The 230,686-nt window shown below is 49.8% G+C and carries 190 protein-coding genes, 3 tRNA genes, 1 other RNA gene, 1 pseudogene and 3 riboswitches (2 of these 198 cut by a window edge); of the genes and pseudogenes, 26 read left to right on the forward strand and 169 right to left on the reverse strand.

Features of this window, described 5'->3' with window-relative positions:
* From pyrE to ACQY69_RS02505, 8 genes are all read right to left on the reverse strand, one after another.
* Window positions 1–369: the 5' portion of an orotate phosphoribosyltransferase gene (gene pyrE, locus ACQY69_RS02470; RefSeq protein ID WP_428258341.1), read on the reverse strand. It extends 264 nt beyond the left edge of the window; the window shows 369 of its 633 coding nt (coding positions 1–369); the start codon lies at window positions 367–369; its stop codon lies beyond the left edge, outside the window.
* 47 nt (window positions 370–416) lie between these two features.
* Window positions 417–1,127, reverse strand: a complete 711-nt coding sequence (gene pyrF, locus ACQY69_RS02475) for an orotidine-5'-phosphate decarboxylase (RefSeq protein ID WP_428258342.1) — start codon at window positions 1,125–1,127, stop codon at window positions 417–419.
* Window positions 1,127–2,038, reverse strand: coding sequence for a dihydroorotate dehydrogenase (locus tag ACQY69_RS02480; protein ID WP_428258344.1), 912 nt, complete (start codon window positions 2,036–2,038; stop codon window positions 1,127–1,129). The genes pyrF and ACQY69_RS02480 overlap by 1 nt, the downstream gene beginning before the upstream one ends.
* A complete protein-coding gene (locus ACQY69_RS02485; RefSeq protein WP_428258346.1) occupies window positions 2,032–2,796 on the reverse strand; it encodes a dihydroorotate dehydrogenase electron transfer subunit in 765 nt (254 codons plus the stop codon). Before ACQY69_RS02485 ends, ACQY69_RS02480 begins: the two co-directional genes overlap by 7 nt.
* Window positions 2,797–2,821: 25 nt before the next feature.
* Window positions 2,822–4,024 carry a dihydroorotase gene (locus ACQY69_RS02490; protein WP_428258348.1) on the reverse strand — a complete coding sequence of 401 codons (1,203 nt, stop codon included), beginning with the start codon at window positions 4,022–4,024 and terminating at the stop codon, window positions 2,822–2,824.
* 94 nt (window positions 4,025–4,118) lie between these two features.
* Window positions 4,119–4,823 carry an amino acid ABC transporter ATP-binding protein gene (locus ACQY69_RS02495; protein WP_428258350.1) on the reverse strand — a complete coding sequence of 235 codons (705 nt, stop codon included), beginning with the start codon at window positions 4,821–4,823 and terminating at the stop codon, window positions 4,119–4,121.
* Window positions 4,817–5,476 (reverse strand): amino acid ABC transporter permease, encoded by a 660-nt coding sequence (locus ACQY69_RS02500; RefSeq protein WP_428258351.1) that lies wholly within the window; start codon window positions 5,474–5,476, stop codon window positions 4,817–4,819. The genes ACQY69_RS02495 and ACQY69_RS02500 overlap by 7 nt, the downstream gene beginning before the upstream one ends.
* 121 nt (window positions 5,477–5,597) lie before the next feature.
* Window positions 5,598–6,407: an amino acid ABC transporter substrate-binding protein gene (locus ACQY69_RS02505; protein ID WP_428258353.1), complete on the reverse strand. Its 810-nt coding sequence runs from the start codon at window positions 6,405–6,407 to the stop codon at window positions 5,598–5,600.
* A gap of 344 nt (window positions 6,408–6,751) precedes the next feature.
* Between ACQY69_RS02505 and ACQY69_RS02510 the strand changes: the two genes are divergently transcribed.
* From ACQY69_RS02510 to ACQY69_RS02525, 4 genes are all read left to right on the forward strand, one after another.
* A complete protein-coding gene (locus tag ACQY69_RS02510; protein ID WP_428260999.1) occupies window positions 6,752–7,453 on the forward strand; it encodes an ATP-binding cassette domain-containing protein in 702 nt (233 codons plus the stop codon).
* A gap of 3 nt (window positions 7,454–7,456) precedes the next feature.
* Entirely contained in the window at window positions 7,457–9,037 is a 1,581-nt protein-coding gene (locus ACQY69_RS02515; RefSeq protein WP_428258355.1) for a hypothetical protein, read from the forward strand.
* 151 nt (window positions 9,038–9,188) lie between these two features.
* A complete protein-coding gene (locus tag ACQY69_RS02520) occupies window positions 9,189–9,740 on the forward strand; it encodes a flavodoxin domain-containing protein (protein ID WP_428258357.1) in 552 nt (183 codons plus the stop codon).
* Window positions 9,737–10,591 carry a hypothetical protein gene (locus ACQY69_RS02525; RefSeq protein WP_428258359.1) on the forward strand — a complete coding sequence of 285 codons (855 nt, stop codon included), beginning with the start codon at window positions 9,737–9,739 and terminating at the stop codon, window positions 10,589–10,591. The genes ACQY69_RS02520 and ACQY69_RS02525 overlap by 4 nt, the downstream gene beginning before the upstream one ends.
* Before the next feature lie 48 nt (window positions 10,592–10,639).
* Here ACQY69_RS02525 and ACQY69_RS02530 read toward each other — a convergent pair.
* The 3 genes from ACQY69_RS02530 to ACQY69_RS02540 all read right to left on the reverse strand — a co-directional run bounded on the left by ACQY69_RS02530 (window position 10,640) and on the right by ACQY69_RS02540 (window position 12,488).
* Window positions 10,640–10,713 (reverse strand) — tRNA-Gly (locus tag ACQY69_RS02530).
* A 78-nt stretch (window positions 10,714–10,791) separates the two neighbouring features.
* Window positions 10,792–11,577, reverse strand: coding sequence for an ABC transporter permease subunit (locus ACQY69_RS02535; RefSeq protein WP_428258361.1), 786 nt, complete (start codon window positions 11,575–11,577; stop codon window positions 10,792–10,794).
* Window positions 11,574–12,488, reverse strand: coding sequence for an ABC transporter ATP-binding protein (locus tag ACQY69_RS02540; protein ID WP_428258362.1), 915 nt, complete (start codon window positions 12,486–12,488; stop codon window positions 11,574–11,576). The genes ACQY69_RS02535 and ACQY69_RS02540 overlap by 4 nt, the downstream gene beginning before the upstream one ends.
* A 166-nt stretch (window positions 12,489–12,654) precedes the next feature.
* Between ACQY69_RS02540 and ACQY69_RS02545 the strand changes: the two genes are divergently transcribed.
* Complete coding sequence (locus tag ACQY69_RS02545; protein WP_428258363.1) at window positions 12,655–13,629, forward strand: aldo/keto reductase; 975 nt, start codon at window positions 12,655–12,657, stop codon at window positions 13,627–13,629.
* Between the two features lie 21 nt (window positions 13,630–13,650).
* Here the strand turns inward: ACQY69_RS02545 and ACQY69_RS02550 are convergent, their stop codons facing one another.
* From ACQY69_RS02550 to ACQY69_RS02635, 18 genes are all read right to left on the reverse strand, one after another.
* On the reverse strand, window positions 13,651–14,331 hold the full coding sequence (locus ACQY69_RS02550) for a 4'-phosphopantetheinyl transferase family protein (RefSeq protein WP_428258365.1): 681 nt from the start codon (window positions 14,329–14,331) through the stop codon (window positions 13,651–13,653).
* A gap of 17 nt (window positions 14,332–14,348) precedes the next feature.
* The gene (locus ACQY69_RS02555; protein ID WP_428258367.1) at window positions 14,349–18,050 is read right to left on the reverse strand and encodes a condensation domain-containing protein; all 3,702 of its coding nucleotides are present in this window, start codon (window positions 18,048–18,050) and stop codon (window positions 14,349–14,351) included.
* 16 nt (window positions 18,051–18,066) lie between these two features.
* On the reverse strand, window positions 18,067–20,418 hold the full coding sequence (locus ACQY69_RS02560; RefSeq protein ID WP_428258368.1) for a condensation domain-containing protein: 2,352 nt from the start codon (window positions 20,416–20,418) through the stop codon (window positions 18,067–18,069).
* Complete coding sequence (locus ACQY69_RS02565) at window positions 20,394–23,993, reverse strand: SDR family NAD(P)-dependent oxidoreductase (protein WP_428258370.1); 3,600 nt, start codon at window positions 23,991–23,993, stop codon at window positions 20,394–20,396. The genes ACQY69_RS02560 and ACQY69_RS02565 overlap by 25 nt, the downstream gene beginning before the upstream one ends.
* A 9-nt stretch (window positions 23,994–24,002) precedes the next feature.
* A complete protein-coding gene (locus ACQY69_RS02570) occupies window positions 24,003–26,999 on the reverse strand; it encodes a beta-ketoacyl synthase N-terminal-like domain-containing protein (protein WP_428258372.1) in 2,997 nt (998 codons plus the stop codon).
* On the reverse strand, window positions 26,989–27,285 hold the full coding sequence (locus tag ACQY69_RS02575; protein ID WP_428258374.1) for a phosphopantetheine-binding protein: 297 nt from the start codon (window positions 27,283–27,285) through the stop codon (window positions 26,989–26,991). The genes ACQY69_RS02570 and ACQY69_RS02575 overlap by 11 nt, the downstream gene beginning before the upstream one ends.
* 18 nt (window positions 27,286–27,303) lie before the next feature.
* Window positions 27,304–33,312 (reverse strand): thioester reductase domain-containing protein, encoded by a 6,009-nt coding sequence (locus ACQY69_RS02580; protein WP_428258375.1) that lies wholly within the window; start codon window positions 33,310–33,312, stop codon window positions 27,304–27,306.
* 15 nt (window positions 33,313–33,327) lie between these two features.
* Window positions 33,328–40,266, reverse strand: coding sequence for an amino acid adenylation domain-containing protein (locus ACQY69_RS02585; protein WP_428258377.1), 6,939 nt, complete (start codon window positions 40,264–40,266; stop codon window positions 33,328–33,330).
* 18 nt (window positions 40,267–40,284) lie between these two features.
* Entirely contained in the window at window positions 40,285–41,046 is a 762-nt protein-coding gene (locus tag ACQY69_RS02590; protein WP_428258379.1) for a thioesterase II family protein, read from the reverse strand.
* Between the two features lie 4 nt (window positions 41,047–41,050).
* On the reverse strand, window positions 41,051–42,298 hold the full coding sequence (gene ccrA / locus ACQY69_RS02595) for a crotonyl-CoA carboxylase/reductase (RefSeq protein ID WP_428258380.1): 1,248 nt from the start codon (window positions 42,296–42,298) through the stop codon (window positions 41,051–41,053).
* A 20-nt stretch (window positions 42,299–42,318) separates the two neighbouring features.
* Window positions 42,319–44,541, reverse strand: coding sequence for an ABC transporter permease (locus ACQY69_RS02600; RefSeq protein WP_428258382.1), 2,223 nt, complete (start codon window positions 44,539–44,541; stop codon window positions 42,319–42,321).
* Window positions 44,541–45,239, reverse strand: coding sequence for an ABC transporter ATP-binding protein (locus tag ACQY69_RS02605; RefSeq protein ID WP_428258384.1), 699 nt, complete (start codon window positions 45,237–45,239; stop codon window positions 44,541–44,543). Before ACQY69_RS02605 ends, ACQY69_RS02600 begins: the two co-directional genes overlap by 1 nt.
* 266 nt (window positions 45,240–45,505) lie before the next feature.
* Window positions 45,506–45,877 (reverse strand): RidA family protein, encoded by a 372-nt coding sequence (locus ACQY69_RS02610; protein WP_428261001.1) that lies wholly within the window; start codon window positions 45,875–45,877, stop codon window positions 45,506–45,508.
* Window positions 45,878–45,882: 5 nt separating this feature from the next.
* Window positions 45,883–46,989 (reverse strand): tRNA 2-thiouridine(34) synthase MnmA, encoded by a 1,107-nt coding sequence (gene mnmA, locus ACQY69_RS02615; RefSeq protein ID WP_428258386.1) that lies wholly within the window; start codon window positions 46,987–46,989, stop codon window positions 45,883–45,885.
* Complete coding sequence (gene nifU, locus ACQY69_RS02620) at window positions 46,946–47,392, reverse strand: Fe-S cluster assembly scaffold protein NifU (RefSeq protein WP_428261002.1); 447 nt, start codon at window positions 47,390–47,392, stop codon at window positions 46,946–46,948. The genes mnmA and nifU overlap by 44 nt, the downstream gene beginning before the upstream one ends.
* An 11-nt stretch (window positions 47,393–47,403) precedes the next feature.
* Entirely contained in the window at window positions 47,404–48,573 is a 1,170-nt protein-coding gene (gene nifS / locus ACQY69_RS02625; protein ID WP_428258388.1) for a cysteine desulfurase NifS, read from the reverse strand.
* A 203-nt stretch (window positions 48,574–48,776) separates the two neighbouring features.
* Complete coding sequence (locus tag ACQY69_RS02630; RefSeq protein ID WP_428258389.1) at window positions 48,777–49,229, reverse strand: hypothetical protein; 453 nt, start codon at window positions 49,227–49,229, stop codon at window positions 48,777–48,779.
* Window positions 49,230–49,352: 123 nt separating this feature from the next.
* On the reverse strand, window positions 49,353–49,577 hold the full coding sequence (locus ACQY69_RS02635; RefSeq protein WP_428258390.1) for a DUF896 domain-containing protein: 225 nt from the start codon (window positions 49,575–49,577) through the stop codon (window positions 49,353–49,355).
* A gap of 142 nt (window positions 49,578–49,719) precedes the next feature.
* Between ACQY69_RS02635 and ACQY69_RS02640 the strand changes: the two genes are divergently transcribed.
* Window positions 49,720–50,982, forward strand: a complete 1,263-nt coding sequence (locus ACQY69_RS02640) for a beta-ketoacyl-[acyl-carrier-protein] synthase family protein (protein ID WP_428258392.1) — start codon at window positions 49,720–49,722, stop codon at window positions 50,980–50,982.
* 494 nt (window positions 50,983–51,476) lie between these two features.
* Here the strand turns inward: ACQY69_RS02640 and ACQY69_RS02645 are convergent, their stop codons facing one another.
* The 13 genes from ACQY69_RS02645 to ACQY69_RS02705 all read right to left on the reverse strand — a co-directional run bounded on the left by ACQY69_RS02645 (window position 51,477) and on the right by ACQY69_RS02705 (window position 63,648).
* A complete protein-coding gene (locus ACQY69_RS02645; protein WP_428258394.1) occupies window positions 51,477–53,135 on the reverse strand; it encodes an ATP-binding protein in 1,659 nt (552 codons plus the stop codon).
* Entirely contained in the window at window positions 53,128–53,805 is a 678-nt protein-coding gene (locus tag ACQY69_RS02650; protein ID WP_428258395.1) for a response regulator transcription factor, read from the reverse strand. Before ACQY69_RS02650 ends, ACQY69_RS02645 begins: the two co-directional genes overlap by 8 nt.
* On the reverse strand, window positions 53,802–54,473 hold the full coding sequence (gene phoU / locus ACQY69_RS02655; protein WP_428258397.1) for a phosphate signaling complex protein PhoU: 672 nt from the start codon (window positions 54,471–54,473) through the stop codon (window positions 53,802–53,804). Before phoU ends, ACQY69_RS02650 begins: the two co-directional genes overlap by 4 nt.
* Window positions 54,473–55,222, reverse strand: coding sequence for a phosphate ABC transporter ATP-binding protein PstB (gene pstB, locus ACQY69_RS02660; RefSeq protein WP_428258398.1), 750 nt, complete (start codon window positions 55,220–55,222; stop codon window positions 54,473–54,475). Before pstB ends, phoU begins: the two co-directional genes overlap by 1 nt.
* A gap of 4 nt (window positions 55,223–55,226) precedes the next feature.
* Window positions 55,227–56,093, reverse strand: a complete 867-nt coding sequence (gene pstA / locus ACQY69_RS02665) for a phosphate ABC transporter permease PstA (RefSeq protein WP_428258400.1) — start codon at window positions 56,091–56,093, stop codon at window positions 55,227–55,229.
* A complete protein-coding gene (gene pstC / locus ACQY69_RS02670; RefSeq protein WP_428258402.1) occupies window positions 56,093–56,941 on the reverse strand; it encodes a phosphate ABC transporter permease subunit PstC in 849 nt (282 codons plus the stop codon). Before pstC ends, pstA begins: the two co-directional genes overlap by 1 nt.
* A 61-nt stretch (window positions 56,942–57,002) precedes the next feature.
* Window positions 57,003–57,875 carry a substrate-binding domain-containing protein gene (locus ACQY69_RS02675; RefSeq protein ID WP_428258404.1) on the reverse strand — a complete coding sequence of 291 codons (873 nt, stop codon included), beginning with the start codon at window positions 57,873–57,875 and terminating at the stop codon, window positions 57,003–57,005.
* A gap of 193 nt (window positions 57,876–58,068) precedes the next feature.
* Complete coding sequence (locus tag ACQY69_RS02680) at window positions 58,069–58,623, reverse strand: hypothetical protein (RefSeq protein ID WP_428258405.1); 555 nt, start codon at window positions 58,621–58,623, stop codon at window positions 58,069–58,071.
* 417 nt (window positions 58,624–59,040) lie between these two features.
* Window positions 59,041–60,627: an IS66 family transposase gene (tnpC, locus tag ACQY69_RS02685; protein ID WP_428258407.1), complete on the reverse strand. Its 1,587-nt coding sequence runs from the start codon at window positions 60,625–60,627 to the stop codon at window positions 59,041–59,043.
* A gap of 77 nt (window positions 60,628–60,704) precedes the next feature.
* The gene (tnpB, locus tag ACQY69_RS02690; protein ID WP_428257568.1) at window positions 60,705–61,214 is read right to left on the reverse strand and encodes an IS66 family insertion sequence element accessory protein TnpB; all 510 of its coding nucleotides are present in this window, start codon (window positions 61,212–61,214) and stop codon (window positions 60,705–60,707) included.
* 124 nt (window positions 61,215–61,338) lie between these two features.
* Window positions 61,339–62,220 carry an alpha/beta hydrolase gene (locus ACQY69_RS02695; protein ID WP_428258409.1) on the reverse strand — a complete coding sequence of 294 codons (882 nt, stop codon included), beginning with the start codon at window positions 62,218–62,220 and terminating at the stop codon, window positions 61,339–61,341.
* A gap of 131 nt (window positions 62,221–62,351) precedes the next feature.
* Entirely contained in the window at window positions 62,352–63,092 is a 741-nt protein-coding gene (gene nadE, locus ACQY69_RS02700; RefSeq protein ID WP_428258411.1) for an NAD(+) synthase, read from the reverse strand.
* A gap of 31 nt (window positions 63,093–63,123) precedes the next feature.
* Window positions 63,124–63,648: a cysteine hydrolase family protein gene (locus ACQY69_RS02705; protein WP_428258412.1), complete on the reverse strand. Its 525-nt coding sequence runs from the start codon at window positions 63,646–63,648 to the stop codon at window positions 63,124–63,126.
* Between the two features lie 124 nt (window positions 63,649–63,772).
* Here ACQY69_RS02705 and ACQY69_RS02710 point away from each other — a divergent pair, with 124 nt between their 5' ends.
* Complete coding sequence (locus ACQY69_RS02710) at window positions 63,773–64,375, forward strand: GNAT family N-acetyltransferase (RefSeq protein WP_428258413.1); 603 nt, start codon at window positions 63,773–63,775, stop codon at window positions 64,373–64,375.
* 2 nt (window positions 64,376–64,377) lie between these two features.
* Here ACQY69_RS02710 and ACQY69_RS02715 read toward each other — a convergent pair whose 3' ends face one another.
* Genes ACQY69_RS02715 through murI form a run of 3 tightly spaced genes read right to left on the reverse strand, consistent with a single transcriptional unit; the run spans window position 64,378 to window position 66,796 of the window.
* On the reverse strand, window positions 64,378–65,343 hold the full coding sequence (locus ACQY69_RS02715) for an MBL fold metallo-hydrolase (protein WP_428258414.1): 966 nt from the start codon (window positions 65,341–65,343) through the stop codon (window positions 64,378–64,380).
* A gap of 18 nt (window positions 65,344–65,361) precedes the next feature.
* The gene (locus ACQY69_RS02720) at window positions 65,362–65,967 is read right to left on the reverse strand and encodes a hypothetical protein (RefSeq protein WP_428258415.1); all 606 of its coding nucleotides are present in this window, start codon (window positions 65,965–65,967) and stop codon (window positions 65,362–65,364) included.
* Window positions 65,957–66,796: a glutamate racemase gene (gene murI, locus ACQY69_RS02725; RefSeq protein WP_428258417.1), complete on the reverse strand. Its 840-nt coding sequence runs from the start codon at window positions 66,794–66,796 to the stop codon at window positions 65,957–65,959. The genes ACQY69_RS02720 and murI overlap by 11 nt, the downstream gene beginning before the upstream one ends.
* Before the next feature lie 441 nt (window positions 66,797–67,237).
* Here murI and pepF point away from each other — a divergent pair, with 441 nt between their 5' ends.
* From pepF to ACQY69_RS02740, 3 genes are all read left to right on the forward strand, one after another.
* Complete coding sequence (gene pepF / locus ACQY69_RS02730; protein ID WP_428258419.1) at window positions 67,238–69,040, forward strand: oligoendopeptidase F; 1,803 nt, start codon at window positions 67,238–67,240, stop codon at window positions 69,038–69,040.
* Window positions 69,041–69,109: 69 nt separating this feature from the next.
* Window positions 69,110–69,916 carry an NAD(+)/NADH kinase gene (locus ACQY69_RS02735; protein WP_428258421.1) on the forward strand — a complete coding sequence of 269 codons (807 nt, stop codon included), beginning with the start codon at window positions 69,110–69,112 and terminating at the stop codon, window positions 69,914–69,916.
* Between the two features lie 20 nt (window positions 69,917–69,936).
* Window positions 69,937–70,842, forward strand: a complete 906-nt coding sequence (locus tag ACQY69_RS02740; RefSeq protein WP_428258422.1) for an RluA family pseudouridine synthase — start codon at window positions 69,937–69,939, stop codon at window positions 70,840–70,842.
* A gap of 76 nt (window positions 70,843–70,918) precedes the next feature.
* Here ACQY69_RS02740 and ltrA (ACQY69_RS02745) read toward each other — a convergent pair whose 3' ends face one another.
* The 4 genes from ltrA (ACQY69_RS02745) to ACQY69_RS02760 form a co-directional block, all read right to left on the reverse strand.
* Window positions 70,919–72,313: a group II intron reverse transcriptase/maturase gene (ltrA, locus tag ACQY69_RS02745; RefSeq protein WP_428257586.1), complete on the reverse strand. Its 1,395-nt coding sequence runs from the start codon at window positions 72,311–72,313 to the stop codon at window positions 70,919–70,921.
* Window positions 72,314–72,803: 490 nt separating this feature from the next.
* Window positions 72,804–73,196: an RrF2 family transcriptional regulator gene (locus ACQY69_RS02750; protein ID WP_428258423.1), complete on the reverse strand. Its 393-nt coding sequence runs from the start codon at window positions 73,194–73,196 to the stop codon at window positions 72,804–72,806.
* Between the two features lie 169 nt (window positions 73,197–73,365).
* Window positions 73,366–73,533, reverse strand: a complete 168-nt coding sequence (locus tag ACQY69_RS02755) for a hypothetical protein (RefSeq protein ID WP_428258424.1) — start codon at window positions 73,531–73,533, stop codon at window positions 73,366–73,368.
* Window positions 73,534–73,584: 51 nt separating this feature from the next.
* The gene (locus tag ACQY69_RS02760; protein WP_428258426.1) at window positions 73,585–75,048 is read right to left on the reverse strand and encodes a polysaccharide deacetylase family protein; all 1,464 of its coding nucleotides are present in this window, start codon (window positions 75,046–75,048) and stop codon (window positions 73,585–73,587) included.
* 187 nt (window positions 75,049–75,235) lie between these two features.
* Here ACQY69_RS02760 and mscL point away from each other — a divergent pair, with 187 nt between their 5' ends.
* Window positions 75,236–75,643, forward strand: coding sequence for a large conductance mechanosensitive channel protein MscL (gene mscL / locus ACQY69_RS02765; RefSeq protein WP_428258428.1), 408 nt, complete (start codon window positions 75,236–75,238; stop codon window positions 75,641–75,643).
* A 28-nt stretch (window positions 75,644–75,671) separates the two neighbouring features.
* Here mscL and ACQY69_RS02770 read toward each other — a convergent pair whose 3' ends face one another.
* The 12 genes from ACQY69_RS02770 to ACQY69_RS02825 form a co-directional block, all read right to left on the reverse strand.
* Window positions 75,672–76,505, reverse strand: coding sequence for a DUF368 domain-containing protein (locus ACQY69_RS02770; protein ID WP_428258430.1), 834 nt, complete (start codon window positions 76,503–76,505; stop codon window positions 75,672–75,674).
* Between the two features lie 317 nt (window positions 76,506–76,822).
* A tRNA-Leu gene (locus tag ACQY69_RS02775) sits at window positions 76,823–76,909 on the reverse strand.
* A gap of 83 nt (window positions 76,910–76,992) precedes the next feature.
* Window positions 76,993–77,344: RNase P RNA component class A (gene rnpB, locus ACQY69_RS02780), an RNA gene on the reverse strand.
* A gap of 80 nt (window positions 77,345–77,424) precedes the next feature.
* On the reverse strand, window positions 77,425–78,267 hold the full coding sequence (locus ACQY69_RS02785; protein WP_428258431.1) for a Nif3-like dinuclear metal center hexameric protein: 843 nt from the start codon (window positions 78,265–78,267) through the stop codon (window positions 77,425–77,427).
* Between the two features lie 3 nt (window positions 78,268–78,270).
* Window positions 78,271–79,026 (reverse strand): tRNA (adenine(22)-N(1))-methyltransferase, encoded by a 756-nt coding sequence (locus ACQY69_RS02790; protein ID WP_428258433.1) that lies wholly within the window; start codon window positions 79,024–79,026, stop codon window positions 78,271–78,273.
* An 11-nt stretch (window positions 79,027–79,037) separates the two neighbouring features.
* Window positions 79,038–80,183: an RNA polymerase sigma factor RpoD gene (gene rpoD, locus ACQY69_RS02795; protein WP_428261004.1), complete on the reverse strand. Its 1,146-nt coding sequence runs from the start codon at window positions 80,181–80,183 to the stop codon at window positions 79,038–79,040.
* Window positions 80,184–80,304: 121 nt separating this feature from the next.
* A complete protein-coding gene (dnaG, locus tag ACQY69_RS02800) occupies window positions 80,305–82,056 on the reverse strand; it encodes a DNA primase (RefSeq protein ID WP_428258435.1) in 1,752 nt (583 codons plus the stop codon).
* Between the two features lie 112 nt (window positions 82,057–82,168).
* The gene (locus ACQY69_RS02805) at window positions 82,169–83,167 is read right to left on the reverse strand and encodes a deoxyguanosinetriphosphate triphosphohydrolase (protein WP_428258437.1); all 999 of its coding nucleotides are present in this window, start codon (window positions 83,165–83,167) and stop codon (window positions 82,169–82,171) included.
* A 40-nt stretch (window positions 83,168–83,207) separates the two neighbouring features.
* Window positions 83,208–83,402 (reverse strand): catalase-related domain-containing protein, encoded by a 195-nt coding sequence (locus tag ACQY69_RS02810; protein WP_428258439.1) that lies wholly within the window; start codon window positions 83,400–83,402, stop codon window positions 83,208–83,210.
* Window positions 83,399–84,457, reverse strand: a complete 1,059-nt coding sequence (locus tag ACQY69_RS02815) for a catalase (protein ID WP_428258441.1) — start codon at window positions 84,455–84,457, stop codon at window positions 83,399–83,401. The genes ACQY69_RS02810 and ACQY69_RS02815 overlap by 4 nt, the downstream gene beginning before the upstream one ends.
* A gap of 15 nt (window positions 84,458–84,472) precedes the next feature.
* Window positions 84,473–84,892: a dUTP diphosphatase gene (gene dut / locus ACQY69_RS02820; protein ID WP_428258442.1), complete on the reverse strand. Its 420-nt coding sequence runs from the start codon at window positions 84,890–84,892 to the stop codon at window positions 84,473–84,475.
* Between the two features lie 5 nt (window positions 84,893–84,897).
* Window positions 84,898–86,148, reverse strand: a complete 1,251-nt coding sequence (locus ACQY69_RS02825; RefSeq protein ID WP_428258443.1) for a M16 family metallopeptidase — start codon at window positions 86,146–86,148, stop codon at window positions 84,898–84,900.
* 123 nt (window positions 86,149–86,271) lie between these two features.
* On the opposite strand from ACQY69_RS02825, the gene ACQY69_RS02830 reads away from it, so the two are divergent.
* Window positions 86,272–87,291, forward strand: coding sequence for a hypothetical protein (locus tag ACQY69_RS02830; RefSeq protein WP_428258444.1), 1,020 nt, complete (start codon window positions 86,272–86,274; stop codon window positions 87,289–87,291).
* Window positions 87,292–87,415: 124 nt separating this feature from the next.
* Here ACQY69_RS02830 and ACQY69_RS02835 read toward each other — a convergent pair whose 3' ends face one another.
* Window positions 87,416–88,411 carry a 2-hydroxyacid dehydrogenase gene (locus ACQY69_RS02835; RefSeq protein ID WP_428258445.1) on the reverse strand — a complete coding sequence of 332 codons (996 nt, stop codon included), beginning with the start codon at window positions 88,409–88,411 and terminating at the stop codon, window positions 87,416–87,418.
* Between the two features lie 154 nt (window positions 88,412–88,565).
* Here ACQY69_RS02835 and brnQ point away from each other — a divergent pair, with 154 nt between their 5' ends.
* Window positions 88,566–89,840, forward strand: coding sequence for a branched-chain amino acid transport system II carrier protein (gene brnQ, locus ACQY69_RS02840; RefSeq protein WP_428258447.1), 1,275 nt, complete (start codon window positions 88,566–88,568; stop codon window positions 89,838–89,840).
* A 23-nt stretch (window positions 89,841–89,863) separates the two neighbouring features.
* On the opposite strand, the gene spo0A is transcribed toward brnQ, so the two are convergent.
* The 7 genes from spo0A to ACQY69_RS02875 form a co-directional block, all read right to left on the reverse strand.
* Window positions 89,864–90,664 (reverse strand): sporulation transcription factor Spo0A, encoded by an 801-nt coding sequence (gene spo0A, locus ACQY69_RS02845; RefSeq protein ID WP_428258449.1) that lies wholly within the window; start codon window positions 90,662–90,664, stop codon window positions 89,864–89,866.
* A gap of 107 nt (window positions 90,665–90,771) precedes the next feature.
* Window positions 90,772–91,839 carry a SpoIVB peptidase gene (gene spoIVB, locus ACQY69_RS02850; RefSeq protein WP_428258451.1) on the reverse strand — a complete coding sequence of 356 codons (1,068 nt, stop codon included), beginning with the start codon at window positions 91,837–91,839 and terminating at the stop codon, window positions 90,772–90,774.
* Window positions 91,840–91,850: 11 nt separating this feature from the next.
* A complete protein-coding gene (locus tag ACQY69_RS02855) occupies window positions 91,851–92,285 on the reverse strand; it encodes a hypothetical protein (protein ID WP_428258453.1) in 435 nt (144 codons plus the stop codon).
* 161 nt (window positions 92,286–92,446) lie between these two features.
* Window positions 92,447–93,829, reverse strand: a complete 1,383-nt coding sequence (locus ACQY69_RS02860) for a sigma-54-dependent transcriptional regulator (protein ID WP_428258455.1) — start codon at window positions 93,827–93,829, stop codon at window positions 92,447–92,449.
* Window positions 93,792–95,786, reverse strand: a complete 1,995-nt coding sequence (locus ACQY69_RS02865; RefSeq protein WP_428258456.1) for a sensor histidine kinase — start codon at window positions 95,784–95,786, stop codon at window positions 93,792–93,794. Before ACQY69_RS02865 ends, ACQY69_RS02860 begins: the two co-directional genes overlap by 38 nt.
* Complete coding sequence (locus tag ACQY69_RS02870) at window positions 95,783–97,210, reverse strand: APC family permease (protein ID WP_428258457.1); 1,428 nt, start codon at window positions 97,208–97,210, stop codon at window positions 95,783–95,785. The genes ACQY69_RS02865 and ACQY69_RS02870 overlap by 4 nt, the downstream gene beginning before the upstream one ends.
* A 755-nt stretch (window positions 97,211–97,965) precedes the next feature.
* Window positions 97,966–99,108 (reverse strand): hypothetical protein, encoded by a 1,143-nt coding sequence (locus tag ACQY69_RS02875; protein WP_428258459.1) that lies wholly within the window; start codon window positions 99,106–99,108, stop codon window positions 97,966–97,968.
* 141 nt (window positions 99,109–99,249) lie between these two features.
* Between ACQY69_RS02875 and ACQY69_RS02880 the strand changes: the two genes are divergently transcribed.
* Window positions 99,250–100,131: a hypothetical protein gene (locus tag ACQY69_RS02880; protein ID WP_428258461.1), complete on the forward strand. Its 882-nt coding sequence runs from the start codon at window positions 99,250–99,252 to the stop codon at window positions 100,129–100,131.
* Between the two features lie 93 nt (window positions 100,132–100,224).
* On the opposite strand, the gene ACQY69_RS02885 is transcribed toward ACQY69_RS02880, so the two are convergent.
* A complete protein-coding gene (locus ACQY69_RS02885; protein ID WP_428258462.1) occupies window positions 100,225–101,361 on the reverse strand; it encodes a DUF975 family protein in 1,137 nt (378 codons plus the stop codon).
* 179 nt (window positions 101,362–101,540) lie between these two features.
* Here ACQY69_RS02885 and ACQY69_RS02890 point away from each other — a divergent pair, with 179 nt between their 5' ends.
* Window positions 101,541–102,245 carry a hypothetical protein gene (locus tag ACQY69_RS02890; RefSeq protein WP_428258463.1) on the forward strand — a complete coding sequence of 235 codons (705 nt, stop codon included), beginning with the start codon at window positions 101,541–101,543 and terminating at the stop codon, window positions 102,243–102,245.
* 65 nt (window positions 102,246–102,310) lie between these two features.
* Here ACQY69_RS02890 and ACQY69_RS02895 read toward each other — a convergent pair whose 3' ends face one another.
* The 5 genes from ACQY69_RS02895 to ACQY69_RS02915 all read right to left on the reverse strand — a co-directional run bounded on the left by ACQY69_RS02895 (window position 102,311) and on the right by ACQY69_RS02915 (window position 107,081).
* Window positions 102,311–103,435, reverse strand: coding sequence for a 4-hydroxybutyrate dehydrogenase (locus ACQY69_RS02895; protein ID WP_428258464.1), 1,125 nt, complete (start codon window positions 103,433–103,435; stop codon window positions 102,311–102,313).
* Between the two features lie 69 nt (window positions 103,436–103,504).
* Complete coding sequence (locus tag ACQY69_RS02900) at window positions 103,505–104,821, reverse strand: acetyl-CoA hydrolase/transferase family protein (RefSeq protein WP_428258465.1); 1,317 nt, start codon at window positions 104,819–104,821, stop codon at window positions 103,505–103,507.
* Between the two features lie 2 nt (window positions 104,822–104,823).
* A complete protein-coding gene (locus ACQY69_RS02905; RefSeq protein ID WP_428258466.1) occupies window positions 104,824–105,108 on the reverse strand; it encodes a hypothetical protein in 285 nt (94 codons plus the stop codon).
* 127 nt (window positions 105,109–105,235) lie between these two features.
* Window positions 105,236–106,708, reverse strand: coding sequence for a 4-hydroxyphenylacetate 3-hydroxylase family protein (locus ACQY69_RS02910; protein WP_428258468.1), 1,473 nt, complete (start codon window positions 106,706–106,708; stop codon window positions 105,236–105,238).
* 91 nt (window positions 106,709–106,799) lie between these two features.
* Complete coding sequence (locus ACQY69_RS02915) at window positions 106,800–107,081, reverse strand: NifU family protein (RefSeq protein ID WP_428258469.1); 282 nt, start codon at window positions 107,079–107,081, stop codon at window positions 106,800–106,802.
* Between the two features lie 131 nt (window positions 107,082–107,212).
* Here ACQY69_RS02915 and ACQY69_RS02920 point away from each other — a divergent pair, with 131 nt between their 5' ends.
* Window positions 107,213–107,848, forward strand: a complete 636-nt coding sequence (locus ACQY69_RS02920) for a thiamine diphosphokinase (protein ID WP_428258471.1) — start codon at window positions 107,213–107,215, stop codon at window positions 107,846–107,848.
* Window positions 107,849–107,892: 44 nt separating this feature from the next.
* Here the strand turns inward: ACQY69_RS02920 and glpK are convergent, their stop codons facing one another.
* The 6 genes from glpK to gpr are packed head-to-tail and all read right to left on the reverse strand — an operon-like array spanning window position 107,893 to window position 114,394.
* Window positions 107,893–109,392: a glycerol kinase GlpK gene (gene glpK / locus ACQY69_RS02925; RefSeq protein ID WP_428261006.1), complete on the reverse strand. Its 1,500-nt coding sequence runs from the start codon at window positions 109,390–109,392 to the stop codon at window positions 107,893–107,895.
* Complete coding sequence (hemW, locus tag ACQY69_RS02930) at window positions 109,392–110,543, reverse strand: radical SAM family heme chaperone HemW (RefSeq protein ID WP_428258472.1); 1,152 nt, start codon at window positions 110,541–110,543, stop codon at window positions 109,392–109,394. Before hemW ends, glpK begins: the two co-directional genes overlap by 1 nt.
* Window positions 110,527–112,338, reverse strand: a complete 1,812-nt coding sequence (gene lepA / locus ACQY69_RS02935) for a translation elongation factor 4 (RefSeq protein WP_428258474.1) — start codon at window positions 112,336–112,338, stop codon at window positions 110,527–110,529. The genes hemW and lepA overlap by 17 nt, the downstream gene beginning before the upstream one ends.
* Window positions 112,339–112,373: 35 nt before the next feature.
* Window positions 112,374–112,526, reverse strand: a complete 153-nt coding sequence (locus ACQY69_RS02940; protein WP_428258475.1) for a hypothetical protein — start codon at window positions 112,524–112,526, stop codon at window positions 112,374–112,376.
* A gap of 13 nt (window positions 112,527–112,539) precedes the next feature.
* A complete protein-coding gene (spoIIP, locus tag ACQY69_RS02945; protein ID WP_428258477.1) occupies window positions 112,540–113,442 on the reverse strand; it encodes a stage II sporulation protein P in 903 nt (300 codons plus the stop codon).
* 22 nt (window positions 113,443–113,464) lie between these two features.
* Window positions 113,465–114,394 carry a GPR endopeptidase gene (gene gpr / locus ACQY69_RS02950; RefSeq protein ID WP_428258479.1) on the reverse strand — a complete coding sequence of 310 codons (930 nt, stop codon included), beginning with the start codon at window positions 114,392–114,394 and terminating at the stop codon, window positions 113,465–113,467.
* 116 nt (window positions 114,395–114,510) lie between these two features.
* On the opposite strand from gpr, the gene rpsT reads away from it, so the two are divergent.
* From rpsT to ACQY69_RS02970, 4 genes are all read left to right on the forward strand, one after another.
* Window positions 114,511–114,777: a 30S ribosomal protein S20 gene (gene rpsT, locus ACQY69_RS02955; protein WP_428258480.1), complete on the forward strand. Its 267-nt coding sequence runs from the start codon at window positions 114,511–114,513 to the stop codon at window positions 114,775–114,777.
* 469 nt (window positions 114,778–115,246) lie between these two features.
* A complete protein-coding gene (locus ACQY69_RS02960; RefSeq protein ID WP_428258482.1) occupies window positions 115,247–116,248 on the forward strand; it encodes a S66 peptidase family protein in 1,002 nt (333 codons plus the stop codon).
* A gap of 51 nt (window positions 116,249–116,299) precedes the next feature.
* Window positions 116,300–117,007 carry a purine-nucleoside phosphorylase gene (gene deoD, locus ACQY69_RS02965; protein ID WP_428258483.1) on the forward strand — a complete coding sequence of 236 codons (708 nt, stop codon included), beginning with the start codon at window positions 116,300–116,302 and terminating at the stop codon, window positions 117,005–117,007.
* A 16-nt stretch (window positions 117,008–117,023) separates the two neighbouring features.
* Window positions 117,024–117,389, forward strand: a complete 366-nt coding sequence (locus ACQY69_RS02970; protein ID WP_428258484.1) for a metal-dependent transcriptional regulator — start codon at window positions 117,024–117,026, stop codon at window positions 117,387–117,389.
* Window positions 117,390–117,459: 70 nt separating this feature from the next.
* On the opposite strand, the gene ACQY69_RS02975 is transcribed toward ACQY69_RS02970, so the two are convergent.
* The 11 genes and pseudogenes from ACQY69_RS02975 to ACQY69_RS03025 all read right to left on the reverse strand — a co-directional run bounded on the left by ACQY69_RS02975 (window position 117,460) and on the right by ACQY69_RS03025 (window position 134,843).
* Window positions 117,460–118,101 (reverse strand): helix-hairpin-helix domain-containing protein, encoded by a 642-nt coding sequence (locus ACQY69_RS02975; protein ID WP_428258486.1) that lies wholly within the window; start codon window positions 118,099–118,101, stop codon window positions 117,460–117,462.
* Between the two features lie 103 nt (window positions 118,102–118,204).
* The gene (locus ACQY69_RS02980) at window positions 118,205–118,882 is read right to left on the reverse strand and encodes a TIGR03936 family radical SAM-associated protein (RefSeq protein ID WP_428258488.1); all 678 of its coding nucleotides are present in this window, start codon (window positions 118,880–118,882) and stop codon (window positions 118,205–118,207) included.
* The gene (locus ACQY69_RS02985; protein WP_428258489.1) at window positions 118,875–120,728 is read right to left on the reverse strand and encodes a TIGR03960 family B12-binding radical SAM protein; all 1,854 of its coding nucleotides are present in this window, start codon (window positions 120,726–120,728) and stop codon (window positions 118,875–118,877) included. Before ACQY69_RS02985 ends, ACQY69_RS02980 begins: the two co-directional genes overlap by 8 nt.
* Before the next feature lie 21 nt (window positions 120,729–120,749).
* Window positions 120,750–121,283 (reverse strand): HD domain-containing protein, encoded by a 534-nt coding sequence (locus ACQY69_RS02990; protein WP_428258491.1) that lies wholly within the window; start codon window positions 121,281–121,283, stop codon window positions 120,750–120,752.
* Between the two features lie 35 nt (window positions 121,284–121,318).
* Complete coding sequence (locus ACQY69_RS02995) at window positions 121,319–121,825, reverse strand: peptidoglycan DD-metalloendopeptidase family protein (RefSeq protein ID WP_428258492.1); 507 nt, start codon at window positions 121,823–121,825, stop codon at window positions 121,319–121,321.
* Window positions 121,826–121,956: 131 nt separating this feature from the next.
* Window positions 121,957–123,255 carry a GTPase ObgE gene (gene obgE / locus ACQY69_RS03000; RefSeq protein ID WP_428258494.1) on the reverse strand — a complete coding sequence of 433 codons (1,299 nt, stop codon included), beginning with the start codon at window positions 123,253–123,255 and terminating at the stop codon, window positions 121,957–121,959.
* A 72-nt stretch (window positions 123,256–123,327) separates the two neighbouring features.
* On the reverse strand, window positions 123,328–123,588 hold the full coding sequence (gene rpmA, locus ACQY69_RS03005) for a 50S ribosomal protein L27 (protein WP_177269058.1): 261 nt from the start codon (window positions 123,586–123,588) through the stop codon (window positions 123,328–123,330).
* Between the two features lie 348 nt (window positions 123,589–123,936).
* A pseudogene (rplU, locus tag ACQY69_RS03010) lies at window positions 123,937–124,239 on the reverse strand (50S ribosomal protein L21); the annotation flags it as partial.
* A 172-nt stretch (window positions 124,240–124,411) separates the two neighbouring features.
* Window positions 124,412–133,123 (reverse strand): Cna B-type domain-containing protein, encoded by an 8,712-nt coding sequence (locus tag ACQY69_RS03015; RefSeq protein WP_428258496.1) that lies wholly within the window; start codon window positions 133,121–133,123, stop codon window positions 124,412–124,414.
* 44 nt (window positions 133,124–133,167) lie between these two features.
* Window positions 133,168–133,620 (reverse strand): HTH domain-containing protein, encoded by a 453-nt coding sequence (locus ACQY69_RS03020; protein ID WP_428258497.1) that lies wholly within the window; start codon window positions 133,618–133,620, stop codon window positions 133,168–133,170.
* Between the two features lie 386 nt (window positions 133,621–134,006).
* Window positions 134,007–134,843, reverse strand: coding sequence for a tyrosine-type recombinase/integrase (locus ACQY69_RS03025; RefSeq protein ID WP_428258499.1), 837 nt, complete (start codon window positions 134,841–134,843; stop codon window positions 134,007–134,009).
* 154 nt (window positions 134,844–134,997) lie between these two features.
* On the opposite strand from ACQY69_RS03025, the gene ACQY69_RS03030 reads away from it, so the two are divergent.
* Window positions 134,998–135,555, forward strand: coding sequence for an HdeD family acid-resistance protein (locus ACQY69_RS03030; protein WP_428258501.1), 558 nt, complete (start codon window positions 134,998–135,000; stop codon window positions 135,553–135,555).
* A 66-nt stretch (window positions 135,556–135,621) separates the two neighbouring features.
* On the opposite strand, the gene ACQY69_RS03035 is transcribed toward ACQY69_RS03030, so the two are convergent.
* From ACQY69_RS03035 to ACQY69_RS03150, 24 genes are all read right to left on the reverse strand, one after another.
* Entirely contained in the window at window positions 135,622–136,344 is a 723-nt protein-coding gene (locus ACQY69_RS03035; protein ID WP_428258502.1) for a Crp/Fnr family transcriptional regulator, read from the reverse strand.
* Window positions 136,341–136,547, reverse strand: a complete 207-nt coding sequence (locus ACQY69_RS03040; protein WP_428258504.1) for a hypothetical protein — start codon at window positions 136,545–136,547, stop codon at window positions 136,341–136,343. Before ACQY69_RS03040 ends, ACQY69_RS03035 begins: the two co-directional genes overlap by 4 nt.
* 35 nt (window positions 136,548–136,582) lie before the next feature.
* Entirely contained in the window at window positions 136,583–140,965 is a 4,383-nt protein-coding gene (locus ACQY69_RS03045; RefSeq protein WP_428258506.1) for a RecQ family ATP-dependent DNA helicase, read from the reverse strand.
* A gap of 553 nt (window positions 140,966–141,518) precedes the next feature.
* Window positions 141,519–142,910, reverse strand: a complete 1,392-nt coding sequence (locus tag ACQY69_RS03050; protein ID WP_428258508.1) for an amino acid permease — start codon at window positions 142,908–142,910, stop codon at window positions 141,519–141,521.
* Window positions 142,911–143,019: 109 nt separating this feature from the next.
* The gene (locus tag ACQY69_RS03055; RefSeq protein ID WP_428258509.1) at window positions 143,020–144,303 is read right to left on the reverse strand and encodes a leucine-rich repeat domain-containing protein; all 1,284 of its coding nucleotides are present in this window, start codon (window positions 144,301–144,303) and stop codon (window positions 143,020–143,022) included.
* A 138-nt stretch (window positions 144,304–144,441) separates the two neighbouring features.
* Window positions 144,442–144,609, reverse strand: coding sequence for a cyclophilin-like fold protein (locus ACQY69_RS03060; protein ID WP_428261008.1), 168 nt, complete (start codon window positions 144,607–144,609; stop codon window positions 144,442–144,444).
* Window positions 144,610–144,707: 98 nt separating this feature from the next.
* Entirely contained in the window at window positions 144,708–146,120 is a 1,413-nt protein-coding gene (locus ACQY69_RS03065) for a Na+/H+ antiporter NhaC family protein (RefSeq protein ID WP_428258510.1), read from the reverse strand.
* 90 nt (window positions 146,121–146,210) lie between these two features.
* The gene (locus ACQY69_RS03070; protein ID WP_428258511.1) at window positions 146,211–147,149 is read right to left on the reverse strand and encodes a glycyl-radical enzyme activating protein; all 939 of its coding nucleotides are present in this window, start codon (window positions 147,147–147,149) and stop codon (window positions 146,211–146,213) included.
* 8 nt (window positions 147,150–147,157) lie between these two features.
* Window positions 147,158–149,536, reverse strand: coding sequence for a glycyl radical protein (locus ACQY69_RS03075; RefSeq protein WP_428258513.1), 2,379 nt, complete (start codon window positions 149,534–149,536; stop codon window positions 147,158–147,160).
* A gap of 173 nt (window positions 149,537–149,709) precedes the next feature.
* A riboswitch (Lysine riboswitch) is annotated at window positions 149,710–149,879 on the reverse strand.
* 169 nt (window positions 149,880–150,048) lie between these two features.
* A complete protein-coding gene (locus ACQY69_RS03080) occupies window positions 150,049–151,227 on the reverse strand; it encodes a CaiB/BaiF CoA transferase family protein (protein ID WP_428258515.1) in 1,179 nt (392 codons plus the stop codon).
* A gap of 48 nt (window positions 151,228–151,275) precedes the next feature.
* Complete coding sequence (locus ACQY69_RS03085; RefSeq protein ID WP_428258516.1) at window positions 151,276–153,081, reverse strand: sigma-54-dependent Fis family transcriptional regulator; 1,806 nt, start codon at window positions 153,079–153,081, stop codon at window positions 151,276–151,278.
* 18 nt (window positions 153,082–153,099) lie between these two features.
* Window positions 153,100–153,897 carry an SDR family oxidoreductase gene (locus tag ACQY69_RS03090; protein WP_428258518.1) on the reverse strand — a complete coding sequence of 266 codons (798 nt, stop codon included), beginning with the start codon at window positions 153,895–153,897 and terminating at the stop codon, window positions 153,100–153,102.
* A 24-nt stretch (window positions 153,898–153,921) separates the two neighbouring features.
* Window positions 153,922–155,043 (reverse strand): ATP-NAD kinase family protein, encoded by a 1,122-nt coding sequence (locus tag ACQY69_RS03095; protein ID WP_428258520.1) that lies wholly within the window; start codon window positions 155,041–155,043, stop codon window positions 153,922–153,924.
* 81 nt (window positions 155,044–155,124) lie between these two features.
* Window positions 155,125–156,690, reverse strand: coding sequence for an aminomethyl-transferring glycine dehydrogenase subunit GcvPB (gene gcvPB / locus ACQY69_RS03100; RefSeq protein WP_428258522.1), 1,566 nt, complete (start codon window positions 156,688–156,690; stop codon window positions 155,125–155,127).
* Between the two features lie 13 nt (window positions 156,691–156,703).
* Window positions 156,704–158,101, reverse strand: a complete 1,398-nt coding sequence (gene gcvPA, locus ACQY69_RS03105; protein WP_428258524.1) for an aminomethyl-transferring glycine dehydrogenase subunit GcvPA — start codon at window positions 158,099–158,101, stop codon at window positions 156,704–156,706.
* Between the two features lie 285 nt (window positions 158,102–158,386).
* Entirely contained in the window at window positions 158,387–159,760 is a 1,374-nt protein-coding gene (gene lpdA / locus ACQY69_RS03110; protein WP_428258526.1) for a dihydrolipoyl dehydrogenase, read from the reverse strand.
* Entirely contained in the window at window positions 159,744–160,784 is a 1,041-nt protein-coding gene (locus ACQY69_RS03115) for a lipoate--protein ligase (protein ID WP_428258527.1), read from the reverse strand. The genes lpdA and ACQY69_RS03115 overlap by 17 nt, the downstream gene beginning before the upstream one ends.
* Window positions 160,785–162,233 (reverse strand): aminomethyl-transferring glycine dehydrogenase subunit GcvPB, encoded by a 1,449-nt coding sequence (gcvPB, locus tag ACQY69_RS03120; RefSeq protein ID WP_428258528.1) that lies wholly within the window; start codon window positions 162,231–162,233, stop codon window positions 160,785–160,787.
* A gap of 6 nt (window positions 162,234–162,239) precedes the next feature.
* Entirely contained in the window at window positions 162,240–163,595 is a 1,356-nt protein-coding gene (gcvPA, locus tag ACQY69_RS03125; RefSeq protein WP_428258529.1) for an aminomethyl-transferring glycine dehydrogenase subunit GcvPA, read from the reverse strand.
* 45 nt (window positions 163,596–163,640) lie between these two features.
* Window positions 163,641–164,024: a glycine cleavage system protein GcvH gene (gene gcvH / locus ACQY69_RS03130; RefSeq protein WP_428258531.1), complete on the reverse strand. Its 384-nt coding sequence runs from the start codon at window positions 164,022–164,024 to the stop codon at window positions 163,641–163,643.
* A gap of 20 nt (window positions 164,025–164,044) precedes the next feature.
* The gene (gene sdaAA / locus ACQY69_RS03135; RefSeq protein ID WP_428258532.1) at window positions 164,045–164,926 is read right to left on the reverse strand and encodes an L-serine ammonia-lyase, iron-sulfur-dependent, subunit alpha; all 882 of its coding nucleotides are present in this window, start codon (window positions 164,924–164,926) and stop codon (window positions 164,045–164,047) included.
* 16 nt (window positions 164,927–164,942) lie between these two features.
* The gene (sdaAB, locus tag ACQY69_RS03140; protein ID WP_428258534.1) at window positions 164,943–165,599 is read right to left on the reverse strand and encodes an L-serine ammonia-lyase, iron-sulfur-dependent subunit beta; all 657 of its coding nucleotides are present in this window, start codon (window positions 165,597–165,599) and stop codon (window positions 164,943–164,945) included.
* A gap of 1 nt (window position 165,600) precedes the next feature.
* Window positions 165,601–168,264, reverse strand: coding sequence for a glycine cleavage system aminomethyltransferase GcvT (gene gcvT, locus ACQY69_RS03145; RefSeq protein ID WP_428258535.1), 2,664 nt, complete (start codon window positions 168,262–168,264; stop codon window positions 165,601–165,603).
* A 133-nt stretch (window positions 168,265–168,397) separates the two neighbouring features.
* Window positions 168,398–168,465, reverse strand: a riboswitch (glycine riboswitch).
* Window positions 168,466–168,468: 3 nt separating this feature from the next.
* Window positions 168,469–168,570: riboswitch (glycine riboswitch) on the reverse strand.
* Between the two features lie 30 nt (window positions 168,571–168,600).
* Window positions 168,601–169,377, reverse strand: coding sequence for an SDR family NAD(P)-dependent oxidoreductase (locus ACQY69_RS03150; RefSeq protein ID WP_428258537.1), 777 nt, complete (start codon window positions 169,375–169,377; stop codon window positions 168,601–168,603).
* A gap of 430 nt (window positions 169,378–169,807) precedes the next feature.
* Between ACQY69_RS03150 and ACQY69_RS03155 the strand changes: the two genes are divergently transcribed.
* A complete protein-coding gene (locus ACQY69_RS03155; RefSeq protein WP_428258538.1) occupies window positions 169,808–171,241 on the forward strand; it encodes an MFS transporter in 1,434 nt (477 codons plus the stop codon).
* 89 nt (window positions 171,242–171,330) lie between these two features.
* On the opposite strand, the gene ltrA (ACQY69_RS03160) is transcribed toward ACQY69_RS03155, so the two are convergent.
* The 10 genes from ltrA (ACQY69_RS03160) to ACQY69_RS03205 form a co-directional block, all read right to left on the reverse strand.
* The gene (gene ltrA, locus ACQY69_RS03160; protein WP_428258540.1) at window positions 171,331–172,614 is read right to left on the reverse strand and encodes a group II intron reverse transcriptase/maturase; all 1,284 of its coding nucleotides are present in this window, start codon (window positions 172,612–172,614) and stop codon (window positions 171,331–171,333) included.
* A gap of 663 nt (window positions 172,615–173,277) precedes the next feature.
* On the reverse strand, window positions 173,278–174,039 hold the full coding sequence (yaaA, locus tag ACQY69_RS03165) for a peroxide stress protein YaaA (RefSeq protein ID WP_428258542.1): 762 nt from the start codon (window positions 174,037–174,039) through the stop codon (window positions 173,278–173,280).
* Entirely contained in the window at window positions 174,040–174,492 is a 453-nt protein-coding gene (locus ACQY69_RS03170; RefSeq protein WP_428258543.1) for a peroxiredoxin, read from the reverse strand.
* 264 nt (window positions 174,493–174,756) lie between these two features.
* Window positions 174,757–175,248, reverse strand: coding sequence for an RNA 2',3'-cyclic phosphodiesterase (gene thpR / locus ACQY69_RS03175; RefSeq protein ID WP_428258545.1), 492 nt, complete (start codon window positions 175,246–175,248; stop codon window positions 174,757–174,759).
* 112 nt (window positions 175,249–175,360) lie between these two features.
* Window positions 175,361–175,570, reverse strand: a complete 210-nt coding sequence (locus ACQY69_RS03180; protein ID WP_428258546.1) for a hypothetical protein — start codon at window positions 175,568–175,570, stop codon at window positions 175,361–175,363.
* 146 nt (window positions 175,571–175,716) lie between these two features.
* On the reverse strand, window positions 175,717–177,453 hold the full coding sequence (locus ACQY69_RS03185; RefSeq protein ID WP_428258547.1) for a DNA/RNA helicase domain-containing protein: 1,737 nt from the start codon (window positions 177,451–177,453) through the stop codon (window positions 175,717–175,719).
* 14 nt (window positions 177,454–177,467) lie between these two features.
* The gene (locus tag ACQY69_RS03190; RefSeq protein WP_428258549.1) at window positions 177,468–177,782 is read right to left on the reverse strand and encodes a nucleotide pyrophosphohydrolase; all 315 of its coding nucleotides are present in this window, start codon (window positions 177,780–177,782) and stop codon (window positions 177,468–177,470) included.
* A 102-nt stretch (window positions 177,783–177,884) separates the two neighbouring features.
* Complete coding sequence (locus ACQY69_RS03195; protein WP_428258551.1) at window positions 177,885–178,034, reverse strand: hypothetical protein; 150 nt, start codon at window positions 178,032–178,034, stop codon at window positions 177,885–177,887.
* A gap of 501 nt (window positions 178,035–178,535) precedes the next feature.
* Window positions 178,536–180,128, reverse strand: a complete 1,593-nt coding sequence (locus tag ACQY69_RS03200; RefSeq protein ID WP_428258553.1) for a hypothetical protein — start codon at window positions 180,126–180,128, stop codon at window positions 178,536–178,538.
* Between the two features lie 1,190 nt (window positions 180,129–181,318).
* Window positions 181,319–181,690, reverse strand: a complete 372-nt coding sequence (locus ACQY69_RS03205; protein ID WP_303794834.1) for a hypothetical protein — start codon at window positions 181,688–181,690, stop codon at window positions 181,319–181,321.
* 384 nt (window positions 181,691–182,074) lie between these two features.
* Between ACQY69_RS03205 and ACQY69_RS03210 the strand changes: the two genes are divergently transcribed.
* Both ACQY69_RS03210 and ACQY69_RS03215 read left to right on the forward strand, forming a co-directional pair.
* A complete protein-coding gene (locus tag ACQY69_RS03210) occupies window positions 182,075–184,486 on the forward strand; it encodes an MBG domain-containing protein (RefSeq protein WP_428258555.1) in 2,412 nt (803 codons plus the stop codon).
* A gap of 496 nt (window positions 184,487–184,982) precedes the next feature.
* Complete coding sequence (locus ACQY69_RS03215; RefSeq protein ID WP_428258557.1) at window positions 184,983–185,399, forward strand: tyrosine-type recombinase/integrase; 417 nt, start codon at window positions 184,983–184,985, stop codon at window positions 185,397–185,399.
* A gap of 157 nt (window positions 185,400–185,556) precedes the next feature.
* On the opposite strand, the gene ACQY69_RS03220 is transcribed toward ACQY69_RS03215, so the two are convergent.
* Together ACQY69_RS03220 and ACQY69_RS03225 are read right to left on the reverse strand one after the other, a co-directional pair.
* Window positions 185,557–185,646: transfer RNA gene (locus tag ACQY69_RS03220), tRNA-Ser, on the reverse strand.
* Between the two features lie 434 nt (window positions 185,647–186,080).
* The gene (locus ACQY69_RS03225) at window positions 186,081–187,046 is read right to left on the reverse strand and encodes a diacylglycerol/lipid kinase family protein (protein WP_428258559.1); all 966 of its coding nucleotides are present in this window, start codon (window positions 187,044–187,046) and stop codon (window positions 186,081–186,083) included.
* 95 nt (window positions 187,047–187,141) lie between these two features.
* Here ACQY69_RS03225 and ACQY69_RS03230 point away from each other — a divergent pair, with 95 nt between their 5' ends.
* Entirely contained in the window at window positions 187,142–188,254 is a 1,113-nt protein-coding gene (locus ACQY69_RS03230; protein WP_428261009.1) for an aminopeptidase, read from the forward strand.
* 126 nt (window positions 188,255–188,380) lie between these two features.
* On the opposite strand, the gene ACQY69_RS03235 is transcribed toward ACQY69_RS03230, so the two are convergent.
* From ACQY69_RS03235 to ACQY69_RS03295, 13 genes are all read right to left on the reverse strand, one after another.
* Window positions 188,381–189,262 (reverse strand): hypothetical protein, encoded by an 882-nt coding sequence (locus tag ACQY69_RS03235; RefSeq protein WP_428258560.1) that lies wholly within the window; start codon window positions 189,260–189,262, stop codon window positions 188,381–188,383.
* A 92-nt stretch (window positions 189,263–189,354) separates the two neighbouring features.
* The gene (locus tag ACQY69_RS03240) at window positions 189,355–191,631 is read right to left on the reverse strand and encodes an SH3 domain-containing protein (protein ID WP_428258562.1); all 2,277 of its coding nucleotides are present in this window, start codon (window positions 191,629–191,631) and stop codon (window positions 189,355–189,357) included.
* 269 nt (window positions 191,632–191,900) lie between these two features.
* A complete protein-coding gene (locus ACQY69_RS03245; RefSeq protein ID WP_428258563.1) occupies window positions 191,901–192,140 on the reverse strand; it encodes a putative Se/S carrier-like protein in 240 nt (79 codons plus the stop codon).
* 18 nt (window positions 192,141–192,158) lie between these two features.
* Entirely contained in the window at window positions 192,159–193,451 is a 1,293-nt protein-coding gene (locus tag ACQY69_RS03250; protein WP_428258565.1) for a D-alanyl-D-alanine carboxypeptidase family protein, read from the reverse strand.
* Between the two features lie 161 nt (window positions 193,452–193,612).
* The gene (locus ACQY69_RS03255) at window positions 193,613–195,037 is read right to left on the reverse strand and encodes a CotH kinase family protein (RefSeq protein ID WP_428258567.1); all 1,425 of its coding nucleotides are present in this window, start codon (window positions 195,035–195,037) and stop codon (window positions 193,613–193,615) included.
* Window positions 195,038–195,042: 5 nt separating this feature from the next.
* Window positions 195,043–195,714 carry a DUF4956 domain-containing protein gene (locus ACQY69_RS03260; protein WP_428258569.1) on the reverse strand — a complete coding sequence of 224 codons (672 nt, stop codon included), beginning with the start codon at window positions 195,712–195,714 and terminating at the stop codon, window positions 195,043–195,045.
* Between the two features lie 18 nt (window positions 195,715–195,732).
* A complete protein-coding gene (locus ACQY69_RS03265; protein ID WP_428258570.1) occupies window positions 195,733–196,524 on the reverse strand; it encodes a polyphosphate polymerase domain-containing protein in 792 nt (263 codons plus the stop codon).
* Entirely contained in the window at window positions 196,514–197,284 is a 771-nt protein-coding gene (locus ACQY69_RS03270; protein ID WP_428258571.1) for an anti-sigma-I factor RsgI family protein, read from the reverse strand. Before ACQY69_RS03270 ends, ACQY69_RS03265 begins: the two co-directional genes overlap by 11 nt.
* Before the next feature lie 135 nt (window positions 197,285–197,419).
* Entirely contained in the window at window positions 197,420–198,304 is an 885-nt protein-coding gene (locus ACQY69_RS03275) for an anti-sigma factor domain-containing protein (RefSeq protein WP_428258573.1), read from the reverse strand.
* Entirely contained in the window at window positions 198,301–199,038 is a 738-nt protein-coding gene (locus ACQY69_RS03280) for a sigma factor (protein ID WP_428258575.1), read from the reverse strand. The genes ACQY69_RS03275 and ACQY69_RS03280 overlap by 4 nt, the downstream gene beginning before the upstream one ends.
* A 332-nt stretch (window positions 199,039–199,370) precedes the next feature.
* The gene (locus ACQY69_RS03285) at window positions 199,371–200,519 is read right to left on the reverse strand and encodes a glycerate kinase family protein (RefSeq protein ID WP_428258577.1); all 1,149 of its coding nucleotides are present in this window, start codon (window positions 200,517–200,519) and stop codon (window positions 199,371–199,373) included.
* Between the two features lie 10 nt (window positions 200,520–200,529).
* Window positions 200,530–201,921 (reverse strand): C69 family dipeptidase, encoded by a 1,392-nt coding sequence (locus ACQY69_RS03290; protein WP_428258578.1) that lies wholly within the window; start codon window positions 201,919–201,921, stop codon window positions 200,530–200,532.
* A gap of 31 nt (window positions 201,922–201,952) precedes the next feature.
* On the reverse strand, window positions 201,953–203,548 hold the full coding sequence (locus ACQY69_RS03295; RefSeq protein ID WP_428258580.1) for an APC family permease: 1,596 nt from the start codon (window positions 203,546–203,548) through the stop codon (window positions 201,953–201,955).
* Window positions 203,549–203,764: 216 nt separating this feature from the next.
* Between ACQY69_RS03295 and ACQY69_RS03300 the strand changes: the two genes are divergently transcribed.
* Window positions 203,765–204,850 (forward strand): CdaR family transcriptional regulator, encoded by a 1,086-nt coding sequence (locus ACQY69_RS03300; RefSeq protein ID WP_428258582.1) that lies wholly within the window; start codon window positions 203,765–203,767, stop codon window positions 204,848–204,850.
* Between the two features lie 81 nt (window positions 204,851–204,931).
* On the opposite strand, the gene ACQY69_RS03305 is transcribed toward ACQY69_RS03300, so the two are convergent.
* The 28 genes from ACQY69_RS03305 to ACQY69_RS03440 all read right to left on the reverse strand — a co-directional run.
* The gene (locus tag ACQY69_RS03305) at window positions 204,932–205,576 is read right to left on the reverse strand and encodes a TetR/AcrR family transcriptional regulator (protein WP_428258584.1); all 645 of its coding nucleotides are present in this window, start codon (window positions 205,574–205,576) and stop codon (window positions 204,932–204,934) included.
* A gap of 97 nt (window positions 205,577–205,673) precedes the next feature.
* Entirely contained in the window at window positions 205,674–206,747 is a 1,074-nt protein-coding gene (locus ACQY69_RS03310) for a BMP family ABC transporter substrate-binding protein (protein WP_428258586.1), read from the reverse strand.
* A 12-nt stretch (window positions 206,748–206,759) separates the two neighbouring features.
* Window positions 206,760–208,064 carry a pyrimidine-nucleoside phosphorylase gene (locus tag ACQY69_RS03315; RefSeq protein WP_428258587.1) on the reverse strand — a complete coding sequence of 435 codons (1,305 nt, stop codon included), beginning with the start codon at window positions 208,062–208,064 and terminating at the stop codon, window positions 206,760–206,762.
* A gap of 17 nt (window positions 208,065–208,081) precedes the next feature.
* Window positions 208,082–208,831, reverse strand: a complete 750-nt coding sequence (locus ACQY69_RS03320) for a metallophosphoesterase (protein ID WP_428258589.1) — start codon at window positions 208,829–208,831, stop codon at window positions 208,082–208,084.
* Window positions 208,828–210,099, reverse strand: a complete 1,272-nt coding sequence (locus tag ACQY69_RS03325) for a DNA recombination protein RmuC (RefSeq protein ID WP_428258590.1) — start codon at window positions 210,097–210,099, stop codon at window positions 208,828–208,830. Before ACQY69_RS03325 ends, ACQY69_RS03320 begins: the two co-directional genes overlap by 4 nt.
* The gene (locus ACQY69_RS03330; RefSeq protein WP_428258592.1) at window positions 210,092–210,808 is read right to left on the reverse strand and encodes a tRNA threonylcarbamoyladenosine dehydratase; all 717 of its coding nucleotides are present in this window, start codon (window positions 210,806–210,808) and stop codon (window positions 210,092–210,094) included. Before ACQY69_RS03330 ends, ACQY69_RS03325 begins: the two co-directional genes overlap by 8 nt.
* Window positions 210,809–210,829: 21 nt before the next feature.
* Window positions 210,830–211,318, reverse strand: coding sequence for a regulatory protein RecX (locus ACQY69_RS03335; protein WP_428258594.1), 489 nt, complete (start codon window positions 211,316–211,318; stop codon window positions 210,830–210,832).
* The gene (locus tag ACQY69_RS03340) at window positions 211,284–212,183 is read right to left on the reverse strand and encodes an MBL fold metallo-hydrolase (protein WP_428258596.1); all 900 of its coding nucleotides are present in this window, start codon (window positions 212,181–212,183) and stop codon (window positions 211,284–211,286) included. The genes ACQY69_RS03335 and ACQY69_RS03340 overlap by 35 nt, the downstream gene beginning before the upstream one ends.
* Window positions 212,180–213,100 carry a DMT family transporter gene (locus ACQY69_RS03345; protein WP_428258598.1) on the reverse strand — a complete coding sequence of 307 codons (921 nt, stop codon included), beginning with the start codon at window positions 213,098–213,100 and terminating at the stop codon, window positions 212,180–212,182. Before ACQY69_RS03345 ends, ACQY69_RS03340 begins: the two co-directional genes overlap by 4 nt.
* Window positions 213,061–213,621, reverse strand: coding sequence for a 4'-phosphopantetheinyl transferase family protein (locus ACQY69_RS03350; RefSeq protein ID WP_428258600.1), 561 nt, complete (start codon window positions 213,619–213,621; stop codon window positions 213,061–213,063). Before ACQY69_RS03350 ends, ACQY69_RS03345 begins: the two co-directional genes overlap by 40 nt.
* A gap of 88 nt (window positions 213,622–213,709) precedes the next feature.
* Entirely contained in the window at window positions 213,710–214,042 is a 333-nt protein-coding gene (locus tag ACQY69_RS03355; RefSeq protein WP_428258602.1) for a YerC/YecD family TrpR-related protein, read from the reverse strand.
* A gap of 413 nt (window positions 214,043–214,455) precedes the next feature.
* Window positions 214,456–215,622: a S41 family peptidase gene (locus ACQY69_RS03360; RefSeq protein WP_428258604.1), complete on the reverse strand. Its 1,167-nt coding sequence runs from the start codon at window positions 215,620–215,622 to the stop codon at window positions 214,456–214,458.
* Window positions 215,622–217,247, reverse strand: coding sequence for a single-stranded-DNA-specific exonuclease RecJ (gene recJ / locus ACQY69_RS03365; protein ID WP_428258606.1), 1,626 nt, complete (start codon window positions 217,245–217,247; stop codon window positions 215,622–215,624). The genes ACQY69_RS03360 and recJ overlap by 1 nt, the downstream gene beginning before the upstream one ends.
* Window positions 217,248–217,282: 35 nt before the next feature.
* Window positions 217,283–218,467 (reverse strand): murein hydrolase activator EnvC family protein, encoded by a 1,185-nt coding sequence (locus ACQY69_RS03370; RefSeq protein ID WP_428258608.1) that lies wholly within the window; start codon window positions 218,465–218,467, stop codon window positions 217,283–217,285.
* A gap of 74 nt (window positions 218,468–218,541) precedes the next feature.
* The gene (locus ACQY69_RS03375; protein ID WP_428258609.1) at window positions 218,542–219,585 is read right to left on the reverse strand and encodes a murein hydrolase activator EnvC family protein; all 1,044 of its coding nucleotides are present in this window, start codon (window positions 219,583–219,585) and stop codon (window positions 218,542–218,544) included.
* A gap of 29 nt (window positions 219,586–219,614) precedes the next feature.
* Complete coding sequence (ftsX, locus tag ACQY69_RS03380) at window positions 219,615–220,511, reverse strand: permease-like cell division protein FtsX (protein ID WP_428258611.1); 897 nt, start codon at window positions 220,509–220,511, stop codon at window positions 219,615–219,617.
* A complete protein-coding gene (gene ftsE / locus ACQY69_RS03385; protein ID WP_428258613.1) occupies window positions 220,502–221,275 on the reverse strand; it encodes a cell division ATP-binding protein FtsE in 774 nt (257 codons plus the stop codon). The genes ftsX and ftsE overlap by 10 nt, the downstream gene beginning before the upstream one ends.
* 144 nt (window positions 221,276–221,419) lie before the next feature.
* Complete coding sequence (locus ACQY69_RS03390) at window positions 221,420–221,899, reverse strand: protease complex subunit PrcB family protein (RefSeq protein ID WP_428258614.1); 480 nt, start codon at window positions 221,897–221,899, stop codon at window positions 221,420–221,422.
* Window positions 221,900–221,975: 76 nt separating this feature from the next.
* Window positions 221,976–222,905, reverse strand: a complete 930-nt coding sequence (locus tag ACQY69_RS03395; RefSeq protein WP_428258616.1) for a transketolase family protein — start codon at window positions 222,903–222,905, stop codon at window positions 221,976–221,978.
* Complete coding sequence (locus ACQY69_RS03400) at window positions 222,905–223,723, reverse strand: transketolase (RefSeq protein WP_428258617.1); 819 nt, start codon at window positions 223,721–223,723, stop codon at window positions 222,905–222,907. The genes ACQY69_RS03395 and ACQY69_RS03400 overlap by 1 nt, the downstream gene beginning before the upstream one ends.
* Before the next feature lie 94 nt (window positions 223,724–223,817).
* Complete coding sequence (locus tag ACQY69_RS03405; protein WP_428258619.1) at window positions 223,818–224,198, reverse strand: VOC family protein; 381 nt, start codon at window positions 224,196–224,198, stop codon at window positions 223,818–223,820.
* Window positions 224,199–224,261: 63 nt separating this feature from the next.
* Window positions 224,262–224,621 carry a type II toxin-antitoxin system PemK/MazF family toxin gene (locus tag ACQY69_RS03410; RefSeq protein WP_428258621.1) on the reverse strand — a complete coding sequence of 120 codons (360 nt, stop codon included), beginning with the start codon at window positions 224,619–224,621 and terminating at the stop codon, window positions 224,262–224,264.
* Between the two features lie 101 nt (window positions 224,622–224,722).
* Window positions 224,723–225,604 (reverse strand): NAD(P)H-hydrate dehydratase, encoded by an 882-nt coding sequence (locus ACQY69_RS03415; RefSeq protein ID WP_428258622.1) that lies wholly within the window; start codon window positions 225,602–225,604, stop codon window positions 224,723–224,725.
* A 474-nt stretch (window positions 225,605–226,078) separates the two neighbouring features.
* Window positions 226,079–227,665 (reverse strand): IS66 family transposase, encoded by a 1,587-nt coding sequence (tnpC, locus tag ACQY69_RS03420; protein WP_428258623.1) that lies wholly within the window; start codon window positions 227,663–227,665, stop codon window positions 226,079–226,081.
* Between the two features lie 77 nt (window positions 227,666–227,742).
* Entirely contained in the window at window positions 227,743–228,252 is a 510-nt protein-coding gene (gene tnpB, locus ACQY69_RS03425; RefSeq protein ID WP_428258625.1) for an IS66 family insertion sequence element accessory protein TnpB, read from the reverse strand.
* A 526-nt stretch (window positions 228,253–228,778) separates the two neighbouring features.
* A complete protein-coding gene (locus ACQY69_RS03430; protein ID WP_428258627.1) occupies window positions 228,779–229,138 on the reverse strand; it encodes a hypothetical protein in 360 nt (119 codons plus the stop codon).
* 4 nt (window positions 229,139–229,142) lie between these two features.
* Window positions 229,143–230,321, reverse strand: coding sequence for an RHS repeat-associated core domain-containing protein (locus ACQY69_RS03435; RefSeq protein ID WP_428258629.1), 1,179 nt, complete (start codon window positions 230,319–230,321; stop codon window positions 229,143–229,145).
* Window positions 230,322–230,639: 318 nt separating this feature from the next.
* On the reverse strand, window positions 230,640–230,686 hold the 3' portion of the coding sequence (locus ACQY69_RS03440; protein WP_428258631.1) for a hypothetical protein. 262 nt of this gene lie beyond the right edge of the window; 47 of the gene's 309 nt are visible here — the last part of the coding sequence; its start codon lies off the right edge, out of view; the stop codon is at window positions 230,640–230,642.

Below are 230,686 nucleotides of genomic sequence, written 5' to 3' on the forward strand. Positions count from 1 at the left end.
GATAAGATCCTCTATCACGACCACCTTCTGCCCTTTCTCCAGGCGTCCTTCTATCCTGTTCTCACGGCCATGATCCTTGGCTCCTGAACGGACGTATCCCATAGGGATCCCCATGATATGAGCGGCGATGGCTGCGTGGGCAATTCCCGCAGTGCTGGTTCCCATCAGTACTTCCGCATCGGGGTAATGCTCTTTTACCGTGTCAGCGATAGCCTGTTCCACCTTATTTCTGATATCAGGCGCGGTCAGTATCAGTCTGTTGTCACAATATATAGGACTCTTTATACCACTGGCCCATGTAAAAGGCTTTTTCGGGCTAAGAAAAACGGCTTCTATCTCCAGCAATCCTTTTGCTATTTCCTTTCTCATATGCTACCTTCCTCTCTGAATACTCATCATATCAGTCTATCGCGCCTTCAGCCGACAAATTCCCTGACACAACGCTCGTAAGCTGCTTGCGGATCTTCTGCTCCTGTTATGCTTCTTCCCACAACTATATAATCGGAGCCCAGCTCCTTTGCCCTGGCAGGCGTCGTCACTCTGGCCTGATCGCCCTTATCGTCATCAGCGAACCTAACACCCGGTGTCACTGTCAGGAACCCGGATCCGCAGGTCTCGTGGACCGCCTTCGATTCCAGCGGAGAACATACGACTCCGTCCAGGCCTGCCTCCTTCGCATTGAACGCATAGTGAGCTACCACTTTCTCCATATCCTCATCTATCAACAGATCACGTCTCATCCGCTCTTCGGTGGTAGACGTCAACTGGGTGACAGCTATCAACAGTGGTCTCTCTCCACCCTTTTCGGCGCTGCCTTCCGCCAGTCCTTCCAGCGCGGCCTTCATCATATCCACGGTCCCTCCGGCATGAACGTTGCACATGTCCACACCAAGACCAGCCAGCACCTTCATAGCCTTCTTGACCGTATTAGGGATATCATGGAGCTTCAAATCCAGAAACACCTTATGGCCTCTCAGCTTGAGCATTTTGACGATGGCGGGACCTTCCGCATAATAGAGCTCCATACCTATCTTCACATATGGCCTCTTGTCCCCCATCTTTTCCAGGAACTCCAGCGTCTCCTCGCTGCTGCTGAAATCGCATGCTATGATAACATCCTTGCTCATCAGTGCGCACCTCCTATTATATCTGAAAGACTTCCTATACCATACTTTTCCATCGTTACCGGCAGCTGTTCCACGATCTCCTTACAAATGTACGGATCCACCAGGTTCATCGCTCCGATCTGGACAGCTGTGGCTCCAGCCAGCATCATCTCTATCACATCCTCAGCTGTGGATATGCCGCCGATGCCGATGACAGGAACCTTCACGGCCTCGTAGACCTGATACACCATTCTCAGAGCCACCGGAAATACGGCCGGCCCCGAAAATCCGCCCATTTTGTTGGCGACTACAGGCTTTCTCTTCTTCAGATCTATCCTCATGCCCAGCATGGTATTTATCATGGAGATCCCGTCAGCGCCAGCTTTTTCACAGGCTTTCGCTATGGCGACGATATCGGTCACATTGGGAGAAAGCTTTACTATCACCGGTTTGCTGACATGCTCCTTCACCGCTGCGACTACCTGAGCGGCGGCATCGGCATCTGTCCCGAAGGCTATCCCTCCGCCATGGACATTGGGACATGATACGTTTATCTCCAGCCAGCCGACCTGATCACATTTGTCCAGTCGCCGGCTCACCTCCACGTACTCCTCCACTGAAAAGCCCCCTATGTTTGCCATAACTTTTTTATGTAAACATTTTGCCAGCTTCGGCAATTCTTCATCGATGACCCGCTCGACTCCCGGGTTCTGCAAGCCAATAGAATTTATCATCCCTTCCCGGCATTCGGCTATTCTCGGCGTCGGGTTGCCGAATCTCGGTTCCAGCGTCGTCCCTTTAAAGGAGAATGTCCCCAGCATATTTATATCGAATAGCTCCGCGAACTCGTACCCATATCCAAAGGTGCCGCTGGCGGCCATCACCGGGTTATCGAGAGTCATCCCGCAGAGATCCACTTTTGTACTTACCATATTATCTCACCTCTCTCCAGTACCGGTCCTTCCTTGCAGATACGCTTGCTGCCGTACTTTGTCTCGCAGGAGCATCCCATACATGCTCCGAAGCCACATCCCATTCTCTCTTCAAAACTGAACTGTCCGCCCACCTCTCCGGAAACGGTTTCATCTATAGCCCGCAGCATCCCTTCCGGTCCACAAGCGCAGATGTATCCGCAATCGACGTCAGCCAGGGCGTCCGTCACAAATCCCTTTCGGCCCACACTGCCATCTGCTGTGGTCACCATCACGTCGGCCCCCAGTTCTTTGAATTCATCTATATAAAAGCATTCGTTTTCACTGTTGAATCCCAGTATCACCATCGGCCTTTCTCCCCGGGCCAGCAGCTCCCGGCACAACCCGTACATAGGAGGCACACCGGCGCCTCCTCCTACGAGGACAGGTCTCTTGCAGGCCGCTGCCGTCGCAGTTTCCACGGCATCCACGTCGAAACCGTTGCCAAGCGGCGTCAGTATATCCAGTCTTTCTCCCTGCTGCATCTGACTCATGGCTTCTGTTCCCGCCCCCACCGTCTTATATATGATGGTCAGCCCCGTTTCCGTCCATTCGCAGACCGATATGGGCCGTCTTAAAAAGAAACCGTCAAGCCTGATGTTTATAAACTGTCCAGGTCTGGTGACGCCATGGCTGTTGTCCGGACAGGTCAGCTTCATTTCGTAAGTCCTGTCAGCCAGCCGGTCATTTTCCTTTATCTCAAAATAAGCTCTCTTCATATCGTTCTCCATATATCTTCATGTATCAGTATCTCCATACCACCTTGCCGTCTACTGCGGTCAGGAGGCACCTTCCCGTTACCGTCCAGCCTTCGAAAGGACAGCTCCTGCCCATAGACTGGAATCCTTCGGGATCTATCCGGTATCTGCTGTCCAGATCCCATATGGCAAATGTCGGCGCTGCGGACGAAAGCTCGCTGGCGATGGACGTGCCGGGGAGCCCGAATCTTTTTCGCGGTCCATCACACATCAGCTGGATGAGCCTGTCAGCCGTGATGATACCCGTCTCCACCAGCTTCGTGTACATCACAGGAAAGGCTGTCTCCATCCCCACGATGCCAAAGGCACTGTCCGCAAAGCCTCTGCTCTTTTCATCCCTGCTGTGGGGAGCATGGTCCGTCGCTATCATATCTATAGTCCCGTCGGCGATGGCTTCCAGAAGGACTTCCCTGTCTTCAGGCCCCTTTATCGGCGGATTCATCTTGAACCTGCCGTCGTCCTCCACCTGGTCATTGGAAATGGTCAGATAATGAGGTGCCGTTTCGCAGGTTATATCCAGACCTTCCTCCTTGGCCTTTCGGACCAGCTCTATGGACTCCCTGGTGGAAACATGGCACACATGATAGCTGCATCCTGTCTCACGGATCAGCCGGATATCCCGCTCAAGCTGCTTCCATTCACTCTCGGAGCTTTCCTTTGGAAAGTTCTCGTCTTCACAGTGAGCCACGATAAGCTTTCCCAGGGCTTTCGCCCTCTTCATGGCCTCTCTCATCATCTCCTCTGACGCCACGCCCCGGCCGTCGTCGGTAAAGGCTATCACATGATCGGCCAGCCTTTCCATATCGGAAAGCTCCTGACCCCTCTCTCCCATTGTGATGGCTCCATAAGGGTAGACCCTGACACAGGCATCCCGCTCTATGGCCGCCAGCTGGATCTCGAGGTTTTCCACAGTATCAGGGCATGGATCCAGGTTCGGCATGGAAAATATGTCGGTGAACCCTCCCGCGGCGGCTGACAAGGTCCCGGTCTTCATGGTCTCCTTATATAAAAAACCCGGCTCTCTCAAATGTACATGTACATCTGTAAGACCGGGTAAAATATAACAGTTTGAAAAATGAGAAATATCAATACCGAAGGAGCCCAGGCGCTCTCTGCCGGCGATATCAACGTCTTCTGTCTTGATGAACTTCTCAGGGTATTCTCTCATAGCACTCTCCAAAATCCACATCCGAAATAGCATCCTATTGTTTATATCATACCACAAAACTCGTGTCAATAGTGAATTTTTGAAAGCCTGCTGTCCGAAAATCGCCACAGGCTGACTATGCCCGAAGCATGGATCCCAAGAATGAAATGAGACGCTCGTTTTTCGGTTCATCGAATATCTGATGAGGCGTCCCCTCCTCGACGATGACTCCGCCGTCCATGAATATGACCCTGTCGGCTACCTCCTTGGCAAATCCCATCTCATGAGTCACCACTATCATGGTGGTGTGCTCCTTGGCCAACAGCTTCATGACATTGAGGACTTCGCCTGTTATCTCCGGATCAAGCGCCGATGTAGGTTCGTCAAACAACATCAGATCCGGTTTCATAGCCAGTGCTCTTGCAATGGCTATGCGCTGCTTCTGCCCTCCCGACAGATGAGCCGGATACACGTCGGCTTTGTCTTCAAGGCCCACCATCTTCAGAAGTTTCCGAGCTTCCTGATAGGCGTCTTCCTTCTTTTCCTTTTTCACTTTGATAGGCGCATAGGTGATATTCTCGATGCACGTCATGTGAGGAAAAAGGTTAAAATGCTGGAACACCATCCCTGTTTCCCCATGGAGATCTATTTCACCTGACGTAATGGTGTTGAGTCCGTTGATACACCGGAGCAACGTGCTCTTGCCGGAACCTGAAGGCCCGATGATTGCCACCGTCTCACCTTTCGATATGGAAAAATCCACACCGTTCACAGCTTTGAGCCCCGAAAAATCCTTGACGATATCTTTCATTTCCAGTACTACTTGTCCGCTCATCACCATTCCCCCTTAGCATCATATCTGGAAAAATGTCTTTCCAGTCTTCCGGCTATAACGGTCAGCACGAAGGTCATGATAAGATATATGATGGCAGCGAAGAAAAACGGAGTCATGTCCGTCATCCTGTTGACCGCGCTGTTGGTGGCTTTCATCAGCTCTATCACAGGCAGGGATGAAGCCAGCGCTGTATCCTTAACCAACGTGATAGCCTCATTGACCACCGGCGGCAATATGGCCTTCATGGTCTGAGGCAGGATGATGTCTCCCATGGTCTGACGCCTGGACAGGCCCAGAGCATGAGCTGCCTCATATTGTCCTCTGTCGATGCTGTTGATCCCGCCTCTGTATATCTCCGCGAAATAGGCCGCATAATTGAGGACATATGTGAATACTACCGTGATAAAGGCGTTCATCTGTATATCCAGCACCAGCGGGAAAAAGAAATAAAAGAAGAACAGCTGCAACAGCAGCGGCGTTCCTCTGAATATCCACACATATACCTTGCATAAAAAGCTGAGAGGCTTTATCCGGCTGTTGCTGCCCAGCGCGATGGGAAGTCCCAACGGCAGGGATATGACCAGCGTCAGCACGAAAAGCTCCACAGTGACGACCGCTCCCTCCAACATGAAGGGCAAAAACTCCATTAACTTATCCATATCGATATCCTTACTGCGAATCTGTTTTCAACAGGCTTGTTTCATAGCCTTACCCGAAAATTCCGGCCGGATCTCTCCGGCCGGTCATACTTTGATCATTAAACGTTCTGCTTGTCCCGTCCTATTCATCCAGAGGCTCGAACACTACGATATTTCTTCCGAACCAGTCCTCGCTTATCTGAGCGGCTGTACCATCGTCGATGAGAGCCTGGATAGCGTCATTGACACTGTCTCTCAGATCAGTGTTGTCCTTGGCGAATCCGATAACGTAATAGTCATCTCCCAGTGAATATGTGCATTCCTTCATCTCTCCTCCCAGGTTGTTGTTAGTATATTCTCCCAGCACCTGGTCCACAGCGATGACATCCACTCTGCCGGCCCTCAGATCCATGATGGCAGTGTCATATGTATCATACTCGCTGATATTGTCTTTAAAGGAATCATATGCCTCGTTGGCTTCCAGCATCTGGAGCGCCGAGGAATCCACCTGAGTACCTATGGCGAGGTCAGCCAGCTGTGAAGCGTCTGTCACATCCAGATCAGAATCGGCCAGCGTCATCAACACGATCTTGTTGTTGAGGTACTTGTTGGAAAGCGCCATGTTTTCCTGTCTCTCAGGCGTTATGGACATTCCGTTCCATACGCAGTCTATAGTTCCTGCTTCCAGCTCAGTCTCCTTAGCGTTCCAATCGATCGGCTTGAATTCAACAGTCATTCCCAGCTCTTCTCCTACAGCGTTGGCCAGATCGATATCAAAACCTACCAGATTCCCTTCTTCATCTCTGAAGCCCATAGGCGCAAAAGTATCATCCAGGCCTACGACCAGCGTATCACTTTCAGCCGAGTCATCCGAACCGCCGCAGCCAGTCAGTGCAAACACACCGAAAGCCATGACCATGATCATCATAAGAGATAAAAATTTCTTCTTCATTAGTAACCCTCCATATCTTCTCTCTACGTACGTTTCCGGCTCTCTGCTTATGCGCTTCGTTATCGCTTTATTGCATTAAAACCGGACGCTTCTTTCACTTTATACTATTATGGCTTCATTGTCAATCCTTTTGAGGTATAAACACTCTGATGCAAAACACCTGTCCTTTATACGTCCAAAACAGTCCTGGATATCCTGAAGGCTATCCATTTATCAGGTTCGCGATAATCACCTGTCGACACCACTCATTAATACCCCCCCTATTGCAAATACAGCCTTTTGATGGTATACTCCGAATGCGATATATAACCGCCGAATAAATAAAGAAAGGTCAATATCCAATGATGAAATTAACGATACAAGGCCTGAAAAAGGCCTTCGATAAAAAAGAAGTCCTCAGGGGCATAGATTTCCAGTTCCGGCAGGGAAAGATATACGGACTGCTGGGGAGGAACGGAGCCGGGAAGACTACCTTTTTCAACTGCATAAACGAAGATATCCCCGTAGATGAGGGCCAGTTCCTCATCGAGACCGCGGACGGAGAAAAGAGAAAGCCTGAAGCGGAGGACATCGGTTATGTACTTTCCACGCCCAACGTCCCCGAATTCCTTACAGGAAGGGAGTTTCTCAAGTTTTTCATTGAAATAAACCAGGACAGGATAAAAGATCCGCGCACTATAGACGAATATTTCGACTTCATGAAGATAGAAGAGGAAGACCGGGATAAATTGATGAAGGACTACTCCCACGGTATGAAAAACAAGATGCAGATGTTAGTCAACATCATCGCCGGTCCCGCTATCCTGCTGCTGGACGAGCCGTTGACTTCTTTCGATGTAGTCGTGGCCGAGGAGATGAAACAGATGCTGAGGACCATAAAGGAGGATCACATCATCATTTTCTCCACCCATATCATGGAACTGGCACTTGATCTGTGTGACGATATCGTCATACTCAACAGAGGCATCCTGGAAAGGATAGATAAGAGCGATCTGGACAGCAGTCATTTCAAGGACAAGATAATCGAAGCGCTGAAGGAGGAATAGATCATGCTGGATACATTCATCACGTCTTTCAGGCTAAAGAACACCTACAGGACAAATACCATCATCTACTCCATCAGATGCCTGCCGATCATCGGTAAACTGCTGCCTGCCTCTCTCTACGGCAGCGGCGGACTCAAGACCTTCGCCAATGTGATCAGTGTCTTGTGGGAAATAGCCGGCACCTTTATCGGCAAGATACTTTACATGCTGCTGATGATAATGCTGATGCTGGCCGTCTATGATACAGAACCATCCGATACATACCTGCACATTTTCACAGCGCTGACCGTCGCCGGAGGCCTGACCAACACATATATGTTCAATCCGACAAAGGATAAATATTACGCCATTGTGATAATGGGCATGGACGCCAGGAAGTTCGCCATATCAAACTACTGCTATTCCATGATAAAGGTGGTGGTGGGCTTCCTGCCTCTCACCATCATGCTGGGATGGTTCCTCGGCGTGCCTCTGTGGACATCCGTACTGATGCCCTTTTTCGTAGTAGCTGTAAAGATGGCTTTCATCGCCTACGACATATGGAAATTCAGGGCTAAAGGCATCGCCACCAGTGAAAACATGCTGGGAAAGGCCTCATGGATCGGTCTCGGGGTGCTGCTCATCATCGCCTACGGACCTCCGTTCCTTGGTCTTTCCATGAATCTGACCGTGTTCACTGCGGCCATGGCCGTCTCCTTTGCCCTCGGCATCGCCGGTCTGATTTCCATTTCCAGATTCAGCGACTACAGGAGGCTCTACAGACTGCTGCTGACCACTGACAACGTGTTCGCTTTAAAAAAGGCCACCGGTACGGAGGCCCTGAAGGAAAGCTTCGCAAAGAAGATAGAATACGACGGATCCTTTACCAGCAGCAAACAGGGTTTTGCTTATTTCCATCAACTGTTCGTGAAAAGGCACGGCAAATTGCTGACCAAGTCGGTAAAAAAGCAGGCCTACGTCATCACAGGAGCTGCTGTCCTGGCCATCGCCGTATCTATCGCCAGGCCGGAATTCAACCCGATCCTCAACCGGATAACCCTCACATACCTTCCTTACTTTGTATTCATCATGTATCTGCTGAACAGGGGCACCACCATTACTCAGGCTATGTTCATGAATTGCGATCACAGCATGTTGACTTACAGGTTCTACCGGACCCCTAAAGTGATACTGGGTATGTTCAGAGAGAGGCTCAAAACACTGATCCTTCTCAACCTGCTGCCGTCATCATTGCTGGGGCTGGGGCTGGCCGCGCTGCTTTACACTACAGGAGGCACCGACAACCCCCTCAACTACGCCGTGCTCTTCGTGTCGGTCAACGCCATCAGCGTGTTCTTCTCGGTCCATTATCTGGTGATGTATTACCTGCTGCAGCCATATACCCAGGAGACCAAGGTAAAGAACAGCACATATATAGTGGTGCAGTACCTGACCTACGGCATCTGTTTCGCAATGATGTACGTCCATTTGCCTACCCTCTCCTTCGGCATCGCCACTATTATATTCAGTGTCGCCTACTGCGCCGTGTCGTTGATGCTGATATACAGACTGGCGCCTAAGACCTTCAGGATAAGGATGGGATGACAGAGGTTATAAGGTCAACCCATAAGCTCATATTTTACACGGATTTAACCGAAAGCGGATAGCCGCTTCCTGCTGCCTGCCATATAATTAATAATACCGTTATTTTTTAACAAAGGAGAAGCCAGCCTGTGAAGGCAGCAGGAGAGTGATCATGGAACACATTATCGTTTACGGCAGCCAGTATGGAAGTACACGTCGGTATGGGGAAAAGCTGTCCGAAGAAACCGGGATCCCCGCAGTCGGCTACAGAGACGCGCCGGATCTTTCCGGCATGAAGACCATTGTCTATCTGGGCGGTCTGTATGCCGGCGGCGTTCTGGGCCTGACGAAAACCCTGCGAAACCTTTCCCTCCGGGGCGGACAAAAGCTGATCCTCGTTACCGTAGGGCTGGCTGACCCTGACGAGCCGGAAAACCGGCACAATATCCGCACTTCTCTGCAAAGGCAGCTTCCGGCAGAGCTGCTCGACCGGGCGAAGATTTTTCATCTTCGCGGCGGGATCAATTATCAAAAGCTCTCTTTCGGCCACCGGACAGTGATGAAGCTGTTATACCAGTCCCTGCGAAGGACGCCGTTTGAAAAGCAAACGGCGGAGAACCGGGCGCTCATAGAAACCTACGGCAAGCAGGTGGATTTCACAGATTTCAGCGCGTTGGAGCCGATCCTTAAGGAAATACGGGAAAAACAGAGGGAAACAATATGAACGGAGCTGTTAAAAATATCTTGAAAATCTTTCTGGTCGGGCTTGCCACCACCATCGTCCGCATTATAGGTCAGCTTTCCATCCCGGCCGGCGAGCAGACGGTCCTGGGACCCAGCGTTTTCGCGCAAAACGGCACCATGCCGCTGGCCTTCACTGTCTATGGGATCTTCGCCTACTCCCTGATCGCCTCGCTGTTCCTGCTCATCCGCAGCGATTTGGGCGGGAATCGGATCTTGCAGGGGCTGAAATACGGCCTTTCCTGCTGCGTAGTATGGATCGTTTATCTCCTGGAGCCTCTGCCGCATGTAGCGGGCATTGATCGGATCACTTACCCGGTAGCCGACAGCCTGGCGCTGATCGTCATGGGGCTGCTGCTGGGATGGCTGTTTGGGAACCCTGCACGACAGGCAGATAAAGCAAAGCCGCCTTTTCCCATCCTTCCGGTGCTGGCTGTCACGGGAAGCTTCTTTGCCGGGCGGATGATACAATATCTCGTCTTTGGCATTTACTCTTCCTTTGATGAGAAGCTGCTGGAAACGGTACTGTGGTGCCTGCTGACAGGCGTCGCCATCTCCTGTGTGATGGCATGGCTGGCTCGTTATATCCGCAGCGGAAACCGGATCTTGCAGGCGTTCATCCTTGGCAGCCTGCTGTTTGGAGTGGATCTGCTCCTCTTCAACTTCTTTATGCCGCTGGTTTTTGACGCCGACATCCCCGATTTGATCCTCCGTACCTTCATCGATATCCTGGCAGTGACGGTCGGATGTCTGGCATTTTCAGATTTTAAAACTGCCGACGCTCGTTCCGGCCGGCAGAATGTATGTGGCGCAGAATCAAAAAACTCCCGATAACCCGGGAGTTTTCTTCGCGCCACTTTGTCTCCAAATCGACGTCATTTCTGGAGCGGATGATGGGAATCGAACCCACAACTTCAGCTTGGGAAGCTGAGGTTTTGCCACTAAACTACATCCGCCTGTCTGAAATCTGTATATAAGTATACCATTTCGCCGACGGTTTGTAAACGTTTTTCGCCGGGAAATTAAGCAGCCCCTCACAGCGGCAGGTCCTTTCGCTGAAACCACACTATCCCCAGAGCGTACAGACAGACGGCAATCGCGGCCATGGCTGCAAACTGCCCTTCGTAACCGCTGCCGTCGATTATCTTCTGAGTATCGAACAGCGTGTTCAGGGTCACGTATTTCAGAAAATCCAGGCTGTCCGACAGCTTGATGAACAGGCTGATGACGAAGAAGTACAGCGGTATCCCGGCTCCGAATATCAGCGAGTTTTTGGAGCTGTTGAATATGCAGGAAGAACAGAAGCAGATGCTGCTGATGGCCAGATGATAGAGAAACACCCCCAGATTCATCGTCAGAAAAACATCGCGGTCCAGCGCACCGGGCTGGAAGGCTTCAGCCGCCGCCAGTCCCGCCAGCGATGATATTCCCCACATCACCACCAGGGAAAGGACGAAATACACGGCGTCGGAGACGGTAAGCTGCCACCTGGCCACAGGCGTCGAGAGAAACCCGGCCATATTTCCCTTGTCCACCTTTTCCGCCACCATCCTGTTGCCTACAAGTATGGAATACACCATGGGAAACAGTATGGCCATCAGCGCGTAGAAGGAGTTGGCCATGAAGCCGATGAGTGTTCCGTTTCCCGTCAGTATGTTGGAGGCGATGGTCCCTTCCGTGGCGTACTGCAGCTCCGTAACGGTCTCAGGGGTGAACACGTTTATCATCACCGCCAGAAAGACGCACAGCACCAGCGTGAAGACCGCCAGAAACTTGACGTTTGATTTCACCGTCTGAAGGAAATAAGGTATGTTTATCATTTCTCGCTGCCTCCCCTCTCATCTCCTCCGTAGAACTTCATGAAGTATTCTTCCAGAGTATGCTTCTTCTCTTCCAGCGAACCGACTCTGCATCCCGCAAGCACGGCTATCAGTCCGTTTATCTCATCGTCGCCGACGGATACCAGCAGCCGCAGAGGCGTCTCGCCCTCTTCTTCCTCCGCGCCGGGGAAAGCCTTTCTCAGCCTTTCCGCGCTTTCCACGTCCATAAGCTGTATCCTGTAGGTCTTGAGGCGGGAGCGGCGAAGCTGGTCTACCGTCACCTGCCTGATGAGCCTTCCGTTCTTTATCATTCCTATCCTGTCGCAGGTCTTCTCCACCTCGTCGAAGATGTGAGATGACAGCAGTATGGTCTTTCCCCGCGCCTTCTCCTGCTCCACCAGCTCTATGAAGCGGTTCTGCATGAGAGGGTCGAGACCGCTGCTGGGTTCATCCAGCAGCAGGATGTCCGGGTCGTCCATGAAAGCCGCGACGATGGCCGTCTTCTGCTTCATGCCCTTTGACATTCGTTTCAGGCTGGCGTCCGGGTCCAACTCCAGCATTTCCAGCAGCTCCCTGGCCCGGGAAAAGTCCTTCATCTTCCTCATCCTGCCTATCAGCCTGAGATAGGCCTTCCCGGTCATGTCCTCGGGGAATGCTATCTCGCCGGGAAGATATCCCACCTTCTTCTGGATGACTCGCCGTTCTTTCCAGCAGTCGCGGCCCTCCACCAGTACCTGCCCCGACTGAGGCCTCATAAAACCCATCAGATGACGTATTGTGGTGGATTTCCCTGCCCCGTTGGGCCCCAGATACCCGTATACTTCTCCCGGCTCGACTTTCAGGGTAACGTCGAAGACGCCCCTGCCCGAGCCGTAATCCTTGGTCAGGTTCCTGATATCGATGGCATTCATGATGTCTCCTCCTTATGTAACGAGTATATTCCCTGCCGCGCCGTCTTTCAACCAACAATCAGGTGAAAAGTGTCTATTTTTATGATATGATTATCACATGCAAAAGAGATATTCGATGAAAAAACGCGATACGGAAACTGAAGGAACGATTGAGGAGGAACGACACATGAAAAAGAACAGACTTGGAAATACGGACATATACGTCACGCCCGTCGCCTTCGGCGTGCTGACGATAGGCAACACTCAGCTCGACCTTTCTGTCAGTAAAGGCGCGGAGCTGATAAGATACGCCATTTCAAAGGGCATAAACTTCTTCGACACAGCCCAGTACTACCAGACCTACAAATATCTCCGGCAAGCTCTCAAAACTGTGGACATGTCGGCCAACGCCCCCGACAGGCCCGTCATCTGTACCAAGAGCCTCGATTTCACCTACAGCGCGATGGAGTACGCCATCAGGGAAGCCCTCTACGAGATGAGACTGGAGGTCATCGATATCTTCCTCCTTCACGAAGTCCGTCAGGACCCCGACTGGGAAATGCGCATCGGCGCCTGGCAGTGCCTGCAGGACTATAAGGAGAAAGGCGTCATAAAGGCCATCGGCGTCTCCACCCACCACGTGGATGTGGTGGAAAAGATGGCCGGCGTTCCCGAATGCGACGTGGTGTTCCCGCTGATAAACTTCGCCGGGCTGGGCATAAGGAAAGGCGACGGTCCCGGAACGGCCGGTGAGATGAAGACCGCCATCGAAAAATGCGCCGCTGCCGGCAAGGGCATCTTCGCCATGAAGGCCTTCGGAGGCGGAAATCTTACGGGGAGCTACATGAAAGCCCTCGATTACGTCAACTCCATCGACGGCGTGGATTCCATCATGGTAGGCATAGGAAAGAAAGAAGAAGTCGATAACCTGGTGGCCTTCGCCGAAGGAACGCTGCCCGCCGATTTTCAGCCGGATGTCAGCCACAAGAAGATACGCATCGACCAGGGCGACTGCGAAGGCTGCGGAGCCTGTATCGACAGGTGTCCCAACAAGGCCATCTCCCGCAACAAAAAAGGCCTGGCACAGGTTGACCACGACGTATGCCTCACCTGCGGCTACTGCGCGCCGGTCTGTCCCGTGCGGGCCATAATAATGTACTGATTTTCCAGCCATCGCCCCCGTTTACTTTATGCTTTCCGCGATCCTGAGACCGAGTTCTGTGAACCCGGTCTCATTCATGTATTCGATATCGATCTTTTCATATCTTTCTGCCAGACATACTGAGAATATATATCCTCCATACTCCCATGTATGCAGCTTTTCTGCGCGATCGTCGTCAAGCAGATTTACACCCGTCATCGTTTCCGACAGACCTTCTCCTGTATATTTGCCGTATGCCTCTTTTCTCGTCCATACTTCAAAAAAGCGGCGGCAGCGCTGCTGACCACTCTCCGAAGCGTCGACGTATGCGATTTCGTCTTTATGGAAAGCCAGCTCCATAACATCAAAAGGCGGGGTATCGTTTTTTTCCACATCCGCCCCTACCATCCCTTCGGAGGATGATGCGCATATCACGCATTTTCTCGTATGCGACCAATTGAAGTGCAGTCCGTAATCGTGCGAAAAATGCGGTTTTCCGTATTTCCCCGGACATATATCGACCGGCAGCTCCGCATCGCCGCGCAGTTGCCTCAGCTGCACGGCGCAGAGAAGCTCCGCGTACAGCGAAAGCTTTCTGTCTATGTCGTATCTATAGCGCTTGATCTTTTCTCTGCGCTTTTCCGAGACGCATCTCATCAGAAGCCTGTCGCGCTCTGTAAAAATATCGTTTTCAGCAAAAACGCAGCAAATATTTACCGTCATCATATCCCCCGGTGTCATCAGTAAAACCTGAACGAATCTGCGCTGTCAGCGCTGTCATCCGCAGGTTCTGTCCGCTGCAGACTTCCTGCTGTCTCTTCCGGGCTATGGACGATCTGAGAGAGTATGTTCACATACTGTTCAGTGAAATCATCTATCGTACTCTCAAAGAACAGATCGGTGTTGTATTCCGCCATGATTTCCAGTTCATTTTCCTTCTCCACTAAATTATACGTCATTTCAAAATGTGAAGTCGACGGAAGCAGCGACTCCACCTGTGCGAAGCCTATGTCTTCAAGCGTCTTTCCCTGCCTTCCGTAATTCTGCATCACGAACGAATACTGGAACAGGGGCGAAAAGCCGGGAAGCCGTTCAAACTGCGTCCTGCTCACGACTTCTTCAAACGGAAGCTGCGTGTTCTGATATACATCTGCGATCCTTTCTGCATTCGCCTCTATGAAAGCCTCAAGGGTCTGCTGTCTGTCGATCCGGCTGCGTATGACCACCGTATTCGAGAAGAACCCTATCAGGCCCTGTGCTTCTGCCTGCGTACGATTTGCTACGGGAACGCCTACACCTATGTCAGTCTGCCCTGTATAGAGGCACAGGTTCAGTGCATATGCCGATTCAAGCACCATGAACAGCGAAACAGCATGCTTTCTGCTCCATCGCCTCAGCTCCTCCACGAGATTTTCCGGCACGCTGTAATGCTTGATGCTGCCGCTGAAGGTCTGAGCCGAAGGCCTTTTCTTATCCGTCGGGAATTTCAGAATGCCTGAAAAGCCGTCCAGTTCATCGTTCCAAAACCGCATCTGCTTCGCTGCTTCCTCCCCTTCAAGGAATCCGTTTTCCCATGCAGAGTAATCCGCATACTGTATCTCCGGTATTTCCGGTCTGAGCTCCTTTTCCTGCATATACCCCTCGTAGTATTCGATGAATTCCTTCATGAATATGCCTACGGACCAGCCATCTGCCGCAATGTGGTGTACATTTACGAACCAGAACGCCGAATCTCCCGCATTTATCAGGCGATGCCTTACAGGCGGCTCTTCGTCCAGACGGAACGAGTACCTGCAGTCCTTCGCGAATTCCCTCATCAGCTCGCTCTCTCCTGCGTCCGGCCTGTCTTCATGCAGAAACGGAATCCTGTGATCCTCCCGTACCTTCTGATAATACTCACCATCCTCTTTTTTATAGACAGTGCGCAGTATTTCATGATTCGCCGCTATACGTTCTACCGATGCCCTGAAGGCTTCCGGATCGACCGGGCCCTCTATGCGGAATAAATTGGGCATATTATACACGGAACCGTCCGGAATGCTCTCCAGGAGAAACAGCATTCTCCGCTGATTGTACGACACCGGCATCCATTCACGCCTTGCCGCCGGATGAATTCTGTATACGTCAGCGATATCCTCCATATGCGCCTTGCCTTCGGAGCTGTTCAGAATACCGCAGATATGTTCTTCAAGCAGTTCTACAGTGCAGCAGTCAAATATCACGTCGAAATCCAGCTCTATCCCGAATCTCTTCTCAATGCTGCTGAGGATATTCATCCCCATGAGTGAATTGGCCCCGAGATCGAACACATCTTCATCATCTCTCAGCGAATCGATATCCAGCTCTCTCATCCAGAGCTTTCTCAGAAACTCCTTAACGCTCAGTTCCTCATCCTCCGCCGCTTCCTCTCCTGTCTCCGCTCCGTTTACGGACTTCATCTTCCCCGGCCACACTTTGGTCTTGCTGAAAGGATATGTAGGCAGATGACAGCGCCTGTGCTCCCCGGATCCATAATATCTGCTCCAGTCTATATCCGCCCCGCATTCATAGATAAAGGGCAGTATGCGGTCAACAGCGCGTTCCGGATCACCCGCAGCAGCAGGAACGAAGATCTTGTTCCTGCTGTCAACATGCGGGAGCAGCACTTCCTCTCCGCCCGTCTCTATATAGATGATATCTTCCTGCTCCTGGATTTTGGCGACGTAGCTTTTGAAGCCTTCACAGTCGAAGCTGTCGTCTCTGCTTTTCATGGATTCGATAGCTTCTCCGAAAGTCACACCAGCCGTAATGCATGCCATCGCCGCGTTGCCTTTTCCCGCTCCGATAACCTTCCATAAGGATACTCCTTTTTCCTGCAGGCACCTGGCGAAGTCCACTGCAAACTCAAGCTCCGCCTCATCGGATATCTTCGAGCACAACAGCACTGCTCTGCGCGCCGCCGCCTTTTGAACCTTTCCCACATCGGACAGCTTGCGTATCAGTTCATCGCGGTCGGACGCGTTGAAGGCCCGCCTGTAATCATAATCATCCCTTCCGCGGTTCAGTGTGTAGGAAACAGATCCGAGCGACGCTTCCCATGAGGCAGCAGACTCCGCGATCCTGCTGCAGTATCTGAGGAGTCCATCTTCCGTCTTTGCACTTACTGTAAACAGGTATGTTTCCGGCATCCTGTCTTCGTCAGCATCGCGCTCATACTCTTCCATAATCAGATGCACATTGGTACCGCTGATTCCGAACGCGCTTACCGCTCCCAGCTTCTTTCTCCCCCGCGGCCACGAATCCTCTTCCACGGCCGGGTATACCATGGAATGTTCAAAATCGATGAAAGGATTTGGCGACTGAAAATCCCTCAGCGGGTATCGTCTGTCGTTTTTCATCGATACGATCAGCTTTATCAGGCTGGCAATTCCGGCAGCAGCGCCCATATGTGCATAATTCGTCTTCAGGCTCCCCACGGGACAGATGCTCACCGCATCCGTATACTCCCTGCATGCATCCGTGATCGCTGATATTTCTATAGGGTCTCCCAGCTTCGTCCCCGTGCCGTGGGCCTCGTAATAGCCTATTTCCTCCGGATTTATGCCGCCTTTCTTCCACGTTCTGAGCAGCAGCTCCTTCTGCGCATCGCCGCTCGGCGCCGCCACGCTGTTTGACCTGCCTCCGTCCTGATTTGCCGCCGCCGATTTTATCACCGCCAGTATGGGATCATTATCCTTTTCCGCGTCCGCAAGCCTCTTTAAAAATACTATTCCTCCGCCTTCTCCGCCGTTGATGCCGTCTGCTCTCTGATCGAAAGCCCTGCAGTGCCCGTCCGGAGACGACAGTCCGTCATCTTCTCCCGTATCTTCGTATAGCTGAAGATCCAGAGTGACTCCGCCTGCGAGAGCCATATCGCATTCACCTGCGTTGAGCTGCATACATCCGTGATATACGGCATATAAGGAAGATGAGCATGCCGTTTCAAACACTGCAGCATCGGCTCTCAGATCCAGAAGATAGGAAATCCTTCCGGCCATAGTGTCCTTGAGATTCCCCATTACGGAAAGCCCGCTGTTATCATCGAGCCAGTCGGCATATCTGCTGCTGTGGGCTCCCAGATATACTCCCGTACGGCTTCCCCTGATTTCCGAAAGGCTGTACCCGCTGTCTTCCACGGCGCCGCATGCCAGTTCCGCCGCTATCCTGTTCTGAGGGTCCATAAGGACTGCTTCGTGCTTTGAAATGTTGAAAAACTCGTGATCGAAATATTCTATTCCATCGAGATATGCCCTGCTCTTCACAGCCAGCTCATCCGGAATCCCAAACAGCGCCCTGCGTTCTTCGCTCATGGGACGCACGGCGTCGACTCTGCCGGAGAGGATTCGGTCAAGATCGTATGCGTCTTCCGCCATGGGAAAGCGACCGCTCATTCCAATAACTGCAATCGGTTCAAAATTATGCATAATCTCATATCCTTTCCTAAAAACTTACGCCTTCTGTTTCCCCTGAAGAAGCATCGCCGGCCTCCTCCTTAAAATACGCGGCCTGCTCCTGGATCGTATTGCATGAAAACAGCGCAGCTATATTTATATCTCTGTCAAACTCGCTGTTCAGCCTCTGAAACAGCTTGACAGCCAGCATCGAGTTTCCTCCCGCTTCGAAGAATTTATCGTATATCGAGAAATCATCCGACCCCAGGATATCGCTCCATATACTGTAGATCTTATCCTCGTCAGCGCTTCTCCTGCGCGCGGTATAAAACCGTATGCCCTCCCCGTGCGAACCTCCCGGCCTGAAGCCTATGGGAACGTTTTCGTTTCTTACGGCATGCCTTATATCCTCTATCGCATCGTCAGGCAGCGGCATATCCGATCCGGTGCAGAACACTACCCCGAACCTTCCGTCATGTGCCTCCGCTATCTCGACAGCTGTGACGCCTTCTTCCTTTAAAATATGTTCTCTGATTTCCGCCGCCTTTAAGATATTTTCCCTTGCGCCTTCCCGTTCCCATCGATCCCTCGTCATCACCGCCAGCGGTTTTACAGGCAGCGTTCCGATATCTGCCTCCGTCCCGCTGCTGAGGATCACGTAGCCGCCCTTTGAAAGCCCTTCCGCTTTTACGAACACGCAGCGCGCATCGGGAACGTCGAGGGCTTCACGTACAGTCTCATTGAGCTCGCTGAGCGAAACCCTATGCCCGTCTATATCCACTGCATCCGACTTATCTTCATTTATCCTGAGCTGACCATCTTCCGTTATGCATCCGTACTGACCTGTATCTTCGAGACCGTTCTCTCCCATCATCACGATGCTGCCTTCAAACCCGTCCGGAAGCCGTCGTCCGGCCTCATCTGTGACTGCGATCTCCCCGGGCTTCATATCAGCCTGCTTCGTCGTCAGCTTTAAGTCCCTTACCTTTATATCCGGGGCTTCAAGAACCTGTCTGAGCATGAGCGTATATACATTCATCAGGGTTTTCATCCTCGCTTCATCATACAGAGCTTCGTTGTATAAAAACTCCAGTTCTATTCTGTCCGGACTGTCATATACGGTAAAGCAGAAATCATATCTGAAGTCCTCATTTTCCCTTTCCTCAATCGTTTCGACGGTGTACTCGGTGCCTCCTATGCTGATCGCTTCTCCCGAAGACACGCCGAGAAGGCTCCTGCTCTGAACTGCGAAGGAGATCTGGAACAGTGGATTGACTCCGTCCCTCCTCTTTATTTCCGCAGCTTCATACAGATCGCTCAGGGTTATATTCTGATGCTCTATTCCTGCAAAGAGCGTGTCCTGCGTCTTTTTCAGGTGCTGTTCGTACGTGTCGTCGGGGTCTATGTCGACCGGCAGCGCCACGGTGGTGGCAAAATCACCGATCGTCTCCATGTATTTCGGGTCTTCCCGTCCTGCCAGCGGCGTCCCTGTAATGAATGACGTGCTGCCTGTATATCTCCATATCAGCAGGCTGTATACCGACAGCAGCAGCGCGTGGACCGCGGTGCCCTTTTCCCTTGCCGCATCGTGAACTCTGCTGCTCAGGTCATCATCCACCATCGCTTTGAAAGGCCTCGCCGTCTGCGATAGCTTTCCTTTCCGCGGAAACACCGTCGGCGCCTCCAGGACATCCTCTCTGCCTCTTAAAATTCCTTTCCAGAATTCATAGTTTTCCCCATATCTCTCTCCTGCCTCTTCTGAACCGTTTGCCAGTACAAAGCTGCTGTATGGCTCATAACGCTTCACCTTCTGTTCCCGTCTGTCGAGATACGTAAAAAACTGTTTCAGAAAGACGCCTGCCGACCATCCGTCGCATATGATATGGTGGATCGATACGAGAAGCAGCGCTTCATCTGCATTTTTCCGGATCAGCATAAAGCGCGCAGGCAGCTCTCTCCTCAGATCAAAGGGCCTTCGTATGAACTCGTCTTTCTTTATCCTCACATCTTCTTCCGTCCCGGCCTGCGACTCATCCAGATATTCGAATGAGATCTGCCCTTCTCTGTCTGTATACTGATATACGTTCCCGTCGAGTTCAGCGAATCTGTAACGAAACACATCGTGATCCTCCACGGTCTTCATGACGGCATCCCTGCAGGCCTGGCAGTCTACGCTGTTCTTCATATTGATCCGGAACATTATATTGTAGTACGGGTTCTCCCCTTCCTTTTCAAGACAGTATGACCACCACACTCCCTGCTGCTGCTTTGACAGCGGGTATATTCCATACTCCGCTCCGCTGGCGTTTATCCTCTCTATTGCGATCTTTTTCTTTTCCTCTGTAAGCGATCGGTACTTTTCGATTATATCCATTGCTATCTGTCCCCCGGGTTTCTGCATTTTCGCCTGTTGCTCCTGTCCCTTGCGGACTCCATGTGTTCTTTCCTGCCAAAGCCTCGTCTTGCCTGCCCTGAATACATGTCCTCTGCGTCCTTTCCGGATTTATCCTCCGCAATATGCGCGGCCAGCTCCGAAATGCTCGTATACGTCATGAGATCCACAGGCTTTACCGACACATCCAGCTCGTCTGTCATTCTGCTGGCGATTCCGTATATGCTCAGGGAATTTCCTCCCAGATCAAATATGCTGTCGGACCTGCCGATGTCTTTCACTCCCAGAACCTCTTCCCATATGCACCTTATTCTGTTCTCAAGTTCTTCATCCTTTTCATCCTGCGCCGCAAAAGGGATCCTGTTGACGCTGCATGATATCCTGCCGTTCCAACGGGAAAGCTCGTCCGACATGATTTTCTCCACAGCAGCTCTGTCTTCTTCGGAAGCTACCTGGACCAGGTAATGGATCGCGTATTCATCCAGACATATGCGTCTCATCGGCTCCGCGTTGCGGTCGATACCTATCAGGGGATTTCCCGCCCCCGTCTCTACGGCAAATGCGATGTATTCTACTCCTTCCTCTCTCTCAAGCTCGAGAAAGCCTCTGTTTCGGGAAGACGCCTCGCTCGCCTGCGCATCGCTGTTCATTCCGGTCTGTTTCCACATGCTCATGCCGACGGTGTTGATATTGTCTCCGGACGAAGCCAGAAAGCGCCCATACTGCTCCTGCCAGGCGTTCGCTGCTGCATATGCACCTATGGAAGTCCCTCCAAACTGGGAAGTTATCGAGTAGAAGATCCACAGATCGGCCTTCCGGCTTTCGCTCACCTTTGCCAGGTTGTAAGTCCCTTTGAGCCTTATCTCTGACAACAGCTCATATGCACTCAGCTTTTCATTCACGATGGTATGTCTCACAATATCGGAAAAATATCCGGCGCTCTCTTCATCGGCGCTGAGTTTTCCTGCAAAGTCGAAAATGCAGGCTATATTCCCGCTCCACCTTTTCTCAGCCTGTGCCGCAGCCTTCATAAGTGCGCCAAAATCGCGGACGTCTGCAGTACAGTACATGATATCGTCCGATATCTCCTGAAGTCTGTGCAGCGCATCCGCATGCGCCTCTGCCGGCGAAGAACCTGTTATCAGCAGCCTTGCCTGCTTTTCCTCGAGAAGATATTCCGATACGAGGCTTCCTATTCCTCCAAGACCGCCAGCGATCATGACTATATCGCCGGCCTCGATCCTGCGCATCCTTCTGTCGGTATCAGCAACGGGCATCGTCCTTATCCGCGGCAGATATCTCACGCCCTTTCTGTAGACGGTCACCACCTCAAAATCCTCTGCATACTGCTCTGCAGAGATGAGCTTTTCATCCGCCTGATCAAAATCGATCATCCGCACCTTCACGTCCTGATGCTCGAGATTGAACGAACTCAACGCGCCCCACATGCATCCCCAGTTGACGTTGAAACTCGTCTCCATGCCGGCAGATATGCTGTTTTCCGTGATGAATATCACTTCATCGGCTCCGCTGCCTTCCGCCGCCGCAAGCTCTGAACGGAGTATGGTGCATATTTGACGGATATCCGTCTTTCCTGCATCATGCTGGCGGTATCTCAGGAATTTTCTGTTTACAAGGACATTTTTTCCCCTGTCACCACTGGTCAATTGGCAGGGCACCCATAGCTGTTCCGTAAAATACCTGCTTTTCTTCTCGCCCAGCCTTTCTATCAGGGTGTCATACTCGCCGTCTTTAAACTTTTCGCGGTAATAATTTCTCTGCTTTTTGCCTATATTGGTCCTCCTGCTCTCATCCGCGGAAATGGGAATGACGTATTTAGGGTCTATTCTGCAGCTCCTGCGGATCTTCCCTCTCACTCTGCTGCATAGCTGACGCAGCCTGTGTACATCCGACGTTTCCAGCAGGCTCTCATCCTGAGGGCAGAAGAACACCAGTATTGTTTCCGCGCCGTCTTCATTGCGGACGGATGCGGCTACCGTATACGAGCTTTTCACGCCTTCCAGCTCATCCACCGCGGCTTCGAAGTCCTGAACATAGTAATTGAGTCCATTTACGATGATCACATCCTTCTGCCGCCCTGTGAGCACCAGCTGCCCGTTTTCGATATATCCCAGATCTCCTGTGATGAGCCATCCGTCCTCCGTAAAGGACTCTTCATTGGCCTTCTCATTGTGATAATACCCCTTCGTAACGGTCTCGCCTCTGAGCTCTACGCTGCCTGTTTCACATTCCCCGCAAAGCGCCCCGTCACTGCCGCGCACTCTTATCTCGATTCCCGCCATAGGATATCCCACAGGGATGAACTCGTCCGAATCCGAGCTGCTTTCGAGGGAAAAATCCTCATAATACGTTATGCAGGATGACGTTTCCGTCATGCCGAAAGCAGGGATGACCGCGCCGTTTCTGAGACCATAGGGCTCAAAGGTTTTGAGAAAACCGCGCAGTGTCCTGCTTACATTGGCCTCTCCTCCGGAAAACGCAAGGCGCAGCGAAGACAGATCCCAATCGTCTTTTTCCGTTTCCTCCGCAGCTTTCGCCTGCTCCTGCACAAGGGAATAGGCAAAATTAGGAGCCCACGTCACAGTGGCCTTATGATGGCTCAGAAGTTCTATCCACCTCAGGGGCGACTTGAGCACGTACCCGGACTGGGCCTGCACCTGCGGGATATCGAGGTACAGGTCACGTATGTGCGACCATATCAGCCCTGCAGCATGTGTAAATGTCATCCAGTTGCAGTCGACATCCCTGTCCGTAAGGCCGAACCTCTGTATTTCCCCCAGCGTCCTTGCAAAGATATTGCGCTGCGTCAGCTCGACGGCCTTCGGCACGCCCGTGCTTCCGGAAGTGAAGAAAAAAACGCTCGTCTCATCCATGCTCCACGAATACAGCTCGCTGCCGTCAAGGGGCCTGTCGCAGCCGGAGCAGTCCACATCCACAGTATCGAAAGCGACACCCCCGTAATACCTGCCCGTTTTCTCCAGCCCTGACGCGATCTGCCCCGTTGTCAGGATCACCGGTCTGTCAAGGAGCTGCCATATATGATACAGCTTGTCGGACGCCATGCTTTTGCCGTCGAACTGATCCGGTATCTCCAGCAGAGCCGGGACAGCGCCTGCAAACATACACGCCCAAAAGGTCTGGAGAAACATTTTCTTATAGGGTATCAGCATGATGACCTTTGACCCCGGACTTATTCCCGACGCCCTGAGAAGCCCTGCGGTGCTCCTCGAATCGTCGAAAAGCTGTCCGTATGTTTCTTCCTCTGCGGAGTCCATTTCGTAATAATACAGTTTATTCCTGCTTTTTCTCCTGCTGCGAAACAGCTCAACAAGGTTTCTTTCCCTTAGGGTATTCCAATCCAGCTTTCCTCCTGAAACAAAAGCTTTCGCATCTCCTAAGATCCCCGTCTCTTTGCTCTCCTTACGCCGACGGCCCGCTGCAGCCTGCCCGAATCCGCCGTCAGCGATATCCTCGTACAACACTTTTATCTCGTTCTCAATGCCCGCTTTTTCCAGAACATCGCGGATCTCCGAAACGTTATCCTTTGTCAATATGCCGCTCATTAAACTCTCCTATAAATCTTCAAACAGATCATCTATCGATTTGCGTTCTTCCACAGGAGTCTGCGTCTCACCTTTTTCGTGAGATCTGCTGATATCGGAAACATTTTTTCCCGATACCTTTGCCGAAAGGATATCCGATATCTCCTGTATCGTCGTCACGCTGTACATCTCGTTTAAGGATATCTTTTCGCCTGTGATCATCTCTATCCTGGAAGATATGAGCAGCGTCGAAAGAGAGTCAAATCCCAGCTCGTACAGGTCTTCATATATGCTTATGTGCGGTATTGCGAGAACTTCCTGAAAAATCATCCCGACGGTCTTGTCCATATCGTTGCGCCAGTCGTTTTGAGCGGCCTTTTCCGCTTCCGCCGTCTGCGCTGCCCCGATGTCATCCTGCAGTTCAAAGGAATCGCCTCTGTGGTTTATCTTCCTGTATCTCCAGAAGGACTTTCTCTGGAACGCATATGTGGGAAGCGAAACTCTGTACGGCTGCGATTCATAAAGCTCATCCCAGATGATGCTCCTTCCCGTTTCCCACACATTTCCGACCGCAGTGAGGAACGATGTGACATCGCCGCCTTTTTTTACTTCTGCAAGTGAAGAAAATGCGTACTGCCTGCGGTTTCTGTCCAGGCTTTTTCTTATCAGCATGCTCATCTGGTTCGATGCTCCGATCTCGACAAAGCATATGTCGTCTTCCTTTGCCAGCTGCTCCACGGAATCGTAGAACAGCACCGGGCCGCTCATCTGATCGAGCCAGTATTCACAGCTTTCCATCGCGCCGTCTTCTGCCGGCGCCGCCAGATATGTGGAGAACAGTGGTGTTTCGGCAGCCGAAAACCTGACATCCTCCAGCGCCCGCCTGAAATCTTCTCTGATCGTGTTGACGGTGTCGCAGTGACCTGCCCTGTTCACCCCCAGCTGAGAATATGCGATCCCCTTCTCCTCGAGTATTGCCGCCATCTTTTCCATATCTTCGCTGCTTCCGGAAAGCGTTACCCTTCTGCTTCCGTTTACAGCTCCTACAGATACCCCTTCCACGAGGAGCTTCTCAATATCCTCCCTTCCTGCCGCCACATTGAACATGCGGCCCCCAGGCAGCTTCTGAAACAGCTCTGCCCTTCTCACGATCAGGCCTATCGCATCTTCTGCGCTGAAAACCCCGGCCACGCAGGCTCCTATGTATTCTCCCAGGCTGTGTCCCATGATCAGATCCGGCCCCACTCCGAAGGATTTCCACAGGCCGGCCAGCGCGTATCCCAGTATGAACGTGAGGACCATTCCCTTCCGGGGATTCTCTTTAAGACTGCTTTCATCGCCGCCGTAATTCAGAAAATCATCTCTGAGACTTTCGCCGAGGGCCTTTTCCGCAATATCAAAGCACTCGTCCGCAGCATCGCGAAATGCGGCAAATTTTTCATAGCAGCCCCTTCCCATGGAAAGCCCCTGGCTTCCCGCTCCTGAAAAGACGAACACGATTTTACCGCCCGCGGAGGATCTTCTGCCGTTCCTGTGTCTGCGCAGCGCTTCTGCAAGGCCTTCCGCCGTTCCGGCCACGAAGCTCCTCCTGTACTGATGCTCTCCCCGCCCCACCTGGAGCGTATATGCCATATCTTCCGGATTCACGGCGTTCTTTTCCACATGCTTCAGCAGATTCTCACAGTTATCGGAAAGCGCCTTCTGGGTCTTTCCACTTACGACGAACACATAATCTCCGGAAGCGGAAGTCGTGGACGCTTCCTTTTCAGGCGCCCGGCTCATGATCGCAATGGCGTTTGCACCACCCAGCCCGAAGGCGCTCACTCCCGCTGTCGCACGTTTGTTCTTTCCCGGCCACGGCATCACGCAATCGGCCACTTTCAGCGGAACGTCATCGCCCTCCAGCTCGTCATTGGGCTTATCGAAGTAAATCGACGGCACCAGGCTGCCATGGTGCATCATCAGCGCCACCTTTATCACGTTGGCGATGCCCGAAGCCACATTGGTATGCCCTATGTTGGGTTTAACCGAACCTATATACACTTTGTCCTGAGATGTCCTGTCTCTCAATGCGCTTTTCAGCGCCCTGAGTTCCACCGAATCTCCCAGGACCGTGGCCGTGCCGTGAGACTCAAAATAATCTATATCATCGGCCGTCACCTCTGCCAGATCCATCGCATCCAGGATCGCCTCCTCCTGTCCCTGCACGCTTGGTGCCGGAAGCCCGGCCTTGCGGTTGCCGTCGTTATTCACATTGGTACTCTTGATGACCGCATATATGTGGTCGTGATCTTTAATGGCATCCTCCGCCCGCTTGAGGATTATGACCCCCTGCCCTCCACCCGGGACGAATCCGTCGGCGCTTTCATCGAAGGTCCTGGTGTACCCGCTTCTCGACGCGGTGGCATCCAGGCACCAGTACCCCTCCTGTTCAGGCTCGATGCTCACGCCGCCAGTCACTGCCATATCGCACTCAAAGTTAATCAGTCCCTGATACGCATAATGCACCGCCGCCAGCGAAGATGCGCAGGCGTATTTGAACAGCACTGCCGGCCCCTGAAGGTTCAGCTTGTACGCTATCTGCGTATTGAAGGTGCCGTCCGCATATATCTTCGAGAGCTGATAATTCGTATACCAGCTCCCCTGCTCCTGGTGAATGCAGTTCCACACGTAGAGATGCTCGTCACAGCTGGTGTAAAGCCCTATCCTCCCCTGATACCGCAGGCTGTCATAGCCTGCGTCCTCCAGCGCTTCATATATGCCTTCCATGAGAAACCGCTGCTGCGGATCCGTAATCAGAGCTTCCCGCTGATTCATCCTGAAAAAATCCGCATCGAATCTGTCTATGTCGTCGACTTTTCCGTATGCCGCGACGTAATTCTGATCGTTTTTATCCGGCTCTCTCGTGATGCAGTCGGCTCCTCTTTTAAGATTTTCCCAGAAGGCATGTATGTCAGGCGATTTCGGGTACCTGGCAGACATGCCGACTATTGCCACATCGTAATTACAGTTCGTATTATCTGTCATTTCTGCGTCTCCTTCTCCTCACCGCGTTCCTGCCCGAATCGTCGCTTCCCGCAGCGCCGTCTGCTTCCGGCGGCCTGTCAAGCTGTTCGGCGATCTTGTTTATACTCGGATACATCATCAGCTCGATGGGCTTTATCTGTATCCTGAACCGTTCCTTTGCCTGCTGGCATATCCTGTAGATCATCAGGGAGTTGCCGCCCAGATCGAATATATTTTCGTTTTCGTCCACATGCTCTCTCCCGAGGTTTTCGGAAAAGAGGATCTGCATGGCCTCCTTCGTGTTCATATGTATCACCTCGCTCCTCTAGTCAAAAAATCCTGTCCTCTCCAAATAACCATAAGTCCGTGTGAAATTGTCCAGGTCCATGGTCTGCCTCGTCAGTCCCAGGGCCTTCATCGTATCTGCCGTATGGGAATCATCCACTTCCGGCTCCTCCCACTCTATCCTGTCGGTGAATACGGAAAGCGCAGACAGTATGGCCGTATCCTGCGTGTTCTCCGCGTACTTTCTGAGAGCTTCTATCCACAGCTCATAGCTGGTGCACTCCATATCCTCGTCTATCGTCCTGAGCCATCCTACTACCGCGTCGATGCTTATATCGTCAAATCCCAGCGTATATGCATCTTCACCCGTCCTGTACGGTTTCATCGAAAGCCCCACGATGGCATCCGCCATTATGTCGACGGGGATGAGATTGAACCTCATATCGACCAGAGGGACTTTTCTCAGCCTCAGACATATCTTTATCAGGATCCAGAAGAAGTCCCTTATCTGGCAGTGCCCGCCGCCAGTGTCTCCCGTAGCTGTTCCTATCCTGTACCTTACGCACTCCAGCCCTTCTTCGGCCGCCTGCCCGCACATCGCATCCGCCGCCCATTTAGTCTCGTTGTACGCATTCCCCAGGGGCTGCTCCAGCGTGAGCCGGCTCCGTTCGTCAAGAGGGCGTTCCTGTTTTTCCGGCGCATAATATACCACGTAAGACGATATGTGATGAACGGACTTCCTCCTTTCGGTGGCTGCAAACCTGAGGATGCGCCTCGTTCCGTCCACATTCGTCTCCGCTACATTCCTGTAGGGCGAAACAAAATTCACATCTGCCGCGGAATGATATACCGTGCTGACTTTCGCAGCCAGCTCCCTGTATTCTTCCGCCTTCAGACCGAACTGATCCTTCGTAATGTCTCCGCAGATGAATTCAAACCTGCTGCTTCTGCTGAATTCTCCGAGGCCGTATGTCGACAGAGTCTGTGCCACCCTGGCCGCGGCCTTCTCCCTGTCTTCCGCACGCACCATCAGAACGATATTCCTGTCCGTGTGCTTCAGGAGCGAAACGCTGATAAAGGCTCCGAGAAAGCCTGTGACGCCTGTCAGCATTATGCTCCCTTCGTCGTCATATTCCGCGGTTTTTCTCAGCATGCTCTCGACAGGGACTCTCAGCACAGCATCTTCTTCGATGACGTTTTTATCGGTCGTAAAGGCGAGCTGCCCCTTCTCCTGTCTGCCGGAGGCTATCTTTTCCGCCAGCGCTCTCAGAGTGCTGTTTTCCAGAAGATCCTGAAACGATATGTTTACGTCGAAATGCTTCATGATCCTTATGCTCAGCTTCGATATCAGTATGGAGTTGCCGCCCAGGTCAAAGAAGTCGTCGCCCGGAGCTACAGACGACACCTTCAGCACGTCCTTCCATATCTCCGAAAGCTGCTTCATTTCATCCGACATGACTTCGTTGTTGCCGGCCCCTTCTATGCTCAGAGCATCCCTGTACAGAGTCTTGAAGTCCGTATATCCCTCCGTTCCTCCTGTGACCGGTATGGACTTCACCTTTCTGTACTGTATCTTCACATCATGGTCTGCCCTCGCCGCTATGCGCTCTTTGCTTTCCTGCGACAATGCTTCAGTATAGAAAATGTCGAGGACCTTTTCATATTCGCCTACGATCCTGCTCTGATAGTTTCTGCTGTGTATATCCACCCCTATCCATACATCAGGCAGATCATAGTGCCTCAGGGTTTCCAGATATCCTATGTAATCCTGCGTCTCCGCACTTTCGAATCCGCTCCTCGCAGATGCCTTTATCACCGCATCAGGTATCCTCGCGCTTATGCCTGTTTCCTTCCAGTTGCTCCAGTTAAAGCATCTCACATTCCTGCCGGCGCTGTTCCGGAATCTGCAGTACGCTTCCGCAAAGCTGTTCCCCATGGAATAGGATGCCAGCGACGCCCCTCCGAAATATCCGTTCACGGATCCGAACACATACGTCTGCGACCCTTCCCTCTCATCCGCTATCCTGCATATGTTCTCGGTTCCTGCGGCCTTCCCCGCCATGACCTGGAGAATGCTGTGATCCGACTCATTTAAGATCCTGTGTTCTTCAAAATTCGACCAGTGATCCGTGTCGTCCTCTGAAGCGGATATCTGACCTGCCAGATGGAAGAACAGCGTTGCCTTTCTGCCGAGCTCATCTTCCCCCTGGGTTACGGCGCGTTTCAATTCCTCATAATCGGAAACGTCCGACTCCACATACAGGATCCTTCCGGAAAACTCCTTCATCTCCTCCATCCAGAGCTTCTTTTCGTCATCCAGCGCAGACCGGCCTGTCAGGATCAGGTCCATATCGTAATTCCTGACGAGATGCTGAGCCAGGTTTCGCCCGATGCCGCCCATTCCTCCGGTGATCATGCAGAGCCTGCCGTTCCAGTCATCATCTTCTGTTTTATCTGCCGCGGGTTCCGCTGTTCTGAAATAAGCTGCGTACCGCAGACCTCTGCGATATGCCGTCTCCTCTTCCGTATCCCGACAGCATATTTCATCCATCAGCAGCTTCGTATCTATCTCATCAAAATCCACCGTCCTGCATCTCTTCTCGGGGAACTCTATGTTAAAGCTCTTTATCAGTCCGCGCAGCACGCCGCATTTCTTATCCCATGCGATATCTCCTTCCAGCATGTGCATATGCTTCGCAGGCACGATGATCCTCCGCACCTTCTGCTGCTTTGCCCACATTCTGGCATGAGCCGCAGCCTTCACCGCAAAATCTTCCACGGAAACAGAGTCGCCATCCGCCTCCAGCGCCAGAAAGTCCACCAGAACTTCAGTTTCCGCCGTCGGCGTATCCGCTCCATCGAATTCGATACGAAGCTCCTGCGGTATCATGTCTAAAATTTCCTCGGGAACGCTGCTTTCGGATTCCGTGATCGCGCTGCACGGCGTATTTTCTTCGATGATGCCTTTCACCGGCTGCGGATACCACGTCTCGACAAGTACGCTCTGAGATGTCCTCTTGCCCATGCCGAGCTGCTGTATCATATCGTCGTATTCGCCTCTGTAGAAGGCCTGTCTGTATTTGTTCCGCTGCTTCTTGCCCAGCTCCGTCCTTATGGACCTGCCTGACGGTACGGGAATGACATACGTAGGGAAAATATTGCACTTTTCCCTTACGGCTCTCTTGATCGCACCTGTCAACGAATGGAGCGCCCCGTTGTCCTCCATGATATCCTCATCCTGAGGAGTAAAGAGTATGAGGATCTCTTCCTCTGACTTTGAATTCTGAACGGATGTCGCTACCGTGTACGACGCGTGGACCTCCGGCAGCTCATCAACTACGCTTTCGATATCCTGGACATAGTAATTGAGCCCGTTGATGATGATGATATCCTTCTCTCTCCCCGTAAGCGTCACCACATCGCCTTCTATATAGCCCAAATCCCCGGTAATAAAGTAGCCGTCCGGTGTAAAGCTCTCCGCGTTTACCTCCGGATTCTCATAGTATCCGGGCATTACCGTATCGCCTCTTTCCTGAATATGGCCTGTCTGCCCCTTCCTGCATACGTTTCCCTCGTCGTCGACGATACGGAACGCGTGGCCTTCCACAGGTGTTCCTATCGGCACGAATTCATCGTTATCGCTGGTGGTATCGTATGCGAATCCGTCGTAATATATATTGACCGATGCCGTTTCCGTCATGCCAAAGCACGGCTTGACCGCATCCTGCGGCAGCCCGTAAGGCCTCAGCTTTTTCAGAAAGCCGCGAAGCGTCTTGCTGACATTCGCTTCGGCAGTCGCAAACACGTATTTCAGTTCTGACAGATCCCAATCGTAATGAACGTCGTCATCCGCTTCTTCGTTTATCATGGAAAAGGCGAAGTTTGGCGCCCAGGTTACATTGGCTCTGTAACGGCTCAGAAGCTCTATCCACTCCAGAGGCTCGCCGAGTATATATTCAGGCTTGACCTGTACCTGGAAGCAGTCCAGATATATATCTCTCACATTTGTCCACACCAGTCCCGCCGCGTGGGTAAGGGTCATCCAGTTGACGTCTACAAGGGTCTTATCAAAACCGTAGAGCGCGATTTCACCCAGCGTTCTGGCGAATATGTTTTTCTGCGTAAGCATTACGCCCTTTGGCAGTCCTGTGCTTCCGGATGTGAACAGCAGCAGTGTAGTCTCCTCCCATCCCCAGTCGTACATATCGCTTTCTGCAATAGGCTCTCCTCCCTCGAGATCCTCAAAACAGATGACCGCGCCGTAAAGCTTCTCTATGGCAGGTCTGAGTCCTTCCGATGTCAGTATGAACGGATTCTCGAGCAGCCTGCATATATTCTGCAGCTTATCGGTATTCAGGTTCGTCGTGCCGTAATCGTCGAGGACCGCCAGCGGTGCAGGTACGATCCCGGCCAGCATGCAGCCCCAGAAAGCTTCTATATACGCCTTGTTATCCGTCAGCTGCAGCACCAGCTTGCTGCCCGGAACAAGTCCCATGCTCCGCAGGCTGCCGGCGATCAGCCTCGCCCTGTCATAGAGCTGGGAATACGTCTGTTCTCTTTCGCCGCTGTCATCTACATATATGAGCTTCTGACTGCTGTTCTTTCTCAGCTTTAAAAGCTCGGTGAGAGATGCAGCACAGAGGTCCTCGTAGCTGAGCGTTCCCCTGTCTACAACAGCATCCTCAGATGACTGCTCCACGCCGGTTTCCGGCGCGAGACAACGTTCGAATTCCGCCATGCCCTGATCTCTGTTCTCGAATGCCACGTTGACAGCGCAGTGCAGCTCGTCTGTCTCGCCTGAAATATCCCTTATATCGAAGTCTGCTTTTACCGCCATGGCCGAGAGCCTTCTGATGTCTGCCGCACCGCTGCGCTCTCTTGGAATATATGGCACCTTGTAGAAGTCCAGCGGAAACAATTGTGCAGGCAGCCGTTCTTTCAGCCCGGCTTCCAGAAGCTTCGGAGGCGTTATATCCTTTTCCGAATAATATACGCTCTTTCCTTCGACTGCAAAGTCGGCAACGGTGTCCATATCCAAAAGGCTGTCTTCTATTTCGCACCTGCGCACGTATACGCCGTTGCAGTACACTCCCGGTGTCCTTCTGCCAAGCACATATATCCTGCCGTCCTCCTGCAGGATGCCTCTGTATATGCCGGTCCCGCTTCCTTCCGCCGATCCACAGGCGACGATTCCCGGAATCCTGCTGCCCTGTCTGCCTCCATCTTCGTTTTCTATGCAAAGCTTTTCTCCGTCTGTCGGGCGGATTTCATGCGCCTTTACGGCCTCTCCCGTAACCAGTATCTCTCTGCATGCGCTCAGCCACAATTTATCGGGAAAACCGAAATAGTTATACCATTGCACATTGGCGGCGACGAGAAAATCTCTGACCTCTTCCAGCATCACCTCTTCTTCTCCGAAGGTAACTGCGCTGCACTGCTGCAGCCAGCCTTTTTCCACAAGCTCACAGATGTATCTTTCCGGCATGAACCACGCGTCAGCATCCTCTATCTGCCGTATCTCATTTATTATCACGATTTCATCGTAATTGAGGCATGCATGTATCCACATCATCCCCGCCAGATCTGTCTCGCTGCCGATTACAACGACGGCCTTTTTTCCATGCAGCTTCAGCGTTTCGCGGTTAAAGTCCATCCAGCCTTCGATTCTGCTGCCGTGGATTTTCACCGCACGCCCTTCCATATCGACGAAAAAATCGCCTGCTCTGAAATCCGCCGCTCCTCCCTGATCTTCACAGGCTCCCGCTGTCCTTTCCTCAGCGATGATCATATCCGGCTCAAAGAGAGCCGCTTCTCTTTCCCTGAGCAGCTTTCCCGCCGTGCTGTCGACGGGGCAGAGGACGGCGCCCGACTGAAAAACTGCAAAGGCTGCCGCTATCCATGACACCGGATCCGGAACCGATATTCCTATCTTCCTGCACGACTGCTGAGGATGCTCGCTGTAAAAATCCTCGATGGTCCTCTTATAACTATCCGTCATTTTTTTCAGTTCAAATGCCGTTACCGTTTCACCGTTGTATATAATCTTCAAATCTACGCCTCCCCTTTACAAATCGTAATCATTCCATGGCTTATCCGGCGCCTCGACCGCAGCGCTCAATATGTCCTGAATCAGCCCGGCAAACTCCTCTATCTCATCCTCGGCAAAGAGTCTTTTCTTATAGTAAAACTGGAACTGAAACTCATCGTTCACAGATTGAATGAACAGATCCAGATCCGCTGCCGAAAGCTGCCGCGTATACTCAAAATCGCCGAATATCCCGCGCCTGCTGTCGTCCTCCAGATCTATATAGTCGATGAGAAGTTTATAGGGCAAATCGCGGTACTCATAACTCAGGCATGCTCTTTCCGCCACTTTCTCGAAAGGCAGCGACTGATGAGCATATGCCCCGTCCATAGTCTCTTTGACTCTCCGCGCCAGCGAGGAAAAGCTGTCGTCAGGCCTCACCGTTGTCCTCAGCAGCAGCACATTGGCGAAATTTCCCACGGTACTCCTTATTTCGCTGCGGACACGTCCCGAAGATGCCGAGCCCAGACATATGTCATCCGCGCCGCAGAGCCACGCCAGAAACATGTAATATATCGTGGTAAGACCCGCGAATACCGTCATTTCCATATTGCTGCACAATTCCTTAAGCCTGCTCAGCTCGTCTGCGTCAAGCGGCAGATCGCAGACGCCGCCTTCAAAGTGATCCCATGTGCTCAGCTCCGTCTCCGAGAGCTCTATGCGCGTCAGTTCCCCGGCAAGCTTTTCCTTCCAGTAATCTATATCCCCGTCAAAAAGGCCATCCCGGTACGCGTCTGTCTGCCACGAGGCGAAGTCCTGAAACGAGACGTCTTCTGCATATTCCCGGTTTCGCCCTTCTTCCAGATCGAAGTATATCTCCTTTATCTTCCTGAGGATGAGGTTTACCGAATAGGCATCGACGAGGATATGATGTATACCCATCGTGAATACGTATATCCCTTCTTCCGCCCTGCCAAGCCGGAAGTTAAACAGCGGAGCTTTTTCCAGGACATACCTGCGGCGCATCTCCTCGTCTTCAAAACTGCGCCTTACATCTTCCGCAGATTCTCCGCTCCTGTCTTCGCACGTCAGATCTATCGTCAGTTCATCCACCGTTCGCTGATACGGCCTGTAGTCGTCTTCGTATATTTCGGCTCTCAGCCCCCGGCAGCAGTCCACGGTTTTATTTATCGCTTCTGCGAAGTTTTCAACATCCAGCGATGCCCCGATCTCCATGCTGCCGACCAGGTTGTATCTCTGACCGCAGTCCTGATCCTCTACGCTCCTGTTCACAAACCATATTCCCTCCTGGGCCAGTCCGAGAGGTATGCCGCCGGTATCCTGGCATTTGCGGATCGTCAGCTTATCCATATCTTCCTCTGATATCGTCTGTATATATGAGGCCAGCCCCCGTACCGACGGATTGTTGAATATGTCCGTAAGGGTGAGCGCCGTATTGAATTCGCTGTTTACCTCGTACAGGAGCTTTATGGCTTTAAGAGAATCCCCTCCCAGAGAGAAGAAATTGCTCTCCGGCATCGTCCGCTGTGTTCCGATGACCCTGTTATACAATGCGATCAGCTTCCGCTCCCCGTCGGTGACGTATTCGTCATCACGAGTGACTTCAGCCGCAGCATTGCTTATCCTTATCTGCGCGAGAGCCTTTCTGTCCACCTTGCCGTTTCTGCTGAGGGGAACGCTCTCTATGAAGGTGATGTACTTTGGCAGCATGTAGTCGGGAAGCTTCTTCTCCAGTTCCTTTCTGACATCCTCCTCCCTGATATCCGAGATGCATCTGCAGTACAGGGATATTGCATTTTCCTCCCGCAGCAGCACCGCGGCGGCAAAGGCGATGTCTTTGTTCTCATATACGACCTGCTCTATCTCTTCGAGTTCTATTCTCTTTCCGTTTATCTTTATCTGGAGATCATCCCTTCCGATGATATCTATTTCTCCCGATTCCAGATATCTGCCCACATCTCCCGTGCAGTACATGCGGTTGCCCGTATACGGGTTCGTTATATACTTTGCCGCCGTCTGTTCCTCATCATTGAGATACCCTCTGGTCACGCCGACGCCTTCCACATACATGATCCCTTCCGTATACACAGGGCATATTTCGAGGATCTCGTTCAGAATATAGTATTTCGTATTGGCCATAGGGAGGCCGTAAGGTATCCTGTTTCTCTCCAGGTCCTCTCTCGTAACTTCATGGTGAATGTTCCAGAGGGTCGTTTCCGTGGGGCCTCCTACGTTTACAACCTTCATGTCGGGATTGTGCTTCCACAGCGACGCCGGAACAGTCTTCCGCATGACGTCCCCTCCCATTATGGCGAGGCGTACGGTCTGCAGGCCCGAGATGTTTTCGAGGCTCATTATCTCCAGCATCATTTCCATCAGAGCCGGAGCGCTGTTCCAGATCGATACGCCGTGACGGTTTATCAGCTCTATCCAGTGCTTCGGATTCTTGACATCCCTTTTATCAGGCAGCACTATGCACCCTCCCGCTATGAGCATCCCGAACAGATCGTACATGGACATATCGTGACTGAGATTCGTCACTGTCAGCACCTTATCGTCCTCCGTCACGTCATAGTATCTGTTCGTGTAAAGCAGGGCGTTTATGAGGCCTCGCTGCTGTATCATCACTCCTTTAGGCCTTCCTGTGGAGCCGGAAGTGTATATGATGCAGAAAAGGTCGTCCATGGTCCTGCTTTCAACGTGCAGTTCGCACCCGCCATCCGGCGGCGTCGCTTCATCAGCATTGTAACTGCGGACATTCTCCGAAATGTTCTTCATCAGATGCTTCGTGTCACTGTCGAATACCGCCGCCTTGCTTCCCGCCTCCTCGATGCAATATCTGATCCTCTCTTCGTTCAGATGCACGTCCAGCGGCAGATAGACCGCTCCCGTCATGACGGCTGCTACCGTCGCAGCCAGTTGATCGAAGCTTTTTTCTATCGCGATGGCGACGACATCGCCGGGCTTAACCCCTGCCCTTTTCATCTCAGCCGCATGCCCCCTTACGAGGTCGTAGAACATGTCGTATGTCAACGCATCATTGCCCTGGACCGCAGCGATACGGCTCCCGAATTTTCGCCTTCCCTCCGCCAGCAGTTGGCCCAGTGTCATGTTTCCCAAATCCATCCTCACGTTATTGATGCGTTCCGCGGCCTCTCTGGCTTCCGGTACATCGAGCCCCGCCGCCTCGTGCCACGCTTCCTCCCTTTCGCCAAGCTGCTTCAGCCGCGATACGAAGGCCCTGACCATATTCTCCGCCACCCCGTCTTCAAACAGGTTATCGACGCAGTCCCAGCTGAACTCTATCCGGTCATTGCAGTACTGCGCGACGGCATCTATCCATACCTGACTCGTATGGGTCATGACAAAGGTCTTTTTGAAGTGCTTCTGCTCCACCGCCGGAATGTCAAGCAGACTTGTAAATACCACGGGGATCGAATAATCCCCTACGCTGCCCTTCATCTGTGAGATCTTTCTCTGCACGTCTATCCCCGTATAGCTGTCGTGTTCCATGAGCAGCGCCAGCTCTCTCCGGTTTCTCTCAGCTTTTTCTATGAAGCTGCTCCTGCTGTGCTCCATAGCGAACAGGAAAAAGGAGGCGCACTCTCCCACCGTATTGTCCGCCATTCCTCCGGCTGCCATCCTGTTAAAGGTCGGCACGTTGATGCAGAAATCCTTTTTTTTGCTCCAGGCTCCGACCACCTCTCCGAATGCAGTCAGAAGGCCTGTAAAGGACGTGAACCCGAATTTCCTGCACGCGGCTTCAAACCTGTTCCACTCATCCTTCGACAGGGTCCCCGTATGCTTGCACACTTCTATGGTCTCTGCGCCTTTTCCCGTCTGCTTCATCGGAAGCGCAGGCGCCTCCGGAAGCTCCGGGATTTTTTTCAGCCAGAAAGCCTCGCTTTTCCTGTATTCAGCCGTATGCCTTCTGCTCTCCATAAATTCCACGTAGTTTCTGAACAGAAGCGGAGTATCCGGCATGTCACGCGCAATGTCTTCGTAAAAATACTCCATGTCGCGCATGAGCAATTCCAGGCTCCATCCGTCGATAATGAGACCATCGGAGTAAAAGTGTATCAGAGCTCTTTCGCCTCCCAGAAGCGAGACCCTTACAGTCACGAGGGATTCCCTGAAACAGTCCCTCGCCATGCCGCTCATCTCTCTGCGGATTTCCTCGACTCTGCGCTGCTGCTCTTCCTGCGGCAGGGAAGACAGATCTTCCTCATCGATCCTGACATCGTAATGTTCCATGACGAACTGCCTTCCGTCTTCGAGAAATCTCGCATGGAGCATATCGTGACGCTCCATCAGCTTTTTTACGGCGCAGAGAAATCTCGAAGAGTCGTAGTCTTCGCATGTGAATTCGATATAGCTGTGGGTCGGCACCTGCCCCAGGTGCATTTCCCCTCTCCTTCCGACGAAATAGGCCTGCTGCATCTGACTGAGGTTGAAAGGCTCGTATCTCTCTTTGAGATCGAGGGCGGGAACACGTCGCTCGTCGCCTTCCGGCGTTTCGTCATTGTGCGCTCTCTCTGCGATTTTCATGCACATGGCCCTTACCGATGGCTCCGCCGTCATCTCGGAAAAAGCGATCGCAGGCTCTCCGCTCCTGTTCCACTCCGAAATCAGCCTCATGGCCTGAATCGAATTGCCGCCTGCCTGGAAGAAATCGTCCGTAACGCCGAATTTGTCAGTCCCAAGTACATCTCTCCACAGCCTCCACATTTTCTCTTCCCGCTCGTTTTCCGGTTTGAGCAGCTCGGAAGCGCGGATGCCGGGAACCGGGAGCTTTCTGTAGTCTATCTTGCCGTTGAGGGTGAGAGGTATTTCCTGCAGATGTACGAAATATTTCGGTATCATATACGGAGGCAGCGTTCTTTTCAGTTCATCTCTCAGCCATGCTTCAGACAGCTCCGGATTCCCGGTATAGTAGGCGCACAGAGCCTTCTGTCCGTCGTTTCCGGAGATCGCGCTGACCACCGTGCTTTCAACGCCCCCGATTGCGGACATCACCGCTTCGACTTCTTCCGTCTCGATACGAAAAGCGGAAATCTTCACCTGATTGTCGATCCTTCCCGCAAAGTCGAGGTTTCCGTCGGGAAGCCATCTTGCGATATCCCCGGAACGATAGACTCTTTTCTCCTCCAGAAGGTCGCTGGAAAAGAATACGCTGTCTGTAAGCTCTCTGTTATTGATATATCCCTCGGCAAGCCTGCCGCCGCCGATCCACAGTTCCCCCGGGACGCCTTCCGCCTGCCTCCTTCCGTACTGATCTACGATGTATACCGCCGTATTGCCAAAAGGTCTTCCGATCGGTATGCTCTTATACCCCCTGTCCACTTCGAATATAGTGGTGGACACCGTATTCTCCGTCGGCCCGTAATTGTTGAGGAGCCTGTACGGGCTTGTTTTCCTGAAGGCTTTAAGCTTATCTCCTCCTGTGATCATCACCTTCAGAAACTCATTGTCATATCCCTGCATCTGCTCGCATACCTGGGTAGGCAAGGTCACATGCGTGATGCGCTTTTCACGCATGAAATCGCTGAGGCCGTCCAGATCGGTTCTCAGCTCTCCGGGCATATTGACTACCGCAGCTCCCCTCATCCAGAAAGGGAATACTTCCAGTACCGACGGATCGAATCCCACTTTGACGTAACGCAGACTTCTGCTTGTTTCATCTATATCGTATATATCGCTGCTGCTGCAGAGTTCCATCAGAGCCCCGTGGGACACCGCCACGCCTTTGGGCTTTCCCGTCGTCCCCGATGTGTATATCGCATACGCTGTATCTTCAGGGCCTACGACTGCACCGACCGGCTGTTTCGAAAGCTCCTCCGTCCTGTATCCGCTGCTGTCCATGCATATGATTTCCCTGAGATTTGCGCATGCCTGTTGAAGCTTCAAGAGCTCTGCCATGTTTTTCTCAAGGCAAAAGACCACCGAAACATCCGCATCCTCTATGATCTGTCTCGTTCTCTCTGCCGGAAGCTCTTCATCTATCGGAATGTACGCACAACCTGCCTTCTGGATCCCCACGATCGCCACGGCCTGATCTATGCAGTTATCCATATACACTCCGACATATCCGTCTCTCACCCCCAGATGGCTGTACAGCTTCTGCGCGACCTGATTAGTCCTTTCGTCAAATTCACGATATGTGAGCCTGACATCTCCTTCCTCGACGGCCGTATTGGAAGCGTAAGCAACTGCGTGCTCTCTCATGACATCTATTACCGTCCCGCTGATACAGCCATGCGGCTCGCCATGCTCCATCCCTTTTATCCTTTGGATCTCGCTGTCTGACAGCACCTCCACTTCGGACAGCCTCGCACTGCCGTCACAGGCCATGAATTTTCTTATCTGCGAAGCGATGCTGTCGATCGTGCCTTCGTCATACAGTTCTTCTGCAAAACCGCATCTGACGCTCCCCTTCTCGCTGCATAAGTAAAACACCACATCGGCATCATACGTATCCTGCGCTTCCGGATAGAGCCCATCCTCCCGTATTATTGTCTTCAGCCCCGGGACGTATTCGTTTCCCTTCATTTCAAAATGCTCGAGAGCTTCGCTGAAAGTTTCGCTGTGGTTCAGCGCTTCTTCCCTCCTGGCTGCGATCTGTCGCTTCAATTCCGCAACCTGCATATCCGCCGACAGATTTGCCACATATCCTGTAAGCGCCGCTCCCTTTTGATTTTCTTTTCCTGCCGACAGACCGATCATGACATCGTTCTTCATCAGGTTTTTAGACATCACAAAGCTGACGGCCGCGGCGAAGCTGACAGCAAAGGGCCACTTCCCATCTGAAGCGAAATCGCCTCCGCCCGTACCGAGGTCGATATACGTCTGTGTTCTTTCCCTCAACGGCGTCACCCTCGGCCTGTCCGTATAAAATCCATCCGATTCATACGTTTCGCCCAACACCGTATTCCAGTATTCCAAATCTTCTCTTCTCATTATTCCATTTACCTTGTCTCATCTGAGATGCGTTTCTATTCTCCGCTTTAAATCTCTGCAGAGCTCTTCTTTCCTGTCTTTGATAAAAAAATGCCCGCCTGCGAATTCCATCATGCTGAATTCCGAAAGGGTGTATTTTTCCCAGCTTCTCGCCTGGGTACTGCCTGCCATCCTGTCTTCGGTCCCGTAATACACGTGGACGGGAGCCTCGATACGCCGGCTTCTGTTTATACTGTAGCTTTCAATCAGCTTAAAATCCTGTCTCAGGATCCTGATATACAGGTCCAGATATTCCGGATAATCCCAGAGCTCCTTTTCCAGACCGCCATACCTGTTTACTTCTTCTATAAATTCATCCTCGGGGAGGCTGCTGATTCCCGCCTCCGATATATCTTCATCAAGGCTTGTGGCCGATACGAACACCTTCTCCGCCTGCAGTCCCATTCTGTCTTCTATCGTCTGTTCAAACTTGTATGCCAGCATACCGCCCATGCTGTGTCCGAACAGAAAGAAGGGTATGTCTCTCAACAGCGGTTCCAGGCCTTTGAAAAGGCTTTCCGTAAGAACCTCCGCATCGGTAACAAAGTCTTCGTTTATACGGTTTTCCCTTCCCGGCAGCTGTACCGGAACCACCTCTATGCTGTCTCCCATCAGGCTTTTCCAGGCTGCATACTGACTGGCGCCTCCACCTGCGAAAGGAAAACATATCAGCCGGCACTGCGGGCAGCGTTTCGGGGTCCTGAACTGAACCCATCCGTCGAATTCACTTTTTGCCGCCATGAGTCTACGCCTCTTTCCCCGCGGCTCCGATCAGCGCCACTGCGTTTCCACTGGTGGTATTGTTCTCATACATGGACTGCTGGCATTTTGATATTTCGTCGAAGGTGACTATTTCGCCTACTGAGACAGGCAGCCCCTTTTCCACCAGAAGCCTGAGATACTCCTTTCCCTCCTCCAGCACTGCCGCGTGGGAACCCTGAAGACGTTTGAGGTTGAGCCACAGATATCTCAGATCCAGCGTCCCTAAGAATCCCGTTGTCGCTCCGCAGATGACCACCATGCCCTTCTCGGCGCACAGAAACATCGATGTGGGCAGAGTGTCCCTCCCCGGATGCTCGAGAATTATGTCCGGATTTCTCTCCTCTCCGACCACTTCCCATATTCTTTTCCTCATCTTCAGGACATTGCGTATCCATCTGTTGTAGGCCTTTTTATCACCGTAGAGGTCCTCTGTCAGCATACCCCAGTGATCATAGTCGCTTCTGTTTATGAACCCCTTAGCTCCCAGCTCCATGCACTGTCTTCCTCTGTCATCGGAGGATACTACCGCCACAGGGATGCCGCCCATTGCCTTTACGATGGGAATGGCGCTGCTGCCGAGTCCGCCCGCTCCGCCCCATATCAGCACGACATCGCCTTCTTTGATCCTGTTGCCCTCCCAGTGCGTAAGCATGCTGTATATCGTTCCGCCTGTCGCCGTGCATCCTGCAGCCTGTACCCATGTCAGCTCTTCAGGCTTGATAAGGCACTGCACGTCTTTAACTTTCGAGAACTGAGCGAAAGCGCCGAAGTTGCCTTCGTATCCCCAGATTCTGAATGTGGGGCTCACTCTCGGGTCTCTGGTCTTCCTGTATACCGGGCATGTTTTATCATACTGGATGCCCGTGCATATTACCTCATCTCCCACGTTAAAATCCGTCACATTCTTCCCCGTTTTATATACGATCCCGCTCGATTCGCTTCCGCATATGAGGAATCCCCGTTTTTTCTCGTACCGCTGATGCGCATATATTACGTTTCGCGGCGTTCCCAGCGCCGCCCAGACTCCGTTGTAATTTATCCCGCAGGCCATATTGCACACCAGCATCTCGTCATCGCCTATTTCCGGCACATCTACTATCTCTTTTCTGAAAGCATGCTCCGGCTCGCCAAGCCTGTCTTCCCGCAGAGTCCATGCGTACATTTTTTTCGGGATCACCCCGAGAGGCGGTACCTGTCCCACTTCATACAATTCTTTCGCTTTTTCTCTCATTTTAACTATCCTTCTGTCCCCTATTCCGTTCTTTCCTTTAACTCCGAAACCATATTCACACGCGTCACCTTGCCTTTAAGCACGGACAGCGAAGCGAAATATGCGAAACACAGCAGTACCAGACAGATCAGCAGGCTCATCGGTGCGATATGCGCTTCAATGTACATGGAAAAGCTCTCGACCGTGTCCGCAAGAGCTGCCGTGCAGATTGCAAGCCCGAAAGGTATGCTCAGCAAAAATCCTATCGGAACAAGTATATGGTTCATGTTCAGCAGCATGCCGTTGATCTCCTTCTTTCTGAACCCCAGTATCTTGAGCATGGTGATCGTGTAGCGGTTTTCCTCTATGATCATATTTACCGTAAGATATGTCACCGTGAAGCCAATGGCGATACCGAGGATGATAAGTATATACATTACCATCATGACCGGCCCCAGGTAGTTTTCCAGCGATGTCCGCATGGAATCCTTGGAACGCTCCGAGAGGATCTCGCTTTCCGGATAATCCAGTTCCCTGTCGGACATGACAGCGGTGTAGAACCCGGCGTCAAGACCCAGGATCTCAGCCGCATTGTCAAGGCTCGTATACAGCGCCACCTGCGTATTGTCGTCGATAATATCGCTTACAGTAACTGTCGTCTTCTCCATAGTTGCCGGATTGAAAAATGTGAATTTATCTCCCGCCTCTACTCCGTAGGTAGTTGCCGCCGCCATCGTCATATAATAACCGCCGTATTCCGCATCGTTTCCGGATACGGTGTTCAGGTTCACGAATTTCGAATCCTCCTCTATCCCGCTTAATCCGAATGAGACGTCGCTGCCTTCCACCTCAAAGGTTCCCGAAACGAAAGGCTCGCCATCCTCTATCTCTTCGCTCCTTGGCGATGTGAAGTAATACTGGTACTGATACGAACCTGCGTTTTCAAGCCCCTTCTCTATGATATATTCGCAGGAATCCTTCATGACGAAGCCTGCGATCAACGATGTTCCCGCAATCATAAGCCCCAGGCACGCTATTATCGTTCTTCCGGGGTTGAGCAGCAGTCCGCGGATCTTAAACTTCGTTCGTGCCCGGATGTTTGAATGAGACAGCGCTTTCTTCATCTTGCTCAGATTCAGCCCCACATTTCCCCGCAGCAGCTCCTTGCTTGGATTTCTGAGCATTTTCATGACGACGAAATACGCTGTCAGCACGTATAAGACCGTAGGGATCAGAAGTCCTGCCAGCATGCTGGCCGTGTTGTATGCCATTTCATACGGTACCGGTTCGAAATCGGTGAAAGTCATATATGTATATCCCCTGGCAAAAGGGATGCCGGCTGCTATTCCCAAAAGGCTTCCTGCAATACCTGGGACCGCGGCAAACTTCATATAGTGCGCTGCGATCTCCCTCTTCCTGTATCCGAGAGCCATGAGAACGCCGATCTGCTTCTGCTCACGTTTAAGCGTCCTCCCCAGGGTCAGTGTGATGATCAGCATAATGAGAACGAACAGCACTGCGGAAATCATAACCCCCATGCTGCTGTAATTCTCACCCTGCACCTCGGTGTATTTTATCCTGGTGTTCGCATAGTCCGCAGTATAGCTGGTCATGTCGTATTCATCGTGCAGGCATTTTCTCACTTCCTGAACGTTGTCTTCGCCATATCGTATGGAATAATACAATCCCGGGTTATCGAATTTGTCGAATGCCTCTTTGCTCACGATGGCCAGACCGAAGCCCTTGTTGTTGACATATGTCTCCTGCCCGTTTTCAAGCATATAGACGTAATCGCCGCGGATGCAGTATCCCGTGATCCTGTACTCATCGCCTTCGATCTCTATGCTGTCGCCTATGTCGTATCCGTTTTCCTTCGCAAAGTTTTCAGTCAGCAGTATCTCATCTGCTCCATCCGCGTCCTGCCCTTCAGTAACGACATATCTGTTGACCTTCTCCGTTTTCTGAAATACGCGGACAGTCTTGTCATTTTCGCCGCTCTCTATATATTTCTGTTCTTCAATGGTGACATTATATTTATCTTCCACGTCTCTGATGTCATCGCTGTTCATGGGCACAGCCGTATAATACTTGCCCTGCTCCACCTTCGTGCCCTTGAGGAATTCGTCCATGGTGTTGTTCAGAGTATCTCCCGTGGAAATGGATGCGATCAGAAAGGAAACCGTGAAAACGGTCAGCAGTATGCTGGATATATAGAATGATCTGTTATGTCCGATGTTTCGAATTATGCGTTTGTTTATCTTCATTAGAATTCCAGCTCCTCAACACTTTTCTTATCATTATTGGCGGTGTTTGATATGACTTTTCCGTCTTTTATGCGCGTAATACGGTCGGCCATGTGCTGGATCTCCTCGTTATGTGTTACGATAATAACAGTGGTGCCGAACTGCTCGTTTACCCTGGCGATGTATTTAAGAACCTCCTTGGATGATCTCGTATCAAGGGCTCCCGTAAGCTCATCGCAGAGCAGCAGTTGGGGATTTTTGATCAGCGCCCGGGCAATCGCCACCCTCTGCTGCTGTCCTCCCGAAAGCTCCCTTGGGAAACGGCTCACATACTGTCCCATCTCCAGCGCTGCAAGGACGTCTTCGACAGACAGCGGATTTTCGGAAATATCTGCCACTACCTCGATGTTCTCCCTGACTGTCAGATCAGGTATCAGATTGTACGACTGGAAGACAAAGCCTATATCCGATCTTCTGTATTCCGTCAACTGCTTCTGGTCCGCATTTTCAAGAGCTTTGCCGTCGACGCGCAGCGTCCCCGAATCCATGGTGTCGAGGCCTCCTATGATATCCAGAAGGGTGCTTTTTCCCGATCCCGACGGGCCCAGTACCACGCATATCCCGCCTTTTTCCAACTGAAAGTCGGCCCCGTCGAGGGCGTATACCAGCGCGTCGCCTTTACCGTATTTTTTTACCGCATTCTTGATTTCTATAAACATATTCCACCTGCATGATACATCATGCCCTCCGTTAACTTCGTGCACGCCGGAAGGTTCCCGGCGCTTCACAGCTTTCTCAAAATAGTTAGTTGTTACAAATTAGATTAGTGTACACTAACTCAACGGCGACATTATACTTCTTTCCCATATTGCGGTCAATACTCATCCGCTGTTCATGATAAATAATGTCAACAGGGCTGCCTGAAAGTATCAGACAGCCCTGCTCGCATTTTCTCCGGTTATTCCTGCCGCATCCGCATTTTCCGTCAGCGGATCGCGATGACTTCTATCTCACAAAGCGCACCCTTAGGCAGCTCCTTCACCGCCACGCATGACCTGGCCGGCTTCCCGGTGAAATATCCGGCGTACACCTCATTGAAATCGGCGAAATCCCCCATGTCCGCCAGGAAGCACATGGTCTTTACCACCCTGTCGGCGCCGATGCCGGCCTCTTCCAGCACCGCCAGCACATTTCTGATGGCTCTGTCGGCCTGCGCCTTTATGTCGCCGCCTACCAGCTGGCCGCTGGCCGGATCCAGCGGTATCTGACCCGATGTGTAGATCATACCGCCAGCTTCTACAGCCTGCGAATACGGCCCTACCGCCGCAGGCGCTTTTTCCGTGTGAATCTTTTTCATCTCGCTCATCTTGAATCCTCCTTCTTACCGCGTGACGCGATGAATCCTCCCCCGACGACCAGGTCATCTTTATAGAATACGATGGACTGGCCCGGCGTCGCCGCCCTCTGAGGCTCATCGAAGCAGGCCTTTATCCTGTCGTCTCCCACCCGTTCCAGCCGCACGGGAGCCGGCTTCGACGCATATCGTATCTTAGCCGTGAGGCCCTCGTCCTCCAGCCATGATTCGTTCGTCAGCACATTTTCCTCCGAGAATATCTCCCGCCGGAACAGGTCTTCGTTGCTTCCCAGCACCACCCGGTTGGTATCGCTGTCGATGGCCGTAACGAAGGCCGGTTTTCCCAGCGCTATCCCCAGCCCCTTCCGCTGTCCGATGGTAAAATCCAGTATACCGCCGTGCTGGCCCAGCACATTGCCGTCCCTGTCGACGAAATCCCCGCCGGGCGGCCTCAGCCCCCTTCTCCTGAGAAACTCCTTGTAGTCGTCTCCTTCAGGAATGAAGCATATCTCCTGGCTGTCCCTTGCTTCGGAGTTTTCCAGTGCTCTGGCCCGGGCCATCTCCCGCACCTGCTCCTTGTCCTCCACGTTGCTGAGGGGCAGCAGCAGCCTCGATATGGCCTCCTGGCCCAGCCTGTAGAGCATGTAGGACTGATCCTTTCTGACGTTGTCGGCCTTCCTGATGTACCATTTTCCCGTCCCTTCGTCGTGGAAAGTGTCGGCGTAATGGCCTGTAGCTATGTAATGGGCTCCCAGGGAATCGGCCGCCTCCAGCAGCGTCCTGAACTTCACCTCCGGATTGCACACGATACAGGGGTTGGGCGTCCTGCCGCAGCCGTACTGGCGGCAGAAATCACCGATGACGATATCCTCGAAGTCACGGCTCACGTCCCTGTAGACAAAATCTATGGAAAGCTGCTCCGCCGCCTTCTCGGCCCTCCTTCGCCCCTCTCCCGATGCCGTCGCCTCCGGCGTCACGTCGAAGTAAAGCCCCGTCACGTCGTAGCCATTTTCCTGCAATATCAAAGCGGCGGCAGTGCTGTCCACTCCGCCGCTCAGTCCCAATATCACTTTATTCTTCTTCATCGATGTCATGGTGATGATCCTCTTCCGCATCAGGGTCGAATCCTTCAAGGCCCTTGTAGGTCTTGCCGTGCTTCTGCGCGTAATCGTATATCGCCGCCTTTATGGCGTGCTCCGCCAGGACGGAGCAGTGTACCTTCACGGCCGGGAGGCCTCCCAGCTCCTCGACGATCTTCTTGTTGGAGAGCTCCAGTGCCTCTTCCACGCTCATGCCTATTATCATGTCGGTAGCCATGCTGGATGAAGCTATAGCGCTCCCGCAGCCAAAGGTCTTGAACTTGGCGTCCGTTATCTTCTCATCGTCGTCCACCTTTATGGAGATCTGCATCATGTCTCCGCAGACCGGGCTCCCGTAGGTACCCAGACCATCGGCGTTCTCTATTTCCCCGACGTTGTGGGGATTCATGAAATGTTCCATTACCTTATCGTTATACAGTGCCATGTCAATTACCATCCTTCCTGTCCCGTTACCGGAGACAATTCTCTGAGTCGTTCTACGACTTTTGTCAATACGTCAGCGACGTAATCTATATCTTCCTTAGTAGTGAAATCTCCTATCGTGAATCTCACCGTACCGTTCATCTTCGTGATAGGAACGCCCAGCGCGTCCAGCACATGAGACGGGACGAGAGATTTTGAGGAACATGCCGATCCGGTCGAAACGCTGATACCGCCCGCGTCCAGCATCAGCAGGATCGCTTCTCCCTCGATGTAGTCGAAGGAAACGTTGAGGTTTCCCGGGTGGCGCTTTTCAGCCGAACCGTTGAGCTGTACGCCGGTGATGTTAGTCCGGATCTTCTCCCAGAAGTAATCCCTCAGCTCCCGGAGGTCAGCCATATGGCTTTCGAGGTTCTGTCCCGCCAGCTCCGCCGCCTTGCCGAAGCCGACGATCCCGGCTACGTTTTCCGTACCGGCTCTGCGCTTGCTTTCCTGAGCGCCTCCGTGCATGTAATTGGTGATCCTCAGGCCTTTTCTCATGTAGAGAGCTCCCACTCCCTTAGGCCCGTATATCTTGTGAGCCGACATGGAGAGAAAATCCACTCCCAGATCCTTTACATCTATCGGGATATTACCCAGCGCCTGTACAGCGTCGGTGTGGAAAAGCACCCCTCTTGCCTTCGCCACAGCCGCCAGCTCTCTGATGGGCTCTATCGTTCCCACTTCGTTGTTCACCATCATTATGCTGACCAGGATCGTATCATCTCTGATGGCTTTTTCCAGCGCCTCAGGCGATACGAAGCCGTCGCCGTCCACATCCAGATACGTCACCTCGTAACCGTGTTTTTCGAGATACTCGCATGTGTGGAGTATCGCGTGATGCTCTATCCTGCTGGTTATTATATGCTTTCCCTTATCCTTCAGCGAGTCGGCGACCCCTTCCAGCACCCAGTTATCGGCCTCCGTTCCGCAGGAGGTGAAGAATATCTCCTTCGGATCAGCCTTTATCAGATCGGCTACCCTCTTCCTGGCTTCGTCAAGACCTGCCTTTGCTTCAAGCCCTGGCGAATAGAGGCTGGACGGATTGCCGTAAACTTCCGTATAATAAGGCAGCATTTCTCTGACTACCTCTTCCTTTACAGGTGTCGTCGCCGCGTAATCGAGATATACCTGTTTCATGTGATCCAACTCCTTTTATATTCAAAATTATGTATGTTGTTTCTCTGATGTTTTTATATTATACTATTTTGATGAAGATTGCAATACGTTTTGACAACAAAAAGAAATATTTTCCTATTGTTTTAGTAGGTTTAAATCGTGCGCAACGCATATCTTCACCGCCGCACGTCACGTCACGACAGTTTAATGTTTGTCTCCATCCGTCAATCCCTCGCTTCGAAGGATATCAACCTGTACTCCCCATCCTCGGACGACACCCCTATATCGTACTCATATATCTCATCATACACACCTTCCATCCCGGAAATCGTCCATTTTATCTTGCCATAGAAGGACATCCTGTCGTAGACATGGCTCTTCTTTTCCAGCTCTATCACATCCATGGCTCTTGTCCTCTCCAGATCCGTATCCTCGAACTGAGTCAGAGCCTCCACATCATCTCTGTACAGCTTGTCCGCCTCCACTTCCTTGAGCTGTCTTTTTCCCTCATCATACGTTATCTCTCCGAACAACGTCTTTTCCATGATGTTGCTGCGCTTTTCCAGCAGCTGTCTCACCTGATAGACTTCCCTGTCAGCAGTGGCGCCCAGCAGCACCATGCCCAGCACGCACGCCGCTGCCAATATGGCTATCCATTTAAAATATCTCCCTTTCATTCCCGTTCCCCTTTTCCCACCTTTTCTTCTTTATTTCAGAGCCGCCTTCTTCCCCTGACGTCTCTTCTCCATAATAGAATAAAAAAGGCGAGAAAACTGGTGTTTCCCGCCGTCGTCAAATCACTAATTTTGTCTTTTTTTCTGTTCCTGTATCTCCGCCAATTCTTCTTCCGACAGATCCTCCACGAACTTCACTCTGTCCAGATGGCCTCTGAAATGTTCCCTGAACTTCTCTAAATATTCCTTACGCAACAGCTGCTGTTCAGCCTTTTCCTCCTCCGTAAGCCCCTCGCTCTTGGCCTTTCTTGCCAGATGGTTTATTCTGTCTATCTTTTCCTTCTTGAGCATGATACCCTCCCTCTGCCGTATATGTCCAATCATATCCGATACGACAGACCCTGTCAATAATTTTACACAATTAGCGATGACTTTTGCCCCTGTATATGTTAAAATATTAATAATCGGCAAATTTCAGGAGGACTTTTACGATATGAAAAACTTGGTCATTACAGGCATGGGAGCTGTTACTCCCATAGGTATAGGAGTAGGTGACTATTGGCAGGGAATACTCGATATGAAATGCGGCATCGAAAAGATCACCCGTTTTCACGACGATGATCTTCCCATCCAGATAGCCGGAGAAGTCAAGGAGTTCGATCCCAAGGATTACATGCCGTCCAAACTGAGTAAAGAGACCGGTATGTTCATGCAATTCGCCTACGCTTCTGCCAAAGAAGCCATCGAACAGAGCGGGATAAATATAGATGCCGAAGCCGGACGCATCGGTATCGTCATGGCTACGGCCCTCAACGGTACTGCGGAAATAACAGAAACAGAAAAGCTTTACAGCGTAGACGGCAAGAAGAAGGTCAGCCCTCGCTTTCTTCCCAAGATACTGGGGAATCTGGGAGCCGCCCACATCGCCATCTCATATGGCATACATGGCCCCAGCTTTACAGTGAGCACCGCGTGTTCCTCCGGCGGCGACGCTATCTGTATGGCTGCTATGCTGCTCAATGCGGGAGAAGCTGATGTGATGCTGGTAGTCGGCGGAGAGAGCGCCCATTGCCCTATCATAATATCCACACTGGCTCAGGCTAAGGCCCTTTCCAAAAACCCCGACCCCAAATCAGCCTGCCGTCCTTTCGATGCTGACAGAGACGGATTCGTGATGGGCGAAGGCGGCGGCGCTATCATTCTGGAAACAGAAGAACATGCAAAAAAACGCGGCGCCGGGATAATGTGCCGTCTGGCCGGATGGGGAAACAACACCGATGGCTATCATGTCACTTCACCGAGACCTGACGGCAGCGGAGCTGTAAAATGCATGTCAGACGCTCTGGCCAAGGCCGGCATGAAACCTGAAGATATAGATTACATAAACGCTCACGGTACATCGACGCCTCTGGGTGACCCAATAGAGACATTAGCTATCAAGACCCTGTTTGGATGGGACGACCCCGAAGCTCCGATGCCGGAAGACCTGAAGGCAAAAATACCGCCTGTCAGCTCTACTAAGGCCAACACGGGACATTTGATGGGAGCCGGTGGTATAACGGAAGTTATCGCATGCATCAAGGCGATACAGACAGGCATAATCCCTCCTACCCTCAACTACAGGACTCCCGATCCGCGATGTGATCTGGATTTCGTGGCAGAAGGACCAAGAAAAGTCAAGGTGGACACAGCTATGTCCAACGCACTGGGATTCGGTGGTCAGAATTCAAGCATAATAGTTACCAGATACGAATAAGACCTGATATGATATCTTTCAGGAGCTGCCGCGTGACGCGGCAGCTCCTTTTCACTTGCAGGGGTTTGCCAATAACCAATGATCGCAAAGCATTTTTAGCAAAAATAGATCATCAGCTGGCATTTTACTTGGCCAATATGCCAACAACAAGTTTCACAGCAGACTTTTAGGCATTTTTTTCATGCAATCTGAGGAGTTTTATGCCTATAACACATATTTAATAATAAACTTTGGGCAATTCGAAGGATCACAGGCAGCTCTCAGAAAGCTGTTTATGCCTAAATCGCCCCATAAATCGCTGTGTTTGGCATATGTCGACCGGAATGAAACCGACACTTGACAGTGCTTGGTCGGATTTCGGATATAAAAACACAGAGCCGATATCCACCGCGATATCGACCCTGTATCATGATATTTTATTCAAATCAAAAGCTTTTTCAGTTAACCGCGATCTGTTCCGCAGTCCGGTCTGCGATCGTCGCAGCTGTCCGCCCTTACTTCTGACGCGGGAATCTTACGATCATCTTCGTTCCGATGCCTTCAGCACTTTCCACTTCGATAGTCCCGCCCATATAAGATACGGCGTGCTTCACGATAGAAAGGCCAAGACCTGTTCCGTCCACTGTGGACGAATGGCTCTCATCTATCCTGAAGAATCTCTCGAATATCCTCTCTCTGTACTCGAACGGTATGCCGATACCTGTATCCTCGACAGTAACAGTAGCACCCTCATTGAGGTCGCTTACAGTTATCATGACGGAGCCATTTTCCTTGTTATACTTTATGGCGTTTTCACAGAGATTATATATTATCTCGTTGCATAATGAAGGTATACCTTTCACGAAAGCGTGCTCGCCATCCAAGTAGAGCTTTATACCTTGCTCCTCGGCTTTTCTGGAAAGACGCTCTATCACGTCCTTTGACATATCGAAGAGATCTACCTGGGAATATTCTTCCGGGAACGAGTTCTCATCCAGTTTCGAAAGTTTTATGATATCGTCTATGAGACTTATCATCCGTCCTGACTCTTCCTTGATATTCCTGCCAAAACTCTTGACGTCTGCCGGTTTCACTATACCTTCCGCCATCATGTCAGATACTCCGTATATGGTGGTAAGTGGCGTTTTAAGCTCGTGTGATACGTTGGAGGTGAATTCCCGTCTCAGCTTCTCCCGCTGCTCCTTTTCCGTCACATCGACGATTATCACCACAGCGCCCACTATATCGGCCTTTTCGACTACCGGATTGGCCATGATGTTGTAGTATCTGTTCTTCGTCTCAAGCGGCTGCTGATTATGCTCACCGCTAAGCGCTTTCTCTATGGCAGTTCTGAATCCTTCGCTCCTGTTGAGCTCAAAGGCTGTATGCGGGTTTTCTATCCCCGGATCGCCCAGCAGATCGATTATTGCCGTATTGTAGGAGAGTATCTCCATATTCTTGTCTATCAGCAGGAAACCTTCGCTCATGTTTTCAGTGATAGCTGTGAATTCCTTCTGCTGTCGCTGCATCTCAGCCAGCTGCATATTGATATGCCTGCTCTGAGCCCTTATTTTGTCCATAAGAGGCGACAACTCAGGATATGGCTCCTCCGCATCATTATCGTTGAGATCCATACCATTGATCGGATCCACTATTTTCCTGGACAACAGCTTCGATATGACTATGGAAACGATGACGGCAATTATCAATATAACTATGAACGGACCTATCACACCTCTGAGAAGTAGCGCAACCATACTCTGTTCCTGAGATATCCTCAGTATGTTCCCGTCATCCAACTCCACGGCATAGTATATGGTCTTAGTGGAAAGAGTATCGGAATATCTGGTAACGAAAGATTCGCCATTTTCAGCCGCTGCCACTATCTCTTCCCTGCTGCCGTGGTTTTCCATATCGGCGGCATTTTCAGCGGAGTCGAACAATACTGTCCCATCCGGAGCCACCAAAGTTATTCTGTTATCGGTATATCCCACTCTGTCGAGAAAGCCTTCATCCTCCTGTACTTCATTGGAAATGAGCCTGGCTTCTTCCTTCAGCTCTCCTTCAACTATCCCCTCAAAGTACGCGTACAGCACAAAGGACACGCATAAAAAGCAGATCACTGCTATCGCGACAGAGACGGTGAAAATGCTCTTGAATATCTTCTTAGTCATTACTGCCTCCTATCTTGTACCCCAGACCTCGCACGGTCTGTATCAGCTTGCCTGCACTTCCCAGCTTTGAGCGGAGCGTACGTATATGTACATCGACAGTACGGTTTTCGCCGTCGAATTCATACCCCCATATCTTGGTCAGTATCTCATCCCTTGTCATAACGACGCCTTCATTCTTGAACAGGATGCACAGGAGCTCGAACTCCTTTAGGGTGAGCGTAATATCTTTATCGTCAACCTTAACTATGTGTTTTGACGGACAAAGGTAGAGATTTTCCTTTCTGTATTCCAGAGGCTCGTCGTTTTTTCCGGCTCTTCTGAGCAGCGCTTTTATCCTTGATATCAGCTCCATGGTACCGAAAGGTTTGGAGACATAGTCATCAGCGCCGTTATCCAGTCCCATGACTTTATCGTACTCTGTCCCTTTGGCTGTCAGCATTATCACAGGCATCGTCTTCGTAGCGTTATTGCTCCTTATCTTCTTAAGTATCGATATCCCGTCCTCTCCCGGGAGCATGATGTCCAACAGCAACAGATCCGGCTGTTTTTTCTTCATAGCTTCCCAGAAGGCGTCCGGATGGTCAAATCCCTCTGCTTCAAGGCCTGTATTGTTCAGCGCGTATATCACGAAATTTCTTATATTGTTGTCATCCTCAAGAAAATAAATCATATCTTATCCTTTTCGATGTTCTTCTCATTGACATGCTCGCCAGTTATGGAGAATATTACCCATTCAGCTATATTGACGGCATGGTCGCTTATCCTTTCCAGATATTTTGCTATCATCAATATGTCTATGAAGTACTCGGCGCAGTCTTTGTCCTCGGTCACTGCCGTGATAAGGTCATCCTTTACCTTGTCGAAAAGTTCATCTACTATATCGTCCTTCAGTATGACCTTGTTGGCCAGATCCATATCTCTCTTGACGAAGGAATCAACGCTTTCTGTGACCATCTGTATGGCCGTGTCCGCCATCACGCTTATGTGATCGTGGTTGAAGCTGCTCCTGTCCTCCTTTATGAATTTGGTTATCTCAGCTATATCATAAGCCTGATCGCCTATCCTCTCCATATCCGAGATCATCTTGAGAGCCGCGGATATGAGTCTCAGATCCTTTGCTACAGGCTGTTGCTGAAGCAGTAGTTTCAAACACACGCTCTCTATCTCCCTCTCCCTGTCGTCGATAAGCTCATCGGCGCTGAATGTCTTTTTTCTCATCTCATCTTTGCCCGTCTCCAGAGCCTTTACCGCATATGTAATGGCTTCCTCGCAAAGGGCTCCCATATCTATCAGCATGACGTTGAGCCGTTCAAGCTGTTCATCAAATCTAACACGCATCAGCCAAACCTCCCTGTAATGTAATCCTCTGTTCGCTTGTCTTCAGGCATCGAAAACAGTTTTTCCGTATCATTAAATTCTATCATATCTCCCAAAAGGAAGAAAGCTGTTTTGTCGGAAATCCTCGCGGCCTGCTGCATATTGTGAGTGACGATGATGATAGTGTACTTATCTTTCAGCTCTATGGCCAGATCCTCTATCTTAGATGTGGATATAGGATCCAGCGCCGATGTCGGCTCATCCATCAGTATTACTTCCGGCTCCACTGCCAGTGCTCTCGCTATACAGAGACGCTGCTGCTGTCCTCCCGAAAGACCTAACGCACTTTTATTGAGTCTGTCCTTGACTTCATCCCATATGGCCACGTCCCTGAGGGACTTTTCCACTATCTCATTGAGCTTCGATTTTGCCCGCACACCATGGGTCCTCGGACCGTAGGCGATGTTGTCGAATATGCTCATCGGGAACGGATTTGGCTTCTGGAATACCATCCCGACACGCTTCCTCAGATTGTTCACATCTATTTTTCCGTATATATCTTCACCGTCCAGCTTCACCGAGCCTGTTATCCGGCAGCCCTCCACCAGGTCGTTCATGCGGTTCAGAGTCTTGAGCAGTGTGGATTTACCGCAGCCTGACGGTCCAATGAAAGCGGTGATTTCCTTCTCCTGTATTTTCATGTTTATATTCTTCAGAGCTTTGAAATCACCGTAAAAAAGCTCCAGGTTTTCTATTGTGTATTTATCCATATCGCTACCTCGTCGCTAATTTCTTTGCTATGAATCCCGAAAGTCCGTTTATCAGTATTACCAGCACCAGCAGCACAACAGCCGTCGCATAGGCTTCTTCAGTATAAAGACCTTCTGACAACAGCGCGTACATGTGTACCGACAGCGTTCTGGCTGACTCGAACAGGCTTCCCGGCACCTGAGCAACCGTTCCGGCTGTAAATATCAACGCCGCGCTCTCTCCTACTATCCTTCCTATGGCCAGGATGACTCCCGCCAGTATCCCCGGAACCGCGCAAGGCAGTATTATCTTGAACACAGTTCTCAGCTTCCCGGCTCCCAGTCCAAAGCTTCCTTCCCTGTACGAATCAGGGACCGATATAAGGGCCTCTTCCGTCGTCCTTATGATAAGTGGAAGTATCATGATAGCCAGCGTCACCGCTCCTGCCAGCAGGGAATAGCTCCACCCCAGGGTTATAACGAACAGTATATATCCGAACAGACCATACACTATCGAAGGTATGCCCTGAAGAGTTTCTGTGGTAGTCCTGATGACTTTGACCAGCTTACTGCCTCTTTTTGCGTATTCCACCAGATATATAGCCGAGAATATACCTACGGGAACCGCCATCAGCAGCGATAACGCCGTGATGTAAACGGTACTTATGATGGCCGGCATCATAGACATGTTATCGGTATTGAACTCCCACTCGAAGAGTCTAGGGCTCAAATTCGCAACACCGTTCACAAGTATATATATGATCAGCGAGAACAATACGCCAATAGTAAAGATCGCAGATATGAGTACCAAGATCCTCACGATCAGAGAGCCTGGCCTGTGCTTATATGTAAGCCAAAACAGATCCAGCGACCCGCTTTTTTTCTTCTTCATCAGTCAGCCCTCCTTTTCAATGCCATAAATGAAAGATTTATTATCAATATGAACACGAAAAGCACTACCGCGGTAGCAATGAGAGCTTCTCTGTGGAGTCCGGAAGCGTAACCCATTTCCAAAACTATGTTGGCTGTCAGAGTCCTCACTCCAGCCGTTATGCTTTCCGGCATGATGGCCTGGTTCCCGCAGACCATTACCACTGCCATGGTCTCTCCGATGGCTCTTCCTATTCCCAGTATTATCCCTGCCAGTATACCCATCTTGGCAGCAGGAAGTATCACTCTGAATATACTTCGTTCCTTAGTGGCTCCCAGAGCCAGCGCACCTTCGTAATAATACTCAGGCACCGCTCTGATGTTGGATTCAGATACGCTTATTATGGTCGGCAGTATCATGATCCCCAGCAGGACCGACGACGTCAGCAGACATTTACCGCTTCCCCCCAGTGAATCCTGCACCAGAGGAACGATCACCATCAATCCGAAGAATCCATATACGATGGATGGTATCCCTGCCAGCAGATCTACCGCCGGCTTCATTATCCTGTAAAGTCCCTTAGGACAGTAGCGAGCCATGAATACGGCGCAGAGCAGACCGATGGGAACTCCTACGATTATGGCACCTGCCGTGACATATATACTTCCTATTATCATAGGAAATATTCCGTACAGATCCTGATTAGGTTTCCATGAATCGCCAAGAAGGAAATCGGAGAACCCGATTTCCTTTATGGCAGGTACGCCGCTCGCGAACAGGAATACACAGATGAGTACTACTGCTATTATCGAAACACATGCTGCTACAAGGAATACCACCTTCATGATATTTTCACTGTAATTTCGCATTTTCTGTACCTATTTTATTCTTTCTTGTCCTGTCTTTTATTTTTGTCGTTTGTTTTCTTTCTTACTCAGCAGTTACATCAGCCCAGTTAGTGATCTCACCAGTGAATATCTGTCTGATCTGCTCAGTAGTCAGGTTATCTACGGAGTTTTCGCTGTTAACGATCACTGCTATACCGTCGAGGGCGATCGCCTGGCTTGTAAGTCCTTCAGCAGCTTCTTCATCCTCCAGCTCTCTGGAAGCCATACCTATGTCACAAACACCTTCGATAGTGCTCTGGATCCCTGCGCCTGAACCAGTCTGCTGGATCTCGATAGTAACTCCGCTGTTGAGAGCCTTGTACTCGTCAGCCAGTACTTCCATTACAGGTGATACGGAAGTCGATCCTGCCAGAGTTATCGTTCCTTCAAGACCGCTTGGCTCATAAGCTTCAGCACTGTCGTTTATTTTAATGTAGCCTTCCTCTTCGATGATGGCCTGACCGTCAGCGCTCATGATGAAGTCGATGAAATCCTGAGGGAGTTCGCCGACCTCTCCGTTAGTTACGATGTTGAACGGTCTCTGCAGCTTGTAGTCACCGCTTGTTACGTTCTCAACTGTAGCATCTACGCCGTCAACCTGTACAGCCTTTACCGAATCATCCAGGGAACCCAGCGAGATATAACCGATGGCCGCGCTGTTTCCTGCTACTGACTGGATAACTACCGACGTGCTGTTGGAAATCTCAGCTGTGTCTACTGTGTTGTCAACGTCATCTGCAAGAACTCCTGTCAGCTCAGTGAAAGCGTCTCTGGTTCCGGATCCTTCCTCACGGGAAACCACTGTGATATCTTCACCGCCAGCACTGTCTCCGCCGCCTCCGCAGCTTGCCAGTGAGAACATCATCACTGCAGCGAGACCTAATGTAAGAACCTTAGCTAATCTGCTCTTTTTCATTTTCATACATCTCCTTCGTCTTTCTTTTGATTTGATTATGTACTTGATTTCTCCTCTTTAGTACGTGATTGATTATAAGTTTCAAATGTTAAATACAAAATCTTTCTCAAGTTAAATCTATGTTAAACATTTTACATTTATTATGACCATATCGAAGGAATGTTAAAACCATATATCCCGCTACGAAATGAAATCAGTTCAAAGCCTGTTTCCCCGTCATTCGCTCCGTCAGCAAGTCGGCGATACTCCTCTCCGATTTGGACCTCACCCACAGACCGCTTTTCGTCTCATACTTCAGATTTTCCGGCATGAATCCATTCTTTCGATACGAGGCAGTCATCCAACGATATACATCATTACTGTATCTATACTCACCTTCTGACAAAATATTCCCTAGACGGTCACATGTTACATTGTGAAATTGCCGCTTCGTTTTTCCGCTAACATCATCTGCTATACGTATCATTTTACGAAGAAATCTGCAATTATCTGTACATACCGATATCCTGTTATGCACTATCCTCTTTCTCGCCAACAATCTGCACAACTTCCTGTCCTTCGTTATCCCACATTCCTTTTTCCCCAGCCGCTTATACGGGAAAAAGCCCTCTCCGTTTTTCTTGACGACTATTTCGCCATCGGGCAACGTCTTCAGCTCCCTTCGCAACTCCTCTACTTTTTTCTTTTCCATCTCCAGCAGCTGCGACAGTTTCTTTTTAATGTCATCTCTTTCTTCATAATATGTCATCTCTTTCCTCCCATTTTTCTCATTCCGATATATCACGATAACTCAGAACAATTTTACAATATTTTGAGATTAATGTAAATATTTTACATTAAATTTTATCGATACCTTACTGTGAATATCGCCAGTTGGTAAAATCAATGCCGTTCACGATAAAACCTGCGATTTTTCCTCAATTTTCAGAGGCATAATATCGCGACAATACAAAAAAATGCTGCTCAGTATAGGATTTGTCTCAAAACCTCTTGAAAACTATACTGGCAGCATATTTACACGTGTTTGGCGATAATTCCACGTTAAAAGCTCTCCAAAATCCGTCTATTTTATCGTGGAAGCATCTGTAATAGTAAGGGTCAAAACATAGGCACAAGGTAAAACAATCCCCTTGTTCACAGAGATGTGAACAAGGGGACTTTTTCTTTATTCGTTTTCTTTTCTTCTGCATTCATCAGGTAACTGCTCTGAATATGGCATAAGGCTGTCTATGGCTTCTTTATCATTCAGATCGATCCTACGGAGCTGGTCAAGCAGATAGCTCAGATATTCAAATGGCAGCAGATCATTTTCTATGGCGCTTACCACAATGCTATACAGAATTGCGCTTGACTTTGCCCCTCTTGGCGTATTGCAGAACAGCCAGTTCTTACGGCCCATCACAAACGGCTTTATCGCACGTTCACTCCTGTTATTGGAAACCTCAAGCCTCTCATCAAGGAGGGTATTCATCAATGGTTTCCTCTGGTTTATCGTGTAATTCAGCGCTTTAAGATAAAGCCCCTTGGGAAGTGGCTTTTGTGATTCTTCTTCCGCCCACGCAAAGAAGCCCTCAAATACCTTCCGCATCGTGGTCTTTCTGAATTCACTTCGTTCTTCTTCGGTAGATAATTCATGGCACTTGGCATCTAAAAGAAACAGCTTATCACACCATACGATCCCTTCCTTTATCTTTAAGGCCCCGGGACTTCCTTTATCATTTAACACCTCTAGCGCGTCTGCATAATACCGCCTCGCATGGGCCAGACAGCCTACGTGGATGATATCATCATTCACACTCAGGTAGCCCTGATATCCGTCTGTCTGCAGGTATCCGTGATATTCTTTAAGGAATGTTTCCGGGACATAGCCTGCACGAGAGCCATCCGCATAATGATAAAGCACGATAGGTGATATACCCTTTCCGCTTCGGAACATCCACATGTAGCTCTTTTCCCGCGTCTTATCCCTCAGCACCGACAGGCTCGTCTCGTCAGCCTGGATGATATCATATGACAGGAGCTTCTCGTACATCCTGTCGTAAACAGCCTTAAGATAATTCTGCGTAAGAAGTATCATCCAGTTTGAAAGGGTTGCTTTGCTGATGTTTACACCATAGCGCTTAAGATCTTTAGATATCTTATCCAGAGGATCACGGTTTTCATATTTCCTTGTTATGACGTATGCACCAAGTGACGGTGACAGAATGCTTCCACGAAGCAGAGATCTCGTCATTGGAGAGGCGATGATCGTAGCTTCGGTTCCGTTTTTTTCACAGTTCCTGCAGCTGTATATATGCTGTATATGCTCACGCACAACTGCCTTTGCCGGGATGATCTCCACTTCGCGGTGGATCCTTTTGGTCATCTCATGAAGCTTATGGCCGCATACAGGGCAGAGCTGCTCTTCTTCTGTAAGCACATATTCTACAGGATCCGTTTTTCTTAAGGCACTGATAAAAGCGTCTTTCTTTCCCTTTCGTTTAATCTTGCGAACAGGACATGCTTTCTCCGCTTTTGGCTCCGGCAACCTCAGATCGGCTTCTTTCTCTATTTCATTAAAAAAGCACTCCTGCTGCCCGTCATCTATTAAAGACTTTTCGCTTTTTCTTCCGAACCTCTTAGCCTGACTAAGGCGAAACATCTTTCTGTAATATTCAAGCTCTGCTGAAACCTCATCCAGTTTTCTTGAGGTGTCCAGTGCATATTTTTCCAATTCTGCTTTTGTCATGGATGAAAGATCTATCTGTTTCATGACTTTATTATATCAAAAAACCATTGAAATTTCAATGATTTTAAGGACTATTCCATGGTTTTAAGGATCCTTCCATATTAATTTTCAATGGTTTTGAGAAGCCTGTCATATTCATATCTGTACATGAAATCACGGGCGTAACTGTGAGATTTTGGCCAGTAAAATGTTCCGTATTCGAGCTTTCTGCTGAAAAGGCAATATCCATTCTTGCATATCTTCAGCGCATAGATCTGTTTCCATTTCTTTTCTATGAAGAAGAATATCTGCCCCGGTATCAGGGGCAGATCCAGATCGAACGCTATGATAGATGCCATGGACTCCATAGACAGATTCCCTCTGATAGGTTCTAAAACGAGAATTGCCCGGATGTTTTCTGATGGCAATCGTACCCACTTCCTACTCTCATCTATGGGCAACAGGACTTTTTCTTCCATAAATCGTAATTTCCCTTCTCGAAGGAGCCTTTCCCGGGCCTTTCTAAAGGTAATATCTTTTATATTGTGTTCCAGGCACCATCTTTTTAAGGGAAGGTCACTTGTATACGCTTCCTTGATTATTTTCTCCCACTCATCCGATGTTCGCCACATATGTGCTATTCCTCCTGTAGTTGCTACTTAGTAGCATACTACCTTGTTCTCTTTTTTTCAATGTGCCTATGTTTTGACCCTTACCTGTAATACAGCGTTAGCGATATTTCCCATATGACCCTGACTACTTGAATATCCTGGCGGCAAAATCCTGCAGCGCCTTCTGCCACACTCCGTCGTCATGGCCGCCCTTCATATCATAAAAAACATGCTCCGTCTTTTCACGGCTCATTACATCGTGCAGCTTGTACGCTACATCTCCGCACCGCCTGTCCGATCTGCCGACACACATCATCAGCAGCTTGAATTTCTGAGCCTCAGACGGCAGCTTCACGCTTTTCAGCAACGGAGCCCATTTGCCGGTCTCACCCGGTCTTTCCAATACATATGCCGGTGAAAAAGCACCCACGTATCCGAAAGTGTCCGGATATGTAAAGGCCGTGTACAGAGCATTTCTCCCGCCCATGGAATTTCCCGCTACTGCTGTATTATCCCGCCCCTTCTTGACTGAATACCTGCTTTCGATGACCGGCATGAGGTTTTCCACCACTTCCTTCGCGGTCAGATCATACGCCTTTCGCTTTTCTGACGGCTTCAGTCCTCTGGTGTTCTCCCACCGATTGACAGCACTGTTTGGACACACGACTATCATCTCCGGTGCTTTACTGGAATAATAGAGATTCTGGAGGATAACGTCAGCCGATTTGTTCTTCCAACTCCGGTGGCTTCCGTTCAGTCCATGAAAAAGATAGAGAACGGGATATTTTTTGTCTTTCGTATACCCGAAAGGCAGGAACACCGTAGCATGTCTCTCAGTCTTAGTGATATGAGAATAATATGTCAGCGCCTCCGGTTTATTATATCCCAGCCCCGGCTGTTTTTTCATAATCGAAAATCTGCCGCCGCTTTCACTTACCATCGCACGACTGAGCCTGACGGGAACGACAGCGCACACAGTCACTACCGCAGCGATGGCAGCCAGTAAAATCAATTTATCTTTTTTCATTTCTTCCTCCTCCTTCCCGCTCATTATACAAAAAAATTCTTAAGGATACGTCTAAGTAGTCCTTAAGAATTTTTAAGTTTATGGACGTCAAAGCAGGCGATATGTTAACCGGTCCCTGCCTTTATCACACCTCACTCCTCCGGCTCATACTCAAAAGCCGGCATCGGCTGGAGCTTGAAGAGATTCATCTGATGCATCCTGTCTATTCTGGCTTTAGTCTCTTCATCTTCACAGATCCCTTCCCTTATGTACCTGTCCAGTACCGCATAGGTGAACCCCAGATTGTCCTCATCAGTAAGGCCGCAGAGGCCGTCGATCGGCACTTTTTCCACGAACATATCCGGAAGCCCCAAGGCTCTGCCTACAGCCTTTACTTCCTGCACAGTCAGATGCGCCATGGGACTGAAATCTCCTGCCCCATCGCCGTATCTGGTATTGTAGCCTACCCAGTCTTCCGAAAGGTTGCATGTGTTAGCCACCCTTCCGTTGACAGTTTGAGAAACAGCATACAGTACCGACATCCTCAGTCTTGGAGGAAGGTTCACCTTGGCCTGGCCTTCGAAGGTCCCGAAATGCTTTTCCAGCTCTCCCACTACTCCGGCATAGGCATCCTTGATGTTGACGACTATCCCTTCGATCCCCAGATGCTCCACAAGCTTATGAGACACATCGATATCGAACTGTTCTCCGTTAGGCATCATCACCCCGAGCACCCTGTCCTTACCGAGGGCTTCCACACACAGCGCCGCCACTACGGAACTGTCCTTGCCTCCCGAAAGGCCCACCACGGCCTTGCATCCTCTGCCGTTCTCCTCGAACCAGTCTCTTATCCACTTCACCATATCGTTTTTTGTCTTTTCCGCATTGAACATTTTTTCATCCTTTCCTTATCCCTGCTTCCCTTTAACTTACTATATCTATCTGACACGCCTTCATCGCTTCGACAGCTCTGTCATGACTTTCCGGGGTCACGCCTGCGCAGCAGACCGGATCCACCAGCACTGGCACCTCCGGCAGAGCCGCCTTTATCAGCATGGCATTGGATATGACGCATATATCGGTACACAGCCCCACCAGCTCTACGCTTTCCAGTCCAGTTGTCCTATCCATCTCTGACAGCTTCTCCGTCAAACGGACAGAACCGAATGTCGGCTTATCTATCACCAGGGAACCCGCCGTCTCCAGACGGGGATCTATCTCCCAGCCGACGGTCCCTTTTATGCAATGAGGCACCGGCAGCTTTCTTCCTTCCTGGGTATCAAGGTAATCAGATCCGTGGGTATCCCTGGTGAATATGACACAGTCACCTGCATCCCGATATCCCGCTGCCTTCTCTCTGACCTTAGGCACGATGGTCTCGGCCTCCGCAGTGCCCAGCGCTCCATCTATAAAATCCCTCTGCATGTCCACAACGACGAGAACTTTCATATTTTCCTCCTGACTTAAAGGTGTTGAACATATACATGGATAATGGTATCATTATTGTATTATGAAAACTAAAATAACTATACCACAACTTTATAAACTAAAAAACTCCGATAAGGAAAAGCTGGTGCTCACTTACCTGAGCGCCTTTGAAAGCTATCCCAAACTGATACAAGCCTTCAGTGATAAGAAGACACGGCTGCTGGCGCTGGAAGCGACCCTCCGTTATTACACAGCCTTTGATCTGCGATACGGCTCCGGGTTCAGTCTGGACGAAAACGTCAGAGAAGCTGTCCTCATCATCCACTCCGACCGCATGAAGTATACGTTTTTAAAACATCTGGCGGCAGGAAGCTATGGAAAAGAGTACAGGGCTGTCATCAGCAAACTCTCTAAGGAAGAAAAGCAGACACGCGCTGCCCTCTTCGAGGAACTGGATCGTCTCGAAGCTACAGTCGATATTCCCAGGCCCCACATATACGCTGATTTCCTCGGTGTCGCCAGCGAATACCAGCATCAGGGTCGCGGCCGGAAGCTGATGTCACAGGTCTGTCGCTACGCCGACCAGATAGGACTCCCTATCATGCTGTTCACCAACACAGCCGACGATATAAAGTTTTATCAAAGCCTCGGTTTCCGCATAATCGGCGAAACATCGTCGGAAAGATTCGGCTTTGTCAATACTTATATGCTGTACGAATCATCGGTCAGAGAGGATCGATCTCTCTGACTTTATTCCAGAGCCTTCATCATCGCTTTGATGATGGCTCTGGCATTTATCACATAAGCTTCTACAGGCTGGACTTTCTCCAATGCGGGATTCCAGTATCTTTTTATGTACTCATCTGTCATCTGATCTTCCGTCAGGGACCGCGATACCATGTCCCCGACAAATCCCAGCTTTTCACGACAGGCCGCCTCGAACATCTCCCAGTATCTTTCGTTGAAATACTGGGGCAGCATACCAAAGTGAGGCAGACATATGTATTTCGCTCCGTATTCCCGACACTTCTTCAGCGACTTCATGGCATCGCTGTAATCTTTGAGTATCGGGGTATGTACATACTCTGATGTCTCCAGCATCCCGGTGCTTTCGCTGGTAAAAAGGATGCCTGCCGGCTCCAGAGCAAAGCTCATGGAACAATCCGTATGTCCTTTTGTCTCCAGCGCTACGAGATATCCGTTTCCCAGCGACACCACGTCTCCATCCTCCAATATCACATCTACTGCGAGACCATCCACCGGAATCTCCACGTTGCTTTCCGGATCATATAGTTTCCGCGCCGCTTCTCCCAGCTCCTTTATGAGCTTCCTGGCATTGGGCCGCCTCAGGATGTCTCTGCAGTGACGGCTTCCGCACACCATCGCCTCGGGGAATCTCCTTCTCACATAAGGCAGCGCCCCCATGTGATCGTAGTGGGAATGGCTCAGTATTATATAGTCCAGCTTTTCCCGGCCGTTTTCCGCCAGCCGCCTCGCCAGCTTTTCCACCATCCTGCTGCCACAGTAAGCCATACCGCAGTCCAGCAGCGCGGTTTTCTCACTGCCCACTATCAGCAGCGCCTCGCCGCCAAAGCCTGCCGTGACCCGGTACACGTCTGCGGGAAAACCGAATCTGTCAAACTCATCGCCGAAGACGTTGAAGATGTCATCCCAATCCAGCTTCTTTTCTCCGGCCGTCACATTGCTGCTTTCCATCTTACCAGTCTCCCGCCATTACATATATCGGCTATCATCATCCACATCTCCCGGCTCACCGTCCTCCGGAGAGAAAACGATAGTACCCTCATCATCGTCTCCAGACGATGCCAAGTCAGAAAATAGCATGATATAGCTGTCCAGCTGATAATCCAGCGCATTCTCGAAATCATACCTGTACTTCTCACCGCCCAGCTTTTCCACGCGGGAAGCGGTTATAGCATCCCTGACCGTATGGTACAGAGGCTCACCGGACTCAGGAACAAGCCTGACTTCCGACTCATGAGAATACCAGTTTCTGAAGCGGCAGAACTCATCGACAAAACGCCTCAGATCGTCTTCGTCATCATTCGCCCCTGCCACCATACCGGTAAGACTCATCTTTATCTGATGGAGCAATGAAAAGATTTCCCCCGAATCATCGGGAAGACCATCCAAGACGTCTTCAAAATAGTCGTTGATCAGCTCCTCTATCATGGTCTTGTCCGCCTGCTGAAAGAGGCTGTAGACAGCCTCCTGATCTATATATTCCTCACTTTCTATCAGATCGGCCATGGCCTCGAAGTACTCAAAATCGCTTCCGTCCTCCAGATCCAGATATTCAAGCAGTTCTTCAAAATTCATACGCGTTTTTCTCCATTTCCATATCAAAATTAAGGAATTTCACCTTGGCATCGTCGCCCTCTCCCCGGAATATGCTATCTATCATATTCATGAAATTCTCCGATAAATCGCTGGCATAAAATACATTGCCCGCCTCGGGATCTTTGGCCAGCATTCCTCGTTCCCCCAATATCTGCGCTATCGTATCGGCCATGATATCAGACGGGTTTATTATGTGCAGCTCAGGATAAATCCTTTCTATATTTTTACTGATAAGAGGATAATGGGTACATCCCAACACCAGGGTGTCCAATCGATTGTTACGGACAAAATCATTCATATAATACTTTATAGTCAGATCCATGATATCATTGTCGATGATCCCTTCCTCTATCAGTGGCACGAAGGCGGGACACGACGTCTCGAATATGTTGAGACCGCCGCTGTATCTTCTGATGCAGGACTCATACGCCTTGCTGGCTATAGTCACCTTCGTCCCGATTATACCTATCCTGTTTTTTTCTGTACACCTTTCGGCTATGGTCCTGGCAGCCGGTTCTATTATCCCAAGTATAGGTATATGTGGGAATCTCTCCCTCAGATCGTCTACACACGTTGCACTTACCGTATTGCAGGCGATTACTATCATCTTCGCTCCACTTTCCACCAAAAAATCAGCTATCTCCGTGGAAAACCGCTTTATGGTAGTAGTTGCTTTGGAGCCGTATGGCGTCCTGGCTGTATCTCCGAAATATATTATCCTTTCATCAGGCAGCTTTTTCATCAACGGCGGAACGCAGGTCAGTCCGCCCAGTCCCGAATCAAAAAAACCTATAGGTCTGTTGTCCATTCCGGTAATAATCCTTTCATTTTGTGGTATAATGGTCATTACAACCACGATGAAACCGCGGCGAAGCCGTGTTGATCAATGCAATCATTATAACATGCGAGCTTGTCGAAGCATGTTTCAATGAATGCTACCTCTCAGCGAAGCTGTTTTCAATCAATGCATTCATTATAACATGCGAGCTTGTCGAAGCATGTTTCAATAGTTGCTACCTTGCGGCGAAGCCGTGTTGATCAACGCAATCATTATAACATGCGAGCTTGTCGAAGCATGTTTCAATAGTTGCTACCTTGCGGCGAAGCCGTGTTGATCAATGCATTCATTATAACATGCGAGCTTGTCGAAGCATGTTTCAATAGTTGCTACCTTGCGGCGAAGCCGTGTTGATCAATGCAACTATTATATAATATTCCGCCAGCAAAGTAAAATATTACGGAGGTAAAAATGGATTCGAAAAATTTAAAGACGAGAAACCAGATAGATAACAAATACAAGTGGAACATAGAGGCCATGATATCGGATGAATCGATCATCGACGGCGCTCTTGAAGACATCGAAAAGCAGGCCGGAGAGTATGCAAAGGCTTACGGTGGCAGGCTTACCAGCGATGCTGCTACCCTGCTTTCCGCTTTTAAGGAAAGGGATTCCATATGGAGAGAGCTGGAAAAGATATACGTCTATGCCCGCATGAGACGTGATGAAGATAACAGCGACAGCAGATACCAGGCCATGTCCAGCAAGTGCAATGCGGTCATCGCCGCAGTATCGGCTGCCCTGGCTTTCTTTACCCCTGAACTGCTGTCTGCTTCCGAAGATGACGTTATGGGTTTTGTCGATAAGGAACCGGGCCTCGAAGAATACAGGTTTGCCATTAAGGATACCTTCCGTCAGAAAGCACACATTCTTTCCCAGCCGGAGGAAAACATCATGGCCCAGATGAGCGAAGTCACCGGCGCAACAAACGACATCTTCACCATGCTCAACAACGCCGATATGAAATTTCCCGAGATAACCGACGAGGACGGCGACAAGGTGGCTGTTACCCATGGCAATTACATCACCTTCATGGAAAGCCATGACCGCGGTGTGAGAAAAGCTGCATACGAGGCCATGTACGATCCATATAAAAGCCTCATCAATACCATCGCTACCTGCTACAACTACAACACGAAAAGCGACGTGATCAACGCTAGGATAAGAAAATACGAATCGGCCAGAGCCGCTGCTCTGTCTGGCGACAATATCCCTGGCGAAGTTTACGACAACCTGGTGAACGTCGTTAACAAAAATCTTCCGACCATGCACAGATATGTGGAATTGAGGAAAGAAATGCTGGGACTGGATAAGATGTATATGTACGATATGTATGTACCTCTTATACAACTACCGAAAAAACAAGTCCCTTACGAAGAGGGTCTGGACATCATGAGAGCCGGCCTTTCGCCTCTCGGCCAGGAATACATCGACAGGATGAATGAGGGCATATCCCAGGGCTGGATAGATGTATATGAAAACAAGGGAAAGACAAGCGGAGCCTACAGCTTTGGCAGTTATGACAGTTATCCCTATATACTGCTCAATTATACCGACACCCTGAAAGACGTCTTCACTATCGTCCATGAGATGGGTCACTCCATGCATTCCAGCTACACCAGACAGTACCAGCCTTACATCTACGGCAGTCATTCCATCTTCACGGCTGAAGTGGCTTCTACAGTCAACGAATCTCTGCTCATGCGATATCTGCTGGACAAAGAGACCGATTTGGAAATGAGGAGATACCTTCTCAATATGCATCTGGAAGAATTCAGGACCACCCTCTTCAGACAGACCATGTTCGCCGAATTCGAAGACATGACCCACAGGGCCATCGAAAGCGGACAGGTCCTCACCGCAGACAGTATGTGTCAGCAGTACGAAGAGCTCAACGCCAAATACTACGGCACCGCCGTGGAAAAGGACGACACCATAAAGTACGAGTGGGCCCGCATACCGCATTTTTACAACGCCTTCTATGTATACAAATATGCCACGGGCTATTCGGCAGCCACAGCCATCTCAAATAAGATACTGACTGATGGCGAACCGGCCAGAAAGGCGTATATAGAGTTTCTCAAGACCGGCGAATCCGACTACCCTATCCAGCTTCTGAAGATCGCCGGCGTGGACATGAGCTCGCCTGAGCCTGTGGAGAAGGCCATGGAGACCTTCAATTCCCTGCTGGATGAGTTCGAAAAGCTGGTCTAGCGGCTGCAGTCCGGTGATCTCATGGAAAACCGGCCGCACGAAAAAAAACACCTTTTACAGGAGAAAAGAATGAAAAGAGGATGCATAAGCGTATTTACAAACGGTACTGATATTTCGCTGAAAAACCGCTCCATGTTGGTGGAAAAGCTGTCAAACAAAGGCTATGAGGTGAGAAACGATTACTCGCCTGCCGACACAGAGCTGATAATCTGCATAGGAGGAGACGGTGCTCTCCTCCGTACCGTCCATTCCTGCAATTTTCCCGACTGCCCGATAATAGGGATAAACACAGGACATCTGGGCTTTTTCCAGGAGATCTCACCGGAAAGCCTGGACGACTTTATCTCCGACTACGAACAGGGAGAGTACTCCATACAAAAGCTGAGTACCGTTAAAGCGACAGTCACCACAGATAACGGCAGATGTGAGTCACATCTGGGCCTCAACGAGATACTCATCAAGGGAAGGCACTCCTACTCCATCCATCTGGACATATCCATCGGTGAGACGCCCATAGAGCGGTTCAGCGGAGACGGCCTGCTGGTGGCCACCCCGGCCGGGAGTACCGCATACAACTATTCCCTGGGCGGCTCCATCGTCGATCCAAGGCTCAAGCTGTTACAGGTAACTCCCATAGCACCTATGAACACCACCGCCTATCGCTCCTTCACCTCCAGCATACTGCTGCCGGCAGAGCTGTCTTTGGGTGTGACTCCCGAACACAGCGACGATGTCATATATATCGTCAATGACGGTATCGAAACAGAATACTCAGGTGTCAAAAAGATAGGAGTTACCATCTCCGACACCCACGTGCGGCTGATGAGATTCAAAAATTACGACTTCTGGAACAAGGTAAAGACCAAGTTCCTCTGATGAAAGGGATATTAACAACAATGACGGATTTCATACATAAAGTTACGGATGAAGACGAAGGTCTGGAAGTAAAGGACATCATGAGACAATATTTCGACTTCTCCGCCAGACTGAGAAACAGGATAAAGCGGGAAAAGCTGGTGATGCTCAACGGCCAGAAGACCCAGGGCTGGATAAAGACGAAGGCCGGAGACACGGTGAAGATAACCCTTCCCGACGAAAAGAGCGGCTTTCCCCCACAGGATATCCCCCTCTATCCCGTCTTCGAGGACGACGACCTCCTCATCCTCAATAAGCAGTCGGGACTCATCGTCCATCCCACCAAAGGCCACCCTATGGGAACCGTGGCCAACGCCCTTATGCACTACATGGAAAAGACAGGGCAGTCGTTTAAAATACGCTTCGTCAACAGGCTGGACATGGATACTTCCGGTCTTCTTGTAGTAGCGAAGAACGCCTACTGCCAGAACGACTACACCAGGCAGATGAAGGAAAATCTGGTGGAAAAGCGCTACATCGCCATCGTCTGCGGCATCGTCAGCTCAGATTCCGGCACCATCGACCTGCCCATCGGCAGACCCGATCCCGTAGATGTCCGCCGAGGCGTCATGGAAGACGGCGCGCCGTCCGTCACCCACTACAAGGTGCTGGACAGATTCCCGGCGAGAAAATTCACCTCCGGATACTCGCTGGTGGAGCTACTTTTGGAGACCGGCCGCACCCACCAGATACGTGTTCACATGTCCCACATAGGCCATCCAGTGCTGGGAGACCACCTCTACGGCGGCGAAAACGTCCACCTTATCGAGAGGCAGGCCCTCCACGCCGCCAGCCTTTCCTTCACACACCCCATAACAAAGGAGCCCCTCTCCTTCGAAGCGCCGCTGCCGGATGATATGAAGCAGGCGCTGGAGAAGCTGCGGTGAAATAATCGAGTAGGAGGCGGTGACTAACCGCCGTCCTCTCACACCACCGTACGTACGGTTCTCGTATACGGCGGTTTCAATAGTTGACGTGCATCTGCTGGTATGCATCGGCTAAATCATAAAAGCCTTTGCGTACCAGTATTTCTTTTGATAAGGCTCTGTTTACTGTGCTGGTTGCCGATGTAAACCAATGCCCTCTGCGGCTGTTAGCCGCCATGAAGGCATAATGCTTCGGTATCCCAAGCTTCATCAGATACTTCATCTTCGACCTCGGCTTTTTCCACATCTTCCATATACACATGCGTATTCTGTGGTATAGCCATCCATTCAGTTCTTCGATTGCTTGCTTCATCGCTGCGATTCCGTAGTAGTTAAGCCATCCTCGCATATACTCTCTGATTTTGCACAGTGCCGGTATTACGCTCTGAACATGTCTGCGGGAAGACAGGCTTTTCAGTTTGGCTTTCATCTTCTTCCACGACTTCGGATGAACTCGAATGAATGTACCATTTCCGTTCCTTCCCAATGCGAAGCCGAGGAACTTAAAATTTCGAATCGCATACACACTGGCCACTTTGCTCTTCTTTCTGTTGACAGTCAGCTTCAGCTTGTTTTCCAAGTATGAAGTGCTTGTTTCCAATAGCCGTTTAGCCGCTCTCTCGCTCTTTGCAAGTAGTACGATATCGTCAGCGTACCGCACACACGGTACACCTCTCCTTTCGAATTCCTTGTCGAATTCGTCCAGATAGATGTTAGCAAGCAGCGGGGACAGGTTCCCTCCTTGCGGAGAGCCTTCTTCCGTGTCCATGACCACTCCATTTTCCATCACTCCACTTTTAAGATATCTCTTGATGATTTGGATGACCCTCTCATCTTTGACTTCCTTACGCAGCCTGTTCAGTAATATCTCATGGTTCAGTGTGTCAAAATACCTACTCAAGTCGAGACTCACCGCATAGCGATATCCCTCCTCGGCGTATTCCCTTACTCGCTCTATTGCATCTTTTGCGTTCCGTCCCGGCCTGTAGCCGTAGCTTCCGTCCGAGAACATTGGCTCGTAGATTAGCATCAGCTTCTGTGCTATTGCCTGCTGGATGATTCGGTCGATGACGGTAGGAATACCAAGCTTTCGTATTCCTCCATCCGGCTTTGGAATTTCGACTCGTCTTACGGGTGAGGGGGTATATTTCCCTCTTTTGATTCTTCCTATCAACTCGTCTTTATGTTCCCTAAGCCATGGCAGTGCCGCTTCAATGGTCATTCCATCTATCCCCGGCGCTCCCTTGTTTGCCTTCACTCTTTTGTAAGCTCTGTTCATGTTATCTCTTTCCAGTATCTTACCTAAGATGTCCGGCTCTGCACTGTCTCTTTCCTTCCATATCCGGTTAAATGAACGGTGCGCTCTCACATACCCTTTACGTTCCGCGCTATCTCTCTGTGAGCAGCTTTCTTTCTCGTTTTCTGCACTCATTTGCTCATTCCTCCTTTCCAGGTTGTACTTAAGACTCCTATTGATTCGGTCCTTCGCTTCTCAGTTACTATGACCTCTGCTGACTTCTGTGTGCTCAGCGCCACCTTACGATAGCGGTTACCCTTTTCAGGGCGTCTCACACAGACCTCCCTGGGTACCACACGTTTCTTTCTCTCCATCTATCTGCCGCATTTACCATGCATGATTCCGTGTAGCTATCGGGCTTCATCGTGTGTTGCAGACTTACCCTCATGCATAGCCTAATATGCGATTTCTGTTCGTCAGACCGGAGATTTGCCCGTGGGTTAGTAGCTTCCCCACACCCGGCTTCCTTCAGATTTGCAGTCACCTGCAACACCCTTGCCTTCGGCTATATCCTTCCCACTACCGGGCGGATTCGGGACTTTCACCCGTTAGAAACGTGCGCCGCCAGGCGCACAACAAACAGGCTGTCTCACCAGTTCTTACCTGATGAAACAGCCTTTTAAAATCAGTCCATGATCTCCGCTATAGTTTTTTTCTTCATCTCAGTTATCAGGATGTTCTGTATCCTCTCTATTTCCTGATGTACCTTGCAAGGCATCGCATCGCTGTTGCGGGTGCATTCCTCCTTCATACAATGAAGGATAGCCAGATCCCCTTCGGTAATGCTCACCACATCGTATATAGTCAGATCTTCAAGAGGCTTGTTGAGATAGTAACCGCCCTGATTGCCTCGTTCGGATTTGACCAGATCCGCCATTTCCAGCTCTCTCAGGATCTTATAGGCAAAGGCTCGCGGTATCTCCTCCTGCTGACAAATCTCCCTGACATTGTGAACTTTCCCGTCTCGTAAAACGCGACATATCCTCATTGCGTAATCGCTTCTTCTAGTGATTAACATAATACAACACTCTCCATATCAATTGATTATTTTGATCATGTATTACCCGGATCATTACATATAATAACATGAATTCGCTTTTATATCAAATATGTACAGTTAAAAATAAGACCCGTCCCTCAGTATGGGACAGGTCCTTCTCCTCGTTGAACAGACTGCTTCGACGCCGCTATTTTTCCTCCATCATTCTGTCGCGGAGTTTCATGGCGCAGGTGCCGTCCTCACAGGATACTCCAATCGAATTTTCCCTTATGTACTGTCCCAGCCCACTGAACTGTACGAAAGCTATGACAGCCGTTATCGAAGCGATGATTATCACATAAGTCTTCTTTTTCATTGTCCTGCACCTCCTTTTTTTCAGTATACCAGAAACTTGTCCGCGATACTATCAAAAATTTCTGTAAATATACCCTGGCTGAGGCTCGCCTCCGGTCTTATATCTTATCAACTCACTGACCGTTACCAGCTGATATCCTTTTTCCCTCAGATACGGTATCAAAAGCTCAGTGGCGTCAGCTGTGGATTCATATATGGAATGCATCAGTATTATCTTCCCATCCAGGTCTCCTTCCTTGGAAACAGATGCCAGCACCTTCTTGCCGTCCCTGTCTTTCCAGTCCATGGTGTCGACAGTCCACATGATGACTGGCATGGCTGATGTCCTGTTTATATTTTCATCTGTGATACCATAGCTTGGTCTGAACACTGTCGGATCAGCTCCTGTCACCGCCTTTATAGCCGCATTGGTATCGGCGAACTGCTTCACCAGCTCTTCCGGCTTCAGCTTTGTCAGCTTGGGATGGTTCCAGGTATGGTTTCCTATCTCACAGCCCATATCATAAGCAGTCTTCACATTGACCGAGTCTCCCGCCACTCTGTTTCCCAGGTAAAAGAAGGTAGCCACCTCGCCGTACCTTTTCAGACAAGCCAGGATCCGCGCCTCTGCCGTCCCTCCCGGTCCGTCATCATATGTAAGAGCGACCATAGGTCTGGATGGATCTATGTATCTCTCCAGCGGTTTTTCCCGCAGACCTGCCCCCATATCCGAAAGCGACATTCCCGCAGCGACGATGCCGCCTGACTTCTTCAATATCGTTCCCTCATCAAAGAAAAAGGTGATGCCCCTGTCGGATAATGCGAATTTATTGAAATTGTTCTCATCAGCCGCAACATATTTTTCCCAGTCGTCAGCCAGCTCTTCCTTCTTGTAATTCTTCCTGAAATAGTCGGCAAAGTATTGAGAGCATATTTCCCTGTAACTATCATTGAAAATCTGGCGCGGCACCATGACCTTCCCCGTTCCTTTCAGGAACTGATATGTATGTATCGAAGCGCCGTCCCTGGCCATTTCCTTGTTCTTCTCTCCGTTGTCAGTCTCCATTATGACCAGGCTCTCCACTCCGCGTTCCGACTGATACACGCCTGCCTTTACGATCAGCGCATGTTCCAGAGGCCTGTAGTCTTCATCTTTTCCCGACTCCTTCGCTCTGGCGGCTTCTTCCGCGTCCTTGTTCTCCTTATATCTGGCCTTTATCTCCTCTACCCGGCTGTCACGAAAAGCCGCGATATCTTTATCATCGCAAACACTGTATTCCACCACGTAAGAAATAGGGTCGCCATATTGATAGTCGACCTTAGTCTGGCCTTCCATGATGAACTGATCCGATTTGTTCAGCTCTTCCCTGGCATATTCCTCGAATTCCTTTTCATCTTTATATACATCAGTGGAAAAGTACGACACCGCGGCCAGCGTGCACGTCGTAATTACCATCAATCCCAGTATCACCGACAATATGATACGCCTTTTTCTTCTTCTGTGCAGTCTTTCCATATGGCGTTGATTTCTATTCATGTCCTCACCTTTTCTCCGAATATGTCAATGTATTATACACTTTGTCCTGTAGTCGATACAACTGAGATATGATTAAAGCTCCCTTAAATTTTTATTAAAATGAAGTTTTACATTGGCTTTCAATAATGTTAAAATACTCATCGTGAGTTATAGTGACCATAACACTAAGAAAGCAGCAGGTAAACATATGAAAAAATTTTTAAATGAATTCAAAGAATTCGCCATGCGAGGCAACGTCCTGGACATGGCCGTAGGTATCATCGTCGGAGCGGCCTTCACCGCTATCGTCACATCTCTCGTAGACGACATCCTGTCTCCTATAATCGGACTTCTGGTCCGCGTCAACTTCAGCGATCTGGTAGTCAGCATAGCCGGAGTAGACCTCAAATACGGCTCCTTCATCATGGCGGTCATCAACTTCCTGATCGTGGCCTTCGTCCTGTTCACACTGATAAAGTTCATGAACAAAGCGGCCAGCCTGGGAAAAAAGCCAAAGGAAGAAGAAGCTCCGACCACAAAGGAATGCCCTTACTGCAAGAGCGAGATATCCATCGAAGCCACCCGCTGTCCTAACTGCACATCATATCTTCCATGATATCAGCTACTCTTCGATCGGAATCCTTTTAGAATTTCCTTGAAATGAACAGTATTATACCGGTCCCTGCTGCCAATGCGATGAGGCACGATATCGTCTCCATCCCGGCAGGGATACCCGGGAAAACCTCAGCCAGAGAACCCAGTACGAATCCCAGTATCATCAGATATGTAGGCTGAGGGAACTCCGTCATCGCCTTCTCCAGTATCTTTGTCGTTAAAACGATGCCCAGTATCAGTCCTATGCCCAGAGGCAGCAGGAACGGCATATACACCTGACTTATTGCAGTGACAGTTTCGTCGTAAAGGCCCATTATGAGCAGCAGATATGAAACGCTTATCCCCGGAAGCACCAGGGCTATGGCTGCTACGAACCCCGCCAGAGCGAGGAACAGCATACCGGTGAGATCAGCATCCAAAGACGACTCCGATCCACTGGCCGGGATAAATGAAATAGCCACTACCACCGCGATACCTGCGATCACGTAAAAAAGTCCCCGTATGGAAAACTTCTTCAATTCCGATTTACTGAATATCATAGGCACACTGCCTATCACCGCGCCCATGAAGAAATACAGCGTGGGCATCGTGAATTCATCCAACAGGTACAGTATAGGTCTGGACAACAGGAACATCCCCAGTATTCCCCCTGCCGAAAAAAGTATCAGGAACCTCAAGCTGGCACCCTTATGCTTCATGAAGGAGCTTACCGAGTAGATAAGATCGTCATAGATGCCAAGGATTATCGCCATGGAACCTCCACTGACCCCGGGAACCAGCATGGTCCCTCCAACTACCAGCCCCTTTATTATCGTTAACGGATTATTGTTGCTGAATTTTGCTTCTTTATGATTATCCTGCAATTCTCTGTCCTCTCCTCTTCGCTCATGATATGAATGTGTCGACAAGAAAAAATGCAAATCTTCACGGCATCCGCCTTGAAAATCTGCATTACCCTCTCTCCGATGCCGGTCTTAGGCGCCTGTCGATAACTCCAACAGGCCATCTTGCAAATTCCCACATACGTTAAGGTTCTCTTACAAGTCTATATTATAACATATCGACCGTAGATTAGGAAATCAATTTTGGCCATAGCCGGCCACTGACACCATGCCGTCTTACAAACAAAACAGCCTTCCAAATCGGAAGGCTGTTTTGTATTGAAGATTGTTCCTTGATCTGGTGCGGATAAAGGGATTCGAACCCCCATGAAGTAACCTTCACACGGACCTGAACCGTGCGCGTCTGCCAATTCCGCCATATCCGCATATCCAGCGACCTTTATATTATAACCATAATCGCCGATTATTGCAAGAGATTATTTGCAAATTCTTTTCTTTTTATCATATATATTTGGGTAAGACATAAGCCGGGTTCTGTATCAGACAATCATCTATCTTGGCCTGACGTTGCCGCCAGGCTCATGCGACCTACCTCCCGGACAGCGACGGGCAGCCGCTTTTCACGTCCATTTTGGTCTTGCTCCGGATGGGGTTTACACGAAACGCATGTTACCATGTGTCTCTGTGAGCTCTTACCTCACAATTTCACCCTTGCCACGGCTTGATCCGTTTCGGCGGTGTGTTTCTGTTGCACTTTCCCTATAGTTACCTACGCCGGACGTTATCCGGCATCCCTGCCCTGTGGAGCCCGGACTTTCCTCATATACCGCGAAGGTATACGCGATTGCCAGTCTTACCCAAAAATTAATGATAATGACGTTAATATTTATACCACAAATATATTTCTTTGTAAAGCGGTCTTTTCACAGGAAAATATCTCTTACAGCATCGTAAAAGGCTCTTGATTTATTTTTGAAGCCGCGATACTGACTCCTTCCAGTTTCTTTTCCAGCTTCTCCTTCATGGCCGACGCGAAGAACTTCTCAGTTCCGTAATGTCCCGCGTCGATGACAGCTATTCCATGAGCCAGAGCATATCTCGCCTCATGGTACTTCACATCGCCTGTGATGAACATCTGGCACCCCGAGGCCGCGGCCATTTCCATCAAATCAGCGCCTGCGCCTGTACACACGCCTACCATCGTTATCTCCTCATCCATATCTCCCACGAAGCGCAGCTGGCGAAGGCTTATATCCATCTGAGCCGAAACGAGACCCAGTACCTGTCTGCACGTCATTGCCTCTTTCAGTTTTCCCATCCTGCCTATATCGGCTTCATCGGCCCTCTCTATCATTTTTGCCGCCGCGGACACAGGCTCACCCTTCAGGTTCCTGACCGAAGTGAGGCCCAACATCCTGGCGATGATGTCGTTATTACCGCCCTTTACCTTGTCAAAAGGCGTGTGGCAGGAATAGACCGAGATCCCGCCGCTGACCAGCTTCATCATGGCCTTATCGTCAGGATCACCCGCGTGGAGCTTCTTGATGCCGCCGAAGATCAGAGGATGATGAGTCACTATCATTCCTGCCCCAAGATGTATAGCCTCGTCCACCACCTTCATATCCACCTCCAGGCATGTCAGCAGTCTGTCTACGCAGCTGTCCTCAAACCCTATCAGGAGACCGCTGTTGTCCCACGACTCCTGAAGGCTCACAGGAGCTATCTCCTCTATCGCTTCCACTACCTCCGTCACCGTTATGCCCTTTTTTTTGTTATCTTCCATCTTTCATCCCTCCAACAGACCTTTCAGATAATAAATGCTGTCGCAGATGTCGCTTTCCAGCGCGTGGTTACGCTCCCTGGAAAGCATGACATTTTCCAGCTTTTTCTTTTCCGTCTCCAGATTTCTTTCGATGAAATCCTCTACCGGTCCTGTAGACGACATTATCCACGGCGGCACATCGTAAAACACAGCAGCCTTATCGCCGCCGTAAGCGGATTCCACCGTTTCCTCCGTTATGCAAAGACCGTTGCCGCTCCGGCTGTCATCGCCGTCCCTTCGTGGTACAGCGGTGATTATCTCTGAGATGTGATCTCCTTCCTCCGCCAGATCCTCATGGATTATAGCGAAATCGTTTTCCAGAAGCCACTTTCTCAGCTCTCCCTGTCTTATGCGAGGCTGCAGCACGAACTTGCCGAAGGAACGTGTCAGCTCCATATCGCCGCTCATGATGTCGCGAATCAGTTTCCCGCCCATCCCTGCGATGACTACTGCGTCCACTTCGGCCGGCTCCAGTATGGAAAGCCCGTCACCTATGCGGAAGTCGATTTTTTCCCCGCTGTCGGAGAGATGCTCTTTGCAATTCCGCTCTCCCTTCATCAGTGACGGTCCGCTGACGTCGGTCATCACTGCCCTGGGTGATATCCCCGCCTCTACCAGATATATAGGCAAGAAACCATGGTCTGTGCCGATATCAGCCATGGTTTCGCCTTTTTCTATCCTGTTTGCTATCGCCTGTAATCTGTCGTTCAAATTCATCATCGTTCTATGCTTTATTCCAGATAATCTTTCAGTTTCTTGCTCCTGGTCGGATGTCTCAGCTTTCTGAGGGCCTTGGCCTCTATCTGCCTTATCCTTTCGCGGGTGACATCGAATTTTTTTCCCACTTCCTCCAGAGTCCTGGCTCTGCCGTCTTCCAGACCGAATCTCAGCTTGAGCACCTTCTGCTCTCTCTCGGTAAGAGTCCCCAGTACATCTACGAGCTGTTCCTTCAGCATGGAGAAAGCTGCCGCCTCAGCAGGAGCCGGGGCGTCGTCGTCAGGGATAAAATCTCCCAGATGGCTGTCCTCTTCCTCTCCGATAGGGGTCTCCAGGGAAACAGGCTCCTGTGATATCTTCAGTATCTCCCTCACCTTTTCCACCGATATCCCCATCTCTGCAGCTATCTCATCAGGGGTAGGTTCTCTTCCTTCCTCCTGCAGCAGCTGTCTTGATACCCTTATCAGCTTGTTGATAGTCTCCACCATATGGACAGGTATCCTGATGGTCCTGGCCTGGTCAGCGATAGATCTGGTTATGGCCTGTCTTATCCACCAGGTGGCGTAAGTGCTGAACTTGTATCCCTTAGTCCAGTCGAACTTGTCCACCGCCTTGATAAGTCCCAGGTTGCCTTCCTGTATCAGATCCAGGAACAGCATTCCTCTTCCCACGTATTTCTTGGCGATGCTGACCACCAGTCTCAGATTCGCCTCGCACAATTTCTGCTTGGCGTACTCGTCTCCCTGTTCCATCCTCTTGGCCAGGTCTATCTCCTCCTGAGCTGTAAGGAGAGGCACTTTTCCTATTTCTTTGAGATACATACGCACCGGATCGTCGACAGCGATACTCTTGGAAATGGTGGACTCCAGATCTATCTCCTTGGCGTCGGGGTTCTCAGCTATTACAGCTTCCACCTCCGGATCGTCCACCTCTTCATCATCCATCTCCATCAGTTCGATGTCGTCAGGCTCGCTTTCCATGCTGACTTCGATGCCCTTGTTCATCAGGCTGTCATAGATATCATCCATCTGATCCTTATCTATGTCCATATCACCCAGCCTGTCTGAGACCTCCGTATAGGTGAGCATCTTCTTGCCATTGGCTGCCGCCTTTTCAGCCAGATCGTTTATTATCTGATTCTTAGTTTCCTCATCCAGTATCCCGCCTTCTCCCTGTTCATTCATGGAAGAGAGACTGTTCTCTTTTTCCAGCTTTTCATTTTCTTCGATAGGTTTCGTCATTATCTTATCCTTCAATTCTTCCTTCATTTCCCAAGCCCCCTTAATTCTTCAATTCCTTCTGTATCTGTATGAGCTGCTTCATCAACGTTTCTATTTCATCGTGATTTTCCTCTTCGTCCGCCAGAGACAGCCGCATCATCAGCTCCTTCTCCTGGCGATGCAGCATTTCCTTCCGTATCTTGGCGATACAGTCCTCGAACATGTGACGTTCTTTCCCCGCAGGCACCACCTTCCGCTCTATCTCATCGAACAGCCCGATATCCTCTTCATCCAGCATTTCACGGATCTCCTGCGGCTCTACCGAACCATCTTTCGCAGCAGACGCTATGCACCTGTATATGTTCCTGCCGGCGCTGCTTCTGAAAGCTTCCTCCTCCACATCCTCCGGAAGTCGGATAAAGGCTGAGTCCAGCAGCATCAACTTTATCAGATCCTTTTCCACCAGCGGGACATCATCCGTTCCGCGACCTTCGGATTTAGTGTTTTCAACGGTTCCGCCAGGTCTGCCGTATCCCTTTTCCATGATATTATTGCCTGAATACTCAAATCTTATAGCTCCCTCGGAGATCCCTGTCTCTTCAGCCAGCTTTCTTATGTATATATCGGCCTCCACCGGCTTCATTCCTCTGAGGATATCTACTGCTGCCTCAGTGTAAGCTATCCGCTGCTGACTGTCCTCCAGGTCGTACTGCTGCCGCAGATAACCCAGCTTGAAATCACCGTAGGGCAGCGCTTCGTCTGCCAGCTGGAGGAACGCCTTCCTGCCGTTCTTCTTTATGAACTCGTCCGGGTCTTTTCCGTCGGTGACCTTCAGGACTCTGGCGACACAGTTCTCACCATAGAGTATGTCAAGGCCCCGCATAGCTGCCTTCTGCCCTGCCTGGTCGGCGTCGTAGGACAATATCACATTCCTGGTATAACGCTTTATCAGCTTGACCTGGCTTTCCGTAAGGGCTGTCCCCAGAGAGGCGGACACGTTCCTCACACCTGCCTGATACAGAGACACCACATCCATGTACCCTTCCACCAGGATTATGGAATCCTGCTTTCTCACTTCCGCCCCCGTCAGATTGAGACCGTAGAGGTTGTATTTCTTCTTGAATACGTCCGACTCCTGAGAATTGAGATATTTAGGTTCTCCCTCGCCTACTATCCTTCCGCCGAACCCGATCACCTTTTCCCTGGCGTCTATGATAGGAAAGATGACCCTGCTCCTGAATTTATCGTAATACCCGTTCCTTCCCTTTGAGATCAGCCCCAGCTCCAGCATCTTCCCGTCGGACACGCCCTGGGCTTTTAGGAACAGGTACAAGCTGTCCCAGCTGCTGTCGGCATACCCTATGCCGAACTTGTTGAGGATATCCTCGGATATCCCCCGGTCTTTCATGTATGTATATCCCGGATTGGCCCTCTCCCGCATTCCTTTGAAAAAAAATCTGGCGGCCTGACGGTTTATCTCGTAAAGTTCTCCGTTGTCCCTCTTGTCCTGAAAAGCGCCTTCTAAACTGATGCCATACTCCTTAGCCAGCATCTCCACAGCACCTCTGAAATCCAGGTTGTAATAGCGCTTGACGAACTCGAGCACGTCTCCGGTGGCTCCGCATCCGAAACACGTGAATATCTGTTTTGCCTCGGAAACAACAAAAGAAGGTGTCTTTTCGTTATGAAAGGGGCATATCCCCTTGTAATTGCTCCCTGCTCTTTTCAGCGGAACCACTCTGCCAATGATATCAACGATATTACACCTGCTTTTTATCTCGTCAACTATATTAGTCTGATTATTCGCGCTCAACTCCGTCACTCCTGATAAAAACAACCTTTACTTTATATATACGACAAAAGCCCGCGTTTTCCTTTTTTCCACCACAAAAAAATTTGTTTTTTGCCTGCAATATTGCTTTTTTTCACAAAAAAAGTTCTTCATAGAGCCCCAGAGCGTATCTGTCGGTCATACCTGCTATATGGTCTTTCACCAGTTCCTGATGACTGAATTCACCTTCCATCGCCCTCAGATCCTCAGGAAGCGCATCGGGTCTTTCCATGAAGTATCTGTACAGTGAAACTATCACGTTCCTTATCTTCTCTATGTCCTCCGCCTTTTTGACCTGACGGTTATGGTAAACTTTTTCGAACATATATGCCCGCAGCCTGTTCATAGCGTCGGCCTTTTCTCTGCTCAATTGTGCCGTAGGCCTGTCGAAGCTGTTTTCTATCATATCTTTCACGAGGGTATCGATCCTCTTCTTATGAGTATCTCCCAGTACAGCGATGCTTTCCTCCGGCAGATCTTCCGCCGTTATTATCCCACTCCTGATGGCGTCATCGATGTCGTGATTTATATAAGCTATCCTGTCGCTGGTCTTTACGACCTGGCCTTCCGCGGTGATCGGCATCGTCGCTCCTGTATGATTAAGTATGCCATCCCTCACTTCAAAAGTCAGATTCATGCCCCGTCTGCCGGAGGAACCTGACTCCAGAACGTCCACTACTCTCAGGCTCTGGACATTATGCCTGAAACCGCCCGGATATATCTCATTGAGCACCGCCTCGCCGCTGTGGCCGAAGGGCGTATGCCCCAGGTCATGCCCCATGGCTATGGCCTCCGTCAGATCCTCATTGAGTCCCGCTCCCCTGGCTATCGTCCTGGCTATCTGGGATACTTCTATGGTGTGCGTCAGCCTCGTCCTGTAATGATCGCCTTCCGGAGCCAGGAACACCTGCGTCTTGTGCATCAATCTCCTGAAAGCTTTGGAATGTATTATCCTGTCCCTGTCCCTCTGAAAGTCCGTCCTTATAGCGCATTTTTCTTCCGGTATCTTCCTTCCCCTGCTTTCCGCGGCCTTGGCGGCATATGATGTCAGATCCCGGAACTCTCTTTTCTCTATATCAGACCTATTTATCATATACTCCTCCATATTCTAATATAATAATACATATGGCCTGTTACATTGTAAAGTTGTTTCTTTTCATGATCTCCGCCCCCAGACCGCTGTCCACTGTCCCCAGCAGCTCCGCCACCTTCTTCTGGAGCTCCTCATCCAGGAAGAATATATGCTCAGCTATGGCCTCTGTCAGATCCTCTCTCTCCTCATCCGTCAAGTCTGCGTAAAACTCCGCCGCCTGTCTTGTCTCCTTCACTCCAGCCCACCTCTTTCCAGCTCTTCCACCCTGTACATGTAATTGATGATATCGCCCAGTCCATCCCCGCGCCATGCGATCCCTTCAACTGTGTTTTCCGGCACGAAACTCGTCGTATCCCGTCTGGACAGGGCACCATCCGGGACAGATGTCAGCTTCATTATCCCGGCTGCCACAGCTGGTACGGTCTCCTCATCCCATAACACTGTCCGCTTTGTTATCTCAGCGATATTCTCTCCGTCATATCCTCTCATCTGCACGTACAGCTCATACTGAGGGAATGCTCCGCTTTTCACAGCCGCTTCCAGATCATCCACCGCTCTGTCGCTGTCGAAGCCGGCCATGAACTCCGCTGACAGTCTGTCGAGAGCTTTGTCGCTTCCCCGGCTCCCTTCCCTGTCTTCCACGACAGGAAGCCACCTGTATCTCACCAGATATCTTCCTCCTGCCGCGTTTTCCCACACACACGTATCGGCCGAATACCATTTCATACCGATGTAGGATCCTGAGAGACCTTCCTTTGAGAAAAGCCTGAGCGCGCAGTGCGCCGCTTCCGGATTTTCGACGATAAACTCCCAGAAACGGCGGGTATTTATCCCGTCAAAGCTGTACCGTTTCGTGAAAGCGTCAGCCATATCGAAGAATTTTTCCGCCTCATCGATAAAAAACACCGGTATGCTGTGGCATATCATATCGTAATCGCCATCGCCGCTGTGGAACTTCACATTCATCCCCTTGATGTTTCGCGCTGTATCAGCTGTTCCCGGGCTGCCCAGCATAGACGCGAATCTGACCGTCACCGGTGTTATCTCGTCAAAGCTTCCGAATATCCTCGCCTTCGTATATTCCGAAAAGGACATGTACGGCCTGAAAAAGCCTTCGGCCGTTACGCCCTTCCTGAACAGGAGCCGCGGCCTGGGAAGCTCCTTTATCATCCTGTGTATCCGTTGTAGCATTAAAAAATCTGTCATCAACACCACCTCACGGTAGTATATGCGACAGATCCTGTTTTTGCCTGCATAAGCTTCATACTCGGATGAGCATCTTCGGGTCAAGGGGGCAGATCATGGTCAAATGCCTGTATGTCCAAAGCCTCCCTCTCCTCTGACCGTCTCACTCAGCTCCTCCGCCTGGACCAGCTGGGCTTTTTCATATCTGGCCACCACCATCTGGGCTATCCTGTCTCCATCGTTGACCGTGAAGACTTCCTCTCCCCAGTTGATGAGCGAGACCTTCACTTCGCCCCGGTAATCGCTGTCTATAGTGCCGACGCCATTAGTAAGACCGATGCCATGTCTTACTGCCAGTCCGCTTCTGGCCCGTATCTGCACCTCATATCCTTCAGGTATCTCCATGAAAAGGCCGGTAGGTATCAACGCCCGCTCTCCCGGTTTTATCTCCACAGGTCCATCCAGATACGCCTTTATATCCATCCCGGCGGAGCCTTCCGTCTCATAACGCGGAAGCTCCCCCGACATCGTCTTCATCATTATCCTCATCCTCTTACCAGTCCTTCCAGATCGAACATCCTTCCTGTGACCGCCGCGCCGCAATACGACTTGTAATCTCCTATCATGGCCGCTGCCTGGAGTATGTCCTCACGGGTGACGCTGTCGAACTCCTTGAGGACTTCCTCCGGAGAATAGACCTTGCCCAGCAGCAGTTTGTTTTTCCCGATGGAAAACATTCTGCTGTTGATGTTCTCCAGACCGAATATATATGAACTCTTGACCTGTTCCTTGGCCATGGACAGTTCCTCATCGGTGACGCCCTTTTCCCTCAGCGAATCCAGCTCACACCTTATGGCTTCGAGAGCATCCTCCGCTTTGTCATGAGCTACACCGGCATATATGCTGAAGAACCCCCAGTAGCTGGAGAACACATTCATGGAGCATACTGAATAAGCCAGTCCCTTTTCTTCTCTGATGCTCTGGAAAAGCCTGGAGCTCATGCTGCCGCCAAATATACTGTTCATCAATACAAAGGTATAGTACTTGCTGTCGTCCATGGAAACACTCGGCGTCGCAAGGCAGATATGGGTCTGCTCTATATCTCTCTCCTTCACATCGAAGCTTTGTCTGTACGGCTTCAGCTCCGTACGGACTGTCACTTTTTTATCTCGCAGTGAATTGAGCCTGTCCTCGAACAGCTCCGCAATAGCCTTCTCATCGAAATTTCCCGCTATAGCTACGACAATGCTGTCCCTGGCGTATTTTTCCCGATAATATCCCGTCAGCTTATCTCTGTCTATGGCCGACAGACTTTCCGGCGTCCCCAGGATGGACCTTCCCAGCGGATTGCCACTGGCCACCAGCTCCGATATAGTATCATACACGTCATCGTCGGGGCTGTCCTTCACCATCTTTATTTCCTCGAATATGACCTTTCGTTCCTTGTCCATCTCATCAGGATCGAATCTAGATCCTGTAAGCATGTCCAGCAGGATCTCTGCTCCTTTACATATGTTGGAAGACAGGGTCTTGATATAATAGCAGGTAGCTTCCTTCCCCGTAAAAGCGTTGAACATACCTCCTATCTTATCCACATCGGACGCGATCTCTTTAGCTGACCTGTTTTCCGTTCCTTTGAACATCATGTGTTCTATATAATGGGATACCCCGGAAACATCATCCGTCTCATCGGCGGCCCCGGCCTTTACCCATATGCCCAGAGCTGCCGACTGCACGTAATCAGTCTTCTCCATGATGAGCGTGGTACCGCACTTCAGCTTTACCGTTTTTACCATATCAGCGCTTCCCCTTTCACTGGATTTAAAATGTATTGTAACACAAATTTTAGACTTTTCATATACTGCCATTGAACAATTCAGTATAAATTCATATTGCGGTTACCATTAAGGAGGTAAAACATGAACTGTTTTTGCACACCACAGAACAACACCCAGGACAACGGCTGCTGCAAAGCCAATGAGCTTTGCAGCTTCAGCGGCAATCTGGACGATGTCACCGCTACGCCAATCTACGTGCAGAGCGTGTATGACGCCGTAAGATTCCACATGCAGGGAATGAAGACGGTACAGTGCCTCAAATTCACTCCGGCCATACCGCCGGGATGCTCTGTCAGCAGGATCATCGATATCAGATGCAAAAAGGTCTTTGACCCGTCTCAGGCTTCAAGCAGCGATAATCTCACGCTGGATATGGAAACGGGCATCTCAGGAGCCTACTTCGTCAACGAATGCAACAGCGTCGTAGAAACAGTAGGGCCTGACGGCGTGCCTTCAGAAAAGATACTTTTCGCCGATACCAGTGACTGTGACGCCACCGACTGTGGAACTCCGATATTCGGTACACAGAACGTGAAGATCTGGGGCAATATCGTGGTCTACATAGACCTGGCTGTCTGCGACAGCTGCGGCAGGGAAAGCACCATGACCGTCTGCGCGGAGGTGAACATAGCAAAGCCTGCTTGTCCGCTGGTGCTGACCAACTTCTTCGAGCTCTGCATGCCTAGCACTACCAACTCGGCCTTCATGCCTAGACTGACTGAACTCTCCAACGCAGGCTTCACCTGCAGGATGGCCACCAACAACGCGTCCCGCGACCTGTGCCTGGGGCCTAACGGAGAGATAACAGCTAACCTGATCATCACCATCTGTATCACAGTGGAAAAAAAGATCACGGTACCTGTACAGCTCTGTGTCCTCTCCACAGGATTCGCGGAAGCACCGCTCCAGGAAAATGTGTCAGGGATAGTCACGTGTCCCGGTTTATTTCCTGAGAGAAATGATGGCGGCTGCGGCTCCTGTGGCAGCCAAAATGAGTCAAACGCTTGTGTTACGAACCCGTGCTGCGATCCATGCTGCTCTCAACAATCTTCAGACCGCGACTGCGGCTGCGGTGATTTCCCACCGTCAGCGTGCAAATAGGTGTCCGTAGCCGTCGATGGCTGTATCCTTGAAAAACGGACTGTCCGCCGGAGGTATCCGGCGGGCAGTCCGTTTTTCACACAATAGAACATAATGAGAAACATCTGGCGGCAGACAGCAGGCATCACAGCCCATTGACGATATTGTCAGGCCGTTCTCCCCTGCTTACCTTCTCTATAGCCGACCATATCATCCCGTATCCTCTCCTGAATGAAGCGCCTGTGATCCCTCCTATGTGACAGCTCAAAAGCAGCTTCCCTGCGGCATCCTCAGGAGCCGTCACCAGCGTATTGTCCGGCTGTACAGGCTCTCCGTCCATGGTGTCCAATCCGGCTCCCGCTATCCACCCCGACTCCAGAGCTTTCACCAAAGACGCGCTGTCCACCAGCTCTCCTCTCGACGTGTTTATCAGATAAGCTGTATCCTTCATCTTCCTCAGAAAATCGTCGTCCACCATGTACCTGGTCTCCTCTGTGACAGGCAGATGAAGGCTGACGATGTCACACGAAGCCAGCAGCTGTTCCCGTTCCATATATCTGACATCCATTTCAGCTTCTTCCCCGGCAGAAAGCCTGCGCGGCTTGAAATACGCCACATCAGCTCCGAAGGCCGCAAGCAGTCTGGCCGTCGCCTTTCCGATATCTCCCATCCCTATGAGACCTACGGTACAATCGCCCAGTTCCCGGAGACTCCCCTCCAGCATATACCTTTCCTTCGTCTCTATCTGTTTCCCGCTCCTGACACTTTCATCTCCGCCTTTCACATCTCTCAGCAGTCCCAGCATCAACAGCACCGCCTGTTCCGCCACTGCGGCCGCGTTCATCCCTTTGCAGTTGCACACATATATCCCTCTGGCGGCGGCTTTCTCAGTATCCACCCCCTGATAACCTACTCCTTCGGAATGTATGAGCTTCAGATCCGGCATACCTTCGATCAGTGAAGCTGACACATCAGCGACAGCGTCTACAAGTATGTAATTGGCATCGCTGTGCAGTTCCAATATCGTCCCGTCGTCAGTCCCTACCGGGACATAGACGATGTCATATCTGTCAAAGAGGCTGCTGTCAGCCGTATACCTGGCCAACCGGCCTTCTTTTCCGATAACCAGCAGTTTTTTCATATCCGTCATCCTTTCTCATCTTCTTCCTGTCGATTTTATAAGAATACGCCATACTATTCAAGGGCGGGAAGCGATTTTTATTGATTTTTATCTCAGTATATGGTACCGTATTTGAACGGGAAATTATTCACATATTCTAAGAGGGACAATCACAATGAAACGTTATTATTTGAACATACTCGTCATCGGCTTCGCTCTCTTCTCCATGTTTTTCGGAGCGGGGAACATAATCTTTCCTCCTTACCTGGGGCTGGAAGCCGGATCTCACTGGATACTGGGATTCATCTTCTATTACATGGCCGACATCGGTCTGGCCATCGTAGCCATCTTCGCCCTGATAAAAAACAACGGCGATATTTTCATGCTGACTGGCCGCATAGGCAAGATCCCGGGAAAGCTGATGGTCTCTGTGATCGTCCTCTGCATAGGGCCTATCATAGCGATACCACGCACGGGAGCCTCCGTCCACGAAATGCTGGTCCTGCCTCATACAGACAGCGTCTCCCCTATCGTCACCACGGCCATATTCTTCGCCATCGTATTGGTGCTGACCATCAGGGAATCAGCTGTAGTGGATATCCTGGGAAAATTCCTGACGCCCCTGCTCTTCATAGGACTGCTGCTCCTGATAATATCCGGTATCGTTTCACCTTTCGGAGACATCGCTTCCGAGCCTAAGATAGATAATATCATCATCGCCGGAGTCAATTCGGGATACCAGACTATGGATGTGCTGGCCGCCATGATATTTGGTATCATCGTGGTCAAAAGCGTCATGGAGAAGGGCTACACTGAGCCTACTGCCAAATACAAGGCCGTCCGTGCCTCCAGCCTGGTAGCCGGCTTCGGGCTCCTGATAGTTTACTGCGGCCTCACATATCTGGGCGCTACCGCTTCCACAACTTATGGTATGGATATCAACCGATCCCAGCTGATAATAAACATCACCGACGGCCTCCTGGGAGACGCCGGCGTCCTGGTATTGGGGATCGTCGTGACACTGGCCTGTCTCACCACCGCTGTAGCTCTCGTCAGCTCCGGCTCCGATTACTTCAGCAGTCTCTCGAGAGGAAGACTCAGCTATAAGCTCCTGGCGGTAGTGATATGCGTGTTCAGTGCTGTCATAGGGAATTTGGGCATAGACGCCATCGTTATGCTGGCCGAACCGGTTCTCAGTCTGGTATATCCCGGCGCTCTGACTCTGATCGTGATGGGTCTCTTTTCAGACCGGATATCCGACTACACAATAAGAGGAGCAGTTCTCGGCGCCCTGGCAGGGAGTCTCCTTGAACTGCTCTATAATTACGAAATACTCCAGCCGGCATTCGTCCCTCATCTGCCGCTCAGCAATTTCGGGTTCGGCTGGTTCATCTTCGCCGTAGCGGGAGGTATAGCCGGCGCTGTGATAAGACGCGTGAAGGCCCGTTGACATCATCTCCTTCAACAGGTCCGTTAGCTGGCTCTCCTCTCTATCCGCAGCTTGTCTGCGATAATGGCGATGAACTCCGAGTTTGTCGGCTTGCCCTTATCGTTCTGTACCGTATAGCCGAAGAGCGCGTCTATGGTCTCCAGCTTTCCTCTGTTCCACGCCACCTCTATGGCATGTCTGATAGCCCTTTCGACCCGGCTGGGAGTAGTGTTGTTGGCCTTGGCGATGGCCGGGTACAGCTCCTTGGTCACAGCTCCCAGCAGATCTATATCTTCCACCACCATGATGATGGCGTCCCTCAGATAATGATATCCTTTGATGTGGGCGGGAACTCCTATTTCGTGTATTATGTTGGTTATATCGATCTCCAGGCTTTTTTCATCATCCTTCTGTCCCGTCAGTATGGCTCTGGCGTATTGCATCTTGTTATCGCTCTTATCGTCCACGCCCGACAGCTGATTGATGCGCTTCATCAGCACGTCCAGATTGAAGGGCTTCACTATGTAGTATTCCGCGCCCAGGCTTATGGCCTTCTGGGTGATAGGCTCCTGTCCCACTGCTGACAAGACGATAGTTCTGGGGTACTTTTCAAGTTCTATGTTGTTTATGGTTTCCAGGACGCCCAATCCGTCAAGATGGGGCATGACCATGTCCAGTATCAAGATCTCAGGCTGGTGCAGTTTGATGTTTTCTATAGTCTTTATGCCGTCATGAGAAACGAAAGCCAGATCGATATCTTCCTTCTCCTTGAAGTAATCGACGAGAATCTCACAGAATTCCTTATTATCGTCAGCGATACCGATTTTAATCCTTTTCATTTTCATATTCCTCCTGTTTTCCTGCCTTAACACACTATGTTCGACAATTGTTACATATATTATTTTTAAATACATTCTGACTATTATCAATAATTGGATGAATACATTTTGCTTTATTTTTCGACAAGGTTCGACTCTTCCAGCATCCACTCGATAAATATCCCGTATCCACGCTGAGGATCATTGACGAATACGTGGGTGACGGCACCGATTATCCTGTCGTTCTGTATGATAGGACTGCCGCTCATACCCTGGACGATACCACCGCTCTCTTCCAGCAGCTCTTCGTCAGTGACGCGGATGACCATGCTTTTGTCGGCCGGCGAATCCTGATCCTCTATCTTCTCTATCTCTATGTCGAAGCGCTTTATCTCATTGTTTGAAAGCGTAGACAAAATATAAGCGTCTCCCAGCTCCACCTGCTCCCTCGTCCCGACAGCCAGCGGCTGATCGTACAGCGGACTTTCCATGGGATGATACGCCAGTCCGAAGACGCCATAGCTGCTGTTCTTTTCCAGGCTGCCCAGCGGATCGTCAGAATGATAGAATATCCCTCTTATCTCCCCGGGCTCTCCATCCTTTCCCTCCTGTACCTCCTGCACCTGGGATTCCAGCAAAAGACCTGTCTCTACCGAAAGGATAGCGCCCGTTTCCGGATCTACGATACCATGACCCAGCGCTCCGAAAGTTGAATTAGACGGATCGTAATATGTCAGCGTACCTATCCCGGCAGTCTTGTCCTTGACCCATACGCCCAGCTTATAGAGCCCGTCCTCTCCCGATTCTACAGGGTCGACCTCTACGTTGATGATGCTGTCGTTTCTCTTTACCTTGAGTCTGACCGTGCCCTTCGCCTCGTTGACAATGGACTGTACCTCATCAGCCCTGTATACCTCCGTTCCGTTTATCGCCATTATTATGTCGCCTATCTGCAGTCCGCTCAAAAGCCCCGGATTGACCTTTTCTCCGCTCTTTCCCTCTATTTCTTCCAGGCCTACTATCAGGACTCCTCTCACATCCATCTTGACTCCCACTGACTGACCTCCCGGTACCAGCACTTTTTCCGCCACTACAGGCGACGCAGCAGTCCTTTCAGTCTGCGGGAAAAACTGGCCGATGATGATAATAGAAAGAAGAAGTCCGCATAGTACGAGCGCACTTTTTTTTAAAAAGCTCTTCATTGAAAGTCCTCCTAGCTATCGAAATTCTGAAGGAATTCCCCCAGGTCCTCTTCCGTCTCTATAGTCACCCCATCGACGAACAATTGCTGATCGTTTTCCGACAGCAGATCGAAAGGTATAGAAGTTATGAGATACAGCTCCTTGTTTCCTTTCTCATCGCATATGAAGACCTTGACGACTCCATCTACTTCCTTTATTAGGTATGATTCCGGTTCGCCTGCTGTGCCTGTCTCCTCGCCTTCAGATATCGTTTCTTTTTTGCCGGAGGTCTCCGTCTCCGCCTTTTCATCCTCTTCTACCCTGACCTTTTGAGCCGCCTCCTCCGCCGCATCGTTGTCCACCGCGCTCTGATAGTTCAACCACACCCCAAAGCTCAGCACAAAAGCTCCTACGACGGAAAATATTATCCTGTTTCTCAGCTTTTTTCTTCTCGTATCTCTGAACATACTCACTCACCTCAAATCTATTATGAGCTTTTTGCCCTTATTTATACATGGCTCGCCTCCCGACAGAAATACAGAGGAAACACGACCTGAGTTCTTCATAGCCAATCAAAAAAAGCCGTCTCAAACGGCTTTTTTATTTACCATATGTCCATATATCGATGCTATTTGAGTCCGAATTCCACCAGCTTGTTGAAAAGCTGTCTTCTCGATATGGATAATATATCAGCTACCTTGTTCATATCAGAGTGGTATCTGGACAGCAGCTCCTCTATATAAGCCTTTTCAGCCTTGCTCCTGTACTCCTTCAGCGTTTCCGTATAATCGGTCTCGAAGCTTCCGCTGCGTGGAGAGCGAAAACGCTCCGGCGCACGCCCCGACAACATGTCTGATGGCAGATATCCCTTTTCTATCTCACCGTGTTCCGACAGCACCATGCATCGCTCGATAATGTTCTTCAGCTCTCTTACATTGCCGGGATAATCGTATCCCGTCAGGATCTCCAGCACATCATCGCTGATCTTTATCCCATCCTTTTTCATTTCTCTGGAATAGCTGTCTATGAAATGCTCTATCAGCAATGGTATATCTTCCCGCCTCTCCCTCAGAGGAGGTATCTCTATGACGATGGTGCTTATCCTGTAAAACAGATCGCTTCTGAAAAGGCCATTGTCCATATCCTCCTTCAGGTTCCTGTTGGTGGCCGTTATCAGCCTGAAGTCCACATTTATCGGGGTGTTGCTCCCCATTCTGTATATGGTCCTGTTTTCTATGGCCTTCAGCAGTTTCGCCTGAAGGTTCATAGAGACGCCGCCTATCTCGTCCAGGAACAGCGTTCCGCCGCTGGCCGCTTCAAACAGCCCCATTCTCCGCTGCGTAGCGCCTGTAAAGGAGCCTTTCTCATGGCCGAAAAGTTCCGATTCCAAGATAGAATCCGACAGAGCCTGGCAATTGAGATCCAGCAGACTGGCGTCCTTCCTGTTGCTCCTCTCATGTATAAAGGTGGCCAGCACCTCTTTTCCCGAGCCTGATTCTCCGAACAGCATTATGTTCGATTCGCTGGCAGCTGCTTTCTCGGCCATCTCCAGCATCTGTCTGTAGCGCGGGCTCTTGCTCTCCAGCATGTATTTATTCCTGGCCTTCTCCCTCAGAAGGGCGTTTTTCATATCGGTGATGCGCTTGTCCCTGATGTTGCGTATCTCTATCAAAAGCTCCGCCGGATCCATGCCCTTGGTCACGTATGTATATGCTCCCGCCTTCATGGCCTCCACAGCCTTTTCCACCGTGCCGTAGGCCGTCAGCATCAATACGTCCGCATCATAATCTCTCTCCTTTATGGCCTTCAGCAGCTCGAACCCGTCCATCACCGGCATGCTCAGGTCTGATACCACTATGTCGAATGCCTTGTTCTCCATGATCTTCAGCGCTTCCTGTCCGTTGAAACAAGTCTCGACCGAGTAGCCGTCGTTTTCCAAGATGAGTTTCAGCACTTCGCAGTAATCCTTTTCGTCATCTACCACCAGTATGCTCATGTTCTTTTTTACCATCATCAACCTCCCCGCTTCTGTGCTCCCGCAGCGGCAGCGTCAGCATGAATACCGAGCCTACGCCCACCTTGCTGCGGACATCGATTTTTCCGTCCAGCTTCCCTGTTTCGTTATAGACTATATAAAGCCCCAGACCATTCCCCTTATGTCCTTCTTTGGTAGTAAAAAACGGGTTGAATATATTCTGCAATATATCCTCCTCTATGCCTGTCCCGGTATCCTGAACATCTATTTCGAATTCCTGCTTATATTTTACCACTTTTATCGACAATTTTCCATTTTCTTTCATCGCATCAGTGGCATTTTGTACCAGATTTATCAATATCATATCGAGAGCTTCTACCCGGATATATGTCTCTATCTTTTCACTGCATGTGATCTCCAGCTTTATGTTTTTCTTTCTGAGTATATTGTCATTGAGAGACGCCAGAGAACGTATATGCTCCTCCACGTCTATCCACTCCTCCTGTCCTGATGACGCTCTGGAAAAGTTCAGCAGATTATTTATTATGGCCCCCGATCTGTCTACCGCAGCTTCTATGTGTCCTATGGCCTTGTCCCTTATTTCCATATCCACATCCATATTTTTCAACACGTAACAGTAATTCCTTATGATGCCCAGCGGGTTCCTTATCTCATGAGCAACACCGGCAGCCAGCTGGCCGACAGCTATCATCTTATTGTCCTGGAGCATCTGACGCTCAGCCATGACCTCTCCTGTGATGTCCCTTGCCATGAACAACAGCTTTTCCACCACACCTTTGGCTCCCTCTATTGGGAAAATGTCCACCTCAAAAATATCCTGCTTCCTCGTGATCTCCCTGCTCTCAGTGTATTCGCCGCGTGATGCACGCTCCATCATCTCCCGCAGACTGGCACGTCCTTCCTCATCCATCTCCAATATATCGTATATATTGCTGTTGGTGACATTTTTGTGGATCGCTTCGAAGAAATAGCGGTTTATATCCAGTACCACGCCGTTGAGATCCAGCTCCGCCAGATAATAGCTGACGCCATTGAACGTAGTCTTCAGCTCCTTCTTGCTTTCGTTGAGCTTTTCCATCCTGTTCTCCAGCTCCGCATAGAGATTCTTGTTTGTCTGATAATATATGAAAAACGCTATCATGACAGAAGTGAATATGATCAATACGAGCATATAGACATCTTCATTGTTCTCTTTCATATAGACGGGCCCGTTGCCATCGAACCATTTCTGGCTGGCCTCGTAGCTGAGCGTATGCCGGTCTGTCACGTTTATACACTTGTTCATGAGCGTGTATAGCACTGAATCCTCATCCACCATTATGCACACGTTCTGACTGTAGACACTGTCTTCCGTGGCCAGATAGTCCTTGTTCCCATCTAGAGCCAGCCACATGGCGCTCCTCGGAGCCAGCATGAAGTCCAGATCCTCTGCTCTGGCCAGCTCCAGAGCCTCCTCGGCCGAATCGGCATACACGAAATCCACATCCTGTCCGTCGTAGCTTATATCGTTATCTTCACTTCTCTGATAGCCCTCTACGATGACTCCCGACAGATCTGAGTTCAACTGGCCGTCTGCCTTCACATACATGGCCCAGTCCAGCTGAAGAAGCGGCGGAACGTAATTGCTGTCCACGTTCCTGTCCTCATCGGTCACCGCAGTGATACGGCCGTCAGCTCCTTCCTCTTCATCTGTCAGTCTTATATCCAGATCTACGTTTCTGAACACATCGTCCATATACTCCTGAAGGAACCCATTGCCGTCAGCATTCATGAATCTGATACTGTCATCTACATATATGACCACCTCATCGTGGTTTTCCACATGCTCCCTCTCGGCTTCGGTCATCTCCAGGCGTCCGGTCTCCCCGGATCTTATATCACCGTCCCTGTCCTGCAAAGCGTATATGAATATTATGCCTATGAGCACTATGATGACCCCAAGGAACAGATACTGCGAAAACTTTTTCTTCATGATTTACTCCTTCTTCGCGCGAATCTCTCGCCGAATACATTCAGCTCCATCTCGTCGTCGTCCATCGGCTTTCTCCTCCACCTGGTCAGCAGCGTGATCACTGCTCCCACCGCCAGCCACAGCAGCGCGATGATGAACTCAGGCGATATGGTCGTGAAGGTGAAATTTTCCCTGAGGTACAGCAGGAAATAGAAGCATACAGCCAGCAGGATGACGATGCCCATCCCGGCGCCTCCCCTGACGCTGAATGGCCTGCTGAGATCCGGCTCCTTTTTCTTCAGTACGATGTAGGATATCACAACAAATATATATGAAAAGAGTGAACACAGAGAACTGGTATTGATAAACCATTCCAGCGCGTTCATCCCCAGAAGAGGAGCGACTACAGCGATACCTCCTACCAGCAGCACCGCTACATAAGGCGTTTTATACTTCTTATGTATCCTCCCAAGCGCGGCCGGAAGGAGCCCTGCCCTGCTCATGGCGCAGAGCAGCCTGGTGGCGCCGATGAAGAACCCGTTCCAGGTAGTCAGTATGCCGAAGATCCCTCCGATTATGACCAGCAGCGAAAAGACTTCCCCATTAAAAAGGTATGTGGCCACATCAGCCAGCGGGATGTTGTTGGACGCCCTGATCTCCATCGGAGCCGCCAACGAGATCCCTATTATGAGGAGGCAGTACCAGATGATGCTGAAGATGATGCAAACGAGCACCATCTTTCCGATGTCTTTCTCGGCTATATTCATCTCCTCCGCCGATTGAGGGATGACGTTGAAGCCTATCAGCATGGCAGGGACCATACAGAAGGTGTAATAAAAGCCATCCTGCCTCCACAGTGTCCTTCCTATATTGCTTACATCACCGAAAACCACGCCTCCGAAGAGCATGAAGAATACGACCATGATAATGACGACTGTGGCCATGACCTGAAACAGCACAGCGGGCCTGGTCCCAAAGAAGTTGATGAGAGTTACCACGACAGCCCCTGCCATTCCAAACACGGCCCATGAAAAATTCACCTGATAACCCGCCACCTCCCACAGCGGAACGGCTGACGGTACGGAAAACATATAATTTATGGCTGTGGAAGTGGCTATCCCTTCCCACGCCACGACGCCTATATAAGCTATGGACATTATCCAGCCTACCAGCCAGGCCGGCCTCCTGCCTATGGCTCTGTACACGAACACGAACTCCCCTCCTGAGAGAGGCAGCGCGGAGGTCAGTTCACTGTAAGTAAGACCCACTGCCAGTATCAGCAGACCACCCAGCACAAAAGCAGCCAGTGCCCCCATCATACCTGCTTCGTTGATCCAGGAAGGAGCCATCATTACCCAGCTCCATCCTATCATCGTACCGAATCCGATAGCTATTATATCAGTCCTTCCAAGGACTTTACTTACGGAATTCCCCATATCTTTCATATTTTTCTCCTAATACATGAGTGCAAGTTATCTATTATTATACAACAAAAAAGCAACAAAGTGGCATATAGCCACTTTCCTGCTTCGAGAATTTATTTAAAGGGGATAAACTAGAAATTGCTTTTTTGCTGTCGGTACCGCCGGGACAACAGCTGCCAAGCCTTCGCCATCAAGGAAGCGAAAGAACAAAACACTGCATCGCCGATTGCCATAGCCGCTATCGCTGTTGTCCGGAATACCGCAGAAATCTCAGTTTCTCTATAATCAAGAATCGAGCTGTTCACTTCTCTTATATGCGGTCCGCAGAGTGTAGCCGCCGCACCTGCCGGGAACGGGTACGATCCTCCTTCTGTGAAGAGGGGAATGTGTGAGATTGACTCGTGTCTCATGACATTGTGTCATAACTCCGTGCATCGTGATACACCACGATGCTCCGCCTCTTTTCCCGCTAAAACCGATTTGGATTTTCACGGGCCTGAGCTGTTTCTCTGCCATTATATATTCCAAGATTCGTGCCAATATCCGCCTTTTTTCGACTTTTTTTCAGGGCATCGTTTCAAAATGCTGTTAGATATTGAAATTCCAACGTTTTAGCGAGAAAGTTTTTTTCTCGCATCCGTCGCGCCATACGACGTGACTGTCTCATGACGGAAAATCAGAGAAAAAAAACGGGGAACAGGAAATAAACTTCCTGTTCCCCATGAAACTTTTTTCTCAAATGTCATTTTATTTCACACCAGGTCATCAGACCACATTCACTTCATTATACTTCTCGTAATGTGATCCTCCACCTGCCGGAGCGCATCGAAATCCACAGCGTCCACGTAACACTTCTCCAGCATATCGTGGCGCCCTTTCGCTTTTTCCAGTAAAGCGACCGCCTTCAGGATCAGGCCGCGGCTGCTCTCCTTCACATCCTCGAAGACTTCTCCGGCCCGGCGGTCCCCATCCCCCGTAAACACTTCATCAGCCTTTATCCTTACGACCTTTCCATCGATATTGGCCGAATCGACGACATGATATTCATTGCTGCATATCACTGCCAGATCTGCTCCTTCGCAGACTACATGCTCCAGCTTTCTTTCAGGGGACATAGGACAGTAATATTCCTCCACGTCGAATCCCGCCTCTGTAAGACGCCTGGATACAGGTCCCAGCAGCACCTCGGTCCTGGAGCCCACAGGGACATCCAGCACTACCACCCGGCCGACACCCTCTATCACCGAAGTCACGTTGCTTTTTATACCTCCCGGCGTGATGGCCCCCGCGAAGAACTTTCGTCTTTCTCCAAATCTCACATCGCCGCCCATCACATAGTCACGTCTCATCTTGCTTTCCGCCCGTCTAAGTATGGATATGGCATCCAGCTTCATCTTGAGCTGGCTCCTGTACTCCCATATCTTCTCATCCGTGACGTTCCTTTCCAGCAGCTCTCCCAGAAACTCATATTGCTGACCGGCGCTTTTCAGATAACCGTAAGCATATCCGAATATATCGCTTATCTCCTCACCCAGCCTCATTATCTCCCATCTGCTGCCCTTTAGCTTCTCCTCATCCCAAAACTGCCCCAGATTTATTATCTCGTCCACAGCGCCGGGCGTCACAGGATCCACGATATGAGGCGCCGTCCCATCCAGGACAGCCGCTCTCCTTCCCCTGATGAGTATCCCGTCCAGTGAATCGGGATCAGAAGAGCACCAGAGAAAATCCACATCCTCTCCCCTGTCGACAAAATACCTGCCTATCCTCTTCATCAAGGTCGATTTTCCCGTTCCCGGACCGCCCTTTATACAAAATATTTTTTCTGCTTTTCTTTGTGGTAAAATATAGTTATAATAGGAATAGAATCCATGAGGGGTATTCCCTCCCGGATACAGATTTCTTACTTTTCCTTCCATGATAACCTCCTTCGCTACATAACATACTATGCGGCACGGATCATTGGTTGTTAACGTTTTAAAGCAATTATGCATCTGTATCTGAGACGGATCCCTGTCTTCAGAAGGACATGGAAAATATAATATCGAAAAGAGGAAAGAATGATGAATCAAAGTTCGAAAAAATCACACATCATAGTAGCGGTAATCCTCTTCGTTATCGCTGTTATCTTTCTCTGCTACGGCATCTACATGATCGATTACTCTCTCGAATACATACGGACTTATATGGAAATATCGACGATATCGTTCGAGGATGCTCTCCAGTATGTCGTATCGTCATCAGCCTCTTACATAGGCTTCGCCATCGTGATAGCCATCGGTGGATTTATCGTATTCTCACTGAGAAAAACTCACTACGTCACGTTCGGTCACCATAATGGATATGACGACGGGAACGACGAGGAAGAAGTGGACGAAGCGGAAGAAGAAGTCAAAGAAATCGAAGCAGTCAAAGAAGACTTCGAAGAGGAAGAGGTCAAAGAGATCAAAGGCGACGAAGAAAGCAGTGAGAACGGCGGCGATGTGACCGAAAACGAGAGTGGAGCTGCCTTGATGCCTGACATCGCGGCGCCCGGCGAAAAAGGAAAGCAACCCGAAGGACCCGAAGAAAAAGAGGCTCCGGAAAAGGATCTGGTACATACCAGAGAATTCTCCTTCCCCAAAAAACCGGCTATAACCTATGAAGAAGTCATGATACCTCAGGAAGCCTCTTCCGCACCGCGTGACGCCGAGAAGGATCACGAGGAGGCTGCCGGCAACGATACGATCCGGCAGGAAAAGAGCCAAGCCCCTCAGCAGGCTGATGGATCTGCCGCGCAGGCAAACAGGCAGGCTTCTCAGAAAGCAGCTGCCACCGCCAGGCCACAGACCGGAGATCAGGATGACAAGCCACAGCAAAACAAAAGCGGCCAAAACGGCCAGGTATCCAACGCACATTTGGATACCGACTCATGGCTGAAGGACTTTTTCGCTGACAAATAAAATTTCGATACGAATACAAACATGATCAGAAAAGGAGCTGTTTCATCGGCATATGGCCGCTGACAGCTCCTTTACTCTTCACTTATTTTTTCTTTATTTCATCTCTTTAGGGATGAAAGAGTTATCGTTATCGTCGTTCCCGTCATTATTTTTCGACGCTTCTGTTCCGTCTCCTTCCGATGAAGATTCCATCACCGCGGTCACGTCCACAGACTTGCTTTCCATCTTCTCCGGTTTTACTGGCTCATCGGAAGCTTCCTCCTTATCCCGGATCCCCTCCGCTGTGGAAAGGCCATCCTCCGTCTCAGCAGCCTGGCTATTGTCTTCCGGCTCTTTGACCGATGTTTCAGGATGCTCCTCCTGATGTACAGATCCGGAAGGTGAAGGTACCGGTATCGCCTCCGGCTCTATAGGCGCAGGCTCCGTCTCCTTGATGAGATGTCCCGCCAGTATCTCGTAAAAACCCGCAAAGGTCGAATATTGATATGCCGTCACAGGCACCATGAACAGATAAACTAACACAGCGACCAGCGACTGGACTATTACAGGCGCGTTCAGCAGCGCGACTATCTCTTCGATGAGTACGGCCGGGATCATCGATAAGATCATCCATCCAATAAATGAAAGCTGCAGACAGAAGTATTTCGCACAATTTCCCTTCATCATCTGCTTACTTTCATTCATACACTGCCTTATCCCTTTTGTAGGGTCGTCGGCCAGTATGAAAAATGCCTGGCTGTATCTCAGAGCAGCTATTATCCCCGGGATTATCAGCAAAAGCGACCACAGCGCGATGAACAGCGACTGGAACAGCATGAGCCCCAGCGCCTTTGCGAACTGTTCGAATCCGAGGAATATATCGCTGACACCTACCCTCTGACGTCTGAACATTGCCAGGAAAAACAAGGTTATCCCCAGCATGAACGCTCCTGTCACCAGTATGAGATATATACTGCTGAGAAATGAATATGTAGGCATACTCTCATAGATATATCCGTAATTATAATAAAGCTCCATTCCTCCGGAGTTGTAGCTGTAATACATATCCGCCACATTGACGCCGAATAACTCGTTGAGTATGACAGGCGGTATCCCGATGCATAATTCATAGACCACAAGGGCTATCATCGCCACCTTCCACTTGCCCGCCAGCGCGTTCCTTCCCAGCGCTCTCAGATTACTGCTCGATTCCGTTATCACTATATTGGGACCCATCATATTCTGCTGCATATCCAAACCTCTCTTCGTATATTTTTTTCTCAAACTCACACGAATTTTTTAATCTCGTTAATAATATCATAAATAAAACCGTGAAGCAACCTTCTGTATCAGGCACCGGATGATTGCAACCGTATCCTTTCCATGTTAAAATTTTATGGGATATTTTATCAACATGATTGGGAGGAAATATGAAAAGATCGTTTATTATTTTGACATGTGCGCTGACCCTTTTTCTTCTGGCAAGCTGTGGGGGAAATGACGGCGGCGAAGTGAACAGCAAGGAAGCGGAAAAGACAAAAGCTCAGACAGAGGCTGAGGCGACTGATGAAGAAGATGAATACATCAACGTAGCCGGATGCTGGCTGCAGACAGCTGAAGGCGACCCCTTCATGATCAACTTCAACGACGACAATACTATGGATTATCGCGCCTTTTTAAGCAACGAAGAGAGCTTTTTCACAGAGTACTTACTGGAGCCGGATCACCTGACGATAGACATGGTAAATACCAACGCCACGACAGGTACGACTCCCGTAGTCTACAAAATAGAACTGAATGAAGATCAGCCGAGCCCCATACTGACGCTGACATTGGATCGCGAGCGGTCCAGCGATGATCTGAGCTCTCTCTACGGATGGGAAACTGTACTGGAAGGATCCTACCGATACCTCAACCTGACGGCCGATCAGGTGGAAACCGTACGAAAGGAGCTGGGCGTACCGGATGATATAGATGTCACGATAGCCCAGAGGACTCCTGAGTACTGGGACGGAGGACAACGCTGGCTCGTCGATATCGAATTCTACGACGGTACTACGCTGATAGCGGCGGCGGCCGTAGATCCGCAGACGACGGAACCATGCCGCGATATCATAAGGTATACAGGCAACTGATGAAACTGCATTATGAAAAGCGCCGGTCTTACGACCGGCGCTTCTTTGATCTCTTTTTTCTCTGATTAATAGAGGTTGTCGAAGATCTCCTTGATCTCAGCTTCGGAAAGCTCAACGTAGTTGTTGCCCAGCAGTCTCTGCTGATTGTCGATAGTCGACTTAGCGAACTCAGCGGACTGTTCAGGAGTCATGCCATACTCTCTGAGAGGCTTCTTCTCGAGGATCTTGCCCAGGAACTCATCCAGTGCAGGATATACGTTGTCGACATCGCAGCCCATAACGTCTGCCAGCATCTTGTTGAGAACCTCGATCTTGCCCTTAGGCTGCTTTCTCATGTACATCTTGAACACTTCTGTGAAGCAGATGAAGTTAGCTTCGCCGTGAGCGATGTGGAAAGCTCCGCCATGAGCATATGACAGGGCGTGAACAGCAGCGCATCCGGCGTTACCGAAAGCGATTCCAGCGTAGTTAGCAGCCAGACAGAAGTCCTTCAGAAGGTCTTTTCTGTTTTCAGCAGTGTTGCCGCCGGCAGCTATGATCTTCTTGTAGCCGTTCATGATCATGTCGATAGCCTTTTCCGAGTACATCTCTGTGAACGGAGAAGCCTTAGGCGACAGATATGATTCTACAGCGTGGATCAGAGCGTCTACCGAAGAAGTAGCGAATACCTTGTCAGGCAGACCCTGGAGTGATTCAGGGATCAGCACAGCGATATCAGCATAAGTCTCTTCGTCAGCGATACCCTTCTTGAGGTTCAGGGAAGGAATGGAAGCTACTGCTACGTTAGTTACTTCCGAACCTGTTCCGCAAGTAGTAGGTACAACGACCAGCTTCTTGATCCTCTTAGGAGCAACTTTTCCGGTGTAAAGATCAGCAACCTTGTCAGGGATATCGCATGCCAGTACTTTACAGCAGTCAACGATAGTACCGCCGCCGAAAGCGATGATCCTGTCGAATTCATACTTATCCATTTCTGCCTTCATAGCGTCCATCATCTCATCTGTAGGTTCGCCGGCACCGTACTTTTCCTGATAGATAACAGGCATGTCGATCCCCAGCGGCTTTACATACGGATCATACATCCACTGGTTAGTTACAAGGATATCGCCCTTGCCCAGCTTGAACTCGTCGTTGAAATCTTTGAACGTATCAAAATAATGAATTGCAGGAACTACTCTTAATGCTTGCATAATGTACCTCTTTTCTTTAAACTTCAGTTATACCTTATTAGACTCACTTTTAGGTGAATTTTAGGCTAATTAAAACTCAGCGTTGAATCTCTCTTTGAACTGCTCTTTCAGCTCATCTCTGAAGTCAGGATGCGCTATGTTGATGAGTTGTCTTGCTCTCTCCTTGAGGTTTGCTCCCTTGAGTCTGGCTATGCCGTACTCGGTAACCACGTAATCAGCGTCGTTTCTGGAAGTCGTTACAGCAGCGCCGTGGTCTATGTAAGGAACTACCTTGGAGATCTTAGTGCCGTCCTTCTTGACTGTTACGGAAGGCATAGCCATGATGGATATTCCCTTTCCATCGTGAGACATAGCAGCGCCTCTTACGAAGTCTACCTGACCGCCTACGCCGGAGATCTGCTTGGTCCCGATGCTGTCGGAAACGATCTGACCCATGAAGTCTACCTGTACGCAGGAGTTGATGCATACGAGATTCTTAAGCTGCGATACTACTTCCGGATGATTTACGTAATCTACCGGTCTCAGCTCAACAGCAGGATTCTTGTCACAGAAGTCGTAGAGCTTCTTAGTTCCCATAAGGAATGTAACGACCATCTTGCCCTCGTCGATACCCTTCTGGCTGCAGTCTATAGCTCCCTTTTCATAGAGATCTACCACTCCGTCAGCGATCATTTCCGAATGTATGCCCAGGTGCTTCTTTTCTCCCAGCTGTGCCAGTACCGCGTCAGGAATAGCGCCGATACCCAGCTGCAGCGTAGCTCCGTCGTCGATCAGCGACGCGCAGTTCTTACCGATAGCTTCTTCCACCTCAGTGATCTTGGCAGGAGCGCTCTCGAACAGCGGGTGAGAATTCTCAACGAAAGCGTCGATCTCGCTTACATGTACGAAAGTTTCGCCGAAAACTGTAGGAACCTGATCGTTTACTTCAGCGATCACTGTTCTGGCTGACTTGATGCCCTGCACCGTATAGTCGGAGGATACTCCGATGTTGCAGTATCCGTGTTCATCCGGAGGAGTTACCGTCACCATCATAACATCCACATGAAGGATGTCCTTTCTGATGAGACTAGGTATTTCGTGGAAAAATACAGGTATGAAGTCACCGTGTCCCTGCGCTATCGAATTCCTCGTAGAAGGGCTTGTGAACCATCCTTCATATCTGAAAACATCGCTGTGTTCAGGTTTGGAGTATTCACCTTTGCCGAGAGTAACCATGTGCGATACCGTTATGTCCTTGTAGAGGTTCTTATTAGCCACCATCGCGTCAACTACAGCAACCGGTTCGGCAACACAATGTGCCAGAACTACCGTATCTCCCGACTGAATCAGCTTGACAGCCTCATCGGCAGACATCGTTCTGTCTTCGTAAATCTTTTTCCAATCCATGATTATAAATCCTCCATTTCCAGCTTACTGTCTTCCATAAGCTGCTTTTTAACTTCTTCGATCTGACTGTAATCCCATACCATATATATCCTGCCCTTCACATCGAAATGCCCGTATGAAGCGCAGTGGGCGGGGCATCCGTTTATTACCAGCAGACAATCGTATGTCTCGCCTTCGACCGCATGAGAAAAATCCAGACCTTTTACGTCACTTTCAATTTCTCTAAGAGCTTTGCCACGATCAAACCGGGGATTACATCCCCCGCAAAATCTAACTCCGCATTTCATAAATCATCTTATTCCTTACGATTATAGCTTTTCTTTTTTTCAGAAAATCTGAAAAAAGAGACCGCTTTGGGCTACAAAGCGGCCTCAAAATTATCAGCAAATATCAAACTGTCAAGTACAGACTCAACTATTTAATTCCTGCGATAGCTTTTGCCAGTTCTTTCTTGGCTTCGAGATTACCCTGTCTCGAGATCATGATTCTCTGAGCCTGTGGGGATCCTGCGCCGTGCAGCGACTCTGTTCTGTATCCTACAGCCGAAGATCCTAAGCAGATGTTTTCGATGAATCTCAGGACTCTCATTCTCTCTTCAGTTGTGCACGAAGGTGCTGCAGCGAAGTACTTGTTGCAGATCTCTCCGATAGTCTCGCCGTTTCTTCCAACCTTCAGGTCAGACTTGAAGTCCTTTTCGGATGGCATAGTAACCATCAGACCACCAGCGATATCCTCAGCCAGTCTCGTGATATCGTAAGGGAATCTCGTTACGTTCTGCTTACATACGTTTGCCAGCAGCAGGTCGATCTCGTAGTTTCCTGCCTGAGTAGGATGTCCCTCAGCCGAGCAGGCGATACCGCAGCAGTACAGAGTCTCGTTCAGGTGGATCATTTCGATCAGCTTATCCTTGATGTGGGAAGCCTTCTGAGCTCCATTGTATTCAGCAGCCAGAGCAGCAGCACCAATCAGGACGTCGCCAACACCTACTTTGCATCCGCCGTAGGACTGTCTGTGGTATCCGGCGAATCTCTCTACCATCATTCCGGCAAAGTCATATTCACCTGCCATGAATACATATTCGTTAGGGATGAATACGTTGTCGAATACTACCAGAGCTTCCTGTCCGCCGTAAGTCTTGTTACCCAGGTCAACGTCAGCTCCTTCTTCCAGCTTTCTTGTATCGCATGACTGTCTTCCGTAGATCATGTACATACCTTCAGCATCTGTAGGACATGCAAATGATACAGCGTAATCCTTGTCAGCTTCCTTCATAGCCTGTGTAGGCATGATGATGTGCCAGTGTGAGTTTATAGTACCCGTCTGGTGAGCCTTAGCACCGCTTACTACGATACCGTCTTCTCTTCTCTCTACGATATGTACGAAGAGATCCGGGTCTCTCTGAGCGCTTGGAGCAAGTCCTCTGTCACCCTTAGGGTCTGTCATGGCGCCGTCAACTACATAGTCGTTCTTCTGAACCATTTCGAGGAACTTCTTGAAGTTTTCATGGTAGTTGGTGCCATACTTCTTATCGGTTTCATATGTCGTGGAGAATACAGCGTTGAATGCGTCCATACCTACGCATCTCTGGAAGCAGGAAGCTGTCTTCTGTCCACAAAGCCTCAGCATTTTTACTTTTTTCTTCAGGTCTTCAGCGTTCTGATGAAGGTGCGTGAATCTGTTGATAGTTTCGCCTGTAAGGCTGGACTTGGCTGTCATCAGGTCAGCATACTCCGGATCGTTTGCCAGATCGTAAGTAACTGCGACGCAGTTTATCGAAGGTCTGATAATAGGATGATCTACCCAATCTTTTACCTCTTCGCCGAACATGTAGACTCTCGTCTTCATTTTTCTCAAGCTTTCAATATACTGTGCTCCTGTCATTAACATATTAAAATCACTCCTTTATTAGATTTAACCCCTCGCAGCGCTTGATTGCGAAGCGAGAAATTACGAACAATTTTAACGGTTACAGAGATAACTAATGCTTTTCCTTCCTCAATATCATCCTCGCCATATCGAGAAGATCCTCGCTTACGGAAGTGTCTAAAACCACGTCTTTAACACCCTGAACGTTCTCCATCACGATGCCCTTGACCACTTCTTCTATCGTGGACTGAGCCGACGGACATGACGCGCATGAGCCTGTGAGCTTCACCATCGCCACACCATCATCGTACCCGGTGAGAACAGCCCCGCCGTAATGCGCGGCCAGCACAGGGTCGACCTTTTCCTTTAAAACTTTTTTGATTTGCTCTTCCATCGCGTAGTCACCTCATTATCTTCTGTACAATGCTATTATATATCTTGCTTTATGGTTTTTCAAGAGGGTATAATTATCAATATCGCTAAATTAGGTGGTAATTTTTGAAAATAAGCAAAGGAATTGAAAAAATGAGCAAAGCAGTAATAATCACTTCATTTATAGAGAGCGAAATCGACATAACACGACACATCCGAAACGACAGCTTCGTCATCTGCACCGACGGAGGATATGACATCGCGTCAGCTCACGGTATAAAGCCTGATCTTTTGCTGGGTGATTTCGATTCCATAGAGAGCGAATTGCCAAAAAATGTTAAAATCGAACGTTTTTCGCCTGAAAAAGACTACACAGATCTGGATCTGGCGCTGAAGACAGCTGTCAGCTCCGGATCCGACGATGTGACCATCCTGGGCGGCATCGGCGGCCGACTGGACCATACGGTGGCCAATCTTCAGCTTCTCTACCATTATAATAAATATTTCAGCAGCCTCACGATGCTGGATGGAATGAACAGATGCTTCATATTGGATTCCGAAAAGGACGGCGCCATTTCCATTCCCAGAGAAGAAGGCAGTTATCTGTCCGTATTTTCTCTGTCTGAAAGATCCCACGGAGTCACCATCGAAGGCGCCAAGTATGAGATAAGCGATCATACGCTGTCCAGGGATTTTCCTTTGGGCGTCAGCAATGAGTTCAAAGAAAAAAATACCGTCATTTCCGTAAATGACGGTATCCTTCTCATCGTTATCTCAAAGATGGACTGAAGAAACATTTCAGACAACTGATACTCATGCTGATGGCATCCGTACTATACTTTCTTCGCCCATCCGAGGGTACGACCTACAGCTTCATGCCACCCTGATATGAGCCTGTCCTTTTTCTCTTTCTCCATGGACGACTCGAAGACCTTATCGATACGCCAGTTGGATGTTATATCTTCTCTGCTGCTCCAGTATCCGGTAGCCAATCCGGCCAGATACGCGGCTCCCAACGATGTAGTCTCTATGCATTCAGGCCTGCATAACGGCATCCCCAGGATGTCCGCCTGGAACTCCAGCAGGAAATCATTGGCGGCTGCCCCTCCGTCTACCTTGAAGGTGCTTATGGGCCGTCCCGTATCTTCCGTCATGGCCGTCATCAGATCATAGGTCTGATACGCCATGGATTCCAGCGCCGCCCTGACGATATGGTTCTTGTTCACGCCTCTGGTCAGTCCCATTACGGCGCCTCTGGCATAAGGATCCCAATAAGGAGCCCCTAATCCTGTAAAGGCTGGTATCAGATATGCTCCCGCCGTATCCTCCACCGATCTGGCCATTTCCTCCGATCTGGCCGCGTTTCCCAAAAGTCCCATTTCATCTCTCAGCCACTGTATGGATGCTCCCGATATGAACACAGACCCCTCCAGGGCATAATTCACTTCATTTCCTATGCCCCACGCCACCGTAGTCAAAAGTCCGTTCTTCGATTCTACCGGCTTTATCCCCGTATTGACCAGCATGAATCCACCGGTCCCATAGGTGTTCTTCGCCTCGCCCTCCGAGAAGCATGCCTGACCAAACAGAGCCGACTGCTGATCTCCCGCAGCACCCGATATAGGTATCGCGCCGCCGAATATCCTGGGGTGGCTCTCGCCATACACCATACTGGAAGGCCGGGGTTCAGGAAGCATGCAAGCCGGTATCCCCATGACACGAAGGATGTCCTCATCCCATCTGAGAGTATGTATGTTGAACATCATGGTCCTTGAAGCGTTGGAATAATCCGTTATATGTACCTTTCCGCCGGTCAGTCTCCATATGAGCCACGTTTCTATGGTGCCGAAAAGCAGCTGGCCTGCCTCAGCCCGCTGGCGGGCGCCGTCGACGTTTTCCAGGATCCATCTAAGCTTGGTCGCCGAAAAATACGGATCTATCAGCAATCCTGTTCTGCTTTTTATCATATCCTCAAGACCCTGCCTTTTCAGTTGGTCACAGAATCCCGCTGTCCGTCTGCACTGCCACACGATAGCGTTATACACCGGTTCTCCCGTCTCCCTGTCCCACACTACTGTGGTCTCTCGCTGGTTGGTTATCCCGATCGAATCGATATCCTCGGAGGTGACATCCACCTTCAGCATGGCTTCCTGCGCCACCCCCATCTGAGTGGACCAGATATCCATGGGATCGTGCTCCACCCAACCTTCCCGAGGGTATATCTGCCTGAATTCCTTCTGCGCCACGCTCACCTGCCTGCCCTGTCTGTCATACAATATGCATCTGGCACTGGTCGTGCCCTGATCAAGGGCCATCACGTATTTTTCTCTCATCATACGAACTCCGTCATTATCCTGTTGGAAATATCCATCCCATGCTCCGAAAGGTACAGCCTGTCTCCGTCCAGGATCAGCATTCCCTTATACCGGTCCAGTATCTTCCTGTCGTAGACCTGGAAGAGCTCCTGACCGAACACTTTCCTGAATTGTCCCAGCTCTATGCCCTCTGCTTTTCTCAGACCGGTAAAGATGAAGATCCCCATCTCTTCTCTCTGAGTATAGTTTTCCACGCTGTTCCCATCGACAGGCTCCGCGCCTTCTTTTATTGCTCTTATGTAATCGCCCATCCCGCTGCAGTTTTTGAAACGGCTACCCTCCAGGAATGAGCTGGCGCCCAGCCCCAGTCCCATGTATTCGTCGTAGGACCAGTACTTCATGTTATGTCTGCTCCTGTGTCCCGGAAGAGCCGCATTGGAGATCTCGTAGTGGTCATATCCCGCCCGTCTCATCATCCTCAGGGCTGTATGATACATCTCCCTGTCGGTTATTTCCGGCACCGGCTCCATGATCCCGTCCTCATACACCATCCTGTACATCTCTGTTCCCTCTTCGATCTGCAGGCTGTACAGGGAGATATGCTCCGGCCTGAGGAAGACACACTGCCTCACGGTGTCCTTCCACATCTTCATTGTCTGGCCCGGTATCCCGAACATTATGTCCAGATTTATGTTCTCGAACCCCGCCTTCTTGGCTCTTTGAAAGGAATAGAAGGCGTCATTTTTACTGTGTATTCGCCCCAGCACGTTCAAAATCTGATTATCGAAGGACTGGACTCCGATACTGAGGCGGTTGACGCCTTTTCTCAGATATCGTTCCATCTTTTCGTCGCTGAGAGTTGCCGGATTAGCCTCTATGGTGATCTCCGCGTCCTCATCGATATTAAAATTGTCCCGCAGACTATCCAATATCTTTCCCATATCCCATTCCGACAGCAGCGACGGAGTGCCGCCGCCTATGTACACGCTGTCCACCTCCCGGTATCGCCACCGTTCGGATCTGATCTCTATCTCCCGCATAAGCGCCGCGGCATACTCGGACAATACCTTGCTGTCGCCGCACCCAAATGAGAGGAAGTCGCAGTATCTGCACTTCCTCGCGCAAAACGGTATATGAAGATATAACCCCAGTTTATTTGTTGTCGTCATACTTTAATACCGCGGTAAAGGCTTCCTGCGGCACTTCTACGGTCCCGAACTGCCGCATTCGCTTTTTCCCCTCCTTTTGCTTCTCAAGCAATTTTTTCTTTCTCGATATATCTCCGCCGTAACACTTGGCTATTACGTCCTTCCTGTATGCTCTCACAGTCTCCCTGGCTATGACCTTCTGTCCGATGGATGCCTGGATAGGCACCTCGAACTGATGCATGGGGATTATCTCCTTCAGCTTCTCGCAGACGAACCTCCCTCTGGCATACGCCTTGGATTCGTGTACTATCATGGAAAAGGCATCCACCACTTCTTTATTGAGAAGTATATCCAGCTTGACCACCTTTGACGGCTCATACCTGGAAAACTCATAATCCAGCGATCCATACCCTCTCGTCTTGGACTTGAGAGCGTCGAAGAAATCATATATGACCTCGTTGAGAGGCATATCGTAATGGAGGTTCACCCTGTTTTCGGTAATATACTCCATATTGAGCATCCTGCCTCTCCTGTCCTGACATATCTCCATGATATTCCCTACATATTCTTTAGGTACCATGATGTCGGCCTTCACCATCGGCTCCTCGATATGGTCTATAAGAGTCGGATCAGGCAGATTGGACGGATTCTGTACCATCTGGACGCTGCCGTCGTTCATGACTACCTTATATATGACGCTTGGCGACGTGGTAACTACTGCCAGGTCGAATTCCCGCTCCAGCCTTTCCACGATTATCTCCATGTGGAGCAGCCCCAGGAATCCACATCTGAACCCAAACCCCAGAGCCGTTGACGTCTCAGGTTCGAAATGAAAGGCAGCGTCGTTGACCTGCAGCTTCTCCAGAGCGTCCTTCACGTTCTCGTACTTTTCCCCCTCTGCCGGATATATACCGCAGTACACCATGGACTGAACTTTCTTATATCCCGGAAGCGGCTCGTCAGCCGGATCAGATGCCAGCGTTATGGTATCTCCCACTCTGGCGTCAGCCACCTGCTTTATGCTGGCGCATATGTATCCTACTTCTCCTGCCCTGAGGACCTCCGATTCCACCGGACCCGGAGAGTAGACACCTACCTCGGTGACCTCATATTTCTTCCCGGCGTTCATCATGTATATCTCGTCTCCTTCTTTCACAGTCCCGTCGAAGATGCGGGTGTAAATGACGACGCCCTTATAATTATCGTAATACGAATCGAATATGAGAGCTTTCAATTTTCCGTTTTCATCGCCTGCCGGAGCCGGTATATCGGTGACTATCTTCTCCAGCAGCTCTTCTATGCCTATGCCTTCCTTAGCCGAGACCAGAGGCGCCTCCTGAGCGTCTACTCCTATCACGTCCTCTATCTCCTGCTTTACCTCGTCAGGTCTGGCCGACGGCAGATCTATCTTGTTGAGAACAGGAAGTATCTCCAGATCCTCGTCCATGGCCAGGTAGACGTTGGCCAGCGTCTGAGCCTCGACTCCCTGAGTGGCGTCTACCACCAGCACAGCTCCCTCGCAGGCCGCCAGGCTCCTGGACACCTCGTAGGTAAAGTCTACGTGTCCCGGGGTGTCTATGAGATTAAAAGTGTACTGATTGCCGTCCCTGGCATCATATATGAGTCTTGTAGTCTGGAGCTTTATGGTTATCCCTCTCTCCCGTTCCAGATCCATGTTATCCAGGAACTGCTCCCTCATCTCCCTCTTGGAGACCAGTCCCGTCTTCTCTATTATCCTGTCGGCAAGTGTGGACTTGCCGTGGTCTATATGTGCTATGATACTGAAATTTCTGATGTACTTCTGATAATCCTTCATCTCTGCCTCTCATAATGTGATATATATGCTTTATTTTACTGGAAACCTCCCCATTTATCAACATCCAAAACCAATTTTCCTCCCTGACCGGTAGTCTCGAAACATGCTGTATCCACCATCAATACGCCTGCCGTCCCTGCCAGGAACAGGAAAAATACTATGATCATTTCCAACAGAGTCCTTTTCATCGCTCCACCTCAGTCACTGCTGTTCTTCCTCTATGATATCTGCCAATACATTGGCGAAATACACGGCGCAGCGCCTCGATTCTTCTATGGTGTTCTTGTTGTTGCCTACTTCCAGAAGCAGCGCCTTATCACTGACGAACTCGTTGTATTTATAGTTTTGCTCTATTATGGCGCCGCCGTATCCGGCGTACATACTCTCCGCCCTCTCGCTGACTTTTTTGGCGAAAGCGTAGAGAGACGTGTAATTGTCGTTCTGCTTGCCGACCACCATACTGAATTTTGCCACTCTCTCGCCGTTTATCTCTATGTATTTCCCTTCCGTCGCCGCCGCTGCCGCCGCATCCCTGTGGAGATCGATGACGTAGACCGCGGTAGGATACTGCTGTGTCAGCGACTGTATCGTCTCCAGGGACCTGTTGTAGGACTCGTTGTAGGACGGTCTGTCGTGCATCGTCTTGTCATGTATGACGTTTATACCTTTTTTCTCCAGCTCTTGCTCCAATACGATTCCTACATCTCTCACCGTACCTTCCTCCGCTTCTCTGTGATAGTTGCTCTCACTGTAAGGCATGTAGGATTCGGTGCTGTGTGTATGATATATGATAACGAGAGGATCCTCCGTCACATCGATCTTCTCCACTTCTGCCGGAGCCTCCTCCGCCTTCTCCTTCGTATCGTCGGAGCCGCCGTTCTGTTCCTCTGACGGCTGCTCCTCTCCGCCGGCCTTTGCCGTTTTCTCTCCCGGCGCATCACGGTTTATCTGCGTCACCTGGCCTATACACAGCTCTCCCAGCTCCTTCTCATCTATCCACCCCAGACCGGCAGATGAAGCCGGCTCGGCTTTCAGGAAAAACAAGGTGGAGCATATGAACACTAATACCGCGGCGGCGATAAGTACTCTGTTTTTCTTTTCCATAGTTGTCCTCCAAAGATTTCTTTTACGAATATATGCCGGGATGCAGCGTTTTATTTATTCCATTGGCGATTATATCCGAAAAATCTTTTATCAGCATGTCTATGTCGGTGGATGTGACTATCATCTGACGGTCATACTCTTCCATATATCTCTCCATTTTTTCAACATTTTCCACATTGTCAGCCAGAGCATCTCCTATGACCGTTGTGATATCTATGACCGTAGGAACGCCTATGGCCACTACTCTGGCTCCCACCGTTTTCTCGTCGATACCTGTCCTGTGATTCCCCGTTCCTGCTCCGGGCGAAATACCAGTATCGGTTATCTGTACCGTAGTATTGAGCCGCTGTATGTCCCTTGCCGCCAGAGAATCGATGACTATCACTACTTCCGGACGGACCAGGCGCGCTATCTCCGCCACGATCTCTGCTGTTTCCATACCTGTAGTCGCCGTGACTCCCGGGGCTATGCAGCTCACCCTTGACATCTCATCATCCTCATCGGCGCCGAACATCTCAAACAGATGGTTGGTCACCCTTATCTTGGAAACCGCTGCAGGCCCCAGGGAATCAGGGGTCACCATGGCGTTTCCCAGTCCTGCCACCAGCACCTTCAGCCGGCTGTGGAATTTTATGAGTCGGCTCAGTTCTCCGGCTATCACCTGTCCCGCTTTCTCCTTTGTCTCCTCTGCTCCCTCAGTGATACCTTCCGCTTCGATGGTGATATAATTCCCCATAGGTTTCTCAAGCCTCGCTTCACCGGCAAGGCTGGTTATCTCTATCCTGGTGACACTGACTCCGTCGCCGCATTCCTCCTTTTCCACCGATATCCCATCCGCTTCGCCTCCTGCCGGGCTTCCTTCCCTTTTTCCGCCCGCCTTATCGCCACTGTCATCCGCCTTGGAGACAGCCATCTCCATCCTCTCTATGGCCAGATCTGTCCTGTACTTCATCATGTTCGTCTCCTTTTGCATTTTCTACGATTTTTCCCTTGCAAATCCTCTTTTATTCATATATACTTTAAGTTGCGAATTTTTAGCTGTATTTTAAGAAAGTGGGGTAATTTAAAATGGCAAATATTAAATCCGCAAAGAAAAGAATCCGCGTGATCGACAAGAAGACAGCCAGAAACAGACGTGTAAAAGGTCATCTCAAGGCTATCCTGAAGTCATTCGATGCTGCTATCGAAGCAGGCGACATGGAAACTGCCAAAGAAAAACTCGCTCTGGCAGAGAAGAAGCTCATGCAGGCTGCTGCAAAGCACACTATCCATAAAAACGCCGCGTCGAGAAAGGTCTCGAGATTAACGAAGAGATTCAACAAGGCTAACGCCTAGTTCTCACCCGTCCCCACCGGTGCATAAGTTAAATGCACAAGAGCTTGCTGTAAGCAAGAGAACAACAAAAAGAAAAAAGATGGATGTGTCTCCCATCTTTTTTTGTTGCGCAAAAATCCCGGCGGCCCGAATGTCCCGGCGTTCCAGCTACTTGCAGTGAAAATATCGCCACTTCGCTTGCACCCTGCCACTTACGATAAAATCCACCTTTTTTCCTGCCTCTCCGCAAGCAGAATATCGCAGACACCCTTTCACGGCGTCACTTGCGATACTTTTTCATGTCCATCGGCAGTAAAATTATCGCAACTGTATCATAAATCCGAAGCTGCGATAATACAGTTGAGCAGCAGGGCGAAATATGCCTCATTTTATCGCGGCGCCCGGTTCCGAGGCCCTCTCGCGATATTTTGATTCAAGGCTCTGTGAATTCAAGGCTCTGCGAATCCGCATTTCTACGAAAGGAAATCTCATGTGTGTTATCGAAATTCCCGCCGCTGCGCCGTCATGGCCGCCGCCGCTGAAACCCGGCGACAAGGCTGCCGTTATCGCACCAGCGTCACCTCCTCCCGACACGAGGTCCGGCCTCCGCAGCGCTGTCCGCTCACTGAAAGCCCTCGGCCTGAAGCCTGTCATCATGCCCGGCTGCCGGATGCGTACAGGGCATCTGGCCGGCCCCGACAGGCAACGGGCCCGCGACATGAATGCAGCCTTCGCCGACGATGATATAAGGGGGATATTCTGCCTGAGAGGCGGCTGCGGAGCCATGAGACTGCTGCCGCTGCTGGACACAGATATCATCAGGCGACACCCCAAGATCTTCATAGGATACAGCGACATCACCGCCCTCCATGTATTCCTCAATCAGCGCTGCGGACTCGTCACCTTCCATGGACCTATGGCTGGCGCAGATTACACGACTATGGACGCCTTCACTGTCGCTTCCATGAAACGCCGGCTTTTTCATACCGCCAGGCCCGGCCCCATAGCCGAACCGCCCGGCCGCCCTGTGGAAGCGCTCCTTCCCGGCCGTGCCGAAGGCATCCTGGCGGGAGGAAATCTGACTGTACTGGCCGCCGGACTGGGAACGCCCTATGAGATCGATACCAGAGGCAGGATACTGTTCCTGGAAGACGTAAATGAACCGCTGTACAGGCTGGACAGAAATCTCACATCTCTGGCCCTTGCCGGTAAATTTGATGACTGTGCCGGTGTCCTGCTGGGGACCTTCGAAGGATGCCCCCTCACATCGGGGCCGACGCCGGAGGCGCTGTCGCTGGAGGATATCCTGAAAGGCTTCCTGGAGCCGCTGGGAAAGCCTGTCGTCAGGAGCCTTCAGGCAGGTCATTCCTTCCCGCAGGTTACACTGCCGCTGGGCGCCTGCCTGCGGATGGAAGCCGAAAGGAAGGCGTCTGCCGACGAAAACGCCGTCTCCGGAATTGACGAAAGCATCGCCAATATATTTGTTTTATAAATTTCCGAAACATGGTATACTTGTTAAAGAAAATCAAAGGAGGAAACCTGTATGAGTACACATATAAACGCCGCTGACAGAAAAGATATCGCCCGATCCATCCTGCTGCCCGGCGACCCGCTGCGCGCGAAATTCATAGCTGAGAATTTCCTTGAAAATCCCAAATGCTACAACGAGATCCGCGGTATGCTGGGATATACCGGAACATATAAAGGAGTGCCTGTATCTGTCCAGGGGACCGGTATGGGGATGCCGTCAATGGGCATCTATTCGTGGGAACTGATAACAGAATACGGTGTGGAGAACCTCATCAGGATAGGGACCGCCGGCTCTTTTCACGAAGATATCAAGGTAAAGGATATCGTCATCGGCATGGCTGCCTCTACCGATTCCAATTATATCCACGCCTTCGACGTTCCGGGGACATATGCCCCCTGCGCCAGCTATGAGCTGCTGTCCAAGGTGAGCGCCTCGTCAACGGAGCTGGGGATACCATTCAAAGCGGGAAATATCGTTTCATGCGATGTTTTTTACGAGTTGAAAGAAGACTGGTGGAAAAGATGGGCCTCCATGGGGATAATGGCAGTGGAGATGGAAGCTGCCGCCCTCTACATGAACGCGGCTTACAACGATGTGAACGCCATCGCCATCATGACCATCAGCGACCATTTCGTTACAGGGGAGAAAGCGACTGCCCGGGAAAGAGAGACATCATTCACCGATATGATGAAGCTGGCTCTGGAAGCCGCGATAAGGTAAATATCAGGAGGTAATCGTGAAAATACTGGAATCTGCAGAAAACTATCTCGAGTCCATACTCATATTGAAAAACGAAAAAGGCTCCGTCAGAGCCATCGACATCGTAAACTATCTGGGCTTCTCCAAGCCAAGCGTCAGCATCGCCCTCAAGCAGCTGGAGACCAACGGCTTTATCATCAGAGATGAGGACAACCACATATTCCTCACCGACTCCGGAAAGGAGATAGCCGACTCCATATATGAACGCCATCAGCTGTTGAGCAAGCTGTTTGTGAAGATAGGAGTCAACGAAGAAACAGCCAAAGATGACGCCTGCAAGGTGGAGCACCACATCAGCCAGGAAACCTTCGAATGTCTGAAAAAGCTGTATAACAACATGTGATGACAGATGACATCTCAGTGACGGAGCGGAAGCTCCGGCCACACTCCGCCACTGATTTCTTCCTGTTCTGTCATACCTTTATATCATCTTTCATCTTCTCGAATGTCTTATCCCCTATACCGGACACATTCTTTATATCCTCCACATCCCTGAACCGGCCATTTTCCTCGCGATACTCTATTATTTTCTCTGCCGTGACGGGCCCAACGCCATCCAGCTCCTGCAGCTGCCGGGAATCGGCGGTGTTGATATTTATCTTACCGTCGGAATAGTCGGCCGCACGCTGGCTGCCGTCCGATCCTGTCCCTCCTGCCATGCCGCTTTCCTCCGTCATCAGGGCCGGAACATATATCTTCTCGCCGTCTTCCACAAAGGCCGCTCTGTTTATCTCGGTGATATCAGCGTTCTCCGTCAGTCCGCCTGCCGCCTCTATAGCATCGCCTACCCTGCTGCCTTCATCCAGCTCCACCACCATGGGATTGTTGACTTCCCCTCCCACATCCACCACTATGGCGGCAGCGGTCGGCTGACTGGCCACGGCAGGCTGCGTCACATCCTCCTCTTCCTCTTCGCCGCCGCCCGGCGCAAAAATAAAAAAGGCAGCGATGACCGCCACAGCGGTCACACCCACCTTTATGAGCATGTCCTTGTTTTCTTCCAGGAACTCCCTCAGCTTCCCGTTTTCTTTCACATATTCCAACAATCTCTTCATGACCGATACCTCCTTTGCCCATTATATTACATTTATTGGAAGTATTTGTCAATATGTTTTGTAGGATTTTCCATATGGATCGTGATATACTGGGATGGATATCTCATCTGAAATATATTTCCTCGCGGGTGATATCCGCCTCGTTCCTGTCGTAAACCAAACCGAAACGTTTTCTCACAGTCTCCATCAACAGCTCAGGACTTAGATTCGAAACACTGCCGGAATCCAGCACAGCTTCTATGATCAGAGCCTGGCCGCCCGACACGCCGTTGGAGGAAAAGCTTATATCCCTTATCATCGGTCTTATATCGACCTCCAGCAGCTCCTTCTTTTTCTTCTGCTTCTTCATCGCCAGTATCCTCTCCTGGCTCATATATGTCCGTCCCATCTCTTCCACAGGGATGCCCGGCCTTTCCTGCAGCGGTATCTCTATCAGATACCTGGCCGCCACAGTGCGGGCCGCCAGAGTCTTGCCCCCTTCTTCGACCCGGACGCACTCTTTTATTTTCAGTCCTTCCGGCATCAGCTCCGCCAGCTGCTGTCTGATGATATCAGCCTCATATTCCTCCTCTGTCTCCATTTCCATCAGCTCGTTGAGGCCGATATATCCCAGGGACAGAGGCTGAGCGAAACTGATCTTGGGATGAGGATTGAACCCTTTGGAATAACCCAGCCTTATCCCCGACCTCTTTATCGCTCTGTAGAAGAGCCTCATCAGATCCAGGTGGGAAATATAACATACATTTCCTTCTTTAGAAAATTTAAGTATATATTTAAACATGGGTCACCTCCCCCAGCTCCGCATCCTTGAAGCATTCCGCGTATCTGTTGATACCGCAGCCGGTGCAGCCTAGTCTGCAATCATGAGTCGTCTCCGCCCTTTTGGCCTTTTCATTTTCCCGGATGAGGTACTCTCTCGTTATCAACGGATCCACCACATCCCACGGCAGGATCTCATCATAGCTTCGCTCTCTGTGACTGTAAAAGCCGGGGTCGATACCAGTCTCTGAGAACGCCTTTTCCCACAGATCCGGTCTGAACTTATCGCTCCAGCTGTCAAATCTGCATCCCAGCCTGTGAGCCGCCTCCAGCACCTGGCCTACTCTTCTGTCGCCTCTGGCCAGCACAGCTTCCAGATTACTGGTCCCTGTTTCATGATAATTAAAGGTCACGCCTTTTATCCTCAGCTTCCCTGAAAGAAAATCATGCTTGTCGATAAACATTTCGTCGGTATCCTGGGCTGCCCACTGAAAGGGCGTATGAGCCTTAGGCACGAAATTGGAGACGCTTACAGTGACCCTGAATCTGCCGCCCTTGCGTCCTCTTATCCGATAATTGATATCCATTATCTTTCTGGCGATCTCCCCTATGCCGGCCAGATCCTCATAAGTCTCTCCCGGAAGGCCTGCCATGAAATACAGCTTGATATGTTCCCATCCCAGCTGTATGGCCTGCTCCACGGCGCCGAATATATCTTCCTCCGTTATGTTCTTGTTGATGATATCCCGGAGCCGCTGACTTCCGGCTTCCGGCGCGAAAGTCAGTCCCGACTTCCTGTATCCCTGTATCTCATCCAGCACTTTGAATGAAAAAGAATCCATGCGCAGAGATGGCAGAGAAAGTGCTACATTGCGTCCGGCACACATCTCCATCAGCTCGGTAGCCAGTTCCTCGAATCTGGAGTGATCGCTGGTGGACAGAGAAAGGAGCGAAAGCTCGTCATGCCCTGTGTTCTCCAGCTGAGCCATGGCCAGCCTCTCTATCGTCTCCTTCTTTCTCTCCCTCACAGGCCTGTATATCATTCCTGCCTGGCAGAACCTGCACCCTCTCGTGCAGCCTCGGAAGGTCTCCACGACGGAACGGTCATGGACTGTCTCTATGAAAGGCACGATATTCTTCACAGGAAATGAAGCCTTGTCCAGATCCTTCACTACAGCTCTCCGCACCCTGTCAGGCGCGCCGTCGTACATCTTCCTTATTTCCCTCACAGTCCCGTCATCGTTGTACTGCGGCTCGTAAAAAGCCGGGACATATACGCCATCCATACCACAAACGGCTTTCAGGAATCCATCTTTGGAGCTGCTTCTCTTCCACGCCATGCATATCTCTTCCTGCATGTCCTCACCATCTCCGATGAGAAAAACGTCGATGAAATCGGCCAGCGGCTCCGGATTATAGGCACATGGACCACCGGCGACTATGACCGGGAAATCATCGCCCCGTTCTTCACGCCGCAGAGGGATCCCTCCCAGCTCCAGCATATTGAGTATATTAGTGTACGAAAGCTCGTACTGAAGGGTGAAGCCCAGTATATCCATTTCCTTCACAGGAGACAGAGTCTCCAGGGTGAATAACTCCCTCCCTGTCTGACGCATGAGATTTTCCATATCCTCTGCCGGGGCAAATACCCTCTCGCAATATATATCGTCATTTTTATTCAATATATCGTATAATATCTGCATCCCCATGTAGGACATACCTATCTCATAGATGTCGGGGAAAGCGAAGCCGAATCTGACAGAAACGCTGTCAGGGTCCTTGATGACCGAATTCACTTCTCCGCCTGTGTATCTGGCCGGCTTTTCCACCCGTCTAAGCAGCTTATGCAGTTCTCTGTCTATGTTCATATATCCTGTCTCCCTCTCATATCAGACTTCACGGCCCATCAGCCGGTCTATGGCAATACCCGTCTTCTTCTCTATCTCGTCCATAAACCTCCTGGTTTCCTTCTTTTTCTCCAGGATTATCTTCTCGGCCTCCGGATGACCATTTCTCCTGGCCTTATTTATTATGTATTCTATCCTGGCATCCAGACCTACATATCTGTCTTCCATCACCAGCCTGTCCCCCAGGCAGACCATATCGGTCTCGTTGACCTGCTCTATGGGTGAAAAAGGTGAATATTTCATGTGGACAAGTATTATCCTGCTTTCCTCCTCATATCCCAGCTCCTTCATCAGTCCTGCGCCTACTTCCCAGTGCTTGTCCTCTGTCCTGGCGATGTCGTGGAGCATCCCGGCCGCCAGCACCAGATCCAGGTCCAGGTGAGCGCCCTTTTCGTTGAGAGCCTTCGATATGGTCAGTGCAGTCCTGGCCACCTCACGGCAATGACCTTTGACATGCTCGGGAGTGCCATACTGATCCAAAAGTCTTTCACATTCTTCTCTTGTAGGGTGTTTCATCTGAGTTCCTCCTAACCTTTTAAGTATACCACATCTCAGTCCAATTCCCTAAAGGAATAATAAAATTCTCTCTTCTCGTCCTTCTCGTAAACACCTATGATCTGCCCTTTCTTCACTCTGGCCGGCACGGATACCTCCACCGATTTCAGGTTGCCGTACAGGCTTTCTGCTGAATCACCGTGTATTATCCTGACATATTTCCCGATCTCCTCGTTTTCCCCGACAGAAGCCACCTCGCCGCCTCCCACCGCATACACCGATGTAGTATCGCCTTCGAACTCATCATCTATGGGTTCTCCATACCTGCTCTTTCCGGCCATGACGCTTACTGTCTCACCCACTTTAGCAGTAACGGATGCGGCCATATCTTTGCTTTTTTCCGCCGCCGCCTTCATATCCTCGACAGTATAATCGGTATCCATATAGCCAAGCACCGTATCCGCTCCCTTTTCCAGGACAGTTATATGAGAATTCTTCGATATGAAAAGCGCCAGCGCTATCAGAAATGTCAGGACTGCCTGCTTCGCGATCTTTTCCATCATAACGACCTCCTGATACTATCTTATTGGGAGACCGCAAAAAAAGAAGGCGAAAGTAAAAATTCCGCCTTCCTTCATACTGTTTCCCTCCGCAAAGAGATCAAATCTCTCCGCCGACAGGCAATGGTAAAAGATCACAGATAATCTTCATCCAGATATTCGAACTCAAAATCCTTTATCCTTATTGTGTCACCGTCCTCGATGCCCATCTCGCGCATCTTTTCAACGGCTCCGCTCTTTTCTATATACTTGTAGAGATATCTGAGAGAGCCGGCATCGTTGAAATTAGTCGAATTGAATATCTTTTCCAGCTGCCTGCCTTCCAACACGTAATTTCTTCCATCAAAAGTGACCTTCACGACCCTGTAGTCCGGATCCTGCTCATCTGCTTCGAAGTCGAACATTTCATACTCATCGTCTTCCGGCGGTTCCTCTGAGAGCCGCTGCAGCTGAGAAGCAGCTTCCGCCAGTACCTCCCTGACGCCGATGTTTATAGGCGCCGACATGGGGAACACTTTATAACCTTTGGACTCGACATACTCCTTGAACTCGATGTATTCAGGGGATTCCTCGTCAGTCAGGTCTATCTTGTTGGCCGCCACTATCTGAGGTTTTTTCAGCAGTTTAGGACTGTACTGTTCCAGCTCTTTATTTATCTTGTCAAAATCCTCCACAGGATCCCTGCCTTCGCTTCCCGAAACATCCACCACATGGATGAGCACCTTAGTACGTTCGATATGTTTGAGGAATTTATGGCCCAGTCCGGCTCCTTCGTGGGCTCCTTCTATTATACCAGCGATATCGGCCATAACGAAGCTGGTGTCATATATCTGCACCACTCCCAGGTTTGGAGCTATGGTAGTGAAATGATAATTGGCTATCTTGGGTCTGGCGCTGGTAGAAACGGAGAGCAGAGTCGATTTCCCTACATTGGGGAATCCCACCAGCCCTACGTCGGCTATCAACTTCATCTCCAGAATGACCTGCCTCTCCTTGGCGAAACCTCCCGCCTCCGCAAAGTTAGGCGCCTGTCTGGTGGAGGTGGCGTACTTAGCGTTTCCCTTACCGCCTTTGCCGCCTTTCGCCGCCACAAAAGACTGGCCGTTTTCCGTCAGATCCTTCATCAGCAATCCCGACTCTTCATCTATTATCATCGTCCCCACCGGCACTTTGATCACAAGATCCTGGCCATTCTTGCCGAACCGTTTTTTCTTCATGCCATTCTGACCGTTTTCGGCCTCATACTTTCTCTTATATCTGAAATCCATCAGAGTCCTGAGGTTTTCATCGGCCTGGAAGATCACATCGCCGCCTTTGCCCCCATCGCCGCCGTCGGGTCCTCCCTCAGGCACAAAAGGCTCTCGTCTGAAGGAAACGGCTCCGTCGCCTCCTTTTCCCGACCTTATATATATCTTAGCTCTGTCTACGAACATGTTTTTCATCTCCCGGGTATTCCCCGCATAATAACAGAGCCCCTATGTGAATAGGGGCTCAAAACAATTGGCTTACGCTTCTTTCGGATATACGCTTACCTGCTTCCTGGTCTTGTCATATCTTTCGAATTTGACAGCACCGTCGATCTTCGCAAATAAGGTATCGTCTCCACCGATTCCCACATTGTTGCCAGGATGGAACTTCGTTCCTCTCTGTCTAACCAAAATGCTTCCGGCGCTTACGAACTGACCGTCGCCCGTCTTTACACCAAGACGTTTCGACTCACTGTCTCGACCGTTCTTCGAGCTACCTACACCTTTTTTACTTGCCATCGACCAGACACCTCCTCGCTATATCAATTAAACTACAGTTTTATCTTCCAAACAACAACTATTATCCGGAACTATCATCCGGCTGCCGCACCGCTGTCGCGGCCGTTTGCCTTCGTTACGTTACTTCAACGCTGCTTCGATAGTCTCGATCATCACCGCGTTAGTCGCTTTTTCATCGATCTCGATGTTGTTTTCCTTGGCGAACTCGATGAGCTCAGCCTTTCTCATGGACTTGAGCGACGGCTTCTTAGCAGGCTTTACCGCGCTGTCAGCAGCTTCCTTCACCTCTTCGCTCTTCGCAGTCTCAGCTTTGGCTTCCGCAGGAGCAGCCGGTGCCTTCTCGCCGTCTACAGCTGTTATTTCAACCAGCGTATAAGGCTGTCTGTGGCCCTGCTTCTTTCTGTAATCCTTCTTGGCCTTGTACTTGAAGATGACCACCTTCTTGCCCTTCCCGGTCTCGATGACTCTTCCCTCGACCGTAGAGCCTTCAACGTAAGGCGTCCCCACCTTAGCTTCCGCGCCTTCGCCAACGACCAGGACCTTGTCGAATACGACAGTCTCACCGTCAGCAACGCCCAGCTTTTCCACAGCAATCTTGTCGCCGTTCTGAACTCTGTACTGCTTTCCGCCTGTTTCGATAATTGCGTACATTTGTTTTTTCTTACCTCCTCTATCCAGTCTCGCCTATGTAAGGTACCGATCATCTCTCCAGCGGCTCTGTGAGCTGCCGGGACCGGATTTGCAGACCTTTTTCGAGCGGCTTACATTCATATATGATACAACATCTCGCAGCTCTTGTAAAGCAAAAATATTGAAAGTCCCGCTACTTTCTGGATTTTCGCCTTATCCCTGCCAGCACCGCAGCTATGGCTGCAAGGGACGCGGCCATGACGGCTGCCGATATTGCCAGGCTGGTGTCGTCTCCGGTCTTCGTATCTGTATCGCTGTCATCAGCAGGCGGTATATCTTTGCTGTTGATGTATTTCACAGTGATGATGTCTCCGGCCGGGATCGTTCCCTCGCTGTTCTCGGATCGTGTCACATATCCGTCGCTGCCGTCTTCCTCTTCTCTCACGGAATATCCTGTTCCTCCAGGAAGGCCGTCAGCACTCAGCGATTCTCCATCGCTGAGGGTGAACCGTGCCTTTCCGTCTTCGAATTCCATATCGCCGTACAGTCCTGTTATGTTCTCGTTATCCAGGGTCACGATGAAAGTAAACTCCTTATTTTTGTCTCCGGCATTGCCCTTCACCGTCTTAGTGACTGTAAGGCCGCCCCTGGCGACGTTCTCCACAGTCATATCGTCTACACGGACGTCGTATCCGTCAGGCACTTCCTTCTCGGCGACGGTATACTCTATCCTGACTCCGTCCTCGTCGTATTCAGGCAGTCCTTCGAAGGTGTAAGCCCATCGGCCATCGTCCGTATCCGGCCTTTCCACCGTCGCTTCCCTGTATTCCTCGCCATTGGCGCAGAGCACCAGCCGGATACTGTCAGGTCTGGTCCCTCCCTTGTCGTCGCTGTCGTTCCAGACCTTCTCCACAGGGATGTCTATCGTATCGGTCAGCGTGTTGGTAAGGGCGTATCCATTATCGGCAGTGCCTTCCGGCCCCGCCCGGTATACATCGCCGTCTCCGGCCTCCATCTCCTTCGCTTCCTTCACGCTGTAGGCATACTCATTCCCCCGGCTGTCTGTGACAGGCAGCCCTGTGTACTCATAAGACCATCGGTCGCCTTCCTTCTCCGTCCACCGGAATGCGATGCCTTCCTCCTTCATCGTATCAGCGTCGACGAGGACCGCTTCTCCTCCTGCTGTCGCTCTGTAAAGCTCCAGCTCCACATCATCAGGTCTGGTGCCGTAGGCGCCGCCGTTGTCCTTCCACGTCTTGCTTCCCTCTATATCTGTCCTGCCTACGTTTATTATCCTGGTGGAATAATCTCCTGAAGCAGGATCCCTTCCGTTCTCGTAGCTGATATACAGCTCATCCTCCGGCGGTTCTTCCCCTCCGATGGCAGTCTCCCTGGCGAAGTAGACATATGTCTTGCCTTCACTGTCGTACTTAGGAAGATCCTCTATGGTGACGTTCCAGCCGTTGCCTTTGTTCAATGTAACGGTCATATCGTTGCCGTCGTCGCCCGGCACAGCCTCAGCCCGGCTGTCCCCATCCAGCTTGCCTGCCTCCAGCTCCTCATCAGTCACCGCTGCTCTGTATATGGACGCCGTCACTTCCTTCAGCGCGTCCGGCTCGACTCCCAGCCATGACTTCTCCACGGTGAGAGAAGTCTTTTCGTTGTTGGATATATCAAAGGTATGGTATTTTTCCCCATCGTAATTTTTATCACCGCCTGTCGTCTCTATCAGGTACCTGCCCGTATCCTTCTCCACTACCGTATAAATAGTATGGCCATCATTATCGAGACTGCTTCCCGCCATGACCAGCGGTACATTGGACCATGAAGCCCTCCACGAATCGTATTCTCCGTACGAAGCTCCGACGGCAGGCAGACTGCCTGGCACCGTCTGAGCAAGCTCAGGAATACCGTCCAGCGTTACTGTGGCCGCAGGAACAAACGAACGCCACGTCTCACCGTCATCATCGAGATATTTCAGCTCGAAGGTGAGCGTCTGTTTATCCTTTATTCCTTTGTTCCAGATCTTATCGGCGTATATCCTCGTCGTCTCCAGACGGTTGGTCACAGTCGTTACACCGTCCTCACGATCGTAGTCCACCTCATAGGACGTGTTGTAGCGGTCATTGCCCGCCGTTCCGTCTATGACGGTATCATCCGTATCGAGCTCCCTTATCCTGTACTGGTAAGTGCCGCCTGTAAGGCCTGTCTCCGGAAGTCCGCTGAAGGTCACCACATCGGATCCCTTCTGCAGGTCAGTCCCGTAGATGGTGATGGTAAGAGGCGTTTCGCCGCCCTCTCCATTCACCATTACATCCGACCATTCATCGCCGTCAAGGCGTTGCTGAACCACGAATGTCACTTCCCAGTCGTAATCGCCGCGGCCCGTCTCCTCTCTCGTGCCGTAGGCGTTGTTATCATCGCCCTGCCATATCTTCTTCGCAGACATCTCCGTCGTCTTCAGCATATTGGCAAAATCGCTGTCGCTATCGTTGTAGGCACCGTCAGATGACCAGCCGTCGCCGTCAGGGTATGCCGGGGCGAAAGGGCCGTCGAAAGCACCGGCGTCCTCATCGCCAACAGACGCCTCCGGAAATTCCAACTTGTAGGTCGTTCCCTCATCGGCTGTCACGTTCACGTTCTGGATCACGGTATTTTCTCCAGCCTCATAGCTTATCTTCCTCTCTACCACCCGATATGTCAGCTGCGTCGTTTCCGCCGAAGAACTATCTTTCTTTATATATCCCGGAAGACCGGAGAAAGAGCCTCTGTTATCCTTTCCCCATACCTCATCGTCGTCTATATGGCCTGTTTTAGTCTGGGTGAACTGATATTCGCCATCTTCGCCGAATACATTCTCGTACGCGCTCCGGCCATTATCGTCAGTCCAGTCGAGGTTTGTCTCAAAGTACTCTTCCGCATCGCTCCATTCAGATATCTGCTCCTGACTGTCCTCTCCTTTCGTCACCTCGGCTACCTGTAGGGTGAAATCTACGGAAAGTTCCACGCCCAGCAGATCCTCGTCTATCACATCACCGTCGCTGTCGACCCACATCTTGCTGAAAGAGGTCGAGGTCATCATGCTGTTGGTCAGATGGCCGAGAGTTATCTCGCCGCTGTCTCCCGCTGCGCCTTTCGCGGAAGTCTCGCCTCCCACAGGCGTCATATCATATATCTCAGCCGCTCCGCCGTCCGTATCCGCTAATGTCTCCCTGACGGAATATTTCCACGGCATGCCGTTAGGCGCATACTTTTCAAGCTCGACGGCGGCCTGCTTGCCGGTTATGGTATAAATCCAGACATTGCCGCTCGTCTCATTCCATATCACACTATACAACCCATCCGACACCTCGGTTTTCCCTATGGAATTTCTCTGTCCCGGCTGTGAGTCGGCCTGCCTGTAAAGCGTCAGCGTTATTTCATCCGGCCTTGTTCCGAACACGTCATCGTAATCGTTCCAGTTTTTCTGCCCTGAGACGGTCACAGTCTCCCTTTCAGTATCCTGTCTGTTGATGAAGGTGGCGGCGATCGTCCTTTCCTCTTCCGTGCCGTCTTCGCTGTCAGCCGCAGGAGTCAGCTCTCCTGTCGCCGGATCGCCCGGAACAGGCTCTCCCGTCATCTTCGTCTCAGCATCTTCAATAGCCACATCCCCCTCCACGGCCCACGTATCGTAACCGTTGAGGCTGCTCTTCACCTCCTTGACGGTATAGACGTACGGTGAACCGTTGGGAGCGTATATCTCCAGGGCTTCAAAGGTGATGACCTTTTCCAGCGGCTCGAAATCGCCGTTCTCATCGACCTGCGACCCGTTCACGGTCACAGGATCTCCTGTGAAGAAGGACGCTATCTTCGAAAGCAGGCCTCCGGCCTGGCTCTCATACTCGTCCCGTACAGCTTCCGAACTCCATGTCATTGTGTCCACTGTCTCAGCAGGCGAGGTGGTCCCATCGTTTTTCGTATAGGTCCTGGTCAGTTCAAAGGTGACGGCAGGATATGCCTCCGGAGCCCACCGTTCTCCATCTTTTGCCATCGGAAGGTACAGAAGCTTCTTTACGGAAAGTGACCCCAGGTTCTCCTCGTTATCATAAGTATTCTCGATGACCACGCCGGAGCTGCTGCCGGCCTGGTCGAACACCTTGGAAAAATCCGGGCCTGTGATGTTGCTGCCGCTGCCCTGAATATCAGTAGCCATGGAGGTCTCCACTACGGTGTACCTCCATAGATTGCCGTCCTCATCGTACTTCTGGAGTCTGGAAGCATTTTCGTCTTCAGGCGTTATCACCATTTCCCCATCCTCTCCGAAGTTATATTCATTCACACCTTCATACAGGAACTGGAATCTGTAACTGCCATTCCTCGATATATCCGCCCAATCGCTCCCCTTTATGGTGATCTCGGCAATCTTCTTTCCATCGGTGGCCGGATCGCCGGAAGAATCGCTTGCCAGCTGCCTGTAAAGGGTGAAGGTCGCCGTAGGCAGATCTTTCATATCATAACCTGCCGGCAGGGAGCTCCACAGCTTTTCCGCCGTCACCTCCACGTACCTGTCCAGATGATTGTTGAATGTTCCTTCCTCGATGAGGGCATAGTGAGAAGTCCCGTATCCATCTCCCGACTCCACATCGCTGACGTTCTGAACGTATCCATTTTCTATCGCAGCCTCTGTTACCTCGTATTCCGAGCCGATATAATCCTCCGATGTAACATCTTCGTCTGTCCCATCGTGATTCGGATCGAGATAGTATACGTCGGTGTAGTCGAATGAACCTCTGTCCACAATGGTCTTCTCGATGGCATAATAGGTCATCTCATATCCCAGGGCGTCGTACTTTGGAACACCCTCTATCTGAGCCAGCCAGTAATGCTCCCTGCTGTACTGTCCGCCCTGATCCGTCAGCTCATCGTCAAAGGTCCATCTGTAATCCCGCTGATATACCTGCGTCTGCTCCTTTATCGCCCCGTCTTCCTCATAGTGGGAAACACTGTAGATGTCAAGATATATGTCGGGACGCAGGCTGTTTTCATAATTATACAGATCGTGCCACAGCTTCTTCCATTTGATATCTTTCGCTCCGGAAAGATAGTTTTCCACACCGATGGTCTGTACGTCCGGTTTGCCGTGGTTATCGACGATCTGATACTCGCCCTCCGCGTACCTGGTGCTGTAGTCGGCGATGAGGCTGTAGAGGTTTTCATACTTGTTCTCGATGTCACCTCGCGATATCTCCTTGCCGTCTTCGATCCACACCTCCCGTATGTCGTAACGGACGATATCGCTGTTGGCGTCATACTTAGGCAGGTTGTAGAAATATATCTTCTGATCATCCGTAAAATCCACGGTCTGCCTGTAGGAAACACGGTTTCCCTCATTGTCGTATATAGCGACATCGCTTTCCTTTCGTCCGATGGACACGTAACCGTTGCCGTCTTTGTCATTACCCACTTTGTAATCGCCGTGGTTGGCGTTGTACTGAGCGCTGTCGTGGAAATCAAGCTCAATGGCGAGCCGGATGTCAACACTACTTTCTTTTTTGATTCGTTTCAGCTCCTCCGCTATCGCCTGTCTCTGGCTCCCGTCTCCGTCGGTCCATTCCTTGGTCACGGTGAGATCCACATTACCCAGCCGCCTGTTCTCAGCCGTGTAAAACTTAAGACCTTCCACCGTTTCCACGCTGTAGCTGACCTCGTACTTGTGATTTTCGGCCTGATACTGGAGGGTGGAGTAATCGTTGTTGCTGCCTGTATCCAGGACAGGGGCGTCGCCGGTCCATGAATCGTATAAATCCTTATCAGCAGGAATGTCCGTATCCCCGACCTGCGTCTCCAGTATGTACACATCGTCCTGATCTACGTCGGCCGGAATGCTCAGCCAGTCGTACCATGCTCCCTGAGAACCATCCCCGTCAGTCTGCCCCAACGTTACGCTTCCTAAAGGCTCGTCAGGATTTGTCTTATCATAAGCCGTTATGGTCACCGGCTCCCTGTGGGCGATGTCGCTGTTGTCGTTCCAGTTCTTCCTGACCATGATCCGCTGGCCGGAGCCCGGTTTGTTGATAACAGTCGCGTAATAATCCCCATCCTGATCCTTCGTCACCTCGTATTCAGGGATATACGCCTGTTCTCCCGCCATTTCCAGCAGCACATACTCGTACTGATTCCCGTTCTCGTCAAATTCCACCAACGGACTGACGACGGCATTCCATGGACTCTCCTCCCTGACGGATATTCCCAGCTCTTCATTTACCTTCTCGGCCTCCTCGTCGGCCTCGCCATCCATGGTAAACTCCGCCACCTTCTTATCACTCGTTATATCTTCACCGTTGATGACCCTGTATATGGCAAATTTCACGGACGCATCTTCAGGCGGGTCCGTCTCCTTGCCATCTTCATCGTACCACTTCTTATCCACCGTATACTTGACGGTGTTGGCGATACTGTTAGTTATGACAGTATCGCCTGTCTCCTCATCTGTCTCCGACAGCGAAGTGTACTCCACATCCCTGCCATCCTGACGGAGAACAAAGAAGGCCTTCAGAAAATTCTCCTCATCGACCGTCAGCTCGATCTTTTCATCCCCCTGATATACGCCTGTCTCCCGCCAGATATACTGGAGCTGCTGGCCGAACTCATCGTACTTCGGCACGGTCTCGCTTATATCGTCCACAGATATCTCAGCCGAGAAGTCCTCCATGGTCCGGGTCTTCCCTGTCGATTCCCATCGTTCATCATCTTCGGACTTCGAATAAAGGGTCATCTCTATTTTCACCCCATCGAATGCTGCCTGGAAGGCGGCGGCATTCCATATCTTTGACACGGACACGCTGGTGCTTTCATCTATCCTGTTGAGGATGATCCCGCCGTTGTAGAGGAAGGTATTGCCTTCCTGGCGGCGAGGCTCGTTATCAGGATCCTCCCCGGTGATCTCCACACCTTCTACCGTATCATGATATCCATTGACTCCTCCGAATACCTGAATATAATTCTGTGCTGCTTCGTTATCTATATCAGTCGTATCCAAATATTCCCTGAGGACGTAGTAATAACTGTACCCTTCCGTATCGTACTTCGGAAGGTCCTCGAACTGGAGCTTCTGGGAATCGAATCCATCTTCTCCCTCGACCGGATCCTTCAATCCGCTGCTGTCCAGCTCTATGCTCATTATATCGCCTGTTCCGTCTCTGACAGGCGCTGCGGTCGTATAGCTGCTGCCTTCCCTGTACCTCCAGAGCTGGAATTCTCCCGTAGGCCGGTTATCGACAGTCTCGTCTTCGCCGTCATCGAGCCATATCTTGGCAGCTTCATAATCTCTCGTTCCTGCCAGAGTAAGATACATGGTGCCGCCATCGTAAAGCTGGTCAGTCTGAGCTGAAAATCCCGGAACAGCCGTGTTATCATAGATTATCGAGTAGTAATCCCCCTTTTCAAATCCGGGAACGTCTTCAAAATCATCAACCAGGATCTTGTCCTCATCTTCAAACTTATCCTCCATGCTGTAGGTTATTCTCGTACCGTCCAGGTTGTACTTCGGCACACCTGTCATGCTGCACTTGCCGTTCTTGTTCTCGCTGTCGACCTCCACATCTATATCGAATCTGCCGCTGTGCTCCTCGTCCGTCAGATCGATGGATTCCCTCACGCCCTGACGATATTCGACATTGAAATAGAAATTCTTCTTTATCACATCCTCCGCAACAGTCTCATCCACAGCATTCCCGCCCTTTCTGAAAGCGAGATCGAACACTATGTCCTCCATAAGAACATAGTACCATCCGGGCTCTGTCAGACCGGTATAAATACTTTCACCTGATCCTATGTCCTCCCGGGTAACCTCCGTAAGCTGATAACCGTTCGCTGCCGCCGGAACTACTTCCCACTGGATATCATCGTAAACTGTAACATCCCCATATGCATCGTAATATGTCACCTTGCTCGGGAGCTGAGGGATCTGGACGTTCCATCTGCCTATGCCGTTTTCAGTGATACTCACTTCAGGCATCTGAGTAAGGCCGAGAGTCGCCATGTTATCCGCAGTAAGCTCGGCGAAGCTGCCGTTTCCTTCCAGGGAAAAGCGAAGCACAGGAACCATCTCCGCAGTCCCGGGCCTGATGCTCATTTCGTCATTGTTGTCCACCCAGAAGATATCGGAGGACTGGACGTCCTGTCTCTCGTCTATATCGACACGCTCCCGGGAAGACAGGCTCCTTGCTGTCATCTTCCCGGAGAGGCTGTTCTTCCCGGATAAACTATCTGTTCCGAAAAGACCCGGCAGATCCTTCTCATCGGATATCATGACTGTGAAGCTCTCCGCGTCCACGGCTATATTTTCCGCATCTACAGGCTCCGCCTCATTTCCTTCTCCATATCGCGCCCCGGCCAGGACATCACCGGCCTCCACAGTCACGTCATGTGCTCCCGGCTCCGTCGCGGCTCCCTCAGCCTTTCCAAAGTCAAGATCCGCTTTCAATACAGGCTCCTGGCGATCCAACGTGAATTCGAGGAAAAGCGCCCCATCATCTCCGTGTCTGATAGAAATATCATTCCCTGCGGAAGGTTTGACCGTTATGGTCTCGTCCAGCTCCGATCCGGGATCTCGAAACTGCATGAGAAGCTGAGCCTCGTCTTCCTCCAGCCTTATCTCCATATCCACGGAGTCCGCCCCGCTCTTTTCAGGATCATAGGCAGCCTCGAGGGAAACCTTCACCTTTTCCCTCTCAGCGTTGTCGTACGCCTTCTCAGGCTTCCAGGACAGCGTGATCATACGGCCGTCGGCTCCGCCTTCCGTCCCTGAGTCTTCTTTATCCCGTCCCCCCTCGTATGCAGCACTTATCGTACCCGGCATCATCGTCACTATCATGACCAGCGTCATCATCATGACCATGAACTTCTTCCCTGCACTCACTCTCATACAGCTTTCTCCTCACTTTCGAAAAACAATACATCCACACGCTTTCAGAGTTTCCCGGATACCCTCTTCTTCATCTCCTCCAGCTCAGCACGCTGTCTTTTTATGACATGCTCCTGTTTCCTTATCAACTCCTGCAGCAGCTTTATATGCTCCGCGGCTTCAAATCTGCCGTCCGCTCCGGGATCCCTGCGCTTATCGGTCATATGACGAGTATCGTCATCCGCTCCGGAATCGGGGATGTCGATGTCAAGGGCGCCTGAGCAATACATCGCTCTCCACCTCGAACATGCTCTCTCGACCCTTTTCGATCCAAGCACTGTCGTATCGAATCCCGCATTCCTGAATATATTTCCAGGTCGTTCTCCATTCAGATATTTGCACATGAACAACTTCTTGAAGTCATCGGAATATTTTATCCGCGCAGAATCTACCGATACGACGTACGGATTGCGCCTGAGTTCTTCGATCTCCTCCTGCGTAAGCTTTCCTCGTCCCACTTTTCTCCCTCCTCTAAACGATATGCATTTTGCAGAAAGACGCGCAGCTCTTCCGTGCAGCCATAGGCTCCATACCACATAATTCGTCTTATGTGGTACATAGATATACATTTTAAAATATGATTAGATATATACAGTATAGTATGTAACACCAGCGCATGTCAATTGAACTTTAATACCAATTTAACATTCTTTTCACAAAAAATCACCCTTATGCTTGAAAAAGCCAATTAAGGGTTACTTTAGATGACTGACATATCTTCTTTTTTATCATCGTTTCGATGATCGTTAACCTGATCTTTACGAAAAATCCTTTATATCCCTTTTTTTGTTTAGCAATGGTACAAACTGTCGGAGATCCATACAACATAAGACGAATTATGCCGTCACAGCACCAATCCCAGCGCATCGATCTTTCTGCGATGTTCGTACCCTGAGGTCATTATATATATCCTGGTCGTGTCTATATTGCTGTGCCCCAGCACATCAGCCAGTTTCGCTATGTCCTTATCGTTTTCATAGAAACATCTGGCAAAAAGATGACGTACATTGTGCGGGAATACCTTTTCTTTCCCTACTCCTGCTTTTTCGCCGAGCCTTTTCATCATCTTCCATATATTCGACCTGTCCAGCGGTTTCCTGCCGCTGGTCACGAAAACCGGGCCGCCGGTGAGCTTTTCCCTGCGTATATAGCTCTGGAGGCGTTTTTTCAGCCTTCCTGCGATAAGGACAGTCCTGTTCTTTCCCTTGAGCCATATACTGGCTTCTCCCTTTTCCACAGCCTCCACCGTTATATATCTCAGCTCCGACACTCTTATGCCCGTACCGCCGAGGGTCTGCATCAACAGACTCATCCGCTCATCTCCCTGAGCTATCGCCTGATCGATCATGCTGAGATATTCACGCTTAGTCAGCTCCTTTTCTCTGGGGCAGTATGCACGCCGTTGTATTCTCATAGTCTTCACCCTCAGATCTCTTCTGCCTGTGTATTCAAGGAATCCGTTTATAGCCGCCAGCTTCGTATTCACACTGGAGATCCTGTACCTTTCGCAAAGCTGCCTCTTATATTTTATGACCGCTTCCTTCGTTACGCATCCATCTGCCGCCGCTCTGCTCATTTCGATGATAAATGCCGAGATATCCCTGCGATACTGATTCACGGTCGCTCTGGACCGTTCTTTTCTCGTGAGATAACCAATATAGCTTTCAAGTTGTTCATACATGTTCATTTCCCCTTTCGACTTCTCATAAAATTGAACATTACATCAATATATATTATATCTGTTTTTACGTTGCATAAACCACCGCTTTACGCGGCAATAAACAGTATCATTGAGACAATCAATAAAACATATGAAAAAGGAGGATAATTAAGATATGTATACGATGAATAAAAAAACAGGAATAATCATTTCAATAGTCATGATAGGGCTGGGGCTGTTAGCCTTCTTCGACCCTCTCGCCCTGGGACTCGGGATCTCTTACATAGTAACGGCAGGCCTGGGCATATACGGCATCTCCAGCATCATAACCTACTTCAGATCCAAAGCTTCCTACAGAAGCGGCTGGTCTCTTGCCAACGGTATCGTACTGACACTGCTGTCAGGGCTGATGCTGTGGACTGCCCTCGGTAATCCCTACGGCTCTGTAGAATTGCTGAGCACACTGACATTCGCTATCGGTTTCTTCACCCTGCTGAGCGGGATAGAGCAGATACAGGCCTTCAGCGCCCTGCGAAAAGCTTCTGTTCCCGGAGCCGGACTGATGTTGACCAGCGGTATCATGAACCTGTTTCTGACGTTGATAATACTTATCAACCCTCTTCTGGGCTGGTTTGGTCTCAGCGTGATATGGGGGCTTTACCTGACCATGTCCGGTATCGTACTGCTGACCGAGTCTTTCGTCGGAAACAGTACCCGATACCACACCGCCTGACCGGCGGAGGGCGCATATGCCCAAAAAATAAAGGCTGCTTCTCACGAAGCAGACCTTTCACATAGATCAGAGCTTCTCATTGGGATCCATCTCCTCATCGGTCATGGGCATCTTGATGAGAAGCTCGAATTTGCTTTTTTCAAACTTCAACAATCCTTCATCACGCATCTTGCAGAGTTCTTTCGACATCGCGCTGCGATCCGCGAAGAGAAAATCCGCCAGTTCCTGTCTGTTTAACGGTATGGAAAAAGTGCGGCTCTTTTCCTCATGATACCGCGCGGACAGGTAATCCTGAAGTTTTTCACGCGTCGACCGTCTGACACTGTCCTCCAGCTTCACCGTCAGATCGTGTGCTTTCTGAGCCAATGCCACGGTAAGATTCCGAAGGAACCGGAGCTGCAAAGGCGTTATCGGCGAATCTCCCCTCAGGAGCGGATCTACATCGATCAGCAGCAGTTCCGTCTCCTCCAGCGCCATCGCTGATACGTGAAGCCTATATTTGCCTACGGCATTGAGCATCCCCACGGTATCTCCCGGTCCCGGCACCTCCAGCAGATTGCTGTTCCCGTTGGGGTCTATATGGAAAAGATGTATTTTACCCGACAAGACGATCATCATGCTCCCGACAAGTTCACCATCCTGAAGGATCATATCTTTTTTCTGAAACCTTCTCACCCTCGGGTCCATCGCGTCGATGACATCCAATATCTCCTCTTTCGTCATAGTGCGGAACAGGACGCTTTCCTCCAGCGCCTTCATACCGGCAGTCTTTATCTCAAGACCCCTCATGATACGAGCCTCTCCACCTTTGCCAGCGTCTCGTCTTCAGGCAGATCCATATCGAGGATATCAGTGATGGCGTCGACCTTTTCCGGATGCTCCAGCGCTACTCGCCATATCTTGTCGCCGCCCTCCTGGGAAACAGCGCCCGAACGGATCTTATATGCCAGGAATTCGGCTATCTGACTTATTACTTCACGTTTTTCTTTCATGATGTCTCTCCTTTTTCTGATCGTCTCATACTCACTTATCTTCTGAAACTTATGTCTGGTAACAACACCGCGGTTTCTTCTTCATCAGCTTTACCTTTCCATGCTACTATAAACCTGACTTTTGAGGAAACCAGATGATATCCCTTATTATACAACTTTTCCAGCCTCTCACGGAAACCTTTTGAAAATTTCACCACTTTGATTCGTCTCCCGTCAATATCAGCATAAATATGATCACCTGATACGAACAACTCATTTCCACTGCGCATCCTGAAAATGTCCCGTTTCCTCCCTTTGAAAAAATCAAGGACTACATCCCTGTAACCCAGCTGGATCGTGACCTCTCCGCTTTCCGTATACATTTCACGATCTACAGTATATTCTATCCCATCCGGGATCATGTCTTTGAACATCCCCGTATCACAATGGATATACAACTCATCCTTCGCTCTCGTCATCCCAACATATATTTTCCGCTTTTCTTCATCTGTGATGGCTGATATCCCCTTGAGCATCATATATACTACATCGAATTCTCTTCCCTTAGACTTATGGATCGTCGAAACATAGACCGCCTCTCTTTTGTCATCATAAAAATCCTCATACCTGGACTGTCTTATGAATTCTTCAAGATCATTACGATATTTCATCGGATATACCATCTCGAAATCCCGGATCATATTTTTACAATTCTCAAGACATTCGCTTTCTGAATACACTCTCATCAAGCTCATTTTTGCTTCTTCCCATACTGCGTCCGGTATAGCCGGTGTCTGCAAATTCCTGTCTATCGCTTTCAGGAAATATCTTACCTCTACCAGATTATACAGAGAAACGCTGTCATCCAGGGATTGGATCAATTTTGTCCTTACGCCTTGTCGCTTTAAAAGCCCCATGATCCGCAGCGCTTCGTCATTGGTATTAGTTAGAACACAGACCCTTCCGCTGCTGTGTCTGTCGACGATATCATGGACCAATGGCTGCTCCATAAAGCTGCAACAGTGCTGGACGATCACAACGTTGCCGCGCTCCTGCCGAACCGCTCTGACTGCCGACTCTTTCATCCTATGGCTGATCAAACCGGCGAAAGCGTTACTCAACTTCACTATATCTGCCTTACTGCGATGATTTTCCGTCATTTCATATTTAACAGCTCCATGTTCATCTATTAAAGAACGCAGATATTTCGAATCAGAGCCACGGAACTGATAGATGTTCTGGTCATCGTCACCGACAGCAATAACTCTCATATCATCATTTTTACGCATCAGCGCTTCCAGCAATCGAAACTCGTTCTCATCCATATCCTGTGCTTCATCGATGACGAGTACATTCTTTGTGATCTTACCCTGCTCTACTTCTCCACGCTCGATCATTACCGCCGCGTTTTTCACGACATCTTTGATGTCCTCAAGATTCCCCGTCTTGCCAATCAGATCGAAGCAATACGAATGAAAAGTCTTGATTTCCACAAAGTAAGCCGCGCGTCCGATCAATGAAATAAGCCGTTTCTTGAATTCCACCGCTGCCGCGCGGGAAAACGTCAACATCAGGAGCTGTTCATTCTTTACATCCTCCAACATCAGCAGAGAAGCCAATTTATGTACCAGTACACGGGTTTTCCCGCTTCCCGGTCCCGCGGCAACTACGATATACTTTGATTCGGTATCATTGATGATATTCAACTGCGTATCAGACAGCTCTCCAAATATCCTGTTATACTTTTTTAACGTGATATTCCTATTGATCTCATTAACGCGCTCACCTTTAAAGTATTTCGCGATAAATTTCTTAAAATCCATCTGAAAATAGTCATGCACAAATTGTAATGCGGCATTATAATCCCTTACCATCATATTCGCATATTCACCTACAATGTGGATCTGCTGGATCTTATGCTTGTAAAAATCATCTAGGAACCTGTAATCGTCTACTTTGTACTTTATTCTATTATCTACGACGAGTCGTTTTATCTCCATCCTGTTGTAGAGAACGAGAAAACCACCTTCCAGTCTCAATGCGCCGATCTTAGATAAATAAAGAAGCGCGTCTTCAACATCTTTCAACGCGATCTTTTCCTTATATGTATCTATGCGTGGAATATCGTTATACTCCTTGTAAAGCTCTACGATGGAAAACAGGACTTTCTTCCCGTCTCTTCCATAACCAATGATCTCGTCGCCTGTCTTTTTATACAAAAAATCGATAATGAACCTGCATATATCTATTCTCCGGCTATACCTTTCCAGCAGCTGCGCCGTCGGCATCGTCGCCGAAAACTCCGTGATTCCCGTATCCTGGTCCATCCTTTTCTGTACGTAATTATTAATGATGTGATAGTACAAAATAGTACGTATATTTTTAACACTTGACGTCTTTAACCCATCTGCCTGCGCGTCCTCGTTCAGCTCCTTGAAATTGAGCGTATGCCACTCCTCCGCCGACTGAGAGAGCATAAATTTCTCCAGTTTCGAGAAACGGTCAAGGATCATCTTGGATCTCTTTTCTGTATCTGTATCGAAAATATACGCAGACATATCCCTCTCATCGTTTAGCAAACCTTCCTGACGCATGAGATTGATCGCATTGATCACATCTTTTCTTTCTATTCCTAGCATATCCGCCATATAGTCTACTCTCGATTCCCCCTCGTCTCCCGACGCCTTGCTTATGTACTTGCTGGAAATCAGAGAACTGATGATGCGTTTCGCGTCTACTCTCTGGCGTTCTGAAAACAGCGGAGACGCATTTATCCTGTTTACCGCTTCCGCCATATTGTTCACGGAAATGCTGGTCGCGTACACCTGAGGCATGTTTCTCTCGCGCTTTACATAGCCGGCGTTCTCAAGAGCCGATATCGCTGTCTTCACTCTCGTTTCGATTTCTCTGACAGAATCATCCCATCCTGCCTGCCTCGCTATTTCGAGAGGTGAACAGCATACATGTTTTCGCACCCCGGTCATATCTTTGATCGCTTTCCACACCTGCTGTATCTCATTGATGCTGAGCTTCGATCGATTGAGCATAGAGAAATGATTATCCAGATCATTATCATTATACAGAACAAAACAATCCGCTTCCATGGAAGGGTCCCGTCCCGCACGTCCGGCTTCCTGAATATAATCCTCCAGTGAGCCTGAGATATCATAATGGATCACCAGCCCCACATCCTTTTTATCGACGCCCATTCCAAATGCTGACGTCGCAACGATGATATTTATCTCATTTCTGATAAAAGAGTCCTGATTCTTTACTTTTTCCTCCGGATCCATCTGCCCATTAAAAGGACAGGCAGGAAATCCGTCAGCCGTCAGCTTCTGAGCGATTTCACGAGTCTGCCTGGTTCTCGATACATAAACGATCGTCGGACAATCTTTCGCGGAAATCAGGTTCCTGAGTGTATTATATTTTCCCGCGTCTGTTTCTTCATGAATAACTTTATAACGCAGGTTTTCACGGGTAGCTTCAGCAGCGAATACTTTGATATCCAAGTTCAACTTTTTCCTGAAGTAATCGCAAATATCACTGATGACCTTCTGCTTGGCTGTAGCGGTAAAACAGGATACAGGAATAACGCTCTTCGAACCTTTCTCTTTCATCAAACGTTTTATAAAATCCCCTATATACAGATAATCCACGCGAAAATCCTGTCCCCATGCGGAAAAGCAGTGGGCTTCATCGATTACGAACCGGACAACATTTCTGGAAATCAGAAGCCGTTCTATCGTCCTGGACCTAAGCTGCTCCGGCGAAATATATAAAAGGACAGCCGATCCGTCACCTATACGCCTGAAAGCGTCAGCGCGTTCTATCTCATTCAGCAACCCATTGATCGTCACTGCTTCCACGACCCCCTGTGCATTGAGATTATCCACCTGGTCTTTCATCAGTGACTGTAGAGGAGAAATGACGACGGTAAGGCCATGTACCGTATTTCCTGCCATAAGAGCAGGGAGCTGAAATGTAAGCGACTTTCCCCCTCCCGTAGGGAATACCGCTAACAGCGATTTTCCATCCACTGCCGCCCGAACTGCCTCCTCCTGCAGAGCTTTACCCCCATATGTCCTGAAACCATCGTAACCGAAGATTTTTTTCAATTCTTTCCGGACATTGAAATGCTGTCTGCAATAATCACATCCAGCCTCACAAGGCATATTGCACAACATCTCCATCATGTGTCCAGTTTCGGGATAAGTGTTAACGACCCACGAGGGAATAGCAATACGATCACCGCAATTGATCAACGCCAGCGCATAGGCCAGCTCGACAGGATATTCCAAGATGAGCCGCTGTAGATCCGAATTCTCGCAGATCTTACCTGAAAAAACTGATTTGATCAAGGTTTCCGTATCCTGATCCGACGGTATGAAATCAATATACTGAAAGAAGCCTTTGAATTCTTCGTGGTCATAGAGCAACGCCGCAAAAATTCTCCTGATATCAGACGGCAATAGAAAAAAAGCATTTATCTCATCTCTAAATAGTTTCTCCGCTTTCCTGCAATCATTTACAGGATTGTTCCATTCTCCATCCTGCAACTTTTCGTCTTTGAATAACGCATGTGATAATCTTTCCGGAAAAAGTAGAGGAGAGAGATATAAGGTATCGATCGCACGAAGATCCAGAGTTTTACTGAGAATATTTTCCAAGTATTTCAAATCATGATTTACGATGTTATGCCCGCAGATATATCCTGTCCCGGGCAAAAATCGTTGCAGATCTCTTTTAGAAGGAGAATGTAACTTCTCCCCATCAGACCTGACCGCTCCTATATCCAGAATCTGCCCACTCTCAGCGCCTATTTCCAGGTCAAGAAACACGACTGGTTTATCCGTCGCTAGCATTTTTCTTTTTCTAAATATGCCGTACTTATTCAACTTATTGCCACGCATTTTTTCACACTTTCCACTATCGTTCCCCGATATCGTCAGACAGCTCGTGGTGTCTCATATCCCCTCCCCTTTTTTGCTCTCATCTATCGTCCAGCTTACTGTGTTTCCTGCCGTAGAGGAAATAGACTATCATTCCGCAGCAAGACCATATGACAAAGACCACCCATGTCACTGGATCCAGCTGGGACGCCAGGAAAGCGCACAGCGCCATGGACATCACCGGTACGAAAGGTACCAATGGCGTCCTGAAGTCCCTTCTCAGTCCCGGTTGACTTTTTCTCAGTACTATAACCGTAAGTGAAACCATGAAAAAGGCCCACAATGTACCTATGTTGCACAGCTCCGCTATCCTGTCTATGGGAACGAATCCGGCGATCAGTCCACCTACGATCCACACGCAGACCACAGATCTCCTTGGAACGCCACTGTCGCTGACTTTTGAAAATGAAGATGGCATCAGTCCGTCCCTGGCCATGGAATAGACCAATCTCGATTCGCTTCCCAAAAGCACCAGCACACCTGTAGTCAAGCCCGCTATAGCTCCCACAGAAACAAGGGCCGAGCCCCATCGTATCCCCGCTTCATTTAAAGCGTACGCCACGGGAGCGGCAACTCCCGCGTATTCTGTATATTTGATGGCGCCTGTCAGCATCAATGTAACTATTATATACAGAGTCGTTGCTATCACCAGGGATCCTATTATCCCACGAGGCATATCCTTCTGGGGATTTTTCACTTCCTCCGCCGAATTGGCTATGGCGTCGAATCCGAGAAATGCGAAGAATACCACCGCCGCTCCGGAAAATACGCCGCTCCAGCCAAAAGGCATAAATGGTTCATAGTTATCCAGGTCTATGCTGCGCGCTATGAGGATCACAAATATCAGTATCACCGCCAGCTTGACGAACACCAGTATATTGTTGAGACGCGCGCTGGCCTTCGTTCCCTTCAGCTGTAGTACGGCCATCAGCGACACGATAAAAATCGCCGGAATATTTATCACTCCGCCGCTGAAAGGATCTGCCAGCAGCGTTTTCGGAAGGCCGACGCCGAGCAGTTCTAATATGTTTGCCCCGTAGGCCGACCACCCTACAGCAATAGCGGACATGGCAACCACGTATTCCAGCGTTATACACCAGCCGATGAACCAGCCAAAGACCTCTCCCAACCCTACGTAAACAAAAGTATACGAGCTTCCTGACGCCGGGATAGCCGACGCCAATTCTCCATAACAAAGAGCCGCGCAGGCGCAGGCAAGTCCCGCCAATACAAATGACAATATCAATGCCGGCCCGGCGTGTTCAGCCGCCGCCACTCCCGTTATCACAAAAAGCCCCGAGCCTATTATCACTCCGACGCCCAGCATCATCAGTTCAAAAGCTCCGAGGCTTCTCTTCAATCCATGTTTTCTCTCATTTCCTGCGATCATACTGTCCACAGACAGTTTCCTGAACAGCTCCGCTCTATTCATTTCCCGTTCCTGTTATCCTTTCACATGTCTTCTGTAGTCCGGACTTTATCATACTACATAAATCCTTTTATTGCAATTCCTCCAGGAAAATGAACGGAAGCGTCCTCTCTCACATACCCTTTTTCTTTCTCGCTCCTATCAATACTGTCGCCGCACCGCCCAATACGATACAGGCTATTATCGCCGCGGCGTACGTCACTGTATTGTCGCCTGTCTCCGGCACCTTCTCGATACTCACGATACTGTCAGGCAGCTCCATATTTTCTGTTCCGGAGTCCTGTCCTGTTATCACGCTACCGCTGCCTGTCCCTGTCCCATCACCGCCTGTCTCATCGGAAGGCTCCGCAGGGCAATCATTTTCAACATGAAACACTATGCCGGCCGCAAGGGTGACACCGTTTTCAGTATAAGTATAGGTGAGCTCCATACCATCGTAGATGCCGCTGACTGTCGCGTCCTCCACGCTTCCGCCCGACACGCCGGTTATATACTGCGGCATGATCTCAGGGTCGATCTTTCTCAGGTCGTATGACGTCTCCCCGCAGGGGAGGTCCACGTTGATCGCCCGTTCGGAATAAGCTGATACCTCACTGCCATGCGGGATATCGCTGTGCAGCGATATCATCTCATTGTACGATACATTGACATTTTCACCCTGAAGATACGGCTTGTCTCTCAGATCGAGAGTCCTTATCTCCGTCCAGGTACACACGATCGCCTCCAGCTTATCGTTGTTACTGAGATCCAGCGATTTAAGCGGCGCCGCGGTTATCCACAGCGATCTCAGCTCCGTATTATGAGACAGATCTATCTGCTCCAGACTCCCTCCGATATATGCGAAGCTCTCAAGAGCAGTGTTTCGAGAGAGATCTATCGTCGAAAAGCTGTTGTCTCCGCACTGGAGATTCTTCAGTTTCGTATTCCCTCTGACATCGAGAGCGCTCAGCTCGTTCCCATAACAGTTGAGATCCGTCAGCTCAGGATTTCCCGACAAGTCGAGAAGTGTGATATCATTTGATTCGCAATTGAGTTTCTCCAGCTTCGTGTTTCCCTTCAGATCCAACTCCGTCAAATGATTGCCGCGGCATGACAGCTCTTTGAGATTGGCGAATATCTCTATACCCTCGAGGCTTTCTATATCCGCATTGTCCACGTCCATCACCGTCACCCTGTCCACATCCTGCTGTGTTATCTGTCCGTCATGATCGAAATCAAAGCTTCGTTCTATATAATTCCTGAAATTCCCATCTTTAATGCTTCCGAGTATATCGGCCCCGTAAGACTTGTCCGCCGTATATACCATGAATATGGCTATCGCCATCAACCACGCGCATATCACTGCTATAACTTTTCTGTTCTTTTTTATTACTGTCATATTCTCTCTCGCTTTCATCAGATGGTCCTTCTGCATATGTTTGTCTCAATTATACCTTAAGCCTCATCAAAAAACAGTTGTTTTTACCACAAAAACCAGGATATCTTTCAGCTCAAAATTTCGTTCTGAGCTTTAAAGACAGATATCCTTTTTTCACTATGTGTTCAAAGAAAATGTGACGGTCACATCACCGCGGCCCAAAGCCTCTTCCCAACCGGCGAGATCATCGATATGGCCCAACAGGGTATAGCTCCAGGAATTGGGGCCGTAGAACATAACGATCTGATCGCTCTGATGAATGGTAACAGGGCCTTGTTCCATCATCTCCACTGCCGCGGTCACTGCTACTAAAAAACTCTATGCGAATGGTTCGTCCATTCACATAGAGCTTTTTTATGCGGTCAGCATGTGTAAAAACGTACTTATACCATTACGAAGCCACACACTATGTACCCGACAAAGCTTATTGCCGTAACTATTCCTATGTAAGGCAATTGAGCCACGGCATAGTCTACGTTGTTTATCCTGCAAGCCGAAGCTGACAGCAGTGTAACGTCGGAATAGAAGCAGGCCTGCGCTCCGAAGCAGGCAGCTGAAATTATAGCTCCCAGCGTAAGAGGTATGCTTGCTCCACAGGCTGCCGCCATCGGCAGGATGATAGGTGTACATACAGCCGGAACGCTCCATATATTACCGGTAGCGAAGCATACCAGCCCTATCAGTATGAAAGAAATAGCAGGCAGCCACTCTGCGCTCATGTACGGCCCCGCCACGTCTATCAGGTAATCCGGTAATCCGATAAGATCGATGGAATCTCTGTAAAACAGTGATGTCACCAAGACTACCGCGATAAACAGCATGTCTTCCAGACCCTTGTAACACGTATCACAGAACTTTCCGATGCTCATTATCCTGGTCGGTACAAACAGCACAAAGCAGGAGAATATACCACATGCCACGCCATAGAGGATGTCGTCAAGCCACAGAGTCACGACTATCACCACAGCCATCGGTACTATGAAAGCCCACAGATGAGGAGTTATCTCTTTTTCATCCTTCTTACTGTCATCTGTTATGGCTCCCATGACTTCGCCCAGCTCATCGTCCTGATTCTGTACATTGCTGGATGGCGGCCAGAGCTGCCCTGTCTCCTCTACTCTCCTGTACGCCTTCTTTATACCTCCCATCTTAGGCACGATGCCCAGGATGACCAACAGTACGAATATCACGCACAGGAATGGATAGAAGAAATACGGCATGATGTGATAGTAGATGTCCATGGCGCTGTCTCCTACCACTGCGGCCTCCGGCTGCTGCTCGAATACGCCTGAGAAAAACACTACCCATGCCGAGATAGGTATTATCAAGCATACTGGCGCTGACGTGGTGTTGATGATGTAACACAGCATTTCCCTTGGCGTCTTATATTCGTCGGAAAGATCCAGAACGCAGTTAGCCGTCACAAGGATGCTGAGATAATCGTCGATAAAAATGATGACCCCGCATATCCATGTCATCAGCAGCACTTGCTTTTCCGACTTGACATATCTTCGAGCCATATCGGCCACCGCCATGGCTCCCTTGGACTGCCTGAGCAGCTGCACAAAACAGCCGAAAAGCAGGCAGATGACGACGATATAGTTGTTGTCGGCGTCACATGTAGCCTCCAACAGCGCGTCCATCATCGGCATGAAGAACGATGCCTTGTAGTAAAAGATATATCCCAGCATTCCTGACAATATGATGCTCAGGATACACTTCTTCGTCACCAGCGCGAACACAAGAAAGCTCAGCGCCGGTATCAGTGTGATGATCCCTAAATTTGTTCCCTCCATAAAATTTCCTCTCCTAGTATGTATTTGTTGCTTTTCCCCCAGACACCAGAAAACACTGCCGGGTACCGCACAGTCCCAGGCAGTCTCTCCCTATGTTCTTCCCAATATCTCCACTCTTAGATTTATCTCATTTCTGAAATAGCTCTCTATCTCTTCAAGCCGCTCCTTTGACGGCTGTCGGAACTCCTCCTGCATCCCGCCTGTATTCCTCATTTTGCCGATCCCGAAATTATGATACGGCAACAGATCCACGCGACCGATGCCCAGCTTGCGGTAAAATTCCCCTGTCCTTCTGATGATGGTCTCGCTGTCATTGATCCCTGATATCAGAGGCATCCTCATGATCAGCTTTGTCCTGATATGCTCGTCTGCCGCCAGCATCCTGAGATTTTCCAGTATCATCTCATTGCTGACTCCGGTATATTTTTTATGTATTTCATCATCTACAGACTTCATATCATAAAGGATATGGGCCACATTTTTCCTTACTGCCAATCCCTTCAGAGTTTCCGGCTCCCCATAGCCTGATGTATCCAGGCAGACATCTATGCCGCGGCGCCCTGCTTCGTCGATGAGCCTTCCGGCCACCTCGCCATGCATCAGCACCTCTCCTCCGCTGAGAGTCATTCCACCGCCTGTATTGTCATAAAATCCCCTGTCCTGTTCTACCACATCCATTATCTCATCCACAGTCATAGATTCCGCCACGGCTTTTAGCGCTTTCGCGTAACAGCCGTCAGCGCATTTAAGGCACACATCGCACTTTTCCCTGTCTATGACAATGCCTTTATCCGCCTCTATCCTCGCCGCCCCATGGGGGCATACGCTGACGCAGTGGCCGCAACCGATGCAATTTCCTGTGATCCTCATCAGCTGCTGCTTCGGATCTATCATCTCCGGATTGTGGCACCATCTGCATTTCAAAGGGCATCCTTTAAGGAACACCGTTGTCCTGATCCCCGGGCCATCTTCTGTTGAGAACTTCTGGATGCTGCCGACAAGGACACGCTCATCTTCCTTTGATGTCATCCGGCACCTCACTGTCGTGACAAGTGCGGCGTCCTGTAGATGATCACATCCTGGGCGCTCTTGTCCAATTCTGTGAAATAAGCCATATATCCGGCCACTCTGACCATCAGTCCTTTGTAATCCTCAGGTTTCTCCTGAGCCTTTTTCAAAGTCTCGTTATCCACCACGTTTATCTGTATATGTTGGCCGCCGTCCTGGAAATATGTCTTCACGACACCTTCTATGATATCTTTTCCAGCTTCTCCCTGGACTCCGTGAGGATCGAACCTGAGATTGTACAGCGCACCTTCATGGAAATCAGCCGGCTCCATTGATGCTACCGACTTGACTGTAGACGTCGGGCCATGGACATCTCTTCCCATCATAGGCGACGACGCGTCGCAGAAAGGCTCTCCCGCCATCCTTCCGTCAGGCAGTGCTCCCGTCACCTCTCCGTGAGGGATGTTCATGGTCTGGGAATCGATGCCGAAGGCGTAATATCCGCCTCTGGCGTCCTGCCACTGCTGCACCGTGTCAGCGATATAATGCATCATTTCCTTATATATAGCGTCTACGTGAGGCGAGTTGTTCCCGTATTTTTCCGGCTTGTTGAGGAGCATCTGTCTGATACGCTCCTGTCCCTCGAAATTCGTGTCACATGCTCTGATCAGTTCATCCATGGTCAGATCCCGATCCTCGAACACGCATTTTTCTACTGCCGCGATGGAATCCGCCAGGTTGGCTGCTCCCGTTATGTAAAGCCCGCAGGTGGAATATCTCGCCCCGCCGTGCTGGACGGACTTGCCGCTTTCTACACAACCCTTCGTCACCATGGAAGCGAAGATCACCGGATATCTGTTCATATGGATACTCTGCATCAAATTGTATCCGGTCCTTATAAGACCGTAGTGATGGATTATCTGTTTCTTGAGAGCATCCTTGAATTCTTCTATATCTTTGAAATCCCTCGGATCACCTGTCTCCAATCCCATCAGCTTCCCGGTGGCAGGATCCACGCCGTTATGAAGGACAAATTCTATCATCTTTCCCATATTGACATAGCCCGCGTCAGGCGAACCGTCCGCCTGCCCGCCTCCCGGCGCCGGCTGAGTGCATCCTACAATGGTCCAATCTCTGGCTTCTTCGATGGTGCTTCCCCGGCCCTTGCTGAGGCAGATCTCGATAGCCGCTTCATCGCTGAAAAAGCCCGGATTCGCCTGCCCTTCCTGTATCATCTTGCAGCCAAACCTTATCAGATCCTCTGGAGTCTTCTCCCACACTCTCACTGCCATCACAGGCTGCTTTACCTGCAGCTCGTCCGCTGCCTCCAGGCAGAGATACGACAGATCGTTAGTGGCATCCTTTCCGTCTCTGGTCTGACCGCCTACCACCAGGGTCTGCCACATAGGATACCCGGCGAAAGCTGTAGCGTACCAGTCGTCCCTCACCTCATAGACCTCACATGTCTTGAGATAGAGACATTCCAGCATTTCCAACGCTTCCTCCCTGGTGATATTCTTCTCGTCTATCACGTCTTTTTTATACAGCGGCCACATGTACTGGTCGAATCGTCCGAATCCACAGGCAGTGGTACATACTTCGATGTAAAAATACACATGAACGAACCATATGGCCTGGAGTGCCTGATAAAAAGTCTTCGGCGGGTTTTCCGGAACTGTACGGCAGTTTTCCGCGATAGTCAGCAGTTCCTTCTTCCTCTTTCCGTCGGAACACGAAGCAGCCTGTCTTTCCGCTTCGTCCGCCATCCTGTGGGCATAAGTTATCAACCCTTCGCTCTGGATGATACAAGCTTTCCAGAAATCCACCTTTGCCTGTTCCTCCATAGTCTGAGGGATAATGCTGTCTATGTTCCGCTGGCACTCTTCTATGTAGCCCTTCAATCCTATGGTCAGGATCTTTTCATGATCGCAGGTGGTCTCGCCCGAGACTCCGTTTTCCAAGCCGACGCAGATGATATCGTCCTTTTCCAGCTCCTTGATCTTCTTCGGCATGGCCGTCTCTGACAGATCTTCCATTGACTTGCCTTCCCAGTACCTGAGAGTCTCCAGTATAGTTTCCCTGTCCTCCGGAGAAATGTAATACGGATCCTTTTCCCTGGTCGCAAAGCTGTCTATATCGCTGACATACCAGGAACTGGACTGAAACTCAGGATGGAGATTAGCCCCTTTATAAGCGTTAGTCTCTGTCCCTACGATAAGTTCGTCATCCATTATCAGCGTCGTCATGTTTTCCATGATGTGGTTGACCACCTTGGCTCTGAAAATCGGAACGGCGTCACCGGCAAACTGTTTATATCCTTCCGTCGCCAGTACCAGCCTCTCCGCCGTGATCTGCGGTATCGTATTGAAATATTTGTCCTTGAGTCTCTTTATTCTTTCGCTTACCATATTTCCTCCCCGACGAATCCCTCGTCTCGACGTCCCGTCTTATATGGACTCTGCCAGCCGTATCTTTCCGCGGCATCAAAAAAGCTACAAAGCAACATGCTGCTCTGTAGCTGACCGTCTCGTTTCCAGTTCTGTTTTGGAGCCTTCCTTCCGGCACGTAAAATATTTATCTTTTACCAGATAGCTCTCCACTAAAAGTGACAGTATGCTACATATTCTGCAACATCCCAGCATCTGCGCCCCAGACATCTGCGCAGCGCTTCGGCGGTCTCACTTTTCTCCGGCCCTATGTCTGTAGGTTTTTCCCCGTTTACTTGTTGAAAACCGCACCTCTATCATTCAGTTATACCTTTTTATTCAGTGCCCGGCCTCAGCGGCCTGCACCGTCAATAAAGATACCACTTTAGACGGAAAATGTCAAGTTCCGTCTAAGAATGAAAGTCGGGACTCTCCGGCAAAGAATGAAAGGCAAGAACCGGACTGGCACGACATTAGTACAAACATCCTCCCGCCTATTTAAAAACGCCCTTCTTCTCAAGCTCCGAGTAATCCATCCCGAGAGACTCTATCACCTCTCTCGTGTGATACCCCGCCGGATAGCCGGCCGTCTCGTATCTGCACGGACATTCGCTGAGCTTGACAGCAGTAGCCATCTGCTTTACCTTCACACCTTCGTGGAGCGGCAGCTCCACCTCGACGACCATCTCCCTGGCCTTTATCTGCTCATCCTCCAGGAGGGCTTCCTTCAGATCCAGCACCGGCTGGACACACGCGTCATACCGGGCGAAGACCTCCTCCCATTCCGACCTGGTCTTCGTCTTGAATATGCCTCTTATCTGCGCCTTTACCTCGTGGACATTCTCCGGCCATACCGTGCCTTCGATCAGATCCTCACGTCCGATGGCCATGCAAAAGCGCTCCCAGAACTGAGGCTCCAGCGAGCCTACGCTCATGTACTGACCGTCTTTAGTCTCGTAATAATCGTATACGCAGCCGCCGTTGAGCCGCTCACCCTCCCGCTCAGGCTGCTTCCCTGAAACGAGAAAGCTGGCTCCGTCTATGCTGTTGAATGGAACGCATCCGTCCATCATGGCGACATCTATGTACTGGCCCTGACCCGTGTTTCTCCTGTGATTCACAGCCGCCAGTATGCCGATGACGGAATTCAGCGATCCCACCGCGATATCCGCGATCTGAAAGTTCATCAGCGACGGCCCTTCTTCTTTTCTCCCGGCATGGGAGATGATGCCGCTGCGGGCCATATAGTTTATGTCATGACCGGCGGCGTCCCTCAGCGGTCCGGTCTGACCATAACCCGTCAGCGAACAGTATATGACCGACGGATTGACAGCTTTAAGATCCTGATATCCTATGCCCAGCTTATCCATCACGCCCGGCCGGAACTGCTCCAGGACGATGTCGTATTCCTTCACCAGCTCCTTGACGATGGCCACACCTTCCTCGGTCTTCAGGTTCAGAAACATGCTCCTCTTGTTCCTCCCCAGCCACGCCTGACACGCCGATATATCCGTACCTTCGATAAAAGGCGGGTAATCCGTAACTATATCCGGCTTGCTGGCGGAGCTTATCTTCAAAACATCAGCCCCCATATCCGCCAGCATCAGCGACGCATATGGCCCCGGCAGCAGCGTTGAAAAATCCAGTATCTTTAAATCCTTAAGCGCACTCATCACTTCCTCCTCCTGATGAAAACCAGCCTGTCTGTTTCAGAAAAGGCCTTACTTTTCCTTCGTATCGATGTTCAACGCTTTCATCTTCCTGTACAACGTCGCTTCGCCGATACCCAGCTTTTTTGCTGCTCTTTTCTTCGCCTCGACTGAATACCCCTCCTGCTGCAGACATTGTTCAATGACATTTTTCTCAAAAGCATCCCGTTTTTCAGCCAGAGACATTCCTTTCCGACTGAATGTCTCCATTTTTTTCACCTTCTCCGGAAGAGAACTCTTTGATATTATATCTTTATCCTCCATATTGATCGCATACTCTATAGCGTTTTCCAGTTCTCTGACATTTCCCGGCCAGTTGTAGGACATGAGAGCCGACATAGCTTCATCACTGAATCCCTGGACACGCTTCCCCAACATGCTCCCGTATTTCTTCAGCGCGTTGTTCAGCAGCAGCGGCAGGTCTTCTCTCCGATCTTTCAGACTAGGCATCTTAAGGGGGATGACATTCAAGCGAAAATACAGATCCTCACGGAATTCTTTGTTTTTTATCATCTGTTCAAAGTTTTTATTCGTAGCGGCGATGACTCTGACGTCGACTGATATCTCCGAAGTCCCGCCAACTCTCGTAAAGCTTCCTGATTGAAGCACCTGAAGCAGCTTTCCCTGCAGCGACAACGGCAGATCTCCTATTTCATCCAGGAAGATCGTGCCTCCGTCAGCCAATTCAAATTTTCCGGGTTTACCGTTTTTCTTCGCCCCTGTAAAGGCTCCCTCCTCATATCCGAACAACTCGCTCTCAACAAGCGTATCAGGTATGGCCGCGCAGTTTACAAGAACAAAAGGCTTTTCCCTCCTGTTCCCGTACTCATGGATCGTCTTTGCCACCAGACCCTTTCCCGTACCACTCTCGCCCGTGATCAACACACTGGACTTACTATCCGCGATACGATTGATCTGAGCTTTGATGTCACGGATCCATTTGCTGTTACCGATGATATCACCGTATTTGTTCGGCATGCTGTTATCGGTCATGTCATAGACCAGCTTTTTGATATCCGCCATATCCTTAAAAGATATCACCGTTCCGGAGAACTCACTCTTTCCCGCTTCGTCCGTGTCAAAGAATCCAGCCTGCTCTGTCTCCTTGAGATAGATCGGCGAGATATCCATGAGGCAATGCAGCTCATGTCCGCTTTTATCTATATACCGCTTTTCTATACTTTTACACTGAAGACCTTCTTTCACCGCTTCAAGCACAAAGGAATCCTCCCATACCAGCTCTATGTTCTTGCCTATGATCTCATCACATGTCCTGTGCAGCAGCTCCGCCGCTTTTTTATTGCACTCGAGGATCGTCCCATTCCTGCTGACATAAAATACGCCTTCGCTGATGGCCGAAAGTATCGTCCGCATCCCGTTGGTGATAGCTATTTCCTTAGCCTTGGTAGCGATAAGGTCAGCCATCTTATTACAGAAATTCAGCAGGTTTTCCTTTTTCGCCAAAAGGCTCGCCTTCTGTTCTTCCGTAAAGGCCACCAGACCTATGATGCCAATCACATTGCCATCCAGCTCGATGGGGCTGCATACCTCCGCTAATTCGCCCTCGGCGCCCCAGTAATCCGGGTGATTTGGAGCGTCTTCGATTATATATTGCGCGCCGGTCCGAAAAATCATGCCATAGATCTCATTCGTAGTGCTATCGCCGCATTCCTCTATGCTCCCTATCCTGTCGCGATATCTCCCTGTGCCCGCGACGATGATCTCCTCATCGCTGACGATCTCCGTCTCAACGCCTATTGCTTCTGAAATAGCTTCGGCAACTGCCTGTACCGTATTTTGTATTGCGGAAAGTTTCATGCTTATCTGCTTCTCCTTCTATCGACCTACAGAAATTGTTTCCGGAAGCGTGCTCCCGCCATCGATGACAAATTCACTCCCTGTGATATACGCCGCCTCATCCGACGCGAGAAAAGCCGCCAGATAACCTATCTCCTCAGGCTTTCCGAACCTTCCGACCGGTACCGTCTCCACGATCTCATCCAGAACTCTCTGCGGATCCTCCGGATCCGTTTCCTCCGCTGTCAGCTCTACCATAGGCGTCAGGAAGTACCCCGGAAGTATCGCGTTAGATGTTATGTTGTATTCCGCCGTATCGATGGCGATAGCCTTACTGAATCCCAGCAGCGCCGCCTTAGTCGTCGCATAAGCGATATTAGCCGGATCGCAGACTCTCGGTCCGGTCACCGACGATATCGTGATGATACGTCCGTAACGGCGCTCCATCATGCCTGGCAAGATCGCTTTGACACAATTTCTCGCACCATTTACATTAACATCAAAATGAAGGTCCCACAACCCATCATCCATATCTTTTATCTCCGTCAGGAGAGATATCCCCGCATTATTGACTAAAATATCGATGGATCCCACTCGGGATTCCGCGTCTTTTACGACTTCTTCCACGCTGTCCGCCTGAGTCACGTCCATTATATAGGATATGCTCCCTCGCTGTCCCGTCATCTCTTCGAGTTTCTTCTCCGATTCCTTTACTATCCCCGATTTGTCCGTCATTATCACACAGGCGCCCTTCTCCATCAGCACTTTGGAAATGCCGAATCCATTTCCCTGCGCGGCTCCCGTGACAAATGCTGTTTTTCCTTCCAATGGCTTCATATCATTCCTCCGCGATCATTTCGCCTATTCTCCTTCTATTTTACACATCGTTCTTTCATCCAGACCTGTGATCACTTTCGCGTAACCGCTCAGTTCCTTATCCAGCTCCGCGTCACCTGTATCGAGGAGAAGCCTGCGACCCGGCAATGACAACAGTTTTTCCTTAGTCGCTATGATCTCTATATTCTCCCTTCCCAGCTTTCTGATCACCCTCGGACTAAGCTGCTGATTCCCTCTGCCGAAAACATGACCCTGACCTCCGATAACAGTTGTGATCAGCACACATTTCCTGTGAGAAACCAAATCCCAGAGCCTCGCCTCATCCAGATCCTTTTCTAGCAGCTTGCCGTTGCAGACGGCATCGATCCCTATCAATGTATACTCCATATCCAGCAGGATCATGATCGTCCTCGTAGTGGTTCCCGCGCCTATGAGATAAACGACATCTTCTTCCATAGATTGTATCACATCCGTAGCGATATAATCCAGCGCCGCCGTCTGAGAAACTGAGCGCATCTTCACATTCTGTATAGATCTCTTATCATCCGGTACCCTCATATAGCCGTACAGCCTCGGACTGATGACGCCCTTTCGATAGAGCTCCTCGTCCAGATCCATCACCTCAGCTTCTTTCGTCCGCGTGATCTCACCGGTTATGAAATTTTTAACGGCTCTCCCGGCATTCCTTGGGTTTATCGCATAAACTCCGGAATGTATCTTCACGCCTGCGGGGATCCCTACGACAGGGATCTGCTCTCCGATGACACTGCTGACGATCCTCGCAGTCCCGTCTCCGCCGGCGAAAATTATCAAGTCCACTTCCTCTTCCAGCAGCCTGCCCGCCAACCTTTTCGTATCCTCTTCCCTGGTGCTTCCCATGTCATCAGGCGCACCTACGTCGATCACGGAAAAGCCGCAATCCTCAGCTTCTTCCTGTCCCATGTTCCCTCTGTACGTCAGTATCTCTACCTCGTCCGCCATATCCTGAAAAACTGACAACGCGGCCCGCGCTTTCAGGTGAGCCTCCGGCCGGATGCCCTTTGCAAATGCTTTTCGTTGAATTTCTTCCCCGTCGCTGCCTTTAAAGCCCGCTTTCCCGCCGACACCCGCGACAGGGTTCACGATTAAACCAATCCTCTTCTTCATCCTGTTCCCAACCTGTTCCTGCCGATATAAAACCAGAGCAGGAAAAATCCTACTCTGATTTTATAATTTCACACTCTCACTCTATACTTCAAATCTTTTCACATAAGCCCGCCACGTCGTCGCCAGCTTTTCAAAGTCCTCTCTCGACGAGGTTTCCGGAATAGCCTGCGGCGCGTGTCTGGCCGCCTTATGCGGCGAAGCCTTCACCATTTCAGGATCCTCTCTGCACTCCTCGGCGATCCTCCTGAGCACTTCCACGTAATAGTCTATGTCGTCTTTATTGTAGCTCTCACATGGCTCCGGTGTGAATGGTTCCGGTACGGTGAACGGATGATGTGACATCCACAGCTCCGAAATACCATAATCCACCAGCCTGTGGTTCACATCTACGATACCGCAGCCTGTCTCCTCCATAAGCCCCTCGAAGGAAAGACGAGTCTGCTCCATCCTCCTGCGGCCGTCGTCGAAATAGAGTTTCGTTCCCGGGACCTTTTTCAGTATCTGGTTCGTCATATACTGATTGTTCAGGACAGATATCACGGCAGCCTGCCTGAGTCCATCGATGCCGAGACTGCGGCACCACATATAGGCTTTCAGCACCGCCATGGCATTTCCCATAAACATCTTTACATATCCGACGCTCAGCTCTCTGTCATAATCGAGACAGTAGATCCCGTCCTTCTCCTCGACAGTCGGTTTAGGAAGATATTTTATGAACTTTTCTCTGCATCCTATGGCGCCGCAGCCCGGACCGTCTGAGCCGTGAGGAGCGGAAAAGGTCTTATGCAGATTGAAATGCATAAGATCGAAACCCGCGTCTCCGGCTCTCGATACGCCGATCAGCGCGTTGGCGTTAGCCTGATCGTATACGCATACGGCTCCCACCTCGTGGGCAGCTTTCACGAACTCATCGATGCGATCGTTGAAAATTCCCGTATCCTCCGGATTCGTGATAAATATAGCCGCTGTCTTCTCGCTTAAAGCAGCCATGTACTCATCCCAGTTAGGAAGTCCCGTCTCCGGATCCGGCATCAGTGTTATGATCTTATATCCCAGCGTGGATGACGCCGCGGCGTCTACCGGATGCGAATGGAGTGTCGTTACGATCTCATCCTTTCCTTCATGCCCCATGTCTTCATGATATTTTTTCACGATCTGCGCGTTCACATAGATGGCCTGTCCTCCTCCTGTAGGGAGAAATGAGAATTTGTCCATTCCCGCCAGCTGCTGCATCATAAAGTCCGTTCTGTAGTAGATCTCCAGTATGCCCTGCATTACGGATTCATCCTGGAGAGGATGTACGTCGGCGATCCTCCTGTCCAGCGCGGTATGTTCCTGCACTTTTGGATTATACTTCAGCGTACACGTTCCCTGGGATATCCCCAGCGTATTGTCAGAGCCCATCATTTCCTGAGTGACCCGGCTGTAATGTCTTACCAGGCGAGGCTGGTTGATCTCAGGCAGCTTCAGCTCGCTTTTCCTCTTTATATCACCTAATTCTATCTGCCCCAGTTCTTTTGCTATTTCATCTTCCATCTCCGGCAACAAAACGCCTCGCTCACCTTCTACGGAAAGTTCCATTATGATAGGTTCGTTCCATCTCGCCTGATGAAAATCTCTTATCTTCACTTGCTTCAATATTCTCACCCTTTCCACTCAATCAGGAAATAACTCGTACTATTTCATCGACCAGTCTGTCGATATCCTCTTTCATATGTATCTCTGTCACGCAGAGCAACATACATCCGGTCAGCTCCGGATATAATCCGGAAAGATCATATCCTCCGATTATACCGGCCTGCAAAAGCGCCTTATTTATCTGCTCCACGCTCTTTCCAGTCTCACTGAAATCGACGACAAATTCCTTGAAGGACGGCCCGGAAAATCTGACGGACACACCGTCTATAGCAGCTATCTTTTTCGCCGCGTAAGCGCTGCGGCTGATTATAGATTCCCCAACCTCTTTCATCCCCTTAGGTCCCATGGTCGCCAAATACACTCCGGCTGCGGCAGTCCAGAGACCTGCGCTCGTTCCCGTGAACTCCGCTGATTTTTCACGTATCTCGTAGGATGTCCTGTCGAAGGAAGCCTCGAAGCTGAAACCTATCTCTCCCTCTACTCTCGTAGGAGAAGCCGCGTACATCATATCTTTCAATTCTTTAGCGTACCGGTATTCGTCCTTTACCATTACATAACCGCCTACGCCTGAACCTGCTCCCATATGCAGACCCAGCGAATGTATGTCCCCGCAGGCGATGGTCGCCCCGTAGGTTCCAGGCGCCTCCAAAAGCCCAAGTGAAATCGGGTCCGCGTATACGACGAATTCAGCCCCGGCATCCTTTGCCAGCTTTCCTATCTCTCTGGCGTGAAGCTCGATGGTCCCGAAAAAGGTAGGGTTTTCGATCACAACACCGGCGATCTCATCGTTCAGCTTTGCCTTCAGATCATCCAGATCCAAAAGTCCCGTGCCTCTATCGTATTCGATCGGTATCAGTTCGCAATACTTCCCGTCGATCTGGGTCAGATAATTTTCGGCGATTTCCAATGTTACTCTGTTCATATTGGAAGCAACCAGCACTTTATCTCTTCCCGTGAGCCTCCGAGTCATACGGATGGCGTGACCCAATGAACTCCCGCCATCATATTGTGGGAAGGCGATAACTTCCATGTCGAGAAGCTCCGCCATCAGGCTCTGATATTCGAACTGCATCTGTCCTCTTCCCTGGTCGCCCATATCGCTGGTATAAGCAGTCACCAGTTCTCCTCTCTTCAGCACCTCATCCACGACAGATGGAATGAAATGAGGAGCACATCCTGCTCCCAAGAAACAAAGGTGTGTTCCCAGATTGGCGTTTTTATCGAGGATTTTTTCCATATGTCGTCTCAGACTGTACTCATCCGGTATCGGATCAGGAAAATCAAAATCATCATACATAAGTCTGTCCGGAATTACATCAAAGATCTCTCTCTCCGTCTTGGCGTTGACCGCCTCCATCAGTACCCGTTTCGTATCCGGAGCAGTGTTCGGTATATATGGGTAAACCGTTTCCTTTTTCATTTTCGTCATGTGATTCCTTTCTTCATAATTCGAGAATTCCAGTTATAACGTTCATCAAAGCACTTTCCTTCAAATAGATAATGCAATTTTCGCGCCAATACATATGATCGTTGAAATTTGCAGGTTTTGAGGCATTAAAAGCCATCTGTTTTATCATTTTTGATAAATAATGCTGCATATCCCATAATGCCAATGCGGAAAAGAGTTTTAAGGTTGGCTTTTTAACAGTTGCCTTCCTTTTTTATCATATTTGATAAGCTTTTTCGCTGTTTTGATAAATACATATCAATCAGCTGCAACCTCGCCGATAGCCTCGCAAAAAGTAGGATGAGGATATATTATCGCTGCCATGTCTTTCAATGTAAGTCCCGATGCCATAGCCTGGGAAAAATGAGTTATCATATCCGTTGCTCTGGCGCACATCATCTGAGCCCCTGCTATCCTTTCAGTCTCCGGATCGACGACGACTTTTATAAAGCCTCTCTCCTGCCCGGACAATACTGACTTGCCATTAGCGCCCATCAGATATTTCCTGGTCACGACCTTTAGCCCTGTAGCCTTTGCCTCATCAGCGCTCATCCCAACGCTGGCGATCTCAGGATCCGTATATACACACGAAGGGACCGACTCCATATTGATACACGGCTTTTCACCAACCATAGCGCATACCGCGTTCTTACCCTCAGCAGCCGCTACGTGCGCCAACTGGATGCCTCCGATAACATCTCCTATGGCGAATATCCCAGATACTGCCGTCTCATAATTCTCGTTTACCTCTATCTGCCCCTTCTCCCCTTTTATCGTTTCCGCCAGCTTCGCGCTTTCTTTGCTGAATATCCCGTCTACACGCGCTTTCCTTCCCGTAGCCATCAGCACTGTTTCTCCTTCAGCGCTTTTCTTTTCGCCTTTTTCCTCGTACATGCAGTTGAGCATCCCTACGGCATCGCGACATATTTTCTCTACCATCGCCGAGGTGTGTATCTCAACACCTCGTTTCTCCAGGATCTGAGCTATGCTTCGCCCTATCTCCCTGTCCAGATTGACCAGCAGCCGCTTCATGGACTCTATCAGCGTCACCTCGCTTCCGAAGGAACTGTAAAGATATGCCATCTCGACTCCGATGACACCGCCTCCGATGATGACCAGCTTTTTCGGTATCGTTTCAAACTCCAGCATCTCATCACTGCTTACCACTCCCGGAAGATCTGCCCCAAAGACAGGTATGCCAGCCGGTACCGATCCTGCGGCAATCAGGATTCTCTCCGCTTCGTACGACTTTTCATTTATCTTCACCACACCGCGGTCAATGATTTTCCCCTCTCCCGTTATTACATCCACGCCGTATTTTTTCATAGCATTCATCATTCCCTGGCGTAATGTCTCGAGAGTATCCTCCTTGTATTCTCTGAAAGAGCTCAGCTCCATCCGAAGTCCCTCGCCTCCCATCATGCCGAACCTGGCGGCACCTCGTGCCTGCCTGTATATCTCCGCAACGTGCAGAGCCATCTTCGTCGGTACGCACCCCCTGTTCAGACACGTCCCTCCTATATCGCTTTTTTCCACCAGGGCGACCTTCATCCCCCGTATCGCGGCTTCCTGCGCCGCCGCGGTCCCGCCAGGTCCACCGCCCAATACAATAAGATCATATCTGTCGCTCATCTGCCGCCTCCTGTCTTTCTATCAACCCTGTCATCATCTTCATCATATCCTCTGTCCTGTCACCCTTTCCTTTGTCCGGCAGAGAAATACCATCGTTGACCTCCATCAGAGTCTTTCGTATGGTTTCCTCGTCACATCGACACCCTGTCATCGCCTCCGCAATTTTCAAAATATAATCCTGATCCATGGCATCCGAAAATATATGAGCGCGCGATATCATATCATCCTCTACATAAAGCAGGATCTCGACATCTCCCCAGTCAAAACGCTCCTTCTTCCGCCTGTTGCAGAAGATCTTCTTGCCGTAGATCCACTGACGTGAGCTGAATTTTTCCGTTCGCTCTTCTATTTCTCTCTCCGGAAACTGTTCAACTGACAGGAATTCCGGTACGATCCCATATTTTTCAGAAAAAGCTTCCATTAAACTGGCTTTCATATTTTCTACCGAGATATCGCCGTTAAGATCCTTCAGGTTCGTCACCCGCGACTTTACGGAATCAACGCCCTTCAGCCGAAGCTTTTCCTTTGAAACGGAAAGATACCGTGCTATCAGATCCTTATCCGTATCTACAAGCAATGTCCCATGATGATAGCAAAATCCTCCTGTCTCAAAAAACGCGTTACCGGAGATCTTGGCGCCTCCGGCCAAAATATCGTTGCGTCCTGAACGTTCCGCGATTATTCCCAGTTTCTTCAGAGCCGACAGTACGATATCGGTATTCCTTCCTATATCACGATCTTCTTTCCTGCATAAAAATGTAAAATTCAGATTTCCCATATCGTGGAAAACAGCTCCTCCGCCCGACAATCTCCTGGCTATCCTTAAGCCCCCTTCTTCTACCTGTTCCATATCGCATTCACGGAATACATCCTGATTCCTTCCCACCACGATGGTGTTCCTGTTCTGCCAGAGATACAGTATCTGCGTTTTTTCAGGCACAGACATGAGAAGATACTCTTCCAGAGCAAGATTCCTGTAGGGATATGTCTCCGGTGTTTCCACTATCCACAGTCTCTCTGTCATCTATTCCTTCTCCTTGGATTCATAACGGCAGACAGGCTGTCTTGCCGCCAGCACTTCATCCGGCCTCTTTATCTGAGCGTTATGAGGCGCCTCGTGCAGCTTCTCAGGTGCCTCGTATGCTTCCCGATATATCTTCCTCAGGACTTCCACCGCGTCATCTATCGTTTCTCTGGATTCCGTTTCCGTAGGTTCAAACATCATCGCTTCATTTACTATGAGAGGGAAGTATATCGTAGGCGGATGTATATTATCATCTATGAGAGCTTTCGCGATATCGAGAGCCGCGACTCCCGTCTCTCTTTTCAGCTTTTCCGCGCTTATCACGAACTCATGCATACATATCTCGCCATATGGCACATCATATATGTCTTCAAGCTTTGATTTCATATAGTTCGCGTTGAGGACCGCGTTTTGAGCGGAATACGGTATGCCATCGCTGCCAAGCGACATCAGATACGCCAGCGCCTTTACCACCACCAGAGCATTTCCCCAGAACATACCTACTGAGGTCTCCGATTCCTCAGACGATGTCATGTCATATCCGCCGTCGCCCCCGGTTTTTACTATCTTTCTGCCGGGCAGATACGGCGTCAGGAACTCCTTGCAGGCCACCGGTCCGCTTCCAGGACCTCCGCCTCCATGAGGCGTAGAGAACGTCTTATGAAGATTCATGTGCATCACATCAAAGCCCATATCTCCAGGTCTGGCTATACCCATTATCGCGTTGAGATTTGCCCCGTCGTAATAACAGAGGCCGCCCGCCTCATGTATTATCTCGGTTATCTCCAGTATGTTCTCGTCGAAGATCCCCAGGGTATTGGGATTCGTCAGCATGAGCCCTGCCGTATCTTCCCCCACGGCAGCCTTCAGCGCTTCGAGATCTATGCCGCCCTTTTCATTTGATGGAACGCTTATCACGCCATAGCCGCACATATTCGCGCTGGCGGGATTCGTACCGTGAGAGGAATCGGGCACTATTATCTTTGTCCTCCCGCTGTCGCCTCTGGCTTCATGGTAGGATTTTATCAGCAGCAGACCGGTAAATTCACCGTGTGCTCCCGCCGCGGGCTGGAAACATACGTCATCCATCCCCGTCACATGACAGAGATAATCCCTCGCCATATCGAAAAGCTCGAGCCATCCCTGAACTGTCGCGGAAGGCTGAAGCGGATGTATGTCCGTAAGCTCGTCGTAAGCCGCGATTCGTTCATTTACCGTAGGATTGTATTTCATCGTACATGACCCCAGCGGATAGAACCCGTCATTCACCCCGTAAGCCCTCTTCGCCAGACTGCTGTAATGTCTGTTCAACTCAGTTTCAGACAGCTCCGGCAATCTGGGAGCTATCTTTCGCATAAATCTCTCCGATACCTTTGCTCTGGAAGAGCTTTCCTCCGGCAACAGAAAGAGGCCCTTTTCGCAAACACTTTTTTCGAATATCAATTCCATATTACGTTACACCTCCTTCTCGTTATCACTTAAAAGCTCTCTAACTACGTCGGCCGCTTCGGAAATCTGTGAGATGGTGTTGACCTCCGTGGCACACCAGAGCATTTTTCGGTCGTCCAGCGGCAATCCTCCCAATATATCCTTTCTTTCCAGCATGGCCAGTATATCGCCGCAGCTTACTCCGGCGCTTTCCGGTATTTCCGTAACGAACTCATTGAAGAATTCAGCATTATCGTCTATCAGAAGTCCAGCCTCAGTTAATTTCTCCGCCAGACAATGGGCATTTTCCATCGACATCCTGGCCGCCCTGGCCAGTCCTTCCGGTCCCATTGCCGCCATATATACTGATGCTGTCAGTGCGCACAGCGCCTCGTTGGAGCATATATTGGAACTGGCTTTCTCTCTTCTGATATGCTGTTCTCTTGCCTGCAGCGTAAGTACGAAAGCCCTTTCTCCGTCGGCGTCTGTCGTCTGCCCCACTATCCTTCCCGGAAGCTTCCTCATCAGGCTCTTCTCCGCCGCCATGAACCCGAGATACGGTCCTCCAAAAGATAACGGCATCCCGAGAGGCTGCCCTTCTCCTACCGCTATGTCCGCACCGTACTCCTTCGGCGTCCTGAGTATGCCAAGTGAAATAGGATTGCATCCCATTATAAACTTCGCTCCGGCTTCATGGACGATATCGGCGACTCCGTCAAATTCCTCCAGTATCCCAAAGAAATTAGGCTGCTGCACGTACAGACACGCGATTTTTTCCTCTTTGCTCAGTTCTTCCCTGAGAGCCCTCAGGTCCATCCTATTGTCCTCAGTCATCGGAACGATCATCAGTTTCGCTCCCGCCGCTCCACAATATGTACGCATCACCTTCAACACATTAGGATGTATCGTCGCCGATACCATCACCGTCCCGCGCCGTCTGTCCCTGCACATCATAGCCGCCTCCGCCGCTGCTACAGCTCCGTCATACACCGACGCATTCGATACGTCCATGCCGGTCAGCTCGCAGATCATGGTCTGATACTCAAATATGGACTGTAGTATCCCCTGACTGAGCTCTGCCTGATACGGCGTATAAGCGGTTTTAAATTCTTCTTTGTTGACTATGTTGTTCACGATAGCCGGTATGTAATGCCTGTATGCTCCGGCTCCTCTCAGACACGTTCCGAATACTCTGTTCTTCCGCGCTATTTCCTTAGTCTTAGCCGCCACCTCAATTTCGCTCATCCCACGAGGGATATCAAGGCCTTCCGAAAGAAGGACCTCCTCAGGGATCTGTGAAAAAAGCTCATCGAAATTATCCAGCCCTATGTCCATCAGCATTTCCCGCTGCTGTTTTTCCGTATTGGGAACGTAAAATCCCATAGACGCACCTCCTGTCTCAATCTGTTATACAGCCAGAAACTGTACCTATTTCCCTTCTGATTTTATGAACTCTTCGTATTCGTCAGCGCTCATCAGATCGGTGCTCTCCGATATCTCCACCATCTTGACAAGCCACGCCTCATACGGATCCGTATTTATCATCTGTGGAGAATCCAGTAGTTCTTCATTGATCGCTTCGATCGTCCCCGCCACAGGTGACAATACGTCAGACACCGCCTTTACAGACTCGACGTCCGCGAAGGCCTCATCCACTTCAAAAGAATCCCCTTCTTCCGGAAGATTGACGAACACCAGGTCTCCCAGCTGATCCTGAGCGTAATCTGTCAATCCTATGACCGCTTCAGCGTCTCCCGTCATCTTTACCCATTCATGCGATTTCGAGTACTTTAATTCTTTTGGAAAATTCATAGTTTACCTCCTGTTTCACTTCACTTATCTTCTATAGAAAATCCTACGGATCTCTCAACTTTTTTCGCGGTATCCGTGCCAGCGACACCTCCCGCGGCTGTTTCTCTCAGCTCAGGCGCCATTTTCTGGCCCACTTCGTACATAGCCTCTACTACCTCATCCAGCGGTATCATGGACCTGTTGCCTGCCAGCGCCAGATCCACGGAAAGCAACGCATTCATCGCCTGAGACGCATTGCGGTATACACACGGTATCTGTATCAAGCCTGCCACCGGATCGCACACAAGACCCATGGCGTTTATCATGGCAAATGCTCCGGCGGAAAGAGAGGCTTCAGGCTCCGCGCCACACATTTCAGCGGCTGCCACAGCGGCCATCATAGCCGCGACACCGCATTCAGCCTGGCATCCTCCGGCAGCACCCGAAATAGTCGCCCGTTCCGCTGCCAGCGCTCCCACGCCGCCAGCAGTAAGCAGCCCTCTGATCACACGTTCCCTTTCGGCCCCAGTCTTCCGCGCCGTATGAAACAGCACCGCCGGGACTATGCCACAGGAACCTGCTGTCGGCATGGCGCATATCTTCCCCATGTAGTAATCGCTTTGGATACATGAAAGAGCGTCTGCCATCGCTTCATTGATACTCGCTCCGCACAGAGATCCTTCGCTTTTCGCGAAATCTCTCTGTCTCGACGCGATATCTCCTACCAGAGAAATACACTCGCCGTCCGACGGTTCCGTGAATTTACTTGACTCCATCATGACCTCAAGGCATCTTGCGACCTCAGTCAATATTTCTTCCTCCGACAGAGAATTCCTGTACATTTCACGATCCAGCACCGCTCGCCACAGTCCGGCGCCATTATTTTCCGCCTCTCTGCAAAGGCCCGCAAAATCACCATACATTTGAAAACACCTCACATCAACTTATCTCAGACACCTTTTCTATCTCCTTCAGCGCTCTGATCTGCTCAACTGTGCTTTTTCCCACAGCGCAGTCCAGTTCCAGCACCGATATGGCTCTCCCTCCGATATTCTGACGATCAGTGCGCATGGCCGCTATATTCACGCCATTTTCTGCCAAGACCGCTGTCACTCTGCTTATCACACCGTTTTCATCAAGATGATTCAGCACCAGAGTCGGACTTCCCGCCGATATGAATGTCCTTATCCCATCGATCTGGGTCACGGCTATCCTCCCGCCTCCTACGGAGTTGCCTGCCACGGCAAATAAGGGTTCACCTTTTTTCTCAAAGGCCGTTATCAGATCATACTCCTCATGAGTCTTATTGCCACGTGGTTTAAAGGATACCTCTATACCGTATTCTCTGGCCAGTTTATCAGCATCTCTTATCCGCACATCGTCTTCTCTCATCCCCAGGATACCGGCCGTCAGCGCCTTATCAGTCCCATGTCCGATGTACGTGGCCGCGAAAGACCCGAATAGATGGAACGTCACACGCTCAAAGGGCTTCCCGTAGATTTGCCGCGATACCCTCGCCAGGCGGTTCGCCCCCGCTGTATGAGAACTTGACGGCCCGATCATTACCGGTCCTATTATATCGAGTATGCTCACCATCTCAGCATACCCCCGTACGTTCCGCCAACTGCTGCAGAATGTCTCTCATATCATCATCGTCAAAGCAGTAAAGCATCTTCGTAAATCCTTTTCTCAGATCATTGACTTCTTCTTTGACGTCTCTTTTTCTGAATACGCATTCCGCCATCAGCTCCGCCAACGTTTCGAATTCCTTTTGACCAAATCCGAAACGTGTCATCTCCGAAACACCCAGGCGAAGCGCCCCTGACGCCGTAAATCCCTCCTCATAAGGAGTCGCCTGGTAATTACATATTATGTCATTGTCTTCAAGCCTCTGAGCGATTTCCGCACCACTGCCATATCCCACGTTCACGATGACCTGATGCGTCTGCGTATATCCCAGCGCCGGATCACCTTCAACGTCGAACCCCGCGTTTTTAAGGCTGACGGCGAAACTCCTGGCATTAGATATGACATTTTTCTGATATTCATCTTTGAAGGTATTCATCTCGTAAGCCGCCATGAGAAGTGCCAGCTGCGTACCCAAATGATGATTGCTGGTACTTCCCGGGAACGCCCTTGACTGTATAGTCTCCCAAAGCTCATACTTTGGATCGCCCTTTTCCCAGTTACCGCCGATCACGCCTCTCTGAGGCCCGAAAAATGTCTTGTGGGTTGAGCCTGTCACAAGATCCGCCCCTTCCTCAAAAGGCTTCTGGAAATTGTCGCCGATCAATCCGAGCACGTGTGCCATATCATACATTATGGTGGTATCCAGACCCATATCCTTTATGAATTCACTTATTTCCCTGACAGGTTCCCTGTATATCACCATGCTCTTTCCGAAGATTATCAGCTCAGGTCTGTATTCCTCTATAAGCTTTTTAGTCTCTTCCACATCTATCCTGTACGGATCATCAGCTGATACAGGGAAATTCACCACAGCTCTTTTTTCAGTCACCGGATCTACCGCGACAAAATCCTTGAGAGCGCCCATAGGCTGCGCCGATAGGTGACCGCCCTTAATTATGTGGTTGTTCATCACATATCCGAGCCTCTTAGGCTCTACCTTCCTATTGAGTCTGTTTTTAAAATCCACAAGAGCTGAAAATACGCACGTATTGGACATCTGGCCGCTGAGGACTCTTGTCTCGGTCTCACGGCAGCCGAGGAACTTCGCCATTTCCTTCATCAAAAGCTCTTCCACATCCCCTATGAATTCCGTTCCCTGATAATAGAAAATCTCTTCGTTGTAGAAGGATGCCACCTTTCGATGCTCCGCGTATCTGAAGGAAGGATCTGTTACCTGGAGGAGTCTCACAGCTCTCGAAGCCGTCATCTCCGACGGTATCAGGTTTATACATTTTTCCTGTCTCCACACGTGATTATCTATAGACTTTCTGATCAGAGCAAGGGCTGCCACCTCTCCCGACGCGCCTTCTCCCACCTTCGTCTCCGTTTCATGACCATACAGGATGACCCTGGTATACGGAGGCGCGTCATTTTTCATATGAAATTCCGGGATCACTGCGTCTATCAACTTCCCTCTGATGTCGACCTGTACCCTGTCATCCGTCAACACATCGCTGGCTACATAACAGAACCCGATGCTGCGCTGAGCCGTTTCCTCTGTTATTACAGTGCCGAGGCCTTTTCCCTCCGATACATAATACGGTACCATCGTCCCACTGGTGACGTAGCCTACTTCTCTTCCATCTTTCATGACCTTGCATCCGGCGCGCATCACGCCACGCCCCAGAAGTGTTATCGGCATCATCCTGCGAGGCAGCGCCGCGCAATCGGAAAAATCGTGATTGTTTATCCTGATGAAAGCCTCTTGCTGCCTTTTCAGCGCATCTCTCCCTATGAAATTTCCCTTTCCCTCGGAAAAGCTCACCGCGAACTTTGCCAGCGGCACAGCGTATATAGGGATCTCATTGCCATCTATATCTTTGCCCAGTTCATGTCCATGAAGCGGCATCCCAGCCTCCAGTCTCGTAGTATCTCTCGCCCCAAGGCCCGCCGGTCTGGCTCCGCATTCTATCAACTTATCCCACAGCTCTTCCGCGTATCTGCTTTCTATGTACACCTCATAGCCTATCGGTTCTCCCGTATATCCAGTCTTTGCCACACGCATGATCATGTCTTCCATAGACGATACCTTCAGCGTGTTCAATTCATTCCGCACCGGCTCCGTCAACTGTACATCCTCACCGACGATCCTCCCCAGCACCTTTCTCGAATCCGGTCCCTGGACAGCTATCGCGGCATAATCCTTTGAGACATCTTCAAGCTGCGCGTCGAAATTCTTGATCTGCTCCGAAAAGTGCTCCCACACCTTCTCCGCGTTGGCCGCGTTTACCACCACCGTATACCTGTCCTCTGTAAACCTGTATACGTAAGCGTCATCGATAGCCCCGCCTTCTTCGTTGGAAATAATGGAATACTGCGCATTATTCACCTTCAAAGCCTGCACGTTGTTGGTGAGCACGTGCTGCAGAAACTCGATTTTTTCCCTGCCTGTGACTATAAAACGCCCCATATGCGATACATCAAACACGCTGCAGCCATGCCGCGTATAAAGATGCTCCGCTATTATACCGGTAGGGTATTGAAGTGGCATCTCCCATCCTCCAAAATCCACCATTTTCGCTCCGGCTTTGATATGCGCCGAATAGAGTTGTGTTCTTTTCAATTCTTCCATTATTTCCTCCTGTTGATAAACTGAATAAAATTTGGTCGCCGTCTTTCTTCTGATACAGACTTCATCGACATCACGAAAATATATGAAGGGTATATCCCGCGTATTCAAAAAGCGGGAAGCAATCAGCCTCCCGCTCTGTCATTAACCTGAGAGTTTCTTTTTTACAAAATTGCTCCTTCGGTGCGTTTCCGCTTTTCAGAGGTCTGTCCGATAGCGATCCTTTTACCTGAGATATTCATTTTGATCGTGGCCCGCGATCAAAACTTACTCCTTCGGTGTCAAAATGATCTCTCTCGCTATCATCAACCAGATTATATCGTTTTCTCGTTATTGCCTTTAATAGCCGGCCGTCAGTCCGCAGTCGATAGACAGAGTTGTCGCCGTGATGGACTCGACTTTCTTGGATGCGAGGAACAGTACGCATTCAGCGATTTCAGACGGTCGTATAAATCTCGCTCTCTCGCCCTGAGGGTACTTTCTCAACAAATTCCAATAGTAGCCTTCTACATCGCCGCCGCCATAAACTTCCGCCTGTCCGACCAGCATCGGGGTTTCCACATCCGCCGGCGCGACCGCATTCACCCGGATCCCGCGAGGAGCAAGCTCCAATCCAAGAGATTTGGTGATCAACGTGACGCCGCCCTTAGACGCGTTATAGATGCAGTTGCCCGGATTTCCTCCGATCCCGGCATCTGAGCTGATATTCACGATACAGCCGCCGGTCTTTTCCAATTCCGGGATAGCTCTGCTGCATACGAAGAATGTACCTTTAAGATTTACATCCACTACACGATCCCATTCTTCCTCTGTCATCTTATCCGAATCACCTTCTACCCATAATCCCGCCGTATTCACAACGATATCCAGTTTCCCGGATCTTTTTACGACTTCCTGTATCAGGTTTTCTATCGTATCGATCTTCGTGACATCCGTCACGACGTAATCCACCTGTCCGTATTGTTTTAGATCCTCAACGGCCTTTTGCAGTCTTTCTTCGTTTAAATCCGCCAGGTAGACGAGAGCTCCTTCCTTCAGAAATTCTTCCGCGATGCAAAGACCCATGCCGCCGCTTCCGCCTGTAATGATAACTGATTGATTCTTAAATTCGCTCATAACTCTTTTCCTTTCTTAAAACTCTGAAAAGCTCTTCCTCCGATTGTATAATCCCCGACAGGAGATTACTTTCATGCCACTAATTAAATGCAAGGTCTATGCCATTTTATAAATGTCACAAAATTCCCATTTTATCAGGTTTCACTGGCAACGCATTTATCAAATTTAATAATAATTTTTCTTCTCGTCTGAGACAAAACGTTGAAATTTGCTTCTTCGTTTGATTTTTTATCATATTTGAAGGGGATTTTATCAAAATTGATAATTTTTGAAGCTTCTTTTTCTCCTCAAAATTGAAAACGCCTGACAAATATTCACTTTTCTGATTTTTCAATCAATGGCATATTTTTTGCTTGATATAAAAATGAACAAAGCACAATTTTTCCTATTTTACGTTATCGTTAATTCTTATTAAAAGGAGGATCTATTAATGAGTAAAATCATATCTCCCGATCATAATCGAAAAATTCCTTTTAAGACGAAAGTAGGTTACTCGTTAGGAGGAACCGGCGATGCCATCGCCTACGATTTTATCGGTAGTTTTTTACTGTTCTTTTTCACCGAACTGGCTGGTCTCAGCCCCGCCGTCGCTGGCACTATCATCGGCGTCGCCGTCGTCTGGTCCGCCATTACCGACCCTATCATGGGCATGCTGTCTGATCGATGCAAATCAAAACACGGCAAAAAACGACCGTTTCTTCTCGGATCCGCGATCCCTCTCGCCATCATCATGATGTTCCTGTTTCATACGGTGGCCTTTGGAGGCAACGCGAAGATCGCATACTATGTGATCTTCACACTGCTGTTCTGGGCCGCCTATACAGCCTTCAACATCCCGTTCTTCTCGTTAGGCGGATGTCTGACCACCAATACAAACGAACGTACAAAGATCCGTTCTGTCGCTCAGGTATTCAACTTTATCGGAGTATTCTGCGCCAGCGCTCTCCCGACATTCCTGGTAGGACAATTCCAGAAAGCCGGATTCAGCGAAGAAGCCTCCTGGCAATACGCCGTCATCATCATCGGAGTGATCGCCGCGATAGCGATCCTGCTCAGCTGGAACGCCACACGTGGATATGAGCTGGATATAAAGGACAGCGAGGACAGTGAACGCACAAACAACATCTTCAAGGAAATTAAAGAAGTCATGTGCATCAAGCCTTACCTGAACGTGTTGGCCTGCCAGTTCTTCTTCTACGCGTCTTATACGATCTTTACATCCTCTATCATGTACTTTTCGACATACAACCTCGGTGTTGGCGAAACAGAATCGTCTCTGATATATACAGGAGTTACCATCGGAGGCATCATCGTCGCCATTCTCCTGGGACCTATCGCTGTCAAGTTCGATAAGAGAAACGCTTATATCGCCTGCATGATCCTAGGCGGAGGCCTTATGGTCATTGGAAAATTCATACCTATCGAATCAGCCCTCATCGTAACTGTCATCTTCGCGGCAGTAGTCAACATCGGCTCCGCAGGTCACTGGACTCTTAGCTACACGCTGCTGTATGATATCTTTGAAATCGATGAGTTCAGAAGCGGCAGGAGACGTGAAGGCTTCCTGATGGCTTACTTTTCCTTCTGCGGGAAACTCGGTGCCGCAGCTGCGGGCTTCATAACAGGCTGGATCCTGGAAATGTCCGGCTATGACGCAAATGCTACAGTCCAGTCAGCTGACGCCCTCGCCGCTATGAAATCACTCTTTACAGTATGGCCAGGGCTCCTCTGCGTAGCTTCCGGCATCGTGATCATCCTTTACCCTGTGACCCGCAAACGCTTTGAATTGCTCCTCATGAATCTCGACCTCAAGCGACAGGGAAAAGAATACACGACGGAAGGCTTCGAAAAGCTAGTCAGATAGATAAATCGAGTAGGAGGTAGGCGATTATTTCGCCTACCGACCTCTCACACCACCGCTCATGCGGTTCCGCAAGCGGCGGTTCAACCAACTTAACATATGACACGCCTTTCGGCGTAGTAATTACTCATGGAGACTAGCCCAAATGTGGTTAGTCTTTCATTGCTTATCGCTTTATGTACCCAGCCGTTATGCGCAAGCCTCGCATAACGGTCTCCACTGTAGGCAATTTTGTATGCCGCCCAGCGGGGTACGTCCAGCTTCATCAGGTTCTTTGCCCTATTCTGCGGTGTTTTCCAATGCTTCCAAATACACATCCGCAGACGGTAGCGTATGTTTCTGTCCAAACGCTCACATAATCCCTTCATGCTCCCGATTTTGAAGTAGTTTATCCATCCTCGGATAAGCTGGTTCAGTTTCTGCACTTTGTAACTGTTGCTCACTCCCCAGCTCCTGCATGTCAGCTTCTTCATCTGTGCTTTGAATTTCGCTACTGCTTTCGGGTGCGGTCTGGCTTTATATCCTTTGGCTAATGTGTCATAGTAAAATCCAAATCCGAGATACTTGATTCCTTTGGGCTTGTCCACCTTGCTCTTTTCAGCATTTACTTTCAATCCCAGCTTTTCCTCAATAAATCGGGTAGCACTTTTCATTACCCTCTCCGCCGCCTGCTTACTTCCTACCATGATAATCAGATCGTCCGCATAGCGCACGAAATCCAACCCTCTTGCCTCAAGCTCTTTATCCAACTCGTTCAGCATGACATTTGCCAACAGCGGCGATATATTCCCTCCCTGTGGTGTGCCGACAACTGTATCTTCATACTCGTCATCGATCATCACTCCACTGGCCAGAAATTTCCTTACCACTGAGATAACGTCTCCGTCCTTTATTGTCCGTCCGAAAATCGTCATCAACTTGTCATGGTTTACCGTGTCGAAGAACTTTGCAAGGTCGATATCCACTATCCAGCTATGCCCATCGTTCATCATCTCTAATGCTTTCAGCACTGCCTGTTGCGCACACCGATTCGGTCTGAATCCATAACTATGCTCGTGAAACTGCTCCTCGAAGATTGGCGTGAGTACTTGTGTTACTGCCTGTTGTACAAACCGGTCAACTACCGTTGGTATTCCAAGGTTTCTTGTCCCTCCATCTGGTTTTGGTATCTCCACCCGTCTAACTGGCTGCGGTTTGTACTTCCTTGTCCGCACCTGCTTCCTGATGTTTTCGCCGTTTTCCGCAAGATATGCGCCAAGCTCTTCAACGGTCATCCCGTCTACGCCTGCCGCTCCTTTGTTTCTGACGATTTGCAGATATGCCGCATTGAGGTTATCTTTGCTCACTATCTGCTCCATGAGACTTCTTGTGTCCATGCGTTGTTTCCTTTCTGCCCCTTTTGCCTTTGCCGCCTTTGATGTCATCGACAGGCGTTTGCTCCGGCTACGAAGTGGAACGTACTTCAACTGATTGATTGTTCGGTCCTTCGCTCCATCCCCATTACAGGAACTTCTTCACTACTACGACCTCTGCTGACTTCTCACAGTTCGTTGTTACTACGGATAGTAAATCCGCCTGTGAGACCTCCCCGCTTAAGGTGCGGACTCTTTCCCTCCATATACCTGCCACATTTACTGGTACTTCCAGCAACTTTTGGACTTCGATGTTTCTTGCCGTCTTATCCGTATTTCCCAGCCTTATATGTGGTTTCTGTCCGTCAAGTCAGAGGTTTGCCTACAGCTTCCTTCAGATTTCACCTCACGGTGAACACCCTTGCTGTTCAGCTATGTGCTTCGTCGTTGCCTACGCGCACTCGGGACTTTCACCCGTTAGAGCCCGCCCATGGCGGGCGAACAAGAAACGCGCCAGCCGATAATTTAGGCTGGCGTGTTGTTTATGAGAATAGATTACCACTGTTTTAAGCATATTTCTAAAAATTATATATAGCCTCTTTAAAATACTCAATATCTTTCTTCAGAGATTCTAATTCATTACGCACCTCATTCAAATTAATATCAATCGATGAAATCATCTCCTCATCACTTCCTCCTCTTGATGAAAACCAGCCTGTCTGTTTCAGAAAAGGCCTCGGAAAATTCGAAGCCAAATCCATTATACCTCCTGACGCCTTCCAGGTCAGCTATGTTTTGTTCGGCCAGAAATCTGACCATGTCACCGCGGGCCATTTTTGCCGGAGTAGCCTTCTGCTTCACTTTGCCGTCGACCAGCTCCCCAAAATCCACCGTCACGAACCTGCATTCCGGACCGACATACTTTTCTATGATCTGAGAATACTCCTTCGATGCCAGATTCAGGATCGTGAAAGGTTCACCTCCGCTCTCAGCGGCGATGGAATCGTAGATCTTCCTGCCCCAGAACTCGTAGAGATCACGACATCCGCCCACGGAAAGCCCCGCCTGCATTTCAAGGCGGTACGGAACGACACCGTCGAAAGGTCCCAGCATACCGTAAAATCCTGACAAGATCCTCAGATGATCCTCGATATACTCAAGAGCTTCATGGGAAAAGACCCCGGGCCCCATATTCCTGTACTGGATCCCCTCGTAGGAAAAGACAGCGGGAGTCAGATCCCGCTCCAGATCCATTTTCGCGAAACGTTGAAAATTCAGCTCTGCCAGCTTATCACTGCACTTCCACAGCGCCTTCGCCTCGTCGAAGGAAAGCTTTCTGATTTCATCCATAAGCAGCTTCGTTTCATCAAAAAAACGCGGAAGCCCCCTCACTTCATGGGACTCCCTGTCTACATTCATCGTCTTCGCAGGTGAAATGATTATCTTCATCTACAGTTCCTCCAACATCTGAGCAGGGTTATCCGCTGCCTTCACCTTACCGAATGCCTTGACGATGATGCCCTCCTCATCGATGAGATAAGTAGTCCTGACCACGCCCATGGATATCTTTCCCGCGGTCTTCTTTTCCTGCCAGACGTCATAGGCCTTGATGGCCGCCAGTTCCGTATCGGAGAGCAGCGTAAAAGGAAGGCTGTATTTTTCCTCGAAACGCTTGTGAGAAGCGACGCTATCCTTGCTCACTCCGATAACGACGGCGTCCTTCTCGAGAAAATGCGGATAGAGTTCCGCGAAGCCGCAGGCCTGTTTGCTGCAGCCCGCCGTATTGTCCTTGGGATAAAAGTAAAGGACCACCTTTCTGCCTCTGTACTCCGCCAGGCTGTGCATCTGTCCGTTCTGGTCCGGCAGTTCAAAATCCGGAGCCATTGTTCCTGTTTCTAACATGATCGTACCTCTTTCTGCGTCTGGGGTTGTGGATAATAGGGTAAAAATCAAAACTGAATAATATGCTTTTTATCACCTTTTTATATCTCCAACTCCACAACTCCACTCAATTCTCAGTATATACTTTCAACTTTATCTATATCTAAACTTATCATACGCCTTAAAACTCGCGTAAACAAATTATATCAAAAGTTTCCATCAAATTCGTTTGGGTTTTAATAAAGAATTGTATTAACAATATATCACCATTATAGCGAGACCCCTCTACTCCCCTGCATACTCCTCATACACCACTTTCCCATTTTTGATTTCCGACTTCATGAGGGACGCTCTTGTCACACGCATCTCAGCCTTCGGCAAACGTGTTCCGCCCGGTTTCCTTGCAGCCTTACGCACCAGCGTTATGTGCGGAACGAATTTCTTGCTGTCAAAGGGTACGCCTGAAGCCCTCAGCGCTCCCCGCAACTCCTTTACATATGCGTTCAGCTCTCGATTTTCCTCCACCCCGGCCCAAAGAAGGTTTCCAAAATTCCCGCACTCCGAGAGCTTCAAACTGAACTTCGGACCCGGGATGCTCTCAATGGCCTTCTTCACCCGCGCCGGATCATCATATTCTCCGATGAAGGCCAGCGTCAAATGCAGATTTTCAGCCGGGACGTAATTTCCCCTCACACCCTGCCGCTTCATATCGCGCATGCACGATAAAAGCGCTTTCCTGACTTCATCAGATAATCTGATGGCAATAAATAACCTCATATTCCATACAGATCCCATACAACGGCACCCCTCTTTCACTATCGTCTATCAGAAAATCGATCTCGCAATTACCTCTTTCATTAGTATAAAATAGGTCCATAATTCTGACGCTCTACTCTCTGTCATCTTCCAGAAGGCCATATGCTCTGTAATATGATATCATGTTCTGATATTGCAGCTTATCCGCAAACAACTGACGGTACGTGGCCGTTTTTTCTTTACCATCCGCTTTGAGCCGCGCCATCTTTTCCGTTGTCGAATCGTACTGAGAAAGTACGGCATCCAGCATTTTCTCAAAAGCCTCCAATCGCTTTTCATCCATATGAAGACACCTCCCTGACCTGGTGGATACGCAGATACTTATTCCTAAAGCAATCAAATGTTTATTCCCTGATACCACTTTTCTGTTAGTCTAAATATTTATATTCCAAGCACTTATCTATTACATCTCAGATATGCAACTGCACATTACTCTGCCACATCAACAAACCGTTTGAAATACTCCCTCAAATCATCATCGCATACATAAAGATATGTCCCTTTAATCCCTCTGGTCATGAGAGTCAGATAAATATTGAGAAGATATTCCTTTAACGCTTCCGGGTCATTAGCTACTCCTGATTTTCCCTGTTGGTCGAAATAATGATCCTTATCAGCATATATCTTTCCCGTTTCTTTATCATATTTTATATCTTCACCTATGATAAGCCCCACATAATTGAGGTCGTACCCCTGTAAGGTATGTATGCATCCTATTTCGTTCACCGCGTTTTTACTTGCTATCCAGTTGTTATATGTAGAATTCCATCTGTATTGATGTCCTTGTATCTCGATATCATATGCCTTCTTGTTCCTTTTTGATATCCATCTCCATGCATAGCCTGCCGCGTTGCGGCAAAGGCCAAGCTCCGCATCCTTTTTCCTGACAGCTTCGATCATCCTGTCTACATCTTTGTAAAGCCTGAAATCATAATTATCGAACCTTCTCTTTCTCGACGCGGATCCTGACAATATGCCCTTGATGTACTCGATATAATCGTTGCCGCCTTCACATCTCCATTGCGTCTCCAGGTTTAGTTCAATGACCTGTTCATCGTATTTTTCGCGTCTGTTATGCAATATGCTTCTGAAATCATCTGCGTCGATGTCACATGGCCGGACGGTCTGAAGTTCGTCGCGAAAAATGATCTGATTGCGGCTGCAGGTCATCAACCAGTCGAGTTCGTTCCCTCTCTCTTTTGGAAATCCAAGGGCCTGCGTACAGCTATCAAATTTAGGGTATGAGCTCAGATGGCCTCTATATCGGCACTTCAGCCTGTGAGCCTCGTCTACTATCAAAAGATCGAATTTCTCTCCGCTTCTCAGATATTCATCGACAACCTCTGTCGTACTGTAAACCATACTTTTATCTAAATCCCGCACGCTTCCGAATACATCCATTATTGACGACTTAAGCGTCGCCTGTGGAAAGACTATGCCTATTTTATTGATGCCATTGATTTTCGCTGCCGCCCTCTGCATATCTATATCTTCATCACTATAATCATCGTGCGTTATCTCCATTTCAAGTCGACTGCTGATATCCGCGAAAAGTTTCATGAGATATACTGCGAGGATAGTCTTTCCCGTCCCCGCTCCGCCTCTTACGAGAACCGTGACTCCCTGGTCATCATCCGTATGATCTATGAATGTTTTGAGGATGTCTCTCTGCGCTTCAAGCTGCTCCTCGCCCAGACTTTTATACGGGGAATACTTATAGAGTGTAGAATTCTCTATTTCATCGATGGTGTGTTCCACCAGCCCCTTCGACTTGAGTTCTCTCCAGATATTGACGAATATCTCCTCGTAGAAATGCCTGTTGTAATAATCGTGATCCTGCAGACCGCCGTTCCCATTCTGTAGTCTGAATTTTCCATCCGCACTCATATGCTTTATGAGAAATGATTCGAGATCGAGAACCACGGATTTATTGAAGTTTTTGCCGCTGATAAGCATCATATCTTCAAGGCTCCGCCTCTGTGGATTCAGCCAGTGCTGGCTCATTCTTATAGATGCATGATGAGTCTCGCCTACATACGCTTCTTTATTATTGCTGAGTATATAAACAACAGGCCAGTTTTCTCCCACTTGCTTGTCGTAGTGTGTTATTCCTTTCAGTTTTTCAGCTGTTTCTGAATCGAATTTAAGAGAATTAAACGACGCCATAGATCAGTCTCCTGTTACAATTTCGTATACTTCGTGCTGACGCCCCGGGCTTTATCTACAGGATATTTCTTTTTTGTCTTTTCCAGTTTATCCAGCACTATCTCCTCAATATCCGCATCTATCCTGTCCGCCAGCATGATACAATAGGAAAGCACATCAGCCAGCTCTTCACACACTTCCGTCCTGTTATAACTACTGTTCCACTGAAAACATTCCAGAAGCTCGGCCGCCTCAATACTGATGGATTTCGCCAGATTCTCTTCCGTATGGAACTGATCCCAGTCTCTTTCCTCATTGAATTTTCGTATTTCATCTATTACTTTTTGCATTTTGCACTCCATTACTCAATCTTTTACGACAAACGGTGCTTTACCGCCTGTCTCGCCTTTGGATATAGCTGTACCTCATCGAAAATCACCACAGATTCGCCCTTATGCAGATTTTTCCCCGTTACAGCCTGTAAGCGAAGGAAAAGTCGACTTTCCCACTCGTCTGGCACCTTCAAGCAAAACAGCATACCTGTCCGCATAATTTTTCTTCCGATCCAATAATCGGTCATATGCCTTTCTCTTAAAATACATATCTCGCCCTCCCGCATGAATATACGGTACCACTTCATTTACATTTGTTCAATATTATTATCATAAAATATGTGCATTTCTTCAAAATTACTTTAGGTTAAAATCTGCGCTTCTTCAGAAATTTTGACAGTTTACTTATCGATATCGATACTGTCAACGCGATTATCAGCACGACGAAATAACTCCAAAATCCAATCGTCACAATATCAGCATATATACCGTAAAAACATATTTAAGATATACCAAGTAAAATCGGGGGCAGAAACCGCGTAAAACTCTTGCAGCTCATCTCAAATGAAAGAAAGCCGTAACCAAACACCGGGCCGGACTGCCCCTGTTTGTATCGCGCAACAATAACGAATGACGGAGAACCATTACCTGATTCATCCGCCATTTTTCAATGCATGAAGAAAGGGCTGTGCCCTAACGCTTATTTCTCGCTAATGTGACAGCCCCTTATTTCTCTCTTCTATCTCATCTGCTCTTTTAAAAAACATACATTTACGCTTTATTTCTTCTCAGCCCTATAGCTGCCGCTCCTGCCACTATTGCCATAAGCATAATCCCTGTAAGAAGTCCAAGATCTATATCGTCTCCTGTTTCAGGAGCTTTTCCATCGGCAGGCTTTTCCTGTTGCGGCTTGTCCGAAGGCTGATCGGTTGGCGGAGTTTCTGGAGCAACTATTTCTATAGTTTCACCAATGTCCAGAACCTCACCATTGACTGATATTGTCGTATCTGTATCATTGGTAACGGTTACGCCTGCCGGCGCTTCTATCTCTGTATTCTCCGCGGCACTTATAAACTTGACTATTGTTCCTTCTGGAGCATCTTTAATGGCTTCATTGATATTTCCAAGTCCTACCACTGTTTTAGTAAGATCGTCCTGTGTAATTTCAGCTACATCAGATGCCACAACATCAATGCTTTTATCGAGATTATCAAAGATTCCTCCGGCAACCTCTATTTTGCCACCATCATTAGTAGCCACAAGTCCATCAAACTGTCCGTTTTCTATGTATACATTTACTTTCTCTATAGCTTCCTCGTCATTCTTTTCCGGATTATTTGCAACCAAAGCTGACGCTCCTGAAAGATTCCCGTTCTCTATGTTTACAGTTATAGGAAGTTTTGTCGTATGCTGCGCAACAGCCAGCGCCGCCCCCACAGTCGTAGTCCCGTTACCATTAGGATCTACTGTGGTCGGATCTCCGGTAGCTATGATATTCGCACCGTTGGAAATGTTAACAATCCCAGCTCTTACTTCTATACCAGTTTCTCCTGTTATAGTTCCACCGTTGATATTCATCTCACCGATTTGAGGGTGGTAAATAGCAGCGGCATTCTTCGATGTAAGGGTTGAATTGTTTATATCTATCTTTGTGCCATGAGCAGCTCCGTTGCCGCTTACAGCGAAAGCTGACATGGTGATGGTGGAGTTATTGATCTCTAATGCCGCGTCTCTGTTTTCGAGGTTATCATTTACTGTATCGTTTTTATGTTTTCCAACTACGATAACTCCAACAGCTCCATAAGTTTCATCAGCCTCAGTATTTGCCACCTCAGTAATTGTAGAATTATTTATAACGACATTCACAGGATCATCAACAATCCCATCCTCATCAGCATCCACTGAGGCAAACGATTTTATACCGTAATTATAATCGCTTGTACCGTTTGGTACTATAACTTTCAGCTCAACATCATCGAGAGTCAGATTGCCTCCCACGGCCTGTATTCCCATACTTCCCGGAGTCTGTCTGATAACTTCGATGACCCCATCTTTAAAAATCGTATCGACATCCCACGGTGAAAAGACATAAGCATCTGTATCTGATCCTGTTATAGTATTGCCTGACAGATCAAAAATCAAAGATTTATCTAAGCGTATCCCTCCAACTTCTGTATTGCTAAGCAACGTTATTGTGTCCCCATCTTCTGCTTCTTTTATGGCAGCTTCCAGCGTCGGATATTCATGTCCATCTATCGATGCCACGTTTCCATTTGCCGCACTGACACTCATCGGTACAGCCATCATTAAAGCCAAGATAAGCACTGTAATTCCACTTAACAGAAACTTCCTCTTCTTTTTCATGGTTCACCTCACACATCATAAACATTTCCCGTTTTTGTATTTGAGTTTTTCATCTATAACTGTGTATATTATACATTATTACCCCCCCCAGTCAATTTGTTTTAACATTTTTTAGCATTGTAAGCGGTTGTAATTATCACCAAAATTTCTCCGGATACAAGATCGCAGACGGGCTTCTTAAATACTACAAATTTCATTGTAGTGGCAGGGATAAAGCATTTTATTAGAACCACATCCATTGCGGCATCTCTTCCGCTCTCATAATATTCGTAACATCTTCAGCGGTAACTCCTTTCACGACATTTTCTTTTAAAACACGAAAGCATTTTTCACATAAACAAAAAGCCTGCAACCGTTACGATCACAGGCTCTTTTGGCGGAGAAGGTGGGATTCGAACCCACGTGCCCGGAACGGACAACCGCATTTCGAGTTTTTAATTAACATGACAGATAGGCTGTTATTTCCGGTCGTTTGAGGCAGTTACGTCTACCCTCTGATGCTGTAAAAATCAATTGATTACGGCATTAAAGGGAGAAGATCCATTGAAAATTAAATGAGTTCAAAGCCAGTCGGTTTTTGCCCCGTTTTTTGACCTTTGGGCAGAACTCCGGGCAGAATCGGACAGAACAAAATTCAAGGGCAATACATAAATTTATGATAAAAATGGGCAGAACAAAGTTCGAAGTTATTACATAAATGCGGACGGTCTCTTTGCTGATATACTTCTGTTATACTTTATTGCCAACTTCCCTAATGATTTTTTGCCAATCTGCCGAAAATCTGTTAGCAATTTATGACCTTAAATCAGAACTTCATATTCTCCGTAACGTTTACCGTTTTTACGACGGATATAGTTCTTTTCCTCCAAGGATTTCATTATTTTTTTACCGTTCTAAGTGATCTGCATGATGTATCTGCCAATTCTTGTTGCTTAGTATCAGAATTTTTTACAATAAGTTCTAAAATAACCAGTTCTTCAAAAGTGCAATTCAAAGTGCCAAATTGACACTTTGTAGTTCCAATGGTGGCACTTTGGGAAATGTTTTCATCCACAAAATCGGCGTGTATATAGCGGTTTTCAATTCGTGGTTTGTACCTAGCAGAAGGTTTGCGAAAAACAATCCTAAAAATTTTGTGGTGAAATGAATGCCTTTTTACAATATGATAATTAATTATTTCACTTATTATATCAATTACTTCTACATCTAAAGATCACAAATATATCTATCCTTCGCTTCTTCTCAATGCTTCCTTCAAAAGCAACATCTTTGCCTATGCTCTTTATTAATTCGGGGGTATCCTTAATCGCAATAACTTCAAAATACTGCCCGTCGGTAAAAATCACATACCTAAGAACATCTCGTTGGTTGTAGATATACTGCAGTGGTTCTTTATCTCTATTAAGTTGATAAAAACCTATAAATCGCCCTTTATTCATTTTCTTTCTTCTTATGACATCCGGAGAAAATCCGAATTCGTCGGACAGGCTTTGATATGTACGTCCATCCTGGATATGTAGATTTATGATATGTTCTTTTAATTCCGGTTCACAGTAAATCATAACATTCATTCCTTTCGCTTAACATTATTTTACAAAAGTTACTTCACTATTACAATTTACTTATACCAGCTCACAAATGCCCTGTATGCGTAAATATTATCCCCTCTTCCAGTGTTCACCGGTTCGATTGGTTTTCCATGGTTTCTCAAAACATGCAAGAAAAACCGCTCTTCCGACTGTTCGCAACAGCGAACATACCCGGAAGCTTGTATACTGCGAGCGCTAAGCGCTTCTCAAAGATGCAGCCCACACATCCGCAGCAAAATGCGGCTTTTTATTACCCATTTCACACCCGCAAACGGGCGATGTCAGAGACAGACTTTTCTGATATAATATTTTCTGATATAGTATATATGTACCGGGAAACTAGAGGAGGTCTTTCCAATGACGCGAAAACACACGGGAAAACGAATCGGATCAGTTTTGATAGCTGTGATCATGGCAACGATAACACTCCCTCAACTGAGCACGGAAGTCTGCGGGACAGATACGCCGGATGAATCGGAAAAGCTGGATAAAACCCTGTTTGCAACTGTTGAAGATCTGAAGACGTTTAATACTGCCGGCGATACATCTTCTGCAAAGGTATACTTTGGAAGCCGCGGAGATCGTAACTGGTGGATAGCGGGAAGTCAGAGCCCTGACAGTTTAACACTGCTTTACGACTATGTTATGTTATATAATCAGAATTTCGCGACGGGAGGATATCCCCCTGTAGAGTATGATGAAGAGTGGGGATGCGTTTACCCATATGGGGCTCCGGAAGAGGTCAACTCATGCCATTACGGTCGCAGCCTGGTAAGGGAAAAGTTGCAGGAAGAATTTGAAGGCAATAATATTTTCACAAAGGGCGAAAAACTTATGATGAGACGTTCGACCATCTATACCTGGGATTGCCTAAACGAGGAGCCATATTATACAAAAGACTATCTGTATGCACCTTATGTAACTCCTAATGATACGGTATTCTTTAAAGACGACCCTAATGCCAAAATAACTGTAGGAGAAAACAGTATGGATGACCTGTCCGGCGGACTGCCTGTTTTTACCGGTCATACCTCTCATTTTGGTAATAAGTATTTAGGCTCAAATAAGTGGTGGTTTCGTGCTCCTTATGGCGGGTGGATGGCTTTGGAATATGCTGCTACTCCTTCTCCCAGAACTAAATTTGAAGAAGTCTGGGACTATTCAGGCCATTATGTGAAGCCTGCCTTTAAATTAAGTCTGTCGACCGTTACATTTGCATCTGCCGCACCTGCAGCGACGGAAGAAGGTAAGATGACATTTGCTAACGCAAATGGAAACGGAGACGGAGCTTTTACGCTGCGTTATCTTTCTTCCACTGACAGGTGGATGGCAGAGGTGTCCAATGATGGAGAAAAAGTGACTATAACCAACACACCCGCAACAGTCGCCTATCTGGTAGTGCAGGACAGCGAGGGAGCCTATGCGAAAAAAGTCACTGCAGGAGAGGACGAGGTAACGATTACTGCGGAAAACATGAAAGAAATGGGCATGGAGGCGGACAACTTTAATGCCTGCGAGGTTTGGCTGGAAAAAACCGATACGGATAATCGGATCACATATGCCATGAGGGCTGCACATGGACCCGGATATAATGTAGAGATTTCTGCAGGCACTGGGCTTGCAATATCTTCAAATAACGGAAGCCAACCAGTAAATTTAAACAACCATATAAATGAAATTACCGTAACCGTAAATGAAGGATATTCTCTGCCTGAGGATTATATTAAAGAGCTTAACGAATCAATCAAGCTGAAAGGATTGACGGTAACTGAAACCGATTATGGCTTTAAGATCAGCGGTATACCATATGGAAATATAGATTTCACACTGCCTGCTGCAACCTTCATTATAGACCCGCCTACTGACCTGACTGCCGTTTACGGAGACAAGCTGTCGGACATCAAGTTGCCGGATGGCTGGACATGGGAAGATGAAAATACTCCTGTCTCTGTAGGAGAACAAATATATCCCGCTCATTTTGATGTTTCGTCTTATACCGAAGATTATGATTTTAGTAATGTGGATGGATATTACGCAAACGGTGAATATGTGAAACGCAATCTGACATTATACGTTGACAAGGCATACAGTACTCTCGAGATCGCAACCAAAAGTCTTAACAAGGAATACGACGGCAAGGCTGTCGAAGCTCCTGAAATAGCTAAGGAAGGAAGCACAGGAGACGTTTCATTCACATGGTGTAAGAAGAAAGAGGATGAAGGAAAGGAAGATAACCTGCCGGATGGCTATGAGAAAATTTCTTCTGCACCGACAGACGCAGGAGAGTATCTTGTTATTGCAAGTGTGGAAGATGACGATAACTACAAGGGCGCTGATGCCGGATTGGCGTTTACCATCAGTCAGGCGGCAAATGAATGGACGCAGGAGCTTTCCATCAAAGGCTGGAGACAGGGAGACGGAGCAAATGCTCCGACAGCCGCTGCGAAATTCGGAGATGTTTCATTCACATACAGCGACAGTGAAGACGGCGAATATACCGATACCGTCCCTACAGACGCCGGGACATGGTATGTGAAAGCGGCGGTAACAAGCAGCAAAAACTATACGGGACTTGAAGCAGTCAAAGCCTTTGAGATCAAAGAAGCTTTGCCGGGCGGCGGTAGCGGCGACGGTGACAACGACGGCGGCAGCGGCTCCGCACCGACAGGCGATGACATCGATATCGCTCTCTGGGCGGGATTGGCAGGCTTTGCGGCTCTTGGCGCCGCCACCGCAGCTCTTTTCGGAAGAAAGAAAAAGATGAGATAAACAAGTGCATATTATAACACAGGGGACTGCTCATTAACACATAACCCGTTAATGCGCAGTCCCCTTTTATGTCCATACAATACCGGTAAAGACATTAGGCTGTTTTCTTCATATCAGCCGTCTGCATCGCTGCAGCCTTTACCGCAGCCAAAGCCGCATCCCTGCTTGCAGGCACACTATCCGGCAAGCGATTTTCCGCCCGCCTGCCACCATTATATCCCCGGCTTCCTTTTCGGTCAATCACCACAGCTCCATGAAATATGAAGATTGATGCCCAGCAGACGGTCCTGCGACGACTAAATCATGCGAATTTACGATTGCACCTCTCATACATTTCTTATTCAGCCGCAGAATACTTCAACGGATATGCAGTGTACTGGTCAAGTAAAATTGTAATACCAACAGGGAATTTTTAAGCAACCCTGGCAGGAAGGGTCCCACCATTGTAAAAGCTTTCAAATATTTACTTATTACTTTGCGAGATCTTCCGTCAATCTTGTCTTCATTTGAAATCCAAGCTTCAATATCAAAACCGTGTGTATCAAAAAAATCTTCTAGACCATCACGGATTGCCTTTTTAAAGAAAACTTTTGCAGATTCGAGATTAGACGAGCTTGGAGAACGTATGAAGCCCGGATATATCACCGGTCAGTTTCCTAAATTCCTGGAGAAACATGGTTTCAGACATATGCGTTTCCATGATCTTCGTCATTGCTCGGCAAGTCTCCTTCTTGCAAATGGAGTTCAGATGAAGCAGATACAGGAATGGCTCGGTCACAGCGATTTCAGCACCACAGCCAACATATACGCTCATCTTGACTATTCGTCAAAGATTTCTTCTGCTGAAGCTATGACAAATATACTTGAATTGCCTGATGACAGCTGCTTTGAAAGCAAATGGAAAAACTGCTGAATATAATTACGATTTTCGATCCGGTACAACCGGTATTTTTCAAAAATCGCAGAAGTTCTGCCCGGGTATTCAGCAGTTCTGCCCACTGAAAATCGGGTAAAAACAGCGATTTCCAAAAAATTCAAAAGCCTGCAACCGTTACGATCACAGGCTCTTTTGGCGGAGAAGGTGGGATTCGAACCCACGTGCCCGGAACGGACAACCGCATTTCGAGTGCGGCTCGTTATGACCACTTCGATACTTCTCCATATTAAATTCACAGGCCAGACCAAAATCACTGATCCAGCGAACATTAATTAGTATACATTAAAATCGCTCCCTATGCAAGATGTAAATTGCTTACTTACGCGAGTTGGGTTTATTTGCCGGATTGTGCAGGACGGCCACCCCGACAGCGGAACTGCTCGGCAACGGAGTCCATTCCGGCCCGCAAAATCCTCTCATTGCCAGTCCATTACAGACATTTTTGATTTTTAGGCTTTTATCTGTAAAATTCAATGGGGTTGAAGGTACTGGACTATCTTAGTCAAGGGGAAAAAGGAGATTTTGCGGTGTGTGAGCAGGAAGTCGATAGGCGGAGAGGCCGCAAACGTTGAAAATTTTACAGACATTTCGCGAAAAAAACAAAACATCTGTAAACGCAGCCCACCGTCCCCGACAATCGCAACGAGCTCATGGCTCTCAGCGGTTCCCAGGCACGATGAACCTGAAGGCTTTCGGCTCCATCCAGAACTCTACCTTCCTTTGAGTCGTTATCTCCCCGTCGGTGCACAGCCGCAGACTTTCACCGTTGGCAATGACAGTCAGCGTCTTTTCCTTCGTGTATCGTATCACATCATTATCCCGGATCTGTTTCTTTTCCATATGAACGCCCTTGGAATAGCTGGGGAACAACGCCATAAAAAACCGCCGGCTCATGTCGTTGACGACGCTGACGTCCATCAGTCCGTCATCCAGCTTACAGTACGGCACACCTTTCACACCTCCGCCGCAGTAGCAGCCGTTGGCGATGGCGATGAGCAATATCCTTCCTCCTGCCTCCGTGCCGTCGCTGTAAAGTATCCTCAGATCGGCGCCTTTTTTCTCTATCAATATTATAGCCACCGATATCATATAAGCCAACGTTCCGCCCACCAGCGGCCAGCGTTTCACTCTGGATGTCATATCCACCACATTGCAGTCGAAGCCGATGTTGAACATGTTGGCGCAATATCCTTCCGTCACCATATCCTGATGCTCGGCCCTGTATCCTATCAGATCGCAGCTGACCGACCGGCCCGTCAGCTGCCTCTCCATATCGAGAAAATCGGAAGCCGTCCCATAATTCCTTATGAAATCATTGCCGGTGCCAAGAGGCACTGCTCCGACCTCCACATGAGAAAACCCAAAAGCGCCGTTGACTACCTCGTTTATGGTCCCATCCCCGCCGCAGGCGTATATTCTCAATTTCTCCGACCCTTTGCCTTCGGCCCCGGCGCTCTGACGACAGACCTCTTCTGTATACCTGACTCCGTCCCCGACTCCCGTCGTGCAGTAGACCTGGTATTCGATACCCAGCTTTTTCGCGGCGGCCTTCAGCCCTTCCATGAACCGCTGCTGCTTTTTCCGCTTTCCCGAATTGGGATTGACGATAAAATAATACTTCAACGCCACCTCCAAAATTTTCTACCCTTTTAAAAATACCACACATAGGGTACAATATGCTATAGAAAATTTTACTGTTGACATATATCGAGGAGGAAATAATGGATCAGAGAATAAAAAAGCTGGCGGATCTGCTGGTGAACTACTCCTGCGACCTGCAGGAAGGGGAAAAGATACTCATCTCCTACGAAGGCGACTGCTGCCGTCCTCTGGTAAAGCAGCTGGTGAAAAACACCTATGCCCGCGGAGGAAAGCCTTACGTGGAGATCAGCGACTCGGAGATCACCCGGGAAATACTGCTGGGCTGTGATGAAGAACAGATCAGCTTCATGAATAAGTACAAACTGGCCCAAATGGAAGGCATGAGCGCCTATATCGCCGTCAGAGCCGGAAACAACACGTCGGAGCTGTCGGACGTGCCGCCAAAGCAGCTGAACATGTACAGCCGCCTCACCAGACCTGTTCTGGACAGGCGCGTCAACGAAACGAAATGGGTAGTCCTCAGATATCCCAACCCCTCCATGGCTCAGCTGGCCGGCAGCAGCCTGGAACGCTTCGAAGATTTCTACTTTGACGTCTGCACTCTTGACTACGGCAAAATGAGCAAAGCCATGGACTCCCTGGTCGCCCTCATGGAAAAGACAGACAAGGTGGAAATCAAGGGACCTGGGACGGACCTGACTTTTTCCATAAAGGGCATACCGGCCATCAAGTGCGACGGAAAGTGCAATATTCCCGACGGAGAAGTCTACACAGCTCCCGTGAGAGAATCGATGAACGGCATCATTTCATACAACACGCCGTCTGAAGAACAGGGCTTCACCTTCGAGAACATCGTCTTCGAGATAAAGGACGGCAGGATAGTGAAAGCCACATCCAACGACGATACCAGGATAAACCAGCTGCTGGATACGGACGAAGGAGCCCGGTACTTCGGCGAATTCGCCATCGGTGTCAACCCGTACATCCTGGAACCTATGAAGGACACCCTCTTCGATGAAAAAATAGCAGGCAGCTTCCATCTGACGCCGGGCGCAGCCTACGAAGATGCCTTCAATGGCAACAAGTCGGCAGTCCACTGGGATCTGGTGATGATACAGCGTCCTGAATACGGCGGCGGAGAAATATACTTCGACGGCAGGCTCATAAGAAAAGACGGCATCTTCACTCTGCCTGAACTTTCCTGCCTGAATCCTGAAAACCTCAAATAAACTCGCAGGTGACGGGGGCAAAAGCTAAAGGCTCCCCATAGACCAAGACCGGCGCCCAGGGCTTTTGCCCCGGCACGCCGGCCTTTTATCGTCACCGTTTTTTACAGTCAGACGACATCCGCTCCATCATCTCAGATCGTTGTCGTCAAAACCATCCCAGTCAGACCAGCTTTCGGTCTCCTCAGATGCTTTCTTCTTCGTCTCTTTATCTGCTTTCCTGCCACTGCTCATCCGTTCCATCCTGCTCATGGGCCTCTGCTCATCTCCATAGGTTTCCGGCCGATATCCGGTATACTGATCAGATCCATCGGACGGCTCATCAGTCTCTTCTTCCGAAGCAGGAGCGGCCTTCTTTTTCTTCTTCCTGGCCAGCAGAACAGCTATGATGATGATGAGTATCAGCGGTATGGCGATAGCTGCTGCCATCAGCAATGTCACGCTGCTTTCACCATTGCCCTCATCCGGTTTCTCATCGACTCCGGAAAGCTCCGTTTCAGCCACCGGCTGGTCAGGAGATGTGGTCTGAGTGATGATCTCTTCCTCCGCTGCGCTTCCCGCTATGGAAACGGTCTTGGATGCCGAAGGCGTTTCTCCGATATAAGCTTCATTCAGATCGTAAAGCTCCCTGGTCGTCACCTCCAGCACAGTATCCCCTTCTGATATAGCCTGAAACTCGATATTGAACGTCACACTGCCGTCAGTACCCCCACTGCTCAGCTGGATATATCCCGAGTTCCCCGTACTGCTTCCTCCTGATATATACGTCAGCTTATCAGTGTCATAGGTAAGACTGGCATCTACCCGCCCTATGTTGCCGCCGCCAAAAGTGACGGCAACGGTAAAGGTATCCCCGCCTTTTACATCATCTCCTCCGCTGAGTGTAACAGAAGATGCCGCGAATACCCGAGGCGATATCAGTGGTATCACCAGCGCCAGTACTGCTATCAGCACTATCAGCCTCTTCAATATCCTCTCTGTCGTTCTTTCCTTATCTTTGCAATACGTCATCGCTTGCCCCTTTAACTTTACTCATCCTTATCCTGTGTCTCTGTTTCGCATTTTTTACATACTCGGCATTCCGTCCACGCCACGCGATCTGCCTATGGAAGCTGACACGCAGTGGACGGCATGCTGCTGTATACAGGTATTTCGAATACCACAGGATAGTTATCATTACTGCTGTAAGCTCTCTTGACTATGCTGCCTTCGCTGGCCGCGCCGGCCACATTGGTCATGTACTGGTGAGTACCTACCTTGCTTACACCGTTTTTCACATTGAACTTCTTAGTATAGTATGAATCCTGATTGTTGGAAACATACTCCTCCGAATAGAACATCGCTCCGCCTAATATGGATTTATACGGCGTGTTCCACGGTCTGGAATAGCTTGTAGCGCCCACTCCTGAGCCCTTAGCGTACCAGAGACCTCTCTGGATGGCATTCATGGTGCTGGTAGTATATGCCCCTATATTGAAGAAGTTGTAATAGCCCTGATATCCCGGATAAGTTCCCGATACCAGACTGCTTCCGCTCCATCCCTGCTCCTGTATGATCATTGCCGCCAGCACATTAGGGTTGACACCTCCATTCTTTCCCGCCGCGTTTATCAACGTCGAATAGGAGCTGTATCCGCCTCCAGGGTTTCTGCTCTGCATGAACGAGCCCTGAATAACTGCCGCTACCGTGTCGGCACTCTGAGAGCCGCTGTCATATCTGTGGGTCATGAACTGATATATGCCGCTCTCCGTCAGGAAATTCCTCGGATCCATATAATACTTCACCACAGTAGGACTGGCAGCATACCAGCCTCCGTCAAAGGTCGTCCACGTCTTTGTTGAGGAGTTGTAGGAACCCGGAGCCGTGGATCTGTATGATACAGGTGATGACGCGCTGACCAGATTGGTGGAAACGCTGGCCGTTTCCCTGGCAATGGCATCCGACCATGAATATCCTACATTGTATGCCTTGAATACCCACTGAGGATGAGCCGCGTGGAGCATCCTCAGGCCCGGTTTGTAGCTCTCAGGGAATCCCTGAGCCGTCATATAACTTTCAAAATCGCTGTCGGACGTCACTGTCTTTACGGACAGATAATCGGAACACAGATATCCCACCTGACTGACGCTGTACTGATATGTGTACCATACCTTGCCATCGCTGGCCTTCTTAGAACCCGTGACCGTTATGGTCGTCCCCTTGGGCAGCGTCGTCAGCCGCGTATAGCTTGTCCCTGCTCCCGTCCTGACATTGAGTCCGTCATTGGCTGTTACCGTCCCCATCTGGAATGTCACAGGCGAACTGGATGAACCCTGATCCGTATCCTCATCAGAGCTTCCCGGATCGCTGTTCTGAGTGACCTTCACATAGGAGCCGGAAACATATCCCAGTCTTCCATTGTATGTAAGCTTGTACCATGTATTGCCTGAGCTGTCTTTCGCATTGCCTATTATTGTGAAAGTCTTACCCTTGGCCATGGATCCGATAGTCCCGTAATTAGTTCCCGGACCGCTCCTCACCAGCAGCGGATCAGACTTGGTATTGACAGTACCGATAGCGTTTTCCGTCTCCTCGGTAGCTCCTGAAGATGTCTTGATGGTCACATAATTGGAAGAAACATAACCTGTCTTCCCATTAAATGTCAATCTGTACCACCATGTCCCCGAACTGTCCTGAGCTTTTCCCGTCACGGTGAAGGTCTTGCCCTTGGCCATGGATCCGATGGTCCCGTAATTAGTTCCCGGGCCGCTCCTCACCAGCAGCGGATCCGTCTTTGTTGCCACCGTGCCTGTAGTTCCAGTCACTTCTGTAACACCTGACGATGTAGAAGTGGTCTTTACATATTTGGAAGAAACATAGCCTGTCTTTCCATTGAAGGAAAGCGTATACCACCATGTCCCCGATATATCCTGCACCTTTCCGGTCATGGTGAAAGTCTTTCCTTTTACCATCGTTCCCAGACTGCTGTAGCTCGTTCCCGGACCACTTCTGACAATGAGCGGGTCAGTTTTTGTATTTACCGTCCCCTGAGTGTTGGAAACTGAAGTTACCGTATTCTGTTTTATGTTAACATACTTCGATGATACATAACCGGTCTTCGAACCGTACTTCAGCTGGTACCATACCACCCCGGAAGAGTCCTTCGCAGATCCGGTAACGACAAAAGTCTTACCCTTCGCCAGTGAGCCTATTTTAGAATAGCTGGTTCCCGCTCCGGACCTGACATACAGCAAGCTTGCCGTGACCTGGCCTGTTTCGCCGGCCGCGTAGACTTTGCCGAGATCCGTCAGCGGCAGCCCCGCGAATACCGACACCGCCATCATGACAGCTATGACCGCCGCAGCCCTCCTTTTTCTTTTAGAAATATCCTGTGTTGACATAATCCCCTCCTCGTTTACCATGTTTTTGCCCTGTATATTAAGTAACTCCAAGCATTTACCGCGTCATGATTATACCTTATAAACGTTGAAAAGTCAATGCTTTCAACGATTTTACATCACTTTTATGAGCATCCATTTTAAGGAAATTTTACATTGATTTCAAAAATTATTTGAATAACCCTTCTGTCACTTGTATGTGGCGAACATATCAAAAAGCCTGCAGACCATTTCGATCTTCAGGCTTTTTCACGCGCTCACGCCGCGCTATATCATATCCTTCTCTTTTCCCCATACGCCCTTTTCTCCGGAGCGATCTTCGATTCGCCGAGGAGCTCCATTGTCCTGTCTTCTTCCGCCACATCTATCAATACCGCGAAATTGCAGCTGTTCCTCATATGCACCGGTGCCCTCACGACCCTGTTGTCTATCTGATGTCCTGTCAGTATCTGAGACACCTTCACCGCGGCGTAATACCCGGAAAAGAAAAGGTAACAGTTTTTGCCGCTCAAGGGAATCCCTCCATCCTTTCAAATCATTTTTTTAATCATACGGATGTATGTAGTGGCAAAATCGGCTCGTTCCACCTTCCTGTCGGAAACCAGCCTGTATCTGGCGGTTTCTTCATCTCCTTCCAGCACGACCATGGATCCTACCTTTTCTCCCTTTTCTATAGGCAGCTCCAGATTTTCATCTATTTCCACCAGTTTCTTCACCTGGTCCTTTTCACCCTTTTTCACAGTGACTCCCAGCGGATCTTCTGATACGGCAAAAATTTCCGTCTGATCTCCCTTTTGTACCGCGACCTTCTCTATCCTCTCACCGGCCTTCGCCAGTTGTACCGTCTCATACCCGGCAAAACCGTGATCCAGCAGCCTGGCCGCCTCGTCGAATCTCACTTCGCTGCTCTCGCAGCCTAATACCACACTTATGAGCCTCGTCGAATCTCTTTCCGCCGCTCCTGCAAGGCAGTACCCCGCGTCATCGGTAAAGCCCGTCTTGACTCCGATCGCCCCGCTGTAGCTTTTTATCAGTTTATTGGTATTGGTCAACGTAAAATCGCTTTCCTTTCCCGGCAGACCCACCTTTATATCCTCCTGCCACGCGGTGAACCAGTCCCGCGCGTCCTCGAACTCCATCAGCTCCTGCGATATCATTCCTATATCATATGCGCAGGAATAATGATTTGCCACAGGAAGACCGTTAGTATTGACGAAATGACTGTCCTCCAGACCCATTTCCGCCGCCTTCTGGTTCATCAGCTCCACGAAGCTTTCCACACTTCCCGAAAGATGCTCGGCCAGCGCCACACATCCGTCGTTGGCACTGACCATTATCACACCTTTAAGCAATTCTTCCACCGTATGCTTCTCACCCGGCTCCATATACATCTGACTGCCGCCCATAGACGCTGCCCGTTCTGAAATGATGACTTCATCCTCCGTGGATATCTTCCCCGATTCACACCCTTCCAGGATCAGGAGCAATGTCATCACCTTCGTCACCGACGCAGGCGGCAGGTGCTCCTTCTCATTCTGCGCGAACAGCACCTTCCCACTGCTGCCGTCGATAAGTATTGCCGACTTGGCGCTTATATCCAGGCCACTGTCATCTTCACCGCCTCCGCTGTCCTTGCCCGGGGCATCACCTCTCTGCGACACAGCCGCATTCCCCGAAACAGTGGCTGTGTCATCATCGACGATAGTCAGCGACCTCTCCTCCGGCGCGAACTTATCTATCCCCATGAATCCTCCGGCTATCAGAAATACCGCGGCAAGAGCGCCGGCCACCGCTTTTTCCCACTTTCTCAGCTTTCTTCCCACGAAAAAAAACCTCCCTTCCCCTTGAATATATGCCGTCTTCCAAAGAAAAAGAAGGTCTTCACAAAAAATCAGTCTCTCCCGTATCGCCGGTTCCTGGCACACTCTTACAAAATCAGATCTGCAACCATTTCGTCGGATCCGTCCATAGCTTCATACCGAAATTATTCAGTATAAAGATCGGCTATCTCTCCCATATCTGGTAGCCAGATATCCGACGCGTCCACGAAACCGCTGCTATCCAGCGACTGTCCTCTTATTGTGGCAGGGATCTCTCCCTGGAGCTGTTTTCTGACACTTTCCGCCCTCAACAGGCAAAAATCGGTGATAGTTTCCACTCCTTCCTGAAAATCCTCATAAGAGCAATACGCCGTCGGATCTTCTTCCACATACGGCGCTATCATACGATATACTTCCGTCACCTTTGCCTGAAAATATCCGTTCTCGAAATATTCCTCCAGGAACATGTCGTAATATCGGTGATACTGCCTGTGATACTCGTCCACCTTCATGATATTGTGAAACAGAGGCCGCTCCATCATGATCTGTCCGGAAGCCGGGGTATCTATGGGGTAGTTGACATACAGCTCCGCGTCGTTTATCGGCTCCGGCATCCCCAGCGAATAGGTGGCGAAAGCCAGGTTGTAATCCCACGGAAGTATGGTCAGTATACCATCTCTTTCATGCAGAAAATAATTGTGACCCGTAGGTCCCAGATAGCTGTCGAGATTCACCACAAAGCTCTGTACGGCAAAATAACGCAGCGCTCCGTCCACGTTCACAGCTTCTGAAAGCTCTTCCCCATCCTCCTCCGTTCCTCCGGAAGCCTCGGAAAGGATCTTCAGCGCGTCGATGAGGCGCTTTCTGTCATCATCCGATATTTCCGTTCTGGCGTTCCTGAATATGTTGTCGTAGCTTTCGAAGCTGTCATCGGTATATCTGAGCGCTACGTCGGCGTTTTCCTCCTCCAGATACCTGTAGTCAGGCTTGTACAGCTTCCCCTGATCCCGGCCGTATACCCTGCGCAGGAAAGCATCCTCCGGTTCTTCGACAGCCAGGAACAGCCCCCATGCTTCCCCGTTGACCGTCACCCACACATAACTGGTCATCGGCGCCGGGACACCCATCATCTCCATCATGTCGTAGGCCAGATAATTTTTCATATAGCTGTTGTCCTGAAAGGATGCGTCCAGCGACATCTTGTCCAATCCATGATAAGTGCCGCTGCCGTAATGGTCGAATTCCAGCTTCAGGCTGTATCTGTCCAGCCCATACTCTGTCACCAGTCCCAGTGAATTGTTTCCCTTGGCTCTGAGGCCCACATTGCCATACATTTCACCGTCTATCGCCACATCGCATTGCACGTACTCCTCTTCCGGCGCTTCTGAAATGAAGCCTTCCCAGTCCTCCACTTTCAGATCTATGCTGTGTACCCTGCTGTCATCAAAGAGCCTGGAAGCGTAACCCGGCTCAGCAGCGGCACGAGTCACACCAATATCGTCGCTCCACAGTGCGAAGGAGATCACGGCGAAAAGGGCGGCAACTGCCGCCCCCACGCATATCTTATCTGTATGCCTGTGCTTCAGCATCCATATCACCCCATGTAATCACCGTTGTAGGACACCATAACGGTGCTGGTGACGCCGTCCATCTCCGCCAGCCGGTTGACGAAGTCCGTATTCCCGTCCCTGAGTCTCACTTCGTAGTTGAGCTCTATGGAGCCGGGCGTCACCGTCTTGCTCTTCAGCGACACCTTCCCGGCCATCTCCTCCACCAGCTTCAGAGATCGTTCTTCGCTGTCGCTGTCCACACAGTGGATCACCAGGATATAAGGCCTGTCGAAAGTCTTCTTCTCTGAAAATATCAGGAGTACGATACCGATGAATATGCTGCCGGCCACCGCCAGCAGCAGGAGCCCGGCAGCCAGCACGATACCTGCCGCGATGCTCCAGAACAGAAAGACGATATCCATCGGGTCCTTCACCGCCGTCCTGAACCTTACTATGGACAGCGCGCCCACCATTCCCAGCGAAAGGACCACATTGCTGCTGATGGCCAGTATCACCAGCGCAGTTATCATGGTCATAGCTATCAGCGATATACCGAAACTGGCGGAATACATCACTCCGGAAAAAGTCTTCTTATATATGAAAAAAATGAAAAGTCCGTCGGCAAAGGCCAGCGCCAGAGCCAGACTCATATCCACCACACTCACCGCATTCACGCTGTCTATGAAATTGGATGAAAAGATCTCCTGAAAAGTCAAACCGCACCTCCTGATCCATCAGTCAAACCGCCTCGACGCCGCGTACTTGGAATAAGCCTGCCACCTGAGTCCATCAGCCTGGACCGCCATCCTCACTATGTCCGGGAGAAAATCGTCATACTTTACCTCCAGCACGCCTTTTCCTTCCGATACGTCGGCCACCTTTCTCATATCAGCCGGGAAGCCGGCATACCATGACCCTGAGCGCAGCTGTCTGTCTATGGTGATCCTCACATTTCCCGGATCATAGAGGAACGCTTCCCTCATATAGCTGACCATAGTCACCGGTCTCAAAAGCTGTCCCTTTATCTTGCTGTAAAACTCCGTCAGAAGCGCGTCCCCGCTTTCCAGCAAAAACTCCGCGTCTCCCTCCAGCAGTCTGACTACCTGCTGGAATGTCAGACTGGCGCTCCGCTTGGAACACAGATTCCCTACCTTGTACTTCTTTTCAAGACGGATAAATGACATATCGTCGTTGTAATACCTTATCCTGAACTTCTCCCTTTTCCTGATGCCGGCCATCTTCTCCCACATGGCTTTATCGTAAGGAGTGTCAAAATACAAACTGCTCACACGGTATGAACCGTGTGAGTCAGCATGCCTGTCGTGTCTGAACAGCTTCCGCAGTCTGGAAGACAATATGATGTCCGCCGTCCCGTCGAGGCCATACTTCATCTCATGTCTGAATCTTCCCGGAGGCTTCTCCATCACGAGAAGCCTTCCGTATACGGCTGGTGCGACAGTTACGGTGTGAGCAGCAGTCACCGTATTAGATGATGTCACGACAGGCTCGGTCGTTTCAGTCATCATAACCGGAATCTCCGTCATAACCGCTGTTGCCGCTGTCATAACCGCTGTTGCCGTAATCGCTGTAGCCGCTGTTGCCGGACGCAGCAGGCGCGGTGGTGGTCGGCGCAGGAGCCTGCGACGTGCCCGAATATCCCGAATTGCCGTAATTGGTATTGCCGTAGTCCGTATGACCATAGCTGCTGTTGCCGTAAGTCACAGAAGTTCCGCCTGAGCTTCCTCCCGATGAAGGAGCTGCCGTAGTAGCCTGAGTAGCGTTGTAACTGCTGTCACCGTAAGGGGATACCGCATAATCACTCACGCCGTAGTTGCTCTCACCTTCCACAACGATATTCCCGGTAAACGGCTTATCTCCCATGTAAGCCTTGACATCCGTAACGATATCGGTGAGGAAGTCCTTTCTCGGCATCTCCGAGCCCTTCTCTATCTCGATGGTGATCTGACGGCCTTCACCTTCTATCTCAGTCTCGAAATACCCCGCCTCATGGATCATCGTCACCAGCTCCGTAACGACCGAATCAGATGCCCTGCCTTCGAATCCGCTGTAGCTTTCCACGAGGGCCTTCCCATCATTATTGAGACCTCTTACTCCCACTACCTTTCCTTCGTCGTCGTAATCCACGGCGATTTCAGGATTTACCTTTATCACCAATGTTCCCGCCTCGGCTGCCGACGCGTCCTCTCCGCATCCTGCCAATGCCCCGATGGACAGGACCATGATCATAACGGCTGTCAATAAGCTTATAAGATTTTTCTTTTTCATGCTCGTTCTCCTTTTCATCCTCTTCGAAAATGTCTGTTTTCGTTTTATAGTATAGGATACGACTGTCTTTTTTCGAAAACGGGGTCTGATGATGATTTTTTAAAAAATTCTTTGCTCCGATACTTTCACGCTTCCTCAGTCATATCCCGAATCACCGCTGTCATAGCCGGAATCTCCATACCCCGAATCACCATATCCGCTGTCTCCCGAACCATTTCCTGGACTGACAGGTGCAGCCGGAGAAGTCCCCGCTGCCGGAGCTCCCCCTGCCGCTCCCCCGGAGCCTGAACCACCGTAATCCGAGCTACCGTACCCGGAATCACCGTAGTATCCGCCGCCTGATGGCGTCTGGTAGCCGCCGCTTCCCTGATTTTCCGTCGGAGCGGCAGTCGGTTCCGATGTCGTCTCTTCCTCATATATGATGACATGTCTGTTCACCAGCTCCATCCCGTTAGCTGTTATGACGATGGAATACCTTTCCCCCAGCTGTTTCTCGAGATATCTGTCCAGCTTTTCTCCCAGCCCATTGGCCCGGCGGCCGTCATCGGCGCCGATGTCGAGGTTTATCGTCTCTCCTTCCGCGAGGAACCCCATTTCCACAGCTCTGTCCACCAGCTGGCCCGTCACTTTATCCACGCCCTTGCCGTCGCAGGAATATCCTTTTATGAGTTCTCTGCCGTCCTCGTTATTGCCCTCTATCTCCGTCACCTCGTCGTCCCCATTGACCTCCATTGTCACCTGAGGATTGATGCTGAGAGTCACCTGAGCGTTATCCTGAGAAAACACATCCATGACAGGCAACAGCACCAGGAGGAAACAGGCCGCTACAGCCGCTATGGCCGAAAACTGCTTTATCCTTCGCTTTCCCTTCTTTTCTTTCTCCGCGATGTCTTCCATGAACACCACGTCTCTGACGATATCTCCTGTCTCATATCCCAGATTAGCAACTCTGTAAAAGGAGCCCTTTTCATCCAGCACGACGCAGTGACCCGGATGAACTTCCATTACCAGGTATCTCATGCTTTCATACCCCCTTCTTCTGTCCTGAAGATCTGCTTCAGATGAGCTCTTATGCTGTCATATCCGTTAGAGTAGATCAGGAGCAGCGTCACTATATATTTTCTGTGTCTTTCCAATGTCTTTTTCTCCACCCCGCTGCCATGGTGTATCTCCGTCATCGGCAGCTTTTTCGTTTCCCTGAGTTTTTCAGTCAGCGCAGGGTTTTTCATGACAAAGAGGAGCACATCCCTGCATGCCTTCAGAGTCCTCTCCTGCCTGGGACAGCTTGCGGCCACGTCGGAAAGTGTTATGCCGAAACCAGACAGCTGAACCGTCAGTTCCTCTATCTCTCTTTTAAAGTCGTCTCGTGCGTGCAGCTCCTCGTGAGGTCTTTCACTGTCGCTGATGGTATCCTCAATGGAGAGGCTGTCGTCGTCAGACACCGACGTCGATAACGATACATTCCCCGCGAAACGCTTCTCCCTCCTGCCGTAATCTATCAGCCTTCGCTTTATGACCAGCGCCGCGAACTTCAAAAACGCGCCGCGTCCTCTGCTGTAACCTTCTATAGCTTCATGAAAAGCCATCATGGCTATGCTCAGCTCGTCGTCCGAGCCCTCCTTTGGAACTCGTCCGATATTCCTCGCTGTCTCACTTTTTATGTAAGGCATATAATCCGCGATCAGACGATCCGCAGCCTCTACATCTGTCTTCGCCTTCATCACACGCTGAAGGATATCGACTTCTCCTCTCACAGCTGTTCCTCCATGCTCAATACAGTATTTCGTACGAATATCTCAGAAAACGGGGTCAAACACCGAAATACCCAAGATTTTTTGAATAAGTAATAAAATTATTGAGTTTCATGATACCATCACACAGCCGGATTTACATCTGTTAAAAGTTAACGCTATGTTAATTTTATGTAAAGAAAAAACTGCCCCGTCAACGATCTTTACCGCTGACACGACAGCTATCCGCATACTAAATCAAGGAGAGGGCGCAATAATCCCTCTCCTTTTACATTTGAATTTTTTACAAATTCCATTAAAAAATATAACGAACACTTGCTCGCAGCCTCTCCCGGCTACAGCCCTTCACAATCCAGCGCACGGATCATGGTGTCGAACAGATCCTTCCGGCACTTTTCAAGCATCTCGTTTCTGCTCCTGTAGGGTCTGGCCGCAGTCTGATAAACACTGCTTATCCCTACATCGGCAAGTCCCGGAAGATCTTCTGCCACCCGGCCCGCCACCACTATAACTGGTATCCCTGCTCTGCGGGCACGCCGGCCTATTCCGACGACCACTTTCCCGCCCAGGCTCTGACTGTCGAACCGTCCTTCCCCCGTAAATATAGCCTTGCATCCCCTGGCCAGTTCCTCAAACCTCATCATGTCCAATATCACATCTATACCCTGGCTCAGCTTTGCTCCCAACAGCGCGTAGGCCCCGGCTCCCATTCCGCCGGCAGCGCCTCCGCCCGGCAGCTTCGATACGTCCTGGCCGGTCTCCCTTTCCAGAGCAACAGCGAAAGCTCTCAGATTATCGTCCAGCATCCGTACCATCTTTTCGTCAGCACCCTTCTGAGGAGCGAATACGTATGCCGCGCCCTGAGGTCCGTACAATGGATTATCTATATCGCACATGACTTCTATGGAAATATTCGACAGCAGCTTTTTCGTCTCCCGGATATCTATACGCTTCACCTGTTTCAGAGTCCCGCCGGTAGGAACGAACGGCTGGCCCGACTCATCGTAGAAAACTGTGCCAAGGGCTGCTGCCATCCCGGCTCCGCCGTCGTTGGTGCAGCTTCCGCCCAGCCCCAGTATTATTTTCCTGGCGCCGCCTTCCACCGCCGCTCTTATCAGTTCTCCGACGCCAAAAGTCGTAGCGGAAGAAGGGTCCCGTTTCCCACTGTCTTCCGTCGAAAATCCAGCTGCCGCAGCCATCTCTACGACGGCCGTATCTCCCATGATCCCGTAAAAGGCTTCCTTCTTTTCTCCATAAGGCCCTGTAGCCGTCACAGTCTTCCTTTCCCCGCCAAAAGCATAGAGGAAACAATCTACCGTACCCTCTCCACCATCGGCGACGGGGACCGCCACTACCTGAGCGTCAGGTCCCCGCTGTAAGATGGCTCGCTTCATTATATCGCATACTTCCATGGCGCTCATGGTCCCCTTGAAGGAATCAGGCATCAGAAGATATCGGTATCCACTTGGATTGCCATCATTCATATATCCACTCCTATTTGATCATATCCCCGTCATACTCCATACCGCATTCATCCGAGGATTCCCTGAAATATCTCAGCAGCATCCTGTCTATATCTCTGGTGGTCAGCTGAGCCTTTATCTCCTCGATGAGCTCAACAGCCTTTTCGAAGCTCCTTCTGGAAGCCTCCGCCGAGAAATCCCTGAGGGTCTTTACATTTCCGTCATATGTGGATTCTATATACTCAGCCTGCTGTATGAATTCATCCTCCATCCTGCCGAATTCTTCCTTTACCTTCGGCGCGAATTTCTCATAATTAAGAGCGATGTATCTCTCCAGTTCAATGAATCTCCACCACTGATCCTCCGGCCTGTAAAGGGCATGAGCGTGCTGCAGATCGTCAGGAATAAAATCGATATTGTAATATGGTCTGAAGATCGAACAGCACGGCGGCGCCATACTTCCCCAGTAAGTGAACGCCAGCTCTTTCGGAACGTCCTTTTTCAGGACCGTGACCGTACTGGCAGCCGTGGCACAGCCATCTCCAACGCCGCCCGGATGACTGCATATGGTGCAGACTTTATTGGCAGCCGGACTGTATATCGACTGAAGCTCAGGGACATCTTCGTAGTGATCCCTCAGGATATTCATCGCTTCCTTTACTCCCACCTTGCCGCCGGCCTCAGTCTTTTCGGAGAGAAGTCGCCCCAGCCTGGCATATCTGACGAACCCTTCCGATTCATCATACATCAGCTCATCTACAGTCCACGCTTTCGCAGGATTGAACGGTACATCCGGATGCCAGAAGCCTTTTTCGCAGGCCTCCCGGATCGTTCCGTCGGCTATCATATCGTAATCCTCCTGTATGGAGTAACAATTGCCGATATAACCATACCTGTCCACCTTCTTGGCTACCCACTTTCTCTGATGGGATTCGAACATATACGATTCGTTTGGATCCGAGATTATGTAATTGCTGTTGAAAGGCGCTATCCTGTGTCCCGGAGCGCCGCCCGTTCCTATTTCGCTCAAAAGTCCGTCTATGACCTCTATAGCCTCCCGGGCCGTCCTGGCTCTCTCCAACGCCAGCCTCAGGATATCCATACCGATGAGCCCCCATCGTCTCTCAGGGATCTCTCTTCCCGACACCTGTTCGTTTCCTATTGCCAGTCCATGCTCATTGACACCGTGTTCGAAGCCCCAGAAGAAATGAGGCTTTGAACCTATGCAGGCATAAGTATGCTTTACCTGCGGTATCTTGATGAAGGAACACTCCGTATAGGAGCCCTCAGGGTGGTCGGCAGCCGGATAATAGATAAGCGGCTGCGACTCGTTAAAAGGTCTGTCGCTGTTCTTTGCGTAGATGATATTGCCGGACTTGGTTTCCGTACCCATCACAACAAATGAGGAACATGATCTTGCCATTGTCAACTACTCCTTTCTATCGATAAAAACTTTACTGTTCATCGCCGATTTTTTTCGATTCTATTTTACTATATATCACCATGAATGTCACAGCCAATAATGCGCACACTATCGCGGCCACCGTTATCAGCGTCATGAAGATGCCGAACATCCCTTCTACACCGTACACGTCCGTATAATACTGATGATCCTCATACCCCGGCAGAAACAATCTGCCTATCACCATGAGAGCGGCAAGCAGACCGAATGAGAAGGCGATCCTCCTGGTGTCTCCCACAGCCAGCTTCGTCCTCGGATCTATAGGATATTTTTCGGGATCGTTCTTGTAAAGGCCGCCGTATATCCTCTTGAACACGATATATGCGACAGGTCCTGTTATCATACCCAGCAGACCCAGCACGAAATAATCCGTACCATTTATATACAGTGCGATAAACGCCACGATGATCGGTATCGTACAAAAAATATCCGTTCCCACTTTTCCAAGCCTGATCTTATATGGCCTGGGAAGATCCGGCTCCTTTCTCCTGAGTACCATCTGGGAGATCATTATCAGAGAATAGAGTCCCAGATTGAAAAGCGATACTATCGTCACCAGTATATCGAACTTGAAAGCGCACAGTATCAACGACACTACTGCCAGGCTCAGGATCGCCACATATGGCACACCGTGCTTCTTGTCACACTTTACAAGAACTTTAGGCGCCAGATTATCCTCAGCCATTACAAAGAACCCTCTGGCTCCGGAAGCCAGATAGACATTGAACATGGAAATGTTGGAAATGAAAGCCACCATCATGAATGCCACGCCAAAGGCCGGCGCGAACTTCATCGCCACATTGACGTAGGACACTCCTTCCGAACCCCAGTTCTGCCACTGGCCTACCGCACCTATGGACGCGATGGTCGGGAGCACATACGTCCCTATTATGAGCGGCAGCGCGATGATGATAGCCTTTGGTATGATCTGAGGATTTTCCACTTCTCCTGCCAGACTGGACATTGACTCATATCCTGCATACATCCACATACCTATGGCTATGCTGGATCCTATACTCCCTATCACTGTCTGCCCCGTCGCTACGACAGGCTCAAATGGGTTGTGAGAAAAATGCAGGAACCCTATTATCGCTATCCCGGCAAAAGCTACCAATATAGCTCCGGAAATTATAGAGCTCACTATGGCCACATCTTTCACACCTCTCAGATTTATCCATGTGAATACAGCTATTATCACTACCTTGCAGATATAGCTCTGGAACGTGTTCATTCCTACGAAGGAAGCCAGGTAATCCGTAGCCAGCACGACAAAAACAGCCACATTGATATAAATACCTATATTTTTCAACCAGCCTATCTGGAATCCCCAAAACTCTCCCAGCGCTCTCTGCACCCATCTGTAAAATCCACACTCGTCAGGTATGGCCGACCCCAGCTCACTGGACGCCAACGCTATCGGAAACGCCCAGATCAACGGCAGGACGAAAAGCATGATCACCGTCATGCCCGGACCCGACGACGAGACCATATCCTCTATGCCGTACGCGCCTGCTGCAGTCATCGCATATATCATACCTACGATGCCAATGATACCTACTTTATGTTGTTTCAATCCATTATCGCTCATTTTTTAGCCTCTCCTATGTCTGTTCATAAACTCAACTCTACACTTCTGTTTGCATCATTATGATAAATCAATTTCCGGATATCTACCTCCTCCGCCCAATTGACCCCGGCGTTCGAATCCATTATACTATTATCTGTAACATAAATATATGTACATCAGCCCGAAAATCACCGCATTAAACTGTTACACATACCAATGAGAGGAGGAATATCAACAATGAAGATAGGAAAACGTACAGCCAGAGAGCTGATAAATGAAGTCAGCTCCATCATAGATTACGATATCAACATAATGGACGAGAGAGGGACTATCATGGCCAGCACGGACCCCAGCCGGGCCGGCCAGTTCCATGAAGGGGCCCATCTGGTAATAACCCGCAGTCTGCCCGAGCTTTCCGTATATTACGACGGTCAGTTCGCCGGGTGCAGGAAAGGCATAAATCTCCCTATCCTTTCCGATGGTGAAATCATCGGTGTTGTCGGCATCACCGGTGAAATATCCCAGGTGAGCCGTTATGCCCGCCTCATCAAAAAAGTGACTGAGATATTGATAAAAGACTTCGATATACTTCAGAAGGAAGACAAACAGGAACACGCCCGCCAGCTTTTCATAAACAGCTGGCTCAACGGAGAATGGGAAGATCCGGCTCTTCTCGCGAAGGATATACAAAAATACGGTCTCGACCCCGACGCCCCCATGATAGCGTCGATCATCCGTCCTTTGCCTGGCCATGAGATCTCCGATATCCTCATCAAGGCGCTCACAAAATCTCAGTTCATGACATGCCAGATCAGCAAAGAAACAGTAGCGATAGGATGTTTTCCCTCACCGGAAAAGTGCGCGGAGCGTCTCTCTTCATGTATGGAAAAAGCCGGGGTTGGCGGCTGCTGTATCTGCGCCATAGGCGCCGTATGCTCCGAAAGAGAAAACATTCCCGATTCTTTCAAGCAGGCGAAGACCATAATAGACATGAAAAAGAACAGCCGCCCCGGCATATATATGTATGACCATCTGCTTCTCGACGTCATAATATCCTCTGTGGATCCCGATCTGAAAGGACGATTCATAAAACATGTCTTCGGCGACTGCGATAAAAAGGAAATATCCGGCATTGCTGATTTCATAGACATATACTACAGAAGCAACGGTTCCATAAAAGCAGTTTCTCAGGCGCTGTTCATCCACAAGAACACCGTGCAGTACAAGATAAACAGGATCGCCGCTCAAACAGGTCTCGACCCCAGAGCTTCCGGCGACCTCATGGCCCTCTACCTGGCCTGCCGATGGTGCAGGGATCGCTGAGACACGAGAGCCTTTTACAAAAAAAAATATAACCGACCGATGATCCGGTCGGTTGCATAAGACTCTGCAGTCATGATGCCGCTACAGTGCCGCTTCCTTCGCGCGCAGCGCTTTTTCCAGCTCCTCTCTCATCTGCTGGTTCATATATGGATACAGATATCCCGTCATATTTCTCCATACGGTGCGTATCGCATTGGTGGTGTCAAAGCCTTCCGACGACCTTATATCGCAGTGGGATATAAGTGAGATCATGAGAAGCAATCCGTTCTCGGCCGCATATTCCACCTTATCCTCCGAAAGACCGTCGATACCGCTCTTTTCCACCAGTTTCCTGAACATCTCGACAGCTGATTCCTTGGCGCGCTGACTGATTTCCGCGTACACGCCCATCAACTTACTGTCATTAGTGAAAAGCGTAGGCATCTCGGTATAGAAAAACCTGTATCTTATGCAATGCTCTATAGCTTCTTTGAAAAAATCCAGCAGCTGCTCCGAATTCTCTATCTTTTCATACTGCTCCATAAGGTCATCTATCTCACCGACCATCTTTTCCTGCCATATGCATCTTATGACTTCTTCCTTATTGGCATAATAGTAGTACAAGTTTCCCGGACTTATCTCCATCGCCGCGGAAATCTGCACGGTACTGACGTTAGACGCCTTCTTCTCATTAAACAGCTTAATGGATGTCTCCAATATTTTTCCTTTTGTTCTGTTTGATTTCATACTACCCCCTCCAATTTACTTGCCTAATGAGTATACTATCACAAAATGTCCAGTTAGTCTATAAATAACCTATATAATTTCTCTGTTTTTCTCCTTTTTATTCCTTTAGCGTCACCCACTGGCCGGTCAGCTCCGAGACAGAATCGACACCGGTGTCCTTTTTCAGCTGTATCTTGTCGTTTTTCAGCTGATTGAACATCTTCCTGTAATCCTCCCGACTGAAATCAGAGAAGCCAGAGCTACCCATTTCCAACATCACTCCATCGTTTTTGGCAGCATAGTTGAAAGCGGTCCCTCCGACGAAGGTCCCATCCTCGTAACTTCTCAGCACCGTTTCGACAGCCGAGTCGATCCCCTTGGTAGCGGAGGCTATGATGGTCTCCGACAGGCTTCCTCCGTCCAGATCCGCCCCGATGACTTTGCCACCGTCTTTCTCTGCCGCCTTGACCACGGAATCAGTCATAGCTCCTCCCGAAACGAAAATGACCTCTGTTCCACCTTCATACCACTGGGCCGCCAGCTTTTCCACATCCTCAGACGCTCCCGACGTCCCTGCGTACCTGTAGTTCATCTCCACCTTGGTCTCCGCTTCGGCAGCAGCTGCCGCCGCTCCCTGGACGAAGCCGTATCCGTATCTCTTTACAGCAGGTATCTCCTGTCCTCCCAGGAATCCCAACCTGGTATATCCTTCCTTCACCGCGGCATATCCCGCCATATACCCGGCTTCCTCCTCGGCGAATACGACGCTGACCATATTGGCAGCCGTCGCATAATTACTGCTGTCGTCGTGAGGTACTCCGTCAACCAGCAGGAAATCTGTGTCCGGATAAGCCGTCTGCACGTCGTAGGCTGTAGTCTCAAAGGCGCTCCCTGCCAGAACTATGAACTTGGCTCCATCGTCAGACGCCTCTTTCACCGACGCCAGATAAGACTCTTTGGAAGCTTCTTCAGGCTCATAGGCTTTGGCAGCCATATCATACTGGTCAGCGAAGCTTTTCACGCTGTCCCAGGTCGCCTTGACAAAAGAATCCCCGTCCATATCGGCGCTTTCCGATATCATGGCGATCTCACAGCCTTCAGTGGTCTCAGCCTTTTCCTCAGTCTTTCCCCCGCATCCTGTCAGCGCTGCCAGCAGTACCAACACCGTCGTTACAATTGCTAAACGTTTCATCACGATCCCTTCTCACCTTATGATCTTTTTTATCAGCGTTCCCGCCTCTTTCTTTACCTCGCCTATTTTAACAGCATTGCCGGCTTCTTCCAATGCTTTTTCGACTTTTTTCACATTATTGCCATAAACAGAACAGATAACATCTCCGGTCTTCACCTTGTCTCCTGCTTTTCTGTGCAGATACAGTCCCGCGGACAGATCCACATCATCTTCCTTCCTCTCTCTGCCTGCTCCCGTATGCTGTGAAGCCATTCCTATCCTCATGGCGTCGATGGACTCCACGTATCCGTCTTCCTTCGCCGTCAGCTCCATCTCTACGCTGCTCTGAGGCAGGAGGCTGTGATCATGGATCACGGCAGGATCTCCTCCCTGCCCCTCGACAAAGTCGGCGAACTTAGCAAGGCCCCTGCCTGACGTCAAGGCTTCCTGTGCCATTTTCATCCCATCTGCCTCATTCTTTGCCCGGCCGCCCATGAATATCATCAATCCTGCCAGGTTTACAGAAAGTTCAGTTATGTCTTTAGGTCCGAGGCCCTTAAGAACCTCGATAGCTTCTCTTACCTCCAGCCCGTTACCTACAGCTCTGCCCAGCGGCTGGTCCATATCGGTGATGACAGCCGCGGTCACCTTCCCGCTGGAATTGCCGATGCTCACCATCAGCTCCGCCAGCGCCTCCGCATCCTCCTGTGTCTTCATGAACGCTCCGCTGCCGCATTTGACGTCCAGCAATATGGCGTCCGAGCCTGCCGCCAGCTTTTTGCTCATGATGCTGGAGGTTATGAGGCTCAGGTTTTCCACGGTGCCTGTCACGTCCCTGAGAGCATATATTTTCTTATCAGCCGGCGCGATATGACCTGTCTGACCGATGACAGCAATACCACACTCGTTCACCTGTCTGATGAATTGATCGCTGCTCATGGAAACACGAAACCCGGGAATGGACTCCAGCTTATCCACAGTGCCTCCGGTGAAGCCCAGCCCCCGACCGCTCATCTTGGCAATAGGGACCCCGCAGGAGGCCGCCAGCGGCGCAACGATAAGTGTCGTTTTATCTCCTACGCCTCCCGTACTGTGCTTATCGACTTTTATCCCTTCTATGGCGCTCAGGTCCATCACATCTCCTGAATCTCTCATGACAGCAGTGAGCGCCCGAGTCTCCATATCATTCATCCTGCTGAAAAAAACAGACATCAGAAACGCCGCCATCTGGTAATCGGGTATGCTCCCTTCCGTATACCCCATCACCATATATTCTATCTCTTCCTTTGTAAGGACCCCGCCATCTCTCTTTTTTACGATGATATCTACCGCATTCATAATTCTCTCTCCTCGCCTCAGATCTCAATCTTCACCGGCATACAGCCCAGCCGGTCCGCCGATACCAGCTTGTATCTTATCCCCTGGAACGGTCCTTCTATGGCCTTGCTGAAACCTTCCGATCCGTGAAGATGGCCGTATATCACATCCTTGACGCCGTACTCCTGGAATATCTGCTGAAACCCTGAGAAGGCTGCCGCCTTCGATACCGGCGGGTAATGCAGTACACCCAGTATCCGCCGGCTGCCTGTCTCGCCGATACCTCTTGCTCCTTCAGCGCCGCCTGCAGCCTTCGCGCCGGCTGCCACAGCCTTTTCCAGAGACGCTCGCAGCCTGAGAAGCTCCCTGTTATATATCTTCTCATCGGCTTCAGTGTAATCATCACTGTCCGGTGTGACCCATCCGCGAGTCCCGCATATGAAGATCCCTTCAGCCTCATAGCAGTCGTTCTGTATGAAAGTGACAGTCTCATACATGGAGTTGAGCCTGGTGATACCACGCCACCACAGATCATGATTCCCTTTGAAAACGACCTTTCGTCCGGGAAGAGCCTCTATCCATTCCAGGTCATATCGAGCCTCTTCCAGCTTGAGGCCCCACGATATATCTCCCGGCAGCACGACGGTATCTTCATCTGTCACGACGCTCCGCCAGTTCTCCTCTATCCTCTCCGCATGGTTTTCCCATTCCGGGCCGTATATGTCCATCGGTTTGCATATGTCCGGGCAAAAGGACAGATGCAGGTCCGCTATAGCGAATATGCTCATTTGATCCCTCTCTGTTCGTCGCTGACACCGGACAGCTCACCGGCCTCCCCTGAAGAAGACACGTCCTTGAGTGCCCGCTGTATCCCTCTGGTCCTTACTCCCACCAGAGCCTCCAGATCCCTCTGGGTCTGTTCCATCCTGCTCTGGGTCTTTATCAGGACGTCGCCGAATTTATCGAATTCATTCCGCACCTTGGCCAGCGTATCCCATACCTGGCCCGACTGCTTCTGCAGCGCGATAGATCTGAAGCCCATCTGGAAGCTGTTGAGCATGGCGGACATGGTAGTAGGTCCGGCGATGTTTATCCTGTAATCGCGCTGTAGCGTATCCACCAGTCCCAGCCTCAGTACTTCCGCGTACAGCCCTTCGAATGGAAGGAACATGATGGCGAATTCCGTAGTCCGCGGCGGCGCGATATACTTGGTCCTTATGTCCCTGGCAGCCTTCAGGACCGCGTTCCTCAGATTATCGGTGGCAGCCTTTATCAACTGCCTGTCTCCCGTATCATAGGCAGTCTGCAGATTCATATAAGCATCTGCCGGAAATTTGGAGTCTATAGGCAGATATACCGGCGCGTCTCCCTCTCCCGGAAACTTCACCGCGAACTCTACCCGTTCACTGCCGCCCTTGACGGCCACGTTTTCCTCATACTGACCGGGCGCCAGTATCTGCTCCAGTATGGCTCCCAGCTGTATCTCGCCCAGGATTCCTCTGGTCTTCACATTTGAAAGGACCTTTTTCAGGTCTCCCACTCCCGCGGCCAGATTCTGCATTTCCCCCAGTCCTCTCGTCACCTGCTCCAGTCTTTCGCTGACCTGCCTGAAAGACCGGCCTATCCTGTCTTCCAGAGTCTTCTGCAGTTTTTCGTCCACGGTGTTCCTCATCTCTGTAAGCTGTCGGTTGTTCTCTTCGGTCATGGCGGTCACCTTGTTTTCCATGGAGATCCTTATGTTTTCCAATCTCTGTTCGATGCTCATGGAGGTGTCGGCCAGCTGCCTGCCCAGCTCCGCCAGCCGCCTGCTCTGCATATCGGCGCTTTCCCGCTGGTTCTGGGATATCATTTCGCCAAGCCGTTTGACACTTCCCTGGATATTCTCACCGGTCTCCCGCCTGGAACGACTCATTTCCTCTCTTATATCTCTTCTCAGCTGGGCTTCCTGTCCTATGCTCCCGCCACGCCACACCTTCAGCAATATGACTATGACCAATACCATCAGTACGATCACGGCCGTAAAGAGCCCCAGTAAAATAACGCTCAGATTATCCATTCCCATCCTTTCCTTCCGGATCTTCCCCGAACTTCAAAATATCCCTTATCACTTCTCCCGCTATCATCAATCCTGCCACCGACGGTACGAAAGAGATACTCCCCGGCACAGAGCTGCCTCCTTTCACAGGCGGCTCCTCTGAATAGAGCACCTTGACGCCCTCTATTCCTCTGGCCCGCAGCTCTTTTCTCATGACCCGTGCCAGCGGACACACCCTGGTCTCCTCTATGGTCGCTATCCTGAACATGGAAGGATCCAGCTTATTGCCTGTGCCCATGGACGATATGACAGGGACGCCTTCAGCTGCTGCCTTCTCTATTATTGCCAGCTTCCCCGTCACGTTGTCTATGGCGTCTACCACATAATCATATCTTCTGAAATCGAACTGCTCAGCAGTTTCCGGCAGGAAAAAGCATTGCTCTGCCGCCACATCGCAATCCGGGTCTATATCGGCTATCCGCTCTGCCATCACCTCTACCTTGGCTCTGCCTACAGTGCTGTGGAGAGCTGGCAGCTGCCTGTTTATATTCGTCACATCAACCGTGTCCTTGTCTACCAGCGTCAGCTTCCCTACGCCTGCTCTCGCCAGAGCTTCCGCCGTGTAGCTTCCCACGCCGCCTATCCCCAACACCATGACGGCAGTCGAGCGCAGCTTCTCGACCCCGGACTTCCCTATCACCATCTCAGTCCTGACATATTGCCCGTCCATCTTCTCTCCTCCATTTCCCCGTCATCGCAGGCTGTCCAGCACCTTGTATATCACATCGGAGGGAAAACCGCGTCCCGCGAGCCTTCGGCCTATCCTGGCCTTTATCCTGCGCTTTTCATCGTATTCCATCTCTTCCATGTCCATATCCCGGATCATCTCCATCGCTATCTTTCGCGCCGTCTCATATTGATCGGGGACCTCTTCCAGCTCCTCGTAGGCCATATCGATGACGTCAGATCCCACGCCTTTTTCCGAAAGCTCCCGCCTTATCCTCATCACGCCCCGGCCCTTCTCAAAACCGTATCGGAAGTACATCACACTGTAGGAAAAGTCGTCTATGTACTTATACTCCTCCAGCTCCGCCACCGTCTCGGCAATGCCTTCCTCCGGGAAACCTTTCTGCCTGAGGTACTTTATCACCTGCTGCTTCGTCCTGGGTCTCATTCCCAGATATCTGACAGCAGCAGTCCTGACATCACTCACATCGCTCACCCTTCTCACATTTCTCACCGTACCTTCCGAACCAGTCTCCTGCCCCGGCCGTAACGCACCTGTCCTTCAGCAGATCTTTCAGGTAGCATATGGCATCCATCCCCGTACAATGGACAGGGATCACCCGTTCCGGCGCCTCTGCGGCAACAGCTTCCACTACCCGGCTCCGCTCCGTATCGGATGCCTTATAGAGGTGCATCCCGGCCGCCAGCACAGCCACCTTTTCCCCGGGAAACAGCTCCTTGGCCGTATTCAATGCTCCTATAACTCCCGTATGGCTGCATCCCGAGAACACGTAGAGACCTTCCGGCTGCCGCAGGACGAGACACTGCTCATGCGACATGTCATCCGCTGTTATTTTTCCATCCTCATCCCGGTAATAAAATACCTCTGTAGGTTCGAAACCTTCTTCCGACTGAACAGTACCCGTTACACAGATATCCTCGCTCACCCACAGAGGCCCATCGGTGAGGATGAGTCTGTCTTTCATGGCTTCTCTCTCCTCATCGGTCCACCTTATCCCGTCATCCGAGCCGCAGAGCTGACCTTCCTTTAATTCGTAAGACTCGCGAAAAGCGTTCCTGTGAACGTATACAGGCGCCCTGCTGTTGAGGCGGCAGAATGCCGGAAAGCCTCCCGTATGATCGTAGTGACCGTGACTCACCACCGCCAGATCCACCGCGGCCAGATCCACTCCCATCCGTTCCGCGTTTCTCACCATCAATTCCGTAGCTCCTGCGTCAAACAGCATCTTCTTCCCACACGCCTCTATATATATGGAAAGTCCATGCTCCGCCGTCAGGCCGGCCTTATCAGTTCTGTTTTCCATCAAAAATCCGAATCTCATCTCATCGCTCGCCTTCATACCGTGTTCTGTCTTCATTGAAGTTCTCCTTTTCTGCCGCTGAGGCTCATTCCTATCACGCTTCCTATGATGACCGCCGTACATACCACGTGATACCACATCAAGCTCTCGCCCAATACTGCCACCCCTGCCACTATAGAGATGGCAGTAGACAGATTTCCGAATATGGTCCCCTTCGCCGCCTCCATCTTGCTGAGCATGTAGCTCATCAGATGAGCTGACAACAATATGCATCCTATACCCAGATAAGCTGCGGCGATGAAGACCTGCGGCACAGCCAGCGGCTCCAGATATTCCGCCAGGCTCCCGCCCCGGACAAAAGCCCGCAAAAGCGCGGCTCCGTTGAACACCACGAATCCCAGCGCTATGATAGAAACAGTTATCTCTATAGGCTTATAATCATTTCTCGTATATCTCATGAATATGTTGCTCATAGCCATCATCATGCTGGAAATCAGCAGTAACGCTGTCCCCAGCGGATCTATCTCGATATGGGACGTGCCCATGACGATCATGAATATGAGCGCTGTCACCGTTGTGCAAATGAAGATGTTCTCCAGCCAGGATGACTTTTCCTTCAGGAAAAGCGACGCTATTATCTTTACTATTATGGGAACTACGGCAAATATTATGGATCCCTCCACCGACGTAGCGTAAAAGAGCCCCGCCACCTGGAAAGCCATGAATCCCACATAGAAAACCGCCGTCAGGAAGAGCTTTCCCTTGGGCTTGCGCCGTATATCTATCTTCACCGCCTTCATCACCAGCAGGATGATCACTGCCGCCAGTGCGAAATCATAACGATAACACAACAGGCTGAGTCCATCGGTATATTGCTGACATATCTTTATCCCCAGGAACGAAAACCCCACCAGTACAGAAAAAAATATGGCAGCTATATATCCTTTTCTCCTGTCTGTATCATTCTGCAGCATGAACAATATATTCCTTTCTCCAGCTGAAAATCAAAGAACTCCACGTCATCTCTCCCCAGTACTTCTGTCCCCTTCATTATTTCCTCAAGCCCCAGCCCCGTATACTTGGAATAAGCTTCTTTTCTGGCCCACAGGCGAAAAAAGCCATCTGCTCCCGCCTCCTGTACGAACCTCTGCTCCCGGGCCGTGAAATAACGACGGCTTATTTTCTCCACCGCTGTTTCCCGCTCTTCCTGTACGTCTACACCTGCCGGCCGGTCTGCTATGAGGCAAAGAAAATACCTGCCGCTGTGACTGACCGACACATGAATCTCTCCGCCAGCGCCGCAATCCTCGCCGCAGTCCTCGCCGCGGCCTCTGTCACAATTCCTGATGTACGGCTTCCCTCTGTCAGTCCTCTCCACCTGATACCGTCCCAGTCCGCTTGCTTCCAGTGACATGACAATCAATGCATCTGTCAGCTCCCGGCCCGTGATACCGGCAATGACGTCCCTGTAATCCTCATATACATATAATTCCATATCCTTCACATTTTCACAATGCTCAAAAAAGGCGGAACACAATGTTTCCGCCAAAACTTTCCTCAATTGTTCCGTCCAAAACGCTCTCTCACTTATCGGCTTTCCCGTGCTCCTCACCGTCGGCTTCACTTTCTCTGAGCCTCTCGATTATCCTTCTGTATCCGTCGGCTCCATACACGAGGCACTTGTTTATCCTGCTTATAGTAGCCGTAGATGCCTTGGTGATGCTCTCGATCTCGCTGTAAGTCTTGTCCTCCGAAAGAAGTCTGGCCACCTGAAGCCTCTGCGCTATGGAGTGTATCTCATTTATCGTACATATATCCTCAAAGAATCTATAGCAGTCCTCTTCGTTCTCCAGCAGCAGTATCGCCTTGAAAAGCTCGTCTATATCATCCCTCTTGAACTTGGAATCGTACGCCATGCAATACTCCTTTCGCCCATAATACCCCGCATCCGGACTCCATCTGTGCCCTGCAAGGCGTGATATCAAAGGTCCGGATCGGGTGCTGTAATTACATGTAAATTATATCATCTGCCGGATAACCAGTCAACCGGCTTTGAAGCGCGGAGTTTCATTCCTTCCGCAGTATGTTCGGCAGACGAAAGAATAAAAATACCTACATTTCCAAAAAAATGAGAAATGTAGGTAAAATCCAATAGGCTTGAATATACTTGACCTTTTCAGTACAGCGCAAAATCAAAGTTTTATGACGCATGAGCAAGTATCCAGCTGAAATAGACTCCACAATCGTTGAAATTTTTAACTACATTTAGCGAAAAAAACAAAATGTAGCTAAAAAATCGAAAAACGGAAAGTCAGAAAACAGGAAATCGTTAAAACAGACTCAGTGCTTCATCCAGCTGCGCATCCTCGCCGGAATTTTCCTCGTTGGCTACCTGATGATCAGGAGTCACGCCCTTCTCGTTTATGGCGTTGCCATCCGGTGAAAAGTACTGCATGATAGTCAACTTCAGCGCTGAACCATCCTCCAGCTGAGCTGTGGACTGTATGACACCTTTACCGTAAGTCGTCTGTCCCACTATCTCAAAACCGTTGTCCTGAAGGGCTGCAGCCAATATCTCAGAAGCGCTGGCGCTGTTCTCGTTGACCAGTACCACGGTCTTCAGATCCGTTTTGCCGTCCTTGGCATCGTAATCCGTCCTGTTGCCGTCTCTGTCCTCCACGTATACGACTACACCTTCGTCCAGAAATTCATCGGCCACCTGGACACACGCGTCTACCAGTCCGCCGCCATTATCCCTCAGATCCAGCACCAGGCCCTGTGCCCCATCTTCCTCCAGCTCCTTGAGCGCCTGGGAAAAGTCTTCGCCGGTGGTCTCTATAAAGGAGCTTATGCTTATATACCCGATGTTGCCGTCAAGCATCCTGTGTTCCACGCTGTGCTGAGTTATCTTCTCCCTTGTCATGGTCACGCTTTTTTCTTCACCGTCTCGTATATATGTTATCTCTATCTCGGAGCCTTCTTCACCTCTGATGGCGTTGCCGATGACATCCAGATCGCTGTACTCCTGTCCGTCTACCGTCTTGATGATATCACCTTCCCTGATGCCCGCGTCCGCCGCAGGGGAATCATCTGTCACTGATACTACCACGAAGTTGCCGTCCTCGTCCTGAGTGAAAGTTATCCCTACGCCCGAATATTCTCCCGTGGCAGTGGCGACCCACGTCTCATATTCCTCAGCCGTCATATACGAAGAGTACGGGTCATTGAGTCCCGCTACCAGACCCTTGTACGCTCCTTCCATCATGGCGTCCTCGTCCACCTCTTTGTAAAACGAGCTGGTTATTGTGTCATACAGTTGATCCAGTTTGCCGTATCGCTCATAGACTTCAGACATGTCGTCGTACTGGCTCTTTGAAACCTTCACATATCCCAGAGCCCCGTTGAATACAGCAGCGCACGCTCCGCCTGTCACCGCCGCCCCGGCCAGAAAGGCCGCCACCACATATATCACCAGTCTTTTCTTTTTTATCTCCATCACATTATCTCCTCGACAATAAACTGTGCGCTCTCGCGTCCCATCCACTCCTTGAGGCTGACCGTCCCCACCAGATCCACAGATCTTCCCGACGTAAGAGCCTCCTTTTCTTCCTGCGCTTTCCTGAACAATATGCACTCGGCCATCCGGCCGTCTGCGTCAACTGCTTTGAAAGCCGCATGAGTTTCTCCTTCTCCCATAAATCTCACCTGCTGCAATATCACTCCATCCATCATGAAAAGAGGTCTGGGATTATCCTTACCGAAGGGCTGCAGCCGTTCCAGCTCTCTGGCCAGCTCTACAGTCACCTCCGCGGGAGCCAGTTCAGCCTCCCATGAGATGTCCCTTTCCATGAAATAAGGATCCGCCTCCTCCAGCAATCTTATCTCTTCATCCAATACTCGTCTGAGCTGCGGCAGATTTTCCTCTTTCATCAGGAACCCACAAGCGCTCCTGTGGCCTCCGAATCTCAGGAAAAGCTCATCGTGCTTCTTCAGCAGCGCGAAGATATCCACATTCTCTATACTTCTTCCCGTCCCCTTGAGACAGCCTTCTCCCGAAGGAGTCACGATGATGACAGGTCTGTTCTCCGTATCCTTTATCTTGCCTGCGACTATTCCCGCGATCCCTTCATGGATATCCTCTGTACGCAAAACAATGAACCTTTCGTCTCCCGTGACCATTTCCATACACCTGCTATACGCTTCTTCCTGAGCTTTCTTTCGCTTGCTGTTGAGGGCAACCAGTCTTTTCACCCGTTCTTCCATTAAACAGCTGTCATCGGAAAGGAAAAGCTCCGCCGCCTCCCGGGCGCTGGCCATCCTTCCTGCCGCGTTGATATGAGGCGCTATACCGAAGGCGATGCTTTCCGATGTCACTGTCTTCAGCGATATGGCCTCTGTCAGCATCTTCAGCGATTTTCGTCTTCCTTTGTTTATCCTGTCCAGACCATACTTGACTATAGTCCTGTTTTCGTCTATGAGGGACACTATATCGCCCACCGTGCCGATGGCCGTCATATCCAGAACATCGTTGATGACGCTCTTTGGAAAACCCTTGCGGCGGCATATGGCCTGCACCATCTTGAAAGCGACCCCACAGCCTGCCAGCTCCTTGAAAGGATAGCCGCAGCCTGGCTGTTTTGGATTTATCAGTATGCAATCGGCTTTCACATCCTCCACATTGTGATGATCGGTCACTATCACCTTCATCCCCAGCGCCTTGGCGTATTCCACCTCGTCATAAGAAACGCTGCCGCAGTCTACTGTGACGAGCAGGTCTGTACCGGCTCTCCTTATCTCCGCTATTGCGTCCATGTTGAGGCCATAGCCTTCGTCAAACCTTGATGGGATATAATATGTAAAGTTATCGGTAAGCATGCTCAGGATACGCGACAACACGCATATGGACGTGACTCCATCGGCATCATAATCACCATATATGCATATCCGATGTCCCGCTTCCGCCTCCGATAACAATAAATCCACTCCCGCTTCCATGTTCAGAAGCAGGAATGGATCGTATGTCCTCTGAGGCCGGTCAGACAGGAACTCGGAGATATCTTCCTGTGAAACTATCCCTCTCTCCCGAAGGATCCTCTCTGTTATCTCTCTCGCTGTCTTCATTTGCTGTTTCTGTTCCGCCCTTCCTGTCGTCTTTTTTACAGTATGTAATCCAGCGGATCCTGACGAACGCCGTCTATCATCACCTCGAAATGGCAGTGAGGCCCCGTCGAATATCCTGTAGAACCGATATATGCTATAGTCTGACCTCGTGATACGCTCTGTCCGACACTCACATTGAGCCTGGAGTTATGGCCGTACAATGTCACTACTCCGCCACCGTGGTCTATCTGGACACAGTATCCGTATCCTCCGTACCATCCGGCATATATGACTCTCCCTGAATTTGCCGCCACTACCGGCACTCCCGAAGGCGCTCCGATATCCACGCCCGTATGTCCTCGGCCTACACCGAAAATAGGGTGTGTCCTCCATCCGAAGATAGAGGTGATATTACTTGTTCCCACGCTGGGAACAGGCCATGCCATAGATCCGCCAAGGCTGCCGGAGCCTCCGGAGCTGTCGTCACTGGAACTGCTGGGGTCGTCATCTCCCACATATGTGGAATCGCTGCTGGAACTTCCGTTTTGTATCGCGTTCTGAGCCATGGCTTCCGCATCAGCCTTCAGCGCGTTCAGCATGGCTTCCGTCTCCTCATTGGAGGAGGCGATCTCTTCCTTCTGTGCCGTCACCGTAGCCCTGCTCTTCTCCAGCTGAGCCTTCTGCTCCTCCGCTACAGACTTGGATTTGTTGAGCTCCGCCTGGAGCGTCTCTACTTCCTTTTTCTTCGCGTCTATCTCATCATATGCCTTTTCCAGCCCGTTAAGGACTTCCTTATCGCTGGAATATATCATCTCTACCATGTTCAAATTATTGAGAAATTCGGAAAAGCTGCCGGAATCCAACAAGACATCGATGAATCCCACAGTCCCGTTCTTGTACATGATCCTCAGCCTGCTTCCCAGATTTTCATTCTGGACGCTGACCTTTGCCTGAGCTTCTTCCAGCTCGCCTTCCAGGGTCTTCAGCTGAGCCTCCCCTTCAGTTATGGCTGAATCCAGCTGATCGATACTGCTCTGCATACTTTCGATGCTTTCTTCCATCTCCAGCATTTGAGAAGCCAGGCTTCCCTCCTTGCTCCTGCCTTCCGACAGCTGCGCTTCTTTCTCCTTTATTTCCTGCCTTATCTCACTGAGCGACGCCGCGCTGACCAGTGATGTCTCCATACACATCATCGCTGCCATCAGCACCGCCATTATGATAACTATTCGCTTTCTCTTCACTGTATCTTCTCCCCAAACTTGTAGAAAATCCTCTCCGTCATGAACTTGTTATCCTGCTCTTTTCATTTCCCTGTTTAGGTCACATATGGATATGGATCCACATAGGAGCCGTTGAGACGCACTTCAAAGTGAAGGTGCGGCCCCGTGGAGTTGCCCGTGCTGCCCACCGCCGCTATAGTCTCGCCACGCGATACTGTCTGTCCCGCGCTGACATAAAGAGCAGAGCAGTGACCATACAGCGTCATCACTCCACCGCCGTGGTCGATGATAACGCATAGTCCGTATCCTCCGTTCCATCCCGCAGAATAAACGGTCCCGCCATTTGCCGCTACGATAGAGCTTCCCGAAGACGCTCCTATATCGAGCCCTGTATGGTACTTACTGTAACCATATATAGGATGGATCCTGTATCCGAAATAAGATGTGATGTTGCTCAGTCCCACGCTAGGCAACGGCCATGCCATCTGACCTCCCAGATATGTAGAGTCGCTGCTGGAGCTTCCCTGACTGGCCAGCTCCTGCGTCAGCTTATCGGCGTCGGCCTGCAGCTCATCTATCATCTTTTCAGTTTCTTCGTTGGAGGCGGCTATCTCAGCCTTTTCCGCCTCTACCACTTCTTTGGACTTATTGAGTTCGGCCTGGAGGGTCTCCACCTCTTCTTTTTTCTTCTCCACCTCGTCATAAGCAGTTTCCAGATCGCTGAGCACCTCCCTGTCGCTGGAGTATATCAGCTCTACCATATCCAGGTTGTTGAGGAATTCGGAGAAGCTTCCGGAATCCAGCAGGACATCGATGAATCCCACCGTACCGTTTTTATACATGGCCCTCAGCCTGCTGTTGAGATTCTCAGTCTGAGTCTCCACCTCTTTCTCGGCCTGAACCAGCTCATCCTCCAGTACTGCCAGCTTGTCCTCGTTTTCGGATATTGCCTGCTCCAGTTCGTTGAGCTGTGAGCTGAGACTCTCTTCCCGTTCCCTGCCTTCTTCCAGCTCACTCTGCTTTTCGCTTATCTGATCTCTCAGTTCGCTCAGTGACGCGGCTGACGCCGTCACCGTAGTGACACCCAATGTCACGGCAAGAGCTGCCGCCACAGTTATGATAGTCTTCTTCCTTTTCAAATCCTGATACCTCCATATTCTTTCGGTTACTACGCGTCCAGGAACTTTCTCATGGATATGATACTTCCGCAGGCCCCGATGCTTATGCCGAGAGCCAGGAATATCCATACGAAGTTATAGACCAGGAATCCTACAGGGACCATAGGCATCGACATCACCGACAGCAACTGGTTCCCCACCACGTCGATTATCTTATCGTATACCAGCGCCGAAAGCCCAATCGAGATACCGGCTGATATTATGCCTATTATTATTCCCTCCGCCAGAAACGGTCCTCTTATGAACCAGTTGGTGGCGCCTACATATTTCATTATGCTTATCTCGCTGGCCCTGTTGAATACCGTAAGCTTGATGGTGTTGGACACAACGACGATAGAAACTATTATCAGGAATACCATAACGATTATGGCAGCTATCTGGATATACCTGGTGGCGCTCAGCAGCTTGTCCACCGTATCCTTATAAAACTGTACATCTTCTATACCGTCATAGGTAGCAGCCTTTTCGGCGATGCTCTCTGCCTGCTCCAGGTCATCTATCATCACCACTACCGAGTTTGGCAGCGGGTTCTCCTGAAGGCTGTCGAGAAGGTATCCGTTTTCCCCCCACCGGGTCCTGAATTCCTCCATAGCCTCTTCTTTCGTCTTGTAGTAAGCCTCCTGAACGCCATTTTCCTGCTCTATATCGGCGATTATCTCATTGGCCTGCTCCTCTGTCGTCTCGTCAGCCAGATATATCTCGATAGAGTCGTAATCCTGCTGTATCGACTGCGCCGCAGTATTGACGTTTATCACCAGGATGAAGAACAGGCTCAGTATCAGCAGCATGGCCGTGATGGCGAATATGGATGCCACAGTCATTGCTCTGTTCCTCAGCACCTGCTTGAAAGCCTGCTTCAGCGTGTAGAAAAACCGTTTTATAACCAAGTGTCATCGCCTCCTCTCCTGAATCTGGAGCGGAACGTACGCTTGCTCTGTATCGTATCGTCGGTCATTTCCATGTCGGCCAGCGCCTCCTCATATCCGTAAGCACCGAACTCATCTCTGACGATACGGCCTTTTTCTATGGCTATAACGCGTTTTCCCATCTTGTCTACTATATCCTTGGCGTGGGTCACCATCAGTATGGTCGTCCCACGCATATTTATCTGATCCAGAAGCTGCATTATCTCCCATGCCGTATCGGGATCCAGGTTTCCCGTAGGCTCGTCAGCTATCAGTATCCTTGGCTTGTTGACTATAGCCCTGGCAATGGCCACTCTCTGCTGCTCGCCCGCTGAAAGCTCATCGGGGTACTTGTCCGCCTTTGAGGCTATTCCTACCATGCTCAGCACCTGTGGCACGTATTTCTTTATGATCTTCTTTGGCTGATGTATTATTTCCATCGCAAAGGCCACATTCTCATACACAGTCTTTTTCGGCAGGAGTCTGAAATCCTGGAAAACTATGCCGATGTTCCTCCTCAGCTTAGGCACCTGTCTGTTGGAAAGGGTGGTTATCTCGTTTCCTCTGACCTTGATGCTTCCGGAATCGGCGTCTATCTCCTTCAATATCAGCTTGATAAAAGTCGACTTCCCCGCTCCGCTGGGTCCTACGAGAAATACGAAATCCCCTTTGTTTATCCTGACGGAGACCTTTTCTATCCCCACATTGGACTTATAATATTTCGTAACATTGTTGAATACAATCATATGTTGTTTTTGTCCCCCTTGATATCGCAAAACATACATTATGATTTTACTATAGCCATGGCTCTTTTTCAATATTTTATGGGGAAATATGCCTTCTGTTATTTAACTTTGGCGCATTTTGGTGAAGGTTTTGTGAAAGCGGTGTCAATACTGGATGCGAAGCTCTATCGTGTCCGGAAGAGCCTTGAGATCAGTCTTCACCACCTGTACAGGATAAGTTATTATCTGTGATATCGCGGTCTCCTTCTCCGGATCTTCAAAGAGCGCGTAGACGATGAGATTTTCCTTCCCGTTTTTCTCCTCTAATGCCATCCTGTCTATGGACACATTGAACCCCGACGTAGGCTTCTCTCCTCTTGTTACTATCACATAGATATCATTATCCACTGCACAGGCCAAAGCTCTTTCCAGCGTCCTGTATTCAGGGATTATATCGGCAGTGATGGTCTCCGGCATTTCCTCATCGCCGACTTGACTGAATTTCACCGGATCATCGCCGCTCAGCATGCTGACGGTGCCAATGGCGATACCTGCCGCTACCACCGCAAAAGCTGCCAGCACCATTATTTTTCTGGCGCCCCGTGTCTTTTCATCCTTATTCATGTTGAAACCGAATTTTTTCAAAACAAAAACTCCTTTCTCCGTGATCTTCTATTTAGAATCTATTACGGAAAAAGGAGTTTATGACTCTATTGTTCCATCAAAGCACCGACTTTACAGCCGCCACGATATCAGCCGCCGTCATACCGTACTTCTTTCTCAGTTCGTCAGGCTTGCCCGACTCTCCGTAGGTATCATGCTGGCCCACCATGGCCATCTTCACCGGCGCGTTCTTCACCACCACTTCTGCCACGGCGCTTCCCAGTCCGCCTATGACGGAATGTTCCTCGGCTGTGACGATGGCCTTTGTCTCCTGAGCAGCCCTGATGATGGTCTCCTCGTCCAGCGGCTTCACAGTATGTATGTCTATTACCCTGACATCTATACCTTCCTCCGCCAGCCTTCCGGCAGCTTCGACCGCATCGCTGACCATTATCCCGGTAGCGATGACTGTCACGTCTTTTCCGTCTCTGACGGTGTTGGCCCTGCCGAGGATTATCTCGTCGTCATCACCATAGAAAACAGGCACTGCGGCACGCCCCAGCCTGATATAGCACGGGCCGTCCATTTCCACGGCCTGAGTCAGCAGTCTGGCAGCAGAGACTCCGTCGGACGGGTTTATCACCGTCATGCCGGGGATGGTCCTCATGAGCGCTATGTCCTCGAATGTCTGGTGGCTGGCGCCGTCCTCCCCTACGGTTATCCCCGCATGGGTGGCGCAGATCTTCACGTTGGCTCTCGTATATCCTATGGAATTCCTTATTATCTCAAAAGCCCTGCCTGCCGCGAACATGGCGAAGGTGCTGGCACAGACCGTCTTTCCCGAAAGGGCCAGTCCTGCCGCTGCGCCATACATGTTCTGCTCGGCGATACCCATGTTGAAGAACCTGTCGGGATATGCCTTGGCGAATCCCGCCGTCTTAGTGGAACCGGAAAGATCCGCGTCCATGACGACCAGCTCCGGATGTGTCTTTCCCAGCTCTATGAGGGTCTTTCCGTAAGCCTCTCTCGTAGCCATTTTATCTGCCATTATATCGCACCTCCCAATTCTTTCAATGCCTGCTCCGTCTGCTCATCGTCAGGGGCTTTGCCGTGCCACCCGGCGTTGTTTTCCATGAAGGACACGCCCTTGCCCTTGACTGTCTCAGCGATTATCATGGTCGGCCTTCCCTTGCAGTCCCTGGCCTTCTTGAAAGCGTCCAGTATCTGTCCGAAGTCGTGACCGTCTATCTGCAGCACGTTCCAGCCGAAAGCCTCGAACTTCTCCGCCACAGGCATGATGGACATGACATCCTCATTCTTTCCGTCTATCTGCAGGCCGTTGTGATCGACGATACCCACCAGGTTGTCCAGCTTGTAATGGGTCGCCGACATGGCTGCTTCCCACACGATACCTTCCTGCAATTCCCCGTCTCCCAGCAGCACGTATATCCTGCCGGCATCACCGTTCAGCTTGTTTGCCATCGCCATGCCACCTGCCGCCGAGAATCCCTGACCCAGGGAACCTGTGGACATCTCGATGCCCGGTACCTTGTGCATGTCAGGATGTCCCTGGAACTTAGATCCCAGCTTTCTCAGTGTCATCACATCCTCCATCGGAAAATACCCTCTGACTGCCAGGGCCACGTACTGGGCCGGTCCGGCATGTCCTTTGGAAAGTATGAGCTTGTCCCTGCCCTCCATCTCGGGATCTTTCGGATCCACGTTCATCTCATCGAAATAAAGGGCCGTCACGATATCAGCCGCCGAAAGAGAACCACCCGGATGTCCTGATCCGGCATTATGTATGGCCTCTATTATCCCTGTCCTGACCTCTCTGGCCTTCTGCTCCAAAGCTTTTAACTCCATTGCTTCCTCCACTCCATATATACTATAACTTCGATCCAACAGGACCATGCGGCCCGCGTACCGTTGTCACGCGCTGCTTCCGCCTGTCCGTTCCTCACATATATTTTTCCTTATATTCATCTGAATGTTCGATAAGACATATCCTCACTCCCGATGGATCCAAAACAAAGGCCATCCTCCCAACGGTAGTAGCTACCGCCGGGCCTGTGGGCTCATATCCGTGCTCCCGCAGCGTCCTTATCATTTCATCCAGATCATCCACATCAGTCCCGACAGAATAGAGCCCCACATCGTAGCGCTCATTCTCGATGAGTTCCACGCTGGCGCCGCCGTCGCTTTTCATGATAGTTATGGATCCTCCGTCGGGAGTATCAACGTGATAGCTTTCCCTGAATCCAAGGATGTCCCTGTAAAACTCGACAGACTTCTCCATATCCTTCACTATCATCGTAGAATACTGTACACTGACTTTCATGCTTTCCTCCCTTCCATCAAAACATATATGTAAAGGGGCTGAATGCCCAGCCCCTTCTTTACATCAGAAAAATGAATTTTCGTCTATCCCCAGACTTATGCTGAGGGCCTCATCCACTTCCGGTAATCGGGTCTTGTCGATCGTTCCGATTCTTTCCTTGAGTCTTTTCTTGTCTATGGTTCTGAGTTGTTCCAGCAATACTGTTGAATCCTTCGATAAGCCGTTTCCGCCCGCCGCTATGGCCACATGGGTCGGAAGATCGGCCTTGTTCTGTCTCGATGTGATGGCCGCCACTATTATTGTCGGGCTGTACTTGTTCCCCACATCGTTCTGTACAACCAGGACCGGCCTTACGCCGCCCTGCTCGGAGCCCATTACCGGACTTAGATCAGCGAAGTAAAGATCTCCCTTCCTGATACTCAAAGTCCTCACACTCCTATATGATCACCGCCGCACAGCTCACGTAGCTCGCTCGACTTGCCTGGTCTGCATGTCTCGCGCAGCCCGAACGCCTCCGCGCGGCATCATCTTCCTACTATTTTCTTGAAAGCTGCCGGCAGCGCTTCCTCTATATCGACAGAAGTCATCCCCCACTGGCCCTGGCGTTTCTCGGCGATATCGCCGGCCATGCCGTGGATGAAAGCGCCCGTCTTGGCAGCATCGAAGGCATCCACTCCGGAAGCCGCGATGGCTGCGATGACTCCGGTAAGCACATCTCCGCTGCCGCCCGTCGCCATTCCCGGATTGCCTGTGGTATTAATATATGTGCCTCTGCCCTCGAAGGTCACCAGCGTCCCCGAGCCCTTCAACAGGACGATGGATGAAAGTCTCTTCGCCAGGATCTCTGCGGCGTACACCCGTCCCAGCGTCTTCACGTCCCTCTCTCCCAGAGCCGCCAGCAGCCTGTCCGCCTCACCCGGATGAGGCGTCAGCACAGTCGGACTTTTCCTTTCCTTTATAGTCGTCAGACCTTCGTCGAACCTGCAGAAGGAATTCAGTCCGTCGGCATCAAGGACTACAGGCCCGTCGTAATCGTTAAGTATTCGTCTTATCAGCAGATAACTCTTCTCATCAACTCCCATTCCCGGCCCCGCAGCTATCGCTCCGTAAATATCGAGAGACCGTGGGGAAAACTCCTCGGAAACACTCATATCAGCAGCGCTGACGCACGTAGCCTGAGGCACCGCAGTCTGGACTATCGTAAACAGCTCCGGCGGCAGCGCCACCTTCACCAGACCGGCCCCCGACTTCAGCGCTCCCCTGGCCGAAAGCACCGCAGCCCCTGCCATTCCTACGCTTCCCGCCAGGATGAGGACACGTCCGCACTGACCCTTATGTATTTCTCTGGGCCTTTCCTTGATTACAGTATTGACATATTCAAACGTGATTAAACCTGCATTTTCCATGATTTTTCCATTACCCCCTGCCAGGCGCGCCATTCCGCCCGCGCCATCCCATTACGCAACTCATTATACCATACCAGCGGGCTGTTTCAAAGAAAACATCCGGTGAAAAATCTCCGCTCCTTCTCATCCTTTCCCGTAACGGCACGGCGGTCAGCCTCCCGCGGGTTCAGAATATCGCGACCCCGCTCAAAATCACAACTCGCGATAAAATCCACCGGTTTTACCGCCTTTTCCCCAATCGAAATATCGCCACTCAACATAAAATCATCATCCGCGATACTATTTTACCATTTTTTAGGAAAATAATATCGCAAGTCAGATCAGCAAAGGGGTTCTGCGATATTCTGTCTGTCGGAGCCTCGAAAAATTGCCCGTTTTTATCGCAGCCCTTGCCATTTCAGTAAGGGTCAAAACATAGGCACAAGGTAAAACAATCCCCTTGTTCACAGAGATGTGAACAAGGGGACTTTTTCTTTATTCGTTTTCTTTTCTTCTGCATGTATCAGGTAACTGCTCTGAATATGGCATAAGGCTGTCTATGGCTTCTTTATCATTCAGATCGATCCTACGGAGCTGGTCAAGCAGATAGCTCAGATATTCAAATGGCAGCAGATCATTTTCTATGGCGCTTACCACAATGCTATACAGAATTGCGCTTGACTTTGCCCCTCTTGGCGTATTGCAGAACAGCCAGTTCTTACGGCCCATCACAAACGGCTTTATCGCACGTTCACTCCTGTTATTGGAAACCTCAAGCCTCTCATCAAGGAGGGTATTCATCAATGGTTTCCTCTGGTTTATCGTGTAATTCAGCGCTTTAAGATAAAGCCCCTTGGGAAGTGGCTTTTGTGATTCTTCTTCCGCCCACGCAAAGAAGCCCTCAAATACCTTCCGCATCGTGGTCTTTCTGAATTCACTTCGTTCTTCTTCGGTAGATAATTCATGGCACTTGGCATCTAAAAGAAACAGCTTATCACACCATACGATCCCTTCCTTTATCTTTAAGGCCCCGGGACTTCCTTTATCATTTAACACCTCTAGCGCGTCTGCATAATACCGTCTCGCATGGGCCAGACAGCCTACGTGGATGATATCATCATTCACCCTCAGGTAGCCCTGATACCCGTCTGTCTGCAGGTATCCGTGATATTCTTTAAGAAATGTTTCCGGGACATAGCCTGCACGAGAGCCATCCGCATAATGATAAAGCACGATAGGTGGTATACCCTTTCCGCTTCGGAACATCCACATGTAGCTCTTTTCCCGCGTCTTATCCCTCAGCACCGACAGGCTCGTCTCGTCAGCCTGGATGATATCATATGACAGGAGCTTCTCGTACATCCTGTCATAAACAGCCTTAAGATAATTCTGCGTAAGAAGTATCATCCAGTTTGAAAGGGTTGCTTTGCTGATGTTTACACCATAGCGCTTAAGATCTTTAGATATCTTATCCAGAGGATCACGGTTTTCATATTTCCTTGTTATGACGTATGCACCAAGTGACGGTGACAGAATGCTTCCACGAAGCAGAGCTCTCGTCATTGGAGAGGCGATGATCGTAGCTTCGGTTCCGTTTTTTTCACAGTTCCTGCAGCTGTATATATACTGTATATGCTCACGCACAACTGCCTTTGCCGGGATGATCTCCACTTCGCGGTGGATCCTTTTGGTCATCTCATGAAGCTTATGGCCGCATACAGGGCAGAGCTGCTCTTCTTCTGTAAGCACATATTCTACAGGATCCGTTTTTCTTAAGGCACTGATAAAAGCGTCTTTCTTTCCCTTTCGTTTAATCTTGCGAACAGGACATGCTTTCTCCGCTTTTGGCTCCGGCAACGTCAGATCGGCTTCTTTCTCTATTTCATTAAAAAAGCACTCCTGCTGCCCGTCATCTATTAAAGACTTTTCGCTTTTTCTTCCGAACCTCTTAGCCTGACTAAGGCGAAACATCTTTCTGTAATATTCAAGCTCTGCTGAAACCTCATCCAGTTTTCTTGAGGTGTCCAGTGCATATTTTTCCAATTCTGCTTTTGTCATGGATGAAAGATCTATCTGTTTCATGACTTTATTATATCAAAAAACCATTGAAATTTCAATGGTTTTAAGGACTATTCCATGGTTTTAAGGATCCTTCCATATTAATTTTCAATGGTTTTGAGAAGCCTGTCATATTCATATCTGTACATGAAATCACGGGCGTAACTGTGAGATTTTGGCCAGTAAAATGTTCCGTATTCGAGCTTTCTGCTGAAAAGGCAATATCCATTCTTGCATATCTTCAGCGCATAGATCTGTTTCCATTTCTTTTCTATGAAGAAGAATATCTGCCCCGGTATCAGGGGCAGATCCAGATCGAACGCTATGATAGATGCCATGGACTCCATAGACAGATTCCCTCTGATAGGTTCTAAAACGAGAATTGCCCGGATGTTTTCTGATGGCAATCGTACCCACTTCCTACTCTCATCTATGGGCAACAGGATTTTTTCTTCCATAAATCGTAATTTCCCTTTTCGAAGGAGCCTTTCCCGGGCCTTTCTAAAGGTAATATCTTTTATATTATGTTCCAGGCACCATCTTTTTAAGGGAAGGTCACTTGTATACCCTTCCTTGATTATTTTCTCCCACTCATCCGATGTTCGCCACATATGTGCTATTCCTCCTGTAGTTGCTACTTAGTAGCATACTACCTTGTTCTCTTTTTTTCAATGTGCCTATGTTTTGACCCTTACCCATTTCAGCACACCTGCGATATTTTTTGATATCAAAGCAATGATATATTCGATCAGCAGCTCCTCTCTCCCCTTCCCGGTCTTGACGAATAGCGATACCATACAAATTCCAACATCGACATCCTATCTTCGCTCCGAAAATGCTTCCGTTAACGCTTTTACCTTTGCATACAGTATCGCCGTTCCGTCGTAGAAGTAATTGGTCTCCTCGGCGCCTTCTTTGAATTTTTATATATAAGGGACTTTTTTTCATTTTTAAGCAGTAATTTTTTATGTAAATCCTCGCGTTTCCATCAGCCCGGGGCTTATGGAACGTCTGGTGGATATTCTCGTTTTTCTCCTTCTTCTCTTTTGACTTCCCAGTCTCCCGACGAAAACACAGGCAGTGGAAATCCCGACCGGCATTAGCCGGGATTCCCGGATGACCTATGCTTTCTTCTTCTCAATCTTCTTGAATGTAAGTTTCATTCTTTTTAGCTTCTTTCTTATTTAATATTTTATATGCTGCCTCTAAATACTCTCTCAACAAATATATCCGTTTGGCATCATAAGAAGACGAAGACTCACACAGTTGATTTTCAAATTCAGTACAATAACGATCCACGATTTCTTTATACAGCGATTCTACTTCCTCCACATCTTTATGCACTTTCAAATATCTATACCAATCAATAGCCTCTCTCTCGTTCTTCTGCAACGAATAATTATCTTCAATCTCTTTCCTTATATACACAATAATATCGATCAAATCATTTAAAATTTCCATTAACCTTCTATGTTCTTTTTGAGTAATATTGCTCATCATTCTACCTCCATATCATCTTAGTTTTAGTAATCCAACTATCCGGAACTTTCAAACAGTCAATATATACTTGTCTTCCACCCCCATAAAGGCCCATTCCTTGAGAGCCTACTATCCCTGTCCACCCTGAAATTGAAGCACCTTCCGGTATTGTTATTGTATACAACGAGGATGCGTCATTTCCAAAATCTTGCTTGATTGCATACTTTACTCTCCATTGATACTCAGTTTCTGGTGGCGGATCTGGACTCCAATAGTTCCCTTTTTTCCCACCAACACGATACAATTTGGTTCCACTTTCAAATGTCTGTACTGTTGCTTTTCCTTCTTTAAAGGAATTTAAAACTCTTCTTTGTACATCAAAATTTTCACTTAAATTAGGGGCTTTAATTTGTAACACAGGCTTCGCCGAGCTCGTTACCTTCTTCGCCTGCTTCTTCACGGTCTGGGTCGTCTTCTTGACGACATTAGGCTTGCTGGTGGTCTTAACCGTCTTCTTCATTACCACCGTCTTCTTCGGCTTCGTCGCGACTTTCTTTACCGTCTTCGCTTTCTTAACCGTGCTTACGGCTTTCTTAGTGTACTTGCTGGCTTTATACGCTTTATATCCTGTCCTAGCAGCCTTGACCACCTTGAACGGGTTCACCACTCCCAGGACGGCTCCTCCCAGTATGGCTGCTCCTTTCTTCCAGCCTTTGAGATTTTTCTTTTTCGCATATTTGTAGCCGTCGTAGGCTCCCATGGCTGCGCCTACTACTCCCCAGATGGCGTGTCCGCTCGGATCCGTATATTTTATCGGATTCCCTGCTCCGTAGGTGTACAGGTTCAGCGTCTCCGTCCTCGACCTGCTTCCTCTGTAGGTGTCCTGGGTAAGGAAGCTTCCGTCTGCCGGGTCGTAGTATCTGGCCCGCAGGTTGTAGAGGCCTGTCGTCTCGTCGTATACGCCTGCCGTATAGCATATCTCGTTGTAGAACGGTTTCTCAGGGTCCTTCTGGTGGACTGTCGTCTCGCCGTAGTCGTCGTAGCTGTAGGTCGCCTGGGATGAGCCGTCTGCTCCCACGATGTTGACTGTGCTCTCCCTGATATCCTTGGTATATGCGTAGAAGTCCGTGCTGCCTTCTGCTCCCGGTCTGGCCGTCAGCAGTATGTTGTCTTCCGCCCCTATCAGGTTGAAGCTGGTCACGTCATCTGCTTCATCTTTTGTATACAGTACCGCCGTTCCGTCGTAGAAGTAATTGGTCTCCTCGGCGCCTTCTTTGAGTTTTTATATAAAGTGATATTTTTTCATTTTTAAGCAGTAATTTTTTATGTAAATCCTTGCGTTTCCATCAGCCCGGGGCTTATGGAACGTCTGGCGAATATTCTCTTCTTTCTCCTTCTTCTCCTTTAATTTCCCAGTCTCCCGATGAAAACACAGGCAGTGGGAATCCCGATCGGCATTGGCCGGGATTCCCGGATGACCTATGCTTTCTTCTTCTCAATCTTTTTCTGAATAGACCTATTACTTATACGGGCTTAACGCTCCTAATTCCAATGTCTTTTCATTCA

The sequence above is a fragment of the Gallibacter sp. Marseille-QA0791 genome (assembly GCF_965119705.1).
GTDB classification, from domain to species: Bacteria; Bacillota; Clostridia; order Peptostreptococcales; family Anaerovoracaceae; genus Lentihominibacter; species Lentihominibacter excrementipullorum.

Excerpts from the sequence above, each read along its gene's own strand:
- pyrF (WP_428258342.1), bottom strand. The coding sequence starts at position 1,127 with ATGAGCAAGGATGTTATCATAGCATGCGATTTCAGCAGCAGCGAGGAG.
- ACQY69_RS02480 (WP_428258344.1), bottom strand. The coding sequence starts at position 2,038 with ATGGTAAGTACAAAAGTGGATCTCTGCGGGATGACTCTCGATAACCCG.
- ACQY69_RS02485 (WP_428258346.1), bottom strand. The coding sequence starts at position 2,796 with ATGAAGAGAGCTTATTTTGAGATAAAGGAAAATGACCGGCTGGCTGAC.
- ACQY69_RS02490 (WP_428258348.1), bottom strand. The coding sequence starts at position 4,024 with ATGTGGATTTTGGAGAGTGCTATGAGAGAATACCCTGAGAAGTTCATC.
- ACQY69_RS02495 (WP_428258350.1), bottom strand. The coding sequence starts at position 4,823 with ATGGTGATGAGCGGACAAGTAGTACTGGAAATGAAAGATATCGTCAAG.
- ACQY69_RS02500 (WP_428258351.1), bottom strand. The coding sequence starts at position 5,476 with ATGGATAAGTTAATGGAGTTTTTGCCCTTCATGTTGGAGGGAGCGGTC.
- ACQY69_RS02505 (WP_428258353.1), bottom strand. The coding sequence starts at position 6,407 with ATGAAGAAGAAATTTTTATCTCTTATGATGATCATGGTCATGGCTTTC.
- ACQY69_RS02510 (WP_428260999.1), top strand. The coding sequence starts at position 6,752 with ATGAAATTAACGATACAAGGCCTGAAAAAGGCCTTCGATAAAAAAGAA.
- ACQY69_RS02515 (WP_428258355.1), top strand. The coding sequence starts at position 7,457 with ATGCTGGATACATTCATCACGTCTTTCAGGCTAAAGAACACCTACAGG.
- ACQY69_RS02520 (WP_428258357.1), top strand. The coding sequence starts at position 9,189 with ATGGAACACATTATCGTTTACGGCAGCCAGTATGGAAGTACACGTCGG.
- ACQY69_RS02525 (WP_428258359.1), top strand. The coding sequence starts at position 9,737 with ATGAACGGAGCTGTTAAAAATATCTTGAAAATCTTTCTGGTCGGGCTT.
- ACQY69_RS02535 (WP_428258361.1), bottom strand. The coding sequence starts at position 11,577 with ATGATAAACATACCTTATTTCCTTCAGACGGTGAAATCAAACGTCAAG.
- ACQY69_RS02540 (WP_428258362.1), bottom strand. The coding sequence starts at position 12,488 with ATGAATGCCATCGATATCAGGAACCTGACCAAGGATTACGGCTCGGGC.
- ACQY69_RS02545 (WP_428258363.1), top strand. The coding sequence starts at position 12,655 with ATGAAAAAGAACAGACTTGGAAATACGGACATATACGTCACGCCCGTC.
- ACQY69_RS02550 (WP_428258365.1), bottom strand. The coding sequence starts at position 14,331 with ATGACGGTAAATATTTGCTGCGTTTTTGCTGAAAACGATATTTTTACA.
- ACQY69_RS02555 (WP_428258367.1), bottom strand. The coding sequence starts at position 18,050 with ATGCATAATTTTGAACCGATTGCAGTTATTGGAATGAGCGGTCGCTTT.
- ACQY69_RS02560 (WP_428258368.1), bottom strand. The coding sequence starts at position 20,418 with ATGCAGAAACCCGGGGGACAGATAGCAATGGATATAATCGAAAAGTAC.
- ACQY69_RS02565 (WP_428258370.1), bottom strand. The coding sequence starts at position 23,993 with ATGAGCGGCATATTGACAAAGGATAACGTTTCGGAGATCCGCGATGTT.
- ACQY69_RS02570 (WP_428258372.1), bottom strand. The coding sequence starts at position 26,999 with ATGACAGATAATACGAACTGTAATTACGATGTGGCAATAGTCGGCATG.
- ACQY69_RS02575 (WP_428258374.1), bottom strand. The coding sequence starts at position 27,285 with ATGAACACGAAGGAGGCCATGCAGATCCTCTTTTCCGAAAACCTCGGG.
- ACQY69_RS02585 (WP_428258377.1), bottom strand. The coding sequence starts at position 40,266 with ATGAGAAGAGAAGATTTGGAATACTGGAATACGGTGTTGGGCGAAACG.
- ACQY69_RS02590 (WP_428258379.1), bottom strand. The coding sequence starts at position 41,046 with ATGGCGGCAAAAAGTGAATTCGACGGATGGGTTCAGTTCAGGACCCCG.
- ccrA (WP_428258380.1), bottom strand. The coding sequence starts at position 42,298 with ATGAGAGAAAAAGCGAAAGAATTGTATGAAGTGGGACAGGTACCGCCT.
- ACQY69_RS02600 (WP_428258382.1), bottom strand. The coding sequence starts at position 44,541 with ATGAAGATAAACAAACGCATAATTCGAAACATCGGACATAACAGATCA.
- ACQY69_RS02605 (WP_428258384.1), bottom strand. The coding sequence starts at position 45,239 with ATGTTTATAGAAATCAAGAATGCGGTAAAAAAATACGGTAAAGGCGAC.
- ACQY69_RS02610 (WP_428261001.1), bottom strand. The coding sequence starts at position 45,877 with ATGAAAAAGATTCACACGGAAAAAGCGCCTGCGGCGGTAGGGCCGTAT.
- mnmA (WP_428258386.1), bottom strand. The coding sequence starts at position 46,989 with ATGCGGAAGAGGATCATCACCATGACATCGATGAAGAAGAATAAAGTG.
- nifS (WP_428258388.1), bottom strand. The coding sequence starts at position 48,573 with ATGAAACAGGTATATCTCGATTACGCGGCGACGACACCTGTAAAGGAA.
- ACQY69_RS02630 (WP_428258389.1), bottom strand. The coding sequence starts at position 49,229 with ATGAAAGGGAGATATTTTAAATGGATAGCCATATTGGCAGCGGCGTGC.
- ACQY69_RS02635 (WP_428258390.1), bottom strand. The coding sequence starts at position 49,577 with ATGCTCAAGAAGGAAAAGATAGACAGAATAAACCATCTGGCAAGAAAG.
- ACQY69_RS02640 (WP_428258392.1), top strand. The coding sequence starts at position 49,720 with ATGAAAAACTTGGTCATTACAGGCATGGGAGCTGTTACTCCCATAGGT.
- ACQY69_RS02645 (WP_428258394.1), bottom strand. The coding sequence starts at position 53,135 with ATGACTAAGAAGATATTCAAGAGCATTTTCACCGTCTCTGTCGCGATA.
- ACQY69_RS02650 (WP_428258395.1), bottom strand. The coding sequence starts at position 53,805 with ATGATTTATTTTCTTGAGGATGACAACAATATAAGAAATTTCGTGATA.
- phoU (WP_428258397.1), bottom strand. The coding sequence starts at position 54,473 with ATGCGTGTTAGATTTGATGAACAGCTTGAACGGCTCAACGTCATGCTG.
- pstB (WP_428258398.1), bottom strand. The coding sequence starts at position 55,222 with ATGGATAAATACACAATAGAAAACCTGGAGCTTTTTTACGGTGATTTC.
- pstA (WP_428258400.1), bottom strand. The coding sequence starts at position 56,093 with ATGAAGAAGAAAAAAAGCGGGTCGCTGGATCTGTTTTGGCTTACATAT.
- pstC (WP_428258402.1), bottom strand. The coding sequence starts at position 56,941 with ATGCGAAATTACAGTGAAAATATCATGAAGGTGGTATTCCTTGTAGCA.
- ACQY69_RS02675 (WP_428258404.1), bottom strand. The coding sequence starts at position 57,875 with ATGAAAAAGAGCAGATTAGCTAAGGTTCTTACATTAGGTCTCGCTGCA.
- ACQY69_RS02680 (WP_428258405.1), bottom strand. The coding sequence starts at position 58,623 with ATGACATATTATGAAGAAAGAGATGACATTAAAAAGAAACTGTCGCAG.
- tnpC (WP_428258407.1), bottom strand. The coding sequence starts at position 60,627 with ATGAAACAGATAGATCTTTCATCCATGACAAAAGCAGAATTGGAAAAA.
- tnpB (WP_428257568.1), bottom strand. The coding sequence starts at position 61,214 with ATGTGGCGAACATCGGATGAGTGGGAGAAAATAATCAAGGAAGCGTAT.
- ACQY69_RS02695 (WP_428258409.1), bottom strand. The coding sequence starts at position 62,220 with ATGAAAAAAGATAAATTGATTTTACTGGCTGCCATCGCTGCGGTAGTG.
- nadE (WP_428258411.1), bottom strand. The coding sequence starts at position 63,092 with ATGTTCAATGCGGAAAAGACAAAAAACGATATGGTGAAGTGGATAAGA.
- ACQY69_RS02705 (WP_428258412.1), bottom strand. The coding sequence starts at position 63,648 with ATGAAAGTTCTCGTCGTTGTGGACATGCAGAGGGATTTTATAGATGGA.
- ACQY69_RS02715 (WP_428258414.1), bottom strand. The coding sequence starts at position 65,343 with ATGGAAAGCAGCAATGTGACGGCCGGAGAAAAGAAGCTGGATTGGGAT.
- ACQY69_RS02720 (WP_428258415.1), bottom strand. The coding sequence starts at position 65,967 with ATGAATTTTGAAGAACTGCTTGAATATCTGGATCTGGAGGACGGAAGC.
- murI (WP_428258417.1), bottom strand. The coding sequence starts at position 66,796 with ATGGACAACAGACCTATAGGTTTTTTTGATTCGGGACTGGGCGGACTG.
- pepF (WP_428258419.1), top strand. The coding sequence starts at position 67,238 with ATGGATTCGAAAAATTTAAAGACGAGAAACCAGATAGATAACAAATAC.
- ACQY69_RS02735 (WP_428258421.1), top strand. The coding sequence starts at position 69,110 with ATGAAAAGAGGATGCATAAGCGTATTTACAAACGGTACTGATATTTCG.
- ACQY69_RS02740 (WP_428258422.1), top strand. The coding sequence starts at position 69,937 with ATGACGGATTTCATACATAAAGTTACGGATGAAGACGAAGGTCTGGAA.
- ltrA (WP_428257586.1), bottom strand. The coding sequence starts at position 72,313 with ATGAGTGCAGAAAACGAGAAAGAAAGCTGCTCACAGAGAGATAGCGCG.
- ACQY69_RS02750 (WP_428258423.1), bottom strand. The coding sequence starts at position 73,196 with ATGTTAATCACTAGAAGAAGCGATTACGCAATGAGGATATGTCGCGTT.
- ACQY69_RS02755 (WP_428258424.1), bottom strand. The coding sequence starts at position 73,533 with ATGAAAAAGAAGACTTATGTGATAATCATCGCTTCGATAACGGCTGTC.
- ACQY69_RS02760 (WP_428258426.1), bottom strand. The coding sequence starts at position 75,048 with ATGAATAGAAATCAACGCCATATGGAAAGACTGCACAGAAGAAGAAAA.
- mscL (WP_428258428.1), top strand. The coding sequence starts at position 75,236 with ATGAAAAAATTTTTAAATGAATTCAAAGAATTCGCCATGCGAGGCAAC.
- ACQY69_RS02785 (WP_428258431.1), bottom strand. The coding sequence starts at position 78,267 with ATGGAAGATAACAAAAAAAAGGGCATAACGGTGACGGAGGTAGTGGAA.
- ACQY69_RS02790 (WP_428258433.1), bottom strand. The coding sequence starts at position 79,026 with ATGATGAATTTGAACGACAGATTACAGGCGATAGCAAACAGGATAGAA.
- ACQY69_RS02805 (WP_428258437.1), bottom strand. The coding sequence starts at position 83,167 with ATGATAAATAGGTCTGATATAGAGAAAAGAGAGTTCCGGGATCTGACA.
- dut (WP_428258442.1), bottom strand. The coding sequence starts at position 84,892 with ATGATGAAGACGATGTCGGGGGAGCTTCCGCGTTATGAGACGGAAGGC.
- ACQY69_RS02825 (WP_428258443.1), bottom strand. The coding sequence starts at position 86,148 with ATGGTAAAAACGGTAAAGCTGAAGTGCGGTACCACGCTCATCATGGAG.
- ACQY69_RS02830 (WP_428258444.1), top strand. The coding sequence starts at position 86,272 with ATGAACTGTTTTTGCACACCACAGAACAACACCCAGGACAACGGCTGC.
- ACQY69_RS02835 (WP_428258445.1), bottom strand. The coding sequence starts at position 88,411 with ATGAAAAAACTGCTGGTTATCGGAAAAGAAGGCCGGTTGGCCAGGTAT.
- brnQ (WP_428258447.1), top strand. The coding sequence starts at position 88,566 with ATGAAACGTTATTATTTGAACATACTCGTCATCGGCTTCGCTCTCTTC.
- spo0A (WP_428258449.1), bottom strand. The coding sequence starts at position 90,664 with ATGAAAATGAAAAGGATTAAAATCGGTATCGCTGACGATAATAAGGAA.
- spoIVB (WP_428258451.1), bottom strand. The coding sequence starts at position 91,839 with ATGAAGAGCTTTTTAAAAAAAAGTGCGCTCGTACTATGCGGACTTCTT.
- ACQY69_RS02855 (WP_428258453.1), bottom strand. The coding sequence starts at position 92,285 with ATGTTCAGAGATACGAGAAGAAAAAAGCTGAGAAACAGGATAATATTT.
- ACQY69_RS02860 (WP_428258455.1), bottom strand. The coding sequence starts at position 93,829 with ATGGTAAAAAAGAACATGAGCATACTGGTGGTAGATGACGAAAAGGAT.
- ACQY69_RS02865 (WP_428258456.1), bottom strand. The coding sequence starts at position 95,786 with ATGAAGAAAAAGTTTTCGCAGTATCTGTTCCTTGGGGTCATCATAGTG.
- ACQY69_RS02870 (WP_428258457.1), bottom strand. The coding sequence starts at position 97,210 with ATGAAAGATATGGGGAATTCCGTAAGTAAAGTCCTTGGAAGGACTGAT.
- ACQY69_RS02875 (WP_428258459.1), bottom strand. The coding sequence starts at position 99,108 with ATGGAAGGAAAAGTAAGAAATCTGTATCCGGGAGGGAATACCCCTCAT.
- ACQY69_RS02880 (WP_428258461.1), top strand. The coding sequence starts at position 99,250 with ATGATGAATCAAAGTTCGAAAAAATCACACATCATAGTAGCGGTAATC.
- ACQY69_RS02885 (WP_428258462.1), bottom strand. The coding sequence starts at position 101,361 with ATGCAGCAGAATATGATGGGTCCCAATATAGTGATAACGGAATCGAGC.
- ACQY69_RS02890 (WP_428258463.1), top strand. The coding sequence starts at position 101,541 with ATGAAAAGATCGTTTATTATTTTGACATGTGCGCTGACCCTTTTTCTT.
- ACQY69_RS02895 (WP_428258464.1), bottom strand. The coding sequence starts at position 103,435 with ATGCAAGCATTAAGAGTAGTTCCTGCAATTCATTATTTTGATACGTTC.
- ACQY69_RS02900 (WP_428258465.1), bottom strand. The coding sequence starts at position 104,821 with ATGGATTGGAAAAAGATTTACGAAGACAGAACGATGTCTGCCGATGAG.
- ACQY69_RS02905 (WP_428258466.1), bottom strand. The coding sequence starts at position 105,108 with ATGAAATGCGGAGTTAGATTTTGCGGGGGATGTAATCCCCGGTTTGAT.
- ACQY69_RS02910 (WP_428258468.1), bottom strand. The coding sequence starts at position 106,708 with ATGTTAATGACAGGAGCACAGTATATTGAAAGCTTGAGAAAAATGAAG.
- ACQY69_RS02915 (WP_428258469.1), bottom strand. The coding sequence starts at position 107,081 with ATGGAAGAGCAAATCAAAAAAGTTTTAAAGGAAAAGGTCGACCCTGTG.
- ACQY69_RS02920 (WP_428258471.1), top strand. The coding sequence starts at position 107,213 with ATGAGCAAAGCAGTAATAATCACTTCATTTATAGAGAGCGAAATCGAC.
- glpK (WP_428261006.1), bottom strand. The coding sequence starts at position 109,392 with ATGAGAGAAAAATACGTGATGGCCCTTGATCAGGGCACGACCAGTGCC.
- hemW (WP_428258472.1), bottom strand. The coding sequence starts at position 110,543 with ATGACGACAACAAATAAACTGGGGTTATATCTTCATATACCGTTTTGC.
- lepA (WP_428258474.1), bottom strand. The coding sequence starts at position 112,338 with ATGAAGGATTATCAGAAGTACATCAGAAATTTCAGTATCATAGCACAT.
- ACQY69_RS02940 (WP_428258475.1), bottom strand. The coding sequence starts at position 112,526 with ATGAAAAGGACTCTGTTGGAAATGATCATAGTATTTTTCCTGTTCCTG.
- spoIIP (WP_428258477.1), bottom strand. The coding sequence starts at position 113,442 with ATGGAAAAGAAAAACAGAGTACTTATCGCCGCCGCGGTATTAGTGTTC.
- gpr (WP_428258479.1), bottom strand. The coding sequence starts at position 114,394 with ATGAAGTACAGGACAGATCTGGCCATAGAGAGGATGGAGATGGCTGTC.
- rpsT (WP_428258480.1), top strand. The coding sequence starts at position 114,511 with ATGGCAAATATTAAATCCGCAAAGAAAAGAATCCGCGTGATCGACAAG.
- ACQY69_RS02960 (WP_428258482.1), top strand. The coding sequence starts at position 115,247 with ATGTGTGTTATCGAAATTCCCGCCGCTGCGCCGTCATGGCCGCCGCCG.
- deoD (WP_428258483.1), top strand. The coding sequence starts at position 116,300 with ATGAGTACACATATAAACGCCGCTGACAGAAAAGATATCGCCCGATCC.
- ACQY69_RS02975 (WP_428258486.1), bottom strand. The coding sequence starts at position 118,101 with ATGAAGAGATTGTTGGAATATGTGAAAGAAAACGGGAAGCTGAGGGAG.
- ACQY69_RS02980 (WP_428258488.1), bottom strand. The coding sequence starts at position 118,882 with ATGTTTAAATATATACTTAAATTTTCTAAAGAAGGAAATGTATGTTAT.
- ACQY69_RS02985 (WP_428258489.1), bottom strand. The coding sequence starts at position 120,728 with ATGAACATAGACAGAGAACTGCATAAGCTGCTTAGACGGGTGGAAAAG.
- ACQY69_RS02990 (WP_428258491.1), bottom strand. The coding sequence starts at position 121,283 with ATGAAACACCCTACAAGAGAAGAATGTGAAAGACTTTTGGATCAGTAT.
- ACQY69_RS02995 (WP_428258492.1), bottom strand. The coding sequence starts at position 121,825 with ATGATGGAAAAGATCGCGAAGCAGGCAGTCCTGACATTTCTGATAGCG.
- obgE (WP_428258494.1), bottom strand. The coding sequence starts at position 123,255 with ATGTTCGTAGACAGAGCTAAGATATATATAAGGTCGGGAAAAGGAGGC.
- rpmA (WP_177269058.1), bottom strand. The coding sequence starts at position 123,588 with ATGGCAAGTAAAAAAGGTGTAGGTAGCTCGAAGAACGGTCGAGACAGT.
- ACQY69_RS03015 (WP_428258496.1), bottom strand. The coding sequence starts at position 133,123 with ATGAGAGTGAGTGCAGGGAAGAAGTTCATGGTCATGATGATGACGCTG.
- ACQY69_RS03025 (WP_428258499.1), bottom strand. The coding sequence starts at position 134,843 with ATGTATGAACAACTTGAAAGCTATATTGGTTATCTCACGAGAAAAGAA.
- ACQY69_RS03030 (WP_428258501.1), top strand. The coding sequence starts at position 134,998 with ATGTATACGATGAATAAAAAAACAGGAATAATCATTTCAATAGTCATG.
- ACQY69_RS03035 (WP_428258502.1), bottom strand. The coding sequence starts at position 136,344 with ATGAGGGGTCTTGAGATAAAGACTGCCGGTATGAAGGCGCTGGAGGAA.
- ACQY69_RS03040 (WP_428258504.1), bottom strand. The coding sequence starts at position 136,547 with ATGAAAGAAAAACGTGAAGTAATAAGTCAGATAGCCGAATTCCTGGCA.
- ACQY69_RS03050 (WP_428258508.1), bottom strand. The coding sequence starts at position 142,910 with ATGAATAGAGCGGAGCTGTTCAGGAAACTGTCTGTGGACAGTATGATC.
- ACQY69_RS03055 (WP_428258509.1), bottom strand. The coding sequence starts at position 144,303 with ATGAAAGCGAGAGAGAATATGACAGTAATAAAAAAGAACAGAAAAGTT.
- ACQY69_RS03060 (WP_428261008.1), bottom strand. The coding sequence starts at position 144,609 with ATGATGGAACAAGGCCCTGTTACCATTCATCAGAGCGATCAGATCGTT.
- ACQY69_RS03065 (WP_428258510.1), bottom strand. The coding sequence starts at position 146,120 with ATGGAGGGAACAAATTTAGGGATCATCACACTGATACCGGCGCTGAGC.
- ACQY69_RS03070 (WP_428258511.1), bottom strand. The coding sequence starts at position 147,149 with ATGACATCAAAGGAAGATGAGCGTGTCCTTGTCGGCAGCATCCAGAAG.
- ACQY69_RS03075 (WP_428258513.1), bottom strand. The coding sequence starts at position 149,536 with ATGGTAAGCGAAAGAATAAAGAGACTCAAGGACAAATATTTCAATACG.
- ACQY69_RS03080 (WP_428258515.1), bottom strand. The coding sequence starts at position 151,227 with ATGAGTGCGCTTAAGGATTTAAAGATACTGGATTTTTCAACGCTGCTG.
- ACQY69_RS03085 (WP_428258516.1), bottom strand. The coding sequence starts at position 153,081 with ATGAAACTTTCCGCAATACAAAATACGGTACAGGCAGTTGCCGAAGCT.
- ACQY69_RS03090 (WP_428258518.1), bottom strand. The coding sequence starts at position 153,897 with ATGAAGCCATTGGAAGGAAAAACAGCATTTGTCACGGGAGCCGCGCAG.
- ACQY69_RS03095 (WP_428258520.1), bottom strand. The coding sequence starts at position 155,043 with ATGAAGAAGAGGATTGGTTTAATCGTGAACCCTGTCGCGGGTGTCGGC.
- gcvPA (WP_428258524.1), bottom strand. The coding sequence starts at position 158,101 with ATGAAAAAGGAAACGGTTTACCCATATATACCGAACACTGCTCCGGAT.
- lpdA (WP_428258526.1), bottom strand. The coding sequence starts at position 159,760 with ATGAGCGACAGATATGATCTTATTGTATTGGGCGGTGGACCTGGCGGG.
- ACQY69_RS03115 (WP_428258527.1), bottom strand. The coding sequence starts at position 160,784 with ATGACAGAGAGACTGTGGATAGTGGAAACACCGGAGACATATCCCTAC.
- gcvPB (WP_428258528.1), bottom strand. The coding sequence starts at position 162,233 with ATGGAATTGATATTCGAAAAAAGTGTTTGCGAAAAGGGCCTCTTTCTG.
- gcvPA (WP_428258529.1), bottom strand. The coding sequence starts at position 163,595 with ATGGGATTTTACGTTCCCAATACGGAAAAACAGCAGCGGGAAATGCTG.
- gcvH (WP_428258531.1), bottom strand. The coding sequence starts at position 164,024 with ATGAATTTTCCAAAAGAATTAAAGTACTCGAAATCGCATGAATGGGTA.
- sdaAA (WP_428258532.1), bottom strand. The coding sequence starts at position 164,926 with ATGTATGGTGATTTTGCGGGCCTTTGCAGAGAGGCGGAAAATAATGGC.
- sdaAB (WP_428258534.1), bottom strand. The coding sequence starts at position 165,599 with ATGGTGAGCATACTCGATATAATAGGACCGGTAATGATCGGGCCGTCA.
- gcvT (WP_428258535.1), bottom strand. The coding sequence starts at position 168,264 with ATGGAAGAATTGAAAAGAACACAACTCTATTCGGCGCATATCAAAGCC.
- ACQY69_RS03150 (WP_428258537.1), bottom strand. The coding sequence starts at position 169,377 with ATGAGCGAATTTAAGAATCAATCAGTTATCATTACAGGCGGAAGCGGC.
- ACQY69_RS03155 (WP_428258538.1), top strand. The coding sequence starts at position 169,808 with ATGAGTAAAATCATATCTCCCGATCATAATCGAAAAATTCCTTTTAAG.
- ltrA (WP_428258540.1), bottom strand. The coding sequence starts at position 172,614 with ATGGACACAAGAAGTCTCATGGAGCAGATAGTGAGCAAAGATAACCTC.
- yaaA (WP_428258542.1), bottom strand. The coding sequence starts at position 174,039 with ATGAAGATAATCATTTCACCTGCGAAGACGATGAATGTAGACAGGGAG.
- ACQY69_RS03170 (WP_428258543.1), bottom strand. The coding sequence starts at position 174,492 with ATGTTAGAAACAGGAACAATGGCTCCGGATTTTGAACTGCCGGACCAG.
- thpR (WP_428258545.1), bottom strand. The coding sequence starts at position 175,248 with ATGAGGTTATTTATTGCCATCAGATTATCTGATGAAGTCAGGAAAGCG.
- ACQY69_RS03180 (WP_428258546.1), bottom strand. The coding sequence starts at position 175,570 with ATGGATGAAAAGCGATTGGAGGCTTTTGAGAAAATGCTGGATGCCGTA.
- ACQY69_RS03185 (WP_428258547.1), bottom strand. The coding sequence starts at position 177,453 with ATGGCGTCGTTTAATTCTCTTAAATTCGATTCAGAAACAGCTGAAAAA.
- ACQY69_RS03190 (WP_428258549.1), bottom strand. The coding sequence starts at position 177,782 with ATGCAAAAAGTAATAGATGAAATACGAAAATTCAATGAGGAAAGAGAC.
- ACQY69_RS03195 (WP_428258551.1), bottom strand. The coding sequence starts at position 178,034 with ATGTATTTTAAGAGAAAGGCATATGACCGATTATTGGATCGGAAGAAA.
- ACQY69_RS03200 (WP_428258553.1), bottom strand. The coding sequence starts at position 180,128 with ATGAAAAAGAAGAGGAAGTTTCTGTTAAGTGGAATTACAGTGCTTATC.
- ACQY69_RS03205 (WP_303794834.1), bottom strand. The coding sequence starts at position 181,690 with ATGATTTACTGTGAACCGGAATTAAAAGAACATATCATAAATCTACAT.
- ACQY69_RS03210 (WP_428258555.1), top strand. The coding sequence starts at position 182,075 with ATGACGCGAAAACACACGGGAAAACGAATCGGATCAGTTTTGATAGCT.
- ACQY69_RS03235 (WP_428258560.1), bottom strand. The coding sequence starts at position 189,262 with ATGACGTATTGCAAAGATAAGGAAAGAACGACAGAGAGGATATTGAAG.
- ACQY69_RS03240 (WP_428258562.1), bottom strand. The coding sequence starts at position 191,631 with ATGTCAACACAGGATATTTCTAAAAGAAAAAGGAGGGCTGCGGCGGTC.
- ACQY69_RS03255 (WP_428258567.1), bottom strand. The coding sequence starts at position 195,037 with ATGCTGAAGCACAGGCATACAGATAAGATATGCGTGGGGGCGGCAGTT.
- ACQY69_RS03265 (WP_428258570.1), bottom strand. The coding sequence starts at position 196,524 with ATGATGACTGAAACGACCGAGCCTGTCGTGACATCATCTAATACGGTG.
- ACQY69_RS03270 (WP_428258571.1), bottom strand. The coding sequence starts at position 197,284 with ATGAAAAAGAAAAATCTTATAAGCTTATTGACAGCCGTTATGATCATG.
- ACQY69_RS03275 (WP_428258573.1), bottom strand. The coding sequence starts at position 198,304 with ATGAGATACCTGGTAATGGAAGTTCATCCGGGTCACTGCGTCGTGCTG.
- ACQY69_RS03285 (WP_428258577.1), bottom strand. The coding sequence starts at position 200,519 with ATGAATGATGGCAATCCAAGTGGATACCGATATCTTCTGATGCCTGAT.
- ACQY69_RS03290 (WP_428258578.1), bottom strand. The coding sequence starts at position 201,921 with ATGGCAAGATCATGTTCCTCATTTGTTGTGATGGGTACGGAAACCAAG.
- ACQY69_RS03295 (WP_428258580.1), bottom strand. The coding sequence starts at position 203,548 with ATGAGCGATAATGGATTGAAACAACATAAAGTAGGTATCATTGGCATC.
- ACQY69_RS03300 (WP_428258582.1), top strand. The coding sequence starts at position 203,765 with ATGAAGATAGGAAAACGTACAGCCAGAGAGCTGATAAATGAAGTCAGC.
- ACQY69_RS03305 (WP_428258584.1), bottom strand. The coding sequence starts at position 205,576 with ATGAAATCAAACAGAACAAAAGGAAAAATATTGGAGACATCCATTAAG.
- ACQY69_RS03310 (WP_428258586.1), bottom strand. The coding sequence starts at position 206,747 with ATGAAACGTTTAGCAATTGTAACGACGGTGTTGGTACTGCTGGCAGCG.
- ACQY69_RS03315 (WP_428258587.1), bottom strand. The coding sequence starts at position 208,064 with ATGAATGCGGTAGATATCATCGTAAAAAAGAGAGATGGCGGGGTCCTT.
- ACQY69_RS03320 (WP_428258589.1), bottom strand. The coding sequence starts at position 208,831 with ATGAGCATATTCGCTATAGCGGACCTGCATCTGTCCTTTTGCCCGGAC.
- ACQY69_RS03325 (WP_428258590.1), bottom strand. The coding sequence starts at position 210,099 with ATGGATAATCTGAGCGTTATTTTACTGGGGCTCTTTACGGCCGTGATC.
- ACQY69_RS03330 (WP_428258592.1), bottom strand. The coding sequence starts at position 210,808 with ATGGACGGGCAATATGTCAGGACTGAGATGGTGATAGGGAAGTCCGGG.
- ACQY69_RS03340 (WP_428258596.1), bottom strand. The coding sequence starts at position 212,183 with ATGAAGACAGAACACGGTATGAAGGCGAGCGATGAGATGAGATTCGGA.
- ACQY69_RS03345 (WP_428258598.1), bottom strand. The coding sequence starts at position 213,100 with ATGCTGCAGAATGATACAGACAGGAGAAAAGGATATATAGCTGCCATA.
- ACQY69_RS03350 (WP_428258600.1), bottom strand. The coding sequence starts at position 213,621 with ATGGAATTATATGTATATGAGGATTACAGGGACGTCATTGCCGGTATC.
- ACQY69_RS03355 (WP_428258602.1), bottom strand. The coding sequence starts at position 214,042 with ATGGCGTACGATTCCAAGTTCAAGAGGGATGATATAGACGAGCTTTTC.
- ACQY69_RS03360 (WP_428258604.1), bottom strand. The coding sequence starts at position 215,622 with ATGGAGATAAAAAAGAAAAGACTGGTGATATATGTGGTGGCGGCCTTT.
- recJ (WP_428258606.1), bottom strand. The coding sequence starts at position 217,247 with ATGAAGACAGCGAGAGAGATAACAGAGAGGATCCTTCGGGAGAGAGGG.
- ftsE (WP_428258613.1), bottom strand. The coding sequence starts at position 221,275 with ATGATTGTATTCAACAATGTTACGAAATATTATAAGTCCAATGTGGGG.
- ACQY69_RS03395 (WP_428258616.1), bottom strand. The coding sequence starts at position 222,905 with ATGGCAGATAAAATGGCTACGAGAGAGGCTTACGGAAAGACCCTCATA.
- ACQY69_RS03400 (WP_428258617.1), bottom strand. The coding sequence starts at position 223,723 with ATGGAGTTAAAAGCTTTGGAGCAGAAGGCCAGAGAGGTCAGGACAGGG.
- ACQY69_RS03405 (WP_428258619.1), bottom strand. The coding sequence starts at position 224,198 with ATGAAAGTCAGTGTACAGTATTCTACGATGATAGTGAAGGATATGGAG.
- ACQY69_RS03415 (WP_428258622.1), bottom strand. The coding sequence starts at position 225,604 with ATGGAAAATGCAGGTTTAATCACGTTTGAATATGTCAATACTGTAATC.
- tnpC (WP_428258623.1), bottom strand. The coding sequence starts at position 227,665 with ATGAAACAGATAGATCTTTCATCCATGACAAAAGCAGAATTGGAAAAA.
- tnpB (WP_428258625.1), bottom strand. The coding sequence starts at position 228,252 with ATGTGGCGAACATCGGATGAGTGGGAGAAAATAATCAAGGAAGGGTAT.
- ACQY69_RS03430 (WP_428258627.1), bottom strand. The coding sequence starts at position 229,138 with ATGAGCAATATTACTCAAAAAGAACATAGAAGGTTAATGGAAATTTTA.